This window comes from Pseudomonas sp. Root329 (genome assembly GCF_001424925.1).
Classification (GTDB): Bacteria; Pseudomonadota; Gammaproteobacteria; order Pseudomonadales; family Pseudomonadaceae; genus Aquipseudomonas; species Aquipseudomonas arabinosi.
The window spans coordinates 173015-403023 of sequence record NZ_LMCV01000012.1 but is presented as its reverse complement, the minus strand read 5'-3'; the positions used below and the strand labels follow the sequence as shown (position 1 = coordinate 403023).

The window sequence follows — 230009 nt, the reverse complement described above, 5'->3', positions numbered from 1 at the left end:
GCTTCACGCAGCAGACCGTGGGGCGACAGGCAGAAATCCAGCCCATGCTGCAACACCACCACATCGGCGGCATGCTCGCTCAACGGCCACGCCTGCTCTTCGCAGACGATCTCGACACCCGGCAACGGCGCGCCGAGCCGCACATTGCGCTGGACTTGCGGCGCCGACGGCGGCGTCTGGGCCGACGGGCCGTAATGCACCAGGTAGCCACCGAAGAACCGTCCCAACTCGTCTTCGAGCATGCGACGTTCTTCGTCCAGCAGAAATTGCCCGATGGGGCCGGACAGCCATTCACGGGCTGCGCTGATCAATGTCAGCCATTCAGGATCAGCCTGAGCGAACGCTTTATCGGTCATTGCATTCTCCAACGCGCCAGGAAGTTCTAAGATGCGCCATTGTTTTCCGCTTGGCGAATCCGACGATGATACAGATCAGTGCCCTGCCCGCCTTCACCGACAACTACATCTGGTTGTTACAAGACCACAGCACCCAGCGCTGCGCCGTGGTCGATCCGGGCGATGCCGCGCCAGTGCAGGCCTGGCTCGCCGCGCATCCGGGTTGGGTGTTGAGTGATATTTTGATCACTCACCATCATCATGACCACGTCGGCGGTGTCGAGCAGCTCAAAAAAGCGACAGACGCGACAGTCTACGGTCCGGCCAGCGAAACCATCCCGCTCCGGGACGTGGCCCTCAAGGACAATGACCGCGTCAGCGTGCTGGGCTGGGACTTCGATGTCTTTGCCGTCCCCGGCCACACCTTGGGGCATATCGCCTATTACCATCACGGTCTGCTGTTCTGCGGTGACACCCTGTTTGCTGCCGGTTGCGGGCGCTTGTTCGAAGGCACGCCGGAGCAGATGCATACCTCACTGACCCGCCTCGCCGCGCTGCCTGAAGATACGCTGGTCTACTGCACTCACGAATACACTTTGAGCAACCTGAAGTTTGCCGCAGCGGTCGAACCGGGCAATCCGGACACTGCCGCACGTCTGGAAAAAGTCACCGCACAACGGGAAGCCGGAATCATGACGCTGCCCTCTACTCTGGCGCTTGAAAAGCTTACCAACCCGTTTTTGCGTGTCGACGAAACATCCGTTAAAGAAAAAGTGGACGAACGGAATGGAACCCAAAACCGGGCTCCGAGTACGGTTTTTGCTGCTCTGCGTGCTTGGAAAGATAAGTTCTAAGTAGCCATCACGCTGGTACAAAAATTCTGAATGGTTGACCGCAGGGGGTGCGCTTTCTAGAATCGCCCGACATTTTTGCCCGGAACTTACTTCCAGCCAATGTCGTCATCTATTCGTAAAGCCATCAATTCAGACGCATTGACCCGCTTGGCTCAAGCCATTGCGGTGGCTGTGTCCGCCACTCTGGCGGGCTGCTCAAGCCATGTGCCGCAGACCGACGCGGCACACACTCCGAACATCGCCGCCCGGGCCAAGCAGAAACCTATCTGGCTCAGCGAAAAACCGACTCCACAAATTCCACAAGACGTCTGGGAGCGCATGCGCCAAGGCTTCCAGTTGCAGGACAACCTGGGCGTCAACCCGCGCATCGAGCAACAGCGCCTGTGGTTCGCCAGCAACCCGTCCTTCCTCGAAAACGCCGGCGAACGCGGCAGCCTGTACATTCACTACATCGTCGAACGCCTTGAAGAACGCAACATGCCGCTGGAACTGGCACTGCTGCCAGTGATTGAAAGCGCCTACAACCCGATGGCCTATTCCCGGGCCGACGCGGTTGGCTTGTGGCAATTCATCCCTTCCACCGGGCGTTACTTCAACCTGCGTCAAACCCGTTTCTATGATGGCCGTCGCGATATCACCGCCTCGACCACTGCGGCCATGGATTACCTGACCCGCCTGCACGACATGTTCAACGGCGACTGGCTGCTGGCCCTGGCGGCCTATAACGCCGGCGAAGGCACGGTCAGCCGGGCCATCGAGCGCAACGAAAAGCTCGGTTTGCCGACCGATTACTGGAACCTGCCGCTGCCGGCCGAAACCCAGGCCTACGTGCCAAAGCTGCTGGCCCTGTCACAAGTGGTGCTGGCACCTGAAGCCTACGGCGTGAACCTGAACCCGATCGCCAACGAACCGTACTTCCAGGTCGTCGAAATCAACCAGCGCATGGACCTGTCCAAGGTCGCCGCGGTGGCTAACATCGACGAAGACGAACTGTTCCAGCTCAACCCGGCCTTCAAGCAGCGCACCACCATCGATGGCCCCCAGCATTTGCTGGTGCCAACGTCCAAGGCGCAACTGCTGACCGCCAGCCTGTCGACCATGCGTCCTGAAGAGTTGATCAGCAAGAAGCCGCTCAAGCCGGTATTCGAAGGCTCGGACGACTCCGAACTCGCCAGCCTCAAACGCGTTTACCGCGTTAAACGCGGGGACAACCTGGCCGCCATCGCCAAGGCCAACAAGGTCGACGTCAAGGACCTGCAACGCTGGAACAAGCTGACCGGCAAGAATCTCAAGGCCGGTCAGGCGCTGGTCATGCAGGACACCACGAAGCGCAGCAGCGGTCGGGTCAACACCGTCGTGGCGGCGAACAGCAAAGCAAACAGTAAAGCTGACCAACAGAAGCCGCAGACCCAGTACAAGGTCCAGCAAGGCGACTCGCTGTACATGGTCGCCAAGCGTTTCAACGTTGAAATGCAGCACCTCAAGCGCTGGAATCCGCGTGTTGGCCAGGCGCTGAAGCCTGGCCAGATGCTGACGGTGGCTTCCCCACGCTAAAATGAGCCCCTGATTTCAGGGGCTTTTTTTCGCCCAAGGATTTACCCAAACCCTTGTAGCAGCGGGCGAAGCCTGCGTTCGGCTGCGCAGCAGTCGTGAGTTCAGACGATATGGTGTTTCAGGAAGTATGCGAGCGCAGGTTTTGCGACTGCTGCGCAGCCGAACGCAGGCTTCGCCAGCTGCTACAGGGACTCCATTGGCACAATTAACGGCGCGTTAAACCCCTGTCTTTTTCCTGTCGATACAAGCTGTTACTGTACGGGCCACAAAGCCCAAGCCGCCTGGATCGGATTCCTGACTTGAAGCGTCCCCTCCTTCTGCTCCTGATCAGCCTGGCCTTGAGCGCACCCGCAAGCGCGACGATCAGCGAAAGCCATGGTTATGCGCAGTTCGGCACGCTCAAGTACCCGGCCAGATTTACCCACTTCGACTGGGTCAACCCGCAAGCGCCCAAGGGCGGTACGTTGCGGGTGATGGCGTTTGGCACCTTCGATACGCTCAACCCCTACACCTTCAAGGGTTCAAGCCCGGTTTCCACGCCGAATTTCCTGCAATACGGCATCAACGAGCTCAACGAACCGTTGATGGTCGGCACCGGCCAGTACGCGCCCTCCGGCGATGAACCGGCCTCCAGCTATGGCCTGATCGCCCAATCGGTGGAATACAGCGAAGACCGCAGCTGGGTGGTGTTCAATCTGCGCCCCGAAGCGCGTTTCCACGATGGCACGCCGATTACCGCCTATGACGTGGCGTTTTCCTACCGATTGCTGCTCAAGGAAGGCCATCCGCAATACCGCACCAACCTTCAGGAAGTGTCGCGGGTCGACATCCTCAATCCGCAACGCATTCGTTTTGTCTTCAAACGCGCCGGCAATCCATTGCTGATCCTGCGCCTGGGCGAATTGCCGGTGCTGCCCCAGCATTACTGGAAAGGTCGTGACTTCAAGGCCACCACCTTCGAACCGCCACTGGGCAGCGGACCGTATCGCATGACGTCGGTAGAGCCTGGGCGTCAGATCATTTTCGAACGGGTCAAGGATTACTGGGGCAAGGACCTGCCGGTCAATCGCGGCAAATACAACTTCGACCGCATGGAAGTCGAGTTCTACCGCGACAGCGATGTCGCGTTCGAAGCCTTCAAGGCCGGCGAATTCGACATCTATATCGAGCACCAGGCGAAGAACTGGGAAAACGGCTACAGCTTCCCGGCGGTGCGACGCGGCGACGTCATCAAGGCGCAGATCCCGCATCAGATCCCGACCCAGAGCCAGGGTCTGTTCATGAACGCCCGGCGGCCGGCCTTCTCCGAGACCAAGGTCCGTGAAGCGCTGGGCCTGATGTTCGACTTCGAGTGGACCAACCGCACGCTGTTCAGCGGCGCTTACAAGCGCGCCATGAGCTACTACCCCAACAGCGAGTTCTCCGCGACGGGCCTTCCGGTCGGCCATGAATGGTTGATGCTGACGCCGTATCGCGAGCAGTTGCCCGCCAAGCTCTTCACCGAGCCGTTCAGCCTGCCGCAGACCCAAGGGCGCGGCATCCCCCGTGAAACCATGCGCAAGGCCCTGGGCCTGCTTGCCGAGGCCGGCTGGAAGCTCAGCGGCCAGCACGTTCAGAATGCTGCCGGGCAACCGTTGCGTTTGGAGATCCTGCTGGTCAACCCGAACCTGGAACGCATCCTTCAGCCTTACGTCGAGAACCTCGCCAGCATCGGCATCGACGCCCGGCTGCGCACGGTCGATCGCGCCCAGTACAAACAACGCCTCGATCAGTTCGATTTCGACATGATCCTGATGACCCTCAACCAGACGCTCAGTCCGGGCCTGGAACAATGGCAGTACTTCCATTCAAGCCAGGTCGGGGTCAAGGGCAGCAAAAACTACGCCGGTATTGCCAATCCGGTGGTCGACCATTTACTCGAACAATTGCTTGCCGCCCAGACCCGCGATGAACAGGTCGCCGCCGGCAAGGCCCTGGATCGGGTGTTGCTGTGGCAGCACTACATCATTCCCAACTGGTACCTCAATTATCACCGCCTGGCCTACCGCAACCGGTTCGCCTTCGTCACCACGCCGCCCTACACGTTGGGCCTGAGCGCGTGGTGGCTGAAATCTTCGGAGAAAGATCGATGAAACCCGTACGCACCCTGCTCTTGCAGGCCAGCGGTCTGTTGTTCGCCGGGCTGGCCTGTGCCGCTCCGCAACATGCCCTGACCCTGTACAACGAGCCGCCGAAATACCCGGCCGATTTCAAACACTTCGATTACGTGAACCCCGACGCGCCAAAAGGCGGGATCTTCCGTCAGGCCGGTTTCGGCGGCTTTGACAGCCTCAACCCCTTCATCAACAAAGGTGTCGCGGCCGACGACATCAGCATGATCTACGACACCCTGGCCAAACAGGGCCTGGATGAACCGTTCACCGAGTACGGCCTGGTCGCCGGCAAGATCGAAAAAGCCCCGGACAACAGCTGGGTGCGTTTCTACCTGCGCCCCGAAGCGCGCTTCCACGACGGGCACCCTATGCGCGCCGAGGACGTGGTGTTCAGCTTCCAGACCCTGATCAAGGACGGCGCGCCGCTGTACCGCGGTTACTACAGCGATGTCGAGGAAGTGGTCGCTGAAGATCCGCTGACGGTGTTGTTCAAGTTCAAACACAACAACAACCGTGAGCTGCCGCTGATCCTCGGCCAGTTGCCGGTGTTGCCCAAGCATTGGTGGGCGACGCGCGATTTCACCAAGGGCAACCTGGAAATACCGCTGGGCAGCGGCCCGTACAAGGTCAGCGAAGTCAAGGCCGGGCGTTCGGTGCGTTATGAGCGGGTCAAGGATTACTGGGCCAAGGACCTGCCGGCGAACCGCGGGTTCTACAACTTCGATGTGATGACCACCGACTACTACCGCGACAACACCGTGGCCCTGGAAGCACTCAAGGCCGGGCAGTTCGATTACTGGCTCGAAATGGCAGCCAAGAACTGGGCCAACGCCTATAACATTCCGGCCGTCACCGAGGGCCGGTTGATCAAGGAACAGATCCCCAACGGCAACCCCACCGGCATGCAAGGCTTTGTGTTCAACCTGCGCCGCCCGGTGTTTCAGGACGTGCGCGTGCGCCAGGCCCTGACCCTGTTGCTGGACTTTGAATGGACCAACAAGCAACTGTTCAACGGCGCCTACGCGCGCACTCGCAGTTTTTTCGAAAATTCGGAAATGGCGGCCAGCGGCCTGCCGGACGCCGATCAACTGGCGATCCTCGACCCGTTCCGCAGCAAGATTCCCGAGCAGGTGTTCAGCGAGGCGTTCCAGAACCCGGTGACTGACGCCAGCGGCATGATCCGCACCCAGCAGCGCAAAGCCTATCAATTGCTGCAAGAGGCGGGCTGGCGGATCGTCGATGACAAGATGGTCGACTCCAACGGCAAACCGGTGACCATCGAGTTCCTGTTGGCCCAGACCGAATTCGAGCGGGTGCTGCTGCCGTTCAAGCGCAACATGAGTGACCTGGGCATCGACCTGGTGATCCGCCGGGTCGACGTCTCGCAGTACATCAACCGCGTACGTTCACGGGACTTCGACATGATTGTCGGCAGCTTCCCGCAGTCCAATTCACCGGGCAATGAACAGCGTGAATTCTGGATGTCTGACGCCGCCGACAAACCCGGCAGCCGCAATTCCATGGGCCTGAAAGACCCGGTGGTGGACCAATTGGTCGAGCAACTGATCAACGCCGATTCGCGCAAAAGCCTGGTGGCCCACGCCCGCGCACTGGACCGCGTGCTGCAATGGGGTTATTACGTGATCCCCAACTGGCACATCAAGACCTGGCGCGTGGCTTACTGGAACCACATCGGTCATCCGAAAGTTTCACCCAAGTACGACATCGGCATTAATACCTGGTGGGTCAAGCCAGACGCTACCCCGGCCATAGAAGTCGAAACCAAACTGCAAGCCGACCCTGCGGGCACGGAGTAATCAGATGCTGGCGTATATTTTTCGGCGACTGCTGCTGATCATCCCGACGTTGCTCGGCATTCTGCTGATCAACTTCGTGATCATCCAGGCCGCCCCCGGCGGGCCGGTGGAGCAGATGATCGCCAAGCTCGAAGGCTTCGAAGGCGCCACCAGCCGCATCGCTGGCGGCGGTGCCGAAGTCTCGGTGGCCGGCTCCGCCTATCGCGGCGCGCAAGGCCTGGACCCGGCACTGGTCAAGGAAATCGAGCACATGTACGGCTTCGATAAATCGGCGCCGGAACGCTTGTGGATCATGATCAAGAACTACGCGACGCTGGATTTCGGCGACAGCTTCTTCCGCGACGCCAAGGTCATCGACCTGATCAAGGAAAAGATGCCAGTGTCCATCTCCCTCGGGCTGTGGAGCACGCTGATCATGTACCTGGTGTCGATCCCGCTGGGGATCGCCAAGGCGACGCGACACGGCAGCCACTTCGACGTCTGGACCAGTTCGGCAATCATCGTCGGCTATGCGATCCCGGCGTTCCTGTTCGCCATCCTGTTGATCGTGGTGTTCGCCGGCGGCAGCTATTTCGACTGGTTCCCGCTCAGAGGACTGACCTCCAACAACTTCGACGAGTTGAGCATGGGCGGCAAGGTGCTCGATTACTTCTGGCACTTGGCATTGCCGGTGACGGCGCTGGTGATCGGCAACTTCGCGACCATGACCCTGCTGACCAAAAACAGCTTCCTCGACGAAATCAACAAACAGTACGTGGTCACCGCCAAGGCCAAGGGCCTGACCAACCACCGCGTGCTCTACGGCCATGTGTTCCGCAACGCCATGCTGCTGGTGATCGCCGGGTTCCCGTCGGCGTTTATCGGCATCTTCTTCACTGGCTCGTTGCTGGTGGAGGTGATCTTCTCCCTCGACGGCCTCGGGCTGATGAGTTTTGAGGCGGCGATCAACCGTGATTACCCGGTGGTCTTTGGCACGCTGTTTATCTTCACGCTGCTGGGGCTGGTGGTGAAACTGATCGGCGACCTCACCTACACCTTTGTCGATCCGCGCATCGACTTCGAAAGCCGGGAGCATTGAGATGAACCTGTCCCCTCTCAATCGCCGACGTTTCGAACTGTTCAAGGCCAACAAGCGTGGCTGGTGGTCGCTGTGGCTGTTTCTGCTGCTGTTTGGGCTGAGCCTCGGCGCCGAGCTGATCGCCAACGACAAACCGCTGGTGGTGCACTACGACAACGGCTGGTACTTCCCGGCGCTCAAGCGTTACCCGGAAACCACCTTCGGCGGCGAATTCCCGCTGGAAGCCAACTACAAGAGCCCGTATATCCGTGAACTGCTCAAGGAAAAAGACGCCTGGGTGCTGTGGGCGCCGATTCCCTACAGCTATCAAAGCATCAACTACGACCTGAAAGTCCCGGCCCCGGCGCCACCCTCGACGTACAACCTGTTGGGCACCGACGATCAGGGCCGCGATGTGTTGGCTCGGGTGATTTATGGCTTCCGGATTTCGGTGCTGTTCGCCCTGACCCTGACCATTTTCAGCTCGATCATCGGCGTGATTGCCGGGGCCTTGCAGGGTTTCTACGGCGGCTGGGTCGACCTGGCCGGACAGCGTTTTCTGGAGATCTGGTCCGGGCTGCCGGTGCTGTATCTACTGATCATTCTCGCCAGTTTCGTCCAGCCGAATTTCTGGTGGCTGCTGGGGATCATGCTGCTGTTCTCGTGGATGAGCCTGGTGGACGTGGTCCGCGCCGAATTCCTGCGAGGGCGTAATCTGGAATACGTGCGCGCCGCGCGGGCGTTGGGGATGCAAAACGGAGCGATCATGTTCCGCCACATCCTGCCCAACGCCATGGTCTCGACCATGACCTTCATGCCGTTCATCCTGACCGGCGCCATCGGTACCCTGACCGCCCTGGATTTCCTCGGCTTCGGTTTGCCGGCAGGCAGCCCGTCCCTCGGTGAGCTGGTGGCCCAGGGCAAATCCAACCTGCAAGCGCCGTGGCTCGGCATGAGCGCGTTTGCCGTGCTGGCGTTGATGTTGAGTTTGCTGGTGTTTATCGGCGAGTCTGCTCGCGATGCCTTCGACCCGAGGAAGTGAAATGAATCAGGACAATCTGATCGAAGTGCGCGACCTGGCCGTCGAATTTGTCGTCGGCGAGCGCGTTCAACGGGTGGTCGAAGGCGTGAGCTTCGACATCAAGCGCGGGGAAACCCTGGCGCTGGTGGGCGAAAGTGGCTCCGGTAAATCGGTGACGGCGCACTCGATCCTGCGGCTGCTGCCCTACCCGCTCGCCCGGCATCCGTCCGGGACCATCGAGTACTCCGGGCAGAACCTGCTGAGCCTGAAAGAGAAAACCATCCGCCACATCCGCGGCAACCGGATCGCGATGATCTTCCAGGAGCCGATGACCTCGCTCAATCCGCTGCACTCGATCGAGAAGCAGATCAATGAGGTGTTGAGCATCCACAAGGGCCTGATCGGTAAAGTGGCGACCAGGCGCACCCTGGAGTTGCTGGAAATGGTCGGCATCCCGGAGCCCGAGAAGCGCCTCAAGGCCCTGCCCCACGAATTGTCTGGCGGCCAGCGGCAGCGGGTGATGATTGCGATGGCCCTGGCCAACGAGCCGGAACTGCTGATCGCCGACGAGCCGACCACCGCGCTGGACGTAACCGTCCAGCTGAAAATCCTCGAGTTGCTCAAGGAATTACAGGCCCGGTTGGGCATGGCGCTGCTACTGATCAGTCACGATTTGAACCTTGTGCGAAGAATTGCGCATCGCGTATGTGTCATGCAGCGCGGTTGCATCGTCGAACAGGCATCGTGCGAAGAGTTGTTCCGCGCACCGCAGCATCCGTACACTCGGGAACTGCTGGCAGCGGAGCCCAGCGGCAAGCCGGCGACCAATGTGATTGGCCCGCCATTGCTGCAAGTCGAGGACCTGAAAGTCTGGTTCCCGATCAAGAAAGGCTTTCTGAAAAAGACCGTCGACCACATCAAAGCGGTGGACGGAATCAATTTCAGCCTGCCTCAGGGCCAGACCCTGGGGATTGTGGGAGAAAGCGGTTCGGGCAAGTCGACACTGGGTTTGGCGATTTTGCGGCTGATCGGCAGCAAAGGCACCATCCGTTTTGAAGGCAAGCAGCTAGACTGCCTGACGCAGCAACAGGTTCGACCGCTGCGGCGGGAGATGCAGGTGGTGTTTCAGGACCCGTTCGGCAGCCTGAGCCCACGGATGTGCGTGAGCCAGATCGTCGGCGAAGGCCTGCGGATCCACAAGATGGGCACCGAGGCGGAACAGGAACAAGCGATTATTGCGGCACTCAAGGAGGTAGGTCTGGATCCGGAAACCCGGCACCGCTACCCCCACGAATTTTCCGGTGGGCAACGGCAAAGAATCGCCATTGCCCGGGCATTAGTGCTAAAACCGGCGTTGATTCTGCTGGACGAGCCGACATCGGCCCTCGACCGGACAGTGCAACGCCAAGTGGTTGAGCTTTTGCGTTCACTGCAAACCAAGTACAACCTGACGTATCTGTTTATCAGCCATGACCTGGCTGTCGTCAAAGCGCTGAGCCACCAGCTGATGGTGGTCAAGCAAGGCCAAGTGGTCGAACAGGGAGACGCGCAAAGTATTTTTGCGTCCCCCAAACATCCGTATACACAGCAGTTGCTGGAAGCCGCTTTCCTGGCCCCAGCCACTGCGCAATAACCTGAAAGAGAGGAGCAACACATGGGTTTTCTCGCCGGTAAGCGCGTACTGATCGTCGGTGTCGCCAGCAAGCTGTCCATCGCATCCGGCATCGCTGCCGCCATGCATCGCGAGGGCGCTGAGCTTGCCTTCACTTATCAGAACGACAAACTCAAGGGTCGTGTCGAAGAGTTCGCACAAAGCTGGGGTTCCACCCCTGACCTGTGCTTCCCGTGCGACGTGGCCAGCGATGAAGAAATCGCCAAGGTTTTCGTTGAGCTGGGCAAAAAATGGGACGGCCTGGACTGCATCGTGCACTCCGTCGGCTTCGCCCCGGGCGACCAACTGGATGGCGACTTCACCGAAGCCACCACCCGTGAAGGTTTCCGCATCGCTCACGACATCAGCGCCTACAGCTTCGTGGCCCTGGCCAAAGCCGGCCGCGAAATGATGAAAGGCCGCAACGGCAGCCTGCTGACCCTGTCGTACCTGGGTGCAGAGCGCACCATGCCGAACTACAACGTGATGGGCATGGCCAAAGCTTCTCTGGAAGCTGGCGTTCGTTACCTGGCCGGCTCCCTGGGCCCGGACGGCACCCGCGTCAACTGCGTATCGGCTGGCCCGATCCGCACCCTCGCCGCTTCCGGCATCAAGAACTTCCGCAAGATGCTGGCCGCCAACGAAGCGCAAACCCCGCTGCGTCGTAACGTCACCATCGACGAAGTCGGCAACGCCGGCGCCTTCCTGTGCTCGGACCTGGCGTCCGGCATCAGCGGCGAAATCATGTACGTGGACGGTGGCTTCAACACCACGGCCATGGGTAGCCTGGAAGAGTAATCTTCGGGTAGCCAACTAAAAAACCCGCCTCTTGAGGCGGGTTTTTTGTGCCTGTAATTTCAGGCCTGGCGCAGACCCCCTGTGGGAGCGGGCTTGCTCGCGAATGCGATTGATCATTCAACATTGATGTTGTCTGACGCGACGCCTTCGCGAGCAAGCCCGCTCCCACAGGGGATTTGTGATTAACCATCGACTTGTGTCAGGCAGCTGGAAAATAGCTGCTGGATCGGCTGTGTACGCTGGCTATAGCGCTGCAACAGGACGATCTCGCGGTAGAACGTCAACTCCCCCAACGGAATGATCCGGACCTTCGCCCCATGCTCAAGCCATAACCCCGCCTCGGGCAGCAGCGACACGCCCAACCCGCATTCAACCATCTTCACAATGGCTTCCAGCTCATCCAGCTCCAAAGCCACCTGCACATCAATCTGCTGCTCACGCAAAAACCGCGTTACCAGTCTTCCACCGAACGAGTTGCGGTCGTAACGCACATGCGGATGGTTCGCGAGGATCTGCAACGGCTCATCGCCTTCAAGGTCCGCCGGCACGATCAATACAAACGGTTCCTTGCGGATGACCTGCGCTGACAGTTCCTTGGGTAACTCGAACGGCGGTTTGATCAGGATCGCCAGATCCACTTCACCGGTGTCCACCTGGCTCAACAGGTTCAGCGACACGCCGGGCACCAGTTTCGGCTCGAGCAACGGCGCCTGTTGCCTCAGTCGAAGCAACGCCTGGGGCAGCAGTCCGGTCTGGGCCGTGGCCACCGCACCTATTTTCAACTCGCCGCGATATTCACTGACATCATCGCTGACCGCCATGCGGCTGAAGGTCTCCAGCATGTCCCTGGCCATCGGCAATGCACGCTGGCCTGCCGCATTGAGCAGCGCCTGACGTCCGGTGCGGTCGAACAAACGAATGCCCAGGGCCTGTTCCAGATTGCGAATCTGCGCGCTGACGGCCGACTGGGTCAGGCCAATGTGCATACCGGCCGCGGCAAACGTGCCGTAGCGCGTCACCGCAATGAAGGTTTTCAGTTCCCGCAGCATGGCGTTCTCGATTAATCGAAATAATTTGAGCTCGATGCAAAAATTATCGTCTTTTAATCAAAAAGCACAGGGCTAAACTCAATCTGAATCCACACAGCCGAGGCACCTCCGATGCAACTCTCCCCTTTTCACCTGGCCATCCCGGTCTACGACCTGACTGCTGCGCGCAATTTTTATGGCCAAGTGTTCGGCCTGGAAGAAGGTCGTTCAAGCGATCACTGGGTTGATTTCAACTTTTTCGGCCATCAGCTGGTCATTCACCTCGCGCCGAAAAACGCCTCACAAGAAGCCGCGCACACCAATGCTGTCGACGGTCATGACGTGCCGGTGCCGCATTTCGGTGTGGTGTTGGGAATGGAGCAATGGGAGGCGCTGGCCGAGCGATTGAAAGCCCTCAACACCCGATTCGTGATCGAACCGGGCATTCGCTTTCAGGGCCTGGTAGGTGAGCAAGCGACGATGTTTCTCTTCGATCCATGCGGCAACGCGCTTGAGTTCAAGGCATTCAAGGATGTGGCTCAGCTGTTTGCCAAGTGAACGCATCGGCCTGTGCCAGCAACTCCTCGATCGAGCCGGGAAGCTCAGGATTGCACTCAAGTTGTCCGATGCTGAAGTGAATGTCATAACCGCGATGCACCGTGGCATTGCGCTCTTCGAGTATTTCTTCGAGTCGCGCCCTGATCGCGGGAATCTCCACAACACTTGAGCCGGTCAGCAACGCGACGAATACGTCGCTGCCCAGCCGGCCGATCACATCGCTCTCGCGAAAGGCAATTCGCAGCACATCAGCGAAGGTTTTCAGGGCGTTGTCGCCCTCGGAACGGCCATAGAGATAGTTGATGTGTTTGAAGTCATCAATATTGAAGAGCAGCAGCGTCGCTGGCTTTTTCAGCTGGTGGCAGACATCCAGCCCTTGTTGGGCCAGCGCTGTAAAACCGTGTCGGTTGGAGAGCAGCGTCAACTCGTCCATGCTCGCCATCTGCACGCCCATCAACTCCTCCTCGGCCTTACGGGCCAAGTCACGCAGCAGCTCGCGCTCCTGCAGTGGCGTGCGCAACGGGTCGGCGCACGCGCCTGGTTTTACCGGTTTGCCTGGGATCAGCATTACTCACTCCATTGGCGGGTATATTTCTTAGAGTCGTCCATACCCGGTTTGACTCCCTGTTAACGGACCGCCGGTCAACTACCCACGACCGGACAGGGCCCTCCCGCGTCTGCCCAGCGTTTGAACTGGGTGACGAAAATATCGTTCGGCACCGGTACCGGCGCCCTTCCCTGACCCGGATTCCAGCCCCAAAGCACCAATTTGTCGTCGCTGACATGCTTGATCAGCGCGGCGAAATCGCGGTCACCGTTGCTGGAACGGTCCTTGATCATGGCGCACAACTGGTCGGCCGGCAGACCGATCCAGGCCATTTTGTGCGCGGCGGGCGGCAGGCTCCAGTGCGGCGCCCCCGGCGGTGCGTGAGCGCCGTAACTGGCCGGCGGATTGCTCTCGGCGTGGCAGGTAGCGCAGGGCAAACCCGCCGCGCCTTTGCCGTCCATGCCCCGCACGACGTTCATGGCGTGAGGAATCCCGGCGTCGAATTGCAACGGTGAATCGCCGGGGATATGGCAGTTCTGGCAGCGCGGGCTCTGGAAGACCTTTTGCACGGTATCGAACGCCTTGATCGCGTCCTTATCGTCAGCAAACAGGTCCTCGGCGTAGCCGATCAGGCCGATCAATACCACCGCGCCAAGAATCAGATGTCGTCTCATCTCACACCCCCGACAGTTGCAGCGGCAGTTCCCGCAGGCGTTGGCCGGTCAGGGCGAACACCGCGTTGGCCACTGCCGGCGCCGTGGGCGGCACACCGGCCTCCCCGATGCCGCCGGGTTTGTCGCTGCTGGGCACCATATGCACTTCCACCACCGGCATTTCGTTGAGCCGAAGCACTTGATAGTCGTGGTAATTGGACTGCACCACCTGCCCGTTCTTGAAGGTCAGCTTGCTGTGCAAGGTAAATCCGAGGCCGAAGGTGATGGCCGATTCCATTTGCGCCGCGATGCTCATCGGGTTGACCGCAATGCCGCAATCCACCGCACACACCACCCGATGCACGCGGATCGCCAGGTTGTCCTGGGACACCTCGGCCACTTGGGCAACATAACTGCCGAAAGACTCATGCACCGCGACACCCAACGCATGGCCGTCCGGCAGTGGCGCCTTCCAGTTGGCTTTCTCGACGGCCAGGTTCAGCACGCCAAGATGCCGAGGATGGTCTTTGAGCAAGGTTCGTCGGTACTCGACCGGATCCTTGCCGGCCGCCTCGGCCAGTTCGTCGATCAGCGACTCCATCACGAACGCGGTGTGGGTGTGCCCTACCGAACGCAGCCAGAGCACGCGAATGCCGGTTTGCGGCGAATGCAGATCCACCTGATGATTCGCCAACCCCTCAAGGTACGGACTGTCGACGACCCCTTCGACCGAGGTCTTGTCGATGCCATTCTTGACCATGGTCGCCTCGAATGACGTGCCCGCCATGATCGACTGCCCGACCATCACATGCTTCCAGGCGATCGGCAGGCCGCTGGTATCGAGGCCGATGCGGGCCTGATGGAGGAACGCGGAGCGGTAGTACCCGCCGCGAATGTCGTCCTCCCGGGACCAGACGGTTTTCACCGGTGCGCCCGCTGCCTTGGCGACTTCCACGGCTTCAGCAACAAAGTCCGAGGTCGGATTGGCCCGGCGACCGAACCCCCCGCCGAGAAACTCGGTATGAATCTCCACCTGCTCGGGTTTGAGCCCGGTGATTTTCCCGGCGACCATTTGATCCAGCGTCTGGAACTGGGTACCGGTCCAGATTTCGCATTTGTCCTGGGTGATTTTCACGGTGCAGTTGAGCGGCTCCATCGGGGCATGGGCCAGGTATGGCACGCTGTACTCGACATCGATGGTCTTCGCCGCTTTACCCAGACCCGCCGCGACATCACCGGCCTGACTGGCCGAAGCGCCAGGGGTGGCGGCGAGTTTGCGGAAGCTTTCCAGCAGTTGCTGACTGTCGAGCCCGGTGTTTGGCCCCAGATCCCAATCGATCTTCAACGCATCGCGCCCCAGCTTCGCCGCCCAGTAATGATCGGCAATCACCGCCACCCCGGTGGGCACCTGCACCACTTTGTGCACGCCCGGAATCGCCAGCGCTTCGGCGCCTTCGAAGGATTTGACGCTGCCACCGAATACCGGCGAGCGCGCGACCATGGCGGTCATCAAGCCGTCGAACTGCACGTCCATGCCGAACTTGGCGCGGCCAGTGATTTTCTCCGGCGTGTCCAGGCGCTTGGTCGGTCTGCCGATGATTTTCCAGTCCTTGGACTCCTTGAGCTTGATCGACGCCGGATCCGGCACCGGCAGCTTGCCGGCGTCGTCAGCCAGTTCGCCATAGGTGGCGCGTTGGTCACCGGCAATCACTACACCCGATTCGGTGCGAATCCCGGAGGGCGCGACGTTGAAGCGTTTGGCCGCCGCGTCGATCAACATCAATCGCGCCGCTGCACCGGCCTGCCGGTAACGGTCGAACTCCATCCAGGTCGAGGTCGAACCACCGGTAATTTGCATCCCGCCAAACCCGGCCAGGCCATACTCGGCGGCCGAAGCCGGTGCATGTTCGACGCGGATCTTCGACCAGTCGGCGTCCAGTTCTTCTGCGATCAACATGGTCAGTCCGGTCCAGATGCCCTGGCCCATTTCCGAATGGCCGAGCAGCATGGTGACGCTGTTGTCATTGCCGATCCGTAAAAACGCATTGGGCGCGAAAATATTGCCTTGATTCTCGGCGCCCATGGCAAAGCGATGACCGCCGGGGATGACAAACGCCACCACCAGACCACCGCCCAGCACCGCGCTGCCCTTGAGGAAACCGCGACGTGACAGAGGATTGAGGCTGTTCATTGTTCAGACTCCCGTCAACGTGGCATCAACCGATCTCGGCGGCGCGTTTGACCGCTGCGCGGATCCTTGGGTAGGTGCCGCAGCGGCAGATGTTGCCGGAGAGCGCCTGATCGATGTCGCTGTCGGTGGGCTTGGGAATTTTCGCCAGCAACGCGGCGGCCGACATGATCTGCCCGGACTGGCAGTAACCGCACTGGACCACATCGAGTTCGGCCCAGGCTTGCTGCACCGGGTGCGAACCGTCGGTAGACAGGCCTTCGATGGTGAGGATTTTTTGCCCGTGGGCCACCGCGGTGGCGGGCGTGATGCAGGAACGTAGTGGCGCGCCATCGACGTGCACGGTGCAGGCGCCGCACTGGGCGATGCCGCAACCGAATTTGGTACCGGTCAGGTGCGCGACATCGCGCAGGACCCACAGCAGCGGCATGTCTGCGGGGACATCCAGCGCCTGGTCCTTGCCATTGATGTTCAGGGTCAGCATTGCGAATGTCCTCAGACTCACGGTGTTCTGAAGGGGCTCTCGGGAACCTCGGGTTATCCCTACAGCTAAGCGCAAATTGCCGGACGAGACCGGTTCATCGACCACCGGTCACACAAAGAAGACTGAAATAACTCGCTCTGTGTAGCAGCTGCCGAGCCCGCGAGGCTGCGTTCGGCGACGAAGTCGTCGTGAAGTCAGGCTCTGCGGTGTGCCAGGAAAACTGCGTTCGCAGGGTTTGCGACGACTACGTCGCCGAACGCAGCCTCGCAGGCTCGGCAGCTGCTACACAGAGCGGGTGGGGGCTTAGAAGTCGGTGGACACCGACAGCTCACGCCATGCGTTCAGCTCGCCGGTGACGAAGGCGTTCTTGGCCTCGATGTAAGTCACCGAGTCCGTGCCCAGCGGCAGGCGCAGCGGTGGTTGCTCGGCCTCGACCAGGATGATCATCGCCTGAGCGAGTTTTTCCGGGTCGCCTGGCTGTAGCTGATTGACGGCTTTGGCCACTTTGCGCATTTCACCGGAGGTCGACGCGTAGTCGGCAATTGTTTCAGGGGACTCGACCAGAGAGTTGCTGTCGAGGAAGTCGGTACGGAAGTAACCCGGCTCGACCACGGTGACCTTGACGCCCAGCGGCGCCAGCTCGCCGTGCAAGGCTTCGCTCAATGCTTCGACGGCAAACTTGGTCGAGCAGTACACACCGTAACCCGGTGCCGACTGATAACCGCCCACCGAAGAGATGTTGATCACATGACCACTGCGAGCGGCGCGCATGTGCGGCAGCACGGCGCGAGTGACATTCAGCAAGCCGAAGACGTTGGTTTCGTACACGCGCCTCACTTCATCGGCGCTGGCTTCTTCCACCGCGCCAAGCAAGCCGAAACCGGCGTTGTTGACCAGCACGTCGATGCGCCCGAAGTGCTCGATGGCCGACTTGGCGACCGCAACGCCCTGAGCTTCGTTGGTCACATCAAGGGTGGCGGCCAGCAAACCTGGCTGCTCGCCAAAACGCTGGGTGATGCTGTTGGCGTCACGGGCGGTGGCGACCACGGCGTCACCATTGGCCAGCGCGGCGGCAGCGATCTTGGCACCGATACCGCGAGAAGCACCGGTGATGAGCCAGACACGTTTGAAGTTATGGGAGTTGGTCATGATCGCGAATCCTTATAGGCCGTTGGGGTAAGCACAAGGTACGCAGGAACATTGGTCGGAAAAATGCCCTCGTGTTACAAGCACTATGAAACGCTCTTTCATAATGGCGCCGATATGAATCACGACCCGTTTGATGGTTTGACCGAGTTTCTCGCCGTCGCCGAGCACAAAAGCTTCACCGTGGCCGCGACTCGGCTAGCCGTTACGCCCACCGCCGTCAGCCATGCGATCAAACTGCTGGAACGGCGCACCGGCGTGCTGCTGTTTCAGCGCACCACGCGCCGAGTGGCGCTGACCGAAGCCGGCGCCAGTCTGTTTGCCCGCTTGCGTCCGGCGGCCAGTGAAATCGATGAAGCCCTGGCGGTGCTCAGCGGTTTCCGTGATCAGCCCATGGGCACGTTGCGACTCACCGTACCGCGATTGTCCGGCACCCTGTTGATGGAGCCGCTGATTCCGCTGTTCCGCGAGGCCTACCCGCAAGTGACCCTCGATATATCCCTGGACGACGCCACGGTCGACCTGATGGCCGGCGGCTTCGATGCCGGGATTCGCCTGGGAGAGTCGATTGAAAAAGACATGATCGCAGTGCGCCTGACACCTGACCTGCAATGGTCGGTGGTGGGCTCCCCGGCGTACTTCGCCAAGGCTGGAAAACCGGTCATCCCGGAGGACCTGACCCGACATCAATGCATCGGCTTTCGCTTCTCGACCTCCGGCAGCGCCCATCGCTGGGAGTTTCGCCGCGAGGCTCGGGACTTTACCGTGGGTGTCGAGGGCGGCGTGATCGTCAATGACCGCCGGTTGTTGGTGGCAGCCGCACGCAGCGGTTCGGGCCTGGCCTATGCCTGTGATCTGGAGATTGCCGACGAGTTGGCGGATGGACGCCTGGAGCGGGTGCTGCAACCCTTCGTGCCACTCAGCTCGGCGTTGTACCTGTACTTCCCCAGCCGCACCCAGACACAGCCGAAACTGCGGGCCTTTATTGATTTGGCCACCCGGTGGATTGCTGAAAAAGGAGGCCTGGGCCGTCGCTGAACCGTTGCCTTCACCGTATGACTACATTCAAAAACAGTCATATCGACCCTACAAAACGTCATTACGACTACATCAAGGTTGTTTCACGTAAGCCGCGCTGTACTTCTGATACTCACCAAAACCGGTCACTTCAGCGGCGCCATTGAGCAACTGCAGGCGAAACAGCGGATCGCCCTCGGGGTCCAGTGCAATGACAAGGTTGCCGGCGAGCAGCGGATACTGATGATGGACTTCAACGGGTGGATCCTTGAGCTGAAAAATGCTCAGGTTGATGTCCGCCATCTCGGGACCGTTGTCGATCCCCGGCGATACTTTGAGGGTCAACTCGCCGACACGCTGATCCTGGACATTGCTCACGAGGTAGCGCCCTTCTCGCTGACTGTCTGCTACCCGCTCAAGTTTTTGCGCGGCAACCTTGAACGCAGTCGGCCTCACATTGATGCTTAATTGACGGGAACCGTTGATCCACGTGCCGGTCTGGCTGCCCTGTTCGTTCGGCGTGCCTTCGACGAACCAGTTGCCAATCATCTGACCGTCGTCGTCCAGCTCACGCAAAACGATTCCACCATCTTCGTAGGTATTGCCCACCAGCCGGATCGGTTTACCGCTGCCGGTTTTGCTGTAGCGAACTTCGCCAACATAGACATCACCCTGACGTTGCCACCACAGCTCAACGGGGATCTTGTCATCAAGGGTGCCGCGCAACATGACGGGCGCTTCACCGACGGGCCCCTCGAGGCGACGACGCTCCGTCCACTGGCCGGATTTCAGTTCACGATCGGTCACGTCCACATAGCCAGAAGGCATGAACGGGTTGGCTTCCGACGGTTTCTGCACCACCTCAGTTTTCTCGGCCACCTTCACAGGACGGTTGCCCTGTATTTGCCAGGTCGCGCTCTGGCGCCAGCAGCAACCGCTTTTGGACTGGGTATGCAGACGCTTGGTAACCGGGTCGATGTCGAACATGCCCAGATTCGCGTCACGGGTCAGAGCGGAAAAGGACGTGCTCAACATGAGCGTCGAACGCTCGGGATCGAACAAGTAGATGTCGTAGGAAGGACCGCCATAGCCCGCATCATTGCCATTGCGTACGGCAAGATCTTGTTGCCCGTCGAAATTGAAATCGCCGAACAACAGCAGACTTTGATCGGCATACGCCAGGTTTCGGTCGAACTCCGAAGCTTTGCGGCCTGGTTTGAACAGGGCGAACGCTTCGGCTGACTCTATGCGCTGCAGCACCTGCCCGCCGGCCCTTTCGCGCAACGTAATCAGCGCGGGAGCGCCGTCGAAAGTCTGGGCGGGAGGCTGTGCAAACAGCACGTCGATGACGTACTTCTTCGCGGGGTCCGTGAGGTGATACGTCACCGGCCCGGCGCTTACAGCAGCGGCAACCAGCAGACAGGAAACAGCCAACAAACGAGGGGCGACCATGATGCAGAGCGTCCTTGCGGCAAACCAGGTCGGCAAGTCTAGCGGCTATCGGGTCATGCCGACATCGTTGATTCCATCGAAAGGAAACTCTTTCGACTTGTCGATCTACGGTACGGCCAGACGACCCGAGGCTGACTACGCTGAAAGTCCAGCCTGAGTCATTCGTAGAGGAGCTACACCATGCACCGCGTTCAAAAACTCACGCCCTGCCTGTGGTTCGACAATCAGGCCGAGGAGGCCGCGAAGTTCTACTGTGCGATCTTCGATCATTCGAAAATCAGCGCCACCACTCACTACAGCAAGGCTGGTCAGGAGATCCACGGCAGGCCCGATGGCTCGGTAATGACGGTCAGTTTCGAACTGGACGGGCAGAGTTTTACCGGCCTCAACGGCGGACCCATTTTCAAGTTCAATGAAGCGGTTTCATTTCAGGTCAATTGCCATACTCAGGAAGAAGTCGACCACTTCTGGGGGCGCCTGTCCGCGGGAGGACCCGTTGAGGCCCAGCAATGCGGCTGGCTCAAGGATAAATTCGGCGTGTCCTGGCAGATCGTGCCGGTGGCCCTGATGGACATGATGAAAGACCCTGACACGGCGAAATCCCAACGCGCCATGACGGCGATGTTGCAGATGAAAAAACTCGACATCGCGGCGCTGCAACGAGCCTTTGACGGCGAGAGCTAATACACTTCGACGCTGACCTGTCGAGGACGTTGACAATGAAGCCCGCCGTTGCCAAAAACGCTGACAAAGCCCCGCGCTTCTGGCGCGACGACGCCCTGCCCTTCATCGAAGCCCGCTCCATCGCCGACGGCCGCGAGGTCTGCTACACCCGGCATTCCCACGAGCACTTTTCCATCGGTGCGATCACAGCCGGGCGCAGTACCTACCTCCACGAGCAATCGGAGTTTCAGGTCAGTGCCGGCACCGTGGTGCTGATGAATCCCGGTGATGTCCACGCCTGCAACCCCATCGATGACCAACCGTGGTCGTACCTGATGCTGTACGTCGAGACACCTTGGCTGACCGATTTGCAGCATCAGCTCGGCTTCAGCCAGGACTTGGCGTTTCGCCGGTTTTCCATCACCCACACTCACGACAGCGAGCTGTTTGCCGGCCTGACGGGTTTGCACGAAGTATTGGTCGATGCGCAGCAAGACGTGCTGCGCAAACAAAGCGCGGCCGTGGAATTTTTCACCGACGTACAGCAGCGGCTCAATCCAATCGATCAACCGCTGCGCGAGCCCAATTTCAAACTGGAACGGGCGGCCGATTACATCCGCGACAACTGCACGCACCTGCTCAAGCTCGAAGACATTTGCGAGGCGGCTCAGCTATCGCCGTCCTACCTGATCCGTGCGTTCAAGCAGCATTACGGGATGACGCCCCATGCGTTTTTGCTCAACCGGCGCATCCAGTTTGCCCGGGACCGGTTACGCAGCGGCAAGCTGATCGCCGATGTGGCGCTGGAGGCGGGATTTGCCGATCAGGCCCACTTTCAGCGGGTGTTCAAACAGCATCTGGCGGCGACGCCTGGACAGTATCGGGGTTAAACGGGTTATTACTGGTCAGCTCGGAGCCCTCTTAAACTTCCCCCCTATGTTTACATCTATAAACACATATCAATAAAAATCATTCCGACCCAATAAAAACTGCGCATTAGCAGCCCCTCCCGTTCTATTTATTAAACAACGAAACACACAGACATATAAATACAATTACTTATCACCTCCTCAACCCCCACCATCAAAACCTCTCAACCTTCAACCAACTAGTTTTTTAACACTCCATAAATTTTACAATCTTCAGGAATATTTATATTCAACTATGAAAACTCAAGGAATCCTGTCCGAAAGCACTCCAAACGGCCGTCAAAAACAAGCAATCACTACCGTCGTCAGTCAAGCCCTTGGTAACGAGACACTCCAGGACCTCGGGTGGTCATGGAACAACATTGCGGCCACCTGCATTCCCGGTTCCGATTTCGATCAGGTTCATCGTTCCGCCAGTGTTTACTTGTACAACCTGACCCGACATCCCGACTTTCTGACAATCCGCGCCTCGAAGTCCATACCGCCGCACGCCGTTTTCCTCGTCGATGAAGGCGGCCGGCTGTATTACTCCTGGCCGAACTCCAGCACTCTGAACGATGTCACCACTGCCTGGTTTTCGCCCATGGACATCACTTCCCATGTGCTAGCCATTGCAACTATCAACGAAGAATTAAAACGGTTGGCGAACATGGCAAAGTTGACCGGCGGCTGGGTAGCCACCGGCGATAAAATGGTCGTCAGTCAATGGTTGCGCTTTCATCATTTGCCACTACCCACCGATGAAGAAAGTACCAAAGCGCTGATTGACCTGCTCAACTTCGCCGTTATACCGGACCTGCCGGACACGGGTAATTACTGGGAGCTGCTGGACGCTCCAGAGGATTCGCCCTTCGAGTTAACCAAGAGTAAACGCGCGATTATTCGTGACATCACCGCGCAACTGACCAGCAACGAAATGCCGTTGGCCGAATACTTTGGCGCATCGCTGGTGTTGGAAAACGCAGGATCGGACAAGCAGCCACAGAGCCTCGAGTACCGCTTGCAACGGCTGATCAGCGATGCGCGCCTGCAGGATGAAACAGGGCAAAACTACATTGATGCGCTGGGTTGGTTCACCGACGAGTCAGGCGCCAAGGCGTCGAAACAATTTGTTGATCAGTTGCTGATCGCCGCCATGCTGCTGGACCTCGATCCCGAGATAGACACGGCCAACACGACGCTTGCAGGGTTCAACCTTTACTCCTCGGCCCAGGTTCAGCGCCGGCCTTGCGATGTCCGCAATGACCTGAAAGCGCATCTGATTCAACGTTTCAAGCTCAACGAACTCATCGCCCCTCTGGTGGCCGAACTGGCATTGGCGGGTATGGCACCGGAGTATCTGGTGCGCGAATTACCCCCGTCGTTGGTGGTCGGAACCGCGGGCTGGGTCATCCTCTGCCAAGCCGTGGGCTTGGCCGAAAGCATTGTTCCCGGTTGCTCCCGGCGCATGACCTATGAACACTTGCTGGGCTTTAGCCCGATCTCGGGGCTCACCCCGCCACTCAACGATTTGCACGCCATGGCGGGGATTGACCCGGTCGTTACGTGGGCATTGATGAATGGACTGGTCCAACGCGACGCGGATGGCAACCTGAGCATCGAAACGATCAATAAAGGCATCAAGGCCTATAACGAGCATGTCGAGACGCTGTCTACCGCGCTTAACGCGATCAACAAGCCCATTCCCCGGCGCAAAGCCCTCGCATTGAAAGAGCTGACATCGGCCGTACCGGCCTGCGACCCTCATGAACGGCTGGTCAAACACTGGGGCTCCGGTGGCGGTGGCGGACGCAAAGTGTCGGTGTTGGACTTGTACATGAGCGACCAACTTCACACGCAAGACTGGGGGCGTACCAGGGGCGACGATATTTATCAGGAGTTCCCCAAACTCAAGCAGCTATACCCGGTTGCCGACCTATATGAAACAGCCGTGCACAATCACTACAGCGATCTGATATCCGGCCTGTCAACCACGATTCGCTATGTATTTTCACAGTTGGAGGAATCCAACAGAAGATTTATCGAACATGGGCGATTGGCTATCTATCGCGTAGAAGCCTACAAACAGCATCTTTACGCAGGATCAATACCCGAGGCGACACGGGAGCGAACGGGCCGTTACGGCGTGATTATTTGTGCGGAATATCAAGGCACGCTGGTTCGTTGCTTCGAGTTGTTCCCGTTGCGCTCTGAATGCCGGAGCACGCCTGAACTCAGGGAGAAAGTCGGTCAATACCTGTTTACTTATGAACGGGACGGCACACGGGGCAACTTTGTCAAAGACAACGGCCTTCTGGATGCGCCACTGGATCTGGATGCCTACTTTGAAAACGCTGCGCCGCGCAGTGATACGACGTCTTCGGTATTCGTGCGCAAGATAGGTGAATTCGACAGTGCGTCGCACCCGACCCTCTCCAATAAACCGATGGCTTACTTCAACGCCGAGCGCATAAAAGCCATCAGCGACCTGATCGCTGAGCAGCACCCCTTCCTGACCGAAAGTGAACTGGCGGACATGGGCCGTGACAGCACGGAACAGGAACTGGCGTCGGAAAAGTTCGATGTCATCTTTAATACGCTGTTGAATTTGATCATTCCGTTCAAGGAATGCATCGAGGGTTTGTCTTCCGGTATTCCGGCCAGGCAGCGGGACGCGATCGCCAGTTGCGTAATGGACGCGGCGGCCGTTGCCTTTGTCTTTGCCAGCGTGCCGGCACAAGTGGGCAAGGCCGTTGGAAAGAGCGCGTCATTGGCCACAAAATTGTTGTCCGCGTCCCGGATTGGCACGCGCACCGTCGTTTCCCTGTTGAACCCGCTGGACGGCATACCGACCCTGCTCAACGGCGGTGTAAAACTGATTGGCAGAGGCGCGATAAAACTCGCCGGCCATACTGCCGCTGCGGCGCATATCGTCAGGGCGCAGCTGTATCGCCTGACAGGCGCCCATTCCTACAACCTGCTGCGCGCCCTCGACCACACCGGTGCGGCCGCGCGGATCCGCATCAGCCTCGACACCGTAGCGCATGCGCGGGCGCTGTTTAAAAGCGATGTGCTCGAAACCGCTGAACATGTGCTCAAGCACCTGCAAGCCAATAGTGCAAAGTTGCCCAAGAACGTTCCCCAAACGGAGCTTCAGCATTTGTTTGAAGGCTCGTTGACCGACCTCGCACGCCAGTCTGACACCGCTCAATCGCTGAAGAAGGTCCTGGATTCGGACGTTGTCGATTCGTTGATCCGCCAGCAAGCGCAAAAGTTTTCCCTGGATAACCTGCGACAGTTCAAGGATCACACGACACTGCCGGAGCTGTTCAACAACCTTCTGGAGGTGGAGTACAAAAACCTGACGACCATGAATCGACATCAAAAAACATTGCTCGCTTCGGACCTTGGCAAAACACCTTACAGCGGCTTTCTCGACGATGTGTCCTTTAACCCGAACCGCTTGACCGACAACGCTGATCGAGCCACTGCCTGGATTCTCAAAGCGTCGAGCTCTCGAAACGAGGTTGATAACATCAGGAACTTACTTCGCGAGTTCAGCGGTAATGGCAAGTCCCTGACCGACCCTGCCGTTTACAAAGAACTGCATCGACGCCTGGTGCCCGAAGCGACAGATGCCTTGCGCAGCCCGACAGCTCAAGCACGTTACCCGTCCAACGTTTCGGGCGCAGCGATGCTGGAAAAACACCTGGCAGCCCTGGATTCGGCTCATGAGCACTTCGGCAAACAGATGCTGGGGGCATTCCTGGGCTACCACAGTTTTGTCGACGGAAATGGCCGCACGGCGCGCGCCATCTATGCCATCACGGAACTGCGAGCCAATCGGTTCAACGCCCTGCCGCTACCGGTAGAAAATGCACTGAGCGGTCTGAGTTGATGCGCAGCGCCTAAACCCGGATCAAATATCCCGCGCACACCACCAAGAGCAACGCCATGCTTCGGTTAAACAACCGCATGCCTTTGGCGTTGCTCAAATACCCGCGTAAAAACGTCCCGGCGTAGACCCAACTGCCGACCGACAGGTAGCAAATCACCAGATACACCGCCGCAAACTGCCAGACCAGCCGCGCCTCGCCATCCGCCACAAAAGCGCCCATGCCGGCCACACAGGCCAGCCAGGCTTTCGGGTTGAGCCATTGCATGACGGCACCGTACACCATCGACGGCGCACGGCCTGACTCCTTCGCATCCAGATGCCCATTGTCGGCGGCCAACTTGAAGGCCATGTACAACAGGAACGCCACACCCGCCCATTGCACCACCTGCGTCAGCGCTGGCCATCGCTGCAACACTTCATGCAGGCCTAATCCCATCAACACCAACAACACAACGAAACCCAGCGTCGCCCCGGCCACATGCCGTTGACTGGCGCGAAAACCAAACTGCGCACCGGAACTCAACGCCACGATGTTCACTGGCCCTGGGGTTATCGAGGCCACCAGTGCAAACGCCGCCATCGAGATAATCAGACTCATCACAGACCTTCTTCAATTCAGTTGAACGAGGCCTCAAGGTAAAGAGCGACCTGATGGCTGTATTGAACAAAATACCCCTCAGCTGTACCGCGACCGACGTCCGCCACTGTATGGGTCAAGCGCCCCCACGCCTGTGATAAAAATACCGTTCCTGCTTTTGGAGCCCCGCCATGGACCTCGCCACCCTCACCCTGTTTCTGCCGGCCTGCTTCGCCCTGAACATGGCGCCCGGACCGAACAACCTGCTGTCGGTCAGCAACTCGACCCGCTACGGCTATCGCATCGCCTGTGTCGCCGGGATCGGTCGGCTGCTCGCGTTCGCCGGCATGATCGCCCTCGCGTCGGCGGGGCTGGCGGTGGTGCTGCAAACGTCGGAGTTGTTGTTCTACGGGATCAAGATTCTGGGGGCAGCGTATCTGCTCTACCTCGCCTGGCAATTGTGGCGCGCGGATCCCGGGGCGGAAAACGTGGTGGCGGGCGCGCCGGTGGGGACGCTGGCGTTGGCGCGGCAAGAGTTCCTGGTGGCGGCCGGCAATCCGAAAGCGATCCTGATCTTCACCGCGTTCCTGCCCCAGTTCGTCGACTCGACCCAAGCCGTATCGCCGCAATTCGCCGTGTTGGGCGCGCTGTTCCTGGTGCTGGAGTGGATCGCCATCGGTGCCTACGCCTACATGGGCCTGCACATGCGCCGCTGGTTCGCCGAACCCCGGGGCAAGCGGATATTCAATCGTTGCTGCGCGGGATTGTTATCGGCAGCGGCTTCGGTGTTGCTGATGGCGCGCCGGGCCTGAAGTTATGGATTGACGGGATGCAACGCAGGTTCAAACTGCGTGTCATCCCGTCTCAATTCCCAACGAGCCTTGAATGAACCTGAACGTTGTCTACGCCCTTGGCGCTGCCGCTCTTTTTGGCGCGAGTACGCCATTGGCCAAGTTGCTGGGCCTGAACCTTTCGCCGATCCTTTTGGCCGGGTTGTTGTACCTCGGCAGTGGTCTGGGCCTGACGCTCGTCAGACTGTTGCGCGACCGAGGCTGGCAGCCTAGCGGCCTGAAATCGTCGGAGTGGCCATGGCTGATCGGTGCCATCGCTTTTGGCGGCGTGCTCGGGCCTGTGGCGCTGATGTTCGGTTTGACCCTGACCTCTGGCGCCACGGCCTCGTTGATGCTCAATCTCGAATCGGTATTGACCGCCGTGCTGGCCTGGGTGGTATTCAAGGAGAACGCTGACCGGCGCATCGTCGCCGGAATGCTGGCAATCGTCGCCGGTGGCTTGCTGCTGGCCTGGCCCCAGAACCCGGCGCAATCACAGGGCTGGATCGGACCGTTGGCGGTAGCGCTGGCCTGCGTCTGCTGGGCGATCGATAACAACCTGACGCGCAAGGTGTCGGCCTCGGATGCCTTGTTTATTGCCGGCATCAAGGGGTTGGTCGCCGGGGCGGTGAACTGTTCTCTGGCGCTGTTGCTCGGCGCAACACTGCCACACATGACGGTGTTGGGGCCTACGTTGATCGTCGGTTTCCTGGGGTATGGCATCAGCCTGGTGTTGTTCGTTCTGGCACTCCGAGGCCTGGGTACTGCGCGTACCGGCGCCTACTTTTCCACGGCACCTTTCCTCGGCGCGGCGATTGCCATCTTGCTGCTGAATGAACCCGTCACGCTGACGTTTTGGGCCGCTTCGCTGTTGATGGGCCTTGGGGTATGGATTCACCTCAAGGAACGTCATGCCCATGAGCATCAACATGAGGCGCTCAAGCATGCTCATCGCCACGTGCATGACGAGCATCATCAACATGAACATTCGTTCCAGTGGGACGGAACCGAGCCCCACAGCCACGAGCATGAACACACGCCGCTGCGCCACAGTCATCCACATTTTCCGGACATCCATCACCGACATAGGCACTAGGCAGTTCCCCATGACGAATGACTGGAATTCTCTGTCGATTTTCCGGTGGAGGCGTTGGACGACGCGCCTTATGCTCACTTCATGAACCTACAAAACACTGTGCTTCCGCCCCACGCCGAGATGGTTCGCGCCATGCTCGAACGAGACACCGCCTACGAGGGGGTGTTCTTTACCGCGGTCAAAACCACCGGCATCTTCTGTCGCCCCAGTTGCACGGCGCGTAAGCCGAAGCCGGAGAACGTCGAGTTCTTCGCCCATGCCGATGAGTGCATGTCCGCGGGCTATCGCGCCTGTCTGCGCTGCAAACCGCTGGACGCGGCGGCCATTGCCCCGGACTGGGTGCAGCGGCTGCTCAAATCGGTGGACACCGATCCCGACCAGCGCTGGACCGATGCCCAGTTACTGGCCGAGGGCATCGAGCCGCTGAAACTGCGCCGCTGGTTCAAGCAGCATTTCGGCATGACCTTTCACGCCTGGCTGCGTACCCGACGCCTCGGCATGGCGTTGGGCGGGATCAAACAGGGCGATTCCATCGACAACGCCGCATTCGACTCGGGCTACGAATCCCTGAGCGGATTTCGCGATGCGTTTCAAAAGTCCTTCAACATCACGCCGGGCCGCGCCGCCAACAGCGAGCCGCTGCTGTTCACTCGCCTGACCACACCGCTGGGGCCGATGATCGCCATGGCCGAACGACGCGGCCTGGTGCTGCTGGAGTTTCTTGATCGGCCAGCGCTGACCAGGGAAGTCGAAGAATTGCAGAATCGATACGGCTATGCGGTCGCGCCAGGACATAACGCGCATTTGCAGCAGATTGAAGCCGAGCTGGCGCAGTATTTCGCCGGCAAACTCACTGACTTCAACGTTCCACTACACTTGCCTGGCAGCGATTTCGCCCGACAGGTCTGGGCCGAACTGGCGAAGATCCCGTACGGCCAGACCAGCACCTACGGCGCCATCGCGGCGTTGTTGGGCAAACCCGGCGCCAGTCGCGCCGTGGGCCTGGCCAACGGGCATAACCGTCTTTCGATTGTCGTGCCCTGTCACCGGGTGATCGGCGCAGACGGCTCGCTGACCGGCTATGGTGGAGGACAACCGCGCAAGGCGTTCTTGCTCAGGCTGGAAAAAGCCGCGGTGCAGATCACGCAACAACTCGCATTCTGATTACTTTCCGGCTTTCTCAATCAGTCATAAGGAAGGACATTCGATGGACAACGTATTTCACCAGTTGCACCACGACGGCTTGCTGATCCTCACCAACGTCGCCGATGCCGCCGGGGCGCGCATCGTGGAACAGCTGGGCTGTAAAGCCGTCGCCACCAGCAGCGCGGCGGTGGCCTGGGCTCACGGTTATCCGGATGGCAATGCCCTGCCCCTAGAGCGCCTGATTTCAACGGTCGAGTCCATCGCCCGGGTGATTTCGGTGCCGTTGACCGTGGACATCGAGGCCGGTTACTCCGATGACCTGACGCGGGTGGCCGACCTCATCGATGCGGTGATTGCCGCCGGGGCCGTCGGGATCAACATCGAGGACGGCGCGTCCCCGCCCGAACTGCTGGTGCGCAAGATCGAAATCGCCCGGCAGGTTGCCAGTCGCCGAAATGTGCAGCTGTTCATCAACGCCCGCAGCGATGTGTACCTCAAGAGCCTGGTGCCCGCCGAAGATCGCGTGGCCGAGACGCTCAGGCGCGCCGCGTTGTATCAGGCGGCCGGTGCCGATGGTTTGTTCGCGGCTGGCGTCACGGCTGAGTACGAAATCGCTGCGCTGTGCCAGGGCACTCCGTTGCCGTTGAACGTCCTCGGGCTCCCCGGCTTGCCATCGCCTGAAGAGCTGCAAGCCCTCGGCGTACGCCGTTTGAGCGCGGGTTCACGCATCGCCGAGTTTCTGTATGGCGCCATGAGCGCACTGGCCAAGAGCTTTCTGGAAACAGGAACACTCGACAGCCGTGATCTGAAGGCCTTCACCTATGGCGAAGTGAACGCCCTGTTGGCGCCGTCCGGGAAAGCTTGACCCCATGCCCGACGCCTATCTGCCCGCCACCGAGTTTCTATCGTCCATCGATGAGGACTGGCGCCGCCACATCGTCGCCGTCGGCCCTTGCCTGCATCAGCCCCATGCGGCTCGCGATCCTTATGAGTCGCTGGTGCGGGCGATTGCCTACCAGCAACTGCATGCAAAGGCTGGGGATGCGATTGTCGGTCGGTTGATCGCGTTGTTTGGGACGGGTGAGTTCCCGAGGCCTGAACAGATTCTAGCGACAGGCTTTGATCAACTGCGCGGTTGCGGGTTTTCCGCTGGCAAGATCGCGACCATTCAGGGCATTGCCCAAGCGGCGCTGGACGGTGTGGTGCCGGATTACACCACGGCACTGGCCATGGAGGATGAAGCCCTGATCGAGCGCCTGATCACCCTGCGTGGGGTTGGGCGCTGGACGGTTGAGATGTTGCTGATTTACAGCCTGGAACGGCCGGACATCTTGCCCGCCGATGATTTCGGTGTGCGTGAGGGGTATCGGCGGATGAAGGGGCTGGAGGTGCAGCCCAATCGCAAGCAGATGATTGAGATCGGGCTGGGGTGGCGTCCGTTTCGGACGGTGGCGGCGTGGTATTTGTGGCGGGTGCCCAACCGGTAGACCGCGTTATCGTTCTTCGCGAGCAAGCCCGCTCCCACATTGGATTTGTGAACTCCCGGGATCCCCTGTAGGAGCGGGCTTGCTCGCGAAGGCGTCAGCACATTCAAAACATCATCCAGTGCCAGTCACAACCCCGACTTCAACCGACTGAACGCCCGAATCAACGCCCGGTTAAACGCCTTGCCATTGTCATTTTTGCTATACAGCGAAGCCCTCACCTCGGCCGACGGATACGTCCCCGGGTCATTGCGAATCGCCGGATCAATCAAGCCGTCCGCCGCCGTAATCGCGTTGGCGTAGTGGATGGTGTCCGTGATCGGCGCAATCACCTCCGGCGTCATCAGATAATCCATCAACGCCAGTCCCGCCTGAGGATGAGGCGCATCCTTGGGAATGACCATCGCGTCGAACCAGATCAACGTGCCCTCTTTCGGTATCTGATAATTCAACTTGAACGGCTTGTTCGCAGCCTCGGCCTGTCCAGCGGCGATGGCCACGTTGCCGTTCCATGACATGGCGACGCAGGTGTTGCCATTGGCCAGGTCGCTGATGTTCAGGTCATTGTCGAAGTAGCGGATGTAGGGCCGGATCTTCGCCAATTGCTGCTCGGCCCGTTTCAGGTCATCGAGGTTCTGGCGGTTGATGTCCAGCCCCATGTACTTCATGACCGCGGCGAACACTTCGTTGGGATCGTTGAGCAAGCTGACCCCGCAATCGGCAAATTTCGACACCACCGCCGGGTCGAACAGCATCGCCCAACTGTCCCGTGGTGCGTCGGGCAGGCGCTTCTTGATTGCCTCTTCCTGATAGCCGACTCCGGTGGTGCCCCAGGCGTAGATCCCGGCGTAGCGATTGCCCGGATCGAACACCGCCATGTGCTGGCGGAACTCGTCACCCACACCGGCAAAATGCGGCAGCTGTTGCGGGTTCAGGGTTTGAATCGCCCCGCTCTGGATCGCCCGGGACAAATGCTGGCCAGCGGTCAGCACCAGGTCATAGCCGCTGCGGCCGGTGAGCAGTTTGGTCTCGACGGTCTCCAGGGAGTCGAAGTGGTCGGCCACCACGTGGATGCCGGTTTTCTTCTCGAAGTTGGTCAGGGTGTCCGGAGCCAGGTACTCGCCCCAGATGTACAGATTGACCACCGGCCTGGTGGTGTCGGCGGCCTGCACACACAGGGGTGCAAGCACCAGCAATAACGCTTGAGTCAGTTTGTGCAGGCCCATTTTCAAACTCCCTTTTTGTTGCAGGCACTGCCTGCATACTGCGGCATGGTGATGCACGCGACGTTACCGCCGCCGAGGAGGATTTCCCGGGAGTTTTCGATACCGACGATTTTGTGTTGCGGGAACAGTTCGGCGAGGGTCGCCATTGCTGCCTGATCGTTGCGATCACCAAACAAAGGCACCACGATCGAGGTGTTGCCGGCGTAGTAGTTGATATACGACGCGCAGATTTTGGTCCCGGCCTGACGGGTGTGCGTGCTGTCTTGCTGATCCAGGCCTTCGGCTTCCTCGGCGGTCCATTCCAGTACATCCGGTTGCGGCAGCTTGTGCACTTTCAGCTCGCGGCCACGGCTGTCGCGGGTGCTGCGCAGGATGTCGTAGGCCTCCTGGTAGATTTCCCATTGCGGGTCATCGCGATTGTCGGTCCATTGCAGCACCACTTCACCGGGGCGCACGAAGCAGGCGAGATCATCGACATGGCCGTCGGTTTCGTCGAATTTGCAGCCCCGTGGCAGCCAGATGATTTGCTCGGCGCCGAGGTAATCGGTGAGTCGGCGGGTGACTTCTTCCTTGCCCAAATGCTGGTTGCGATTGCGGTTGAGCAGGCATTGCTCGGTCGTGAGAATGCTGCCCTGGCCGTCGCTCTGGATACCGCCCAATTCGGCAATCAGCGGCGCGCGGTAGCGGTCGAACCGTTCGATTTCGAGGATTTTGCTGGCGATTTGATCGTCCTTGTCCCACGGGTAATAGAGGCCGCCGTCGAGGCCGCCGTAAGCGTTGAACTCGAAGTCCACGCCGCGCACCTCACCGCTGTCGTCGTTGACCACAAAGCACGGGCCACTGTCACGGAACCAGGTGTCGTTGCAGGTCATTTCCACCACCCGCACTTGCGGCGGCAATTGGCGGCGGGCGGTGGCGAACTGCGCGGCGGAGGCGCACACGGTGACCGGTTCGCTGCGGGAGATGGCGGTGACGATCTGCACCCAGACTTTCTGCGCAGGCTTGGCGCCATTGCGCCAGACGTCGGTGCGCTCCGGCCAGCCGAGCCAGCAACCGGACTTGGTTTCGAACTCGCCGGGCAGACGGAAACCATCGAGTTTGGGGGTGGAGTCGAGCAAACGTGCCATGGTCAAACCTCATCAGCGGGGATTGGAATGACCACAGGCTAAGGTCGCCGGCGCCCTCCTCGCCAACGATGATTATTTCGGAATACTTGAATTCAACTCATCAATCGATCAACTGATCGTTGAACCATTCCAGCATCTGCGCCACTGCCGGGCGCTCCAGCCGCACTCGCTCACACACCAGCGCATATTGGCCGAGTGCAGTCATGCTGGAGGTGAACGGTCGGACCAGGCGACCGCTGAGCAAATCCTCCTGCGCGGTCAAGTTATCGCCCATGGCCACGCCCTGGCCTTGAGCCGCCGCTTCCAGCGCCAAACCGGCGTGGGCGAAATACAGCTGCCGTTCCGGACGCTGATCGCCGGCATGGCTGGTGAGCCAGGCGGTCCAGGTCTTGCCGTCCTGATCGTCGTGCAACAGGCAGTGACGCGCCAGATCCTTCGGAGTTTTCAAGGTGCCCTGGTTGAACAGACCGGGACTGCACACCGGGAAGAACTGCAACGCCGGCAAGGGCCTGACGAAGTAGGCGCTGCTGTCCACCGGGCCGGTGCCGTAAGTGATCGCCAGGTCAATGTCTTCCCCTGGCGCTGTGGCGTCGATCGGTTGTTCATAGAGGTGCAAGGTGATGTGCGGATAGCGTGCGTAGAAATCCGTCAGGCGACTCATCAGCCACTTTTGCGCCAGCTCGGCAGTCACCGCCAGGCGCAACACCGCCAGTGATGACGGGTCACGCAGTTCATCGCAGGCATCACCGATCAGTTCGAAGGCTTGCTGCAAGCTTTGCATCAGGCGCCCGGCGGCCATCGTCGGGCGAATCTGCCGGCCTTCGCGGATGAACAATGTCACGCCCAATTGCTCTTCGAGCTGGCGAATCTGATGGCTGACCGCGCTGTCGGTGACGCACAACTCCGCCGCCGCCCGGCCGAAATGGGCGTGACGGGCGGCGCATTCGAAGGTTCTGAGTGCGGCCAGGGAAGGCAGTCGTCGCATGGCAAAGGCTCCAATAGGAAGGCGCCCATGCTGCCCCGGCCATGGGTGGGCGTCCAGCGGGACCGCGTTATCGTTCTTCGCGAGCAAGCCCGCTCCCACAGGGAAATGCATTTCAAATGTGGGAGCGGGCTTGCTCGCGAAGAGGCCAACACATTCACCACAAATCCAACGCCCCATCACCCTCCCTTATCGACCATGACATCCCCCCAAACCTGGCGCATGTTGCCCCCTCAATCGGAGGGATTCGCCATGCTCAACGCACTCAAACAGATCAATTCAACCTCAGCCTTTAACCGCTGGGCCGGTTTCGAAGTTACTCGCGCAGAAAGCGGCGAAGCCGAGCTCACGATGGCGTTTCGCGAGAGCGATATGGCGCAGTACGCAGGCTTCCTGCACGCCGGACTGATCGGTGCGCTACTCGACACAGCCTGCGGATTCGCAGCCGGAACGGTCGCCGGCAACGTGCTGGCATCGCATTTTTCAGTGAACTGCCTGGCGCCCGCCATCGGCGAAGTGTTCATCGCTAGGGGTCAGGTGGTGAAGGCTGGCAAGAAGCAGGTGTTCGCCCGCGCCGAGCTGTTCGCGCAAACCGGAGATCAACTGAAGCTGGTGGCGACCGGCGATGCGATTCTCGTACCGGTCGAGGGGCGCTGAAGGTCTAGGCTGTCTTGGGTAAGTTCCAGACCTGTCGGAGGTTCCCATGCAGCTCGAAGGTTCCTGCCATTGCGGCGCAGTGTCGTTCAGTTTGACCAGCGCCCACCCCTACCCGTATCAGCGTTGCTACTGCTCGATCTGCCGCAAGACCCAGGGCGGTGGCGGTTATGCGATCAACCTGGGTGGCGATGCCGGCAGCCTGAAGGTGCGCGGTCGCAAGCACATCGCGATTTATCACGCACGACTCAAGGACGAAGGCGATAAACGCGCCCACAGCAGCACCGCCGAGCGGCATTTCTGTTCTCTGTGTGGTTCAGGTTTGTGGCTGTTCAGCCCCGAATGGCCGGAGCTGATTCACCCGTTTGCCTCTGCCATCGACACCCCGCTGCCGGAACCGCCGGAACACACGCATTTGATGCTCGGTTCCAAGGCGCCGTGGGTGGAAGTCGAGGTGCATCCTGGGGATCAGCAGTTCGACGTCTATCCCGAAGAATCCATCGCCGAGTGGCATGAGCGTTTGGGTTTGAGCCGCTAAGCCGGTTCACAGTCTTTGACAGTTTCCCGACAAAGCTGTCAAAGATTGCTGGCCGGCAGCCGCCTAGCATGGGCGCATCCAAACTCCCTCGGGTGCTCCCATGTTTCGCTCGCTATGTCTGTCGTTGACTTCGCTGTGCCTGCTCATTCCCACTGACTCTTTGCGTGCTGAAGACTGGCGCTACACCTTGCGGGCAGGCGCAGCCAGCGTGCCCCGTTACAGCGGCAGTGATGAACGCGTGGTGGCGCCGCTATTGGGCGGTGAAATCGTCAGCCCTTACGGACTCTTTCTGGACACTGAAAAGGGGCTGGGCTGGGCGTTTGACGAGGACGACTTCGGCCTCAGCGTGTACATCGGCGCCAGTGATGTGCGCAAGGATCGCAAGACCGGGTTCAAAGGTTCGGATGAGCTGAACGGCATGGGCTCGATCAAGTCGCGCCCGGCGCTGGGGCTCGACGGGACTTACCACATGGGGCCGATTATTCTCGGTGCGAGTTTTGAGCATGCCTTGGAAAAGGACGATGACGATCACGACACCGGCTCGGCGTGGAACCGCTTGAAACTGAGCATCAGCGCGCCGTTTTATGAGGGTGACCATGGCAAGGTCGTGGGCAGCCTCAATAGCCAGTTTGGTGACAGTAATTACGTGCGCACCTGGTACGGTGTCAGCGATGCCCAAGCGGCGCGCAGTCGGTTCAGGGCTTATGGCACGCATGGCAGGCTGGTGAGTCGTGGGGCGGATTTGACCTGGTCGTTGCCCGTCAATGATCAGTGGAGTGTTTCGACGGTGCTGGCGGTGCAATATCTGGCGAATGATGCGGCGGACAGTCCTATTGTCGAACGGCGGATGCAGACATCGTTGGCTTCGCAGGTGGTTTACACCTTTTGATCGGGTGGTGATGCTGAAGGGGCCAGTAAGAACAATACAAACTTAATCCTGATGCGCCCAGGTCATGCGAAATGACGCCCCGCCCCACGGAGAGTCCACCACTTCCACTTGCCCGCCATGGGATTGCGACACCCGCCTGACCAATGCCAGGCCCAGGCCGAAGCCGCCAGTGCGGCGGTCGCGGCTGGCGTCCAGGCGCGAGAACGGTTCGAAGATTTTCTCCCGCCCGTCCACCGGCACGCCGGGTCCGTCGTCGTTGACCCGCACTTCGTAGTGATCACCGGTGCGCACCAACGACACTTCCACCCGCTCATCGGCATAACGGATGGCATTGCGCAGCAGGTTGATCACCGCCCGGGCCATGAAACGCGGCTCGATACGGACCTCCTCGACCTGACACTCGACAATCAGCAATTGCACACCGGCGGCTTCGGCTTCCAGCGCGACGCTGCCGACCACGCTGTCGAGCCAACTGCTGGCCTGAATGTTTTCCCGGGTGATCACCGTGGCGCCGCGCTCGAGGCTGGCATAGGTGAGCAGTTCGGACACCATCTCTTCCAGTTCCCCGAGGTCGGCGTACATGTCGGCAATCAGTTCACGGTTCTGGGCCGGATCGGGTTGCTGCTTGAGCTGGTCGAGCTCGAACGACAGCCGGGCAATCGGCGTGCGCAGCTCATGGGACACGGCGTTGGTCAGCTCGCGCTGATTGGCGATCAGGCCTTCGATGCGCGCCGCCATCAGGTTGAAGTGTTCGGACAGGTCGCGGATGTTCGAGCGCTTGGACAGCTGGATCCGCGACGACAGATCGTTATCGCCAAAACGCTCGGCCGCCAGACGCAGCTTTTCCAGATCGCGCCAATGCGGCCGTACCCAGAAAAGCAACACGAAACCGATCATCACCGCGATCATCAGATAGGCCGCGGCAATGTAGAACGGCATCAGGCTCGGTTCGGCCGGCAGCTTGATGCTGAGCAGTTGCGAACCGTCGTCAATGCGCGAGATGAACTGCGTGTATTTGTCGCGAATCACCAGCAGGCCCTGGGCCAACTCGGCTTTCTCCTGCTCGGTCAGCGACAATTGATCGGTCTCGACCAAGGTCAGGCCCAAGCCATAGTGAGGGCGCACCGCTTCCAGTTGTCGCTCCCGGGCCGAACCGTCCAGACCGCGCAACTGCTCGGCCAGCGACCAGGCCTGGCCACGCACCGCCTCTCGGTTGTAGCTCTGCATCTGACCGTCGAGCAGCGCATCGAACGTGCGCTCGACGGTTTGCAGCCCCAGAACCAGGCCCACCGTCATCACCAGAAACAACCCTAAAAATAACCGCAGCATTTACAACTCCCACGCAAACGGATTGAACAGGTAACCCTTGCCCCAGACGGTCTTGATGCACACCGGTTCGCGCGGATTGTCCTTGAGCTTGCCCCGTAGTTTGCTGATGTAGACGTCAACGCTGCGGTTGAGACCGTCGAACGCAATGCCACGCATGCGGTTGAGGATGTCGTCGCGGGACAGAGTCTTGCCGGCGGCGCTGGCCAGCAACCACAGCAGTTCGAACTCCATGGTGGTGAGTTCGATGCCCTCACCCGCCAGCCGCACTTCCCGGCAACTGCGGTCGATGCTCAGATGGCCGAACTCCAAAGCGCTGCACACGCCGCTGTCCGGCGTCTGGCGGCGTTGCAAGGCGCGCAACCGGGCCAGCAGAACCGGTGGTTTGATTGGTTTGATCACATAGTCATCGGCGCCGGACTCCAGCCCGAGGATGTGATCAAGGTCGTCTTCCTTGGCGGTAAGAATGACGATCGGCGTGTCGGACACGCTGCGGATCTCGCGGCACACGTGCAGACCGCTCTGGCCCGGCAGCATCAGGTCGAGCACGACGACTTTCGGTTTGAATTCGAGGAACGCGGCCAATGCGAGATCGCCGCGGTGCACCTGGCGGACCTCAAAACCGTGTTGGGACAGGAAATGCGCGATCAGCCCGGAGAGCTTTTCGTCGTCTTCCACCAGCAGTACTTTGCCAAAACCCAGGTTATCCATAACGACCGTCTGCCAGCCCTTGCGTGAAGTGGCCGGCATTATGGCGCCATTCGGTGACCGGACGGTTATCGCAGGCAGCAAAAACCGGCCTCGGGGGCCGGTTTTCGGAGATGTTTCATTCTTTTAAGAGTTTTTTACATTTTCGATCGAAAACGTCAGGCTGCGACTGGCACACCGCTGTGGAAACGGAATTCCACGTCCGGCGACTCGATCAGCTCCTGCTCGGCGGCGCGGACCTTGTCGATCACCTGGACGATGTCCTTGGCGTCACCGTACTGGTAGGCCAGTTTCAGGTAACCCTGGAAATGTCGGGCCTCGCTCTTCAGCAGGCCGAAGTAGAACTTGCCCAGTTCTTCGTCCAGATGCGGCACCAGCGCTTCAAAACGCTCGCAGCTGCGGGCTTCGATAAACGCGCCGACCACCAGCGTGTCCACCAGTTTGACCGGCTCGTGGCTGCGCACCACTTTGCGCAGGCCCGAGGCGTAGCGCCCGGCGGACAGCTGACGCAGCGCGATCTTGCGCTTTTTCATCAGGCGCATGACCTGTTCGTGGTGCACCAGCTCTTCCCGGGCCAGACGCGACATCAGGTTGATCAGATCGACGTGGGAGTGATACTTGGCGATCAGGCTCAACGCAGTACTGGCGGCCTTGAATTCGCAGTTCTTGTGATCGATCAGCAGGGTTTCCTGATCGGCCAGCGCGGCTTGAACCCAGCCATCGGGGGTGCGGCAGCCAAGGAACTCGTGAATTTCGGGAAGGATCATGGGGCTCACGGATAAGAGGTTCAAAATCGAAGGGCGCCGATTATACCGGCCTGCCGGCAGACCACCAGCCGCGACCGTTGATATACATCAAGTCCCGAACGGCCAGCCAGCAACTATAGTTGTCCAACGCAGTATTTTTTACTTCATGGAGATCCCGATCATGCAAGCCATTCGCAGCATTCTGGTGGTCCTCGAACCTGAACACTCGGAAAGCCTGGCGCTCAAACGGGCCAAGCTGATTGCCGGCGTGACCCAGGCTCATCTGCATCTGCTGGTTTGCGACCGCAAGCATGACCACAGCGGCATGTTGGGCGTGCTCAAGGCCGCGCTGATCGAGGACGGCTACAGCGTCACCACCGAGCAGGCGTGGAACGAAAGCCTGCACGAAACCATCGTCGATGTGCAGCAGGCTGAAGGCTGCGGCCTGGTGGTCAAACAGCATTACCCCGACAGTCCGCTGAAAAAAGCCCTGCTGACCCCGGCGGACTGGAAACTGCTGCGTTACTGCCCGACGCCGGTGCTGCTGGTCAAAACCTCGAAACCCTGGACCGGCGGGGTCATTCTGGCGGCGATCGATGTCGGTAATACCGATGGTGAGCACCGCACCTTGCACTCTTGTATTGTCGATCACGGTTACGACATTGCCAGCCTGGCCAAGGCCCATTTGCACGTGGTCAGCGCCCATCCGTCGCCGATGCTGTCGGCGGCCGACCCGACGTTGCAGCTCAGCGAAACCATCGAGGCGCGCTATCGCGAACAGTGCAAATCGTTTCAGGCCGAGTTCGACATTGATGACGAGCACCTGCATATCGAGGAAGGTCCGGCGGATGTGTTGATTCCGTTCATGGTCCACAAGCTGCAGGCGGCGGTGACGGTCATCGGTACCGTGGCGCGGTCCGGGTTGTCAGGGGCGTTGATCGGAAATACGGCGGAAGTGGTGCTGGATGCGGTGGAGAGCGATGTGCTGGTGTTGAAGCCGGATACGATCATGGATCATCTGGAGGAGATCGTGACTCAGCATTGAGGGTTGCGGCGCCAGATAGATCGCCTTCGCGAGCAAGCCCGCTCCCACATGGGATCTGTGTCGTTCACAGATTTCATGTCCCATGGAGCCTCCATGTGGGAGCGGGCTTGCTCGCGAAGCTTTTAAGATTTAACCGCCGAAGGCGTCCCGGAGGAAGCCCGGTGCAATGTAGCGCTGGTAATGCGCCTCGGAGAGCAAAAAGAACTCCCGATCAATAGCATCCCGCAGCTCCGGCAGGTTCCAGTCGCGAAACTCCGGCATCAGCACCATTCCATAGGCTTCCAGATTGTTGATCACTCGCGCCCCCCGGGCGATCAACTGATACGCCCAGCAATATTCCGACTGATGCGGCACAAAGCGGATCTTGCGCTGCTCCAGCTGCAGACGCAGGCGCTGGGGATCGAAAACCTCCAGCTTGCTGGCCATCACCTGGGACAGCAGCAGCTCAAGACGCAGCCACACCGCGCGCTTTTCCTCCTCGTTGTAACCATTCCAGTTGATCACTTCATGGTGGAAACGCTTGCAGCCACGGCACACCAAATCACCGTAAACAGTGGAGCAGAGGCCGACGCAGGGGGTCTTGATGGTCTGATTGGGCATAGGTTGGGAGAGCACGGGAAAGCAGAACAGGTCGGCATGTTAGCCCTTTGTCTAACATTCATCACCCCTCAAAGTTCAGGGCCTAACTTACCTTTAATTTTTTTTTGCCGTAGAATCAGCCAGCCTTTTAAGGCGCCAATGTCCGTTAGAAGCTGTTTTCAAAGCGTCACGAGCACAGTCGTTCCTTCAGAGCGGTGTTGGCGAAGGGTTTTTCCAGCGGGGAAAAGCCCAACGCCAACCCTCATCAGCTCCCCGTTCTGCAGGCGTAAAACTTTGAAAGCAGCTTCTGTAAGGAATTGTCGGTAATTCTGGCTAAGTGGCCCACAACGCCACGCAGCGCATGAGTACGGCAATTTCGGGATGAGCGTCCCGGACACCCATTTGGGACCACTGATGAGGGTAATAACTGTGCTTGAAGCCTACCGCAAACATATCGAAGAGCGTGCAGCACTGGGTATCGTTCCCCAGCCGCTAAACGCCGAACAAACTGCAGGCCTGGTCGAGCTGCTGAAGAATCCCCCGGCTGGCGAAGAAGCTTTCCTCGTTGACCTGATCACCAATCGCATTCCGCCAGGTGTGGACGAAGCAGCCTATGTAAAGGCCGGTTTCCTGTCTGCCCTCGCCAAAGGCGAAGCAAAATCCCCTCTGATCGACAAGAAACGCGCTGTTGAACTGCTCGGCACCATGCAGGGCGGCTACAACATCGTGACGCTGGTCAATCTGCTGGAAGACGCCGAGCTGGCGCCAGTCGCTGCCAAAGAACTCAAGCACACCCTGCTGATGTTCGACGCTTTCCACGACGTCGCTGAAAAAGCCAAGAACGGCAACGTTCACGCTAAAGGCGTGCTGCAATCCTGGGCTGACGGCGAGTGGTTCAAGAACCGCCCGGTGCTGGCCGACAAGATCAGCCTGCGCGTGTTCAAGGTCACCGGCGAAACCAACACCGACGACCTGTCCCCTGCTCCTGATGCCTGGTCCCGTCCGGACATCCCGCTGCACGCCCTCGCCATGCTGAAAATGGCCCGTGAAGGCATCGTGCCTGACGCCCAGGGCGTCACCGGTCCGATGAAGCAGATCGAAGAAATGCGCAACGCCGGCTTCCCGATCGCCTACGTTGGCGACGTGGTCGGTACCGGTTCTTCGCGTAAATCCGCGACCAACTCGGTGCTGTGGTTCTTCGGCGACGACGTTCCTTTCGTGCCGAACAAGCGTGCCGGTGGTTTCTGCTTCGGCAGCAAAATCGCTCCGATCTTCTACAACACCATGGAAGATGCTGGCGCACTGCCAATCGAATTCGACGTCACCAACATGAACATGGGCGACGTGATCGACCTGTACCCGCATGCTGGCAAAGTCTGCAAACACGGCACTGACGAAGTCCTGACCACCTTCGAAATGAAGACACCGGTGCTGTTGGACGAAGTTCGTGCTGGCGGCCGTATCCCGCTGATCATCGGCCGTGGCTTGACCGACAAGGCCCGTGCCGAATTGGGCCTGGGCCCTACCGACCTGTTCAAACTGCCTGAAGCACCTGTCGACACCGGCAAGGGCTTCACCCTGGCACAGAAAATGGTCGGCAAGGCTTGCGGTCTGCCAGAAGGCAAAGGCGTTCGCCCAGGTACTTACTGCGAACCGAAAATGACCACCGTCGGTTCTCAGGACACCACCGGTCCTATGACCCGTGACGAACTGAAAGACCTGGCGTGCCTGGGCTTCTCGACCGATCTGGTAATGCAGTCCTTCTGCCACACCGCGGCTTACCCTAAGCCGATCGACGTGACCACCCACCACACCCTGCCAGACTTCATCATGACCCGCGGCGGCGTTTCCCTGCGTCCGGGCGACGGCATCATCCACAGCTGGCTGAACCGTATGCTGCTGCCGGACACCGTCGGTACCGGTGGTGACTCGCACACCCGTTTCCCGATGGGCATTTCGTTCCCGGCCGGTTCCGGTCTGGTAGCGTTTGCCGCAGCCACTGGCGTTATGCCGCTAGACATGCCGGAATCGATCCTGGTGCGCTTCAAAGGCAAAATGCAACCGGGCGTCACCCTGCGTGACCTGGTTCACGCCATTCCTTACTTCGCGATTCAGGCTGGCCTGCTGACCGTCGAGAAGAAAGGCAAGAAGAACGCCTTCTCCGGCCGCATCCTGGAAATCGAAGGCCTGGACAACCTGAGCATCGAGCAAGCTTTCGAGCTGTCCGACGCCTCGGCCGAACGTTCGGCTGCCGGTTGCACCATCAAGCTGTCGAAAGAGTCGATCACCGAGTACCTGAGCTCCAACGTCACCCTGCTGCGCTGGATGATCGGCGAAGGCTACGGCGATGCGCGTACCCTGGAACGTCGTGCTCAAGCGATGGAAGCCTGGATCGCCAACCCTGAGTTGATGGTTGCCGATGCTGACGCCGAATACGCTGAAATCATCGAAATCGACCTGGCCGACATCAAAGAGCCTGTGCTCTGCGCACCAAACGATCCGGACGACGCCCGTCTGCTGTCCAGCGTTGCTGGCGAGAAGATCGACGAAGTATTCATCGGTTCGTGCATGACCAACATCGGTCACTTCCGCGCTGCCGGCAAGTTGCTGGAACAGGTCAAAGGTCAGCTTCCAACCCGTCTGTGGCTGTCGCCGCCGACCAAAATGGACGCTCACCAGCTGACCGAAGAAGGCTACTACGGCATCTACGGCAAGGCCGGCGCTCGCATGGAAATGCCAGGCTGCTCGCTGTGCATGGGTAACCAGGCACGTGTAGAGCCGAACTCGACTGTTGTGTCGACGTCGACCCGTAACTTCCCGAACCGTCTGGGTGACGGCGCGAACGTCTACCTGGCTTCGGCCGAGCTGGCGTCTGTTGCTTCCATCCTGGGTCGCCTGCCGACCGTCGAGGAGTACATGGAATACGCTGGCAAGATCGACAGCATGGCGGCCGATGTTTACCGCTACCTGTCCTTCGACCAGATCGCCGAGTTCCGTGAAGCTGCTGCGAACGCCAACATCCCGGTCGTTCAAGCCTAACGCTGCAACGCAATAAAATACGCCGCCCATCGTGAGATGAGCGGCGTTTTTTTATGCCTGCGAAAGGTGCCCGTTTGCCTGAAGTGCTTGTTGCACAGCGCCGTCGACGCTCAAGTCACTGAAGATTATCTGTGCTCGCTCCTGCGCCGGCAACTTCGAGAGAACGGCCTGAGCCTGATGCTTGAGCCGCGCCAGAATCAGCAATTTGTCTTCGGCACGCACCTGCAAAAAGAACGTTTCCAGCGCTTCGATACTCGTGCCATCCAGGTCGGGCGTCTCCTCCAGGCTGAGAATAATCGTATGAACCGGCGTTAACGCGTGGCGGGCCAGATGCAATGCACCGCCGAGAATGCGCTCCACGTTCGCGAAAAATAACGCTTCGCTCGGTCTTACAATCAGCACACCGGGGATCTCGCGAGCCTGAGGGTGGCGCTGCAGATCGACAAAATCATGACCGCTGCCTATCTGCCCCAGCACTTGAATATCTGCCGAAGACATTTGCTTGAGCATCAGCACCACGCTGATCACCACCGCCACCAACAAACCGTCCAGTACACCCAGCACCAGCACCGCCGCCACCGCGCAAATCACCAGCAGACGGTCGCGACGCCAGACGAAATACCGGCCCAAGGGCTGCAGGCTCAAGCCACGCGCCAATGCGTGAATGACGATGGCCGCCAGTACCGGCTCGGGGGTCAGGGCAATCCAGGGCAACACCGTCAAGACGATGAGCAACACCACCCCCGCCGCTACCGCGCCCGCCAGACGCGAGCCGGCACCCGCCGCCTCATTGGCCGACGTCGCAGAGTAACCGGCGCCCGCCGGCATGCCATGGAACAGGCCCGACAGCAAATTGGCTGCACCGAGTGCCAGCAGATCGCGGTTCGAGGACACACGGTCGCCGTGCTTGAGCGCAAACGAGGTGATCGATCCGTAAGACTCGGCGTACAGAATCATCACCATGGCAAACGCCAATTCGCCCAGGCGCAACCAGTCGGCAAACGGCAACACAGGAAGGCGCGGCACCTCCAGGCTCAGGTCGATCACGCCGATCAGCTTCACCCCGTAGGCCGGCAAGTTCAGCCATTGGCCGGCCGCGATGCCGAGCGCCACCACCAGCAAACCTCCCGGCAAACGCCTGACCCGCGCGCACAGCCACAACACCAGCAAGGACACCGCCGCCACGAGCGCGCCGACCCGGTTCCACTGCGGTAATTGCTCAAGCAGTTGCGGCACGAAACGGATCAGGTTGCCATTGTTCAAGTGCACATCGACGATGCTCGCCACTTGCTTGAGGATGATCGTCACTGCGAGGCCGAAGGCAAAGCCTCGCAGCACCGGTTTGGCAATAAACGACGTCACGCTGCCGAGTTTGAACAATCCTGCCAGCAGGAAAAACCCACCCGTCACCAGCACCAGACCGATCGCCAGAGTCATGCGCAGGCCCGAGTCACCATTGGCCAACGTGGCTGTGGCGGCGGCCAGTACCGCCGCCGAAGACGACGTAGCAGAAACGATGGCAAAGCGACTGGTGCCCAGCAGCCCGTAGCACAGCAGACCGGCAAATAACGCAATGACACCCGCCTGTGGCGGCAACGCGGCAATGCTTGAATAGGCGACCGCCTCAGGCAATAACAAACCGGCAATCGACAATCCGGCCACTACGTCCAGCCAGCGGTTTGGCCTGTCGGCACGAGGTTGCGCCGATGCGCCGTGGGCACGAGCCATGAAGCGTCTCCAGAGAAAGATAGACTGGCCGGGGAAAGTCCTCGGCAAACGCTCTATGACGCGTTTATGCAACCTCAAGCTTAATCGCTAAGCGCAAGGAATGTCGGCTCTGGGTCAGGTATTGAGCATTTTCAACGCAATAAAAAACGCCGCCCATCGTGAGATGAGCGGCGTTTTTTTATGCCTTTAAATCAAAAGATCGCAGCCTGCGGCAGCTCCTACACTGACCGAGTACATCTGCGGGTGCCCCAGATTCCTGTAGGAGCTGCCGCAGGCTGCGATCTTTTGATCTTTGCTATCAGGCAGTCAGCGAATAAATCAAAGCAGTAATCGCCACCAGGCCGACCGCAGTCACGAAGACGTTGGAAGCCTGACCGCGATAACGCGCCATGGCCGGGACCTTGCGGATTGCGTACATCGGCATCAGGAACAGGATCGCGGCGATGATCGGGCCACCGAGGGTTTCGATCATCCCCAGAATGCTCGGGTTCAGCGTGGCAACGATCCAGCAGACCACCAGCATGAAGGCGGCAGTCATGCGATCCATAGTCTTCGGTGCCGGGCGCTTGCCACTCTTCACGATCAGACCTTTAAGACCTTCGCTGGCGCCGATGTAGTGACCCAGGAACGACTTGGAAATGGCCACAAACGCAATCAACGGCGCCGCGAAGGCGATGGTCGGGTTGCTGAAGTGGTTGGCCAGGTACGACAGGATCGACAGGTTCTGCGCCTTGGCTTCCGCCAATTGCGCCGGCGACAGGGTCAGCACGCAACTGAACACGAAGAACAACACCATCACCACCATCAAGGCGTGGGCGCGGGACAGGATCTGCGAGCTACGCTCTTCGGCGTGATCGCCATAACGACGCTTCTGGTCCACCGCGAACGCCGAGATGATCGGCGAATGGTTGAACGAGAACACCATCACCGGAATCGCCAGCCACAGCGTGTGCAGCAGTGCCGACGGTTCTGGCAGCGTCGACGCGGTGGCGAGGATGCCGCCGTTCCAGTGAGGAATCAGGAACACCGCAAGGAACAGCAGCGCAACAATGAACGGATAAACCATCAGGCTCATGGCCTTGACGATCGCCTGCTCGCCGCAACGTACCACCGCCAACAGGCCAAGGATCAGCACGAGCGACAGCACGGCGCGCGGTGGCGGCATGATGTGCAGTTGATGCTCGAGGAAACTGCCCACGGTGTTGGTCAGGGCCACGCTATAAATCAGCAGGATCGGGAAGATCGCGAAGAAGTACAGCAAGGTGATCAGCGCGCCAGCCTTGATCCCGAAGTGCTCTTCCACCACTTCAGTGATGTCCGCGCCTTCGCGTCCGGACAACACAAAGCGTGTCAGGCCACGGTGTGCGTAAAACGTCATGGGGAACGCCAACACCGCCAGGACCAGCAACGGCCAGAAGCCGCCCAGACCCGCGTTGATCGGCAAAAACAGCGTGCCAGCCCCGATGGCCGTGCCAAACAGGCCCAGCATCCAGGTGGTGTCATGGCGATTCCAGCTCTCAAGCGTCGCTGGTGCCGTCGATACATAGCGTTCGTCGACGCTATTGGCCTGATCATTCATCCGGTGGGATCTCCGCATTCCGGTCAGTTGCTACCCGGTCAGGACGAGTCGGAAAAATCCGACAGGCAGCGCCCTGGCCGAAACAGGGGCGCGATTGTCCGGGATTAATGAGCAGAAGCAAAGACTTAGCTGAGGAGTGGTTGTGCGGATCAGATCCATTGGCACCCTTTATTAAATAGATGTTTTAAAAAATCTATTTAATAAAGGATTGCCGTCATGTAATTTCGATGCTCACTGCTGACCGGCAGCCCTTACCAACGGAGCCTCTCATGCCACTCGTTCGCGTCGACATCAAAAAGCATCAAGACCCGACTCACGCCAAACGTGTCGGGCAATTGATCTACGCCGCCATGCACAGCGCCATTGGCGTGCCGGAGAACGATAACTTCCAGATTCTTGCCGAGCACGACGAACAGCATTTCATTTTTGATCCCGGCTACCTGGGCATCAATCGCACCGACAATCTGGTGGTGATTCAGATCACCTTGAGCGAAGGCCGCACCATCGAGCAGAAAAAACTCCTCTACAAAACCATTGCCGAGAGCCTTAACGCGGAACTGTCGGTGCGCCTGGAAGATGTATTCATCAATCTGGTGGAGGTAAAGAAAGAGAACTGGTCGTTTGGCAATGGCATAGCCCAGTACGCCAGCTGATTTCTGCCTTTTATATACCTGTGAGCCGCCAATGCCCCGAGTCTCCCGCAAACAAGCCGAACTCAACCGCGAGATCATCGTCGAGGCCGCCACGCGTCTGTTTCGCGAACGTGGCCTGCACGGAATCAGTGTCGTCGACGTGATGGGCGCGGCCGGCCTCACCCATGGCGGGTTCTATGGTCACTTCGAATCCAAGGAAGCGCTGGCAAAAGAAGCGTGCAGCCGGGCGTTCACCCAGTCGATGGAACGCTGGAAGCAGAAAATAGAGGATAACGACGACAGCCTCTCGGCTCGCGAGAGCATCATCGCGCCCTACCTGTCCGCGGCCAATCGCGATAATCCGGGCGAAAGCTGCCCGGTGACCGCGTTTGCCGGCGACATGTGTCATGAAACCGTCGAAAGCGGATTGCACCAGACCTACACCCAAGGGCTGGAGGCATTGTTGCAGATGCTGGCACCGCTGATGGGCGCGGATCAGTCAGAAGCCAATCGGCAAAAAGCGTTGGTGGACTATTCGCTGATGGTCGGCGCCCTGACCCTGGCTCGCGCAACCCGGGGTGACGCGTTGTCCGATGAAATTCTCGACGCAGCCCGGACGTTTCTCACCTCGGACACGGTCGTTGAAAAGGCCGCGACGCCGTCTGGCTGAGATAAACACAGCGCAGCGAGCCCAAGGCCCCACCAGCAATGGACGGGGCCTTGTTGTTTCTCCCGAACGGTGCATTCGCAAAGGTGTTGAACACAGTGGATATGTAAGCGCTACGGAACGCTCCTACACTGAGGTCGAACGCCACAAGCCTGCTATCTTTGGTAAATACCAAACCGTTGCGGATCAGCAATTTGAAGCAACGTTTTGAAGCCACTTTCGAGCCCCGACTTTCCGATGTCCACAGGAGCCCAGCATGCCCGCAACCGTTCTGGTACTGGTTGAAACCATCAATGATTACCTGCCGATTCTCGAACATCAGGGGTTTCACCTGATTCTGGCTCCGACACCAGCCGAGCGCGCCGATGCCATCACACGCCATGGCGCCCAGATCGATGCGGTGCTGACCCGCGGCCCATTGGGCCTGTATGCCGACGAAATCGCCGCCCTGCCCAATCTCAAGATCATCTGCGTGATCGGCGCCGGCTACGAACACGTCGACCTGCAAGCCGCCGCCAACCGGGGCATTACGGTCACCAATGGCGCCGGCGTCAATGCCTCTTCGGTCGCCGACCATGCCATGGCAATGCTGCTGTCGCTGGTGCGTGACATTCCCCGTTGCGACGCCGCCGTTCGCCGGGGTGAATGGCCGAAAATCATGCGCCCGTCCCTGGCCGGCAAGCACCTGGGCATCCTGGGGCTCGGTGCGGTCGGCATGGCTATTGCCAAACGCGCCGCCCACGGTTTCGACATGACGGTCAGTTACCACAACCGCCAGCATCGCAGCGATGTGCCGTACAGCTTCCGCTCGACGCCCACCGAATTGGCACGGGAATCGGACTTTTTGGTCGTCGCCACCCCCGGCGGGCTGGGCACCAAACACCTGATCAACCGACAAGTACTCGACGCCTTGGGCCCCCAGGGGTTCATCGTCAATATCGCCCGAGCCAGCGTGATCGTCACCGCAGACCTGATCAGCTCGCTTGAGCAGCGCAGGATTGCCGGCGCTGCACTGGATGTCTTCGACACAGAACCCCAAGTACCCAATGCCTTCAAGGCGTTGGCCAATGTGATCCTCACCCCGCATGTCGCCGGTTTGTCCCCGGAAGCCACTCAAGGCACCGTGGAGCTGGTAGGTCGCAATCTGGTGGCATTCTTCACCGGCAATCCGGTATTGACCCCGATTGCCCTGCCATCGTCGACAAGCATGATCTGACCACCATTCAAACAGGTGTATCAAAAACAATGATTGCCCGGCAACACGCTCACCTATAAGGGCGTTTCGTGGTTGTGGGTGTCGGGTGTGCGCATTAGATTAGCCAATAGTCTCAGGCCTCCAGAATAAGCAGAAGGGATAAGCATGGCGCTTACTGACCAGTCCACACGTATCCGCACCGGCGAAGAACTCGATGCCAGCCTGATCGATCCGTACCTCAAGGCCCATATTCCGGGCCTGAGTGGTTTGCCGCAGATCAGCCAGTTTCCAGGCGGTGCGTCGAACCTCACCTACTTGCTGGAATACCCCGAGCAGGAGTTCGTCCTGCGTCGCCCGCCGTTTGGCCACAAGGCCAAGTCCGCTCACGACATGGGCCGCGAATTTCGCATCCTCAATCAGCTCCGTGATGGTTTTCCGTACTGTCCGAAAGCCTACGTGCACTGCACTGACGAATCGTTGATCGGCGCCGAGTTCTATGTGATGGAACGGGTCAAGGGGATCATCCTGCGCTCCGAACTGCCGCCGGAACTGGGTCTGGATTCGACGAAAACCGAAACGCTGTGCAAGAGTTTCATCGACAAATTCGTTGAACTGCACCGGGTCGACTACAACGCCTATGGCTTGGGCGACCTTGGCAAACCCGAAGGTTATGTCGCGCGGCAAATCAAAGGCTGGAGTGATCGCTACGAGAAAGCCCTGACCCCGGACGCACCGAAGTGGGAGGCGATCAAAGCCTGGCTCAACGACAAGATGCCGGCCGATCACCCGACCTCCAGCATCGTCCACAACGACTACCGCTTCGACAACGTGATCCTCGACCCAAACAACCCGATGGACATCATCGGCGTGCTCGACTGGGAACTGACCACCCTCGGCGACCCGCTGATGGACCTGGGCAACACCCTCGCCTACTGGATCGAAGCCGACGACCCGGCACCGGTGCAACTGATGCGCCGTCAACCGAGCCACGCGCCGGGCATGCTTACCCGCCGCGAGTTCGTCGATTACTACGCCGAGCGTTCAGGCATCCAGATCGACAACTTCGACTTCTACTACACCTACGGCCTGTTCCGCCTGGCCGGCATCGTGCAGCAGATCTACTACCGCTTCTTCCATGGTCAGACCCAGGACAAACGCTTCGCGCAGTTCATTCACATGAACAAACTGCTGGAGCAAATGAGCCTGCAAGTCATCCAGAAATCCAGCCTCTGATTGCGCCACTGGCCCCCAATAACAAGACTTTTTATAAGAGAATCCCATGTCCAAGACTCAGTTGTTCGACCTCGACGGCAAAATCGCATTTGTATCCGGCGCCAGCCGCGGCATCGGTGAAGCCATCGCCAAACTGCTGGCCCAGCAAGGCGCCCATGTGATCGTCTCGAGCCGCAAGCTCGACGGCTGCCAGCACGTGGCCGACGCGATCATCGCCGCCGGCGGCAAAGCCACTGCCGTGGCATGCCACATCGGTGAAATGGAACAGATCAGCCAGGTCTTCGCCGGCATCCGCGAACAGTTCGGGCGCCTGGACATCCTGGTCAACAACGCGGCGACCAACCCGCAGTTCTGCAACGTACTGGACACCGACCTCAGCGCTTTCCAGAAAACCGTCGATGTGAACATCCGCGGCTACTTCTTCATGTCGGTGGAAGCCGGCAAGCTGATGCGCGAAAACGGCGGCGGCAGCATCATCAACGTCGCCTCGATCAACGGCATCTCGCCAGGGATCTTCCAGGGTATCTACTCGGTGACCAAAGCGGCGGTCATCAACATGACCAAAGTGTTCGCCAAGGAATGCGCGCAGTTCGGCATCCGCTGCAACGCCCTGCTGCCAGGCCTGACCGACACCAAATTCGCTTCGGCACTGGTGAAGAACGACGCGATTCTGAAGACCGCGCTGCAGCAGATTCCGCTCAAGCGTGTGGCTGATCCGAGCGAAATGGCGGGGGCCGTGTTGTATCTGGCGAGTGATGCGTCGAGTTACACCACTGGGGTTTCGTTGAATGTGGATGGGGGGTTCTTGTCCTGATCCGATTTACCGGACAAACAAAAGGCAGCCTTCGGGCTGCCTTCTTTTTTTGCCCTAATTGATCGTTCCCACGCTCCGCGTGGGAATGCAGCCCGGGACGCTCCGCGTCCCAAAGCGGACGCAGAGCGTCCATTGAGGCATTCCCACGCAGAGCGTGGGAACGATCACGCAGAGGAATTTTAATTCCATTAATTGCAATTAAGGAATTTTTATTCCATAAATAGCCCTCCTGAAAACAAAAATTCAATAGGCCAATCTCCATGCGCGAACTCGGTATCGGACTCATCGGCACAGGTTTCATGGGCCGCGCCCATGCCTTGGCGTTTCGCAACGTCAGTGCGGTTTTCGAACTGCCCCTCAAGCTCAAACTCGCCGCCTTGGCCGACGCCGATCCGCAGCGTGCCCGCCACTGCGCCGATGCCTGGGGTTTCGACACCGCCCATAGCGACTGGCAGCAATTGATCGATGACCCCAAGGTCAATCTGATCGCCATCACCACGCCCAATCACCTGCATTACCCCATGGCCATGGCGGCCCTCGCCGCCGGCAAACCGGTGTATTGCGAAAAGCCGTTGGCGGTGAATCTGCAACAGGCCGACGCCATGCGACTGGCGGCCAAAGCGGCAGGCGTGGTGACGCGGGTGGGTTACAACTATCAGCACAACCCAATGATCGGGCTCGCCCGGCAGTTGATTGAGAACGGCGACTTGGGTCAGATCATCAGTTTCCAGGGCGAATTCAGCGAAGATTTCATGGCCGATCCAGCGTCACCTTGGTCGTGGCGTTGCGATGCCGATCATGCCGGTGGCGCACTGGCCGATCTGGGCAGTCACTTGTTGGCCATGGCCCGCTACCTGGTGGGCGATATCGAGGCAGTGAGCGCCGACACCCAGACCGTGCACCGGCAACGCCCCGCCACGGCTGGCAGCCTGGAACAACGCAGTATCGCGGTCGACGATCAGGTCCACGCCTTGTTGCGGTTTGCGAATGGCGCCCGAGGCACGTTCAGCAGCAGTTGGCTCAAGCACGGCTACAAGAATCACCTGAGTTTTGAAATCAGCGGCACCCGAGGGACTTTGGTGTTCGATCAGGAACGCCTGAATGAACTGCGTCTGTTTCGCGCCGGTCAGGACGGTTTCCAGCGCCTGCTGGCAGGGCCGAATCTGCCGGGTTATGCGGCGTTCAGCCCGGCGGCAGGGCATCAGCTCGGCTACAACGAACTCAAGACATTGGAAGTCCATGATTTGGTGATGGCGCTGGCAGGCTTATCTCAGGGTGGAACAGATTTCGAACAGGCGTGGGAAGTCGAACGTCTGGCGACGGCGATTCGGTTGGCAGCGCGGGAATCACGTTGGGTCAGGATCGAGGAAGTCTGAGCGAAGCCCCGCCAGCAGCACAGCGCCGCTGGCGGTTCAACGTGAGCAGATGGACGCTTACTGAGTGACGCAACGAGTGAGCGTGGTTTCCCGGGTCACCTGCCCCTCAGCCCTCATATCACCTTGCACATCGGTGTTTTCAGTGGTTTGGCAGGTGCGCACAGGGGGTGGAGGCGGTGCAGCGGGAGGTGGCGGTGGAGGACTGGCGCAACCACCCAGAATCGCTATCCAGAGTGCGAACGACAGTGTTGTAAAAGTGCGTTTCCCAAGACTTTTCATAGGTTGACCCGCGGTAAGTGATCGACATATTTCCGCGACCCAACTACTTCACCGCGTACCCGCGGACCGGTCACAGAAAAAATACTCTCGTATTCTTTATACGACCGCCGACAAATCACGACAGTTCCTAGGACGTTTCGCGACGATGCAACGTGTTGCTCTCAAGTTCATAACGCAGCTCGTCGATCAATGCTGCCACCGCCTCCGGCGTTCTGAGGTTTGTTACGCTCAGCCCGGTGACCACCAGATCCACCTGCCCCGACACCGGATGATAGAGCTTCACCGTCAGTGAATGATCACCCGTAACAGTGCAGTCACAGGCCAACGGCGAAAAGCTCCGCTCCAGTTGCAAACGCAATTGCGCCACATAAATCATCCCGCGGTTCCTGTAGCTGTTTCGAAAGGGACGCGATACCCGAAGACCTGTACCGCACCCTTACAGCCTAAGAACTGCCGCACCCGTTCAGAACATGAATTTGCACCCCCTCGAGTAGTGCATTTGCACCTACCGCTGGGCCTTGGGCCGCCACTCGCTGGAGAACAAACCTCGCTCGCGAGCCCAGACAATCGCCTCGCTACGACTGTGAATATCGAGCTTGGAATACACCGTCGACACATGGTTGCGCACCGTGTTGGGTGCGAGTTTGAGCCGCGCGGCGATTTCCTTGTCGGCCAGGCCTTCGCAGATCAGGCCGAGCACATCGCGCTCGCGGGCAGTCAGGTCGGTGAACGACACGCTAGGCAACTGCGGCGAGTTGACGTTTTTCACGTTAGCGAGCTTCTCGATGAGCGTGCGGCTGAACCAGGAGGCGTCTTTCATCACCTCTTCGATCGCCGACACCAACTCCAGCTCCGTGCGTTTACGCTCAGTAATGTCCATAAACACCAGCAAGTAGCAGGGCCTGTCCTGAATATTCACGGTGTCGCCCGAGACCGCGCAATCAATCAGCCCGGCGCCTTTCTTGCGTACCCGAACATCGACACGATCCACGCTTCCGGTTTTTTCCAGCGCCGCAAACAGTCGCGAGCGCGCGCCAGTGTCATCGATAAAATCGATCTGCGTTACCGATTTGCCAAGCACCTCTTCACTGGCATACGCGAGCGTATCGAGGAAGGCTTCATTGACGTCCATCACCACCTGATCGCCGGCGTTGCACACCAGGATCGGCACCGGGGTCAGTCGAAAAGCCTTGGCGAAGCGTTCCTCGCTTTGGCGCAGGGCGACTTCAGCCTTATGCCGAGGCTCGATGTCGACGAAGGAAAAGAGCATGCAGGCTTCGTCATTCAGTTCAAGGGGCTGGCCGGCGACGATCACCTGTTTGCTGCCACCTTCGGATAACTGCAACTGCGCCTGCATTTGCGGAATGGTCGCCCCTTCACGCAACCGCTGCTTGGCCAGGTCTTTGTTTTCGGCCCCCTCCAGCACGTCCAGTTCATAGGTCGAACGGCCGATCACCTGATCACGGGCATAGCCGGTCATCTCCAGGAAGCCCGGGTTGACTTTGATGTAGCGCAAATCGCTGAGGCGACAGATCACCGCCGGAGCCGGGTTGGCATTGAAGGTTTTCTCGAAACGCTGCTCGGCGCTGGCCCACTCCGTGACATCGTTCATGATCAGCACCAGCGACTCCGGCGCGCCAGCGCTGTCGGCCAGCACCATGCTGCGCACGCTGTGGACCCAGGTGCGCTCTTCGTCGTCCGCCGGTGTCACCTCAACCAACACATCGCTGAAGGACTCGCCTCGAGCGACGCGGCTGATCGGATAATTGTCGGCCTGAACCGGGTGATTATTGCGATAACGCAAGGCGAAGCGCTTGGCGTACTCCTTGGCATTCGCCCCCAGCTCGCCGAGCTGCCCGACGCCGTGCATGGCCAACGCGGCGTCATTGGCCCAAAGGAGGGTCTGGTCGAGCTCCAGCAGAATCACCCCATCGGACAGGCCGGCGATAATCTGCTGCAACTGACGGCGATTGGTTTCGGTGGTCAGGACGTCCTGGCTCATTGGATCTCCACGCGTGCGGCGGCGCATACATACGCCGCCCTGTGAAGATTACGACCGCAGGCATCCATGATCGTGCAGATATGCCGGGGAACACGGGTGATCGTTTACATCCGTGGAATTTGCAGGTGTAAGCAAGCCCCTGTAGGAGCTGCCGCAGGCTGCGATCTTTTGACTATTGCACTTGCAACGATCCATCCAACCCCGCCAACTTCTCCGGGTTACGCATGATAAAAATCCGCCTCACCCGCCCCGCTTCATCAAACCCAAAAGTCATCGAAGCAGTGATGACCCCATCTGCCTTGATGATCACGCCTTGGGCGCCATTGATTTCGCTGGGCAGCCATTCGCAAGTCTGCCAATAGACGTGCAACGACTGACCAATGAAATCCAGCACGCGGGTAATGCCGGACAAGGTTTCGCGGATGGCCGAGGCCTTGCCGCCGCTGTCGGCGCAGAGTTCGACGTCTTCGCTCAGCATCGCGGTCAAGGAAGCGGTCGAGCCGCTGGCGATGGCGCTATGGAAAGCGCTAAGCAATTGGTCCTGACGCGCCAGTTCCGGCTGAAAGCGCGTTTGTCCGCTGCCGAGGCTGGCCTTGGCCCGGGACACCAGTTTGCGGCACGCAGCCTCTTGAACCCCGACCGCATCCGCGACTTGCGCGTAATCCATGTCGAATATTTCGTAGAGCAAGTACGCCGCTCGCTCTTTGGGGGTTAGCCGTTCCAGCAACAACAGGAACGCGGTGGACAACGACGAGGCCAGTTCATGCCTGTGTTCGGGTGAATCCTGGTGGGTGGTGTGAATCGGTTCCGGCAACCAGGTGCCGATGTAATCAACCCGCGACTTGTGAGCCGAACGCAGCAGATCGATGCAGTGCCGGGTGCACGCCGTGGTCAGCCAGGCGGCCGGTGTGGCAATGGCGGCGCGGTCGGCCTCCAGCCATTTGATGAACAACTCTTGTACGACATCCTCGGCTTCGGCGCGGGAGCCGAGGATGCGATACGCCAGACCAAGCAAAAAGGGCCGGCGCTGCTCGAACACAGCGGCGGCGTTTTCAGCGGAGTTCATCTATCAGTGCCTCGACACCTGCAAACGGTTCCACAGGTTGATCATGCCGATCTCGGCCGTCAAGGCACCGATTTGCGCGTCGTTGAAGTGCTCGCGCAAGTCACCGCGCAGGCTGGCGTAGTCGGTCTTTTCATCGAGTACGGTGAGGGCTTCGGTCCAGGCCAGGGCGGCGCGTTCGGAGGCGCTGAAATCGCTGACGTGGCGCCAGACGATCAGGCGGTCCAGCCGCTCGTTGGTTTCATTGGCTTCACGGGCCTCGCGGGTGTGCATCTTCACGCAGAAGCCGCACTGGTTGATCTGCGAGGCACGCAGGTGCAGCAGGTGTTTGAGGGTCGGGTCGAGGTCGTGGCTGTCGAGGGTGACGTGGACCTGGGTCAGGCTCTCGAACACCTGAGGAATCGATTGCAGAAGGTTGACCGGTTGGGTGTTGGACGACATCGTGTTGCTCCACTGTTTGGGGGATTCAACAGGATGACGATTGAGGATTCGGGTTTGTGACGTGCGCTGTTTTTTCAGCGCACGTCATGCATTTCAAGCGGCCAATTCACCACTGGCAATCGCCGCCGACGCCGCCAGCATCGCCCGCAACAACACCGCACACCCGGCCGCCAGATCATCCGGCGCGGCGTTTTCGATTTCGTTGTGGCTGATACCGCCTTCGCACGGTACGAAGATCATCCCGGCCGGGCCGAGTTCGGCGAGGAAGATTGCGTCGTGCCCTGCTCCGCTGACGATGTCCATGTGCGACAGGCCCAGCCCTTGAGCAGCGCCGCGTACCGCTTCCACACAGCCTTTGTCGAAGTACAGCGGAGGGAAATCCGCAGTGGGTGTCAGTTCGAAGGTCAGGCCGTGTTCCTCGCAGGTGGTTTCGATGACTTCACGGACTTCGGCGATCATCGAGTCCAGGCGCGCCGGTTCCAGATGACGGAAGTCCAGGGTCATGCGCACTTCGCCGGGGATGACGTTGCGTGAGCCGGGATAGGCTTGCAGGCAGCCGACGGTGCCGCAGGCGTGAGGTTGATGACCGAGGGCAGCGCGGTTGACCGCACCGACGATCACCGAAGCGCCAACCAGAGCATCCTTGCGCAGGTGCATCGGCGTCGGGCCGGCGTGGGCTTCGACGCCGCGCAGTTTCAGGTCGAACCATTTCTGCCCGAGGGCGCCCATCACCACGCCGATGGTTTTGCGTTCGTCTTCAAGGATTGGGCCTTGCTCGATATGGGCCTCGAAATAGGCGCCGACAGCATGGCCGCTGACCTTGCGCTCGCCAGCATAGCCAATGGCGTTCAACGCTTCACCGACCGTGACGCCCTCGGCATCGACCTTGGCCAGGGTTTCTTCAAGGGTGAATTTTTCCGCGAATACGCCGGAGCCCATCATGCACGGGGCGAAGCGTGAGCCTTCCTCGTTGGTCCAGACCACCACTTCCAGCGGCGCTTCGGTTTCCACGCCCAGGTCATTGAGGGTGCGCAGCACTTCGACGCCGGCCAATACGCCGAAGCAACCGTCGAACTTGCCGCCAGTGGGTTGGGTGTCGATGTGGCTGCCGGTCATCACCGGTGGCAGGTTCGGGTTGCGGCCCGGACGACGGGCGAAGATGTTGCCGACGGCGTCGATGCTGACGGTGCACCCGGCCTCCTCGCACCAGTTGACGAAAATGTCCCGGGCCTGGCGGTCGAGGTCGGTCAGGGCCAGCCGACAGACGCCGCCCTTGACCGTGGCGCCGAGCTTGGCCAGGTCCATGAGCGACTGCCACAAGCGGTCGCGGTTGATGTGCTGATGGGTGGACTGCAGAACGTCTACGGCAGCGTTCATGATGATCTCCTCAGGCAGTTGTTATAAGTTTCTTCAGGCTGATCGTTGTCGTTTATGAGGCCGTCTTCGCGAGCAAGCCCGCTCCCACAGGGGAATGCATTTCAAGTGTGGGAGCGGGCTTGCTCGCGAAGGGGCCATCCCTCACACCGTGGATTTCGCGATTGATGGGCTAGGTCGCATCGAGCACAACCCGTAATAAATCAGCCCGCCCAGTGCCGAGCCGGTGAACCAGCCATAGTCGTAGAACCAGCTGAATGCATTGCTGCCGAGCGACAGCAGCGTCAGCGCCACCGGCACACCAAACGCAATAAACCCGAACCAGTTCCACGCCGGGTAAACGTCATCGCGATAGAGGCCGGCCAAGTCCAGTTGCTGTTTCTTGATCAGGAAATAGTCCACCACCATGATCCCGGCGATCGGGCCCAACAGGCTCGAATAGCCCAGCAACCAGTTGGAATACACCGTTTCCAGGCTCAAATCCGAGACGATCAGTCCGAGCTTCTTCAACAGCTCATGGGCCATCAGCGCCAAGCCGACCAGGCCGGTGAGCATTACCGCTTTGGTGCGGTTGATGAACTTGGGCGCGACGTTCTGGAAATCGTTGGTCGGCGACACGATGTTGGCCGCGGTGTTGGTCGACAGCGTGGCGATGATGATCAGCGCCATGGCCAGCGCGACCCAGACCGGGCTCTGGATATGACCGATCAGGGTGACCGGATCGGAGACGGTGACGCCCACCAGTTTGACCGAGGCGGCGGTCATCACCACCCCCAATGATGCGAACAGAAACATGGTCAGTGGCAGGCCGATGATCTGCCCGACAATCTGATCCTTCTGGCTTTTCGCGTAGCGGCTGAAATCCGGAATGTTCAGGGACAAGGTGGCCCAGAACCCGACCATGGCGGTCAGCCCGGCGGCAAAGTAACTGACCACGCTGGCCCCTTGTGGACGTTTGGCCGGGATCGCCAGCAACTCGGTCATCGACACGTTCGGCATCGCCCATACCAACAGCCCCACGCCCACCAGCACCAACAACGGTGCAGAGAGGGTTTCCAGCCATTTGATCGAGTCCGCGCCGCGAATCACCACCCACAAGTTCAAGGCCCAGAACACCATGAACCCGATCACTTCACCGGTACCACCGAGGGATTTCCAACCGTCGAACACCGAGCCGAGAAACAGGTGAATGGCCAGCCCGCCGAACATCGTTTGAATGCCGAACCAGCCACACGCCACCAGCGCCCGGATCAGGCACGGAATGTTGGAGCCGAGGACGCCGAAGGACGAACGCAGCAACACCGGAAACGGAATGCCGTACTTGGTGCCGGGGAAGGCGTTCAGGGTCAACGGGATCAGTACGATGATGTTGGCGAACAGAATCGCCAGCAGCGCTTCGCCGACGCTCAGGCCGAAATACGCGGTGAGCACGCCGCCGAGGGTGTAGGTCGGCACACAGACCGCCATGCCGATCCACAATGCGGTGATGTGCCATTTGTTCCAGGTTCGTTCGTGCACCTTGGTCGGTGCCATGTCGTGGTTGTAACGGGGGCTGTCGAGGACGTCACTGCCGGCTTCGAGCTCAAACAAGCCGTCGCGTTCGGTCACTTGCGATCTGATCTGTTGCATGGCCGCTCCACTGTTCTTTTGATTATTGTTGCTCATCAGGGGCTGGTGGCTTCAATTAACGTGCCGATTACCCCGTTTGCGCATCGGGCAGTTCCATAAAAACTTTGTAACCAACTGATGTTTATCAGTTTTATTTACATAGCCGATGAGTCACCGGTTACTTGCTTGTTCACTCAGGCCAAACGCCAGGCAAGTTGTCCGAACCGTCAGGACTCAATCTGGTGCATATCACTTTTTTTCAACGTCGCGCATCAACCATAGACCATCCTCAACCGGCTGATTTCACATAAGAAATCTCGTCTATTTTTAGAACCTGTCAAGTGCGTCAAAATGGTGAGAGGCCTCACCATTTTGGTGATTTACGTATTTAATCGTTATTTATCAACACGTTAAAACAGATATAAGCTTATAAAAAATATTCTTGCTCAATCCTCAAACTCAGACTAGCGTTTATTCCTGACAGCGCTGACAGGAATACACCTGTTTGCGTCGGCTTCATATAAAACATTTAGAACCGGCACAAGTCGGTCATTGCCTGCGAGGAACTCGGAATGTCTCTGTTGATCCGTGGCGCCACCGTTATTACCCATGATGAAAGTTATCGCGCCGACGTCTATTGCGCCGACGGCGTGATCAAAGCCATCGGTGAAAACCTTGATGTTCCCGCCGATGCCGAAGTGCTCGACGGCAGCGGCCAGTACCTGATGCCCGGCGGCATCGATCCGCACACGCACATGCAACTGCCCTTCATGGGCACGGTGGCCAGTGAAGACTTCTTCAGCGGTACTGCGGCGGGACTTGCCGGTGGCACGACGTCGATCATCGACTTTGTGATTCCCAATCCGCAGCAATCCTTGATGGAAGCCTTTCATCAGTGGCGCGGCTGGGCCGAGAAGTCGGCGTCGGATTACGGTTTCCACGTCGCGATCACCTGGTGGAGCGAACAGGTCCGCGAGGAAATGGCCGAGCTGGTCAGCCAGCACGGGGTCAACAGCTTCAAGCATTTCATGGCCTACAAGAACGCGATCATGGCCGCCGACGACACGCTGGTGGCGAGTTTTGAGCGCTGCCTGGAACTGGGCGCGGTGCCGACCGTGCATGCGGAAAACGGTGAGCTGGTCTATCACCTGCAACGCAAGTTGATGGCCCAAGGCATGACCGGCCCTGAAGCGCATCCGTTGTCGCGCCCTTCGCAGGTGGAAGGTGAAGCGGCCAGTCGGGCGATCCGCATCGCCGAAACCCTGGGCACGCCGCTGTACCTGGTGCACGTCTCGACCAAGGAAGCCCTCGACGAAATCACCTACGCCCGCAGCAAGGGCCAACAAGTCTACGGCGAAGTCCTGGCCGGGCATTTGCTGCTGGACGACAGCGTTTATCAACACCCGGACTGGCAGACCGCCGCCGGTTACGTGATGAGCCCGCCCTTCCGTCCGCGCGGCCATCAAGAGGCGCTTTGGCACGGCCTGCAATCGGGCAACCTGCACACCACCGCCACCGACCATTGCTGCTTCTGCGCCGAGCAAAAAGCCGCCGGCCGTGACGATTTCAGCAAGATCCCCAATGGCACGGCCGGTATCGAAGATCGCATGGCGGTGCTCTGGGATGAAGGGGTGAACACCGGACGTTTGTCGATGCAGCACTTCGTGGCGCTCACCTCCACCAACACCGCAAAAATCTTCAACCTCTACCCGCGCAAAGGCGCGATTCGCGTCGGTGCGGACGCGGATCTGGTGCTGTGGGATCCGGAAGGTACGCGGACGATTTCGGCGAAGACTCACCATCAGCAAGTTGACTTCAACATCTTCGAAGGCAAGACCGTGCACGGCGTACCGAGCCACACCGTCAGCCAGGGCCGGGTGGTGTGGGCCGATGGTGATTTGCGGGCCGAGCGTGGTGCCGGGCGGTATGTCGAACGGCCGGCGTATCCGGCGGTGTTTGATTTGCTGAGTAAGCGGGCTGAGATGAACAGGCCGACCGCAGTGAAACGCTGAAATCGAGGCCTTCGGCCTTCGCGAGCAAGCCCGCTCCCACATGGGAATGCATTTCAAATGTGGGAGCGGGCTTGCTCGCGAAGGCGGCTGCCCTGACGACGAAAAACTCAATGCCCATCAGAGGCATCACCTCAATTAACCGTGAGGCCAACACCGTGATCAAGACTCTGAACCATCTCCCGCATCCGCACGAGAATGCGGCCGCCCTCGCCGGCCATTTCACCGATCTGGCCCCGCCACTCAACGACCGTCAGGCCCATCTGGAAGCCTCGCGTTGCCTGTACTGCTATGACGCGCCCTGCGTGAATGCCTGTCCGAGCGAGATCGACATTCCGTCGTTCATCCGCAATATCCATCAGGAAAACGTTCAGGGCGCCGCGCAGAAAATCCTCTCGGCGAACATCCTCGGTGGCAGTTGCGCCCGGGTGTGTCCGACGGAAGTGCTCTGCCAGCAAGCCTGCGTGCGCAACAACGACCATGAATGCGCACCGGTGCTGATCGGCCTGTTGCAGCGTTACGCCGTCGACAACGCACACTTCAGCGAACACCCCTTCACCCGTGCGGCATCAACCGGCAAGCGCATCGCCGTGGTCGGCGCCGGTCCGGCCGGTTTGTCCTGCGCTCACCGCAGTGCCATGCATGGTCATGACGTGGTGATTTTCGAGGCACGGGAAAAGGCTGGCGGCCTCAACGAATACGGGATCGCCAAGTACAAACTGGTGGACGACTACGCGCAGAAGGAGCTTGAATTCCTATTGGAAATCGGCGGGATCGAAATCCGCCACGGGCAGAAACTTGGAGAGAACCTGACCCTCAGCGATCTGCATCAGCAGTTCGACGCGGTGTTCCTTGGGCTCGGACTGGCCGCCAGCAAACAGCTGGGGCTTGCTCATGAAGATGCGCCCGGTCTGCTGGCCGCCACCGATTACATCCGCGAACTGCGTCAGGCCGATGACCTGACCCAACTCCCCCTCGCTGACCGTTGTATCGTTTTGGGCGCCGGCAACACCGCCATCGACATGGCCGTGCAAATGGCTCGCCTCGGTGCACGCGACGTCAACCTGGTGTACCGCCGCGGCGTTGAGGAAATGGGCGCCACCGACCACGAACAGGACATCGCCAAAGCCAATCAAGTGCGTTTGCTGACCTGGGCGCAACCCGAAGAAGTCCTGCTCGATACTCAAGGCCAAGTACGCGGCATGCGCTTCGCTCGGACCTGGTTAGTCGAAGGTCGCCTGCAAACCACTGGCGAAACCTTCGAACTGGCCGCTGACGCGATCTTCAAAGCCATCGGCCAGGCCTTTGATGGCAGCGCCCTCGCCGATCCGCTGGCCCGTGAACTCAAGCGCCAGGGCGAGCGGATTCAAGTGGACGAAAACCTGCGCACCAGCATCCCCGGCGTGTACGCCGGCGGCGACTGCACCAGTCTCGATCAGGACCTCACCGTGCAGGCCGTGCAGCACGGCAAACGGGCCGCCGAGGCCATCAACGCCCAACTCATGCTCAACGTGGAGGCTGCGTAAATGGCCGATCTCTCGATTGTCTTCGCCGGCATCAAAGCCCCCAATCCGTTCTGGCTGGCCTCCGCGCCACCGACCGACAAGGCCTACAACGTGGTCCGCGCCTTCGAGGCTGGCTGGGGTGGTGTGGTCTGGAAAACCCTGGGTGAAGACCCGGCGGCGGTCAACGTGTCGTCGCGCTACTCGGCGCACTTCGGGGCCAACCGTGAAGTGGTGGGCTTCAACAACATCGAACTGATCACCGATCGTTCGCTGGAGATCAACCTGCGGGAAATCACTCAGGTCAAAAAAGACTGGCCGGACCGCGCGTTAATCGTGTCGCTGATGGTGCCCTGCGTCGAAGAATCCTGGAAATTCATCCTGCCGCTGGTGGAAGCTACCGGCGCCGATGGCATCGAGCTGAACTTCGGCTGCCCGCACGGGATGCCGGAGCGCGGCATGGGCGCGGCGGTCGGCCAGGTGCCGGAGTACGTCGAGCAGGTCACCCGTTGGTGCAAGACGTACTGCTCGCTGCCGGTGATCGTCAAGCTCACACCGAACATCACCGACATTCGCGTCGCCGCCCGCGCGGCCCATCGCGGCGGTGCGGATGCGGTGTCGCTGATCAACACGATCAACTCGATCACCAGCGTCAACCTGGAGCGCATGGTCGCCAATCCCGCCGTGGGTAGCCAAAGCACCCATGGTGGTTATTGCGGTTCGGCAGTGAAGCCGATTGCACTGAACATGGTCGCCGAAATCGCCCGCGATCCTCAGACGCAAGGCCTGCCGATCTCGGGCATTGGCGGCATTAGCAGCTGGCGCGACGCGGCGGAGTTTATTGCGCTGGGCAGCGGCTCGGTGCAGGTGTGTACGGCGGCGATGCTGCATGGTTTCCGGATTGTCGAGGAGATGAAGGACGGTTTATCGCGCTGGATGGACAGTCAGGGCTACGCCAGCGTGTCAGAGTTTTCCGGGCGTGCGGTGAGCAACACCACGGACTGGAAGTACCTGGACATTAACTATCAGGTGATTGCCAAGATTGATCAGGAGGCCTGCATTGGTTGCGGTCGTTGCCACATTGCTTGCGAAGACACTTCGCACCAGGCGATTGCGAGCCTTAAGCAGGCGGACGGGACGCACAAATATGAAGTGATTGATGATGAGTGCGTGGGGTGCAATCTGTGTCAGATCACGTGCCCGGTGCAGGATTGTATCGAGATGGTGCCGATGGAGAACGGGAAGCCGTTTCTGGATTGGAATCATGATCCGAGGAATCCTTACCACGTCGCTGTTTGATCGTTGAAGATCAAGGGATCGCAGCCTCGTTTCACTCGACAGCTCCTACAACGGATTGCGTAAACCTGTAGGAGCTGTCGAGTGAAACGAGGCTGCGATCTTTTGATTCACGGCTCCAACCCAATCCCCCGCAAGATCACACTCGTCACCGTCTGCACCGCCCGCTCGAACTGCATGTCCGACAACGGCTGATGGTCATTCAGAATATTCACCTGATGATCAAAGTCGGCGTAATGCTGGGTCGACGCCCAGATCATGTACAGCAGGCTCGAAGGTTCCACCGGCAGGATGCGTTTGTCGTCCACCCACTGGCGAATTTTCGCTTCTTTCATCTTGGCCCAGTCGTACAGGCTCACGTCCAGCTTCTCACCCAGGGTCGGTGCGCCGTGGATGATTTCGTTGGCCCAGACTTTGGAGCCATAAGGCCGGCTGCGGGAGTGGTTCATCTTGGCGCGGATGTAGCTGCTGAGCACCACACGCGGGTCGTCGAACATCTCGAAGCACAGGGCATCCTGTTTCCACACTTCCAGCAAACCCAACAGCACCGCGCTGTACAGCTCACTCTTGGTGCTGAAGTAGTAATGCAGGTTGGAGCGCGGCAGTTGCACTTCGGCGGCGATGTCGGCCATGGCGGTGCCGCCGAAACCTTTTTCGGCGAACACCTTTTCGGCCCCCAACAGAATTTTCTCGACGTTACTGCGACGAATCTCGATCTTGTGATTGCCCATGAGGGCTCCCTGACAACAGCGTTGCCCAAGACTAGCATCCGCTCTATCTCGCGGCGACAAGGGAAAACGAAACTTCGTACACACAGCTTCTCGCAGGTAAACTGACCGCCTTTTCGAACCCACCTCAGAGGTATTCCAAGATGCAGCTCAAGAAAACCCTGACCACCGTCGCCCTGCTCGGCTCGCTGTTCGCCGCGTCATCGGTGTTTGCCCACGCCCATCTGAAAAGCCAGACCCCGGCCGCCGACAGCACGGTGAGCGCGCCGTCGGAACTGCGCCTGGTGTTTTCCGAAGGTGTAGAAGCGACCTTTTCCAAAGTCACGATCAGCAAGGACGGCGTCCCCGTACCGGTGAAAAGCCTCACCACCGAAGGCAGCGACAAGAAAACCCTGATCGTCACCCCGGCCGCACCGTTGGCAGCGGGCGCTTACAAAGTCGAATGGCACGCGGTGTCGGTCGATACCCACAAAAGCGAAGGTGCCTATAGCTTCAAGGTTGGCCAGTAATTCATGACGAGCGCGATGGTGCTGTGCCGCTTTCTGCATTTCACCGTCGTGCTGATGCTGTTCGGGGCGTGGGTGTTCAGGCCTCTGCTGGTCAATGGCGACGCTGGACATCTGGATCAGCGATTGGCCAGAACAAGCCGCTGGCTGGCTGCGGTAGCCTTGGTCACTGGCGTTAGCTGGTTGCTGCTGATCACCGCCAGCATGGCCGGTTCGTGGGACGCGGCATTCGATCCGTCGACCCTGCGACTGGTGCTGGGCAATACATTTTTCGGCCAGGTCTGGCGCTGGCACTTGCTGCTCAATGCGTTGTTGGTCGCGCTGCTGATGACGCCCTTGCGTTCAAACCTGCCCCTGCGAATCGGCCTCGCCAGCCTACTGCTGGCCACCCTCGCCCCGGTCGGCCACGGTGCCATGCTCGACGGCCTCAACGGCCAATTGCTGATCCTCAATCAAATCATTCACCTGACCTGCGTCGGCGCCTGGCTCGGCGGCTTGATGTTGTTGGTGATGATTCTGCGGCAGCCGGCAGAGCATTCAATCAAAGCGACCTTGCAACGCTTCAGCGGCATTGGTTACGTATTGGTGGCCGGGTTGGTGATGACCGGGCTGATCAATGTTCGGGTCCTCACCGGGCAGTTCTGGCCGACGCCGTTGCTGTCCGGGTTTGCGCTGATTCTGTTGATCAAGGTTCTGCTGGTCGCCGCGATGCTGGGATTGGCGTTGTTCAATCGGCTGCGAATCGATGACTGCGAGCAGCGGCTGGCCATTCTGAAAAGCAGCGTAATTCTCGAATGGCTGCTCGGGATGGGAGCGGTGGCAGCCGTTTCGTTGCTGGGCACTCTGCCCCCGATGATCGTGAGCTAAAACACAAATCCCTGTGGGAGCGAGCCTGCTCGCGATGACGGTAGAACAGACACCACTGTAGTGAATGTCAGACCGCTATCGTCGGAACGCCGCCCGGAGCAGGCTCACTCCCACAGGGGTTCTTCGACATACCATAAAACCGCACCAAGTCATCGTACAACTTCTGATTGACATTCCCCGTAACACTTGCAAATAATCCGCCCCGATGTTGTACGACGACGTATAACAAAAAATAAAAACAACAAGAAACACGGGAGCGTCACTGTGAGCAAGCTCGTCCGCAATTCCTCCGTCAGCACCCCTCGCCCAACCTTCGCACGCCGTCACACCCTGAGCCTGATCGGTTGCAGCAGCCTGGCCCTCGCCCTGCCCATGACCAGTCATGCCGAAGGTTTCGTCGATGACGCCAAAGCCACGCTGAACCTGCGCAACTTCTACATCAACCGCAACTTCACGAACCCTGCCTACCCGCAGGGTAAGGCTGAAGAGTGGACGCAAAGCTTCATCCTCGATGCCAAATCCGGATTCACCCAGGGCCCCGTCGGTTTCGGCATGGATGTGCTGGGCCTGTACTCGGAAAAACTCGACGGCGGCAAAGGCACGGGCGGCACCTCGTTGCTGCCGATTCATGACGACGGCCGCCCGGCCGACAACTTCGGGCGCCTGGGTGTGGCGCTGAAAGGTAAAGTCTCGAAAACCGAATTGAAGGTCGGCGAATGGATGCCGGTGTTGCCGATCCTGCGCTCCGACGACGGTCGCTCCCTGCCGCAAACCTTCCGCGGTGGACAGGTGACGTCCACCGAGATCAGTGGCCTGACGCTCTACGGCGGCCAGTTCCGCGCCAACAGTCCGCGCAACGATGCGAGCATGGAAGACATGTTCATGAACGGCAAATCAGCGGCATTCACCTCGGACCGTTTCAACTTTGGCGGCGGTGAATATGCGTTCAACGAAAAGCGCACCCAGGTCGGCGTCTGGTACGCACAGCTCAGCGACATTTATCAGCAGCAGTATTTCAACCTGAGCCACAGCCAGCCCATCGGAGACTGGACCCTCGGCGCCAACCTTGGCTACTTCATCGGCAAGGAAGACGGCAGCGCCCTGGCCGGCGACCTCGATAACAAAACCGCGTTCGCCATGCTCTCGGCCAAGTACGGCGGCAGCACCTTCTTTGTCGGCCTGCAAAAACTCACCGGCGACGATGTCTGGATGCGGGTCAACGGCACCAGCGGCGGCACCCTGGCCAACGACAGCTACAACTCCAGCTACGACAACGCCAAGGAACGATCCTGGCAGCTGCGCCACGACTACAATTTTGTGGCGCTCGGCATTCCCGGCCTGACGATGATGAACCGCTACATCAGCGGCGATAACGTGCACACAGGCACCATCACCGACGGCAAGGAATGGGGCCGCGAATCAGAACTGGCTTACACCGTGCAGAGCGGCGCGCTGAAGAACCTCAACGTCAAATGGCGTAACGCGTCGATCCGCAAGGACTTCAGCACCAACGAATTCGACGAAAACCGCATTATCATCAACTACCCGATCTCGTTGCTGTAAGCCGAGGGGCCGGGGGGATCAACACGAGCCCTGTGGGAGCGAGCTTGCTCGCGATGGTGGCGTTACATTCAACATCAAGGTATTTGACATAAAGCCATCGCGAGCAAGCTCGCTCCCACAAAGTGCTTCGTGTTGTCAGCGGATGCGGGAATGACCCTCCGTCAATTTCAACCGATGACGCGTTGACAACAACCTGAGACCCTAACGATACTTCGACCTAGTCGTACGACAACCTACAACAAATTCAATAACAATGACTGCTTGTTCAGGGACTTCCATGACCATCACAACTAACGCCCGCGCTCCTTTCAATCGTCTCCTCCTGACCGGTGCCGCCGGTGGCCTCGGCAAAGTCCTGCGCGAACGCTTACGGCCCTACGCCAATGTGATTCGCCTGTCGGACATCGCCGATATTGCCCCGGCCATCGATGACCGTGAAGAAGTGGTGCCCTGCGACCTGGCAGACAAGCGAGCAGTCCATCAGCTGGTTGAAGGCGTAGACGCGATCCTGCACTTTGGTGGCGTATCGACGGAGCACTCGTTCGAAGAGATCCTCGGCGCCAACATCTGCGGCGTGTTCCACATCTATGAAGCCGCTCGCCGCCATGGCGTGAAGCGGGTGATTTTCGCCAGCTCCAACCACGTGATCGGCTTCTATAAGCAGGATGAAGTCATCGACGCCCACTCCCCTCGCCGCCCGGACAGCTACTACGGCTTGTCCAAGTCCTACGGCGAAGACATAGCCAGTTTCTACTTCGATCGCTACGGCATCGAAACCGTCAGCGTGCGCATCGGCTCCTCGTTTGCGGAACCACTGAACCGTCGAATGATGAGCACCTGGTTGAGCTTCGGCGACCTGACTCAATTGCTCGAATGCGCGCTGTACGCCCCCAATGTCGGTCACACAGTGGTCTACGGCATGTCCGACAACAAGAACGTCTGGTGGGACAACCGTTTCGCCACCTGCCTGGGTTATGAACCTCAGGACAGCTCCGAAGTGTTCCGCGAAAAAGTCGAAGCCCAACCGATGCCGGCCGCTGATGACCCGGCACGGGTCTACCAGGGTGGTGCGTTTGTCGCATCCGGCCCCTTCGGCGACTGAACCCGCGTACATCACTTGATCCCAACAACAAAAACCCGAGGGGATGAGTTGTCATGCATGCCGAATTGATTGTCGATGCCCGTAACGCAGTCGGTGAATGCCCGGTCTGGGTCCCCGAGGAAAACGCCCTGTATTGGGTGGATATTCCTGCCGGCGGACTTCAGCGCTGGAGCGCCGAAACCGGCCATGTCCATGCCTGGAAAGCGCCGGAGATGCTCGCCTGCATTGCACGTCACAGCAACGGCGGCTGGGTTGCCGGGATGGAAAGCGGGTTCTATCATCTGCACCCGCATAACGATGGCAGCCTCGACAGCAACCTCCTGGCTCCGGTCGAACACGCCCGCACAGATATGCGCCTGAACGACGGTCGCTGCGATCGTCAGGGGCGCTTCTGGGCCGGCAGCATGGTGCTGAACATGGGCGCCAACGCTGCCGACGGCACGCTTTATCGCTACAGCGCCGGGCAACGCGGGCCACTCGAGGCGCAACTCAGCGGGTTTATCGTGCCCAATGGTCTGGGTTTCAGCCCGGACGGGCGAACGATGTACCTGTCTGACTCTCATCCCCTGGTCCAGCAAATCTGGGCCTTCGATTACGACATCGATAGCGGCACGCCGTCCAACCGCCGGCTGTTTGTCGACATGCATCAATTCCCTGGTCGTCCCGACGGGGCGGCGGTCGATGCCGAAGGCGGCTACTGGATTTGCGCCAATGACGCCGGGCTGATTCACCGTTTCACGCCCGACGGCCGACTGGACCGCTCCCTCGTCGTGCCGGTAAAAAAACCGAGCATGTGCGCCTTCGGCGGCAGTCGCCTGGACACCCTGTTCGTGACCTCGATCCGCCCCGGTGACGACCATGACGAACAGTCACTGGCCGGCGGTGTGTTCGCCCTCAATCCCGGCGTGAAAGGTTTGCCGGAGCCGTTGTTCCAGGGATGAACCAGGTCCCCATGTAGCAGCTGCCGAAGGCTGCGTTCGGCTGCGCAGCAGTCGTCAATCCGGTGAATGCGGTTTCCTGATACACCGCGCAGTAAGGTTTTACGACTGCTTCGCAGCCGAACGCAGGCTTCGCCAGCTGCTACAAGGCTCAGCGGTGTTCTCACATCAGAGCTCAATTGAAATGACGCCAGCGTTGCTTAACCTCGAAGACGAATTCACCCATCTCACCCTCGCCCCGCAACTCGGTGGCAGCATCGTCAACTGGAGCGTGCGCGGCACGGGTCTGCCGCTGTTGCGCCACAGCGATGCTCACGCGCTGAATACCGGCCTGCCCGGCAAGCTCGGCTGTTTTCCCTTGGCACCGTGGTCGAACCGAATTTCCGAAGGCGGCTTTGAATGCCCCGAGGGCTGGCTGGCACTGACACCCAACAGCCTCACCGATCCCATGCCGATTCACGGCAGCGCCTGGCAGCAACCGTGGCAGGTGGTTTCGCAGACGCGCGATGAAATCGTCCTGCAACTCGACAGCACCACGCCCTTCACCTATCGCGCCCGGCAACGATTCCATCTGAGCGACGGCAAGCTGAGCCTTGATCTCAAGGTCACCCATCTGGCCGAAAGCCCTGCCTGGCATGGGCTCGGTTTGCATCCTTACTTCCCGCGTACCACGGGCACCCAGTTGCAGGCGCAATCCCGGCACGTCTGGTTGTGTGACGGGACCAAACTGCCGACGCACCTCAGTGCGTTGCCAGCCGAATGGGATTTCCGGTCACTCAAGGGGTTGCCCGAGACATTGGTCGACAACGGTTTCTGCGAATGGGACGGCCACTGCCTGATCCGCCAGCCAGCGTTGGGCTATGAGCTGGAATGCCGCGCCACGGGCAGCGATTACTACCTGCTCTACTGCCCGGTGGGCCTGGATTTTTTCTGTATCGAACCGGTGAGCCACCCGGTCAACGCGCATCACCTGCCCGGTCGTCCGGGGTTGCGATTGCTGGAGCAAGGCGAGTCAGCCGAGCTCGGCTTCAGCCTGCAATTTCGCTACCCCAGCAACTGACTGAGCACCGCGCGCAACTTCCCGGGTTTCACCGGTTTGTTCAGCAGCGGTGCGTCGAGTCTCTGCAATGAGCGCCGACATTGATCCGTGCGGTCAGCAGTGATGATGACCGCCGGAATCGCCTGGTGGTAATGCTCACGCAAATGCCTGACCACATCACAGCCCACCACCCCGTGATCGAGGTGGTAGTCCGCCAGAATCAGTTCCGGCGGTCGCCCCTGCAAGGCGGCCAGCGCGGAGAATTCATCGGTGGCCGTGACCACTTCGCAACCCCATTGCCCGAGCAGCGCGCTCATGCTTTCGAGGATGCTCACTTCGTTGTCCAGCACCAGCAAACGCCGACCCGGCAACGGATTGCCGGTGCCGGGTAGGGGTGCCGCCAGGCTGATCGGCAGCGGAATTTCATGGGAAATCGGCACGTCGATGCTGAACATCGAACCGCGCCCGGGCAACGAATGAACCCCGACTTTATAGCCGAGGATCTTGGCGATGCGTTCAACGATGGCCAGCCCCAAGCCCACACCCTTGCGGTCGGCGGCGCGGCCGACGTCCAGTTGGTTGAACTCGAGGAAAATCGAATCCAGTCGATCCGCCGCGATCCCGCGCCCGGTGTCCCAGACTTCCAGGCGGAGCATTTCACCGCGGCGTCTGGCACCCAGAAGAATGCTGCCTTCGTCGGTGTAGCGGCAGGCGTTGCTGAGGAAGTTGCGCAGGATCCGCGTCATCAGACGCAAGTCAGTGCTGATGGCGTAATCGCCCATGTGCACCCGCAGGTTCAACCCTTCAGCCTGGGCCACTGACTGGAACTCCGACACCAGCGGCGAGAGCAATTCATCGAGGCGGTACAGCGCAATGTCCGGTTTGACCGCCGCCTGATCGAGCCGGGAAATATCCAGCAAATCGGTGAGCAAATCTTCCGCCCCTTCCAGCGCCTGGTGCGTACGCTCCACCAGCACCTGTTCGACGTCGGGCAACTTGCGCTCGCGCAGGGTCGAGATCAACAAACGCGCGGCGTTGAGCGGTTGCAACAGGTCATGACTGGCGGCGGCGAGGTATTTGTCCTTGCTGCGATTGGCGGCCTCAGCGGCGTCCCGGGCATCGCGCAAGGCTTGGGCGATCTGTTTACGCTGGGTGATCTGCTGTTGCAGGTTGCGGTTGGCTTCCAGCAACTCGTCGGTGCGCGCGGTGACGCGCTGTTCCAGTTCGTCGTTGAGTTGCTGCAGGCGCTGCTGGGCGAGTTTGCGTTCGGTGATGTCAGCGACAAACCCTTCCACCAGCCCTTCCTGATCGGGCTTGAGCAACAGGTTCATTAGCACGTCGAGGCTGCTGCCATCCTTGCGTCGCAATTGGGTTTCGTAGCCATGCAGGCTGCCCTGGTGCCTGAGGATTTCGCCGATATTTTCCAGTTCCTGTGCACCACCGACAAACAGGTTGCTCGCCAGATCGGCCAGGGAAAACAGCACTTCCTGGGGATTGTCGTAACCGAGCATCCGCGCCAGTCCCGGATTGGCGGCACGCATGCCTTCCAGGAGGCTGGCCTGGAAGATCCCGTGGACCGCGTTCTCGAACAGCCATTTATAGCGATTGCGCTCGGTTTCCAGCTCGTCGAGGCGCGCGGCCAGTTCCGGGTAATGACTCTTGCGCGCCGAGTGGCTGCCTAATCCCAGTAACCCTGCCAGCGCCCGTTGCTGTTCGTCAGAGGGCTTCGCCATAGACGACCTCGACATCACGCTGACTGGACTCACGCGGGTTGGTCAGGATGCACGGATCGTGCATGGCGTGTTGCGACAGGAACGGAATGTCCGCGGTGCTGACCCCGTGCAATCCGAGGGTTTCGTGGAAGCCGATCGCGTGTTTCAACGCAATCAGATGTTCCACCAGACGCCCGCAAATCTGCCGGTGATTCAAGCCACGGCAATCGATGCCAAAGGTCTCGGCGATCACCTTGAAGCGCTCGGGTGCGGAGCTGTAGTTGAACGCCACCACGTGTTCCACCAGCACCGCGTTGCACAGCCCATGAGGCAAGTCGAGAAAGCCACCGAGGCTGTGGGACATGGCATGCACCGCGCCGAGGATCGCGTTGGAGAACGCCAGCCCGGCCTGCATGCTGCCGAGCATGATTTTCTCGCGCAGGGCAATGTCGTTGGGGTTAGCGATCATCTGCACCAGGTTGCCGTTGATCAGGCGCATCGCCTCCAACGCATGGGGGTCGGTCAATGGCCCGTGACCGGTGGAAACAAACGCTTCGATGGCATGCACCAACGCATCGATGCCGGTACAGGCCGACAGGAACGGGTCCATGCTCAACGTGGTTTCCGGGTCGATCAACGACACGTCCGGCACCACCGCCTTACTGACGATGGAGAACTTCATGCGTTCTTGCTGGTTGGAGATGATCACGAATTGCGAGACATCGGCCGAGGTCCCGGCGGTGGTCGGAATCAGGATCAGCGGCGGGCTCGGGACACGGATGGTGTCCACGCCTTCGAATTCGAGGATGCTGCGTCCATGGGCAACGACAATGCCGATGCCTTTACCGCAATCCATCGGACTGCCGCCACCGACGGCCACGATCACATCGCAATGATTTTCCCGGTACAGATCAGCGCCGAGCATCACTTCTTCGACCCGCGGGTTGGGCGAGACTGCGCTGTACAAGACGTACTCGATGCCTTGGGCTTGCAGGCTGGCCTCGACATCGGCAACCCAACCAGCGGCAATCACACCGGGATCGCTGACCAGCAGCACCTTGCGGGCACCAAAGGTTTTGGCGCAATTGCCGACGTTGTGCCGGCAGCCGGCACCAAAGATGATTTCAGGCGAAACGAATTTACGCAGTTGACTAAGACTCTGGCTCATTGGAAAGCCTGTTTTTATTGTTTTGGAAGGTAACGTCCACACTAAAGCATCCGGCTGTGAATGCAATCAGACCAATGGGTAGCAGGCTGGGGTGTACTCAAATCTTGAATTCACCAGAATACCCCTGTGGGAGCGGGCTTGCTCGCGAAAGCGGTGGGTCAGTCCACATCAATGTTGAATGTAGAGCCGCCTTCGCGAGCAAGCCCGCTCCCACAGGGGATTTGTGTCGTTTGATTCATCCGCGGTAGATCAGTCGCGAAGCCTTCTCGTTACGCAACGTCAGGTGTTCCATGCCTAGCCCCGGTGCCTCGGCTTCCTCGCGGGCCTTGAGAATCACACCGTGGTGCGGGGACTTGCTGCACACCGGGTCCGCGTTGGCGGCGTCGCCGGTCAGCATGAATGCCTGGCAGCGGCAGCCGCCCAGGTACTTGTGCTTTTCATCGCAGGAGCGGCACGGCTCCTTCATCCAGTCATCGCCACGAAAGCGATTGAAACCGAAAGAATCAGTCCAGATGTGCTCGATACTGTGCTCGCGCACATTGGGAAACTGCACCGGCAACTGTCGGGCGCTGTGGCAAGGTAACGCCGTGCCGTCGGGGGTGATGTCGAGAAACAGATTGGCCCAGCCGTTCATGCAGGTCTTGGGGCGTTCTTCGTAGTAATCCGGGGTGACGAAGATCAGCTTGCACGGGTGGCCCTGCGCCTCAAGACGCTCCCGATACTCATTGGTGATGCGCTCGGCACGCTGCAATTGCTCACGAGTGGGCAACAGGCCAACCCGGTTGAGTTCGGCCCAGCCGTAGAACTGACACGTCGCCAATTCGACGAAATCCGCTTCCAGTTCCAGGCACAAATCGATGATCTGCGCGATCTGGTCGATGTTGTGCCGATGGGTGACGAAGTTCAGCACCATCGGATAGCCCTGGGCCTTTACCGCCCGGGCCATCGCGAGTTTCTGCGCGAAGGCTTTGCGCGAGCCGGCGAGCATGTTGTTCACCGCTTCGTCGGCGGCCTGGAAGCTGATCTGGATGTGGTCCAGCCCCGCGACCTTGAAATCGCGCACTTTCTGCTCGGTCAGGCCGATGCCCGAGGTGATCAGGTTGGTGTAGTAACCCATGTCCCGGGCGGCCTTGATCAATTCGGCCAGGTCTTGGCGAACCAACGGTTCACCGCCGGAAAAACCCAGTTGTGCGGCGCCCATCTCCCGGGCCTCGCGGAACACCCGGATCCATTCCTCAGTGCTCAACTCTTCGCCTGATTGGGCAAAGTCCAGCGGGTTGGAGCAATACGGGCATTGCAGCGGGCAACGGTAGGTCAGCTCCGCCAACAGCCACAGCGGCGGACCCGGACGCGAGTCACTCGATCCAGAATTGAGCATGGGCCACCTCCAGAAATGCCAGCACGTCTTCGTCGATCCCCGGTACGCCGGGGAAACTCTCAGACAGTCGATCAATGATCGCCGCAACGCTGCGCTGGCCGTCCACCAGATCGAGGATCTGCCCGGCACTGGTGTTGAGTTTGATCATGCCTTCGGGGTACAGCAGCACGTGACAGTCCTGACGAGGTTCCCATTGCAGGCGAAAACCCTGGCGCAGCGACGGTGATTGCTCGCGGTTGATCAGGATCACAGGACAATCCCCCGGTGCCAGACTTTCTCCGTGGTGACGGTGTGATACGGCGGGCGCTCCAGTTCGTAGGCCATGCTCATGGCGTCGAGCATGCTCCACAGCACGTCGAGCTTGAATTGCAGGATTTCCAGCATGCGTTGCTGGCCTTCGACCGTGACGTAGTGCGCCAGGGTGATGCGTAAGCCATGCTCGACATCCCGTCGTGCCTGACTCAGGCGATTACGGAAATAGTCGTAACCGCCGACGTTGATCCACGGGTAATGGGCCGGCCAGGCATCGAGCCGGGATTGGTGGATCTGTGGCGCAAACAGCTCGGTCAGCGAACTGCTGGCGGCTTCCTGCCAACAGGCGCGACGGGCGAAATTAACGTAGGCGTCGACGGCGAAACGGACACCGGGCAGCACCAATTCCTGTGAAAGGATTTGCTCGCGATCCAGCCCCACCGCTTCCCCCAGCCGCAGCCAGGCTTCGATCCCGCCTTCGCTGCCGGGTGCACCGTCGTGGTCGAGAATTCGTTGCAGCCACTCCCGGCGCACGTCGCGGTCCGGGCAATTGGCGAGAATCGCCGCGTCCTTCAGGGGGATGTTCACCTGGTAGTAGAAGCGATTGGCGACCCAGCCTTGAATCTGCTCGCGGGTTGATCGGCCGGCGTACATGGCTTGGTGGAATGGATGGTGGATGTGGTAGTAGGCGCCTTTGGCGCGCAGGGCCGCTTCGAATTCGGCGGGGGACATTGCTTTGTCAGTCATTGCGGTTCTCCTGGTAGCTCTGCGGTGTTTGCTCTGGCGCCTTCGTCGGAACGCCGCCCGGACCAAGCCCGCTCCCACAGTGGAACGCGGCACCCTTGTGGGAGCGAGCCTGCTCGCGATGAGGCCATCCGCTACAGCTCAATACTCATGCCGTCGAACGCCACTTCGATCCCGCGCCGATCCAGCAACGCCCGCTCGGCCGAGTCTTCATCAAGGATCGGGTTGGTGTTGTTAATGTGGATCAGCACCTTGCGCTGGCGGGGGAAGCCTTCAAGGATGTCGATCATGCCGCCAGGGCCGCTTTGGGACAGGTGACCCATTTCACTGCCCAGGTTCTGGCCGACTTCGCAGACTCGCATCTCGTCGTCGCGCCACAAGGTGCCGTCCAGCAACAGGCAATCGGCGCGTTGCATCCAGCTCAGCACCTCGTCGTCGACCTGTCCCAGGCCCGGCGCATAGAACAGCGAAGCACCGCTGCGTCGGTCTTCGATAAACAAGCCGATGGTGTCGCCCGGCTGCGGATTGCCGCGATTGGGCGAGTATGGCGGTGCGTTGCTGACCAAGGGGATCGCGCGAAATCGCAGGTGCGCGCACGCCGGGATGCTGAACGGTTCGCGGTCGAGCCCGACCGGTTGCCACTGCAACCCGCCGTTCCAGTGCTTGAGCATGGTGAACAACGGAAAGCCGCTGCTGAGGTCTTCATGGACCCGTTCGGTGCACCAGACCTGATGCGGGCAACCTTCGCGAAGGCTCAACAGGCCGGTGCAATGGTCGATCTGGCTGTCCAGCAGGACGACGCCGGCAATCGCCGTGTCACGCACCCGGCGTGCCGGTTGCAGCGGCGCGAAACTCTCGAGTTGCGCGCGAATGTCCGGTGAAGCATTGCACAGCACCCAATCCACACCGTTGTCGCTCAGGGCAATCGAGGACTGGGTGCGCCGTTGGGCCCGCAGGCTGCCATTGCGCATCGCGGCGCACTGGCGGCAGTTGCAATTCCATTGCGGAAAACCACCGCCAGCGGCGGATCCGAGAACGCGAATGTGCATGGGCAATGCTCCAGAAGGCAGGCCCGGCCAACGCAACAGCTGGCCGGGTGAACAATCAGCGGTTGGCGAAATACATCGTCACTTCGAAGCCAATGCGCAGATCGGTAAACGCGGGTTTAGTCCACATGGGTCAATCCTCTTCTTATGCCGGACGATTCCGGTAAAGCCATTAATGCACGGGGCGCCAGGCACCCGAATGCTACTTTCGAACGAGGTGGCGGCGTGCATTGGTAGGGGGTGTGCGGCGATCTTCAGAAACACACAAAACCAATGTGGGAGCGGCGGTGCGACGATTCGACTTGCTCGCGAAGGCGGCGTCACATCCAACACATTGGTTGACTGACAGACCGCTTTCGCGAGCAAGCCCGCTCCCACAGGGTTTGCGGTGTGCTTACGGAGTTAGAAGAACCCCATCGGATTGATGTCGTAGCTCACCAGCAGGTTTTTGGTCTGCTGATAATGGTCGAGCATCATCTTGTGGTTTTCACGGCCGACACCGGACTTCTTGTAGCCACCAAACGCGGCGTGGGCCGGGTACAGGTGGTAGCAGTTGGTCCAGACACGCCCGGCCTTGATCGCCCGGCCCATGCGGTAGGCACGGTTGATGTCGCGGGTCCACAGACCGGCGCCGAGGCCAAACTCGCTGTCGTTGGCAATCGCCAGGGCTTCGGCTTCGTCCTTGAAGGTGGTGATACCCACCACCGGGCCGAAGATTTCTTCCTGGAACACGCGCATTTTGTTGTGGCCCTTGAGCAGGGTCGGCTGGATGTAATAACCCGTCGACAAGTCGCCCTCAAGACGCTCGGCCGCGCCGCCAGTGAGCAGCTCGGCGCCCTCTTCCTGGGCAATTTTCAGGTACGAGAGGATCTTGTCGTATTGCTGCTCGGACGCCTGGGCGCCGACCATGGTTTCGGTGTCCAGCGGGTTGCCGCGCTTGATCTTGACGATCTTCTGCATCACCACTTTCATGAAGTCGTCGTAGATCGACTCCTGCACCAGCGCTCGCGATGGACAGGTGCAGACTTCGCCCTGGTTGAAGAACGCCAGCACCAAACCTTCGGCGGCTTTCTCGATGAACTGTGGCTCGGCTTGCATGATGTCTTCGAAGAAGATGTTCGGCGACTTGCCGCCCAGTTCAACGGTACTTGGAATGATGTTCTCGGCCGCGCATTTCATGATGTGCGCGCCAATCGGGGTGGAACCGGTGAAGGCGATCTTGGCGATGCGCTTGCTGGTGGCCAACGCCTCACCCGCTTCGCGACCGAAACCCTGAACGATGTTCAGCACGCCGGGTGGCAGCAAGTCGGCGATCAGTTCAGCGAAGACCATGATCGACAGCGGCGTCTGTTCGGCGGGTTTGAGCACCACGCAGTTACCGGCTGCGAGGGCCGGGGCGAGTTTCCACGCGGCCATCAGCAGCGGGAAGTTCCACGGAATGATCTGCCCGACCACGCCCAATGGCTCGTGGAAGTGATAGGCGGTGGTCAGCTCGTTGATCTCGGCGGCACCGCCCTCTTGAGCGCGGATGCAACCGGCGAAGTAACGGAAATGGTCGGCAGCCAGTGGCACGTCGGCATTCAGGGTTTCGCGCACGGCTTTGCCGTTGTCCCAGGTTTCGGTGACGGCGAGGATTTCCAGATTCTGTTCGATGCGATCGGCGATTTTCAGCAGCACCAGGGAGCGGTCCTGCGCCGAGGTTTTGCCCCAGGCATCGGCGGCGGCATGCGCTGCGTCGAGGGCTTTTTCGATGTCGGCGGCGCTGGAGCGAGGGAATTCGGCGATCACTTCACCGTTGACCGGCGAAGAGTTGGTGAAGTACTCACCATTGACCGGGGCGACAAACTCGCCGCCGATGAAATTGCCGTAGCGCGGTTTAAACGTAACGACGGCGCCAGGTGTACCAGGTTGTGCGTAGATCATAGTGGGCCTCTGTCTGGGTCGATGCCTGTCGGGCAAACAGGCGATGAACCGATAGTAGAGAGCCCTGCGCGTCAGACGAATGCGCCGTTGGCAGGAGGACTCTCGTTATTTGGTAGTAGATATTGCACAAACCCAATGTGGGAGCGGGCTTGCTCGCGAAAGCGGACTGTCAGTCAACCGATGTGTTGAATGTGACGCCGCCTTCGCGAGCAAGCCCGCTCCCACAGGGGTTATGTGGTGGACTTGGGTCAGTGCTTGGCCACTACAAGGTCTTTCGGCAGCTTGAAGGTCCAGAGCATGCCGCCCTGGTTGAAGTCCTTGATGCGCTTGGCCACTTCGCCGCCCCACAGCGGTACGGCGCCGCCCCAACCGGAGAGAACCGAGACGTACTGTTCGCCGTCCATTTCCCAGGTCACAGGCGAGCCGAGTACGCCGGAGCCGGTCTGGAATTCCCAGACTTTCTCGCCGGTCTTGGCATTGAACGCTTGGAGGAAACCTTCCGGCGTACCGGTAAACACCAGATTGCCCTTGGTGGTCAGCACGCCGCCCCACAGCGGCGCGTAGTTCTTGTGGCGCCAGACTTCCTTGCCGGTTTTCGGGTCGATGGCGCGCAGCACGCCGATGTAGTCTTCATTCAATGGCTTGATGGTGAAACCGGCACCGAGGAACGCCGCGCCTTTTTTGTAGGCGATGCCTTCGTTCCAGATGTCCATGCCCCATTCGTTGGACGGCACATAGAACAATCCGGTGTCCTTGTTGTAGGCCATCGGCATCCAGTTTTTCGCGCCGAGGAATGCCGGGGCTACGAATACCGAACTGCCTTTGGCTTCGGTGCCGGGCGCGCCTGGGCGGCTGGCTTCGTTGTAGATCGGCCGACCGTCTTTATCCAGGCCGGTGGCCCAGGTGATTTTGTCCACGAACGGGAAGCCGCGGATGAATTTGCCGTTGGTGCGGTCCAGCACGTAGAAGAAACCGTTACGGTCAGCGGTCGCGGCGGCTTTGATCTCTTTGCCGCCTTCGGTGTAGTTGAACGAGACCAGCTCGTTTACGCCGTCATAGTCCCAGCCGTCGTGAGGCGTGCTCTGGAAGTGCCACTTGATGGTGCCGTCATCCGGATTGAGCGCCAGACGCGACGACGAGTAGAGGTTGTCGCCAGGACGCAGGTGCGAGTTCCACGGCGCCGGGTTGCCGGTGCCGAACAGCAGCAGATTGGTTTCCGGGTCGTAGTAACCGCCGAGCCAAGGGGCGGCGCCGCCGGTTTTCCAGAGATCGCCAGGCCAGGTCTTGCCGGCTTCACCGCCGGAGATGCCGTTCTCTATCGCTTTGCCATCCTTGTAGGTGTAGCCCATGTGGCCTTCGACGGTGGGACGGGTCCACAGCAGGTCGCCGTTTTTCGGGTCGTAGGCTTCGATTTTGCCAACCACCCCGAACTCGCCACCGGCGACACCGGTAATCAGTTTGCCGTTGATCACCAACGGCGCGGCGCTGATGGAATAGCCTTCCTTGTGGTCGGCGACTTTCTTGCTCCAGACGACTTTGCCGGTGTCTTTGTTCAGGGCCACGAGCTTGGCGTCGAGGGTGCCGAAGATCACCAGGTCGCCGTACAGCGCGACACCACGGTTGATCACGTCGCAGCAAGGGCGGATGTCATCGGGCAGGCGCGCATCGTATTGCCAGAGTTTCTTGCCGGTGCGCGCATCCACCGCAAACACCCGCGAGTAGGAACCGGTCATGTACATCACGCCGTCCTTGATCATCGGCTGTGCTTGCTGACCGCGTTGTTTTTCACCGCCGAAGGAGAACGCCCAGACCGGCCGCAAGTCCTTCACGTTGTTGACGTTGAGCGTATCCAGCGGACTGTAGCGTTGACCCTGGACGCCCAAACCGTTGGTGACGATCTGCCCCGGGTTCTTGGGGTCCTGGAGGATGTCTTGATCAGTGACGCCGGCCAATGCCGAGCCAGACAACAGCATGGCACTGAGCAGCACACTCAAGACGAAGGGTTGGCGACGTGCGGGTTGGGTCATGACGGCTACCTCTGCAGTTTTTGTTATACCCGGGAAATTTTCCCGGTCTGGTGCAGATTCTTGGGCGCCGCCGCCCTTGGAACAATTGCCCGCAGTGCTGAGATTGCTAGTTCCTTAGTACCGGGTCGGAGGAGATGAGCGCCGGATATGTAGATCGACACAAGGCCCAATGTAGGAGCGGGCTTGCTCGCGAAGGCGGTGTGTCAGGCAACATCAATGGTGAATGTAAGGGCCTCTTCGCGAGCAAGCCCGCTCCCACATTGGATTTGTGTTGCTCACTTTTGCGCGGCGGAATCGACACGGGGCATTTGTGCGCGCTCATAGCGGGGGTACAGATGGCTGACGCTGCGGATCAACTCGTAACGGCTCAGAGTAATCCCCGCAAACCGTTCGGGAATGGGGCTGCGGATCATCTCGGCCATATCACTGCCATTGGCGGCGCCATCGCGCATCAACTGGTCGAGCCAGCTGAGGTAGTCGCGCATTTGCTCGAACGGCTGTTGATCGCTGGCCACAGGTCCATGGCCGGGGACGATCAGCGTCCACGGCAAGCCTTGTAAGGTGGCGATGTCCGCCAACCACACCGCCAGCCCCGGACTGTTGGGCGTGGTCAGCGCCCGTTGGTAAAACACCAGGTCCCCGGCAAACAGCACGCCGGTTTTCTGGTCGAGAATAGCCAGATCCGCGCCCGTGTGCCCACCCAGGCCCAGCAGACGTAGATCGTGATTCCCAAAACTTTGCACGCCGGGCGTCAGCGTGCGGGTCGGCAACACCACTTCGGTGCCGCGCATCCAGTCGCCCACCAGTCGATACATGTTCTCGGCCATGGCATCGCCCTGCTGATGCAGCAGCTCAGTAGTGCCGGCCAGCGCACCGATCGGCACGTCACTGAAAGCCTGGTTACCGAGCACATGATCAGGATGATGATGGGTCAGCAGCACCTCGATCACCGGTTTGTCGGTGATCGAGGCAATCGCCTTGCGCATCGCTTCGCCGTAGCGTTTCGACGGTCCGGTGTCGATCACCACCACACCCTGTTCGGTGACGATGAACGCGGTGTTGACGATGTTGCCTCCGTTGGCCTTGGCGAAATTATCGGTGCTGCCTTCCAGCAGCCAGGTGTCTTCTGCGATCTGCCGGGGCTTGAGTGTGTATTCAAGATCCGCCAAGGCCGGCAGGCTCAAACCGAGGAACAACAGCAGCATCCAGCGCATCACGCGCTCCTTTGGGTCAGGGTATGGCCGCATCGAATTGATTGCCGCTGTTGTCGCGCAGCATCAGGCGCGTCTGCCCTGCTCCTTCGATGTCGAAGGCCAGGTTGGGGTTTTCGCTGACGGCGGGAAACAACTCAAGACGGGCCAACAGCTGATCGTTCTGATCCCGCAGTTCGGCATGGTTGATGAAGAATTCCGGGATGCCGCTGACCATGCCGTTGTCCATCGGGTGCGCCACCTGCAAGCGCACGCGACTGAATTCGCCACGGGGATAACGACCGCCCAGCACTTCGCCGATATGCTCTTCCCAGCCCGGCTGAGTGCGCACCACACTCGGCGCCGTGCAACCGCCGCCCGCCGCATCGATCAGGGTCGAGCCGACATGCCACAACCCATCACGGGTCAGCACTGCCGCGCGCAACGGCGTGGCCTGTTCGATACGGATGCGAATCGACAGCCACGGCAGCACCCGGTCCAGCGGCTGAAAATCGACAATTTTCGGCAGCGGGTTGAGCTCAGCCCAGGCGAGAATTTTCACCACCTCGCCCTTGAACGCTCGCGCATCGATTTCCAGCGGCACCTGCCGGGCGTCTTCGGCGAAGGGCGGCGCCAACAGCTTGACCCGATCGTCGAACACGAACGGCGCATCGCCGAGCATTTGCTTGTGATAGAAGGCCCACATCACCGACGGCACCGGGTCTTTTCCCGGGTCGATGTCCACGGCGTGCGCGGCGATGGGTAACCAACAGGCCAACAGACAACCCGCTCGCCAGTTCACTATTGATACATCTCGGGCACGTCATAGCGCAGGCCGTAATGCCCATAAATGGTTTTGACCGAGCCATCACGGATCAAGGCTTCCAGCGCCTCTTCCACGGCATAGGCCAGTTGACGGTTGCTTTCGTGCACCGCCATGCCGATCTCCCACAGCTGCTTGCCCATGTTCGGGTAGGCGTTTTCCGCCAGCGCCACTTGCGGGTCCGCCGCTTCATGCACTTGCCAGTCGATCTCGCCGCGCATGGCCATGACCGCGTCGACTTCACCGGCCTTCATGGCAGCGAACGCTTGAGGCACACCGGGATAGTGATGCGTTTTGGCGGCGAGCATCCCGCTGAACACCGAGGTCAGGTAGAACGAGGGCACGCTGTCGACTTCGACGCCGATCGGGTGATGCTCGAACACGGCGACGCTACCGACTTTGTCCAGCCGGCGGCGGTCATAGGCAACCTGCCATTGTTCGTTCTGGTACGGCCCGAACATCACCACATGGCCGTTTTCCAGCTCACCCAGTTCATTGCGCTTCTGCGCGTAATCGCGGTCGTACGGCACGCGCATCATCAGGTCAGCCAGTTGCAGATCGTGCAACTGACTGGCACGCCAGATGTAATCGCGCAGGTCATCGTCGAGTTTCTCGCCGGCCGGCGCCCAAATCAAAGTGAGCCGCACGCCGAGGGCCTTGGCCAACGCTTCGGCGAGTTCGACATCAACGCCACGGGCCTGGCCGGCGTCTTCGAAACTGTAGGGGGCGAAGTCCTTGTAGACCGCCACTTTCAGTTCCCTGGCGGCGATCATTTCATCATAGGTACGGACCTGCGCCTGCGCTGCCTGGCAGCACAGCAACACAGCACTGATCAACACAGTGAGCAGGCGCATGGGTTACTCCTCGACGTGAACACTGTCCAGATAGGTGCGTACCGCCCACAAAGCTTCCTGGCTCAGGTAGTCGGCCATCTTCGGCATGTAGACCCGGCCGTCACGCACGGCGCCATGGCGCACGCGTTCGACGAACCACTCATCACCGGCATCAGCGACATCGAGCAGGCGCAAATCGGGGGCGATGCCGCCGGATTTGGCTTCCAGGCCATGGCAGGCTGCACAATTCTGGTTGTACGCCGAGGAGCCGATTTCCAGGGCCTTATCATGTTCCGGCGAAGTGCGGTAAGGGTTCACCGATGCCCAACCATCGGCATCGACCTTGACGCCTGCGTCCTTGATCGGGGTCAGGCCCGGGGTGGCGACAGCCTGGGGGACCACATTGCCGTGGGCCCAGACGGAACCTGCGCTGATAAAACCGGCCAGCAGTCCGGCAACGAGTAAGGCGTTGCGTTTTGTTTTCATTGTTATGCCCTCTTGATTGCACGCAAAACCTCTGTGAAGAGGCTATGGCACCCATCTTAGGAAGGGCTTCGCACAAGCCCCATGCTGCTTTGGTGGCCGCCGTCTAGTTCCTTGGTAGTAGGGCTTGTGGCGCACACCTGAATCAGGTGCCTGCGGGAATTCTTCCCGGCCAAAAGAAGCAGACAGATCAAAAGATCGCAGCCTTCGGCAGCTCCTACAGTTGATCGGTGTACACCCACTACTCAACAGGCCGAGCGTTAGCTCGCCTGCAGCTTTTGATGTTGACGCACCGCCCCCTCGAGAGGCCGAGCGCAGGTTCTGCGCAGTGGGCAACCCGGCATGGATGCCGGGTTAGCCGCCCCCGGCCATGGATGGCCGATGGCGGCGAGCCCACGGAGCAGGACCGGAGCGAGGGCATGCCGAGCCACAGCGAGGCACCGAACGAAAGGGGCAAGAGCCCTTGGTTACTTGGGGCTCTTCCAAGTGACTCGCTGTAAGAGCGAAACCAATAGCGGCCGCAACCAAAAAAACGGATATACACACAAAACCCAGCAACACATCCCACCAAGTCAGCTGATTGACGACAGTCGTGCCACTGCAACAACCCAGAGCTTGATCCGCCACAGCGCCGACACGCCTAGCGCCCCGGTGTCATGGGCAAGACCAGCAACGGTGCTGGACGCGGGCCGTGGAGCTTGTCGACGCCGATCAAGGTCAGGATCAGCAGCAACGGCAGAAGCAGCGCTTTGAGAATACGCATGATCGATCGCCTCCAATGTAATGGCCGTTATTGCCCATGCTAAAACCGCGCCGCCCCGGGCGAGTTACTACCTTGGTATTGGCTCATTGGTACTTTCTGCATATTTCCTTCTGCCTCACAGCGTTCCTATGCTGGCGCTACCTGTAATGGAGTGCCTTATGCGCCAGCTTGCCCCTTATGCCCTGATCTACCTGTTGGCGATTGCCTGCGCCGCCGGGCTGGCGACCCAGAGCCAGGCCGCCGACGCGCCGTTGCAGGTGCAGATCGGCTACCTGGGCTATCGCCCCGACCCGGGCCCGTTGCTGTCGAACGTCATTCCCGAGCCGGTCGATGCAGGGCTGCGTGGCGCCGAACTGGCAATCACCGACAGCAACAGCACCGGGCGCTTCCTCAACCAGAGTTACAGCCTGGTCAGCGCCAACGTCGACAATCCCGATGCCCTGGTCGAAGCGGCCAAGGCTCAACATGAACAAGGTCTGCGCCTGTTTGTCGTCAACGCACCGGCCGCCAGCCTGCGCCGGCTCAGCGCCGTGCTACCCGACAGCTTGTTGTTCAACGCCGGCAGCCCCGACGACAGCCTGCGCACCACCGACTGCCTGCCGAACGTGCTGCACAGCCTGCCGAGTCGGGCGATGCTCGCCGATGCGCTGGCGCAATTTCTGGTGGTGCGCAAATGGCAACGGGCGCTGCTGATCGTCGGCCCTACCCCGGACGATCAAGCCTATGCCGCCGCCCTGCGCCGCGCGGCCAAACGCTTCGGCCTGAAACTGGTCGCGGAAAAAGCCTGGAGTTTCGACAACGATCAGCGTCGCAGCGCCCAGGCTGACATGCCGCTGTTCACCCAGACCGCCGAGTACGACGTGGTGCTGGTGGCGGATGAACGCGGCGATTTCGGCGAATACGTGCCCTACCAGACCTGGTACCCACGGCCGGTTGCCGGCACTCAGGGGCTGACCCCGGTGGGTTGGCACAAAACCGTGGAAACCTACGGCGCCGCCCAGTTGCAGAAACGCTTCGAAGCCCTGACCGGACGCTGGATGAATGACCGCGATTTCGCCGCCTGGATCGCCGTGCGCAGCATCGCCAGTGCCGTGAGCAAACTGCGTCAGGTCGATGCGATGGCGATCCGTACGCTTGAAATCAGCGATCAATTGCCGCTGGACGGCTTCAAGGGTCGCAAGCTCAGTTATCGGCCGTGGAACGGCCAGTTGCGCCAACCCATTCCCATCGTGCAGCCCCGGGCGCTGGTCAGCACGTCACCGCAAGACGGCTTCCTGCACCCCTTCAACGAAATGGACAGCCTCGGTTACGACAAGCCTGAGGTCAGCTGCAGCTTTCCCTGATCCAACTTTCCATAAAAACCACAACAAAAAAAAAAGGAATCCGCCATGCGCCGCACCCTGCTCTGCCGCTCCCTGCTTTTCTGGGCCCTGCTGCTCGCCGCCGGGCAGGCCGCGGCCAGCACCGCCTGGGTCTCCAACGAAAAGGACAACAGCCTGAGCCTGATCGACCTGCAGACCCTGCAAGTCACCGACACCCTGCCCGTCGGCCAGCGCCCGCGCGGTCTGCTGCTGTCCCACGACAATAAGCTGCTGTACATCTGCGCCAGCGACTCGGACCGGGTCCAGGTGATGGACGTCGCCACGCGCAAGATCATCAAGGAGCTGCCCTCGGGCAAGGATCCTGAACAATTTGCCCTGCACCCGAATAATCGTTGGCTGTACGTTTCCAACGAAGACGATGCGCTGGTGACGGTGATCGACACCGAAACCTCCAAGGTGCTGAGCCAGATCAACGTCGGCGTCGAACCCGAGGGCATGGCCGTCAGCCCCGACGGCAAGTGGGCGGTGAACACCAGCGAAACCACCAACATGCTGCACTGGATCGACACCAGCACCCAGACCCTGGCCGACAGCACGCTGGTGGATCAACGACCGCGTTTCGTCGAGTTCACGCCGGATGGCTCGAAGCTCTGGGCCTCGGCGGAAATTGGCGGCACGGTGACCATTCTCGACGTCGCCACCCGCAAGATCCTCAAGACCCTGACCTTCCAGATCAAGGGCGTACACCCGGACAAAGTCCAACCGGTAGGGATCAAGCTCAGCGCTGACGGCAAGTACGGTTTCGTTGCGCTAGGCCCGGCCAATCATGTGGCGGTGATCGACGCCAAGACCTTCGAGATTCTTGATTATCTGCTGGTCGGGCGGCGTGTCTGGCAGATGTCGTTTACCCCGGATCAAAAACAATTGCTGGCCACCAACGGCGTCAGCGGCGACGTGTCGGTGATCGATATCGACAGCCTCAAGGTGACCAAGTCGATCAAGGTCGGGCGCTATCCGTGGGGCGTGGTGGTGACACCATGAACGCACTCGAAGTCAGCGAACTGAGTTTCGCTTATGGTGCGAAAGAGGCGTTACGCCAGGTGAGTTTCAGCCTGGCACCCGGCCGTTTCGCTGCGCTGCTGGGGCCAAACGGCGCGGGCAAATCGACGCTGATTGCCCTGCTCACTCGACTCTACGATGTGCAGCGCGGTGACATCCGCGTCGGTGGCTGTTCATTACGCAACGCGGCGCGTCCGGCGCTCAAGCAATTGGGTGTGGTGTTTCAGCAAAGCACGCTGGACCTGGACCTCAGCGTCGAGCAAAACCTGCGCTATCACGCTGCGCTGCATGGGATGTCCCGGCGTCAGACCGGTCTGCGGGTCGACGCCGAACTGGCCCGCCAAGCCTTGACCGAACGCCGTCGCGAGCGGGTCCGCGAACTCAATGGCGGCCACCGTCGCCGGGTGGAAATCGCCCGCGCGTTGCTGCACGAGCCGCGCCTGCTGCTGCTCGATGAGGCCAGTGTCGGCCTCGATCCGGCCAGTCGGCTGGCGCTCAATCAACACATTCGCAGTTTGTGCCTCGAGCAGAACATCAGTGTGCTCTGGACCACCCATTTGCTGGATGAAGTGCAACCGAGCGACGACTTGCTGATCCTTCATCAGGGCCGGTTGGTCGCCAGCGGACAAGCCGACGCCCTGAGCCTGGAACACGGTGGTGACCTGGGTTCGGCCTTCACTCGACTGACGACTTCAGGAGCCGCCCAATGAATGCCTACTGGCAATGTTTCAGCGGCATCGTGCTGCGCGAATGGCTGCGCTTTGTGTTGCAACGCACGCGGTTTCTCAGTGCGCTGGTGCGTCCGTTGTTGTGGCTGCTGGTGTTCGCTGCCGGTTTTCGTGCGGCACTCGGGATCGCGATCATCGAGCCCTATGACACCTACATTCCGTATGAGGTGTACATCATCCCCGGGCTGGCCTGCATGATCCTGCTGTTCAACGGCATGCAAGGTTCGCTGTCGATGGTCTACGACCGGGAAATGGGCAGTATGCGCGTGCTGCTGACCAGCCCCCTGCCCCGGACTTTCCTGCTGTGCAGCAAGCTGTTGGCCACCTCGCTGATCTCGCTGTTGCAGGTCTATGCCTTTCTGGCGATTGCCTGGGTGTATGGCGTGCAACCACCGGCGATGGGGCTGTTGATCGCCTTGCCGGCGTTGCTGCTGGTGGCGTTGATGCTCAGCGCGTTGGGCTTGTTGCTGTCGAACGCGATCCGTCAGCTGGAGAACTTTGCCGGGGTGATGAATTTCGTGATCTTCCCGCTGTTTTTCCTGTCATCGGCGCTGTATCCGCTGTGGAAGATGCGCGAGTCCAGCGAGTGGTTGTACTGGTTGTGCGCATTGAACCCGTTCACCCATGCGGTGGAACTGGTGCGGTTTGCCTTGTATGAACGCTTCAATCCGTTGGCACTGGCGGTGTGCGTCGGGCTGACGCTGTTATTCGCGCTGCTCGCCGTGTTCACCTTCAACCCGCAACACGCGGCCCTGCGCAAAACCAACTAACAACACAGTCAAGGCGGTGTATCAGCCAACGTAAATGTTGAATGCGAAGCCGCCTTCGCGAGCAAGCCCGCTCCCACAGTTGATCTCCATTGAACAGGGTGAAATTACTACTTTAGTACTGGTTTTCCTGTCTATCGTCGCATTCCAATCGCACCGAGACTGGCATGTAATAGGTTCATAACTATAAGGATTGAACCCCCATGCCGCGTGCCCGACGTCGTCTGCTACGCCCTTCTCTCGCCGCGCTATCGCTGAGCCTGTTGCTGGGCGTCGCGCAGGCCGAAACACCGCTGTTCTCCGCTGACGGCTATCGCATCGGTCTGTACCGCAGCCCGACCCCGAATCAAGTCCAGGGCGCCGGCATCATCGATACCGCCGCCCTGCAAACCCTGCTGACCCAGACGCCGCGTCCAGTGCTGATCGACGTCTACCGCCGCCAGTGGTTGCAAGGACGTTTCATCGAGGACCAGCCCCACGAAAACCTCCCCGGCAGCCATTGGCTGGCCAATACCGGCGACGGTGACCTGACGCCCGACTGGCAGGACTATTTTGCGCGTAAGCTGAACACATTGACCGCAGGCGATCTCACGCAACCGCTGGTCTTCTACTGCCGCTCCGATTGCTGGCTGAGCTGGAACGCCGTGAAGCGCGCCGCCGCCATAGGCTATAAGACTCTGTATTGGTATCGCGACGGCCTGGACGCCTGGCAGGCCGCCAACCTGCCCGTATCGCCGGCCCAGCCCGAGCCCTTCCCCTGACCGTTACGCGTGCGAGTTGTTGCCACACCCTAATCAAAATAATGAGGTGAAAGGCTATGTACAAAATTCTGATTGCCGACGATCACCCGCTGTTTCGCGAAGCCATTCATAACGTCATCAGCGATGGTTTTCCGGGCAGCGAGGTGATGGAAACCGCCGACCTGGACAGCGCCCTGGTGCTGACGCAGGAACACGACGACCTGGACCTGATCCTGCTCGACCTGAACATGCCCGGCATGCACGGCCTCAATGGCCTGATCAACCTGCGCAACGAGGCGCCGACCATTCCGGTGGTGATCGTCTCGGCCGAACAGGACAAACAGGTCGTGTTGCAAGCCATCACTTACGGCGCGGTGGGTTTCATCACCAAATCCTCGCCACGGGTGCAAATGACCGAGGCCATCCAGCAGATCCTCAACGGCAATGTCTACTTGCCGCCGGACATCATCCGCACGCAAAAATGCGGTACAAGGCGCATGAACGATGCCCCGAGCTTCCCGCCGGAACTCCTCCAGGCCTTGACCCGCAAACAGTTGCTGGTGCTCGAACGCATGACCAAGGGCGAGTCGAATAAACAGATCGCCTACACCCTGGAAATCGCTGAAACCACGGTTAAGGCTCACGTCTCGGCGATCCTGCGCAAACTCAATGTGCACAACCGGGTGCAGGCGATTTTGAGTGCCGGCGACATAGATTTCGGATCGTATTTACGGCGTTGAGACCGAGTCGCCCCATTCGCGAGCAAGCCCGCTCCCACAATTGACCGAGTTCACTCAGATCCAATGTGGGAGCGGGCTTGCTCGCGAAGGGGCCAGCACAGACACCAGAAGATTCAAGGCCTGCCGAGCAAATGACTCATCGCGGTCTTGAGTTTCATCGGCCGCACCGGTTTGTGCATCAGGGTGTGGCCCAGTTCGCGGATCTGCTGTTTGAGTTCATTGCTGTAGTTGGCGGTAATCATCATCGCCGGAATCGCCGAGCCGCGTCGGGCGTTGATTCGGGCCACGGCATCGACACCGTTCTGATCGTCGTCCAAGTGATAGTCGGCAATCAGCAAATCGGCTTCTTCGTGATAGTTGTCCACTTGCCGCGCCAGGTCCTGCTCCGACAGTGCCGTGACCACCAGACACCCCCACCCTTCGAGCAACGTGCGCATGCCGGCGCAAATGGCCGCGTCGTTATCCAGCACCCACACCCGCGCTCCACGCAGACGTTCAAGCATTGGTTCACTCATCAGCAGACTCGGCAGCGCCTTGGGTGCGGTGGCGCTGAGCGGCACTTCGACCGAGAACATCGAGCCCTTGCCCGGCCACGAACGCACGTGAATGCGGTGGCCGAGAATTCCGGCGATTTTTTCCACGATCGCCAAGCCCAGACCTAACCCGCGATCCTGATCTGGACGCTGCACGTCACCGCGTTTGAACTCCTGAAAAATCTCCTCGAGGCGGTTTTCGGCAATGCCCATGCCGCTGTCCCAGACCTCGATCGACAGGCGCTGGTGATGACGCCGGCAACCGAGCACCACCCGACCGCTGTAGGTGTAGCGAATGGCATTGCTCAACAGATTTCGCAGGATCCGCGCCAGCAACTGAATGTCGCTTCGCACCAATGCGGAACACGGGATGAAATGCAGTTCCAGGCCTTCGCTGCGAGCCACCTGGGTGTACTCGGCCGCAAGGTTCTCCAGCAATTCGCTCAGGGCGAACGGCGCAATGTCGGCCTTGATCACCCCGGCATCCAGTTTGGAGATATCGACCAACGTACCTAGCAGGTTCTCCACGTCTTCCAGGGAGTTGCTGACATTACGCACCAAAATCGCATTGGCCACCGGCTCCCGCCGTTCGAGCAACGCGCTGGTAAACAGCCGCGCGGCGTTGAGCGGTTGCAGCAGGTCGTGACTGACGGCGGCGAGAAACTTGGTCTTCGACAGGTTGGCCTGTTCGGCTTCGAGTTTGGCTTCACGCAGGCGAGATTCCGCCCGCCGACGTTCATCGATCTCGCGCAACAACTGGTCATTGAGCGTGGTCAGTTCCGCCGTGCGTTCGCGCACCCGCAACTCAAGATTCTGATAGGCCTGGTGCAGCGCTTCAGCGGTGCGACGGCGTTCGGTGATGTCGCGGATCAACACAAAAATCCCCACCACTTCCCCGGTGGCCAGGCGATTGGGTACGTAGGAGCGCAGCATGTAGCGCTCCTGGTTGTTGATATTGGTTTCGGCGAACTCGAACGTCACGCTCTCACCGGCCAGGGCCCGGGCCACGTAGGCTTCCAGGCGTTGGTAATGCTGCTCGCTGTGGACTTCGCGCAGGCTCTGCCCGAGCATCACGCCCCGAGGCCAGCAGTACCATTCTTCATACACCTTGTTGGTGAACTCGTAGACCAGATCAGCATTCAGGTAGGCAATCAGCGCCGGCACATGGTCGGTGATCAGGCGAATCCAGCGCTCGCTTTCGCTCAGCGCTTCGGCGTGCTGGTAGCGTTCGGTGATATCGGTGAAGGTGTTGACGAAACCGCCGGTGGGCAACGGATGGGTGCGGATTTCCAGCACTCGGCCATCGTAGAGACGCTGCTCGCATTCCTGCACGTGCCGCCCGTTTAAATCCCGACTGGCCGGGGTCAGCAGGTTCAACTCGCTGTCGCCGATCACTTCGGCAAACGGACGATGAGCCGCCACCGGGGCCAGGCCGCTGAGTTCGAGGAAACGCCGGTTCCACAACTCCAGAATGCCCTCGGCGTTGACCATGGCCACGCCTTGGGAGAGGTTGTCGACCGCTCGTTGCAACAAATGGGATTTTTGCGCCACCGCCTGCTCGCGGCGCACGGTTTCGCTGAGTTTGACGTCGGTAATGTCGGTGAACAGGATCACCCGCCCGCCTTCTTGGGTAGGTCGTTCGCTGACTTGCAACCAGCGACCGTCCTGCAGACGATAGAGCAGATTTTCGTCGGCATGCCCACGCGGTTCTTCAGTGAACAGCCCGGTGGCGGACATCAACCGCTTGACCTCGGCCAGGCGCATGCCGGCGTTGATCCGCACCCGGCTGTTGCCCCAGAACGCCTTGAAACGGCTGTTGAACAGCACGATTCGCTGGTCCGCATCGAACAGCACGAACGCATCGGAAATGCTCTCGATCGCATCGATCAAATGCTGATGCGCGGTTTCCGCCCGCAGGCGTGCCTCGCTGAGCAAATGATTGCCCGACTTGAGTTCGGCCATGGCCTGATTCAACGCGTCGGTGCGCTCACGCACCTGCTCGGCCAGCACCACCGAATGCTGGAACGCCGCGTAGGGGTCATTGCCGCGGGTGATGCCAGACTCGATCCGCTCGATCAGCGCGCCATTGATGCGGTGCAGTTTGTGGTTGTCGCGCTGCAGGCTGGCGATCTGCGCCTGAAGCTCAACGGTGTCCAGGGGACCGGCCTCGGGCAATGGCAACCCCGGTGAAGGTCTGGTTGATGTGCATGCCATTGAACTGTTCTCCGTAGGTGTTAAAACCCATCACCCGCTGGTCACGCAAAAACGTTCCGATCTGCTCCAGACTGCCGCCGTCTTCGAGTTCCAGACGCCTGAGAAAGCAGTCGCAGCCGATGGTCAGCAACAGATCGCCGAGGCGCTCCTGCAAGCCTTCGAACAGGGTTTGCAGGTTCGGCAGCATCGGGCCTGGCGTCATGACCGTGAGAACGATGCCGTTTTCCACCGCGCAGTAGAAACTCAGGCTCAGGTCCGGGTGAACCTGCTGGATCGCCCGCACGTAATACTGATCGTTGATCCGCACCGCCAAGGGGTGCGCGGCGAAGATCCGATGATCGAGCTCCGCCACCGATACGCCGATGTGTCGGGCGTACTCCTCGGCGGCCGGCTCGGCATTCAGTTCAAAGACCCGGCGCGAGGCGCTGTCGGCCCCGGTGACCACCAGTTTTTCCGCCCTCGGCAAGATGTGGTGAGTGGTGAACACCTCGAAATCCAACCAGGTATTGACCAGCACCACCACCGCCGCGCCGCTGTGAAACTCGCCATTAAAATAGACGTGGGTGTGGGTCAGGTAATTGTCATCGCCGGCCGAACCGCCGAAATGTGGAATGTCGCCCAACGCCGCACTCAGGGCGGCGAGGACCATTTCTTCACGACTGGACAAGCCATCGAGCAAGGTCAACGCAAAGCTGTTGCCCTTGATCGGCGCGAGGGTGTTGCTGCGACAGCCACCGACCAGTCGCTCGACCATTTGCTGGGCGTCGATCAGGCTGAAGCGCTCCATCTCGGAGATCAGTTCGGCGTCGATGGAAAAATGGCGATGGTCGAAGCCCACTGCGGTCACGCAGTTGCGACCGTAGCCCAAGGGCGTGATTTCCCCGGCGCTGGTGCAACCCACCAGGCGAATGCCGCCGAAGCTTTGTTGCAAGGCCTGGCCCAGCGCCTGCAAGTCGTACTCGGCGGAACAGAAGAACAGCACGAAGCCCAAGTGCGGGTGCAACAGTTGTCGTGCCAGCTCCTGGGCCACCTGTTGGGCATCGGTGGCCTGGGACATTGCACTGACCACACCTTCACTCTGGACCTGCTGCATCGTCGCCTCCCGCAGGTGCGCATGTATGAGGCTCGAGTGTACGAAGCCTGTGAGCTGCTACGTATGCTACTTGGGTAGCGGGTAGCCGCTTCGATGGGATGAGAACGGTGTCGACCCTCGCCGCGATGCGCGCAGCGAAGGTCGCCACCAAAGGCTTACCAGGTCAGCACCGCCCCCACCGCAAAGGTGTCGGTGTCTTCGTCCTGGGCATTGGTGTCGTGGCCGTTGATTGCGAACTGGTTGTACTCGGCCACCAGCTTGAGGTTGTCGTTGACGTCATGGAACAGCGCGATGCCGCGCGTTTCGTAGTCCGCGCCGCTGCCGACCACGCCATTGCCGTCGTCGTTGGTCTTGCCGTAAGACAAGGCCAACCGGTTCTTGCCCAGTTTGTAGGAGCCCTGCAACAGGTAACCGTCGCTGTCGACGTTACGCAGGGTCGGTTCGCCGGCGTTGTTGGTGAAGAACGGGTTGATGCCCTTGGCCTGGAAGCCGGAACCGGTGAGGGACAAGCCGCCCATTTTTGCCTGCACGCCATAGCCGACGCCTTTGGAGGTGACGGACTGGACGGTGGAATCGGTGTTGTCCGACGTCTGGTAGCTGCCGTTGACCCAGCTGTAGATCTTCGCCCCGGCGAGGTCGAACTGATAGGTGATCTCGCTTTCGGTACGCGGGTTTTCTTGGTAAGCCTTGCCTGTCGGGCTGCTGTCGTTGGTGTCCACCGGGTCCATGATCCCCACGGCCACCCGCAAACCCTCCATCACCGGCGTGCGGTAGGTAATCTGCGACGTCGGGAACGGGTACGGATAACCCGTGCCGATGTTGCCGAACGACACCCCGCCACCGTCCACCAGGCCCAGGGAATCGCTGACCTGACCGTAACCGGCGAGCATTTCATCCAGCAGGATGTTGGAACGGGCGAACAGGCCGAAGTCCTTGCCGATCAGCACTTCGCCCCACTCCGGGTTGGCCACCGTGCCGTAGAACTGCCGCACATCGATAGCGGTGTCGGTGCCGTTGGTTTCGCTGTCGTTGATGGTCACCCAGAAGGAAGACCGTGCGCCAAGCTTGAGGTCGTCGATCTGCTTGCTCATGTTGAAGCCCAGATAGTTGGGCAGAAAACCCATCTTCACACGCGCCTGCCGCCGGTCGAACTGGTCGCCGGCACGGTCCACTTTGCTGTTCACATAGAAGGCGTTGATGTAGCCGTCGGTGGAAAACGTGGTCTGGTCCTTGTCGTACAGCACGATCTCGGCTTGGGCCATCGAGCTCAATCCGAGGGTCGACAGGCTGGCGATGAAGGCAGGCAAGAAACGATGCTTGATGTTCTTATTGTTGTGCATGACGCGCTCCGCAGCGGGGGACTGGATGTCGGAGGCGATTATCGAAAGCTGACCGGCGGCGTCATACGCTGCCTTGGAGGCGGTTATGAAGTGCTTTGGAGTGGCAGGTGATGCGCGGCAAGTTCGGTGTAAGACCGTCCGTCGACGAGGCCCGGAACTTAGGGTGTACGCCTGTGGAGCGGACTGGCATCCACAGGAACCGGTACTTGCTAGACGCCCGCTCTAAACAGCATGTAAGCGGCGACCACGACACAGATGCTGGCGAAGCCGATCTGCAATCCCCGGGCCGGTACTCGCGCGCAAAGTCTTCGACCAATGATCATGCCGACGATGCTCGCGACGATAAACGCCACGCCCAAACCGTCGATTCGCACCCCGGCCTGAAACGCGCCGATCACGCCGATGGCGGAAATCAGGCTGATCACCATCAAGGACGTGGCGACGATTCCGCGCATCTGCACATCGGTCAGCTGCTTGAACGCCGGAACAATCAGGAAGCCGCCACCCACCCCGAGCAGCCCAGAGACCACCCCGGTCACCGCGCCCAGTGCCGCGAGGGTCGCGGTGCACTTGGCGGTCCAGGAGAAACGCCCGGTCTGCTGATCGAGCATGCAGTTCTTCTGGCCCCAGTTGGCGTGGCCGTGGTCGCTTGGACCTTCGTCCTGGCGCTCACGACGCAGCATCCGCCAGGCCACCATGACCATCAGCAGGCTGAACAGGATCATCAGCATTTTTTCCGGCAACTGATGGGCGAAGTAGATGCCGACCGGCGAAAAAATCGCCCCCAACAGGGCGATCAGCAACGCTGCGCGGTAGCGCACCAGGCCATGGCGCAACCCGTCAATGGCGCCGACAGCCGCCGCACTGCCCACCGCAAAAAGTGCGACCGGTGCAGCCTGGGTCATGGTCAAACCCAGCCCCAGCACCAAGGCCGGCACCGCAAGAATGCCGCCACCGGCGCCGGTCAAACCCAGTACCAACCCCATCACCACGCCAAAGAAACTTGCCAGCAACATAAAACACTCGTGATCTGCAAAAAAAGCCGGGAGCGCCCGGTATCGATGACTGACAGGATAGAGCCCGCACAGTTTTTTTCATTAATTGAATTGATGCGGGCTGGTCAGCGCAGGGAAAATGAAACTACCCTCAAGGCTTAACCAGAAAGAAACGGCCACCATGTCCGCCTTGATTGAAGCTTTTTTAGACCCTGCCTCATCGACCTACAGCTACGTGATCTACGAGCACGATGGCGGGCACTGCGCCATCGTCGACCCGGTGCTCGACTACGACCCCGCCGCCGGGCGAACCGGCACCACCCAGGCCGACAAAATCGTCGCTTTCGTTCGCCAACATCAATTGCAAGTGCAATGGCTGCTGGAAACCCACGCCCATGCCGATCACCTGTCCGCCGCGCCTTATCTGCGTCGTGAACTGGGTGGGAAGATTGCTATCGGCGAATCCATCAGCAAGGTTCAGGGCGTGTTCAAGACCCTGTTCAATCTTGAACCGGAATTCTGTATCGATGGTTCGCAGTTCGATCATCTGTTCGCGCCGGATGAATCGTTCAGGATCGGCAATCTGAAAGCCACGGCGCTGCATGTGCCCGGCCACACGCCAGCGGACATGGCTTATCTGATCGACAGCGATGTGATTCTGGTGGGCGATACGCTGTTCATGCCGGATGTGGGCACCGCGCGCTGCGACTTTCCCGGCGGCAACGCCAACCAGATGTTTGCTTCGATTCGCAAACTGCTGGCCTTCCCTGCCGGCGTTCGACTTTATGTCTGTCACGATTACCCGCCTGCGGGCCGTGAACCTCAGTGCATGAGCACGGTGGGCGAGCAGCGCAAAAGCAATATTCATATCCATGACGGAATCGACGAAGCCGCGTTCGTCGCCATGCGCACCGGGCGCGATGCGGGGTTGGGCATGCCGACGCTATTGCTGCCGGCGATTCAGGTGAATGTACGGGCGGGGAATTTGCCGCCGGCCGAGGGCAACGGCATGACCTACCTCAAAATCCCGATCAACAGACTCTGAGTTTCCCCTCGTAGCAGCTGTCGAGCACCGCGAGGCTGCGTTCGGTTTGGGCCGCATTCGGACGAAGCAGTCGTAGAACCTGTAATCGCGTTCTTTCTGACAGACCGCAGACGCAGCCTCGCGGTGCTCGACAGCTGCTACAGGGGATTTGCGTTTAGTTGTTGAGGGTCAAGCCATTGGCCGGCAATGGCAGCGCGGTTTTATAGCGCACCTGCTTGAGTGCAAAGCTCGAACGGATGTTGGCAACGCCGGGGACTTTGGTGAGGAAGTCCATCATGAAACGCTCCAGCGACTGAATAGTCGGCACCAGTACGCGAATCAAATAGTCCGGGTCGCCGGCCATCAAATAGCACTCCATCACTTCCGGGCGATCCGAGATCGCCTCCTCGAAATGCTGCAACGCCTCCTCCACCTGTTTTTCCAGGCTGACGTGAATGAACACGTTGACGTGCAGCCCGAGCAGTTCGGCATCCAGCAGGGTCACTTGCTCGCGAATCAGGCCCAATTCTTCCATCGCCTTGACCCGGTTGAAGCACGGGGTTGGCGACAGGTTGACCGAGCGTGCGAGGTCGGCGTTGGTGATGCGCGCGTTCTCCTGAAGGCTGTTCAAAATGCCGATATCGGTACGGTCCAGTTTGCGCATGAGACAAAACCACCTGTTTTTTATGTTTATGCAGATTTTTTATCCTCAAATGATCGCCAACGCAACGAAACAGAGAGAAATATTCTTCTTGGCCCGGCCTATGATTGTTGTAGGACAAGATTTCTTTCATCGAAGAATGACGGTCAGCTCACTACAAGAAATTCACAAGATCGAGCGTAGAAGCCATGAACCAAGCGTACGAACCGCTGCAACTGCACGTACCCGAACCATCGGGCCGTCCTGGCTGCAAAACCGACTTCTCCTACCTGCGTCTGACCGACGCCGGCACGGTGCGCAAACCCCCAATCGACGTTGAACCGGCCGACACCGCTGATCTGGCCAAGGGCCTGATTCGCGTGCTCGATGACGAGGGCAATGCCCTCGGTCCATGGGCTGAAGGCGTACCGGCCGAGATCCTGCGTAAAGGCATGCGTGCCATGCTCAAGACGCGGATCTATGACAACCGCATGGTCGTCGCTCAGCGCCAGAAAAAAATGTCGTTCTACATGCAGAGCCTTGGCGAAGAAGCCATCGGCAGCGGCCAGGCCTTGGCGCTGAACGTCGATGACATGTGCTTCCCGACGTACCGCCAGCAAAGCATCCTGATGGCGCGAGACGTACCGCTGGTGGACCTGATCTGCCAACTGCTGTCCAACGAGCGTGATCCGCTCAAGGGACGTCAGCTGCCGATCATGTATTCGGTCAAAGACTTCGGTTTCTTCACCATTTCCGGCAACCTCGCCACCCAATTTGTACAAGGCGTGGGCTGGGGCATGGCCTCGGCGATCAAGGGCGATACCAAAATCGCCTCGGCCTGGATCGGCGACGGCGCTACCGCTGAATCCGACTTCCACACCGCCCTCACCTTCGCTCACGTTTACCGTGCGCCAGTGATCCTCAACGTGGTCAACAACCAGTGGGCGATCTCCACCTTCCAGGCGATTGCCGGTGGTGAAGCCACCACGTTCGCCGGTCGTGGCGTCGGTTGCGGCATTGCCTCCCTGCGGGTCGATGGCAACGATTTTGTCGCGGTCTACGCCGCCTCTGCCTGGGCCGCCGAACGTGCGCGCCGCAACCTCGGCCCGACCATGATCGAATGGGTCACCTACCGCGCCGGCCCGCACTCGACTTCCGATGATCCGTCCAAATACCGTCCTGCCGACGACTGGAGCTACTTCCCGTTGGGCGACCCGATTGCGCGCCTGAAGCAGCACCTGGTGAAAATCGGTCAGTGGTCCGAAGAGGAACACGTCGCCGTCAGCGCCGAACTCGAAGCCGAAGTGATCGCCGCGCAAAAAGAAGCCGAACAGTACGGCACCCTCGCCGGCGGCCAGATTCCAAGCGCCGCGACCATGTTCGAAGACGTTTATAAAGAGATGCCGGAGCACTTGAAGCGCCAGCGTCAAGAGTTGGGGATCTGACATGAACGATCACAACAACAAAATCGAGTTGGAAACCGCCATGACCACGACCACCATGACCATGATCCAGGCCCTGCGCTCGGCCATGGATGTGATGCTTGAGCGTGACGACAACGTCGTGGTGTTCGGCCAGGACGTAGGCTACTTCGGCGGCGTGTTCCGTTGCACCGAAGGCCTGCAGAACAAGTACGGCACCTCCCGGGTGTTCGACGCGCCGATCTCCGAAAGCGGCATCGTCGGCGTCGCCGTCGGTATGGGTGCTTATGGTCTGCGGCCGGTGGCCGAGATCCAGTTCGCCGATTACGTTTACCCGGCGTCGGACCAGATCATTTCCGAAGCCGCCCGCCTGCGTTATCGCTCGGCCGGCGAGTTCACCGCACCGATGACCCTGCGCATGCCTTGCGGCGGCGGCATCTACGGCGGCCAGACACACAGCCAGAGCATCGAAGCGATGTTCACCCAGGTCTGCGGTTTGCGCACGGTCATGCCGTCCAACCCATATGACGCCAAAGGCTTGTTGATCGCCTCCATCGAAAACGATGACCCGGTGATCTTCCTCGAGCCAAAACGCCTGTACAACGGCCCGTTCGACGGTCACCACGAACGCCCGGTTACCCCGTGGTCGAAACACCCGGCTGCACAAGTGCCGGACGGTTACTACACCGTGCCGCTGGACGTCGCCGCCATCACCCGTCCGGGCAAGGACGTGACCATCCTGACGTACGGCACCACGGTTTACGTGTCGCAAGTGGCGGCTGAAGAAACCGGTATCGACGCTGAAGTCATCGACCTTCGCAGCCTGTGGCCGCTGGATCTGGACACCATCGTCAAGTCGGTGAAGAAAACCGGCCGCTGCGTGATCGTTCACGAAGCGACCCGCACCTGCGGTTTCGGCGCCGAACTGGTCGCCCTGGTGCAAGAGCACTGCTTCCACTACCTGGAAGCGCCTATCGAGCGCGTCACCGGTTGGGACACTCCCTACCCGCACGCACAAGAGTGGGCGTATTTCCCTGGTCCGTCCCGAGTGGGCGCGGCTTTGCATCGGGTTATGGAGGTCTGAATGGGCACGCACGTTATTAAAATGCCGGACATTGGTGAAGGCATTGCAGAAGTTGAATTGTCGGTATGGCACGTCAAGGTTGGCGACATGGTCGTCGAAGATCAGGTACTGGCCGATGTCATGACCGACAAGGCGATGGTCGACATCCCGTCGCCGGTGAACGGCAAGGTGATTGCGCTGGGCGGTGTGCCGGGCGAAGTCATGGCGGTTGGCAGCATCCTGATCAGCATTGAAGTCGAAGGCGCGGGCAACGTTAAAGAGTCGGCTCAGCCTGCACCTGTTAAAGAAGCGCCGGTTGCGGCACCAAAAGTTGCCGCCGCTGTTGAAAGCAAACCGGTCGCTGCTGCAGCGCCGCGAGCTGCCGTATGCCAAGGTCCGATGGTCGCTCGCGAAGCTGATGAGCGTCCGCTGGCCTCCCCGGCGGTACGCAAACATGCGCTGGACCTCGGTATCCAGTTGCGTCTGGTGCGTGGCACCGGCCCTGCCGGTCGGGTGCTGCACGAAGATCTCGACGCCTATCTGGCCCAGGATCAGCAGCCGCAATCGACCGTTGCCGCCGCTTACGCACAGCGTAACGACGAAGAACAAATCCCGGTCATCGGCATGCGCCGCAAGATTGCCCAGCGTATGCAGGACGCCACTCAGCGCGCCGCTCACTTCAGTTACGTCGAAGAAATCGACGTCACCGCCGTGGAAGAACTGCGCGCGCACCTGAACGAAAAACACGGCGCGACCCGCGGCAAGCTGACCTTGTTGCCGTTCCTGGTCCGCGCTCTGGTTGTTGCCCTGCGCGACTTCCCGCAGATCAACGCCCGTTACGACGACGAAGCCCAAGTCATCACCCGTCTCGGCGCGGTGCATGTCGGCGTCGCCACGCAAGCCGATATCGGTTTGATGGTGCCGGTGGTCCGTCACGCCGAAACCCGCAGCTTGTGGGACAGCGCTCAGGAAATTTCTCGCCTCGCTACCGCTGCCCGTAATGGCAAGGCCAGCCGCGATGAACTGTCCGGCTCGACCATCACCCTGACCAGCCTCGGCGCCTTGGGCGGTATCGTCAGCACCCCGGTGCTGAACCTGCCGGAAGTGGCGATTGTCGGGGTCAACAAAATCGTCGAACGCCCGATGGTTGTCAAAGGCCAGATCGTGATCCGCAAGATGATGAACCTCTCCAGCTCCTTCGATCACCGCGTGGTCGATGGCATGGACGCGGCGCAATTCATCCAGGCCATCCGTGGCTTGCTCGAACAACCCGCCACCCTGTTTGTGGACTGATTATGAGTGGAGCAGGCATGCAAACTTTAAACACCACGCTGCTGATCATCGGCGGCGGCCCTGGCGGTTATGTGACGGCGATTCGTGCCGGTCAGCTGGGCATCTCGACCATTCTGGTCGAAGGCGAATCCCTGGGCGGTACCTGCCTGAACATCGGCTGCATTCCGTCCAAGGCGTTGATCCACGTTGCCGAACAGTTTCACCAGACTCAGCACCACAGCCAGCATTCGGCGCTGGGCATCAGCGTGTCGGCGCCGACGCTCGATATCAGCAAGAGTGTCGAGTGGAAGGACGGCATCGTTGATCGCCTGACCACTGGCGTTTCGGCGCTGCTGAAAAAGAACAAAATCCAGGTTATTCAAGGTTTTGCGAAAGTTATCGATGGTAAAACCGTAGAAGTCGGCGACACGCGCATTCAGTGCGAGCACCTGGTGCTGGCCACCGGTTCGAAAAGCGTGAACCTGCCGATGCTGCCGATTGGCGGGCCGATCATTTCCTCCACCGAAGCCCTGGCGCCGACGTCCGTGCCGAAACGGCTGATCGTGGTCGGTGGCGGTTACATCGGTCTGGAGCTGGGGATTGCCTATCGCAAGCTCGGCGCCGAAGTCAGCGTGGTCGAGGCTCAGGATCGTATCCTGCCGGCCTACGACGCCGAACTGACGCAGCCTGTGCATGACGAACTGAAAAAACTCGGCATAAAGCTTTACTTGAAGCATAGCGTCCAAGGCTTTGATTCTGTTAGCAATACACTGCAAGTTCTTGACCCGGATGGCGATACCCTGAACCTGGAAACCGATCAGGTGCTGGTGGCCGTTGGCCGCAAACCGAACACTCAAGGCTGGAACCTCGAAGGTTTGAACCTGGACATGAACGGCTCGGCGATCAAGATCGACAACCGCTGCCAGACCAGCATGCGCAACGTGTATGCCATTGGCGACGTGAGCGGCGAACCGATGCTGGCGCACCGGGCCATGGCTCAGGGCGAGATGGTTGCCGAACTGATCAGCGGTAAATCCCGCGAGTTCAACCCGACTGCCATCGCCGCCGTGTGCTTTACCGACCCGGAACTGGTGGTGGTCGGCAAGACCCCGGACGACGTTAAGGCCGCGGGTCTGGACTGCATCGTTTCCAGCTTCCCGTTTGCGGCCAATGGCCGGGCGATGACGTTGGAATCGAAAAGCGGCTTCGTGCGGGTCGTGGCGCGGCGTGACAATCATGTGATTGTCGGCTGGCAGGCGGTCGGTGTGGGCGTGTCTGAATTGTCGACGGCGTTCGGTCAGAGCCTGGAAATGGGCGCCCGACTGGAAGACATCGCCGGCACCATCCACGCGCATCCGACGTTGGGCGAGGCTGTGCAGGAAGCGGCGTTGCGTGCCCTTGGCCACGCGTTGCACCTGTAAAGACGCACACAAAACCCTGTAGCAGCTGTCGAGCACCGCGAGGCAGCGTTCGGCGACGAAGTCGTCGTAATTCGCCCCACGCGGTCTACATGAAAGAACGCGATGGCCGGTTTTGCGACGACTTCGTCGCCGAACGCTGCCTCGCGTTGCTCGACAGCTGCTACATCGGGTGCATCGATGGTCGCAGAGATCGAATTGCGGGCTGCGAAACAGGCCCGGAATGAAGTATTGTTGTCCCCATCCAGAAAAACGTCAGAAGCCTTGAACCGTTTCGGCGGTTGTTAAGTGATAGAGGGTGTCATGGGTAACGAAAGCATCAATTGGGACAAGTTGGGTTTTGACTACATCAAGACAGACAAGCGCTATCTGTCGCACTGGCGTAATGGCGAGTGGGACAAAGGCACCCTGACCGAAGACAATGTGCTGCACATCAGCGAAGGCTCTACTGCCCTTCACTATGGCCAGCAATGCTTCGAGGGCCTGAAGGCCTATCGTTGCAAGGACGGTTCGATCAATCTGTTCCGCCCGGATCAGAACGCCGCACGCATGCAACGCAGCTGCGCGCGCCTGCTGATGCCTCATGTGTCCACCGAGCAGTTCGTCGAAGCGTGCAAGGAAGTGGTCCGCGCCAACGAGCGTTTCATCCCGCCTTACGGCACCGGCGGCGCGCTGTACCTGCGTCCGTTCGTGATCGGCGTGGGTGACAACATCGGTGTGCGTACCGCCCCCGAGTTCATCTTCTCGATCTTCGCCATCCCGGTCGGTGCCTACTTCAAGGGCGGCCTGACCCCGCACAACTTCCTGATCTCCAGCTATGACCGCGCCGCCCCACAAGGCACCGGTGCAGCCAAGGTCGGTGGTAACTACGCGGCCAGCCTGATGCCAGGTTCCCAGGCCAAGAAAGCCCACTTCGCCGACTGCATCTACCTGGACCCGATGACCCACACGAAAATCGAAGAAGTCGGTTCGGCCAACTTCTTCGGGATCACCCACGACAACAAGTTCGTGACCCCGAACTCGCCGTCGGTCCTGCCGGGCATCACCCGTCTGTCGTTGATCGAGCTGGCAAAATCGCGTCTGGGTCTGGAAGTGGTCGAAGGCGACGTGTTCATCGACAAGCTGTCCGACTTCAAGGAAGCCGGCGCTTGCGGTACTGCTGCGGTGATCACCCCAATCGGCGGCATCAGCTACAACGACAAACTGCACGTGTTCCACAGCGAAACCGACGTCGGCCCGGTCACCCAGAAGCTCTACAAAGAGCTGACGGGCGTACAGACCGGCGACATCGAAGCGCCAGCGGGCTGGATCGTCAAGGTTTGATTTGACGGGACCTGATCCCAAGCGGCACATAGCCCACCCATCGCTTTGGCGATGGGTGGGTTTTTTATTGCGTTAATTGCACCCGCTGGAACCTTACAGTTCTCGTATGCGTTCAAGCATGGTTTCTGGGCAATGTTTTTTTAGGGCTTCCACGTCAATCGGCTTTGAGGGTGAAGCTAAAAACCGAGAAATAGCCTCCTTGTCGAATTTTTCAAAAATATGGAAGCGACTAGGATCATAAAAGTACAATTCCTTGACGGCTTTGTTAGTAGTAATTAGTTTTTTGTCAAAAAATGCAGCCTCTAAGGCTCGAAGCGTGAGGCCAGATTGCCCTGGTTGGTTGATCTCTATTAGCACGTCAGCATCAATTACTTTCTGAAGGTTTTCCTCATACGGCAATACTGAATCAGTATGATATTTCGATAGTGAGATGGATGACTCATCCTTCACGATTTGAAATTTAATGCTACAACCCAAGCTCTCAAGATCATTAGCAATACTTTCTATCAGGTGAGCGCGACCTTTATCCCTGCCAAGAAAAAAACAAGTGATACGGTGGCTAGGCTCCAGCCTTTTTGTATTTAGCTTTCTTGCTGCTTCTGCATTGAAAGGAAAGAACTGTTCCAGGTAGTCGATACCAAATGAACGGCACTGATCCGGGTCGAAGCTGTAGATTCTGTCGAAAAGCTTCCTCATTTCATCTACAAAGGCCGCATCCACCAGATCTCTGATCAGAAGGACCTTTACGCCTTTGAAAGTGCTGATAACACTAGGGTTCAATCCGCGCTTAGCTTGCCCCTCATTACAAATCAGTATGTCTTTAGCACTTATGGATTTACTCGCATTGACCCACTTCCCGAGCCAGGACGTTGACATATTCAGCGGGATTTTTTTTTGAAGTGATCTTAAAGTACGGTTGATTCTTTTGGCGTAAGCCGGGATGTGGAATTTATGAACATCATGCTTTTCAGCAAGACCATCGATCATAATCTGCTCATATCGAGCTTTCCATCCTAAAAAAAACACTCTCATATCATATTTCTCAGGTGCATAGCACATGGCCATTCAGCAAGTAGTTTGACACAACACCCTCCAAGTGGTGAAGCCAGCTTCACCACGCAAGTGTTCGATAACATCAAGTACCTGCTGGTGTGTGCTCATCCTCAGCAATGCGGGCAAACAACCACTCCACAAACACCCGTGTCTGCACCGTCACGTCCGGCGCGACACCGTAGTAATAACGCGGCAATGGCATCCGCAACTCGGGCAACGGGCAAATCAGCCGACCGCTCGAGAGATGGGTGCCCAGCAAAGAGGTCGGGCACAAGGCAATGCCCTGTCCATCCACGGCGGCCTCAAGCACCAGGTGCATGTGATCAAACTGCCGGGTGACCTGAGTGGCTGACTTGCCTTGACCAAAATGCAGTGCCCAGTTGTGCCAATCTTCGCGACGCGCCTTGGCGGTCAGCAACGTGTGCTGGCTCAGGGACGCGAGGTCTTCAAGGGCCAGGCCCTCGATCAGCGATGGCGCCGCGACCAGCAACAGTTCGTCTTCGAAAAGTGCTCGCGCCTCAATCGCCGGGGCCCAATCGTCACGACCACGGCGAATGACGATGTCGAACCCGTCGCGCGCATGATCGGGGGCCTGGGTTTGGGTGATCACCTGCGGCTTGATGTCCGGGTGCTGCGCAATGAAATCCACCAGCCTGGGCGTTAGCCAAAGCATGGCAAAGGACGGACGGACATTGATCTTCACGGTCGGTAGCGAGGCGTGCTGCTTGAGTTCAGCCGCGGCGTTGGCGATCTGCGCCAGCCCGGCACTGACCTGCTCATAAAAGCGCTGACCGGCCGGCGTCAGCACCGATTGACGGATACGCCGCTCGAACAGCAGCACACCCAGGTGCTCCTCAAGCAATTTGATGTGCCGACTGACGGCACTGTGACTGACATGCAGCTCTTCGGCCGCCAGGCTGAAACTCTGATGGCGAGCAGCAACGGCGAAGGCGCGAACAGCATTAAGCGGCGGTAGTGGATTTGTCATGCGTCTAATTTAGTCACATATGCACCGCAATTAAAGCGTTTGTCACGCCCACGTCGCCACGCCAATCTGCCCGCACGCAGCCAGCGCCACCTGACGGAGCAAGACATGAACAGCTACGGACTTTTTCTACTGTTTGCCACCCTGACCATTTTGAGCCCCGGTCCTGGCGTGCTCCTGACCCTGTCCAACGCAGCTCGCCACGGCTGGACGGGGGCCGTGCCGGGCATTCTGGGGATCGCGTCGGGAGCGTTTATCGTCGCCGCCATCAGCGCCACCAGTGTCGGCCTGATCCTCAGCACCTCCGCGAACGCCTTTACCGCGTTGAAATACGCAGGGGCCGCCTATTTGTTGTACCTGGGTTACAAAAGCTGGCGTTCGGCTGGTTTCAACACGCTGCTTGAAACGCGCCCCTCAAGCCCGGGCTACCGCTTCCTTGAAGCGGCTTCGATCCAGTTTTTGAATCCCAAGGCAGTGTTTTTCTTTCTGGCGGTGTTCCCGCAATTCATCGACACCTCGGCGCACTTCTCCAGCCAGTTTTTCAAGCTGGTCGCCTCCTACGGCGTACTGGTGATCCTGGTGCATGGCAGCTATGCCTTGCTCGCCAATGCTGCCAAAGGCTGGTTATCCAGCCCGAAGGGGTCCTGGCTGGCGGCGAAAGTCTCTGGCGTGACCTTCGCCAGTTTCGGCGTGCTGATGGCCTCGGCCAGTCGCTAAGGCGCAGAACTGGCGATCGCTCGGCGTCTGGTCTCGGTGGAAGCGGGTTGTGTTGTCGATACCTGAACCGGCAGTTCAACGGCAAACCGGCTGCTGAGTTCCTTTCGCCCCGTCGCGGTCAACGCCAGCGCGCGACTGTCCAGGTCCTGAGTTACCCATTTGCGCTTGATCGCCGTTTGCAACAACGCCGCCCCCAACGAACCGCCCAGATGCGGCCGGCGCATGCTCCAGTCCAGGCATGGGCAGGCGAAGCGGCGACGCAGCGTGCTCAGGTCCTTGACCTCGATACCCAATCCTTCAAACAACGCCTCACCGCTGTCGCTGAGCTGATAAACCTGTTCATCGGTTTCCAGCAGCCACCCCGCGTCGATCATCCGGTCATGCAGCAGCACCGCCAACGTGCCGGCCATGTGGTCGTAGCAAGTGCGGGCAAATTGCAGGCGATCCGGAGTGCGCGAATTGAAGGTCGGCGCGGCGTTCTGGCCGATCACCATCAGCGCTTCCAGTGCTTGGGCGACGCGCTTGTCCGTCAGGCTGTAATAGCGATGTCGGCCCTGCACGTGCAGCCGCACCAGCGCCAAATCCTTGAGTTTGGCCAGGTGCGCGCTGGCGGTGGAGGCGCTGACCTCGGCAATCGCCGCCAGCTCGGTGCTGGTGCGGGCGTGGCCGTCCATCAGCGAACAGAGGATTTTCGTCCGGGCCGGTTCCGCGATCGCGGCGGCCACCTGAGAGACGCCGATGTCGTGCTGTTCTACGTTCATATTTCGCTCCCGGACGAATCAAGGCCCTTTCGGACTGGAGATAGTAGCAACACTTTTCCAACCACGAACAAGGCTGCGACCCATGGACCCGATCATCGCTGCGACTCATGCCGATCCTTATCCCTATTACGCACAACTGCGCGCGGAGGGCGGGCTGGTTTTTCACCAAGGACTGAACGTGTGGGTGGCGAGTAGCGCCCGAGCCGTTGCGGCCGTGCTGGCGCACCCTGACTGCCATGTCCGACCGTCAAACGAGCCGGTGCCCAAGGCGATTGTTGGCGGGATGGCCGGCAAAGTTTTTGGTCAGTTGATGCGGATGAATGAGGGCGAACGGCAGCGTTGCCCAAGGTCGGCAATTCAGCCAGGGTTGGCGTTGATCGATGTCGATGAAGTCAATGCGCTGGTCGGTGCTCGGCTGATCACTCCGGGCGCCGATGGGTTGTACAAGGCGATGTTCCGCGGGCCGGTATGCGTGGTGGCTGCATTGCTGGGGTTCTCTCCGGCTCAGGGCCGGGCTATCAGCGAGCTGACCGGGGACTTCGTCGCGTGCCTGTCGCCCCTTGGCGATCAGGCGCAACGGGATGCAGCGCACGTTGCCGCGGAACACTTGAGCGGCTATTTCGTTGAGTTGCTGGATGACCCGAACAATCAGAGCGCCCTGCTCGCTGGGATCCGCCAGCGCTTCGCGGCAACCTCTGGCGACTCGGAAACGTTGATCGCCAACCTGATCGGGTTGTTCTCCCAGACCTATGAAGCCACCGCCGGGCTGATCGGCAATACGCTGTTGGCGTTGATTCGAACCCCGTCGCTACACAGCGAATCGACACCCGTGGACGACTTGATCGCTGAAGTTCAGCGCTTCGATCCATCGGTACAGAACACCCGCCGGTTTGTCGTTGCGCCTTGTGAAATCGACGGGGTAAGCCTGAACCCCGGCGACGTGATTCTGGTGCTACTGGCCTCGGCCAATCGCGATCCACTGCTCAATGACCGTCCCGACGTCTTTCTTCTGGATCGTCCAGACCGGCGCAGCTTCACCTTTGGTGCGGGGCGGCATCAATGTCCGGGGCAGAGATTGGCGCTGGGGATAGCCAGTGCAACGCTGCATCAGATTTTGGCAATGAAACCCTCACTGGACCGATTGGCCTGGCACTACCGCCCTTCCCTCAACGGCCGCATCCCGCTATTCAGCGACTGCCCCTGAGGAGGCATCAAGCGTTGCGATACTCGACGGTCAGGTGAGACAACTCATGAACCGGCGCCAGACGTTCGCGAACGTTGTCGGCACTCACTCCCGCTGCCGCCACTACGCTGACAATCGCTGCCCGCGCCTCAGGCCCGACCTGCCAGACGTGAAGGTCGCTGATGTGCACGTCACCTGATGACTCCAGCAGTTCACGAATTTCAGCGGCCACGTGCTCATCGGTGGTGTCGAGCAGCACCGCAGCACTGGTGCGCATCAGACCATAGGCCCACTTGGCGATGACTATGGCGCCGACGATGCCCATCACCGGGTCCAGCCAGACCCAACCAAGGTAACGGCCGGCCAGCAAGGCGGCGATGGCCAGCACCGAAGTCAAGGCGTCGGCGAGCACATGGACATAAGCTGAGCGCAGGTTGTTGTCGTGATGGTGATGATGACCGTGGCCGTGATCATGGCCGTGATGCCCATGATTACCCGCCAGCAAAAACGCACTGACGATGTTTACCGCAAGCCCCACCACCGCAATTATCGTCGCCTCCGTAAAAGCCACGGTGGTCGGCTGAAACAGTCGCAAGATGGATTCACCGGCGATACCGAGCGACACCAGCCCCAGCACCATGGCCGAGGCAAAACCGGCCAGATCACCGACCTTGCCGGTACCGAAACTGTAACGGGCGTTGTTGACATTGCGTCGGGCAAAACCGTACGCCGCCGCGGCAATGCCCAAGGCACCGGCATGGGTCGCCATGTGAAAACCATCGGCCAGCAGTGCCATGGAGCCGGTGATGTAACCGGCAGTAATCTCGCCAATCATCATGGCGAAGGTCAGCGCCACCACCCACAACGTGCGGCGAGCGTTTTCATCATGGGAGGCGGCGAGAAACATGTGATCGTGAGAAAAACTCGAAGCTTGCGGCGTTTGTGTCATGTGTCCGGATCTCTATTTCGAGTAACGACGGATGGCTTGCAGCAACTCTTCCAGGCCTTCGGCGCGCTCTTCGTCGCTGAGGCCAGGACGGGCGACGTGTTCACGAGCGTGGGCGTCGATGAACTGATCCATCAAACCGTTAACCGCACCGCGGACAGCCGCGACCAAATGCAAGGTCTTGGCGCAATCGGTGTCGGACTCAAGCGCCCGCTCTATGGCCTGGACCTGACCTGAAATGCGCCGAACCCGGTTGAGCAAGTCATCTTTGTGTTCGTGGATGTGCGCCATACCTATACCCCCTACCCCTATATGGCGCGCATAGTCACCGATCCCGATAGAACTGGCAAGACGACAATCAGCGAGGGCCTATCGAAACCCTGCTTAAAAATCCGAATCCGCAACGGTCACGCCAGACGCGCCGCAACAAAATCGATAAAGGCTTTCAGCTTGGGCAGTGATTTGCGCGAGCGTGGATAAACCATCTGCACCGGCTTGGGCGGCGGAGCATAGGCGTCGAGGATCCGCACGAGTTCGCCTTTGGCCAGCGCGGCCGACACCAGGAAATCGGGCTGCATCAAAATCCCTTCTCCGGCCACCGCCGCCTGCAACAGCACTTGACCGTCATTGCTTTTCAGCACCGCCCCTTCAGGCCAGGGAACCTCGCTGGCGCCGTTTTTCAAAGGCCATGCAAACCGATTGTTCCAGGACGTGTGGGTGAGAATTCTGTGTCGGTGCAGGTCTTCGGGGGATTGGGGCTCCTGCCATTTTTCCAGGTACCGGGGCGATGCGCAGATCACCATTCGATACGGTGGCAATGGCTTGGCCAGCAGGTTCACGCCGATCAGTTCGGAGATCCTGAACGCCAGATCGAATGACGTCTCGTACAGGTCCACCACTTCGTTGCTCAGAATCAGCTCGACCTGGATCTGCGGATAACACTGCATGAACTCGGACACCAGAGGACCGACCAATGCCACGCCGAGGGTCATCGGCGCGGTGATTCGCAACAGTCCGCTGGGCTCCGGGCTCGACGCCTCCACCCGGCTGAACGCGTACTTCACCTGCTCCAGTGCCCGCTTGGCTTCTTCATAAAACAACCGCCCTTCCCCGGTGATGGATTGCCGTCGGGTGGTGCGTTGAATGAGCTGGGTGTTGAGAGTTTTCTCCAGGCTCTGGATATGCCGTCCAACCATGACCGCCGACATCCCGATGTCACTGGCCGCATCGGCAAAGCTGCCCGCCTCGACCACGGCGACGAAAACTTCCATTTGCCTGAGTTTGCTCATGACCATGCCTTGTGAAGGGAGGAAACGGAACGCTTGATTAAGTACATCAGGTTAAAGGAGTAATAACCGGCGATGCGTTTATCACGAAGGGCTTTCTCCCTAGAGTCACTTAATTAAAGTGAACAACGAGGCTCCATTGATGCAAACCCTACTGGACACGTCACTGAGTTCTTTTGCGCGGGCAGACCTTCTGCAAGGCCCCACGCCCATTCAGCGCGCCGAACGCCTCGAACAGCTGCTGGGCTTGAAGTCGCAGGGAATCGGCCTGTTTCTCAAGCGCGACGATCATATGCTGATTGGCGGTGGCGGTAACAAACTGCGCAAACTCGAATTCCATATCGGCGCAGCGCTGGCGGCCGGAGTCGACACGGTGATCACCGTGGGCGGCATTCAGTCCAACCACGCGCGCCTGACCGCCGCGGTGTGTGCGCGACTGGGCCTTGCCTGCGAACTGATCCTGACCCGCGCGGTACCCAAAACCGATGTGGATTACGAACTCAACGGCAACGTTCTGCTCGACCAATTGTTTGGCGCAAACCTACAGGTGCTTGCCGGGGGCAGCGACTCACTCGCCGTGGCCGAAACACGGGCCACACAACTTCGGGATTCGGGACACAACGTGCTGGTGATTCCCACCGGTGGCTCAACGCCCCTTGGCAGTCTCGGTTATGCACGCTGCGCGGCAGAGATCGCGCAGCAGGAGACGGAACTCGGCCTCGCCTTCAATCAAGTCGTGGTGCCCAACGGCAGCGCAGGCACCCACGCTGGGCTCGCGGCGGGCTTCCAGTTGCTGGGCCGAGGTACCTCGATCGTCAAGTCGTACTCGGTTTTGTCCGATCGAGACACGTCAGCGGCCAGAACCCGGCAATTGACCCAGGACGCACTGTCGCTGTTGGGCAGTAGCGCCATTGTGCAGGCTGAAGAGATCGCTATTGATGGCAGTCAGTTGGGCGACGGTTACGGTCTGCCGACGTCCGCCATGCAGGAAGCCGTGCGCCTGATGGCTCGGGCCGAAGGCTTGTTGATCGACCCGGTGTACTCCGGCAAAGCGTTCGCTGGCCTGTTGGCCGATCTCAGGCAAGGACGCTACCGTTCTGGGGACAATGTGCTGTTCGTGATGACCGGTGGAACACCGGGTCTCTATGCCTACCGGGAAACGTTTCAGTCCTAGCGGTTAATCATCGCGCGTCAGCACTTCCAGCAATTCATAGAGTTTCAGACCCGTCCTACATCTATCAAATGTCCTTTGATATAGCGTCCGCATCGTTTTCAAAAGATGAAACAAGGACGCTCATGGCTCGCAAAACAGGCATACCCAGGATTCAAAACCCACCGTCAGGCGACGGGCACCACGTCACCAGCCGCTACATGAACGCCACCGAACTGGCTGAGCGGGACGCCAGACAAAAAACATATGACGACATGTTGGCCCGACAACAGGCATATGAAGACCGTTTCGTCAGACAACCTCAACAAAATGACCCTCCGGGCTCCAGCGGGTGCGTGTTCGCCAAAAGCTGCAACCTCCCGGACGGCGTAATCAATCACGACAACCCAGCCGGGTTTGTCCCGGTCGAGAAATTGGCCGACTACGGAAAGTTCTCGCTTTTAGGTGGCCGTGAAAGGGATGAAGCAGGAAACATACCTCTCAAAAAAATCAGTGGTAGCGCATTACCTCGCTCATTCGGAACACTAATTTTGGGTGGCGTAGGAGCTGCTGGCTCTGGGGCGGCTGCAAGCGGTGCGGGGGTAGTGACGGCTGGTGTTGTTGCTGGCGCTTTGGCGGGAGTCGTTGCGTTGCTCTGGCCATCGACGCTCGGGGACAGTTCCCTGTATTCGGAAGAACAGCTCAAATCAATCAAAGAAGGTCGGACCCGAGTTCGCCTGCATATTGAACACCAGGCCAATGGCACCTTGAAGGCATACGGATACAACACTCAAAAGCGCAGCGACTGGGAAATGATTCCTGTCGTGCAGTTTGTAGCTCAAGGCTCTCAGCAAGTAGCTGACTTTGGTAACGGGCGCTGATATGGACACCAGCCGTAGATCCGTCGAGCACTTCGGGAGTCCCGCCGCTAGAAGGAGCTCCACAAGCTCCGCAAATCTGGATTTATCCGCCTACACCAGCGGCTGACAGCATCATTGTTAACCCAATCTACCCGCCTGAGTACAAGGACTTCATCCTTGTTTTTCCGGCTGATTCCGGCATCAAGCCTCTTTACATTGTCTTTTCCCTGCGATTTCATGCTGCCAGATACCATGGAAAGACGGATACACCAGTTAAAAGTAAGGGTCCCGAGAATGGCCAGGAAGCTTTGGATAATTCGGTACAGGTAAAACCTACATCGGAACGCAGGGTTGGTATTGATCCCAAAACCAACGAGTTTGTCGTCTTTGATCATACGGGAGTGGACGACTACCACGGACATGTCAGAGCATGGAATAAACTCCATCAAGATATGAAAAATGTATTGATCAAGGCAAAAAAAGCCGACACCAAGGGAAACATCCTGGGAGCTAAACAGTGAGTCTTATCTACCACGATCCGTCGATTAGCCATGACGAAGCAGTCAGTCTCTTTGATAGCGGCTTAGAAAAAAACATTGTCACCGCGCTGATTTCCATCGGATTAAATGAGCAAGACAGTGCCTGGGCTCAAACCATTTGCCTGAAACATCTCGAGAGTGGCACTCAGTCGGTGGCTGCGGCAGCAATCACCGCACTCGGCCATGTAGCCCGCAGATTCGGTGAGCTTGAAATGCAAGTCGTGATGCCCGCCCTTGATTCCGTAAAAGGAAAATTTCCTGCACTTGAAGCCACAGTTGCTGACACGCTCGACGATATTGAAATGTTCACCTGACTCGCTAAATCAAAACCAGAAATCACCCTCCCAACACATACAAACCCCACCATTTCTTCTAACAGAGATGGCGGGGTTCGCCATTTCAGCCCATACCCAACAAATCAATCATCACGCGTCAGCACTTCCAGCAATTCAATCTCGAAAATCAGGTTCGAGTTCGGCGTGATCTTGCCCATGGTCCGTTCACCGTAGGCCAGATGCGCCGGCACCAGCAACTTGCGCTTGCCACCAACCTGCATCCCCATAATCCCCTGATCCCAACCCTTGATCACCCGACCTGTGCCAATCACGCACTGGAAAGGTTTACCACGGCTGTAGGAAGAGTCGAACTCGGTGCCGTCTTCCAGCCAGCCACGGTACTGAGTGGTGATCAGCGCGCCTTTAATAGCGGCTTTGCCGTCGCCCACCTGGATGTCGATTACCTGAAGCTCGTCATTCATTGCATGCACTCGTGTGTTCGTTTGCCCGAAAGGCTTAATGGGCGCCGTTTTCCCAGATTTGCGGTCGATTGGCAACCATTCCGATCGCCTGGCAAGGGGTTTAAACCTGTTTCCCGCAGTGGCCGTGAACTAACATATGCAACACCTACCCGTACGGATCAACACGCCATGATGGCAACACCTGAATGAATCTGGTCTGGACCAGCGCAATCATCGGCTCAGTGATGCTTGCCCTGATCATCACGTTGATCTGTCGCGAGCGCTCGCTGCAAAAGCAGCTGGCCGAGTATCGCGCGCTGATCACCAGCCTGACTGACGGACAAAACATCCGCCAGGACGGCGACGTCGAACGCTTCAAGCGCAGCCAGTACTTCGCCCGCATCGGTACGTGGGACTGGGATGTCGACACCGACAAGCTCTACTGGTCGGACGCGATCTACGGCATGTTTGGCTTCAAGATCGACGAAGTAACGCCCTCCTACGCCCTGTTTTGCTCATGTGTTCACCCCGACGATCGGGCCAAGGTCCGGGCCGGGGAATTGCGCTGCCTGGAAACCGGCGACAACCATGACGAGGAATACCGGGTGGTCTGGCCCGACGGCACGATCCGCTGGCTTCGGGAAACCGGCAATGTGGTCAAGAACGTCCACGATGCAACGATCAAGATGATGGGCGTGGTACGCGATATCACCGAGGAAAAAGCCTCGGCCAGCTACCTGCAACACCTGGCTCACTTCGACCCGCTGACTGGTCTGCCCAATCGTCTGGTGCTCGAGGAGCGTCTGTCCGAAGCGCTGGAACAGGCGCGCATCAGCGCCACGAGGGTTGCGCTGGTGTTTGTCGACCTCAACGGTTTCAAGGCAATCAATGACCATTACGGCCATGCCGCCGGCGACCGGGTACTGATCACCACCGCCACCCGCCTGAAGAAAATCCTGCGTTCAACCGATACCGTCGCCCGGATCGGTGGCGACGAATTTGTGGTCATCCTTCAAGGCCTGCCCCAAGGCAACAGCCTGCAAGACGAAGCGCGCAGCATCTGCCAGAAAATATTCGTCGAACTGTCGCCACCGGTGACCATCGGCAATGATCAACGCCACATCGGCACCAGCCTGGGGGTCGCGGTGTTCCCGGACCATGCGCCGAGCATGGACCGGTTGATTCACATTGCGGATCTGGCGATGTATGAGGCGAAGCGCAGTGGGAATAATCAGTATCGGTTGGGTGAACAAATTTTGAGCCCTAGCCGGGTCGAATGACCCGTTCAGTGCTTGCGCTGACCAAAAGGAACACCATTGAAGGTGTGGGTACAGCAATAACAGTTAGGCGTCATGCGCTCGGCCGTCAGCTCGGGATTGACGATCCGCAGACACCCTTGATCATCGACATACAAGCCACTGAAGTAGCTCGACTCCCCCAAACGCACCTGCTCCTGCCTTTCGTTTTCATGCAGAGCCACCATCCAGAACACCGGTTCAGGCCGATCGAGGCGAGCCACCGCTTCGCTGAACACTTCATCCCACCGCCCACCGACGCGGGACAGCAAAAACCGGAACAACGGCGTGTAATCGAACCCGTGCCGACGAGTTCCATGCATCGAACCCCGAAGCTCAACGTTTTGGATTTCAGTCTTGGTATTACGCTGATGCCGGTAATGCCCCGTGATTTCGTTACGCCGGACACCCCAAGTACGGGTATTGACCTTGCGGTAAAGGGGTTTCTTTTCCAACGAGCCACTCCTGACATCCAGTCAATGAAATCGCCGGCGAGCTTTACCGGAACCGCAGGCGATTTCAATCAGCCTTCAATGGCTAAATGTTGCTTGCGGCCTAACGCTCCACTGGCGTGATATCAATAATCGTCCCGTTGGTGATCATCACCATCATGTACTTGTCGTTGATCTGCACCCACTGCGCCTGAGCCTTCGGCGCTTTCAGGCCTTTTTGCTTCCAGTTGACCAAGGCTTTTTCGCTGCGCTGGTAAACGTCGGGGGCACGATCACCCATCACCAGTCGGCGGGAGTTGTTAACCCCCGGCTGGACGGTTTTTTGCGGTGAGTCATCCGCTTGAACAATGGGACTGATACCGGCAACGCCGGCAGCAATGGCCAAGGCGGCGATGAGGGATTTGCTGTTCATGGGGAGATCCTCCTGTGATGTCGCGCTACCAGAACTCCGACTGCATATACAGCGAATCATTCCTTACGGGCCACATTGATCCGCTTCACGCATTAATGCATGCCAACAATGCAATTAACATATCGATCACCCTGCTCCACTATCCGCCCCAATAAGAACCGTGCGCCGCGTCCAGGCGGTGCACGTCATAAAAGCGGTGGAGTACACGTCTATGACAGCATCAACCCAACGGCCCGCGACTTCCGGTCGCTCCCGGGCCAGTGCGATTTTCCGGGTCACCTCGGGCAACTTCCTCGAACAATTCGACTTCTTCCTTTTCGGCTTTTACGCCACGCAGATTGCTGCCGTGTTCTTCCCGGCCAGCAGCGAGTTCGCCTCGCTGATGATGACCTTCGCGGTGTTCGGCGCCGGCTTTCTGATGCGACCGTTGGGCGCCGTGGTGCTGGGTGCCTACATCGATGATGTGGGCCGGCGCAAAGGGTTGATCGTCACCCTGTCGATCATGGCCAGCGGCACGATTTTGATTGTGCTGGTGCCCGGCTATGAAACCATCGGGCTGTTCGCCCCGGCCATCGTGTTGATCGGCCGTTTGCTGCAAGGCTTCTCGGCCGGCGCAGAAATGGGTGGCGTCTCGGTGTACCTCTCGGAGATCGCCACGCCCGGCAACAAAGGCTTCTTCACCAGTTGGCAGTCGGCCAGCCAGCAAGTGGCGATCATTGTCGCTGCGGCGTTGGGCTATGGCCTGAACCAATGGATGGCGCCGGCGATGATTGCCGACTGGGGCTGGCGGATTCCGTTTTTCGTCGGTTGCATGATCGTGCCGTTCATTTTTTTCCTGCGCCGCAACCTTGAGGAAACCGAAGCGTTCGCCGCCCGTAAACACCGCCCGAGCATGGGCGATGTGTTCCGCACGTTGGCGCAAAACTGGGTGATCGTGTTCGCCGGAATGATGATGGTCGCCCTGACCACCACCGCGTTTTACCTGATCACCGTGTACGCACCGACCTTCGGCAAAACCGTGCTGCACCTGAGTACTTCTGATGCGCTGCTGGTGACCTTGCTGGTGGGCGTTTCGAACTTCTTCTGGCTGCCGATTGGCGGTGCACTGTCGGACCGCATCGGCCGTCGCCCGGTGCTGATCGCCATGGCCCTGCTGACATTGGCCACGGCATATCCGGCGCTGACGTATCTGGTGCAGGCGCCGAGTTTCATCAACATGCTGTTGGTGCTGCTGTGGTTGTCGTTCATTTACGGGTTGTACAACGGCGCGATGATTGCCGCGCTGACGGAAATCATGCCGGTGGAAGTTCGGGTTGCCGGTTTCTCCCTGGCTTATAGCCTGGCCACGGCGGTGTTCGGTGGTTTCACACCGGCGATATCGACCTTCCTGATCCAGTACACCGGCGACAAGGCTGCGCCCGGCTACTGGATGAGTTTTGCCGCGCTCTGTGCCCTGTGCGCGACGCTGTATCTCTATCGCCGTTCGACCGGTCGCTTGCAGCCGTCGATGTCCTGAACCCTTTGAGCGCACATGACCATGAAGAAACTATTCAATTTTGCTGCCCTGACTTTGCTGGCCAGTCTGGCTCTGAGCACCGTCGCCCAGGCCGAAGAGATTCGCGTGATGACCTCCGGCGGTTTCACCGCCGCCTACAAAGTCCTCGGCCCGAAATTCGCCGCCTCCACGGGTAACACACTGGACACCGCCCTCGGCCCTTCGATGGGCAAGGCGCCGGAAGCGATCCCCAATCGCCTGGCTCGCGGTGAAAAGGCCGATGTGGTGATCATGGTCGGCTACGCCCTCGATGACCTGATCAAGCAAGGCAAAGTCGATCCCGCCTCACGGGTCGAGCTGGCTGACTCGCGGATCGGTCTGGTGGTGCGCGAAGGCGCGCCGAAGCCGGACATCAGCTCTGTCGACGGCCTGAAAAAGACCTTGCTCGACGCGAAGTCCGTGGCCTATTCCGACAGCGCCAGTGGCGTGTACATCGAGGAACAATTGTTCAAACGGCTGGGCATCGAAGACCAGCTCAAACCCAAGTCGACGATGGTTGCGAAAATCCCGGTGGGCTCAGTGGTTGCCACCGGTGACTATCAACTGGGCTTCCAACAGGTCAGCGAGTTGCTGCCGGTGCCGGGCGTGAGTTTTGTGGCGAAGATTCCAGAGTCGGTGCAGTCGGTCACGCGTTTCGCCGCCGGCATTCCGGTCGGTGCGCAACACCCGGCCGAGGCCAAGGCATTGCTGGACTACCTGGCCTCCTCCGCCGTTCAGCCGGATGTGAAAGCCACCGGGCTGGACTCAGTCAGTCACTGACCTGGACTTTCATTTCCACCACCAGCCGTTCCAGTTCCAGTGCTGCCGGGGTCAAGGTACGACCCCGGCGCTTGATCAAACCGACACTGCGCATCACCTGCGGATCGGTCAGCGGCACCCGCGTCAGGATCGGGTGATCCGCCGCCGGCATCGCCATCAACGGCACCGCTGCCACGCCCAACCCCGCTTCGACCAAACCAATCATCGTCGTCACATGCCGGGTTTCGCAGATGCTCGATCGCTGCGGCACGATGCCCGTGAGCGCCTGATCCAGCAGAAAGCGATTGCCGGACGTCTTGTCCAGCGAGATATAGTCCTGCTGATAAAACTCATCCCACGTCACGCTGCTGCGCCCGGCCAACGGATGATCGCGCCGGCACGCCACCACATAACCTTCCTGTACCAGCGGCTCGAACTCCACTTCCGCCTCCAGGGTGCCCATGAAACTCAGGCCGAAATCCGCCTCGCCGTTGACCACCGCGCTCAGCACCTCATGGGCGCTGGAATCGAGGACCTTGACCTTGATCCGTGGAAACTGCCGGTGGTAGTGCGCAATCACTCGCGGCATGAAGTAGTACGCCGCTGAAGGCACGCAGGCGACGGTGACATGACCGAGGCGGGTCGAGGCGACTTCGCTGATGCCCAATAACGCCACGTCCAGGTCGTCCAACAGACGCTCGACGCTCGGCATAAAACCGCGTCCGGCCTGGGTCAGGCTGACCTTGCGTGTGGTGCGCTCGAACAACCTCACACCGAGGGCGTCTTCGAGCTTTTCGATGCGCCGGCTCAGGGCTGGCTGGGAGATCCGCACCGCGTCGGCCGCCTTGCGAAAGCTGCCCTGCTCCACCACGGCGCGGAAGGCTTGCAAGTCGTTAAGGTCGAAGTTGATGGCCATGGTGCGTACTCGGGAACGGGACAGATTGATCAGCCTATCCTATAAATGTAACCAATTGATGCAACATGTAACGAAATCTATTTCTCCTGATCCACCGCTTTCGCGAGCAAGCCCGCTCCCACATTTGATCAGCGTCGCCCACGAATTCCATGCTCGCTGGAGATCCACTGTGGGAGCGGGCTTGCTCGCGAAGGCGGTGCATCAGGCAACATCGTTGTATGTTCATGGCTGACGCATCAAGCGCCAGCCTTTATCCTTGTCACCCCCGCCGTACCGAGTTAATGGAGTTTTTGTCATGCCCCATGAAGGCAACCTGTTGCAAGCCGCTGTCGTGTTTCTGTTCGCGGCGGTGCTCACCGTTCCCTTGGCCAAGCGCCTGCAACTGGGGGCGGTGCTGGGTTATCTGTTTGCCGGCGTGATCATCGGGCCATCGGTGCTGGGCTTGATTGGCAATCCGCAAAGCGTCAGCCACATTTCCGAACTCGGGGTGGTGTTGCTGCTGTTCATCATTGGTCTTGAACTGTCGCCGCGACGTTTGTGGGTGATGCGCAGATCGGTGTTCGGCGTTGGCCTGGCGCAAGTGCTGCTGACGGGCTCGGTGATTGGTGTGCTGGCGTTGTTCGTGTTCGGCCAACCGTTGAACAGCGCGATCGTGCTGGGCTTGGGCCTGGCGCTGTCGTCCACGGCGTTCGGTTTGCAAAGCCTGGCCGAGCGCAAGGAACTGACCAGCCCCCACGGGCGCTTGGCATTCGCGATTCTGCTGTTCCAGGACATCGCCGCCATCCCGTTGATCGCCATGGTGCCGTTGCTGGCGGGCGGTGATCACACCAGCAGCGCTGGCGAAGGCCTCAATCACGGCTTGCGCGTGCTGGGCAGCATCGCGGTGGTGGTGATCGGTGGGCGGTACCTGCTGCGCCCAGTGTTCCGGGTGGTGGCCAAGACCGGTTTGCCGGAAGTCTCGACCGCCACTGCGTTGCTGGTGGTGATCGGCACGGCGTGGTTGATGGACCTGGTCGGCGTGTCCATGGCACTGGGAGCGTTCCTCGCCGGATTGCTGCTGGCGGACTCCGAATACCGCCACGAACTGGAAGCGCAAATCGAGCCGTTCAAGGGATTGCTGCTGGGGCTGTTTTTCATCAGCGTCGGCATGGGCGCCAACCTGAGTCTTCTCCTGAGCGCGCCGATCACGGTGCTGGGCCTGACCCTGTTGCTGATCGCAATCAAATTGCCGCTGCTGTTTGTCGTCGGTCGGTTGGCCGGTGGCTTGGGCAAGGTCAGTGCGATTCGCCTCGGCATCGTGCTGGCGGCCGGTGGTGAATTTGCGTTTGTGGTGTTCAAGATCGGCCGCGACCAGGGACTGTTCGAGCCGCGCCTGTACGACTTGCTGGTGCTGACCATCACGTTGTCCATGGCGGTGACGCCGCTGCTGTTGCTGTTGTGCGCGCGACTGGTCAGCCCCAGGGTTCAACCGGTGGTGGTGCCGGAGAAATTCCGCGAGATCGATACCGACACGCCACGCGTGGTGATCGCTGGCATGGGCCGTATGGGGCAGATTGTTGCGCGGATTTTGCGCGCGCAGAACATCAAGTTCGTCGCCCTCGACACCTCGGTGGAAACCATCGAACTGTCGCGCAGCTTCGGCGGTGTGCCGGTGTTCTACGGCGACCCGATGCGCCCGGAGATCCTCAGTGCGGCCAAGGTCGAGCAGGCGGAATACTTTGTCATCGCCACCGACGACCCGGACACCAACATCAAGACCGCCGAGTTGGTGCACAAACTCTACCCGCACATCAAAATCATCGCCCGGGCGCGTAACCGTCAGCATGTGCACCGGTTGGTGGACCTTGGCGCCGAGGCCATTCGGGAAACCTATTATTCGAGTCTGGAAATGAGCCGGCGCACGCTGGTTGGCCTGGGTTTGACCCAAGCCCAGGCCGATGCGCGAATCAAGCGCTTCAAGCATCACGACGAGCAGGTGCTGGAAGCCCAGCATGCGATTTATGACGATGCGGCGAAGGTATTGCAGACGGCGCAGGAAGCCCGGGTGGAACTGGCGAGGTTGTTTGAGTCGGATCAGTTGGCAGAGCAATCGGACAAGGTTTGAGCCTCTAACGATCGATTTAGGAATAGGAACCTACTATGGCTGACCAACCCGCTCCCGCCCTGAAAGAAATCTTCAACGCCGACCGCCTCAAACACATCGCCACCGAGATGACCGCCGTCTACCCAGCGTTCAACGCCAAGGCCTTCCTGAAACTGGCCAACGACGGGCTTGCCGAGTTATCGATCATGCAGCGCATGGCCCGGGTCAGCGAATGCCTGCACGCGGTGCTGCCGTTGAGTTACGAAGAGACGCTCGAGGTGCTGCGCGCCCTCGCTCCGCGGCTGAACAGCGGTTTCGTCAGCATCTCACTGCCGCATTACGTCGCGACCTACGGCGGACATGCCTTCGAGCAGTCCATGGACGCGCTGAAATACTTCACCACCTTCGGCTCCTCGGAATTCGCGATCCGCCATTTCCTGCGCAGCGACATCGAACGCTCACTGGCGGTCTTGCACGAGTGGTCCCTGGACGAAAACGAGCATGTCCGCCGCCTGGCCAGCGAAGGCAGCCGACCGCGCCTGCCATGGTCGTTCCGACTGGAACAGATCCAGGCTGACCCAACATTGGCGGCGGCGATCCTCGACAACCTCAAGGCCGACAACAGTCTTTACGTGCGCAAGTCCGTGGCCAACCACCTCAACGACATCACCAAGGATCATCCCGAATGGGTGCTGGACCTGATTGAAGGCTGGTCGCGGGACAACAAACACACCGCATGGATCGCCAAACACGCCCTGCGCAGCCTGATCAAACAGGGCAACCAACGCGCGCTGGCGATCATTGGCGCGGGCGGCAAGCCTGAGGTCGAGATCATCGATGTGAAGGTGCAACCGGCGGTGATTCGTCTGGGTGAAAAAATCACCCTGTCCTTCGCCGTGAAATCCACGGTCCAGGACAGTCAGCGACTGGTGATCGACTACGCGATCGATTACGTCAAAGCCAACGGCAGCACCTCGGCGAAGGTGTTCAAGCTCAAGGCGCTGACGCTTTCCGGTAAAGCTACCGAGACCATTGCCCGTAGCCAGCAGATCAAGGAACTCACCACCCGCAAACACTACGTGGGCAAACACGCCGTGCACGTGCTGGTGAATGGAGAGCGCCTGGCCAGCACCTCATTCGAAATCCTCGCCTGAAACACGCCCCCCTGTAGGAGCACTTACAGGTGCCTCACGTTTTAGCGCTCGCTAAATAATGCGCAACCAACGCATTCGCATGCCCATGCCCCATACCGTGTTCAGTCTTCAGCCACGCCACCATTTCCATATGCTTCTTTGCGCTCACTGTTCCCAGCAGATCCAGCCAGTGACTGATTGGCTGCCCGTACTTTTTCTCGATTGACGGGAAGTACGACGCCGGGCCTTTCACTTTTGTATCTTCGGTCATGCTGCAAGCTCCCTTTATCGCGACGGAGTGTCGGATAACGCTCCTTGTCGTCATTCAATAGACTGGACGACAAACCTTATCCCAGCAACAACGCCTGCTCGGCCTCACACAACCCCACCACGTAATCCCACAACACCCGCAACCGCACGGATTTGTGCAGCTCACGCCGCGTGCTGATCCAGTAGCTGCGCTGAATACTCTCATCCGGCAGCAACGGCACCAGGCCGGGATCGGCGCTGGCCATGTAGCACGGCAGCACGGCGATCCCCAGTCCTGAGCGCGCAGCCTGTTGCTGGGCGATGACGCTGGTGCTGTGAAAGACCACCTGCGGATTGCGGCAGAAGCTGTTGAGGAACATCAGTTCCTGGCTAAACAGCAAGTCATCGACATAGCCAATCCACGCATGACGAGCGAGGTCTTCGCGGCTGCGCAGCGGTGGCGAACGGTCGAGATACTCCTGGCTGGCGTACAGCGCCAATCGATAGTCAGTCAGTTTGCGCGTGACCAGCATGTCGGCCGCCGGGCGTTCGAGGTGGATGCTGATCTCGGCCTCGCGATTGAGAATGCTGACAAAGCGCGGCACCGCCACCAGTTCCACTTCCAATCCCGGATAGCGTTCAAACAGGCCGTTCATGCGGCTGGCGAGGAACATGATGCCCAACCCTTCGGTTACGCCAACGCGGATCTTGCCTAACGGTGCACTCGACTGAGTGATTTCTTCCTGAGCCAGCAACGCGACGTTTTCCATCGCTTCGGCGTGCTTGAGCAACGCTTCACCGGCCGGGGTCAGCTCATAACCCTGGGCGTGCTGAACAAACAGCGCAGTACCGAGGCTCTTTTCGATGGCCTCGATGTGCCGGGCCACGGTGGCGTGGGTGGTGTTCAAACGGCGGGCAGCGGTGAGCAAACGCCCGCTGCGCTGCAACTCGAGAAAAAACCGCAGGTCATTCCAGTCGAACATGAACCGTCCTTGAGGTGGGGCTGTTTAAAAACGCACAGCGGCTGCGCAAAAACTAACATTCTTTTGACGAAAGCTAACAACTAGGATGACCGACAACAAGAACAACAACATGAGGTCACGGATGCAGACTTCCCTGGATGAATACGACTACATCGTGGTCGGTGCCGGCCCGGCCGGTTGTTTGCTGGCCAATCGGTTGTCGGCCGACCCGCAGAATCGGGTGTTGCTGCTCGAAGCCGGCGGCCGCGACAACTATGCGTGGATTCACATCCCCGTGGGTTACCTGTTCTGCATCGGCAACCCGCGCACCGACTGGTGCTTCAAGACCGAAGCGCAACCCGGCCTGCAAGGTCGCGCCCTGAGTTATCCGCGTGGCAAGGTGCTCGGCGGCTGCTCCTCGATCAATGGCATGATCTACATGCGCGGCCAGGCCGGCGACTATGACGGCTGGGAGGCCCAGGGCAATCCCGGCTGGAGCTGGCAAGACGTCCTGCCATTGTTCAAAAAAAGCGAAAACCACTTTGCCGGCGACTCGGAATTCCACGGTGCTGCCGGTGAATGGCGGATCGAACGTCAGCGGCTGTCGTGGCCGATTCTCGATGCCTTCCGCAGCGCCGCCGAGCAAAGCGGCATCGCCAGCATCGATGACTTCAACCAGGGTGACAACGAAGGCTGCGGCTACTTCCAGGTCAACCAGAAGGCCGGGATTCGCTGGAACGCGGCCAAGGCGTTTCTCAAACCGATCCGCAACCGCCCCAATCTCACCGTTCTGACCGATGTCGAAGTCGACCGCGTGCTGCTGGAAAACGGCCGTGCGTCAGCGGTCAGTGCGCGTTGGCAGGGTCAGGCGAAAACCTTCAAGGCGCGCAAGGAAATCGTGCTGTGCGCCGGTTCCGTCGGCTCACCGAGCATCCTGCAACGTTCCGGGATCGGCCCTCGCCCGCTGCTGCAACGCTTGGGGATCGGCGTTGCCCATGAGCTGCCCGGCGTGGGTGGCAATCTGCAGGATCACCTGCAACTGCGCCTGATCTACAAACTGGAAAACGCCCGCACCCTTAACCAAATCGCCGGCAGCCTGTGGGGCAAAATGGGCATGGGCCTGCGTTACCTGTATGACCGCAGCGGTCCGCTGTCCATGGCGCCGAGCCAACTCGGGGCCTTCGCCCGTTCGGGGCCGGAGCAGACATCGGCGAATCTCGAGTACCACGTTCAGCCGCTGTCGCTGGAGCGCTTCGGTGAGCCACTGCATGCCTTCCCTGCCTTCACGGCGTCAGTGTGCGATCTACGCCCGCAAAGCCGTGGCCGCGTCGAGATCCGCTCCACCGATCCGCAGGAAGCGCCGCTGATTCAGCCCAATTACTTGAGCCATCCGGAAGACTTGCGGGTGGCAGCGGATGCCATTCGCCTGACCCGCCGCATCGTCGCGGCACCGGCCCTGCAAGCATTCAATCCGGTCGAGTACTTGCCCGGCGACAGCTTGCAGAGTGAAGAGCAATTGCACGAAGCCGCCGCCCGCATCGGCACCACCATCTTCCATCCGGTCGGCACTTGCCGCATGGGCAATGACGCGGACGCCGTGGTCGATGCGCAACTCAAAGTCCACGGCATCCCGGGCCTGCGCATCGCCGACGCCTCGATCATGCCGCGCATCACCTCGGGCAACACCTGTTCGCCTACGCTGATGATTGCCGAAAAAGCGGCACAACTGATCCTTACCACCCCTGCAATCACTCCCCTTGTGGGGGCGAGCCTGCTCGCGAAAGCGGTAGACCACCAACATTGATGTGCACTGATACGACGCCTTCGCGAGCAGGCTCGCTCCCACAAGGAGTCGTACTAGATTTACGGACGTTGAAATACCGCTACAAGGACTACGCAACACCAGTGGAACAAAAAAAACAATCACTGTGAGGGATACCGATATGTCAGAACATGTTCAGCCTCTGGAAGCCGTGCGCAGCGCGGGCACCAGCAAGGAAACCCAGAAAGTCATCTTCGCCTCGTCGCTCGGGACGGTCTTCGAGTGGTATGACTTTTTCCTCTATGGCGCCCTCGCGGCGGTGATCAGCAAACAGTTTTTCGCCGGGGTCAATGACACCACGGCGTTCATCTTTGCGCTGATGGCCTTCGCTGCCGGCTTCATCGTGCGGCCGTTCGGCGCCTTGGTGTTTGGCCGGTTGGGGGACATGATCGGGCGTAAATACACGTTCCTTGCGACCATCATCCTCATGGGCCTGGCGACCTTCTGCGTCGGGCTGCTACCGACCTACTCGAGTATCGGCATTGCTGCGCCGATCATCCTTGTGGTGCTGCGCATGCTTCAGGGCCTGGCCCTGGGCGGTGAATACGGCGGCGCTGCGACCTATGTCGCGGAACACGCACCGATGGGAAAACGCGGCTTCCACACCAGCTGGATTCAGTCCACCGCGACCCTCGGCTTGCTGCTGTCGCTGCTGGTGGTGCTCGGTTGCCGCTACTTCACCGGTGACCAGTTCGAAGTCTGGGGCTGGCGGATTCCGTTCCTGTTCTCGATCATTCTGCTGGGCATCTCGACCTGGATTCGCATGAGCCTGCACGAGTCGCCGGCGTTCGTGAAAATGAAGGAAGAAGGCAAGCTCTGCAAATCGCCGCTGCGCGATTCCTTCGGCAAATGGGAAAACCTGAAAGTCGTCCTGATCGCCCTGTTCAGCATCAACGCCGGGCAAGCCGTGACCTTCTACGCGGCGCAGTTCTACGTGCTGTTCTTCCTCACCCAGTTCCTGAAAATGGACCCGGCGCTGGCCAATAGTCTGTTGATCGTCAGCGTGATCATCGGCGCACCGTTCTTTATTTTCTTCGGCTGGCTGTCGGATAAAGTCGGGCGCAAACCGGTGCTGATGATCGGCCTGTTGCTGGCGACTGCACTGTACTTCCCGATCTTCAAGTCCATCGCCCACTACGCCAACCCGGCCATCGACCAGGCCAGCCGTCAGGCACCGATCACCGTGCTGGCGGACCCGGCCACCTGCACCTTCCAGTTCGACCCGGTGGGCAAGGCGAAATTTGACAGCCCGTGCGACAAGGTCAAAACCTTCCTGGTGAAACAGGGCCTTCCTTACAACAGCGAAGCCGCACCGGCCGGCAGCGCCGTGCAGGTCAGCGTCGGTGAAGTGAAACTCGATGGTTACGATGAAGCGGCCCTGCGTGGCGCCGTGACCCTGGCCGGGTATCCGTCAAAAGCCGACACCCAGCTGGTCAACAAACCGATGATCGTGGCGCTGATCGTCGCTCTGATCATCATCTCCGCCATGTGCTACGGCCCGCTGGCAGCGCTGATGGTCGAACTGTTCCCGACCCGCATTCGCTACACCTCGATGTCCCTGCCGTACCACATCGGTAATGGCTGGTTCGGCGGTTTCCTGCCAACGGTGTCGTTTGCCTTGGTGGTGTACACCGGGGACATCTTCTACGGGCTGTGGTACCCGGTGCTGATTACCGGGGTGAGTCTGGTGGTGGGCATGATCTGTTTGCGTGAGACCAAGAACGTAGACCTGGATACCAACTGACAGCACAGGCAAAAAAACGCCCCGCAATGCGGGGCGTTTTCGTTAATCTGATCCTACGCTCGACGCAACCATCGCCCCGCCACTCACCAGACCGAGGCACCATGATCATTTCATCGGCATCCGACTATCGCGAGGCAGCACGTCGCAAACTCCCACGTTTTTTGTTTGATTACATTGATGGTGGGGCTTATGCAGAGCACACGCTGAGGGCCAACAGTGCTGATCTGACCGGCATCAGCCTGCGTCAGCGCATTCTGAAAAACGTCGAAACCCTGAGCCTTGAAACCACCCTCTTCGATCAACCACTTTCAATGCCGATCATATTGGCGCCGGTAGGGCTGACGGGTATGTTCGCCCGCCGTGGTGAAGTGCAGGCGGTAAAAGCGGCGGAAAATAAAGGCATCCCGCTTTGTCTATCAACGGTTTCGGTGTGTTCGATCGAGGAAGTCTCGGCACAAAGCCAACAGTCCATCTGGTTTCAGCTGTATGTGTTGAAGGACAGAGGCTTCATGAAAAATGCACTGGAGCGGGCGAAGGCCGCCGGTGTGAAAAACCTGGTGTTTACCGTGGACATGCCCACGCCCGGCGCCCGATACCGGGACGCACATTCGGGCATGTCAGGCCCTTTTGCATCATCGCGGCGAATGCTTCAGGCCATGACCAAACCCGACTGGGCATTCAACGTCGGCGTCATGGGACGTCCACACGACCTGGGCAATATCTCGAAGTACCTTGGCAAAGCCGTCACGCTCGAAGACTACATGGGCTGGTTGGCCAACAACTTCGACCCTTCGATCAGCTGGAGTGATCTGGAGTGGATTCGCGAGTTCTGGAAAGGCCCGATGATCATCAAAGGCATTCTCGATCCTCAGGATGCCAGAGACGCGGTCAGCTTTGGCGCGGACGGCATTGTCGTGTCGAACCACGGTGGGCGACAGCTGGACGGCGTGCTCTCCACCACCAAGGCCTTGCCGCCGATCATGCAAGCCATCGGCAATGATCTGACGGTGCTGGTCGACTCGGGCATCCGCTCGGGACTTGATGTCGTGCGGATGTTGGCGCTGGGCGCAAAAGGCGTATTGCTGGGGCGTTCAATGGCCTATGCACTGGCGGCCGATGGTCAACGCGGGGTGGAGAATATGCTGGATATCTTCGCCAAGGAAATGCGCGTCGCCATGACCCTGACCGGGGTGACCTCGATTAGTCAGATTGATGAATCCACGCTGGTGGATGCTGTTCGATGAGCTGAACACCTGACCATAAAACGCCGCGCCCATGCGCGGCGTTTTCGTTGATGCCTGGAAAGCGACCCTCACTCGACGTCTTTGAGTACCTCAAACGTGACTTGATCGGGATAGAACGCCATGTAGCCGCGAATCTGATCGACCGACACTTTGGGGTCTTCATAGCTCCACACCGCGTTAGCGCCCTCATGCCCCGGGACTTGCAGACTGAAATAGCTGGCATCGCCCTTGTAGGGGCAATAACTCGTGTGATCGGTGCGGGCAAAGTATTTTTCATCGATGTCCTCCCGCGGTACGTAATACACCGGAGGATAGTTGGCCTCGAGCAACACCAGCGCCCGTGCGGACGCGGCCACCTGAATACCGTGAAACTTTACAAGCAGGCAGCCTGGCTGCTCTGCAATGGTGATGACAGGACTAGGACCGGTGCTTTTCATGAAATACGTTCCTCATGACGGTGATGAACCTGTGAGAGCGATGCTTGCCCGCGGTGGGCGGCGCAGCAGCCCCAAAACCTGAGACCACGACTTTCAGGTATAACCCAGATTCTGCACTCACGACGGCTTCGCAGCCGAACGGGACGATGCGGCGCTCCGACGAGCCCCCTCGACGGCATAGGTAACGCCAAGTCCCTGCACGGCAAGGTCCATGCGTCCTTCCACCGAATTGAATAGTCGAAGTCGGCGAAACATCGTCTACGATCAATAGCACCGTTGTCACCCCTACTGCGCAGTCAGGCAGTCGTGGCGTGGGGGTTCGAGTCTCAGATACTTGAGGGTCCCCACATGCCCGCCACGAAGTTTTCCCTCGATCAGAAAATCATCACCCTGGATGCCCGTCCCGATCGCCTCGACCTGCGTGATCGGATCTTCACCCCACGGGTCCAGTCACTGCCGCCCTCCTGGCCCGCCGACAAAGACATTGCCACCGAACTCTCCGCATACCTGGGTAAAGGCCTGGTGCTCTACCAAGGCAACGAAGGTGCGTGCACAGGGTTCGGGCTGGCGGCGGTGGTCAACTATCTGTTGTGGCTGCGGGACCGGGCGTCCATCAAGACGAGCCCGCGTCAGCTTTATCATCTGGCCAAACTTTATGACGAATGGCCGGGAGAAGACTACACCGGTTCCAGTTGTCGCGGCGCGTTGAAGGGATGGCATAAGCACGGCGTCTGCGCGGAGGAACTGTGGCCCTATACCGTCAAGCCCGACGGATCGGTCCGGCGTTTGAAGCGCCCGCCGAAAATTGGGCAACAGACGCCGTGACCCGGCCGCTGGGGGTTTACTACCGCGTCGAGAAAGACGACATCACCGCCATGATGGCGGCGCTGTACGAAGCGGGTGCGCTTTACGTTTCCGCCAATGTGCATCAGGGCTGGGCACTGATGCAGCCCAAAGGCAAAAAACGTCCGCCGGCGGTGTTCCAGAGCATGTCTCAGCTGCCCGTCATCAAATGGCCGACAACCAGCCAGGGCGGTCACGCCTTTGCCTTGATCGGCTACACCCATCAGGGCTTCATCGTGCAGAATTCCTGGTCAACCGACTGGGGATTCTCGGGCTTCGCCATCCTGACGTTCGAGGACTGGCTGGCCAATGGCACCGATGCCTGGACCGTGGCCCTCGGTGTGCCGATTGAACACGGCGCGTTATCGCACAACGCGCGGCCTTCACGCTCCCGGACCGATGTTCAATCAGCGTTTCGCAGCGCGCTGTCGAGCTCCAGCGCCAAGCGCGAAGGTTTCTCGCTGTTCACCGCCGGTGCCCGCGATACCGCTCGCAAAGGACCTCCCCTGTTGACCATGGATCAGGCGTATGGCCTGACCATCGTGCTGGAAAACAACGGCAGTATCGGCCCCCGCCTCACCGACGTCGAAAACGTCCGCGCGGGCGTCAAGCGAATCGTCTACGAGTCACCGCGCGCCTGGTACGACAAGCTCCCGGCGGCCAACAAACCCGCCGTGCTGCGCATCGCCGTCATCGCCCACGGCGGGCTCAATTCCGAGCAGGACTCCATCAATCGAATCTGCGCGATGGCGCCCTACTTTCTTGAAAACGGCATCTATCCATTGTTTGTCACTTGGCGCACCGGGGCGCTGGAGACGTTTGCCGACATCGTCAAGGATGCCCTCCCAGGGCTGTTTCCCGAGGCTGGCGGCATCAGCGATATGTTGAAGACCCTCAAGGACAAAGCCCTGGAAGGCTTTGATCGAACGGTGGAACTGGCCACCAAAAAACTCGGCGGCGATCAGTGGAGTCAGATGAAGCAGAACGCCGAAGCCGCCTCAGTCGCAGGCTTTACCCCGCGCGGGCTGGTAGAAATGGCCGAGAACCTGAAAAACCTGGTTGCCGACATGGGCAAGAAGAACGTCGAACTGCATTTGATCGGCCATTCCGCGGGGTCCCTGATCAATGGCCACTTGATTCAACTGCTCTCAGCCAGAGGTTTGGCCATCGACACGTCGACGCTGATGGCCCCGGCCTGCACCCTCGATTTCGCCAACCAGACCTACCGCAAAGTCATCGAAGGTGGAGGACTCAAGCGCAAGGACTTCCACATTTACATGATGTCCGACAGCCGCGAACAGGATGACAACGTCATCGGCGTGTACCACAAGTCACTGCTGTACCTCGTTTCCCGTGCCTACGAAGAACTGCAACGCATGCCGCTGCTGGGCATGGCCAAGAGCCTGGACAAGAACTTCCAGGACTTCAGCAATCCCGATGTGGCGGAGTGGAACATTGCCGCCAAGAGCATGACCGAACAGTGGAACCAGTTTTACTGGGGAAAAACCATTCCGGCCGGGTTTGCCGCAACGGGTCGTGGGCTTCCCGAAGCGTTCACGCAAACCCTGCATATCTTCAACGATTCACAAATGAACTATGGCGCGGGCACCAAAAAGGACACCTCCCACGGCGGGTTCGACAATGATGTGAACGTCATTACCGCTGCCTTGCTGACCATTCTCAGGCGAGAGCCCGGCGCGAAGCTGGACCAACCGGTGGTTAACCTGAACTACTGAGGCGCCTGTGCAATGAATCGCAACGCACCGACTGTACATCCATACAGATAAAGATTGCCCCATCGCTCATCAGCCGCCATTCTGTCCGCCTCTCGACAGTTGATGAGCGATGGTGGTTATGCGGCTGTACCTCTGTGAAAAACCTTCCCAGGCCAAAGACATTGCGGCCGTCCTCGGCGCCAGGCGCCGTGGCGACGGCTGCTGGCTGGGAACGGACGTCACGGTGACCTGGTGCATCGGCCATCTGCTGGAAACCGCGCCGCCGGACGCCTATGACGCGCGTTACAAGCGCTGGGTGCTGGCGGATCTGCCGATCATTCCAGAGAAGTGGAAGATGACCGTCAAACCGCGTACGGCCAGCCAATACAAAGCGGTCAAGCGGCTGCTCGGCGAGGCCAGCGAACTGGTGATCGCCACCGACGCCGACCGTGAGGGCGAGATGATCGCCCGGGAACTGGTGGAGCATTGCCGTTATCGCGGGCCGATCCAGCGGCTATGGCTGTCGGCGCTGGACGATGCGTCGATCCGCAAAGCGCTGGCAGCCCTGAAGCCGGGGGCCGAGACCTTTAGCCTTTACCATTCGGCACTCGGGCGCTCCCGGGCCGACTGGCTGATCGGGATGAACATGAGTCGGCTGTTCACACTGCTGGGGCGTCAGTCCGGTTATCAGGGCGTTTTGCCGGTCGGTCGGGTGCAAACGCCGACCCTGCGCCTGGTGGTGGATCGCGACCGCAGCATCGCCGATTTCGTGCCGGTCGCCTATTGGGCCATCGATGTGCAACTGCTGCACGACGGCACCGCGTTCACCGCCCAATGGCGTGCGGCCTCCGAGGTTTGCGACGATCAGGATCGCTGCCTGAATCAGGCGTTGGCGCAAAATGCAGCGGCGGCAATTGGCAGTGCGGCGAGTGCCCGGGTGATCAAACTGCGTACCGAGCGGATGCGCGAAGTGGCCCCCCTGCCCTTCGATCTGGGCACCTTGCAGGAAGTCTGCTCGAGGAAGCTCGGGCTCGGCGCCCAGGAAACCCTTGACATCGCCCAGGCCCTGTACGAAACCCACAAGGTCATCACCTATCCACGCAGCGACTGCGGTTATCTGCCCGTGAGTCAGCACAGCGAAGCACCGGGCATTCTGGCCGCGCTGAGGCAGGCTGATCCGGCACTGAACGCCTTGAACGATTTCCTGGAGCCTCAGCGCCGCTCACGGGCCTGGAACGACGCCAAGGTCAGCGCTCACCACGGCATCATCCCCACCGCTGCGGCGAAAAACCTCGAGCGGCTGGCGGGCAAGCAGCGGGCGGTCTACACCCTGATCCGCGCGCGTTATCTGGCGCAGTTTCTGCCCAACCATGAATACGACCGGACCCAGGCCGACTTCGACTGCGCCGGTGAAGCCTTGCGTGCCGTCGGCAAGCAGATCGTCGAACCCGGTTGGAAGCGCGCCCTACCCGAAGCCCTTGCCCCGGCCAAGGGCCGCGAAGCACCGGCGCCGCAAACGCTGCCGGCATTGGCCGAAGGACGTGACTGCGCGGTGGCCGACGTCAAGCTCAAGGACCTCTGGACGCAACCGCCCAAACCGTTCACCGAAGGCGATCTGATCAAGGCGATGAAGAACGTCGCCAAACTGGTGGAAGATCCACTGCTCAAGCAGAAACTCAAGGACACCACCGGCATTGGCACTGAAGCGACCCGCGCCTCGATCATCCAGGGCCTGCTCGACCGTGGTTATCTGATCAAGAACGGCAAGGCCCTGGCCGCCACCCCGGCCGCGTTCAGCCTGATCGATGCGGTGCCGCGTGCCATCGCCGACCCCGGGACCACAGCGATCTGGGAGCAGGCGCTGGACATGGTGCAAAGTGGCGAGATGACCCTGGAAGAATTCGTCACCAAGCAAGCCGCGTGGATGAGCAAACAGGTCGCCCGTTGCGCCGGCCTGAGCCTGACCATCAGCGGACCGGCAAGCCCCGCCGGGCGCGGTGCCACACCGTGGAAAAACAAACGCAAGCCCGCCAAACGCAAGCCCTCGACCGGCACCAAGCGCGCGGCAAAACCGGCGAGCAAGGCTTGAGGGCACTTCGGGCGAGCCAAAAGGGTCTAGTGTTCTTCAAGTCCAGCGACAACCCCATTTTCTGATAAGGCTTCGACCATGATTATCGTGCATCACCTGAACAACTCCCGTTCCCAGCGGATTCTCTGGTTGCTGGAAGAACTGGCCATCCCTTACGAGCTGAAATGCTATCAGCGCGACCCGAAGACCAACCTGGCACCGCCCGAATTGAAAGCGATCAATGCCTTGGGTAAATCACCGGTCATCGAAGACGGCGCGCAAAAGCTGATTGAGTCCTCGGCGATCATCGACTACCTGATTCGCCGTCATGGCGACGGTCGCCTGCAACCCGATCCGTCCACCCCCGCCTATGACGAATACGTGCAGTGGCTGCATTTCGCCGAAGGCTCGGCGATGTTGCCGCTGATGTTGAACCTGTACGTGGGGCGTCTCGGTGAAGCCGGCGCGCCGTTGCATCCACGGATCAATTCGGAGGTGGCCAACTACCTGGGCTACCTCGACACGGCTCTGAGCCAGTCCGATTACCTGCTGGGCGATGAGTTCAGCGCCGCCGACATCCAGATGAGTTTTATCGGCGAGATCGCCAGAGCCCAGGGCAAGCTCGGCAACTATCCTCATATAGCGGCCTGGATTGAACGCTTTCAGGCTCGCCCGGCCTATCAAGCTGCACTGAAAAAAGGTGGGAAATACGATTTCGCCCCCACTGAGTGATCACGCCTGGGCCACGGATGGCCTGCACCTCAGGAGCAATCAACATGCCCTTGATCGAACTGCACGCCGCCCAGCGCGACGAACTGGAAACGATTGAAAACCTGATGCAGTTCTACATGTATGACTTCAGCGAGTGGCTGCCGCTGAAGCTCGGTGAACATGGCTTCTTCAACGCCCAGCCCAAACCGGGTTACTGGCGAAAACCCGCAACCAAGCCGTTTCTGATCAAGGTCGACGGTGAATTGGCCGGCTTCGTGACGGTGGATGATGAAACCCATACTCACGGCGCCGAGTACAACATCGGCTACTTCTTTGTCAGTCGACGCTTTCGTGGCCAAGGCGTCGCGAAGTTTGTCGTTTCCACCCTCTTGAGCCGGTTCCCCGGTCAATGGCAAATTTTCCACCTCGACGTGAATCAGCCTGCGCGGCGGTTCTGGGCCCGGGTCTTGACCGATCTCACCCATGGCGAGTTCACCCTGCTTCAGCTGCCGGTAGACGGTTATCCCTGCACCGTTTACCGATTCCAGACATCGCTGCCAGCGTCCTGACTGGCGCTTTCCCCTTCCGCTTTTTAATTCCAAACGACTTTGTCCGACAATATGTAGTGACCAAAAATAATCACTACAAAACCGTTGACGCCTCCGATTTGCCCTTGCATGATGCAGACGTCTCCCCGATCGGGAGAACAGGCAACACGTTTGAGCAAGCTCGTCTGACCGCCGAGCTGTTTTTCCCGGATACACGCTGCCCACAAGGCAGATTGAAGAAGCTGACCTGGCCTGAACGTCCAGTACAAGGACGAGAAGCGCTGGCGATCAATCCTCATGAAGCTTGTGGTCGACCCTGAAAGCGTCGGCAGTGGCCAGAAGGTTTTCGCCGCTTCTCCTCGTTGTGACGCTATTGCGTAGCAGTTATTCAACACGACTACATGCAACAGACGCGGGACCCCGTCATTTTGGCGGCCGACCGCTGACGTCCTGGTTTCGGTGCCAGGGATCAACTAACCGATGGGCTACCTGTATTAGCGAATCAACTTTGAAAGATCACCAAATGGTCAAGGGGTTTACTATGAATCTGAACAATCAACCCACTATCGATGAACTGGCTCATCTGTTCGCTGTACAAAAAGACAGCCATGACAGCCATATTCTGTGGATCAGCAAGTCGGGCCAGGTGCATATCGACTGCCTGTCGACGCACGCTGATGAAGCGGAGTTCGACAAGAACAACCAGAACCTGCTCGCCCGACTGAAGATGTACCGTCGCGGCCAAGGCTATGTCGGCAAGAAAGCCGCGGCTGACAAGGACTTCATCGGTAATGTTCTGCAAACGCTGAAACAGGCCTGGGCCTCGATGCAGAACCAGAACGAAGTTCGGGTGATTGATCGGTTCTACTGATACCTCCACACCCCATCCATAAAAAGGCCCCGCTCGTCATATCGAGCGGGGCCTTTTTGTTTGTCTCGTGCGCACCAAACAACGCTATGGTTAACCGTGTGCACTGGATCATTGGAGGATTGTGATGAACATACAACTGACAGGCTTGCTGTTGCTCGTAATGGCCAGTGCTGCCCATGCAAACAGCATCACCGGCGTTCCGTTGTTCGATGCGGACTGCCCCGGAAAAATCATCGTCCACGCGGATCAGGACGGACCGGTGTTGATCAACAGCAAGGAAGCCGAGACCAAAGCCATTGACGATCGCCGTTTCGAAGCCAAGGGTTCGGGCGTCGTCATCTCGATCCTCCTCTCCGATGACGACTCGGTCACGGTGTCCTCCACGGGCAAGGCGCCCAATGGTGTGTGCCAATTAATAGAAGACTGATGTCGTCGACTCACCTGCAGCCGCACCCAACACCAGCTCCATAAAAGCCACCGACGCTGCGCTGTGATAGTTGTTTTTGCGTCGAAGCAGCGCGGCCCCTCGTTTGGGAGCCTCCCCCAACAACGGGATTTTGCGCAATGCCCGGTCCTCGGTGGCAATGGGCTCCGGAAGGACGGTGGCGATGGCCGTGTGCCGAATGACTTCCAGCAAGGTGCTCACCGAGTTGACCTCGATCACCACCTTCGGCGTGATCTGCTCCTGGGCAAAGTACTCATCAATGCGGGTGCGGGTAACGAAGTCGGGGGCCAGCAGCGCAAATTCCAGTTGCGCGACCTCTTGCGCGGACAACGTGACCTGGCTTTCGTATAACGGGTGATCTCGCCCCACCATGACGCCCAAGGTCTCGGTAAACGCCGGGATCGACTCGATGTCGGCATTTCTGACCTGGGTAAACGCGATGGCGATGTCCAGTGAGTCATCCACCAGACCGGCCTCGATGTCATCCATCGACAGCTCGAAAATCTGCAAATGGATGTTCGGATACCGCGCCACGTAATCACGCACCAGCGGCCCCACCAGGTACGCCATGAACGTTGGGGTCATGGCCAGCCGCAAGGTGCCGCGGGACAAGTCCTTTACGTCATGCAGCGCACGTTTACCCGCCTCCAGTTCCACCAGCACCCGACGAGCACATTCGATGTAAGCCTCGCCCACATCGGTGGGTTTCACCGTGCGCGAGGTTCGGTCGAACAGGCTGACGCCCAGGGTTTCTTCCAGTTGCCGGATCTGTTGGGACAGGGTCGGTTGCGAAACGTGAAGCGCCTCGGCGGCGCGGGTGAAACCGCCGTGGTCGGCGACCGCCAGCAAATAGCGCAAATGTCGGAGCAGCATGGGGAATCACCATCTATAGGCTGTGCTTATGCGCAGCATTGTATATCGATCTTGGACGCTATGGATCGATCGGCAGAAGATGGCTCCACACCCAAGCAACATCACTCCCGACAGGAGAAATACCATGCAACAGTCCCACGCTTACAACGACCCAAGCCTGGCCCTGACCACGTTGCTCCTCGATGCAAAAGCGCGCAAAAACCTGTCCTGGCAGGACCTGACCGACGGCACCGGCCTCGGTCTGGCCTACGTCACTGCCGCCCTGCTCGGTCAGCACCCGCTGCCGGAAAGCGCCACCAAAGTGATTGGCGAAAAACTCGACCTGGACGCCGACACCGTTGCCCGCCTGCAGATCATCCCGTTGCGCGGCAGCCTCTCGGGTGTCCCGACCGACCCGACCATCTACCGCTTCTACGAAATGATCCAGATATACGGCACGACCCTGAAAGCCCTGGTTCATGAGCAATTCGGCGACGGCATCATCAGTGCGATCAACTTCAAGCTCGACATGAAGAAAGTCGAAGACCCGGAAGGCGGCTCCCGCGCAGTAATCACCCTCGACGGCAAGTTCCTGCCACTGCGTCCTTTCTAAGTGGATGACAGGCGAGTCGAATTTCCACCTGTGACACGCGATCCCCTGTAGCAGCTGTCGAGCTCGCGAGGCTGCGTTCGAGGACGTAGTCCTCGCAGCCCAGGCGACTGCTGCGCAGCCGAACGCAGCCTCGCGGGCTCGGCAGCTGCTACAAAATAATCATTCGATTCACGTATGAGGACATCGCAATGAAAGCGCTCATCGAAGGTTTTTTAAAGTTCCAGAAAGAAGTCTTTCCGCAACGGACCGACCTGTTCAAACATCTGGCCACCACCCAGCATCCGGGCACGTTGTTCATCACCTGTTCCGACAGCCGTGTGGTGCCGGAACTGCTGACCCAACAAGAACCCGGTGAACTGTTTGTGATCCGCAATGCCGGCAACATCGTGCCTTCCTACAGCCCTCACCCCGGCGGTGTGTCGGCCACGGTCGAATACGCGGTCGCAGTGCTCGGCGTCACCGACATTGTGATCTGCGGGCACTCGGACTGCGGCGCCATGACCGCCGTCGCCAAGTGCAAATGCATGGACCACCTGCCCGCCGTCAGCGGCTGGTTGCAGCACGCCGAGTCAGCGAAAGTCATCAACGAATCCCGCTCTCACGCCAATGAAGCGGCGAAGGTGAGTTCAATGGTTCGGGAGAATGTCATCGCGCAACTGGCCAATATCCAGACGCATCCGAGCGTGCGCCTGGCTCAGGAGAAAGGCCTGCTGAATTTGCATGGTTGGGTTTACGACATCGAGACCGGTTCGATTGACGCCCTGGATGCCGACAGCCGCCGTTTTGTGGCGCTCGCCGAGTATCCGGACACCTGCGCCCTTCAGGCCCGATCCATAGAAGCAGCCGCCTGAAGTGGGTATCCACTGGCAGAGACGATCGACGCAGCGCTCCCGACTCACGGGCGCGCTGCACTGACACGATCGACCGGGTTATTTATCGTCCATCTTTGCTGAAGATTGTGGCCGAATTTCAGCGCTCTCTTCGGCGTTGGGGGGTTCTGGAATACTGCCTGGTGTGAACACGTGAGTCAGCAAGTCTCTGGCATCGACCTCGACGACGCCCTGAACCGAACGGGCCAGAGCTACAGCCTGCTCACACTGTTTATGGGTGTTGACGCGGCCGCTCAATGCCACCGTGCCTCCGTGGGTTTTGACATGGATTTGCAGGCCAAGGCTGGGTTCATCCATTGCCAAGGCTGACTTCACCCTGGCGGTAATCCACGTGTCGTGAACGCCCCTTTCCAGATCATGAGAGTATTGTTGAAAGGAATGAAGTTTCATGGTGTAACCCTCTCTCCGTCATCAGATGCACTGCCCGTCCATTGGCTGTGCAGCCTTGACGCTCAGGCGAGCGTTATGGACATCTGATTCGTTTTGGAGTGCTCGCCACGCCCATACGGACGCACATTAAGTATAGTGCGGCCGTTGACTGGGGTCGTGGCGCTGGATCAGCGTTTGACCGACAGATCCGTCTGGGTCATGCGACTGCGGATCGTGAACACCCCATCTCCCGAGAGAATCGCGCTGCGAGCAAACAGGCGACCGCTCTCCCAGTTCGAAAGCCCCAGTTCCGGCTTGTTCAGCGCGTACTGTCCGTCGACCCAGCGGGTAATCCCGTTACCGACAAACGGTGCGTTGACCGCGCTGTAGAAGCGTTCCTGAGCCGCGGCATCTTCACTGATCAACGACACGGTGAACTGCGGGCTATAGCGATTGAATAACGCAATGGCGCGGTCCAGGTCATCGACGATCTTCAGGCTGACTTCCGGGGTTTCTTCCCATTCCCACTCGCGGCCCAACTGGTCCTCGGGCAGCGGTTCGGCCAACGCTTCGGTCTGGTAGCCTTCGGCGCGGTACACCTCAACGCTGGCGGTCTGCCAATCGGCTGGCAAGTACGGCTCACTGCCTTCGACAATGTGCAATTTGCAGCCCTGTCCGCGTGCGGTGCCGGCCTGTTGCAGTGCGTCGAGGAACAGCGGCAGCAACTCGGCGACGCGGTCACGGTGAATGAGGCAGACGTTCATCGTGTTGCAGACTTTGCGATCCAGCGAGTTGCGCACTACCGCGGCAAAGCGCTGGGCATCGGCGTCCTTGTCGGCGATCAGCCAGGCGCCACCAGTGCCGTGCAGGCTGACGGCGGTGCCGGCCTGTTGGGCGATGCTGCCCAATTGACTGACGGCGCGACCCGAACCACGGGCCACCGCCAGCGACAGTCGCCGGTCGGCGAACATCGCCCAGCCGGCGGCGTGATTGACGCTTTCCACCAGCGACACCGCGCCGGTCGGCAAACCGGCGTCGCTCAGTGCCGGATTCAGCGCGTGGGTGACGATGGCTTGCGCTGTGCCCAACGCATCGCTGCCAATGCGCAGCACCGCCGTGTTACCCGTGCGCAACACACCGGCGGCGTCGGCGAAGACGTTCGGCCGGCCTTCGAAGACGAACGCGACGATGCCCAGCGGCGAGACCACTTGCTCGACTTTCCAGCCGTCATGCTCGATGCAACTGACCACTTTGCCGCGCGTGGCCGACGCATCACGCCAGGCCCTGAGGCCGGCGATCATGTCGCGGCGCATGCGCTCATCCGCCAGAAGCCGCGTGGTGGAACGCCCACGGGCCTTGGCCCGCTCGATGTCGGCCAGGTTGGCGGCTTCGATCAAGGCCCAGCAGTCAGGGTTTTCCAGGCGTTGGGCGAAGCGATCAAAGAACTCGCTGATGGCTTGATCGGAGACCGCGGACATTGCGCTGAAAGCCGCTTCGGCCCGCTCGATTGCAATGGCCGCCGCTTGCTGGTCGGCCACTGGGATCAGCAACAATTCGCCGCTGACCTGCTCCACCAGCAAATGGTCCCCGGGCTGAAAGCGCGCGGCCAATTCGGGGCTGACCACAGAGACACGATTCCCGGCGAAAGGGATAGGCGTGCCAGCGACTAGACGTTCGAGCGCAAGAGACATGAAGCGGTTTCACCATGCAGTGGGCGGCCGGAAAATGTATAGCAAAATCCCTGGAGCGTCATTAACCGCACGCCTGACCGGTGATCGAAAACCCGACGGCCCTGCACCCGGCCCTCCTACGCTAAAAGAGGTACATCAGCGTTTCCTGTTTTCCAAGGAGGCCGTCATGAGCGATGAATTCACAAGCCATGGAGCGGCCCTTGACGATGAAGGTCTGGCGGCTGCGCTGGACCTTGCCAAAGTCAGTGCCGCGCAACTCTGGGCTGTTTTGGCAGTAGAAACCTCCGGCAACGGGTTCTATCCCGATCGCCGTCCGAAAATCCTTTACGAGCGCCACGTATTCAGTCGTTTGACCCAGCAGAAGTTTGATGCGCAACACTCGGATCTCAGCAGCACCCCCCCCCGGCAACTATGGTGCAACGGGGCCGCATCAATATGACCGTCTGAACCTGGCTGTCGGCCTGAACAGGAACGCAGCCTTGCAAAGTACATCGTGGGGCCTGGGGCAGATCATGGGATTCAATTTTGCGCAGACAAATTCGGCGGATGTCGAGACGATGATCAAGCGGATGGTCGTGTCCGAAAACCAACAACTGCTGTGCACCGTTGGCACGCTGATCGAAGGCGGGTCAGTCGCGGCATTACGGGCCAAGGACTGGGCCAACTTTGCACGCCGCTACAACGGCCCCAACTACGCGATCAACAACTACGACGCGCGGCTCAGCGCGGCGTATCAGAAGTTCTCCTATGGCGGGACGCCGGACCTGAGAATCCGTATGGCGCAAACCTACTTGACATACCTGGGCTGGCATCCCGGCCCCGTCGACGGCATCGTCGGCAAACAGACCCGGGATGCGATGAACCTCTTTCAGGCAAAAGAGCACCTGGGCATCACCACGGTGCTGGACGATGAAACGCTGGCGCGTTTGCGCAGCCGGATCGAAGCGTTGCCGCCCTGACCCGGCGCCACCGTGTCTAGAACACCGACCAGCCAATCCGCTGACTCAGCAACTCCAGCGCGGCCATGCCCGCGAGGGAGTTGCCGGCGGCGTTCAACTCCGGTGACCAGACGCACACCGTGAATTGCCCCGGCACCACCGCGACAATCCCCCCGCCCACACCGCTCTTGCCGGGCAAACCGACGCGATAGGCAAAGTTGCCGGCTTCATCGTAGAGGCCGCTGGTGGCCATGATCGAGTTGACTTGCTGGGTCTGGCGGGCGGTGAGGATCTGTTCGCCGCTGTGCTTGCAGAAACCGTCATTGGCCAGAAAACAGAACGCCCGCGCCAGATCCACGCAGCTCATACGTAGCGCGCAATGGCTGAAATAACTGCGCAGTACTGCTTCGACGTCGTTGTGGAAATTGCCGAAAGACTGCATCAGATAAGCCATCGCCGCGTTGCGCGCGCGATGCTGGTATTCGGACTCGGCGACCTTGCCGTCCACCATGACTTGCGGGTTGCCGGACAGCCGACGGACAAAATCGCGCATCGACAGTGCCGGCGCGGCAAAGCGTGACTGGTTGATGTCGCAGATCACCAGCGCACCGGCATTGATGAAGGGGTTGCGCGGGCGCCCGCGCTCGAATTCCAGTTGCACCAGCGAATTGAACGGTTGGCCGGAAGGCTCGTGACCCAGGCGTTCCCAAATGGCTTCGCCGGAGTGTCCGATGGCCTGCACCAGGCTGAACACCTTGGAAATACTCTGCACCGAGAACAGCGTGTGGGCATCGCCGGCGCAATACAGTTCGCCGTCATTGCCATACACCGCAATGCCCAGCTGATCGGCCGGCACCGTGCCGAGGGCGGGAATGTAGTCAGCCACCTTGCCCTGGCCGATCAGGGGACGTACTGCGTCAAGGATCTCGTTCAACAGCGCTTGCATGCCGGGTTCCGAAGTCACGCCCCATGGGATTGCGGGGACACAGACGCTAGACGCCAGCGGTCGCGACCGGATCACAGTTATCTCCGGAGACACCACTGCCCCCCCTGTGGGAGCGGGCTTGCTCGCGAAGGCGGTGTGTCAGTCGACATCATTGTTAAATGACACACCGCCTTCGCGAGCAAGCCCGCTCCCACATTGGTTTTGTGTTGGCTGTGTATCGGAGTGTGTACAGCGCCCCCTCCGACACACCCCGCCCCTAAAACCCCACGCCAAAGACACATCGCAGATACACCTGCTTGATGAACTGTGCCTGTCGATTGGCCACGCCGATCAAAGCGCTCAACTCACTCAATGCTACGGAGTATCACCATGTTCAAGCTCTCGACTTCTTCTTTGACCCTCGGCCTGATCATCGCTGGCGGCCTGGCCCTGTCCAACGTGGCTTCGGCCTCCGAGTCCGAGGCGTTCAGCATGAAACAACTGGCCCACGGCTACAGCCAGGTCCAGGCCGACACGGCAGAAAAACCGGCGGAAGGTAAATGCGGCGAAGGCAAGTGCGGCGCCAGCGAGTAACCCTTTGCATGGGGCACCGCGTTGCCCCACTTCCCCGACTGAACGGAGATCAAGCCCATGACCACCTCACTCTCATCGGCCGTGAAAGGCCTGCACCTGAACCTCGACCGTGCCGGTAGCTGGATTGCGCCGCTGACCCTGCGGGTGTTCCTCGCCTGGGAGTTCTTCGAATCAGGCCTGGAAAAATTCAATGGCGAAAACTGGTTCGCCGATATTCAGGACAGCTTCCCGTTCCCCTTCAACCACGTGCCGGCCACGCTGAACTGGGAACTGTCGATGTGGGCCGAACTGATCTGCGCCCTGACCATACTGGTCGGCCTGGGAACGCGTATCTCGGCGATCATTTTGATCGTGGTCACGGTTGTCGCGACCGCTGCCGTTCACTGGCCGGCCGATTGGTCTACATTGAGTGAGCTTGCTCAGGGTTACGCCATCAGCAACAAGGGTCACGGCAACTTCAAACTGCCGCTGATCTACCTCGCGGCCTTTATGCCGCTGTTGCTCTCGGGTGCCGGCAAGCTTAGCCTTGATGCGCTGCTGGCTCGAGTCTTCTGGCGTCGCGATAACCGCTAAAGCGCCAGGGACTCGATAACGTCAAGAACCCAGCATCGACGACTGACAGCCCCAACCAGCTTCACCCCACTCACATGCGAAGACAGGAGCCACCATGAGCGTGACCACCCAATGGATCGAAATCGACAGCGCCGACGGTAAATTCGGCGCTTACCTGGCCATTCCGCACACCCGCAAAGGCCCGGGGATCGTGTTGATCCAGGAAATCTTTGGCGTGAACGAACACATTCGCTCGGTCGCCGAACAATACGCCGCCGACGGCTACCTGGTCATCGCACCGGACCTGTTCTGGCGCAGCGGCGCGCGCATCGAACTGGGTTACGACGAGACCGGCTGGAAACGCGCGGTCGAGTTGATGAACGCCACCGACGTCGGCAAGGCGCAGAAAGATATCGAACTGGCCATCGACGCTTTGAAAGCCCAGCCGGGTCTGGACGGCGGGATCGCCTCGATTGGTTACTGCTTCGGTGGTTTGCTCTCGTACCACACCGCCGCCAATGGGCTGGTGGACGTGGCCATCGCCTATTACGGCGGCGGAATCCAGAATCAGCTGGACCGGGCCGATGAAATCGAAGTGCCGCTGCTGATGCACTTCGGTGAACAGGACAGCCACATCCCACTGGAAGCCGTGGAGAAAATCGCCGAGCGTTTCGATACCAACGATAACGTGGAAATTGTCGTGTATCCGGAAGCCGAACATGGCTTCAACTGCTCGCACCGCGACAGCTACAACCAGCGCGCAGCGGTTGAGGCACATGGCAACACGCTGATCTTTTTGGGTATGGAACTGTAAGACCAGGCGAGCAAAAGGGGACTTCCAGAGTCCCCTTTTTTGTATCTGCCGTTTAACGACTGAGTTCTTCCACGGTATCGGTCACCGCCAATTTCGGATGTGCACTGCGTTCATGCACATGGCTCGTTGGTGTACGGTCGATCAGCAGGCTCAGCAGTTCCGGGCGGCTGTAGTGACCGCGCGAATCCATCATGCGTTTGCGCTTGTCGATCAGGCTCATGTCGAGGTCGACGATCACCTCGCCTTCGCCTTCAGTCAGCGAGCCCAGCACCACGCCGTCCGGGCTGATGATTGCGGTGAAGCAACCACCGGAAATCGGGCCGATGGGGCAGCCCGTGTCGGCCATGATTTGTGCCTGTTGCTCAGGGTTCAGCCAGGCCGTGGAGTTGACCACGAAGCAGGCCGCCTCCAATGCATGCTGACGAATGCTGACTTCCATTTGTGAAGCAAACAACGGACCTGCAAACGACCCCGGGTACATCGCCGCATGGATCTGTTCGCCGTCGGCCATCAAGGCATAACGAGCCAGCGGGTTGTAATGCTCCCAGCAGGCCAGTTGGCCGATGCGCCCTACTGCGCTGTCGGTGGCGCGCAGGCCTGAGCCATCGCCCATGCCCCAGATCATGCGTTCGTGATAGGTCGGGGAAATCTTGCGGCGATGCTGAATCAGGGTGCCGTCGGCATCGAACAACAACTGCGTGTTGTACAGCGTGCCGCCGTCACGTTCATTGACGCCGATGGAAACCACCATGCCGGCCTGTCTGGCGGCGGCACCGATGGCCTCGGTGGCAGCCGAAGGGACAGTGACGGCCTGATCCAGCAGTTTGAGGTGTTCAGCCGCCATTTCGAAAGGCGACTGAACGAACGAGAAATACGGGTAGTAAGGCACGATGGTTTCCGGGAACACGGCGAACTGCACGCACTGCTCGCCGAGTTCGAGAATCTTCTGCACCACTTTGTCGACGGTGCCTTCACGGCTATAGAGCACTGGGCTGATTTGTACGGCGGCGGCTTTGACGAGGGTCATGACGGTGATCTCATTGAGGGAGTGGACTTCAACGAGATCAAAATTACGCCAATAATATTTAGGCCGAAATGTCGAATACACCACCTTTTAGGACATCCTGAGCATCACCCGCGATTGGCTCGCTGAATGACCTGCGGTGGCTGGCCGAATGCTCGGATAAACGCCCGACGCATCCGCTCCCGATCGCCAAAACCGGTATCGGTCGCCACCACGTCGATGGGGTGCCGACCGGTTTCCATCATCAGACGCGCCGCTTCCACCCGCAGGTTTTCGATGGCCTTGGCCGGTGATTGCCCGGTTTCGGCGTGGAACACGCGACTGAACTGTCGAGGGCTGAGGTTGGCGGCGCTGGCCAGTTCCTCGACCGACAGCGCGGACTTCAGGTTCTGCTTGGCATAGGCCAACGCGGCCTGGATGCGATCGGTCTTGGGCTCCAGTTCGAGCATCACCGAAAACTGCGACTGCCCTCCCGCGCGCCGGTGGTACACCACCAATTGCCGGGCCACGCGCCGCGCCACCTCCGCGCCCAGGTCGCTTTCAACCAGGGCCAGTGCCAAATCAACGCAAGCGCTCATGCCCGCAGCCGTCCAGATATTGCCGTCGTTGATGAAGATCCGGTCTTCTTCGACCTTCACTTTCGGGTACGCCTTCTGTAGCGCCGGTGCATGGCACCAGTGCGTGGTGGCCCGCCGACCGTCCAGCAAACCGGCCTCGGCCAGCGCAATGGCGCCGGTGCAGATCGAGCCCAGACGCCGGGTGGTCCGACTGGCGTTGCGCAAAAACGCCACCATGCCCGGTGATACCGGACGGATCAGGTTGTCGCCCAGCACCAGTAGCGTGTCGAACGAGCGCTGGTCGAACGCCGAGGTTTCCACGCCAAACCCGGCGGAGGTCTGCACTGTACCGCCGTACTCGGACAGCAGGGCAATGTTGTACGCCGGTTCGTCGGTGGCCATGTTGGCCAATTCGAACGTGGCGCACATGGCCAGGCCCAACACCTGAAACCCGGGGTAAACGATGAGTCCGATGGTGTGCATGGTGGCGGCTTCTTTTGACCGTAAAGGTGGTCGATGCGTTGAACTATACGAAGTTCTAGCAGCAACGGGTATTGCATTTCCCACGGCCGAAACGGGCCTCCTGACGCTCACGGAAAAACGCCGAATAGCTCATGACCGGCTCGCCGGGATGATTGAGCGCCATTTGCGCAATGTAGTTGTCGTAATCGGGCACGCCGACCATTAAACGCGCGCTCTGACTGAGGAACTTCGCGACATGCTGCAGTTTGCTGTACATGGCAAATCTCTCTATGAGTGTGGGACTGGCCCATGAAAGCGCACCGATGTATCTGCACTGTGTCAGCGCCGGGGCGCTTTGTATGTTCAAGTATCAAACGCATCGATGCTCAACGCCCGGCTCGTTCTCACGCTAGGCTGAAGAATAACGACATCGTGAAAGGAGGCGTTCGAGATGCAACTCATCACGTTGAAAATCGACAAACCGGAAGCGACGAACTTCATTTTCGGTCAGACCCACTTCATCAAATCCGTCGAGGACATCCACGAAGCGTTGGTCAATGCCGTACCAGGTATCCGCTTTGGCGTGGCCTTTTGCGAAGCCTCCGGTAAATGCCTGGTGCGCTGGTCTGGCACCGATACCGCCATGATCGAACTGGCCCGGAGCAATGCCCAAGCCATCGGCGCAGGCCATAGCTTCATCATTTTCCTCGACGATGGCTTCTATCCCGTAAACGTTTTGAACGTCGTCAAAATGGTCCCGGAGGTGTGCCGCATTTTTTGTGCAACGGCCAATCCGACCGAGGTGATTCTTGCCGAGACGGACCAAGGACGAGCGATTCTGGGCGTGGTGGATGGCTACTGTGCCCGTGGCATTGAAGGCGAGGAAGACATCCTGTGGCGCAAGAACCTGTTGCGGCAGATCGGCTACAAACTTTGAACACGCTCAGTTAACCAGGCGCTGAATGAGCAGAAATAACCTCTGCCTGAGCCGTCGCGGGTTTATCCCTTTCGACCTCACCATTCAACGCCTTGTGCATTTTCACGGTGTCCAGCGCCCCGACCCATTTGGCAATGGCCATTGTCCCGACGCCATTGCCGATGGTGTTGGTGATCGCACGCGCTTCCGACATGAACCGGTCGACGCCCAACAGCAGCACCATGCCCGCCACCGGAATGGTGCCAAGGGACGATAGCGTCGCTGCCAGAATGATGAATCCCGAGCCGGTGACACCGGCAGAGCCCTTGGAGGTAAACATCAGCACGGCCAGTACGATCAACTGATCCGTCAGGGTCAGCGGTGTGTTCGTGGCCTGCGCGATGAAGATCGCGGCGATGGTGTAGTAGATCGCCTGTCCGTCCGGGTTGAAGGTCAAGCCTGAGGGAATGATCAGGCCGGCGACGGGTTTGGAAACACCGGCCTTTTCCATCTTGGAAATCATCTGCGGCAGCACCGATTCCGAAGAGCTGGTGCCGAGGACAGTAAACAGTTCTTCCTTGATAAATTTCAGAAACTTCCACAGGCTGAATCCGCTGTAGCGGCAGATCGGGCCCAGTACAAAAATCACGAACACAGCACAGGTCAGGTAGACACAGGCCATCAGCTTGCCGAGTGAGAACAGCGAGCCAAAGCCGTATTTGCCGATGGTGAAGGCTATCGCCCCGAAGGCGCCGATGGGTGCCAGACGCATGACCATGTTGACGATGCGAAACATGCCCTGCATCAGGCTGTCCAGCGTGTCGACGAACACCTTGGCACGAGGCCCGACATGCGCGAGGGCAATGCCCAGCAGGATGGAGAACAGCAATATTTGCAGCACGTTGCCCTTGGCGAAGGCATCCACGATGGTGTCGGGGATGATGTTCATCACAAAGTCCATGAACGACGCATGCTTCACGGCGCTGGTGTAGGTAGCCAGGCTGGACGTATCCAGCGTGGCGACATCGATGTTCATGCCGGCGCCGGGTTTGAACACGTCGACCACCACCAGGCCGACGACCAGCGCCAGGGTGGACACCACTTCGAAATAGATCAGCGCACGAAAGCCGACACGCCCCAACTCCTTCATGTTCTCCATGCGTGCAATGCCCGTGACCACCGTCAGGAAGATCACCGGGGCGAGGAGCATTTTGATCAGTTTGATGAACGCGTCGCCCAAGGGTTTGAGCGCTGTTCCGGTTTCGGGCACGAACACCCCGACGATGGCGCCGAGGATCACAGCGATGAGCACTTGTACGTAAAGTTTGCCGAATATTCTTTTCATGACAGGGCCCTGATTTTTTATTGTTGTCAGGAAATACCAAGGGGTCTGACCGGTGATCAGCCCCTTGGCGTTGTGCCGCAGCTTGAATCAGCGTTTGATCAACTTGATGACCGCATCCGTGATCTGGCGGGTGGTGGCCGTGCCGCCCAGATCCGGGGTATGCAGACCGCTCTCGGTCACCGCCTCGATGGCCGACATCAGGTGCTTCGCCGCGGCCGCTTCGCCCAGGTGTTCGAGCATCATTGCCGCTGTCCAGAATGTGGCGATCGGGTTGGCCACGCCTTTGCCGGTGATGTCGAAGGCCGAGCCGTGGATCGGTTCGAACATCGAGGGGAATTTGCGTGACGGGTTGAGGTTGGCGGTCGGCGCGATGCCCAGGCTGCCGGACAACGCGGCGGCCAGATCAGACAGGATGTCGGCGTGCAGGTTAGTGGCGACGATCACGTCCAGCGTCGACGGTTTGAGCACCATGCGCGTGGTCACGGCGTCGACCAGTTCCTTGTCGATCCTGACGTCCGGAAAGTCCTTGGCGACTTCGTAGAAGATCTCGTCCCACAGCACCATGCCATGACGCTGGGCGTTGGATTTGGTGACCATGGTCAGGTGCTTGCGCGGACGACTTTGCGCCAGTTCGAAAGCGAAACGGTGAATGCGCTCGACCCCGGCACGGGTGAACACCGACACTTCGGTGGCGACTTCTTCGGGCAGCCCCCGGTGGACACGACCGCCGTTGCCGGAGTACTCGCCCTCGGAGTTTTCACGCACCACGACCCAATCGATCTGATCACCATTGAGCAGCGGGCTTTTGACCCCTGGCAGTACGCGAGCCGGGCGCACGTTGGCGTATTGGTCGAAGCCCTGGCAAATCGGCAGACGCAGGCCCCACAGCGAAATGTGATCCGGTACATTGAGCGCACCGACAGCGCCGAAGAAAATGGCGTCGAAGGTTTTCAGCTCTTCCAGGCCACCTTCCGGGATGTAGTAGCCGTTTTTAAGGTAGTTGTCCGAGTTCCAGTCGAAGTGTTTGAAATCCAGTTCGAAGCCGGACTTTGTCGACAAGGCTTGCAGCACCTCGACGCCCGCGGCGATCACTTCTACACCGATACCATCACCTGGAACCGCAGCAATTTTGTATGCGCTCATCAATTAACTCCACTCTCGTCACGTTCTTGTTGTGCCTGTCGAACGGGGGTGTTCAATCAGGGTGTGAGCGGAGTATATGTAGTGAACAGATGAGCGTGAGTTACTCCAAATCACTACATAGATGAATTTGAGTTACCAATGAGCCAAACCCTGGATTTGTCTTTTTTCTACCTGCTGGCCAACAAAGGCAGCCTGGCGGCGACGGCTCGCGAGCTCGGCGTCACACCGCCTGCGGTGAGCAAACGCCTGACCGCGCTGGAAGCACGGCTAGGCATCCGCCTGGTCAACCGCACCACGCGCTCGATGAGCCTGACCTCGGAAGGTGAACTGTATTTTTCCCATGCCGCGCGCATCCTGACGCAGATCGATGAGGTCGAGCAGCTGATCAGCAGCAGTCGGGCGACGCCTAAAGGCCTGATTCGCGTCAACGCTTCGCTGGGATTCGGTCGGCGCTACATCGGCCCGGCCCTGGGCGCGTTCTTCGCGCAGTACCCGGAGGTGGAAATACAGCTGGAAATCAGCGACCACCCGCTGGACCTGACGACTCACGGGTTTGACCTGGGAATTCGTTTCGGCACGCTGCCGGACGCCGCCTTCCATGCCCGAAAGATCGCGTCCAACCGCCGTCTGTTATGCGCCTCGCCGCTGTACCTGGAAAAGCACGGCGTGCCCCAACGCTTGGCGGATTTACAGCAACACAACTGCATCTTCCTGCGGCAAAACGAAACGCCCTACGGCGTGTGGAGTTTCACCAACGGTGGGCGCACGCAAAACATCAAAGTGCGCGGAGCCTTGGGCTGCAACGACGGTGAAGTGGCCCTGAACTGGGCGCTGGAAGGTTACGGCATTCTGCTGCGGGCCGAATGGGACATTGCCCGTTACGTGCGCAGTGGCCGCTTGCGCCTGGTGCTGGAGGATCAGACCCCCACCCGCGCCGATGTCTACGCCGTGTACCCGCAACAGTTGCACCTGTCGGCGCGGGTACGCAGCCTGATCGATTTTTTGGTTGAGCGCTTCAAGCACATCGATCACCTGGAGGAACCGGAATCTACGCGGGACTGAACAGGACTCAGACATCACCTGACGGGCAGCTTGCTACGAACGTTTCATACCGCAGCGTGAGCGCCGTCGACCGTCGCCAACGGTGGTGCTTTCGCCGTCGGCTCTTTGAGCAGTACGAAATACGCCAGGGCCGAGCACGCCGCCACTACCGCGCTGATCACGAACGCCGCGCTGAACGAACCGCTCTGCTGCACGCTGAACCCGGTGAGAATCGGCGCAATGGAGCCCGCCAGGTACCCGCCAAAATTCTGGATCGAGCCGAAAGACGCCACCCGCTCCGACGGCACGATGGTGTTGACGATCATCCACGCCGTGGCGCTGGAAATATTGATGAAAAACATCGTCAGGCACAGCAGTACCACGCAGGCCACCACGTTGGTGGTGAATGCCACGATCAGGGTAAACAGCGCCCCGCCAAGCAAACCCATTATCACCATCAGCTTGCGGCTGGCGAGTACCTTCAACCCGCGCGCTACCAGCCGGTCGCAGGCCTTGCCGGCGACGATGGTGCCCACCGCGCCGAACAAATAGGCCAGCGACACCACCCAGGCGGTACGGTACAGGTCCAGGCCGTGCTCACGTTCAAAATAGCCGGGCAACCAGGTGAGGTTGAGCCAGATCATGTAGATCACGCCCATGAAACCGAGAAAGGCGCCCCACGTATTGCGCTCCTTGAACAGCGCCGTCCAGCGCACCCGCGGCGCCGCGCTTCGCTGGGCCGGCGTTGGCAGCGGTTCGGCGCGGCCCGTCTCGGCCATGTACTGCGCCTTGCTCTTGTAGAAGGTGAACCAGCACGCGGCCAGCACCAGGCCAATGATACCGGTGAGTACGAACATGCCACGCCAGCCCAGGTTCACCATGAACACCGTCAGCAATGGCGGTGCCAGGCATGGGCCGATGCAGGTCGACGACCAGACCCAGCCGGTTGCCGTGCCGCGCTCCTGAGTGTCGAACCACTCCGACAGCGCCTTGGCTGCCGAGGGAAAGACCGGTGCCTCACCAATGCCCAGCAGCACCCGCAAGCCAACCAGCTGGCCGTAGCTGCTGAACAGGCCGAAGGCCGCTTGTGCCACCGACCAGACAATAAGCGAGCCGCCTAGCGCCAGCTTGCTGCCCAGTCGGTCAATCAAGGCGCCAAGCGGTAACTGCGAGAAGGCGTAGGCGATGGAAAAGGCCGAAAGCATGATGCCCATTTGCATCGGGCTGATGGCCAGGTCTTTCTGGATGGAGGTGTTGGCGATGGACAGCGCACTGCGGTCCAGGTAGTTGACCACGCCGATCAGGAACAGAAAAAGGATGGTCAGCGTCTTGTAGCTTTTTATTGTTCTCATGCGCGCCTCTGCTGAGCGGTTGCCGCCCTTACGGTAGGGCGTCGTGCACTCTAGTAGGCCGATCGCCAGCTGCCCAATGACATGATTCGATCAACCGATAACCACGGGTTATCACAGCGACTCCGGCGGCTGGAAGTTTAACTAAAGGCGACGCCGGCCATTTGATAACTTCCGGTTATTGGTGGTTGAGAATATCTCATTGGCGCTTATCGGCGAGCAGCACTAGGGTTTTGGCCATTGCGCCAAACAATAACAATGGAAAACCACCATGAACCTCGCCAACAAACGCGTTCTGATCACCGCCGCGGCTCAAGGCATAGGTCGCGCATCGGTGCTGGCCTTCCAGGAAGCCGGCGCCCAGGTCATCGCCACCGACCTGAACATCGAAGCGCTGAAGGACATCCCCGGCATCCGGGCCTTGCAACTGGACGTGACCCAGCCTTCGGCCATCGATGCGATCTGCCAACAGGTGGGCACACTGGACGTGCTGTTCAACTGTGCCGGCTACGTGCACAGCGGAGCATTGCTCGACTGCGACGAACAGGCCTGGCAGCGCTCCTTCGCCCTCAATGTCAGCGCCATGTACCACATGATCCGCGCGTTCCTGCCGGGCATGCTGGCGGCGGGCGGTGGCAGTATTGTCAACATGGCCTCGGTGGCCTCCAGTGTGAAAGGCGTGCCCAACCGCTTTGCCTACACGGCCAGCAAGGCCGCCGTCATCGGCCTGACCAAATCGGTGGCCACCGACTACGTCCGCCAAGGCATTCGGTGTAACGCCATTTGCCCCGGCACTGTCGATTCGCCTTCCCTGCGCCAACGCATTGCCGAACAGGCGCGTGAACAGGGCCGTTCGGAGTCGGAGGTGTATCAGGCCTTTGTCGACCGCCAGCCCATGGGCCGCATCGGCACGCCCGAAGAAATCGCCCGCCTGGCGTTGTACCTGGCCAGCGACGCCAGTGCCTATACCACCGGTGGCGTACACATCATCGATGGCGGGATGAGCGTCTGACCCTTTTTTCTCCCATTCAGGATTCCTCGTATGAAACTACTGCGCTATGGCGACAAGGGCCAGGAAAAACCCGGCCTGCTGGACACTCAAGGAAATATTCGCGATTTGTCTGCCCATATTTCCGATGTGGCCGGCAAGGCCCTGGACCTCTCTAGCCTGACTGCCCTGGGCAAACTCGACCCCAACAGCCTGCCACTGGTCAGCGGCTCGCCGCGCATCGGCGCCTGCGTCGGCCAAGTGGGCAAGTTCATCTGCATCGGCCTCAATTACGCCGACCATGCGGCAGAATCGAACATGCCGGTACCCACTGAACCCGTGGTGTTTAACAAATGGACCAGCGCCATCTGCGGTCCCTTTGATGACGTCGAGATCCCGCGCGGTTCGACCAAGACCGACTGGGAAGTCGAGCTGGGTGTGGTGATTGGCAAGGGCGGTCGCTACATAGACGAAAGCAACGCCATGGAGCACGTTGCCGGCTACTGCGTGATCAACGACGTATCCGAGCGCGAATGGCAGCTGGAGCGTGGCGGCACCTGGGACAAGGGCAAAGGCTTCGACACCTTCGGCCCCATCGGCCCTTGGCTGGTGACCCGCGACGAAATCGCCGATCCCCATCAGCTCGATCTCTGGCTGGAAGTCGACGGGCATCGCTACCAGAACGGCAACACGCGCACGCTGGTGTTCCAGATCCCCGCGTTGATCGCCTACCTGAGCCGCTGCATGTCGCTGCAGCCGGGCGACATCATCTCCACGGGCACGCCACCAGGCGTAGGTCTGGGTGTCAAACCGTCCCCGGTATTTCTGCGCGCCGGCCAGGAAATGCGCTTGGGCATCGCGGGCCTTGGCGAGCAACTCCAGCGCACGGTTCAAGCGGACTGACTCCAGGCAAGCCTTGCGAACAATCATAAGAAACAGGAGCAAGACATGCGGATTCTCATCACCGGCGGCACCGGCTTTATCGGTAAGCAACTGGCCCGGCGCCTGCTGGATCTGAACAGCCTGACCCTCGAAGGCCAGGCGCCCCGCCCCATTGAGCGCATTGTGCTGTTCGACGCCTTTGCCGGCGAAGACCTGCCCAGCGACCCACGCATCGAACTCGTCACCGGCAATGTTGCCGACCCCGAGGTAATGGCGCGGGTCACCGATGGCGTTGACCTTGTGTGGCACCTGGCGGCGGTGGTCAGTTCGGCCGCCGAGGCGGATTTCGACCTGGGCATGCAGGTCAATCTGCACGGTCTGATGACGCTGCTGGAAACCCTGCGCAAGCAAGGCAATACGCCGCGCTTCGTCTACGCCAGTGGCTTCGCGGTGTTTGGCGGCAAGTTGCCCGAGGTTGTCGACGACGACACCGTGCTCACCCCGCAATCGTCCTATGGCATGCAAAAAGCGGTCGGCGAACTGCTGGTGGCCGACTATGCACGCAAGGGCTTTGTCGACGGGCGTGTATTGCGCCTGCCCACGGTGGCCGTACGTCCCGGCAAGCCAAACAAGGCAGCCTCGACCTTCTTCAGTTCGATCATCCGCGAACCGCTGGTGGGTCAGCCTGCGGTCTGCCCGGTGCGCCCGGACACGCAGGTGTACCTCACCTCGCCACGCCGCGTTGTCGAATCGATGTTGCTCGGCATGACCCTGTCACCACAGACCTTGGGCAATCAGCGGATCATTCCCCTGCCCGGCGTGACCACCACCGTCGCCGACATGGTCAGCGCCCTGCAACGGGTGGCAGGCGCTGAGGTGGTCAAGCTGATTCGCTGGGAGCCGGACACCACCATACAGCGCATCGTCGAAAGCTGGCCGAGCCAGGTCGAGGCGCCACGTGCACGCGCCCTGGGCTTTACTGCCGACGCCGACTTCGACGCCATCGTGCGCGCCCATGTTGAGGACTCCACCGCAGGCTAGCGGCAGGCAAGGCCCGATTCACGCTTGCAACCATGAAAACAACAACAAAAATAATGCGAGGCGGTGCGACATGATGACTCCACACCCCGATGTCTCGGAGATTGAAAAACAGACTATCAAGCGCGTGACCCAGCGCCTGATTCCCTTTCTCATCACGCTGTTCGTGGTGGCCTTCCTGGACCGCAACAATGTCGGCTTCGCGGCGTTGCGGATGAACGACGATATCGGCATCAGCCAGACCATCTATGGCCTGGGAGCGGGGATTTTCTTTCTCGGCTACTTCATGTTCGAAGTGCCGAGCAATATCCTGCTGCACCGCTTCGGCGCCAGGGTCTGGCTGGCGCGGATCATGGTGACCTGGGGCATCATCGCTGGCGCCATGGGGTTTCTGCAGACGGCCGGGCACTTCATCACCCTGCGCGTGCTGCTGGGCATTGCCGAAGCCGGGTTCTTCCCCGGCGTAATTTATCTGCTGTCGCTGTGGTTCCCCAGCCGTTACCGCGCCCGCATGATCGCCACCTTCTACCTCGGCGTGCCCATCGCCCAGGTGCTGGGCGCGCCGCTGTCGGTGGGGCTGATGCAACTGGGCGACGCCTGGGGCTTCGTCGGCTGGCGCTTGATGTACATCGTCGAAGCCGTCCCTGCAATCATCCTGGGAGTGGTCTGCTACTTCTATCTCACCGACCGCCCGGCCGATGCCCATTGGCTGACCCCCGAACAGCGGCAATGGTTGATCAACACCCTCGAGCAGGAAGAGCGCAGCAAACCGCTGGTGGTGGGCGTGCAACCGACCAAGGGCCAGATGATCCGCAAGGCCCTGTGCAGCCGTCAGGTGTGGATGCTGGCGCTGGTGTACTTCGGCATCACCTCGGGTTCCAACGCCATGAACTTCTTCATGCCCACCGTGCTGGCGTCGTTCCGTGTCTCGTTTGGGCTGGAGATCGGCCTGATGCAAAACGGGCTGATCACTGCCATCCCCTACGCCGTCGCCGCAGTCGCGATGATCTGGTGGAGCCGCCGCTCAGACCGTCTGCAGGAGCGTCACTGGCATGCGGGCGGCGCGGCGATGCTGGCTGCCGTCTCCATCGCTGTGGCGCTGCTGCTCAACCAGCCGTGGATCATCGTCATCGGTTTCGTGTTGCTGGCCATGGGCGTGTACAGCGCAATCAACGTGTTCTGGGCCGTGCCGGGACAGGTGCTGACCGGAGTCGGGGCCGCGGCAGGGATTGGCCTGATAAATTCCATCGGCAACCTCAGCGGCTTCGTCGGTCCTTACCTGACAGGGCTCCTGTTCAACATGACCGGCAGCTACACGCCGGGCTTCCTGGTCATTGCCGCACTGGTCGGCGCCGGCGGGCTGGGCATGGTGTTGATGCCACGCAATAAGGTGTCGCAGGTCGGCGCGTCTATCACTCCGGCTCAAGCACTGGGAGGCAAGGCATGACCCTTCAAACCGTAGCGTTTATCGGTACAGGCATCATGGGCAAGCCCATGGTCCGCAACCTGCTGCAGGCCGGTTACCCGGTGCGGGCCTGGAACCGGTCGGCGGCCAAGGCGACGGAACTGTCCGCACACGGCGCCGAGATTGTCGAGACGGCGGCCCAAGCAGCAGACGGCGCACAGGTGCTGATCTGCATGCTCAGCGATGGCCCGACCTGTGATCAGCTGTTGTTCGGCGAAGGCGGCGCCGCGCTGGCATTGGCGGCGGGGGCACTGGTGATCGTGATGAGTTCGATTCCCGTCGAAACCGCGCTCGAGCAGGCGCACCGGTGTGCAGCGCGAGGGCTGCGCTACCTCGACGCACCGGTTTCCGGCGGCGAACGGGGCGCTCGCGAAGGCAGCCTGGCGATCATGGTCGGCGGCGAAGCGGCGGCCTTCGAACAGGGCCGCGACGTGCTGGCCGCTATGGGCCGCCCCGTGCACGTCGGCCCGGCCGGCACCGGCGAGCTGTCCAAGCTGGTCAACCAGTTGATCGTCGCCAGCACCATCGCCACCGTCGCCGAGGGCCTGCTGCTGGCCGAGCGCGGCGGCGCTGACCCAGCCAAGGTCCACGAGGCGCTGCTGGGCGGTTTCGTCGACTCGCCGATCTGGCGTCAGCATGGTCAGCGCATGCTCGACAACGATTTCACCCCCGGCGGCCCCGCCAAATGGCAACTCAAGGACACCCGCACTGCCCTCGCGCAAGCGCGGACACTGGGCCTGACGTTGCCCGTGGCCAGCCTGGTCGACGGCCTGTTCCAGGCCATGGTCGACGCCGGCGACGGCGAACTCGACCACGCCGGACTGATCCGCCAGTTGCGCCGCCAAAACCATATGCCTGTATAACCTGATGGAGCCTGTCATGACCGATTCAACCCCACGCCGTCTGCGCAGTCAGCTGTGGTTCGACGACCCCAGCCACGCCGACCTCACCGCGCTGTACGTGGAACGCTACATGAACCAGGGCCTGACCCGCGCTGAACTGCAATCGGGTCGGCCGATCATTGGTATCGCCCAGACAGGCAGTGACCTGACCCCCTGCAACCGCCATCACATCGAACTGGCCAAGCGGGTCAAGGACGGCATCCGCGACGCGGGCGGCATCCCGATGGAATTCCCCGTGCACCCGATCGCCGAGCAATCGCGCCGGCCAACGGCGGCGCTGGACCGCAACCTCGCCTACCTGGGCCTGGTGGAAGTGCTGCACGGCTACCCGCTCGATGGCGTTGTACTCACCACCGGCTGCGACAAAACCACCCCGGCCTGCCTGATGGCGGCGGCCACCACCGATTTGCCGTCAATCGTCCTGTCCGGCGGGCCCATGCTCGACGGCTGGCACAAGGGCCAGCGGATCGGCTCTGGCACCGTGCTGTGGCATGCACGCAATCTGCTCAGCGCCGGCGAGATCGATTACGAGGGGTTCATGACTCTGACCACCGCCTCATCACCGTCGGTGGGCCACTGCAACACCATGGGCACTGCCCTGTCGATGAACGCCTTGGCCGAAGCACTGGGCATGTCGCTGCCCGGCTGCGCGAGCATCCCGGCGCCTTACCGCGAGCGCGGGCAGATGGCCTATGCCACCGGCCTGCGGATTGTCGACCTGGTGCGCGAAGACGTGCGTCCTTCACACATCATGACCCTCGCCGCGTTTGAAAACGCCATCGCCGTCGCCTCCGCGCTGGGCGCCTCCACCAACTGCCCGCCGCACCTGATTGCGATTGCCCGCCATAGCGGTATCGACCTGTCGCTGGAGGACTGGCAGCGCGTCGGCGAAGACGTGCCGCTGCTGGTCAATTGCATGCCGGCAGGTGAATACCTGGGAGAAAGCTTTCACCGTGCCGGCGGCGTGCCGGCAGTGATGCATGAGCTGGACAAGGTTGGCCGTCTGCACCGCGACTGCCGTTCGGTCAGTGGGCGCAGCATGGGCGAGATCGTCGAAAGCGCAGTGACCGGCGACCGCGACGTGATCCGCTCGTGCGAAGACCCGCTCAAGCATCGCGCCGGGTTCATCGTGCTCAGCGGCAATTTCTTCGACAGTGCAATCATGAAGATGTCGGTGGTGGGCGAAGCCTTTCGCAGCACCTACCTCAGCGACCCGCTACAACCCAACTGTTTCGAGGCGCGCGCCATCGTTTTCGAGGGCCCCGAAGACTATCAGGCACGGATCAACGATCCGGCCCTGGACATTGATGAGCGCTGTATCCTGGTGATTCGCGGCTGTGGCACCGTCGGCTACCCCGGCAGCGCCGAGGTCGTGAATATGGCGCCGCCATCAGCGCTGATCAAAGCCGGCATCGACGCGCTGCCGTGCCTGGGTGACGGCCGCCAAAGCGGCACCTCAGCCAGCCCGTCGATTCTCAACATGTCGCCGGAATCCGCCGTGGGCGGCGGCCTCTCGTTGCTGCGTACCGGCGACCGCCTGCGTGTCGACCTCAATGCGCGCAGCGTCAACCTGCTGGTGGACGAAGCCGAACTGGACGCACGTCGCCAGGAACCGCTACCCGCCCTCGCCCCCTCGCAAACGCCTTGGCAGGAACTCTACCGGCAACTGGTCGGCCAGCTGTCCACGGGCGGTTGCCTGGAACCGGCGACCCTGTACTGGCGCGTCATCCCGGAAAACGGGCCTCCTCGCCATTCCCATTGAGCCCAAGGATTGCTCGGCTAGCCAAGACCCGTAGCAGCCTTCGGCAGTCATGGGTGAGGGACTCAATGGCTGCAATGGGTCCAGGCTGTGTAAAAACGTTTTAGAGCGGGTTTGAAGGTCCGAATCAGAACGAAAACCGAGCGCCTACCCAAATTTCAGCACCTCTGATCTGCCAATCACTGTGAGATTGCACGTAGAGACGCGGACTTCAAAACAGGACCTGCGTTTTTACACAGCCTGGGTCAGAAGCGGTCGTTGCAACTGATCATCGCAGGATTGACATACTTGCCTAAGTCAACCATATAATTGCCAAAAGCAACTATATGGGGATTTTCCATGTCCGCAACCATTACTGAGCGCGCCGAAACGGTACGCCGCTTTAACCGGTTCTACACCCATCAGATCGGCGCGCTGCAAGAGCACCTGCTTAAGGCCGAATTTTCGTTGACCGAGGCTCGCATTCTTTATGAATTAGGCGCCAGTGCTGGCCTGAAGAGTTCGGACCTCTGTCAGATGCTCGGCCTGGACGCCGGCTACGTTAGCCGAGTCATCGGTGGATTCGAGAAAAAAGGCTTGATTGGCAGGACTCGCTCGGCAAGCGATGCCCGAGCATCTCAAATCCAGCTCACCGATCCTGGTCGCACCGTGCTGGCCTCGCTGGAGCAAGCCGCTCGCGAGGAAGTCGTGTTGATGCTGCAAGGCTTGCCTGAGCCACAGCAAGAGCAATTGACCCAAGCCATGAAACGGATACAGGCGCTATTAGGCGACAGAGATCCCTCCTACCTCCTGCGCGATCCTGAAGCGGGTGATATGGGGATTGTCGTTCAGCAGCAAGCTCAACTATATGCCCGCGAATACGGATGGAATTCAGAATTCGAAGCGCTGGTGGCAGAAATAGTCGCCAAATACCTTCGTGAATTCGATCAGTCCTGCGAGCGATGCTGGATCGCGGAAAAAGATGGCAAGGTCATCGGTTCGGTCTTTGTCGTCAGACATGACGAGACGACCGCCAGACTGCGAATGCTCTACGTGGATGCAAGTGCCCGAGGCATTGGAATCGGCAATCGGTTGCTTGAAGAAAGTCTGCGATTTGCTCGGGGCGCTGGTTACAGGAGCATGATGCTCTGGACAACCAGCGTGCTTTCCGATGCCCGAAAGCTCTATCAAAAGGCAGGTTTTCAATTGGTCGAAGAGGAACAGGTACGCAGTTTCGGAAAAGACCTCGTCAGCCAGACCTGGGCTCGGGATCTGTAGTGGCGTTGACGGCACTAAGTGCGGGGTCGCCCACCCTCTGCATGGGTCAATATCTGACCTATCGACTTTGCTATGCAGCTATAGGCCAGGAGCTGCCGGTGGTCGTTGCATTTCGCTTGTCACCGGCGTTTGACTAAGCTGAACACATCAGCGGCCATCAGCGGATCTGGATGGGTATCAAGACGGTAAATCACAAAGGAGACGACTATGTATGCGGTCATAAGAACCTACTCAGGTCCTGGTGCAAAGCAGCTTTTCGATGTTTTAGAAAAGCAAAAGGACGACGTCGAAGCTGCCCTCCGAAAAGTGGCTGGCCTGGCAAGCTACACACTGCTACCGCTCGGTGATGGTGGTATGTCGGTGACTGTTTGCACGGACAAGGCCGGCACCGATGAGAGCATGAAAGTCGCTCGCGACTGGATTCAGAAAAACGCCTCGCACATCCACACGAACCCGCCGGTCGTCACGGAAGGCCCGGTCATTGTGCAGATCAATTAGCGCGCCCCTTGCGTTCGCGTGAACATTTTTACCTGCTTGTGCAGCAGAAATCGGCAAGGAGTCTAATATTGAAATGCCATAGGTCGGTCCATCCCCTATCTGCGTAATGATGTGTGGGACCGGTGGCATGCAGGCGGCTTTGGAGTCAACACCGGACCGGTGATGGCTAAATAGATTTCAACTTGGAGGGAACCATGAGCAATCTCATCGCCACCGGCGAGCCACCTGAAGCCGTCCGCCTCATGGTCAAGGTTTATGCCTACTTTCTGCTCGCAGGATTCGCGTTTGTTCCGGCCTATCTGATTGGCTACTTATACGTCTTTCAAGACCCCACCCTTATTTTCGAAAACCACCTGTTCCATATCATTGCGATCACGGCAGCCACCTTGGCGGGCCTGTTTGTGACTTACGTCACGTGGCGCTGCTATCAGTCATCGGGAGATCCGCTGCTGCGATGGATGACGCTTGGTTTTCTCGGTTTTGTACTGATCTACGCGCTGCATGGCGCGTTCACCGGGCTTGCACACCACAATATCTGGCTCTTCCTGCTGTATGGACCGGCCTCTCGACTGGTCATGTCGATTCTGCTGTTAGTCGGAATGCTGTCGTACCACCGCCCACCTGATGCCGCGGACCAACGAATGAAGGCCCGCCCGTGGTTGACCTGGATAGGACTGTTCCTGCTGGTTGACGTGGCAGTGGCGTACGTCGCGAATTCACCGATCGCCGGCAATCTCGCGGTGCGCCTTTCGATGGAAGGTGGTGCCCTCGTTCTTTCCACATTGACCGTGGCAATACTCCTGCTGCGCCGTATCCGTTCGCCGCTGATGATGATTTTTGTCGTCTCGGTCACCGCGTTCGCGCTGTCATCGCTTGCCTTCATCCTTGCACGTCCGTGGAACCACATGTGGTGGCTCGCTCATGCGATCTTCGCCGGTGGATTCTTCATGTTGAGCTATGGGGTCGTGCAAGCGTTCCTCACCACGCGGTCGTTCTCGAAGATCTACAGCCAAGAAGAGCTGATGGTGCGTCTTGCCGAAGCGATGGCGTATACCGAGAGCGCCCTGCAGGAACTCCAGCGCACCAATCAAGAACTCGGGCACCTTGCGGCCACCGATCCACTGACGGGTGCTGATAATCGGCGTCGGTTCATGGAGCGGCTCGAAGTCGAAATGGGCCGGACCAAGCGTGGCGGTGAGCCATTCTCCGTGTTGGCACTCGATCTGGATAATTTCAAGTCCATCAACGATCGTTTCGGGCATCAGGTTGGCGACGACATCCTGAAAGATTTCGTGGAGAAATGCCTCGATTCGATCCGGCCGTATGACGGCGTAGCCCGAGTGGGCGGGGAAGAATTCATGATTCTGCTACCTCAGACTTCACTTGAAGGCGCGCACGTCATCGCTGAGCGTCTGCGAAACACCGTTGCAAATAATTCTTTTCATGGCCTGCAGCGGTTAACCGTGGTCACCGTGAGCATCGGCGTATCGCAATCCGGCCGCGACGGCGACACCATCGAGGCCATTCTGCGTACAGCCGATCAACGCCTGTATCACGCTAAACACGAAGGCCGTAACCGTGTGGTCACGACCATCAAAACCAGCCTCCAATCTATGTGAAAGCGTCGGCACCGATACTTAGCTTTGCGCATCGCAACAGGCAGCAATCGGCCGAAAAAGCGGACGTCCAGCTTTGCGCTACGATCTCGTCCCACGCGGTAGGGCTGGGAAATAGCTCGTTCAGGAAACTCACAAACGCCTTCACATTCGTTCAGCCCGATACGCGGCGGCACGGTCACTTTCAAGGTGCCGGAGGGCTCAGCGCGCGAGGCCACTGCTGCCTGCTCGATGTCCTCTACCTCGCGCAGAATTCGTAGCGCCCGTTCGTAAAGATCGCGCCGCTGATGTCACCAACGGCGATGCCGTCTACGCCGCCTTGGCGGACATCCCTCACGTGGATCATCTGGTTCTGCTCGCCGGCACATTTGTGGCGGGCAAGGTGCTGGACGCTGAAATCAACTACCTGCGTCGGGCGTTCGAAGAGCGTATATGGGCATCGCATCGGTACCGCCGCTGAAGCAGGCGCCGCTACCGTTTTCCTGATGACCAACACCTTTATGAACGGCGCCACGCTAAACATCGACGGTGGCGCTCGGCTGGTCTGAGTGACCTGCCTCGCACTGAGTGCGTTTCAGGAACCCGGATTAGTTCCATCAACTCCCAAAATAGCCGACTAACGGTGACCCCGTAGGCACAAAGCCTGCAATAGCCACATCGACGAACATTTGACGTCAATCTACCGCCATACGGATTTCCTAATCAGCAGACCCCATTGACACAGCTCAATAGCGTCGGTTCGAGCGCAACTGTGGCCGCAACATTACCCGCGTACAGGATTATTGACATGATCGACCTCGCCACCTGGAATTTAAGCATCCCTGAAGGCAGCCCACCGGCTACCATAGAAACGCCTCGACTGGCGCAAGGCTTCAAGGACCAGTATTTCAGTTCTGAAGCCGCTACCCTTTCCTTCTGGGCACCTGTGACCGGTTCCAGGACGGCCAACGCTATTTACCCGCGCAGCGAGTTGCGGGAAACCTATAGCGATGGAACGCTGCGCAACTGGCAGTATTCAGCGGCGGATAACATTCTGCGGGCGAGTCTGACCGTCAATCAGGTGCCCAGCACCGGCAAGATCGTGATTGGTCAGATTCACAACAAAGACAGCAGCAGCCCCATGGTGAAGCTGGAATACCAATACAAAACGTCGACTTCGACGGGAAACATTGTCGTCAAGGTGCGCATGCGCCCCGACGATGAAGAGGGCCAGGTCATTACCATTGCGACGGGTGTGCCGCTCGACTGCAACTTTTCCTACCAGATCCACCTCAGCCCGAAGGGCGCGCTGGGCATCAGCGCAGCAGGAAACAACTGGAGAACCACCATCGACCCGAGCTGGAAGACCAAACCACTGTATTTCAAAGCGGGTGCGTATGTGCAGGACAACACCGGCTATCCCACCGAGGGCGGAAAAGTGACGTTCAGGATGCTGGAGATCCAACACAACATTTAGTCGCTTCTTTAGGTCACTACCATTGGCACGCCGATCCGAAGGGTGAAGTCTTTAGTGGATTTCCTCGTCGATCGGCTACCAAGTGGCTAGCTGTCAGTGAACTCAACCGCGCGAGGGCAGATGCCCTCGAAGCCTTTCAAAACCATTGCGTGCGCATACAGTGGGATTCGCTGCTATCGCAGGCGGGTGTCGAAGGTGGCGGCACGATTTCGCGATGGGCAGCTATCGGCCGAGGCTGTGTGAAAACGTATGCGCCGTTTTGAACTCTGCGTTGCTACGTAAAATCTGCCAGCGTTTGGTTTATCAGTAGACCGGAAATTTGCGTAGGAACGCGATTTTCGTTCCAGACCTGACTGTAAAACCTGCTCCAAAACGTTTTCACACAGCCTGGGCCAGAAGCAGCCGCTCACAAGTAGACGAGGAGTGACGCATGGGTATGATGCGTTATCAGACCCAAACGGCAAAAAGCGCTACGTCACTTATATCTCTAGTTAGGCTTCTCAAACATATGCGAAACGATTAGACGTTCGATCAAGCGAAGAATGTTGCAGCCGTAACGACACGACAGGCACTGCGGGAAGGACTCCCTATCCTGCGCGTAGTCCATTACGGTGATGATCATTCTTGGTCATTCACCTGTGGCACAACTAATGTCCCATCTGATGCCCTTGTAGTCAGCATGGAATGCATCGTCGATGCACGATCCAACATTGATCGACATTGCAAACCTTCCGCCTGGTTGGGGTGCCTACCGTGAAGCCTTGGGTAGCAAATGGGAGTGCTACGAGATGGAGCAGGCCGAATGAATATTCGGCTTATCTTCATTTGCCTAACGCTCACCGCCAACATCCAGCACACGCTGGGGTTCTTACTAAACCATGGGCATCCACACAAATGGTTTAATCGTTAGTCAATGTGCGCAATGGGTTGTGGATTCAACAGGTCGCGACGGGCAGAAACCAGCCAAAAGCAGACACTCTTGGTAGTACTTGGCGATGGTGTTTTTGGCGAATGGCTTTATGAAGCAAAGCAGTATGACGCTCTGATACATTCGCCCTTTTCAGGAGGGAAAATTATGCGAAGGATTATCGCAACGGGGGCGCTCTTGCTGGCCTTGGGCGGTTGCGCAACATCACCTATGCGGGTTTCTGAAGCGCGGCCAGTGCCGGCCTATGAGATGTACGCGTTCAAAAGCCAGGGTTCGAAAGATCCGGGACGCCTGACCATTCTCCGTGATGACGGGCTTGTCGGTGCGGGATGTGACGTCGTGTTCTACATTGACGGTCAGCGCGCAGCCAAGATAGGTCCCGGCCAGAAGGCATCTTTCGTTTTGCCTGGCGGTGAAGTGAACCTCGGCACCGGGCTAGCCGAGTCTGGATTATGTGCTGGTGTCGCGATCAAAACTTTCGCGGCCAACATCAAGCCTGGGAAAGAAGTGATTTATCGAATCAACTGGGATACGCAAGGTTTCTACTTGGATCCCTACGTTGAATATGGACATTGAGCCCAGGCTGTTTTGGCCTGTTTCGCACGCCACGCTCAATGAAGTGGCAAGGCAGCTAAATAGCCGCCCTCGAAAAACACTAAACCACGAAACGCCCGCAGAACGATTTAGCCAATCTGTTGCATCGACCGGTTGAATCTACAGCCAGAAGCGAGCCATCAACGCCCCGGTCTCGCTTGGGACTCTTCAAAATGATGCCGTAACAATGGCATCCATCGCTAATAGCCAGCGTAGACACCTACTCGCCCATAAAATCCCCCTTGAAAAACGCGATAAATAGCTAGCTATTTGTTGACGAAAGTCTGAAGTATTCATTTGAATTTTCAGATTCTTCCACCCCGCCGCCTATGCCTAACATCGGCTCCACAGCGAACTCGCCACGGCAGCGCTGAGTGGGACCCATCAGGCAGAGACCCGGCTCAAAAACCCTCTGCCGTTGCTGGGCCCTTGATCGCCGACTGGCTTTGTCGAAGTGCTTTTGCAGCAGGCCTGAAGATTTTTGAGGATCACCGATGAAGCTGGAAATTTTCCGCACGCTGTGGGGTTACACCGCCAGCAAGGCCCAGGCGCTTGAAGAGCTGCTGCAGGCGGACTTTGATGGAATGGAAGCACGTCTGCCACTCGACGCCCGTGAACGGGCTGAGTTCGCCGCCTTTCTCCAGGCCAATCGCCTGGGTTATATCAGCACAGTCTTCACGGCGTACGATGTGCTGCCAGACCAGTCGGCGACCCCTGCCGTTCACCTCAATGACCTCGATCAGAAACTCGCCTGGGCCGCCGAGCTCGGCCCACGTTTCGTCAACGTGCTGGCGGGCAACGATCGCTGGTTCTTGCCACAACAAGTGGAGTTCTTCGGTCAGGCACTGGAACTGGCGCGCAAGCACGGTCAGGTCTGCAGTTTCGAAACCCACCGCTCGCGGTCGCTGTTCAACCCTTGGGTGACCCTGGAGTTGATCCGGCAACTGCCCGATCTGTTGTTCACCAGTGACATCAGCCATTGGGTCGTGACCTGCGAGCGTCTGTTGAATGACCCGGCCGATGATCTGAGCGCGTTCATCGAGCGGGTTCACCATATCCAGGCCCGGGTCGGTTACGACCAGGGCCCGCAGGTTCCGCACCCGGCGGCTCCCGAATATGCAAAGGAACTGGCTTTCCATCAGCAGCACTGGGAAAGCATCTGGCGCTCGCAGCAAGCCCGCGGTTACCAGGTCAGCACCCTGACCCCGGAATTCGGCGCCGACGGCTACCTGCATCATTTGCCCTTCACCAATGTCCCGGTCGCCGACCTGTGGTCATTGAACGTGTGGATGGGCCAGACCGAGCGCGAACACTTCGAGCGTTTCCACCACTCAAGCAATCCTTAGGGAGCCGATGCGTCATGCCTGACAATAAAAACAACAGCGCCAGCACTGACACACACAAAGCCAACTTCAATAGCATCCCGGTGGTCAACATCGCCGGTCTGTTCAGCGTCGAACTGGAACACCGCCTGGCCGTGGCCGAACATTTGGGGCGCGCCGCCAGCGAAGTCGGGTTCCTCTACATCACCAATCACGGTATCGACCCGCAACTGATCGCCAACCTGCGCAAGGCTGCCAAGGACTTTTTCGACCAGCCCGTCGACACCAAGATGCGGCACTACATCGGCACCTCGCAAACCCACAAGGGCTTTGTACCCGAAGGCGAAGAGGTCTATTCCAAAGGCAAGCCGGACCACAAGGAAGCCTTCGACGTTGGCTTCGAAGTCCCGGCCGATGACCCGGTGGTGTTGGCCAACACCCCGCTGCTGGGGCCCAACGACTGGCCGCAGCTGCAGGGTTTCAAGGCGTCGGTGCAGGCCTACTATGAAGCGATCTTCGCCTTGGGCCGGCGTCTGTTCGGCGGCTTTGCCCTGACCCTGGGCCTGGAAGAAAACTATTTCGACAGCCTGGTCACCCGCCCGCCGTCCAAGCTGCGCCTGATCCACTACCCCTTCGACGGTGCCGCCCATGACGCACCGGGCCTTGGCGCCCATACTGATTATGAGTGCTTCACCATCCTCCTGGCCGACAAACCAGGCCTTGAGGTGATGAACAACCTTGGACAATGGATCGATGCACCACCGATTGCCGATGCCTTTGTGGTGAACATCGGCGACATGCTGGAAGTGATGACGGCAGGCGCCTTCGTTGCCACTGCGCACCGGGTGCGGAGCGTGAAGGAGGAGCGTTATTCCTTTCCACTGTTTTATGCCTGCGACTATCACACCCAGATCAAACCACTGCCCGGGTTCGCCCAGGGAGGCAACGACTACGAAGAAATCACGATCGGCGAACACATGTATGGCCAGGCGTTGCAGACCTATCAGTATCTGCGCCAAAGGGTGGCCAATGGGGACGTTCAACTGCCAGGCAAGGCACGCAAGCCCGCCAGTTTCGGACATTTGAAAAATCAGGCTCAACCGTCCTGATTGAAGTTTTCAACTACACCCCTTACCTACGCCGGAGTCTGTAAATAATGAAAAACAATAAAAAAAACCTGTTGAGCCTGGCTGTATTGGCAGCCGGCATGCTCGGTGCCTCGGTGAGCATGGCCGCGACAGACACGTTCAAGGTCGGCATGGAAATCACCTACCCTCCTTTCGAGTCCTATGACAAGGACAAAAACGTGGTGGGTTCGGACCCCGAGATAGCAGCGGCACTGGCCAAGCACATGAACGCCAAGGTGGAGTTCGTCGACACCAAGTTCCCGAGCCTGATCCTGGGCCTGAACTCCGCCAAATACGACGCGGTCATTTCCGGCATGTACATCACACCGGAGCGCCAGACTCAGGCCCAGACCATCGCCTATGCCAACACCGGTGCCGCGGTCATGGTGCCCAAGGGCAGCGAGATCAATGCGAAAAAACCTGAAGACCTGTGCGGCTTGAAACTGGGCCTGGAACAGGGCACCACCTGGGTCAAGGAATTCAGGAAGCTCTCCGATGAGTACTGCGTGCCGAACAACAAAGGCGCCATCACCGTCAGCGAGTACCCCTCGGCACCCGAAGTGACCCAGGCCCTGTTGTCCAAAAACATTCAGGCCCAGGTTGAAATCGCCGGCGCCGCAAAATTGATCGCGGAAAAAACCAACGGCCGGGTAGTGATCACCACCGAACACCCGATCTATCAGCAAACCCTGGGTATTTTCGTCAAGAAAGGTAATGACGAAACATTCCAGGCTGTGCAAAAAGCCTTCGAGGAGACCAAAAAGAGCGGTGAATACGCCGCTATTCTTAAGAAATATGGCTTGGAAGAACCGACTGCCCACTAAGAACGTGTCCTTGTAGTCTGGTCATCTGCCGCCCCTGCACCGGGGCGGCAGATCGAGGTGCCCTATGCAATTCGATTGGTCGTATTTCATCTCCCTGTTCTCCCTGCCGGACTTCTGGAAGGCCTGCGTCACGGTGGTCCAGCTCAGTGCCCTGGCCTGGTTCCTGGGCATGCTGTTGGGCTTTGGCCTGGCCACGGCCAAGTTGTCCCAGTCGCCGTTACTGCGCATTCCCGCAGCAGTCTACATCTGGTTCTTCCGCAGCATCCCGTTGCTGGTGCTGGTGGTCTTCGTCTACAACTTGCCGCAATTGTTTCCCGGTAGCGGACCGATTCTGTCAAACCCCTTCTACGCAGGCTTGCTGGCCCTGGTGGTCACGGAAGCGGCCTACATGGCGGAGATCCACCGTGGTGGTCTGATCTCCGTGGCCAAGGGCCAGAAGGAAGCAGGCCGCGCGCTGGGTGTCGGCCTGTTCGGCATGCAGCGCTTGATCGTGATCCCCCAGGCTTTCCGTATCTCGCTGCCTACGCTGATCAATGAATACATCACAGTGGTCAAGCTGACGTCGCTGGTCTCGGTCATCTCCCTGACCGAAATCCTCACGGTCGGCCAACGCCTCTATGCCACCAACTTCCTGGTCATGGAAACCCTGGCCGCGGTGGGCGTGTACTACGTGCTGATCGTCACCGTGTTCGGCTATTTCCTGCAGCGTCTGGAGCGCTACCTGGACCTGAACTTCCGCAAGCCGCATACACTCGATGCCGCCGCCGAGGCCAAGCTCAAGGCCTGCGCCGAAGCCTTGCCCGACAATGCGCGCAAAGCCGCGGGGAGCAACGCGACGCCAATCCTCCAACTGAAGAACATCCAGAAGAGCTATGGCACGCACCAAGTGCTGATGGGTATCGATCTGAATGTCGAATACGGCCAGGTGATCTCGATCATTGGCCCATCCGGTTCCGGCAAAACGTCGCTGATCCGCACGGTCAACGGTCTGGAAAGTATCGATACAGGCGACATTCTGTTGTTCGGTGAAAAATTCATCGAAGCGTCGGACAAACCCAACAGCGCCCGTCTGCGCAGAGGCGTGCGTCACATTGGCATGGTGTTCCAGAACTTCAATCTGTTCCCGCACCGCACCATTCTCGACAACGTCACGCTGGCGCCGCGTTACCACGGCATCCCGGGCGAGCTGAGCGAACACCGTGCTTATGCGCTGCTGGACAAGGTCGGCCTGCTCGCCCACGCCCACAAGTACCCGCACCAGCTCTCTGGCGGACAGCAACAGCGCGTGGCGATCGCTCGTGCTTTGGCCATGGAGCCGGACATCATGCTGTTCGACGAGCCTACGTCAGCACTCGATCCAGAGTTGGTGGGCGATGTGCTGAACGTCATACGCGACCTTGCCAGTGAAGGCATGACCATGATTATCGTCACCCACGAAATGGACTTTGCCATGTCGATATCCGACAGGGTCGTCTTCATGGAGAACGGAAATATCCAACTGGATGCCGCACCTGAAACCATACGCTGCGATGCCGAAGGAGAGCGAGTGCGGCGCTTTATGGGAATCAGTGTTCGATCGCCAAACCTGCCTATCACTGCGAATCATGCGTGAGCAGGGTTCGGCAGTAGGCAACCACTTTCTATGAGCTTCCTTCTTTCAGGAAAACACGCATGAATCTTGGAATAGCAGGACGTTGGGCGCTGGTGTGCGCGGCCAGCAAAGGCCTGGGTAAAGCCTGCGCACAGGCACTCGTCAGCGAAGGCGTGAACGTGGTGATCACCGCCCGAGGCGAACAGGCGCTGAATGAAACAGCCCGTCAGCTCAGAGCGATAAATCCTGAAGTGACTGTCATCGCCGTAGCCGGAGACATTTCAACGCCTGAGGGTCGCGCGGCAGCCCTCATGGCCCATGAGCATTTCGATATTTTGATCAACAACGCTGGAGGCCCTCCTCCCGGGGATTTCCGCGAATGGAACCGCGACGCCTGGCTCAAGGCGCTGGATACCAACATGCTCACCCCTATCGAGTTGATCAAGGCAACGGTAGACGGTATGGCGACACGCGGATTTGGCCGAATCATCAACATCACCTCGAGTGCCGTGAAGTCCCCTATCGAAAGCCTGGGTCTTTCCAATGGCGCGCGCAGTGGTCTGACGGGATTTATTGCAGGGCTTGCCCGACAAGAAAACATTGCCAGTCGGAATGTGACGATCAACAACCTGCAACCGGGCTCATTCGACACCGATCGACTGCGTGACAACCTGGTTGCTGCTGCCGAAGAGTTGGGGCAAGACAGTGAAGCTTTCCTCGGCGAATGCCGTCGCGAAATTCCTGCTAAACGCTTCGGCTCACCCGAGGAGTTCGGTGCTCTGTGCGCTTTCGTTTGCAGCAGTCATGCAGGCTACCTGACCGGGCAGAACTTGTTGATTGATGGAGGGGCCATTCGCTCCAGCCAATAAAGACGGCAGGCGTTGAACCCGGGAGAAGGCACTGACCGCACTCACACCGGCAGGATTTATGGACAAAAAAAAGCCGAAGCCCTTAAAAGGCTTCGGCTATTTTTTTCGGTCTATTGTGGTTTCAAGGATTCGAAGGTGCCCGGGCGTTATTTGCCACCCCGTCCAGCGGACCTTGATTGACCTGCAGTTGCCCCTTCGGCACACGCAACGTCCATAGCAGGTAAACCCCTACCAACCCCGCGGCCGACAGCGACAACATCCCTGCCCGTGGATCGGTGAACCAGACCTCCATATTGGCCTTGAGCATTGGCGCAACGAAGCCGCCGATGTTGCCCATGGAACCGATCAGGGCAATACCGCCTGCCGCGGCGACCCCACCGAGGTAGCCGGTCGGCAGCGTCCAGAACAGCGGTTGAACAGTCACGAAGCCAGCCGCTGCAAAACAGAAAGCCAGCAGTACCGGGGCAAAGCTGTTGAGCAAGGCCGAAGCGGCAATGCCAAGGGCTGCCATACTGAGCATGCACATCGCCATCTTCAGGTGCGCCCCATGCCGGTCGGCATAACGCGTCACAAAGTACATGGCGATGGCGGCGCACAGCCATGGCAGTGAAATGAACATGCCCACCTCTAAGCCGACCTTGGTTCCCAGCAGCTCCGCAATTCGGGTTGGCAGATAAAAGATCACCCCGTACACACTGACCTGAACGCTGAAGTAGATCAGGATGAACTTCAGCACTCGCTTGTTGCGCATCAGGCCCATCAGGTTGTTCGGGCCATGGGCCAGTTTGAGCTTGTCTTCGGCTTCGAGCTCCTGGCTCAGAGCGGCCTTCTCCTCGCGGGTCAGCCAAGGGGCATCCTGTGGCTTACTCTTGAGGTAGAACAGCGCAATGATCCCCACGACGACAGCCGCCAGGCCTTCCACCAGGAACATCCACTGCCAGTTGGTCAGGTTGAACATGCCATGCATTTCCAGCAACCAGCCCGACAGCGGACTGCCCAGCATCAGGGCCATTGGCAAGCCGAAATAGTAGATCCCGATGGCCTGGCCGCGACGCTGGGCCGGAAACCAGTAGGTCAGGTACAGGATGACACCCGGGGAAAAGCCCGCTTCGGCCACACCGAGCAGAAATCGCAGGACGTAAAACGTTGTTTCATCCCGGGTGAACATCATGGCGGCGGACACCAGCCCCCAGGTGATCATGATCCGGCTGAGCCAGAGCCGTGCGCCGACCCGGTGCAACATCAGGTTGCTGGGGACTTCGAAGATCGCATAACCGATAAAGAAAATACCCGCGCCCAGAGCGAAGGCGGCATTGCTCAAGCCGATATCGGTTTGCAGTGCCGCCTTGGCGAACCCGACGTTGGAGCGATCGATCATTGCCAGGGCAAACATCAATGCCAGGAACGGCAACAGCTTCCACCGGCATTTGGCGATGGCGCTCTCGATGGCTGCCGCGTGATCCGCTCTCGTTGTGTTTTTGGTCATCATTTGTGTGCCTTATTATTATTGTCCAGCGACCACTGTTTTCATCTGCCAGGAACCTCTGGCAGGCAAATCAGTGGAGTGATTTACCTGCCACCAGACCGCGAGCAGCCAGGTTGCCCATCAATGCACGCAGACCAAACGTCCAGGGTGTGGCTTGATTGCTGTAGGTGACGCGATTGTGCAGCGTGCCCAGCAACGGGCTGCCGATGCTGACGCTATCGCCCTGCTTGTGGGTGAAACCGCTGCCCTGCTCTTCACGATCCTGCGTCGGAGCAAACAGGGTACCCAGGAACAGCATGAAACCATCCGGGTACTGGTGATTGCTGCCCACGGTCTGGGCTACCAGCTCCAGCGGATCGCGACTGATCTGCTCCATCGAACTGCTGCCGCGCAGGATGAAACCGTCATCACCTTCGACGACCAAGTCGACCACGCAGCGGCGCACATCATCCAGAGAAAAGCCTTCGTCGAACAGGCGAATAAACGGGCCGATCGCACAAGACGCATTGTTGTCCTTGGCCTTGCTCAACAGCAATGCGCTGCGGCCTTCGAAGTCGCGCAAGTTGACGTCGTTGCCCAGGGTTGCACCGAGTATCCGGCCATGGCTGTTCACCGCCAGGACGATTTCCGGCTCTGGGTTGTTCCATCTGGACTCGGGATGAATACCGACCTCGTTGCCGCTGCCAACGGAAGCGAGAACCGGCGCCTTGGTGAATATCTCGGCATCCGGGCCGATCCCCACTTCCAGGTATTGCGACCACAACCCCTGCCCGATCAACACCGCCTTTAGCCGCGCTGCTTCGCTCGAACCCGGTTTGATCGAACGCAGGTTATCGCCGATAGCTGCCTTGACCACGTTGCGCACGCTCTCGGCCTTGACCGCATCACCACCAGCCTGCTCTTCAATCACGCGCTCGATCATACTGGAAGCGAATGTCACACCGGCGGCCTTGATCACTTGCAGGTCAGCCGGGGGCAAAAAGAAAGCTTTGGCGGGGTCGGAGCCGACTCCCGTATTGGCCAGCAATTCGTCAACACTGCCAATGTATCGACCCCGGGCGCCGCGAACAGCTTCGAGCGGTGACGGGCTCTCAAGCAGATCGCTCAATGTCGCAAACTCCTGCGACAGATCAAACACGCCATCGACGCGCAGTACCACCGGCGACGGGCCTGCGGCCTCCCCCGGCACCCAGGCGCGACCGATCAGCGTGCCTTCCAGGCCATCGATAGGGAGGGTGTTTTTACCAGTCAAATTCAGCTTGGGCATATGCAGATCCAGGTCAATTCGATAACGACCGAGCAAAACTAGTGGACTGGATCGATAAATCCCAATGACATATTTTCAGCATTTGATATCGTTTCGTTATCAATCAGATGTGAGCGACTTATGGAAAACGACGAGATTTCATACGCCAGCGTCAGCAAATGGCTCAAGATCAAGCACCTGATGCTGGTCGATACCCTGGCTCGGACCCGCAACATGCATACCACCGCCGAGCTGATGAACCTGACCCAACCCGCCATCAGCAAAATGTTGCGCGACATCGAACTGTTGCTCGGCTTTGCCTTGTTCGAACGGCAGACCCGCAGCATGGTCCTGACCGAGCTCGGCGAGTTCGTGGTCCGCTATGCGCGGATGACCCTGGACGACACGCAATCTTTCGTCGATCAGCTCAATAAGCTGCGCAAAGGTGGACATGGTCATTTGAAAGTCGGCGCGATTTTCGCTGCGACCTCGGTCGTGCTGCCCGAGGCCATCACCCGGATCAAGCTGGACCGCCCGATGTTGTCCATCGAAGTGATCGAGCAAACCAGCAATCAACTGCTGGAAATGCTCGAGCACAAAAAACTCGACTTGATCATTGCCCGCTTCACCGATGAACGTTATCAGCAACCCTTCGAGTTTCGTGCGCTCGGGCCCGAGCCCTTTTGCCTGGTGGTCAACAGTCGCCATCCCCTGGCGCAGTTCGATGAAGTAGCGACCGATCAGCTCGGCGATTGGCCCTGGGTCATGTACCCCTTCAATGCCCCCATACGGCGACGAATGGAAAGTGCCTTCGCCGAGTTCAATGTGCGCACGCCCACCAACACGGTCGAGACCATCTCGATGCCGACCTTCCTGCAACTGCTGCAATCGGGACCGATGCTCGCAATGCTGCCCGAATCCATGGTCCAGTCGCAGGTTCAGAGCGGCTTGCTCAAGGTGCTTAACACGCCGTTCAAGGTCGAGCCCCAGGACTACGGCATCATCACGCGCAAGGACGAACCGCTGAGCGAAGCCGCCCGGGAATTCGCCGATACGTTGCTGGAGTTCGCCAGGCTGCGACGGGAAGCTGGCGACCGTTGAGCGATGTTTCACTCAAAAAACCCTGAACCAATGAGAAAAGGTTATCGATCAATCCAAAGGTCTCATTAGGCAGCCACGGGCGGCGGCTCTTATAGTTCAGCGACAAAGGTAAGGCGCGGCTCGTTCGCCAGCGACCTCCCACGCTTCATAGCCAGAGAGTTTGCGATGGAATTGATCATGAAAACCGGTGCAGCTGCCGTCCTGCGCCTCAATCCTCTGGACGATGTATTGATCGCCCGTCGGCCGTTGGTGGCGGGTGAAGTACTCGAGCAGGAAGGCGTGACCGTACGCCAGCCGATACCCGCCGGCCACAAAATCGCCGCACGCCGTGTCGAAGCCGGCCAGCCCTTGCGTCGTTACGGACAGATCATCGGTTTTTCCACCGGGGTTATCGAAGCCGGCGATCACGTGCATGTACACAACCTGACCATGGGCGATTTCGCCCGTGACTATGCCTTCAGCGTCGATGTGAAACCTGACAAGCCCTTGAACGACGAGCCGGTGTTCATGGGGATCGTGCGCCAGGATGGTCGGGTGGCGACGCGCAACTACATCGGCATCCTGACCTCGGTCAATTGCTCGGCCACCGTGGCCCGCGCCGTTGCCGACCACTTCCGCCGGGACATCAATCCTGCCGCGTTACTGGCGTACCCCAACGTCGATGGCGTGGTCGCCCTGACCCATTCCGCCGGTTGCGCAGTGGACCCGGCCGGCGAAGGCCTGGCCTTGCTGCGCCGAACATTGGCCGGCTACGCCACCCATGCCAACTTCGCCGCGGTGCTGGTCATCGGACTGGGCTGCGAAACCAACCAGATCGAAGGGCTGCTCAGCACCCAAGGCCTGAGCCGCAGCGATACGCTGCGTACATTCAGCATCCAGGACAGCGGCGGCACCTCCAAAGCGGTCGCCAGCGGCATCGCCCAGGTCAAGGCGTTGCTTGAGGAGGCCAACCAGGTCAAGCGCGAACCCGTGAGTGCCAGGCATCTGGTGATTGGCTTGCAATGTGGCGGCTCGGACGGTTATTCCGGTATCACCGCCAACCCTGCGCTAGGCAATGCAGTGGACCGCCTGGTCGCCTGTGGCGGTACGGCCATCCTTTCCGAAACCCCGGAAATCTACGGTGCCGAACACCTGCTGACCCGTAGGGCCGTCAACCGCGCCGTGGGCGAAAAGCTCATCGCCCGGATCCATTGGTGGGAGGCGTATTGCGCACGCATGGGCGCAGAACTGAACAACAACCCTTCGGCCGGAAACAAGGTCGGAGGCTTGACCACCATCCTGGAGAAATCCCTGGGTGCCGTGGCCAAGGCAGGCTCCAGCAATCTGGTCGATGTCTATGAGTACGCCCAAGTGGTCAGCGCCAAAGGTCTGGTGTTCATGGACACCCCAGGCTACGACCCGGTATCGGCCACAGGCCAGGTCGCCGGCGGCGCCAACCTGATCGCCTTCACCACCGGACGTGGCTCGGCCTACGGTTGCGCCCCCACGCCATCGATCAAACTGGCGACCAATACTGCCTTGTGGAACCGCCAGCGCGAAGACATGGACATCAACTGCGGCGAGATCGCCGAAGACACCATGACCATCGAAGAATGCGGTGAAGCCATCTTCCAACTCATGCTGCGCATCGCTTCGGGCGAACGCAGCATGAGCGAGCAGCACGGTTACGGGCAGAACGAATTCGTGCCCTGGCAGATCGGCGCAGTCACCTGAACCCCTCTCTCCTCCCCTATTGCCCTGAAATCCCCGCAAGGGGGTTTCGAACATTCTTTTCTGGAGCCAGAAATGCCCACGATCATCGGCCACAATTACATCGCCGGTCAGCGCAGCGCTGCCGGCACTATCATCGTCAACAGCGTTGATGCCAGCACCGGCGAAGCGTTGCCTCACGATTTTTACCAGGCCACCCTCGAAGAAGTCGATGCCGCCGCCAAGGCTGCCGCGGCGGCCTACCCGGCCTATCGCAGCCTGAGTGCCGAACGCCGGGCGCAATTTCTCGACGCCATTGCCGATGAGCTGGATCTGTTGGGCGATGACTTTGTAGCGCTGGTCTGCCGCGAAACCGCGCTGCCAGCGGCACGGATTCAAGGCGAGCGCGGTCGCACCAGCGGCCAGATGCGCCTGTTCGCCAAAGTACTGCGTCGCGGTGATTTCTACGGTGCGCGGATCGATCAGGCATTGCCGGAGCGCCAACCGTTGCCGCGTCCGGACCTACGCCAATACCGCATCGGCCTCGGGCCGGTCGCCGTGTTTGGCGCCAGTAACTTTCCGTTGGCGTTTTCCACGGCGGGCGGCGACACCGCGTCGGCGTTGGCCGCCGGTTGCCCGGTGGTGTTCAAGGCGCACAGCGGTCACATGGCCACAGCCGAACGGGTGGCCGACGCGATCATCCGCGCCGCAGAAAAAACCGGCATGCCGGCCGGCGTGTTCAACATGATCTACGGCGGTGGGGTTGGCGAAGCACTGGTCAAGCATCCGGCGATTCAGGCGGTTGGCTTTACCGGTTCGCTGAAAGGCGGCCGTGCGTTGTGTGACATGGCCGCAGCACGTGCGCAGCCGATTCCGGTGTTTGCCGAGATGTCGAGCATCAACCCGGTGATCGTGTTGCCGCAGGCACTGCAAGCCCGCGCCGAATCGGTCGCCCGTGATTTGACCGCTTCGGTGGTTCAGGGCTGCGGTCAGTTCTGCACCAATCCCGGTTTGGTGATCGGTATTCGTTCGCCGCAGTTCAGCGCGTTCGTTCAGCAGGTCGCAGGACTGATGGGCGATCAGCCGGCACAAACGATGCTCAATGCCGGGACCTTGGGCAGCTATGGCCAAGGTCTGCAAAAACTCCTCGCTCATCCCGGTATCGAGCATCTGGCCGGCAGTCCGCAACAAGGCAATCAGGCGCAACCGCAGTTGTTCAAGGCGGATGTCAGCCTGTTGATCAAGGGCGATGAAGTGCTGCAGGAAGAAGTGTTCGGCCCGACCACGGTGTTTGTCGAAGTCGCCGATCAGACGCAGCTCAGTGCCGCGTTGAACGGTCTGCACGGGCAACTGACGGCGACGATCATTGGCGAGCCGGCAGACTTCGAACAGTTCGCTGAGCTGACGCCGTTGCTGGAACAAAAGGTCGGACGGATCTTGCTGAATGGTTATCCGACCGGGGTGGAAGTCTGCGATTCAATGGTCCATGGCGGGCCGTATCCGGCAACTTCCGATGCGCGCGGTACGTCGGTGGGGACCCTGGCGATCGACCGCTTCCTGCGCCCGGTGTGCTTCCAGAACTACCCCGACAGCCTGCTGCCGGATGCGTTGAAGAATGCCAATCCGTTGCGCATTCAACGCCTGGTGGACGGCCAACCGTCCCGCGACGCCCTTTAACAGCCCAGCACCCTCCCCTTGTGGGAGCGGGCTTGCTCGCGAAGACGGCGGCACATCCAACATGGATGCAAGCTGACCTACCGCCTTCGCGAGCAAGCCCGCTCCCACATGAGCCGTGTGGCGCTCTCGGGTTTTGTGCCCGGCGCACAGCAAACTGATTTTCATGGTGTGCGCGAGCTCTTACCTGACTGCATGGATAAAAATGCATCCAGCCTTTGAGGTGCAATTCATCAAGCCATCAAGAGCGCCCTACGGAACCTGTGACCGGTAGATTCCCCAGCAAGTGGAGCCCGGTACTCTTCACGAAAGCGTCATAGTCCATCGGTCTCTCGATACGGGTTTCAGCGTTGGGTAATACGTAGGCCCAGGCACGCTTGGACGATGCGTCGTAAACCAGCTTGAACAAACGGGTCGGCACCCAGACCTTGTTGTCGCCGATGGTGGTGTGGCCTGAGTCAAAGAGCGGGCCGGTAAAGACAAACACATTGCCATCGGCTCGCTTGGCAAATTTTCTGACATCCGCCTCGACCTTGCTCCAGATCTTCCGGTTGTTGGTTGGGTCTTGCGGCACCATGTTCGATAGCGCAAAGGATTGGGCCATTGCATTGGGGTTCGGTGCATCGGCTGCCGGGGATTGATGGCCACGGTCCACGGCCGGATGTTGGCTACGGTAGTCGCTCAACTCTGCCCGTCCACTCTTGGGGATGCGTGGGTCCGGGTAGAACTGGTTGGTGCGTTCCTCCCCTTTGGCATCCTGCAGCTGGGCGGCATTAAGGCGTTCGACCACTACCAGCGGCGTCCTGCTGGTTTGCGAGTACAGCACCGCGAAGTTGTCAGAGCACAGGGCCAAGGGTTTCATGGTTGCAGGCACAGTGGCCATGTTGATCGGTTTCGCAGCCGGGAACAGATCTGCGCAGCCGTCAAACGATGCCTGTTTCTGTTTGTTTGAATAGAGGTCCAGGGCCGCGTTCTGGCTGATCGAACCCGAGTGGGACGCTTGTTCCTGATGCTGGGTGGGCGGCTTGAGGAGATCCAGCAGACTGCGGGCTTCTGCCCCGGTCGAGAGCAAAACAAGGGCTGACAGCCCAACTGCAATTTTGCGTAGGTGCATGCTTTTAATCTTCGAATTGGATTGAGGGGTAAACGTACGGCGAGTCCCGATTCACGGAACCGGGTGGAGGCGGTTGCTGATTATCTTGCGGCGAGCATGCTTTCACTGTCCTTGATCAAAATGCCGATGCGGATCCGGTCGGCTCCGAGCAGTACGACCGCTGACGGTCGTGCGGGATTTATTGACCATGACAAGTCACATAAGTGCTGAGCAGCGTTTACATTCTACTGACTCAAATGAATCAGCCGCCCGCTCGAGCAAGCTCATGAACATCGGGCATCCCTATGCGGGCTCGTTAACTGGCGCGAAACGTTGTGCGTACTCCTTTGGACTCACCCCCATGCGTCGCACGAAGGCTTTTCTGAGCACGTCGACGCTGTGGTAGCCGCATCGGCGCGCAACCTCTTCCATCGAGCGCCTTCCCAGCTCTATTTGCCGACAGGCCGCTTCGACCCGGACGTCCTCGACGTACTTCGCAGGCGTTGTCTTGAACTCCCTCTGAAACATGCGAATCAAGGTCCTCACACTAGTGGCGAGCCTGTCTGCAAGTATCTCGACCGTAAGCTCCGAATGTAGATGCTCACTGATCCATACGCATAACTCATCCAGGTTCGAACCTGTCGCATGCTGCGACTGGAGTGAGACGCTGAACTGTGCCTGGCCGCCTGGACGTCGCAGAAACAGAACCAGATTTTTCGCGATCTCCAAAGCGATGTCGTCACCCAGGTCTTCGCTGACCAATGCGAGCGCAAGATCGATTCCCGCCGAGATGCCTGCCGAGGTGTACAGGTTGCCGTCCTTGACCCAGATCGGATTGGGGTCGACCTGCACGTTGGGATAGCGATCAGCCAGGCTGCGTGCCATCCGCCAGTGGGTAGTTGCCTTTCGACCGTCCAAAAGCCCTGTTTCGGCCAAGGCGAACGCGCCGACACAGATCGAGCACACACGCCTGACGCTCTTGGCTCGCGTGCGGATCCACTCGATGGCCGTCTGATCCAGCTGATCCATGGCTTTCCAGCCCGACGTCACGATCAAGGTGTCGATGGCCTTGTTTTCAAGACGCTCCTGTTCAAGCGTCTTGTGCGCCATGAGTGCGATGCCGGTGCTGCTCTCCAGGTGTTCATTGGCGCCCGCGCAAACCAGCTCGAGTACGTAGGGAGCAGAGTCGCCGCGGTGCAGGTTGTTTGCATAGGCAAACACCTCTGCCGGGCCGATCACATCAAGCGAATCCACGGGCGGCAAACCCAAAATCACCACTCGTTTTTGCGTCACGCCGAGAAAGGAATGTTTTGATTTCGTCGTTGTTCTCACAGCGATCTCCCGCTTTGACCTGGCACGGATATTGGCACAAATCATCTAAATATAGTCAATTTTGCCAATTGCAACTATTTAGAATGAACTGCGAACCCACTTCATCCCCCGGGAGCAAACATGAGTACACCTGTGATCATCGGCGGCTTCAGCGCTCCAGACTCTGAACTCGCCCGCAAGGCCTCCTTCCTCGTCGAACGCGTTCACTCGACAGCGCTCTTGCACCATGTGCATCGCACGTGGTGGTTTGCCGAATTCCTCGGCCAGCAGCGAGGCCTGAAATACGACCGCGAGGCCGTCTATCTCGCCGCATTGCTGCACGACCTGGGTCTGACGTACGAATTTGCAGCCGACCAACGTTTTGAGGTCGACGGCGCGGACGCTGCCAGCCGCTTCCTGTTGGAAAACGGTTACCCGGAATCGAAAGCCGAGCTGATTTGGGATGCGATCGCACTTCACTCCAGCGCCGGCATCGCCGACCGCAAACAGCCAGAGATCGCCCTCATCTACATGGGCGCGCATGTCGACGTGATGGGATTACGGCTGGAAGAAATCACGCCATCGCTGGTCGAGGATACCCTCGCCCTCTACCCCCGCATTGGAATGAAAGCCGCGTTTACCCAAGCGGTCGCCGAAGTGGCCAGGAAGAAACCTCACACGGCGATTGGCACCGGGCTCGCGGATGTCGGACGTCGTCACGTGCACGGGTTCGATTGCCCGAATGTGTGCGACCTGATTGATCACGCTCCTTTCGACAGCTGACGGCGATACGTGATATCGGCACGAGCAATGTGTGTTCCTTTACTTTGGAGTATTCACCATGCAGCAACGTAAATACCTCGTCACCGGCGCGACGGGAAAAACCGGCGTCTACACCATTCGCCACCTTCTCGACGGCGGTCATGCGGTTCGGGCTTTTGTGCATCAGGAGGACGAGCGCAGCGCAGCGCTCCAAAGCGAGGGCGCCGAAATATTTGTGGGCGATCTCCTTGAACATGACGACATCATTCGTGCGATGGAGGGGGTCACAGGCGCCTACCTGTGCTATCCCGTGCGTCCTGGCTACATTCAGGCGACTGCCTATTTTGCCGATGCCGCCCGGCGAGCCGGCGTCGAGGTCGTTGTGGAAATGTCGCAGATTTCTGCTCGGGAAGACTCTCTGAGTCACGCCGCGCGCGACCACTGGATTGCAGAGCGCGTACTCGACTGGTCGGGCGTACCCACCGTGCACATCCGCCCGACGTTCTTTTCCGAGTGGCTGATCTTTCCGTGGGTGCTGGATCAAATCGTGAAGGAGAACAAGATCACGCTGCCATACGGCACCGGCCGACATGCACCCATCGCCGCTGAAGACCAGGCGCGGCTAATCGCCGCCGTTCTCACACAGCCGTCTGGCCATATCGGGAAAACCTATCCGCTGTACGGCCCTGTCGAGCTGAACCATCAACAGATTGCCGATGAAATCAGCGGAATCACAGGTCGCACCATCACCTACAGCCCTTCGACCCTGGAAGAGTATCGCCAGCATCTGCAGACCTACGATCTGCCGGAGTTTGTGATCCAGCATTTCCTTGCAGTCGCGGTCGACTACCAGAATGGAATCTTTAGCGGTGAGGACGGAGTTATCGGCGAAATCACCGGACAAGCGCCTCAAACGGTGGCTGACTTCGTACGCGCAAACCGGCAAGCGTTCGAGGTGTGATCGCTATGGGCGTATGCGTTTGGTCTTGAAGACATACGCTTACGCCGCTTTTCACTTAGCATCCAATGATTGTCCATTCATTTCCAATGGAGTGCCTGATGAACCCAAAAATCGAGCTGTATGGCGCTCAAACCGGCAACAGTCTGAGGGCTGCGATAGCCTTGGAAGAAGCAGGTATCCCCTACACGGCACGGAGACTGAATCTGCAAGCGAATGAGCAGCGCGACTTGGCGTACCTGGCGCTTAATCCGGCAGGAAAAGTCCCCACCCTGGTCGACCATACGTCGACACCGGCACTGGTCATCAACCAATCAAACGCAATCATTCAGTTCGCTGATGCCAAAGCTCCCGGTCGACTCGCACCCGCGCATCCTGGACCAGCGCGCGACAGGGTGTTTGATCGTTACTTCTTTTTCGTAACGGACGTAATCGGGCCCAGCCATGCGGCATTTTTCCTGCGCCAAGCGGGATTAATCGATGCGGCCACAGTCATCGATCTGCGCGTCATTGAACAACTTGTCTATGCAGAACGGTTTCTTACCGACGACTTTATGGCCGGAGATCAGTTCTCCATGGCAGACATCTCTGCTTTCACCATTGCGGCATCAATGCGTGACCGGCTGGATTGGGCAGTGCTTTCACGCTTATCACGCTGGTTCGACGCGATCGAAGCCAGGCCCGCAGTACAGCGAGGATTGAAAGCGTTTCAAAATCACTAAGCGCTGCCGACATTTTTGGGGCGAAATCGGTAAGCGCCTGACCACTTGATTTTACTACCAGTGAAGGGCCGTGCAGCCGCCCCTCAATCAACGCGGCGCAACAGCGAGGAACTCGCCCGCACCTGCAACTGCGGCGCAAGGATGATCGACTCTGCGGCCTCGCCCTTGATGCGTTTGAGCAGCAACTCAACCGCATGCCGCCCCATCTGTGCCATCTGCAGGCGCACGCTGGTCAGTGGAACGATGAGTTCATTGGCTAGCGGGATGTCGTTGAAGCCGACGACGGCAATGTCCCTGCCCGGCTGCAACCCTTTGTCACGGGCGGCGCCCATCAGGCCAATGGCAAGGAAGTCGTTGACCGCGAAAAACGCCTGAGGGCGTGGGTTGAGCCCCAGCAGATACTCGCCTTGTTGGTGTCCGGTGTGGCTGTCAAAAGGACCATTGAGGATCCACTCCGGGCGCAGGGCGACGCCGTGCTCACGGTAATAGCGGATGAATCCGCGGGTACGATCAGCCCCGGTGGACGCATGCCGTTCACCCGCCAGGATCGCCACATCGCGACAACCCAGCTGATACAAATGTTCGGCCGCCAACCAGCCGCCCAATTCGTCGTCGCTGGCCGCCGAGAGGTGTCCTGCAATCTGCCGGCTGACCAGCACGTAGGGAATGTGCTTGCGTGCGAGCAGATCGAGTAAGGGCTGGCTTTCACCCACGTGCGAGTCACCCACGATCAGCCCGGCCACTGAGCGGCGCAAGGCGTGCTCGGCACGTGCCAGTTGGCGCGGCTGCAGGTCGTCGGTATTGGAGACGAACGTGAGGTAGCCGGCCTCCTCCGCCGCGCTGTCGATGCTGTCATAAATGGTCGCCATCACCAGGTCGGTGAGGCGTGGCATAAGTACGCAGATCTCCTGACTTTTGCGCAATTTCAGGTTGGATGCCTGCGTGTTCGGCCGATAATCCAGCTCCTTGGCCAGCGCACGGATACGCTCCACCACCTCAGCCGACGCCGCTCGCTCGACTCCGGTCGGGTCGCCATTGAGCACCCGCGACACCGTGGAGACGTGCAACCCGAGTGCAGTCGCCATGGACTTCAGGGTGGCGGGGCGAGATTGATTCGGCATGTTTGAGAGTCTTCCACCGTGCATTATTCAGCGCGCGATTCTACCTCAACCGGGACCTCTTCCCGGAAAAAAAACCTTTACCCAAACGATTGACTAAAGCTTTTCCTGTATCTACATTTCGGCAACCCAAACGTTTGGGTAACACAATAAAAATACGCCGGACGCGGCCGACTTTTTGACTTCTGCCATCATTTTGAAGAGTCAGATCCCTATGAAGAGCGCAGCTATTCCGTCTTTCCGCTACCAGATTTTCTTCCTGATCATGCTGATGGCACTGCTCAACTACATTGACCGCGGCGCGATTGCCTATGCCTCGGCGAGCATTCTCCCGGAGTACGGTTTCGACAAGGCCGACTGGGGCAAAGTCCTGGGTTACTTCGGTTACGGCTACATCCTCGGGGCGTTGATCGGCGGCATCCTGGCCGACCACTTTGGTGCCAAGCGCATCTGGCTGATTGCGGGGGCCACCTGGTCGATTTTCGAGATCGCCACCGCGTTTGCCGGTGACCTCGGGCTGGCATTCATGGGAGGCTCGGCCATGGCCGGTTTCGCCACTATCCGCGTGCTGTTCGGCTTTGCCGAAGGCCCGGCCTACTCGGTGATCAACAAAAGCGTGGCCAACTGGGCCACGCCCAAAGAGCGCGGCTTCGTGGTCTCGGTTGGACTGCTCAGCACACCACTGGGCGCGCTGCTCACCGCCCCGGTAGCGGTAGGTCTGCAAACCCTGACTGGCGGCTGGCGCAGCATGTTCGTGGTGCTGGGCGTGGTCAGCCTGGCGCTGCTGATTTTCTTCATGACGCGCTTCACCAATACCCCCGATGAGAACCCGCGGGTGTCCAAGGCCGAGCTCGATTTCCTGCGACGGGAACGCGCCGCGGCAGCCAATGCTTCAACCCCGACCACCAGCGTTGCGCCGGTATGGCATTTCTTCAAGAACAAAGACCTGATACTCAATGCGGTCGGTTACTTCTCGTTCGTGTACGTAACGTTTCTGCTACTGACCTGGACCCCCAAATACCTGCAGGACGAGTTCCACTACAACCTATCGTCGCTGTGGTACATGGGCATGATTCCGTGGACCGGCGCCTGCTTCACCGTGCTACTGGGCGGCAAAATCTCCGACCTGCTGTTGCGCCGCACCGGCAACCTGAAGGTGGCACGCAGCTGGCTGGCCGCAACCTGCCTGCTGTTGACCACGCTCTGTTTCATCCTGGTATCGCAGGCCCAGACCGTGTGGGGCGTGATTGCCCTGATGACCCTGGCCAACGCCCTCAACGCGCTACCCAACTCGGTTTACTGGGCCGTGGTGATCGACACCGCGCCGTCCAACCGGGTCGGTGCCTACAGCGGCATGACCCATTTCATCGCCAACACCGCTTCGTTCATCGCGCCAATGCTGACCGGCTACCTGACCGTGCGCTATGGCTACTCGTCGATGTTCGTGGCAGCGGCAGTGGCCACTGCACTGGGCATGAGCGCGATGCTGATGGTACGTCCCGGCAGTCGGCAAACCAGCCCTTCCCCTTTACCCGCAGCAGTTTGATGGAGTTGTTTGTATGAGCCTGGCGAAGCCCCCTCACGTTGGATCTTTTTTTGGTCAATCGGTCATCGCGCTGGCCGAGCGCCTGCGCGCGGGCAGCCTGACGAGCGTCGAGCTGACCCAAGCAGCCCTGGACAGCATCGAGCGCCTGAATCCGACCTTGAACGCCTTCGTTCATGTCGATGCACCCGTGGCGCTGGCCCAGGCGCGCAAGGCTGACGAGCTGTTTGCCCAGGGCCTGGACCTGGGCCCGCTGCACGGCATACCGGTGGCGGTCAAAGACAATATCGACACGTTCGACCACGTCACCACCTACGGTTCGGCGCATTTCGCAGGCTTCAAGCCGAGCCGCGACGCGCTGTGCGTGCAGCGCCTGCGCGAGGCGGGTGCGGTCATTGTCGGCAAGACCTTGACCCACGAATTCGCCTACGGTCCGACTGGCGACCGCTCGCTGCAGGGCGCGGCACGTAATCCCTGGGATTCCAGCTGCATCACTGGCGGCTCCAGCGCCGGCAGCGCCGCTGCGGTCGCCAGCGGCATGGTGCCGTTGGCGCTGGGCACCGACACCGGCGGATCGATCCGTATTCCGGCGGCGTTGTGCGGAGTGGTCGGCTTCAAGCCATCGTTTGCCAGCGTGCCGCTGGAGGGGGTGTTCCCGCTGTCGTCGAGCCTCGACCACGTAGGCCCGATCGCCAACCACGTCGAGGATGCGCGACTACTGTTCGAAGTGGTGGCTGGGCGAGTGTGTGCACCGGCGGTCAACCCTCGACCGTTGCGGGTTGGCTGGATCACCACCGGTAGCTTCGGCCCGGTCGACGCCGAGCTGGATCGGCAGGTCTACCAGGCGGCGCAGCAGCTGTTTGGCGAGGCGCTGCAAGATACTGCTGAGCTGGTGTCGCTGGCGGCCGAAATGAAAGACACCTTACTGGTGCTGCAACGCGCCGAGGCCTTCGATGTGCATGCCGAGCGCATGCAGGATGCACCGCACACGTTCGAGCAGGAGGTGCGCGAGCGCCTCGAATTGTCGCGTGAAGTCAGGGGCTGGCAATACATCCGCGCACAAACCAGCCAAGCACGGCTCAAGGGGGCGATGGCGCGCTTGTTCGAGCACTATGACTTCTTGGTCTCGCCCAGCGTGCCGATTACCGCGACAGCGGTCGATGCGCGCGAGGCCCGGGTGGGTGAGCAGGACATCGATGTGCGCGCCGCGTTGCTCAGCCATACCAGTGCCTGGAATCTCACCGGGCTGCCTGCGATCAGCCTGCCGGTGGGACTGTTGAGGGGATTGCCGGTGGGACTGCAGGTGATTGGCGCTGCGGGAGAGGATGATCGTTTGTTGCAGGTGATGGCGCAGCGATTCGTGCGGGACTAGGTAACCGCCTCGGACTTCATCGCCTCAACCACATAATTGAGCCAACCGCTGGCGGTGCTGGGGCGATAAACCAGCACCACCTGTTGGGTGCAAGAGAACGGGTTGTCAGTCAGATCGAGCCGTAACAGCTGAAGTTCGGCCAGCGCATAGTCCGGTAGGTAGGCCAGAGCCAACCCCGCGCGTACAAGGCCATCAACCAAAAGAAGGTCATCGCTGCGGTAACGGATGATGCGCGGTTGCTGATCGTCACGCCAGCCGTCGGTGGCCGGCCCACCTTGTAGCCCGCGAAACGGCGGCTGTGTAGGTACCACGAAGGGGTATTTCAGAACCTCGGTCACCGTGGCGCGTGGTCCGTTGCCTGCGAGGGTGAGCGGGTGGTTTGCGCCGACGGCCACTTCAAAGCGGGTCAGTCCGATGTTCAGCGCGATATGGCGCGGGTCGAGAGCCCCAAGCGCTGCCGTGGTCACCAGTGCCAGATCCGCCTCACCGCGGGCCAAGGCACTGAGCGCTTCGTCTTCCTTCTCGTTGCCAAAAGCCACTTGAGCGCCGGGAAAACGTTCGCCGATCAAACTGGCTATGCGCCGTCCCCAATTCAACTGCAACAGCGCCGGCCCGGAGATCCGGCAGTGGAAACTACCGCGAGTCCCCAGAAACTCACTGCGCATCTGATCGGCATTGGCCATCAGCGCTGCAGCCCGATCAAGCAATCGCACGCCGTCGGCATTCAAGCGCAGATTACGCCCTTGGCGGTCGAACAGCGTGGTCTGCAAGGCTAGTTCCAGTCTCTTCAGCCCCTTGGACAGAGCACTCGGGCTCAGGTGCAGTTCCGAAGCGGCATCGGACAGGTTTTGGTGGCGCGCAAGGGCCAGGAATTGGCGCAGGGTCGCTAGATCGAATGTTTCCATTTGTTCAATAGTTGTTGAATATTCGTGGATTGAAAAGCAAGTTTGATGGCGGAGAATAGCGAACGTTTTTTGCCTCGGCAAGGAGAGGCGATGCTGGGTCTGATACGCACAATCCACTTTGTCCCGACCTGCGGTAAGGAGTTTGCTATGCACGCTTTGGAGTTCGTATTGGCTATTTTTGGGGACGCCACATGAAGAAGATCGCTTGCATTCAGCATCTGGCAGAAGAAGGCCCTGGCGCCCTGGCCGATTGGGCTTTGGGTCGTGATGTCGCCATCGAACTGTTTCGCGGTGATCTAGGGCAGTTGCCGACGCACGAAGACTACGATGCCTACGTGTTGTTGGGAGGACCATTCAATGTGGTAGGGGCGGATTGCCCACCTTGGCTGGAGCAGGAGAAGGTCTGGCTTGGCAACTTGCTGCGCAAGGCTAAGCCGGTGCTCGGCATCTGCCTGGGCGGGCAACTGCTCGCAGATCGGCTCGGGGCGCAGGTTGCCCCCATCGACCACCCTGAGGGTGGATGGTGCGAGGTGGAGTTCATTGAGGATGGTGAGGATGACAGGCATAACATGCAGGTGCTGCAGTGGCACGAACGCGGTTTTGCTCTGCCGGCTGGGGCCAGGCATCTGGCCAGGGGATCCGACTGGGAGAACCAGGCTTACTCTGTCGGCGATGGGATGATTGGGCTGCAGTTTCACCCGGAATGGACGCCGCAGATTGTGAATGCACTCAACCGCCGTTTTGCTGCCGAGTCGCCACTACCTATGCCCTCACCTTCGGATGAAGCCTGTTACGCCCGTATGCATCAGTGGTTCTTCGGATTACTCGATCGTTGGTCGGCGTCATGGTCGAAGTGAGGGGGACACCACTGAGTCGATGAAGACAGGTGGAGAACCAAACGCGACGCGTAAAACAGGGAATATCAATGCATCAGGTTGCGCAATGTTATCTAGGCGTATGGAAGCGGCGTTTGATCCAGCACCGCTCAGGGCGTTCGGACAGCGAAACGGCCGTGTATTGGCTACAGACACCGCGACTGTTTGCCGACCTGCGAATCCCCTCCAATCCGCTCCCAAGTCTGGCGCTCGAAGAATTCAGCCACACTCAACATCTGGCGTTGTGTGAGCAGAAAGGTTTCGCCGGGGTGACCCAGATAGACGCCGACATTTGCCAATGGCATCGCAAAATGGACTATCAGCCGGTCAGTGGGGCTGAAGACATTGGTCGCATGCACTTTGAAACCAGTGAGTGCCTGATCGAAACCGCTCTGGACGAAAGCTACTACGAAATATGGGATCGCTTGCCCGACTCCCTCGGCGTTTGTCGTGGCCAATGGTTGCAAGCGATGGATGAGCCATCGCGTCAGGGCTGTCTGCTATTGGTCGGGGACTATTTTCTGTTCGCCGCCAGCCGCCCCACACCGCTGACACCGGGCCCTCATTTGCGCGAAACGTTCAGCCAACTCGAAAGCTCAATAAACCCTGTTTCCCTGTTCGCCTGCGAACTGTCTTTTGGCCGGCATCACGCCGGAGAAACCCCATGGAAAATCGAGTGCTCAACGCTCCCCGCCAAAACTGGCCGATGCCTGCTGCCTTCATCGGTGGACCCGTTTGCCCCGGATATTTTCGCCAATGAAGCCGTCATGTCTTCACTCGGCACATTTATTCCAGTTGGCGGTTGGCGCTGTGCGCCTGATCCGTGACACCCCCATCGTCGTAAATCAGCATAGCGAAATCCCCTTGAAATCGTTGATCCTGGCGCCCCGCGAGAGGCCGCCAGGAGGGGGTGTCAGTGCTCTAGCGGGCTGGTTGTGCGCAGGTCGATCACTTCGCAGTCGATGGTTGTGTCTGTTGGCGAGCACGTCCATTGCTGCGCAGACCGCGACATTCGCGGTGCTGCAGCACCCTGCGTTGCCAACGGCCAAGGCCGAGCGCTGGAACCACCTGCGCTGTGAGCAAGGTGCCAGGGATTGCGCATGGCGCCAAAACGAGTTGATTCCGTGGAGTAAGACGTGCCGAAATCCGGGGAGGTGCTGGTCCCGACAATCAAGCAACCTGCACGTCGCAAACGGGTCACGAGCGATATACCGTTACGGGTTCACCGACGACGTACCGCTTGATCGTGAGGCCCAATCCTGGGGGCTGCCGGGACATACGACCATCCACCACGGGAATGTCGACGTGCGCCGTGATCGGTGGATACCTATCGCTTTCAGACCAATCCCGGATTGTTCAGGATTTCAATATTTTGATGCTTGCGAATGTTGACTCATCACGTGCCTGATCCAGCAAGCTCATCGGCCTTGCCAATGGCAATGCCTGTGTAATCGGTCTTGCTGTCACTTGCGGTTGCGTTTGCGCCGCCAAGCGCTCGTCGCTGGGTGGAATGCCGAAACACTCGCGATAGCACTTTGAGAAATGCGGTGTGGACACAAAGCCACACACCACCGACAACTCTACGATGGAGATCGGCGTTTGCTTGAGCAACTGGCGTGCGCGGATCAGGCGCAGTTTGAGGTAATACCGCGAAGGCGAGGAATGTAGATATTTCTGAAACAACCGCTCAAGTTGTCGACGGGACAAGCCGACATAATTCGCTAGGTCGTCGAGGTCGATCGGCTCTTCCAGATTGGCCTCCATCAAGGCGACGATTTCCTGCAACTTCGGTTGATGGGTACCGAGCATGTGCTTGAGGGGCACTCGTTGGTGATCCTGCTCGTTGCGGATTCGTTCGTAGACGAACATTTCGGAGATGGCCGCGGACAGTTCATGACCATGATCGCGACTGATCAGGTGCAGCATCATGTCCATTGGCGCGGTTCCGCCGGAGCTGGTGAAGCGGTCTCGGTCGAGGGTGAATAAACTGGTGCTGAGGTTCACTCGCGGAAAAGCTTCCTGCATGGCCGCCAGAAATTCCCAGTGCACGCTGCAATCGAAGCCATCGAGCAAGCCTGCCTGGGCCAAGGCCCAACTGCCTGTGCACACACCCCCGATCCGCTTCGAGCGTCGGGCCTGGGCTCGCAACCAGGCAACGTGCTCCTGGGTCACAGCACTTTGAATGCCAATGCCTCCGCAGACAATCACGGTATCAAGCATCGGTGCATTATTGATCGACGCATCAGGAGTGATCGGCATGCCGTCGCTTGCCCACACCTGCTCGCCCCCCAAACTGAAAGTGTGCCAACGATACAGCTCTTGACCGGTCAACTGATTGGCCATTCGTAGCGGCTCTACAGCAGACGCCAGAGAGATCAAAGTGAATTGGTCCAGCAGTAAAAAACCAATTGTTTGGGGAGGAACGGCCTTGGAGGTGTTGTATGCCATCGAAGATTATTCTCGCAGTGAGCGGTAATGGCCCGTGGCGCAGGCGGTTTTACCGCCTCGCCACTGCTCGCGCACTGATAAAATCGCAAGCAGGTTTACGCTGATGGCTGCTATGCACTTTCCGCGGACACCACCCTCTGCGGCTGCCCATGATGACGCGTGGTCACAAGGCCGATAAAGGAAATCACCAACGCCAGGACGATGGTCGAAGAAACCTCCATACGGTGCTCGGGCGTCACCATCATCACCGCCAACGCCGCGCAGATGAAGGCAATGACCAACCAGGTGAGCCACGGAAACAACCACATCTTGAAGGTCAGCGTGACGTTCTGCCGACGCAGAATCTTGCGCATGCGCAATTGCGACACGGCGATAACCAGGTACACCAGCAACGCAATGGCGCCGGAACTGGCGAGCAGAAACTGGAATAAACCGGCGGGCATGAAGTAGCTGAACAAGGTCACACCGGCACCCAGCACGGTGCTGGCGATCACCGCCGCCCTCGGCACGCCCGCCGACGACGTTACCTTCAGCGGCTTCGGTGCATCACCGCGCTTGCCCAGCGAAAACAACATGCGCGAGGAAATATAGATCGACGAGTTCATGCAGCTGGCCACGGCAATCAACACCACCACATCCACCAGCAACTTGGCATGGGGAATGCTCATCAGCTCCAGTGCTCGCTGGTAAGAGCCCACAGACGCCAGCAACGGATCATTCCAGGGCACCACGGAAATGACCACGAAAATGGACAGCAAGTAGAACACCCCGATGCGCCAGATCACCGAGCGTGTGGCTTTGGCGATGTTCTGCGCAGGGTTGCTGGATTCTGCGGCTGCAATGGTCACCGCTTCTGTACCGATGAAGCTGAACATGATGGTGATGAATGCCCCTACGACCGCTGACAAGCCGTTGGGCGCAAACCCGCCATGTTCCTCCATGAGTCGACTCAACCCGCTGGCCTCCCGCTCGGGAATCCAACCCATCAACACCGCAAAACCAAGGCCGATAAATCCGATGATCGCCACGACCTTGGCCATCGCAAACCAGAATTCGAACTCGCCGTATTTGGACACGCTGAACAGGTTGGTCACGACCAACAGGACAATGGACAACAAGGCAAACAGCCAGGTGTCGATCTGGGGAAACCATTGATTCATGACATGCCCAGCCGCGAGCGCCTCGATCGGAATCACCAGCACCCAGAACCACCAATAGAGCCAGCCGATGGTGAAGCCGGCCCAACGCCCGATTGCCTGGTCGGCGTAGGTGGAGAAAGATCCGGTGTCCGGGTTGGCAACCGCCATTTCACCCAGCATGCGCATGACCAATACGACCAACAGGCCGGAGCACAGATAAGCCAGCAATACCGCTGGACCAGCAGCAGCGATGGCATGTCCCGACCCAACAAACAAGCCTGCGCCGATAATCCCCGCGATAGAAAGCATAGTGACGTGTCGCGGCTTGAAACCCTGTGCCAATTGACCGTTCGAATCCTTGGAGTTCAGGCTATTCATTGTTTTTTTTGTTCTCTGGTGATCGACGTTAGAGCGAGCTGACTGAGGGTCAGGCGATCATCATCTCTTCCTGTTGCCCGGAATCGAAAGCGGCGAACTTCAACGCTTCTGAGCATCTCCCATCAGTCATCGCGACTGCACACTGCCATGAAATGACGCATAACCTTACGCGTCTTATCTTCAACGCAAGCAGCCTGAGCACGCCACATGCGAGTCTGATATCGACATGCACCAGTGCGTACCGTCTCTCATGGAAGCAGGCTGGATAAACCGTGCGAAGGTCTTTGCGTAAGCTCCGTCAAGCCCTCTTGCATCAATGAGCAACGCCGTACTGACATCTCAGACCAGGATTTCGACGTACGTTTTAACGTACAAAAAAACGTGGCTGGTGGTGGTTTTCAACAGAACTCGCTGGAATCTAATAACCTTTAGACCGATCAACCACATTCAACAGAGGCATTCCCTCACACTCTCTTCGAAGATTCTCAACTATCACCGCCACACCACCTTCAATCGGCACATCGCTTGCAATATGAGGGGTCAAGAGCACTCGAGGGTGTTTCCAGAGTGGATTGTCTTGAGTGGGAGGCTCTTGTACCTGAACATCCAGTACGGCACCTCCCAGACGGCCTTCATTCAGCGCAGAAAGCAGAGCCGTTTCTACAACGTGGGCGCCACGTCCCACGTTAATCAGTCCAGCGCCATGAGGCAGACAATCAAGCCTCGCCGCATTGAGTATCCCGTCTGTTTCGGGAGTCAGCGGCAACATGTTCACAAGGATGTCGCACTGCCCTAAAAATTCCTCTAATTCGTCTGTGCCTACATAACAGCGACCACCTGGCACCTCCTTCAAAGAACGATTCCAGCCACTGAGCTGAAATCCCAATGGCTGAAGGCGATCAAGTGCAGTTCGTCCGAGATTGCCAACCCCCATGACACCAACACGCCGCTGTGTTGCGTGCACGATTGGCCGAGGTTGCCAGCGACCACTGCGCTGATCCGCTTGGTAAGCGAGGATGTCTCGGTGCAAAGCAAGAACGCCAAACAGAACATACTCGGCCATGATGTCAGCCATCGAGCTATCCACCAGCCGAATTAGCGACACGTCGGCAGGCAAAAGGGCCAAGTCGAACTGATCAACTCCAGCCCCGGCAGCGTAGATGAGCCGAAGATTACCAAACTGCTCCGCTAGGTTGGCGAGAGGCTCCCAAGCCAAAATGTAGTGCACCTCTGCCGGGTTACCGATATCAGGCCATTGCCGGAACTCTAGTTCAGGGGCAAGCCTTGACAGGCAAACTCGCCATTTCTCCGCATCGGCGGGGTCGGCCATGTAAAGGATGCACATTGAAAACTCCTTATTCGCCTTTCAGGTGCGCATAGCTATCAACGAATCGCTTAAATTTGTGTTTACCACATGTATAGGCTTCATACTTCGCGGGTAACACCTCACTCACGCAGGTTGGCACAGGCTCAACAACCGCATCGAAATCCAAATCAATAAAGAAAGGTATTGAATAACGCTCTAGACCACTAGTATTTATGACGCGATGCATTGTCGAGGTGTAGCGATCGTTGGTGAGGGTTTGAACCAGATCACCAATGTTGACGATAAAAGTGCCTTCAACTGGTGGGGCAGTAACCCACTCCCCTGCACGGTTCCTGACTTGCAAACCGCCAACTGCATCTTGGGATAGGACCGTCAAGAAACCATAGTCCGTGTGTGCCCCAATACCGATCTCCTCTTGGGAAACCCTTCCGATCTGGGGCGGGTAACGCAAAATCCGCTGAATCGTGATGGGCTTACGCTGAAGATGTTCAAAGTAATCTTGTGGTAAACCCAAGCTCAGCGCGATCCCGCCAATAAGCATTCGCGCGAGTGCCAATACAGAGGAATGGTAATCTTCGGCAACCTTCTCAAATTGCGGCAGTACAGACGGCATTTGATTAGGACCAAAAAATGGAGAGACTTCATCATAATGAGCTCCGCAATCAAAACACTCTTTGAAATCGCGGGTATTAACAGGATCGACGTTTTCCGCGTACATCGGTATATAACCACGCAGCGTGAGCCCGGAGTTCACGATATTAAGCTTGTTCTTTTCCTCATAAGAAAGCTTGAAAAAACTTTTTGTAAGCGCATACATCTCATCTATTAACTGTGGGTCAATGCCATGGTTTTTTATATAAAAAAAACCCACCTTTTCGCATGCATCACCTATTTGGTTTGCCACCTTCAGCGGATTTTCGCCGTTTATGAGCGACGATATATCTATGACTGGAATTTCAGTGAAAGCTGTCTGTTTGCTAGCCAAGCGAATATCAAATAACTCTGTCACCTATGCTCTCCTTTCCGAAACATCAATAAGGCAGAAAATTAAGAAAGCAGGACTGTGCCCTCTTCAATCCCACTGAATCACACCTGAACCGTCACCTATCACACCCACTTTCACGTCCGCCTCAACGAGCGCTGTTTGCCACTGCGCGCACGTTCTTCACGCCGCGGGCACTGACCGCTCAATGCGATGGATGACAGCCGTGGACGAGTCAAATCAGTCCTTGTTTTGACGGATGTTAATCCTGGATTTTTTGGCACGCAAGCAAAATGTACACCTGTGTCATCAACAATTGACACAGATGTACATTTATCCTAATTTTAAGTCGCCGAGCCTAATGAAGCCCACTTTGGAGCGCACCACGATGTCCAGCGATCCCTTGCTGCAACCCTATAAAATCAAGAATCTGACCCTCAGAAACCGGATCATGACCACCTCCCATGAACCGGCCTACCCTGTGGACGGCATGCCCAAGGATCTCTACCGCGCCTACCACGTGGAGCGTGCAAAAGCCGGTGTCGCCCTGACCATGACTGCCGGTTCCGCTGCCGTTTCCCGAGACAGCCCGCCGGTGTTCAACAACGTGCTCGCATACAAGGACGAAGTGGTCGGATGGTTGAAGGACCTGACCGATGAGTGCCACGAACACGGCGCGGCAGTGATGATCCAGTTGACTCACCTGGGCCGTCGCACCCGCTGGGACAAGGCCGACTGGCTACCGGTGGTGTCGCCGTCACACCGTCGCGAGGCTTCGCACCGCTCCTTCCCGAAGAAAATGGAGGAATGGGACATTGAGCGAATCATCAAGGACTATGTCGACGCCGCGGAGCGCATGAAGGCGGCAGGTCTCGATGGCTTGGAGCTTCAGGCTTATGGGCACTTGATGGATCAGTTCTGGTCACCGTTGACCAATGACCTCGACGGCCCTTACGGCGGCTCGTTGGAAAACCGCATGCGCTTTACCTTCGACATCCTGCGTGGCATCCGCCAGCGGGTCGGCGAAGATTTTCTGCTGGGAGTTCGTTACACCGGTGATGAAGAATTGCCCGGTGGCTTCACTGCCAGCGAGGGCATGCAGGTTTCACACATGCTCAAGGACAGCGGACTGGTCGACTTCCTGAACGTTGTGCGCGGTCACATTGATACGGATGCCGGCCTGACTGATGTCATCCCGATTCAGGGTATGCGCAACTCACCCCACCTCGACTTCGCTGGCGAGATCCGCTCGTCAACAGGTTTCCCGACCTTCCATGCTGCGAAGATTCCCGACGTGGCCACGGCGCGCTACGCGATCGCCTCGGGCAAAGTGGACATGGTGGGCATGACCCGCGCGCACATGACCGATCCGCACATCGTGCGCAAAATCATCGAGAAGCGCGAAGAAGACATTCGCCCATGCGTGGGCGCCAACTATTGCCTGGATCGCATCTACCAGGGCGGCGCGGCCTACTGCATCCACAACGCAGCGACGGGGCGGGAAACCACCATGCCTCATGACATTCCCAAAGCCGCCGTCAAGCGCAAGGTGTTGGTCGTCGGTACCGGCCCTGCTGGGCTGGAAGCGGCGCGGGTCGCCGGTGAGCGCGGCCATGACGTGACGGTGCTTGAGGCGGCTGACCAACCAGGCGGGCAGATTCGTCTGACTGCGCTGAGCGAGCGTCGTCGCGAGATGATCAGCATCATTGATTGGCGCATGGCGCAATGCGAACGGCTGGGGGTGAAGTTTCACTTCAACACCTGGGCCGAAGCCGACACCGTGCAAGCCTTCGAGCCGGACGTGGTCATCGTTGCGACCGGCGGCCTCCCTGATACCGAGGTGCTCCGCGAAGGCAATGAACTCGTGGTTTCAACCTGGGACATCATTTCCGGCGACATCAAGCCCGGTCGCAACGTACTGATCTTCGACGATGCGGGGGATCATGCTGCCCTGCAGGCTGCCGAGGTCATCGCGCAAAGCGGTGCGACCGTGGAGATCGTCACCCCTGACCGCTCGTTTGCACCTGAAGTCATGGCCATGAACCTGGTGCCCTACATGCGCAGCCTGCAGGACCTGGACGTCACCTTCACCGTCACCTATCGGGTCGATACAGTGGAAAAACGTGATGGCGGGCTCGTTGCAACCTTTGGCAGCGATTACGGCAAGGTTCACAAGCAGCGCATGGTCGATCAGGTGGTCGTCAACCACGGCACTCTTCCCCTGGACGACTTGTACTTCGACCTGCGTCCTCTCTCCACCAATGGCGGCGCGGTAGAGCAGCATGACCTGATCGCCGGTACGGCACAGAACATCGTCACCAACCCCGAAGGACGCTTCCAGCTGTTCCGGATCGGCGACGCCGTGTCTGCCCGCAACACCCACGCGGCCATCTACGACGCTTTGCGCCTGGTGAAAGAAATCTGAATCCGAACCTCCATCCTTGTTGGAACGGAGGCTTGCCACGTGATTGTCGAGTGCTTGAAACCTTTCACTCATAACCTTGGCCTTTCGGACATCAACAAGGCTTTCGAATTGATGCAGGCCGGGCAAAGCATTCGCACTGTCATTCATTTCTGACCAAGGCACTGCCGTGATATCGGCCAGCGCTCACACTCGCATCACAACCCAAAGGAAATCAAAATGTCTGTTTTTACCCATGTCACTGTCGGTACCAATGACCTTGCCAAAGCACGGACCTTCTATGATGGTGTTCTGAAAGAAATTGGTCTCAACCGTATTGCCGACCTTGATGAATCCGGCTCCATTTGGGGCGTGGATAAACCGTCGTTCTTCGTGCTCAAACCCGCCAATGGCAATCCTGCCAACGTTGGCAATGGCGTGACTGTCAGCTTCGAAGCGCCTAATCGCGCTGCGGTACATGCCTTCCACGAAACCGCACTCGCCGCCGGTGGCATCTGTGAAGGCGAACCGGGTTCGCGTAACTGGGCTGAAAATGCCTATGCCGCTTACGCCCGGGACCTTGATGGCAACAAACTGGCTGTCTATTGCTTCAAGGCCGAATGATCGCAACCGTCTGACGCCTTCTGCAGTGAAGGCCCTTCAGCGGGCCTTCACTGTTATCCCCTGCCCTGGCTACATTCCGCGCCGCGCAACCTCAGCGCCTGCATTCACTGCCCGCCCCACAATGGATTCGATGTTCTGATCGGCCATCGACTGCAGCGCTGCTGCCGTCACGCCTCGGTAAGCCATCAACGACTCAATCATTTGCTGCGGATCGCGGCTAGCAAGCATCTGGCCGCCCCCCACCACCACGCCTTGTGCAGCGCGCTGCGCGATGGCAAGGGGAATTCCCGCAGCCACCGCCTGATTAGTCAGTGCCATTTGCAACATTGCCGGGAAGGCCGGCCCCGTCCCGGACAACGCGCTGAGGTAATCAATACAGTCTTCATCAGACACTTCGTCCGCTGAACCTACGCACTCGAACAGTCGCTGCACCCACTTGCGGTCGCGCTCTGGAAGGTTTCCGACACTGTACCAAGGCGTGAACGACTGCCCGATTTCCACGGCAGCATTCGGCATGGCCCGCACCACGACATCCGCACCGGTGGCCGCGCTGATGGCTGCCGCAGGAACTCCAGCCATCAGGGAAATCACCAGTTTGCCGCGGGCGTTGATCTGCAGTTCACGAAACTGCTCCGGCCGGATGGACAGCACTACAATGTCGCTGATATCCACCAACTGCTGGTTGTCAGCCAGCAGCCTCACGCCTGGCTCGAAGGTACTGACCCCGGAGCGGTTCGAGATCAATAAACGGTCAGGCCCGATGAACCCGCTATCGAGCAGCGCCTCGGCGATTGCGCGCCCGAGCCAGCCGGTGCCCCCGATGATGCCCAGCGTTCTATTCTCCATCGGCAGTGGACTCCTCGAATGTTTCGACCAAGGGAACGAAAATGCCGGGCTCTTTTTCTGCGTAGCCGAACTTTCCATAAAAGCGGTCCAGTTCGCGTCGCTTCGGTACTTTGCCGGTAAACACGCTCACGTATTGAGGAATCCGTCGAAATCGAACGACGATATCTTCATTGGTTTTCATGGAGATGTAGCCGATTTGTGTGAGGTAGATCGTCCTGGCCCGAACGTCAGCCCCCTCGCCGTCGTAGCCAAACCGTCGGAACATCGCGGCCAAGGCATTCATCCGTGCCTCATCGGCCAAGGCGATTTCAGCAGTGACCTCGTCCGATTGCAGCGCCCAACTGCGCACGGCAAATTCGAATTGCGAGTCGAACATCTCAGGGTTCACCCAGCACTCGAAGACGTTCAGAATTGCTTCGGAAATACTTTCTGCATAACTCTCGCACTGGCTGACCATACCGCCAGTGTTCTTGTCCCGCCATCGAGCGAGGAGCGCCGCTAGCAGCTGTTCCCGATCTTCATAGAACCAGTAGAAGCTGGTACGAGACAAATTCAAGCGTTTGGCCAGCGGCATCACCCGCACAGCATCCACACCCGACTCTTTAAGAGCATCGTAGGCGGCGTCTAGCCAACCATTGACGGAGCCTCGCCAGCCTGCGTCCTGCGCTTTGGTTTTCGCCCTTCCTGTCTGTGACATTCGGGTTGACCTTTCTTTGAAAATTCCTCGTCACTGTACACCCCAGGATCTGTGCCGTACACGGCATGTACATAGGCGTACATTTTCGAGACGTTCGTTCGTCAAATCAACGAACCTGAATCAATTCACTGGTCAAAAAAACGTGGATCCCACACAAAAAAAAAGCGGCGCACGAAGTACTTCATGCGCCGCGCTGCTGGAGATCAACTCAGCGATAGATCGCTACGGGTTCACCGACGACGTCCCGATTGATCGTGATGCCCAATCCTGGGGTCTGGGGGGCACGGATACGGCCATCCACCACGGGAATGTCGACGTGCGCCGTGATCGGTGGATACATATCGCGCGTATCTAGCACGCAGCGCAGATATCGGTGCGGGATAGATTGCCCGAGGTGAGTCAGCGCAGCGAACGCTACCTGTGAGCCAGCGGTCTCCTGGACGCTCATCGTCAAGCCGGAGGTCATGCACATGTCGCGCAGACGTCGGGCTCTGGTCAGGCCGCCATGCTTGGAAACTTTCAGACCAATACCGTCCGCAGCCTTCTCGCTGATCAGTTGCATCACCGAAGCTTCATCCGTCGCCAGCTCGTCCATGATCAGCGGCACATTGGTTCGCTGGCGCAGGGACAGGTGCTCAGCCCAGGTGGCGCATGGCGCCTCAAGCACGAAGTCCAGCCCGGATGGCAGCAGCTTCAGCATGCGCAATGCATGTTCTACCGTCAGGCCACCGTTGCAATCAACGATGAAGTATTCCTCGGGACGGGCATCTGCAAGGGATGCCTCAATGCGCGCGGCATCCAGCGCGGGCCCACCCTCCTCCGGTGTCGCGCCGACCTTCACCGAATGCCCCAGGTATCCTTGCTTTCGAGTCTGAGCAACTCGACGTCGCATGTCTTCAGGATCGCCGGCATAGGTCGAGTCGATAATCGGCATGGACAGTCCTGTACTGCCCCCCAGCAGTTCACACACCGGCATCCCGACCGCTTTGCCCAGAATGTCCCAGCAGGCCACATCAATCGCAGCTTTCGCATGAAGGTGGCCCATCAAGGTGCTGTCCATGAGATCGTTGATACGGTCAACCTGACGGGGATCCCGGCCAATGAGCAGGTCCGCCATTTCGGCGATACCCGCCCTCACACCCAGCGCGTGCGCTGCAATATAGTTCGGGCCAAAAGGCGTCGACTCGCCCCAGCCTTCAAGGCCAGTGTCTGTGCGAATACACACTATCGTGGAGTCAAAACTTGTGTAAGTACGGCCGCCTGACAGCTTATAAACGCCGCCAGCATAGGGCAGATCGACTTGATGAACTTCAATTTCAATGATCTTCACAAACACTCTCCTTATTCTTATTCATTGGGCGCTCACTCTGTGAATTAAACGACCCAAGTGTTATCAGCAAAAATATTGAGGCGGGCAAACTGCAACTTGTAGCTTTCTACTTATAGAAAACCTTAGCAGCTGATACCCCCTGCCCATAATGATATTTTAGCTCGATAAATGATGACTTCAGGTCATGACGGCAGGCGTCCCGTTGGATCACGCACTATGACAATGATCGATGCTCTTACAGAGAATGGGCTGACAGCCAACCTGGATTCACCCCACGCCGACCGGCCTGAGCGCGACTTCAAAAGCTCGATTCAGAATTTTTTGATAACGCCACGTTATCTTTGGTCCAGTAAAAAAGTTGCTAGACGCTGTGGTCCATTGAAATTAAATAATGGCAGCGCCAAAGAACTATCAGGTAGGTTGCCCTATGAGATTCAATAATAAAGTGGTGGTCATTACCGGCGCTGCCGGCGGTGTCGGACAGGCGTTAGCGTTATTGTTCGCCCGAGAAGGCGCAAAGCTTGTTTTGTCTGATCTTGACGAAGCCGGTTGCAAATCAATTTCCGCAAAAGTTCGTGACCTGGGCGCCGACGTGCACTACGTGGCAGGCGATTTACGCCGAAAAGAATATTGCGAAGCAATTGTCCAAACTGCCGTCGATGTTTTTTCAGGAATCGATATCGTATTGAACAATGCGGGCATCATTCCTCGCGGCACGATAGAGGAAACCACTGACGACATGTGGTTCGATGCCATGGGCGTAAACCTGAATGCAGTGTTCTTCATCTGCCGTGCCGCGATACCGCACATGAAAAATCGCCCGGGTGCCGCAATCGTCAACACATCATCTGTCTGGGGCATTTATCCAGGCCCCGCCCACGTGGCGTATTGCACAAGCAAAGGGGCCGTCGCGGCTTTAACCAAGAATCTGGGCCGCGATTGCGCCCCTTTGGGCATCCGCGTCAATGCCGTCTGCCCGCACGAAATCAACACCCCGATGTTACGCAGCGGCTTTGAGCGTCGCGGCCTTGATCCGGATAAGGCCGTGCAAGAACTGAACAAGAGCGTGCCATTAGGCCGTATTGCCGAGCCTGAAGACATTGCGGATGTTATCGCATTTCTGGCGTCCGACGAGGCCAGGTACATCGCCGGTGAAACGGTAGAAGTCACAGGCGCCAAGCCGGTATCCGGCTAAGGAGAGGTAGCGATGCTCAACGGAAAAAATGTAGTGGTGACCGGGGGCGGCAGAGGGATTGGTCGAGGCATCACCGAACAATTGCTTGAGGCGGGAGCTTCTGTGTTGATCGCTCAGCGCCAGGCACTGGACGACGACTTGCGAGATCACCCCCGAGTCTATTTCGTCGAGGCTGATCTCGCCTCGATGGAGTCACCCGGTTTGATTGCACAGTTCGCCCAGGAGCAGCTTGGCGGAATCGATGTATTGGTTAACAACGCCGGGTTCATGTTCGAGAAATCCATTGATGATATGACCGAACAGGACTGGGATCGCATGATGGCAGTCAATCTGCGGGCGCCAGCATTCTTGTGCAAGGCGTTGGTGCCCCAGATGCGTCTGCGAGGCGGTGGCAGCATCATCAACATCGGGTCGATCGAAGGGATAGGCGCCAACCCTGAACATGCCGCGTACTGTGCCTCCAAGGCTGGCATCCATGGGCTGACCCGAGCCTTGGCAGTCGATCTCGGCCGGGACCGCATCCGCTGCAATGCCATTGCTCCGGGTTGGATCAATTCCGAGTTGAGTGATGCATACCTCGCGGCTCAAGATGATCCGCGTGCGGCGCGCCAGGCACTCCTGCGCCTTCACCCGGTCGGACGTACCGGATTGCCGGCGGATGTTGGCGGGACAGTCGTTTTCCTGGCCTCCGAATCATCGGCCTTCATCACCGGGCAAGTGCTGGTGGTGGATGGGGGTCGCACGGCGAAACTGCCACTGCCGTTTTGATCGAATCAACCTGACTTGCGGCGGAGGGGTCACCCACCCACCTCCGTTGCAGGTTGCGCGGAGCCAGACTGTTGTGGCCCGCGGCAACATTTTGCACATTGACGATCAGCCGTAATGTCTACAACGCAGACCCGGCACAACTCCACAAGGCAATAGAAAGGCGTACTGCATGTCACGCCTTCGCTTTAATCGCATACAGCCCACCAATAATTACCAACGCTGCTCCAACAACCACCCACAAATCAGGGTGCTCGGCAAAAACGATCACACCGATCAACGTGGCGAACACCAGAAGCGCATAGTTGAAAGGCTGCAGCGTAGAAGCGGTAGCGTATTTCAGTGCTTGAATGAGGAGAATCTGAGCGATTACTCCCGTCAATGACAGGATCCCCATCAAGAGGCCTTGGACGGGAGTCGGAGTAACCCATGCGGGTAGCCCCGCAAATGTGACCGTCAGCGCACCCACAGTTGCCATAAAAAGCATGTTCGTAGCAAAGGAGTCGTGCTGGCTAATCCGGCGCGTCAGTACGTTGAACACCGCGAACGCCAAAGCAGCCAGCAACGGGATCAGTGCCGCGAGCTCAAAGACGCTCGCGCCTGGTCGGAGAATGATCAATGTGCCGGTGAACCCTATGGCCGCTGCAACCCAGCGCCGCAGACCTATGAACTCCCCAAGCACTGTCCCCGCCAGGGCCAGTGTCATCAGTGGAAATACGGCATAGAGCGCGTGCATTTCGGCCAGGCCCAAATATCGTAGCCCCACCGCAAACAGTAGGGTTTCACCTACGGCTAACAGTGCTCGAATGATTTGCAGCCAAGGGTGCTTACTCCGAAACGATTCCTTGACCCGCCCCAGGTAGGCGGCATATCCGAGGGCAAAAACGACAAACACCCAATAACGCACCATGACCAGTTGGGCGACCGGGAAGTCTTTGACAAGCACCTTGGTTATGCCGTCCTGGCTCGCAAAGATAAGCATTGAAAGCAGGCATAAGAAGATACCGAGTTGGGGCCTTGCGACCCCAGGACTAGCAGCAACGGTGGGCGCAGCATTTTTTGTTCGGTCACACTTCAATCGCAACTCGGTCATGCCCTCCTCCTTAAAATTTCTGCGACAGCCCGTTTTTTACTTCACCAGCCGCATTTCTCTCGATGGCCGGTAACCAAAATACGAGCTGTAGCATTTACTGAAATGGCTCGGCGAAACAAAGCCGCATGCGACCAGCACATCAACCTGAGACAGCTCAGTGTGCTGAAGCAATCGCCGTGCTTCGGTAATGCGTAATTCCAGGTAATACCGTTGCGGTGTGGTACCCAGTTGTTCTTTGAACAAGCGCTCTATTTGTCGACGGGAACGTCCGGCATAGACCGCCAGTTGGTCCATTTGCAACGGCTCTTCAAGGTTGGCGTCCATCAGCTTGACCACCTCTTTAAGGGGGGCGCTCAACGAGATGTTCTGTGTCGGTTTGATACGCCGATACCGCGATTCTTCGAAAGACAGAATGTCTTCGATGCCCTCGACAAGCGCCTTGCCGTGCAGCCCTTTGATCCACTCGAGAGCCATATGAAAAGCACCCGCCGGACTCGAGGCCGTGAGCCGGTCGCGATCCATGACAAATGCTTCACTGGTGACATGCGTGACTTTTGAGATTTCTGCGAGCGCGGGTCGGTGCTCGGGGTGAATCGCACAACGATACCCTTCAAGCAAACCTGACACGCCCAAAAACCACGCCCCATTCCACAGCCCGGCCAGTGTGATACCCAGTTCTGATGCCATTTTGAGGAGGCTGATCAGCTCGTGATTGACTTTGAGTTCGGTGCGGTAGCCGCCGCATATGACCAGCAAATTAAGGTCTTTGAGTGCTGCGAAGTCCAAACGCGCATCCGGTCGAATGACCAGGCCAAGGTCGCTGGTGACCTCTCCGTCCTGCACCCCGAAGGTTCGTGAAGAGAACAACGTGGGACGCAAGAGGTTGGCAGTGACAATCGTATCCAGAGCTTGCGTAAATGCAGGCAGCGAAAAGTTTTCGAGCAGTAAAAATCCTGCCCGGGCATGAGCCTTCGGCTCACCCCGAGTCTCTTCCACATAGCGCAGGTTTTTACCTTTCATACACCCACTGAAATCTCGTCGCTCGATCACGTTACGCCTCGCTTCTTTACTCTAACGAACGCACTGTCTATGCGAGCTGGAAACCGTGGGCCAGAGGGTCTTTGTCATCAACGAAAATGGTGTTGTGACCTATCACTTCAGCCCAGCCGCTGACACTTGGATTCATGCCGTCAAAGGTTCCGACTTTTACTGATGCCTCAACCTTTCCTTCGTAGATCGTACCGATCAGACTTTCGAGTCGATAAACGTCGCCGACGTTCAGCCGCCCCTTTGCGAAGAGCTGAGCCATCCGGGCCGAGGTACCGGTGCCGCCGGGAGAACGATCAATAGCTTTATCACCGTAGAACACGGCACAGCGTCCATGCACGGTTCTGCTCTGTGGTTTGTCACACCAGATGATGTGATGAACACCACTGATTCTGCTGTTCTCTGGATGCACCGGGTCACAAATGGCCGAGAGCGCTGCGCGCAGCTTCTGGCTCAACCCCACGATGTCAGCCGTCGTCTGCCCTTCGAATCCAGCCCAGCACTCCTGTGGTTCGACCACCGCGTAGAAATTCCCGCCGTAGGCGATGTCCACCGTAAACGCACCAATACCAGGTACTTCCACCACCACATCGGCGCTGTGCAGGTAGCTGGATACGTTGAACAAGCGAATCGACTCAACAAATTCACCGCCCATGGTGTATTCGACATCGACCCGTCCCGCTGGTGTTTCAATGGCCAGTTTTCCCGGCTCACGAGGTGTCACCAAGCCTTCTTCAATGACCACGGTCGATAATCCGATGGTGCCCGCGCCACACATCGGCAGGCAGCCGCTGACTTCGATAAACAACGCACCGAAGTCACAGTCATCACGTACCGATGGATAGATGATGACGCCAGACATGATGTCGTGCCCCCGGGGCTCGAACATCAATGCGGTGCGCACCCAGTCGTGGTCGCGCACGAAAATATCGCGCCGCTCCGCCATCGATACGGAGGGCATCAGCGGTGCTCCGCCCGCTACGACCCGAACCGGGTTGCCGCAAGCGTGCGAATCAATGCAAAAAAAGCTGCGTCTCATACTGATGCCCTTTCAAAGGAGTTTGCTGGGAGAGTGACGCTGCAACGCGCCCCGTGACAGTCGATCCAGCAGCAGCGCAATAGCGACAATGGCCAAACCTGCTCGCAGCCCCAGGCCCATCTCCATTCTGGAGAGGCCACGGGTCACTTCAGCCCCCAGACCGCCTGCCCCCACCAGACCGGCCAACACCACCATCGCCAGCGACATGAGGATGCATTGGTTCAGGCCTACCAACAGCGTGGGTGCAGCAGTTGGCAGTTCGATTTTGAACAGAATGTCTTTAGGTGAAGCACCGGATGCCTGGCCCAACTCAAGGAGATCCTTGGGTAACTGCTTGAAGGCAAGGGTCGTCAATCTGAGCATCGGCGGGATGCCGTAAACAATCGTTGCAATGATCGCGGGCACCCGCCCCAAGCTGAACAGCATCACTGCGGGGATCAGGTAAACCCAGGGCGGTACCGTTTGCATGATGTTCAGAATCGGCAGCAACGCTTCATCTACACGCTTCACCCGGGCAGCTAGAACCCCCAGCGGGAAAGCGATGGCCACCGAGATCAGGACCGCCACACTGACGAGCGCGATCGTCTGGATGGACGCGATCCACAGGCCTGCGAACAAACAGAAAGCCAACATCACCGCAGCGAAAACAGCGACCCGCTTATTGGCAAAAAAGAACGCTGCGACGACGACAATACCGATGAATAAATACGGATGGGGAGCAAGCAGCGCTCCCTCCACTGCACCGAGTACCGCCTCAACGACCTGACTGATCCCTTTGAACAAGCCATGTAAATTCGTGTTCAGCCAATCAACGGCAGGCGCCAGGTAATCGCCTGGAGAAAATTGAATGTGCGTTGTCATTGAGATGCCCCCACCCGCGACTGTGCGGCGCTCTGCGCCAGACGATCCAGAATCATGGTCAGAATGACGATAGCGATGGCTGCGTTGATCGACTTGGCGATATCCAAAGTACGAACGGACCCGTAAATCGCCTCGCCCAAACCGCCCGAACCTACAATGCCGGCAATAACAACCATGCCGAATGCCATCATCAGGCTTTGGTTAACGCCGGCCATGATGCTGGGCATGGCGAACGGTAAGCGGATCTTGAAAAACATCTGCATTCCAGTTACGCCGCTGGCATCTCCCAATTCGATGAACTCCTTGGGCGTCATGCGAATACCCAGGGAGGTCAGTCGTAGAGCAGGGGGAAGCGCGACGATAAAAGTCGCCAACAGCGCCGTGGCGGGGCCGTAGCCGAGCAGCGCAATGGCCGGTAGCAAGTAGATGTAGGGCGGCATCGTCTGGATCAAATCCAGACAAGGATCAACCACACGATCAAAGGCCGGCGCCAGACCCGCGACGACTCCCAGCGGAATGGCGACCGTCAGTGCCAACACAGTAGCGGTGAGCACCAGTGCAAGCGTACTGACTGTCTCTGGCCACAAACCGATGAGGTCGCACAGCAACAATGCCAGACCTGAGAGAATCGCGAAGCGGACGCCGACCACACGCCAGCCAATCAACGCCAGGACAATCGCCACGACGTAATGCGCGGGATAAGCGATACACCACAGCACGCCTTGGTAAATGCCATTCAGCACCGCATTGACGGCATCGAACACGAACTCGCCATTATCTGAAAGCCATTCCAGCCCCGTATCAATGGATGCATCGAACTGACTGGAAAAATCCGGCGTGCTCATGCGGACGCCTCCATCGCATTGGCAGTTACTACGAGCGCCAATTCATTGGGAATACCTTGCACGCCCCGCAGCAGATCACGCGGGGTAATGATCCCCACCACTGTTCCGTTATCGACGACGGCGAGCGCGTCGCGCTCGGACTTCATCGTCAATCCGATAAGTTCGTTGATATCGGCGTCAAGCGAGGTTTTGGTGAGCCTGGAGATGTCACATGTCGGGTGAGCTGCCTTGTAGGCCTGGACCGACGTCATGACCGAGTGAGCCTTCACCAGATGCAGTCGGGAAATGCCGGCGACAAATTCCGCCACGTAGTCGTCAGCCGGATTGAGCACGATCTCCTCGGCGGTGCCGACCTGAATGATGGCGCCATCCTTCATGATCGCAATGCGATCACCAATGCGGATGGCCTCGTCCAGGTCGTGTGTAATAAACACCGCGGACTTGCCCAGTTCCTTGGTCAACTGGCGGAACTCATCCTGCAACTGTCGGCGAATCAGCGGATCAAGCGCGCTGAACGGCTCATCCATCAAAATCACTTCTGGATCGGCAGTCAGTGCGCGCGCCAGCCCGACTCGTTGCTGCATGCCCCCGGACAGCTCGCTGGGATAGCGCGAAGTCCACTCGCTCAATCCAACCTTCGCCAGCGCCTGCTCGGCCACTTTGTAACGCTCGGCCTTGCCCACACCCTGCACTTCCAGGCCAAACGCGGTGTTCTCAAGAACCGTACGGTTAGGTAGCAAGGCAACGCTTTGAAAGACCATACCGATGTGACGCGCCCTCACCTCTCGCAGCTGTGCCGGCGACAAGGATGAAACGTCTTTGCCTTTGACCAGCACCTTCCCCGAGCTAGGGGTGATCAGCTTGTTCAGCAGCCTAATAAGGGTGGATTTGCCACTGCCGGACAAACCCATGATGCAAAAGATTTCCCCCCGGCGAACCTGGAGACTGACATCGGAAACCCCGACCACGCAGCCGTAGTTTTGCAGGATCTGGGTCTTTGAAAGACCCTGCTGCACCACCGCATCCATGGCTGCCGGTGCATTTTTACCGAAGATTTTCCAAACCGACTGGCAATCTACCAGCACTTCGTCAGTATTAATTGTGGCCATTGTCATTTCGCAATCCATCGAACCAGTTGTTTGCTGGTTTCTTTAATTAATCAAAGGGCGGCAGTGGCAAACAAACAAAACTTAATAGTTCTTGATATTTCCCCAACGATTTACAAGATCGGTATGACTGTCAATCCAGCCCTTGATAGCCTCGTCCATGGTCTTGCCATCCTTGACTTCAGCATTCATCGCGGTGATGTCCGTGATAGGTACATATACGCTAGCCATTAGTTCACGCGCACGCGGATTGGCTTCAGCGAAGCCTTTGTGTCCGATCCAGTAATAACCCTGCAATGGTGGGAAGACCCCTTTTGGATCTTTCAAGAACTTGAGATCAAATTTCTTGGTCATCCACGATGGATCCCAGACGGTGACTGCCACCCATTCTTTGCGGTCGACTGCCGACTTCAAAGCCGCGGTCATGGCGGAAGTACTGCCTTCGACCAGCTTGAGCTTGATGTCGTACGCTTTGACCACGTTGTTCGCGTCACTCATCAGACCCGAACCAGGCTCGATGCCTATGATTCTGTTCCCCAGTTTGTCCGCGTTTGCATTCAGCTGTTCGATGGAGTCAATGTCTACGTAACTGGGTACTGCCATGCCCTGATAAAGACCAAAGGAGACCGGTGACAGCTTCTCGATTTTGTTCTTGTTCTTTTTCCAATAATCGGCGGCGGCGTAATCAATCTGGGAGGCCAACACCTGAATATCCCCTTTGCTGAGTGCAGCGTAGGCGATACCCCACTCGGAAAACTCCACGACTTTTACGGTATATCCAGCGTTCTCGAGTACCTTCTTGGTAATGCCGCTGATAGGCACCAAGTCCTCCCAAGACATGGTGCCCATTACTATGTTTTTTTCTTCAGCGTGTGCCTGCAAACTCATCACGCCCACAAACGCGAGCGCGCAGAATGCCTTCCAGATATTTCTCATGGATTATTCCGTTCTTATTAATGACTTTAAACCGCCTTTATTGGAAAAGCCGACGACTTAACTTGTTAGCCTTCTCGCCCGGCCCAAAACTCATGCCAGCGAATAACCGAACTGACGCCCAGTTTCGTTATTATCTTGGGGGGCAGCTTGCTGGGGCCTGGTGCGTGACTGAAGCTATCGAGAAACTCCGAACGCGTACCCGATGCCAACTCCGCAGCCATCACACCTGCCAGGGTGCTTTTCACAGTACCCAGTCCATTTTCGCAGCAAGCCGAGTACAGGTTTTCTTCAATTTCGCCAAATGCAGCTGCGCTGTTCCGACTCAGACACAGACGGCCGGCCCAACTGAATTCCAACGCAGTGGATTTCAATTCGGGAAAGCGGGCATCCAAGGAGTGTCGCTGTTCTTTGGCCACCGCAGCTACCCGCTCTGGAGTGACCTGGATACTCGGGTCATAGGTGAACTTTGTCCGGATGACGATACGCGAGAGACCGTCTGAAGAGATCTTGCGAACGGTCGCGCCCATTGGATCCGCCGGCAACAACGCCCACCTGGCTTTGCCCGGCACCTCTTTCCTGAATGCATCATCACTGTAAGCCGCCGTCATGGAAGCGTAAGTGAAGACGTGCAACAGGCGTCCTTGATAATGGCCAAAGTCTTCAATGTGCCCGTTAACCCCCAGGATGACCTTGGGTGCGTGCACCGTCCCGTTATGAGATCGAGCGCTCCAGCCACTTCCCTGCTTGGTCAATTCAATAATCGGAGAGCGTTCGAACAGCGTGATTTTCCCTTCGAGCCCTGCTGCCAGGTCTCGAATGTATTGCGCGGGTTGAATCATCACTGCGCCGGGCGTGTAGATCCCACCGTGGTAATAGGTGGACCCGGTGATTTCACGCATCTGCGTGGCATCAAACATCTCGAACTTTTCGCCAATGCGCTCAAGGGATTTGGCGTAATTGACGTTCAGCTTCAGTCCACGCTCAGTGGCAGCCGCGTTGATCTTCCCTGAAGGGTCGAAGGTGCCTGGGGACATGCCGTACTCGCGTGCGGCTTCCGCGGCAAAAGCAATTGCAAAACGATTTTGCGTGATTTCCAGCGCCGTTGCAGACTCACTCGCCACGGAGTATTCCCCGGACGACAGACTGTGCGGCACATCGATCATGAAACCAGAGTTTCTGCCCGACGGCCCCTTGGCGACTTCATGCGCATCGACCACAACAATGCTGTCACCCGGGTGTAGCTGTGAAAGTCTGCGAGCGGCAGACAGGCCGGCAAAACCGGCCCCGATAATCAGCCAGTCCGCCGTCACGTTTCCATCAAGCATGCGGACAGGCGCAGTGCGTGTGGAAATCGCCTCCCAACCTGAAACCCCGGTGTCTACCGGCAGGCGCTTGATGGTATGGGTGCTCATTTTTCGGTCTCTTCATCCGACCGATCAGACACATCGATCCAGATGGTTTTGATTTCGGTGTATTGATCGTGGGCAAAAATCGATTTGTCCCGACCGCCGAAGCCTGACTCTTTGTAGCCACCGAAAGGCGTGGATGCATCGCCCTCGCCAAAGCAGTTCACGGTGACGATGCCGGCGCGGATTTCCCGCGACAACTTGATTGCCCGCCGCAGACTGCCGGTGTAAACAGAGGCCGCCAGGCCATATACCGTGTCATTGGCCAGCGCAATGGCTTCGGAGATCGTGTTGAAGGAGGTGACCGAGAGAATCGGGCCGAAGATCTCTTCCTGGAACAGCCGGTTGTCTCGACCAACACCGTCAATCACCGTTGGCTCTACAAAGGCACCGTCTTTGGTCGCGCCACCGTAAACCACTTCAAGCTTTCCGGCGGCGGCGTGCTCAAGGTACGACTTCACTTTGGCAAAATGCTCTGGGCTGACAAGCGACCCTACGCGGTTCTGCGGATCGAGTGGATCGCCCATCTTCCATTCGCGGATGTAGGCGCCCATGCGCTCCAGCAGTTCGTCTTTAACAGACGCGTGGACGATCAGACGAGAAGTCGCGGAGCAGTTTTCGCCCATGTTCCAGAACGCGCCGTTGACGACATGCTGAGCAACGAGATCCAGATCCTGGGCATCGTCCATCACCACGGCCGGGTTTTTTCCGCCGCACTCAAGGACGATGCGCTTCAGGTTCGAATCGGCGGCGTAATGCAGGAAGCGTCGGCCGGTCGCGGTGGAACCGGTGAAGCTCACCATGTCGACGTCGTTATGCAAACCGATCGGCTCACCGACCTCTTTGCCCGTGCCGGTCACAATGTTGAGTACACCAGCGGGTATACCGGCTTCAAACGCCAGCTGAGCGACACGCAAGGTGGTCAGCGAGGTTTGTTCGGCAGGTTTGACGATGACCGAACAGCCAGCAGCAAGGGCTGGGCCGATTTTCCAGGCCAGCATCAGCAGTGGGAAGTTCCAGGGCAATACGCAGCCCACTACGCCGATTGGCTCCCGAACTACCATGGTCAGCGCGTCGCTGCCCACCGGGGCGGTGTTGTCATAAATCTTGTCGATCAGTTCTGCGTGCCAGCGGATCGTGTGGATGGTGTCCGGGATGTCGACCAACTGACATTCACTGACCGGTTTGCCGCTGTCGAGACTTTCGAGGACGGCCAGTTCGTGTTGATGGCTTTCAAGCAGGTTTGCAAACTTCAACAGAACCGCTTTGCGCTCCCGAGGAGAAATCGATCTCCAGCGTCCATCCTCAAAGGCCTCCTTGGCATTGCTCACCGCGAAGTCGACATCATCGGACGAACACGCTGCGACGTCGGTCAAAAAGTCACCGGTCGCCGGATTGTTCGTGGCGAAGGTTTTGCCCGAGATCGCGGGCTTGAACGCGCCATTGATGAACGCCTTGGATGGCAACGAAATGTCTTTGGCCAGAGCGGCATATTCGGCCTTGCTCAGAAGATCACCCATGGCTGGCTCCCGAAGAAATGTTGGCTACGTTACGTTTGAGTTCAGTAATGACCGACGCGAAGCGCTGCTTTTCGTCCGCCTCAAGTGGCTGCAATGGCAGGCGCACGTTACCGACTTTCAATCCGGCAACTTCGCAGCCGTACTTGATCGACTGCACGAACTTGCCACCGTCCAGGGCATTCATCAGCGGCATCATTGCCGACATGATTTGACGGCCTTTGTCGAAGTTCTTTTCGATCACGCAGGCTTCATAAAGCGCAACGTGTTCCCTGGGCAGGAAGTTGGAACCTGCGCACACCCAACTGCGGGCGCCCCAGGCAAAAAACTCGAGGGCCTGGTCGTCCCATCCGCAAGACAAGGCGATGTTGGGGAACTGCCGGGCCAGCATATGCACCTGGCCCATGTCGCCGGAACTTTCCTTGATGGCGACGACGTTTTTCGATTGGCTGACACGCGTGAAATACTCTTCATCCATCGACACACACATGCGCCCCGGATAGTTGTAAAGCATGATCGGCAAGTCCGCTGCGCGATCGATAGTGAGCGCGTGAATCGCGTTTTCCTGTGAGGTTGGCAGCGCATAAGGCGGAGTCGTGACGAGAATGGCGTCCGCTTTGATCGCTTTGGCATCCTTGGCGTACTGAACCGCATCTTCGGTGCGAATCGCCCCGGTACTGACGATCAGTTGCACCCGAGTGCCGATCACGTCTTTGGCGTAGGCCGCCAACTCGGTGCGCTCTTCGGCGGTCTGCGCATAATACTCGCCGGTCGACCCGCCAATAATAATGCCGTGCACTTTCGCCTCAATCAGCGACTCCAAAACTTCCGAGTATACATTCCAGTCAATCTCCCCATCAGAGTTATAAGGAGTTACTGCTGGCGTATAAATACCTTCAAATTTCAAGATAAATGCTCCGAATGCGAGTTAGGTGGAAGATCAACGAGCGCGTTAGCTTTGATGCCTGAGGCGCGATAAACATCTCCATGTTTTCACGGGACAGTTCCCAATGCTCAAACACGGGATCAACTACGGCACTTTGGTTAACTGTTGAATCCAGACTGGCATGGGCAAAGAAGGCGGTCAATAGAGTGGATTGCTGGCGTATACATCTCTAGAGGGGTGCTTCATACATACTGAAAAATAATTTCTCCTTTGTTTTCAATGATTTGAAATTTTCGCATCAGCGCCCCGACGTCAATCGATAACATTTGTTTATGCATTGATAAGAGTAAATGTTTCTTGTTGATGCATGATTGTCGTCGTAGCCTTACAACAGCGATATTCTACCGACGAATTGGATAAGAGATTTCTCGTACATTCGTTCCATTAATTAGAATCTGTCTGCCCGGGCTTGAATAAGGCGCAGTAGAAAAATTGCTATTGATGCAACATCGGCATTACAGAAATGTCTGCATTAGTAAGGATTCGCGGATAGAAGCAGCACGGTTTGATGGGCTTGCATCCACAGACGGTACTGCGAACTCAAGACCGTTTGGCCTCACCTCGCTGAGCAGGCTGAATGTGTCGCCCCTTTGGTATTTTGGAGTGTGTTGACCGTGAGCACTAAATCGGCAGTTTCAAATCTTATCGCGCAGCGTAAGCCTGACCACGCGCTGCCAGGTGCCCTTTATAGCGATCCAGACGTTTACAGGCAGGATCTGGAACAGATCTGGCACAAAAGCTGGATTTTCGCAGGGCACACATTTGAGCTGGAGAAGTCGGGTCAGTACCTGTCGCTGCAAATCGGCGATTACCCTGTCGCTATCGTGCGCGGCGCAGACAAGCAGATTCGGGCCTTCCACAACGCCTGCCGACATCGCGGTTCCAAGGTGTGCCCGGAAGCCAGCGGCAAGGTCGCCAAGCTGGTGTGCCCTTACCACAAATGGACATTCGAGCTGGATGGCCGCCTGCTGTTCGCCGGGAACATGGCGGAGGATTTCGACAAGTCTCAGCATGGGTTGAAACCCGTGCATTGTGAGGTCGTTGAAACCTACATCTATGTGTGCGTCGCTGATGTCGCCCCAGACTTTTCGTCGTTCAGAAAATCTCTGACGCCTTTCGTTGCGCCTCATAACCTGGACGACTGCAAAGTCGCGTTTGAGTCGAACATCATCGAGAAAGGCAACTGGAAACTGGTTTTCGAGAACAACCGCGAGTGTTACCACTGCGATTTTACTCACCCGGAATTGATGAACTCATTCGTGGACAACCCATCAGTGGGCGGCGCCGGCGGCGATGAAGATCTCGAACTCAAAGAGCACTGGGATCGCTGCGAAGCTGCAGGTTTGCCTAGCCGATTGGTCATGGATGATGAAGGTCGTTTCCGAATGACGCGCATCCCGCTGTTTTCCGGGGCGGTCAGCTACACCATGGATGGCAAGCCTGCGGTCGCTGGCCGGTTGGACACAACCGGTGAAGCCAACATCGGTGCCCTGCTTTATTTCAACTACCCATCAACCTGGAACCACTTTCTGGGCGATCACGCGCTGAGCTTCCGCGTCCTGCCCCTTGGTCCGGGCGAGACAATGGTCACTACAAAATGGCTCGTCAAGAAGGACGCGCAGAAAGGTGTCGACTACGACATCGATCGCTTGACCAAGGTTTGGCTTGCAACCAATGACCAGGATCGCACCTTGGTTGAAGGCGCACAGGTCGGCGTCAGCTCTCCTGCTTATGAGCCAGGCCCATTGTCGGTGGCCAGCGAAATTGGTGTGTGCCAGTTTGATGATTGGTACTGCAAAACGATGCTTGAGCAGCTCAACGACACGATCCCGTTAAGATCTGTCGGCTAAGGACAACACTGCCGGTGGTGAGAACCACGAATGATCACCACCGGTACATCCACGCCATCCGAGTCACTGCTCCGCCAGTGCTCCTGTCTTCTAAACAGCTCCGGAAAACTGGGTGAGAATCCAGTCGCGTAGCCGACAACACGCGTCATCATTGATCCGGTCTTCTCGAAATGTCAGATAGTGCTGACTTTCATGGAGAACCACTTCTTCTTCGATCGGACGAATCAGCGTGCCGTTTTCGATCAGGTTTTCGACCAGGTGATTCCATCCCAGCGCTACGCCTTGATGGGTTAACACCATGCTAATCACCAGGTTGTAGTCATTCGCGTTGAAAACGTGAGGGCTGTCGTGGGGGCGTTTCTCGATATCAACATCGTGATAAGCCAGCCAAACGCCCCAGTCAACGTGCTCCGCTACCTGGGATCTGCCATAGGGACTGAGGTTTAGCAAAACCCCGTCGCGTATGCCTTCCAGGCTGGACAGTTCAGGGTGCTCCTCTTTGTAACGAGGCGTGCACACCGGGTAGATGACGTCATGAAACAACGGATAACTGCGGTAACCATCCTGAACCCTGGCCATTTTGGTGATGAAGATGTCCGGCGTTACCCCAGGTTCCATCGACAAGAAATTTTGAGTGGTTACCAGATTGAGGTCGATGTCTGCGTTCTTGGTAAAAAACCCCGGTAGCTTCGCTGCGAGCCAGAGGGCTGAAAACGCGGGAGAACAGCAAAGTGTCAACGTGCGCTTGCCTGCATTGTTGGTGCGAATGCGCTCCGCCGCTTGGGAAATGTTGACGAAAGAAATCTGTGCAGCATCAAAAAAAATGGTTCCGGCTTCCGTCAACTCGACTGCGCGCCCCACCCTCTTGAAGAGATCCACCCCAAGGTACGCCTCAAGTTCCCGAATCTGACGGCTGATTGCCGCTTGAGTAACGCACAGCGCTTCAGCCGCACGCGTAAAGCTCTGATATTTGGCGGCGGCTACGAATGACTTTACTGCTTTCAGAGACGGCATTTTCAGCAGCGTCATATCTGGATCGATGTGCTTAACCATAACCTAGAGTATTGAATATCCGGTTCGGGGCCATTTGGAGGGCCGTTGGGGACGAGATCGGCGAGAGGGTTCCACCTAGAGCCTACGCTGGAGCGTAGCTGAAATAGAGGGTCTAAGACAGGGCCAGCGGCAGTCGCCTTCGCAACCAGCACTGTCGCAGTCGCAAATTGATACGATTAATGGATTGATAACATGACGTTATTGATTGGCTGGAAGAAATGTTGTTAGACGCTGACTCTATAAGGTAATAACTTGGGTCTCAAGGAACTGCTTAATTCAGCGCCGATAAAACAACAATAATAAACATCACATAATAAAGAGGATGGTCACAATGACTAACTCCCAACCTTTCTCCCAGCTTGACTGCCCCCATAAGCACCGTCTTAACTGATTAAGATACGTATATCTAAATTCTTGATCTTACGTCGTATTTGCAGCAGGAGGGGTTATGAGTCTTGGTGACGAGATACTCTCAGTAAAAAACATTTACAAAGTCTTTGGCGCTCAGCCAAAGCTCGCGATGGAGATGCTGGCTCGCGGTGCTGATAAAAATGAAATTTTCAGCAAAACCGGTCAAGTCGTTGGCGTTTTCGACGCCAGTTTCTCCGTAAAACGTGGAGAGATTTTCGTCATCATGGGGCTTTCCGGTTCTGGAAAGTCGACCATGGTACGGTTGTTCAATCGACTGATCGAGCCAACCTCCGGAACGATCCATCTTAACGGCCAGGAAATCACCGGTCTGTCGGATGCTGATCTCCTCAGCGTTCGCCGCAAAGACATGAGCATGGTGTTTCAGTCGTTTGCCCTGATGCCCCACATGAGTGTGATCGACAATGTTGCTTTTGGCCTGGAAATCTCGGGTGTAGAGGAAAGTGAACGGCATAAACGCGCACTTGAGGCACTCAAACAGGTGGGGCTCGAGGGCCACGCCTATAGCTATCCGCACCAACTGTCCGGAGGCATGCAACAGCGGGTAGGCCTGGCCCGAGCGCTGGCCAACGACCCCGCCATCCTGCTGATGGACGAAGCCTTCTCGGCACTTGACCCGTTGATTCGCCACGAAATGCAGGGCGAACTGATCCGCCTGCAGGCAGAACAACATCGGACCATCATCTTCATCTCCCATGACATTGACGAAGCGATTCGCATCGGCCATCGAATTGCGATCATGGAGGGTGGCCGGGTAGTACAGATCGGTACCCCACAAGAGCTGCTGTGCAACCCCGCGAACGATTACGTCAGGGCTTTCTTCAAAGGCTTTGATGCCTCGAAGATCCTCAAGGCTGGTGATGTTGCCAAAATTTGCGCAGAGCATCCGTACGCCATGGATCAATCCACTCCTACGCTGCGCGACGATGTACTCCTGCAGGACGTCTTTCACATCGTTGCGGATGCAGTTAATCCGGTTGCCGTGCTGGATCGCCAGGGTGTGTTCAAAGGCACGATATCCAAGAGCCTACTGCTCCAGACAATGAGCCGTCACTAATAGGCTCTACTCGCTGGCTTGCCAGGCTCGGACATTCAGGTGATTAGCATGAACGAATTCAGTTTTCTAGACCCGTTTCAATCCATCAACGTCCCTTTGGGCCAATGGGTAGAAGTTGCCCTGAATTATATGGTCCATAATTTCCGCGAGATATTTCGCTCGATAAGATGGCCTATCGACCAGGTACTTAATGGTATTCAGTACGGATTGCTGGCTATTCCTCCGTCAATATTCATTATCATCGCGACGCTCTTTGGCTGGCAGGTAGGAGGGAGAAAAATAGGGATCCTGTGCTTCGTTACTCTCACTCTATTAGGCGTGATCGGCGTGTGGAATGACGCCATGATTACCCTCGCCCTGGTACTCACTTCACTGTTTTTCTGCGCAGTTATTGGCATACCGCTGGGTGTCCTGTGTGCCCGTAGTGACCGACTGGAGATGCTTCTGCGTCCGGTACTCGACGCCATGCAAACACTGCCAGCATTTGTTTATCTGGTACCCGTCGTGATGCTGTTCGGTATCGGGAACGTACCAGGTGTACTGGTCACGATTATTTTTTCGGTAGCACCACTGGTCAGGCTTACCAATCTGGGAATTCGCCAAGTGCCGGAAGATAAGGTTGAGGCCGCCCGGGCTTTCGGATGTACCCCACGCCAGATGCTGAGGCGAGTTCAACTTCCTTTAGCTGCACCGACGATCATGGCGGGTCTGAATCAGGCATTAATGTTGTCACTTTCCATGGTGGTGATCGCATCAATGATTTCGGTTGGCGGGTTGGGAATGATGGTACTTCGCGGGATTGGCCGCCTTGATATGGGCTTGGCAACCGTCGGTGGATTGGGGCTGGTATTGCTGGCGATTTTCCTTGACCGCCTGACCCAGGCAATGGGCGAACGCAGTAACAGGGCAACCAAAGGTGAGCACTGGTACCAGACAGGTCCGGCGGGTGTCATTTATCGCCTAAAGAGAAAAAACACTGTTACGAAAATAGAAGTCAGTCCCAAAGAAAGCTAACTCCGCTAGTCGGCGCGTCGTGAACCAAAAGAAATGCCAACTTCGTAATCCAGCCAAGGTAAACAATAATGAACTTCACAACAGTCGGAATAAAACAGAAATTCATTCATTCTGTGGCGCTTTTAGTACTAGCGGTTTCACCTGTTTTCGCATCGGCCGCCACGGCACAGCTGCCCGGAAAAGGGGTATCAATCACTCCCATTTTCCCGTCAATCGCCGAAGAGCGATTCCGCGGAGAGATTGCAATGGCGGGTCTCAAGGAATTGGGCTACGACGTTGAGACACCCAAGGAAACCGAGTACTCCACCATGATGGTAGCAATTTCCAATGGTGACGCTGATTTCTCGGTACATCTGTGGGAAGAGCTGCACAAATCTTTCTACCAGAAGGCCGGCGGCGATGAGACGATGGTGAAAACCGGCGACATTATGCCGGGCGTGTTGCAGGGCTACATGATCGATAAGAAAACGGCCGATGAGTATCACATCACCAATATCGAAGATTTGAAAAAGCCAGAAATTGCCAAATTGTTCGATAGTAATGGCGACGGTAAAGCCGACCTGACAGGTTGTAACCCCGGTTGGGGCTGTGAGCTGATCATTGCCCACCATATGAAAGCCTATGGCCTGGAAAAAACAGTCACAAATAACCAGGGCTCCTACTTTGCATTGATGGCTGACACCATCGCTCGCTATAAACAAGGCAAGCCGATTCTCTATTACACCTGGGTGCCTCAGTGGATCTCCGGTGTTCTGGTCGAAGGCAAAGATGTTGTGTGGCTAACCGTGCCGCGTACTGATCTTCCAGGTGGCAAAAACGATGTCAACACTACCTTCAATGGTAAAAACCTTGGTTTCGCGGTAGACAGTGTCAAAGCGGTAATCAACAAAGAGTTCGCCGAGAAAAATCCGGCTGCCGTGAAGTTCCTGTCTGAAATGCAGATCACTACCGACGATGAAAGCGCGCAAAATCTCAAAATGCACAATGGTGAGAAAAGTGCAGCTGACATTACCCGACACGCCAAAGAATGGATCGCGGCCCATCGCGCGAAATACGACAGCTGGCTGGCAGACGCACGCGCCGCGGCAAATACCGCCACCGCAAAGAATTAGTCCCTTCTTATAAAGCTGCGTAAAAGGTTGCCCTTCACCGGGCAACTTTTTTATCCGTTTCGGCGTTCATCACTCGGGAATATTGAAATGCAGTTGTATTCATTCGTCCAGAATTTCAGTTACAAGGACGCGCCCCTGCATACACGCGAGTTGGTTAAAACTTGCCTGCTCGACATCATTGGTGTGGCCGCCGGTGCTCGCGACAATCAAACCAGCGTGATGCTCAAAACCTACGCTGACACCCACTACTCTGCCAACAAGCAGTCCAGCCGCCTTTGGTTCGACGGCAGAGCCGTACATCCATTGGGCGCCGCGTATGCAGGTGGCTTCTGTGTTGATAGCCTGGATGCACATGAAGGTCACTTCACCTCCAAGGGGCATGCGGGTGCAACCGTAGTCCCGGCCATTGTTGCATTGGTAGATGCGTATCGCAGTCAGGGCAAAGACATCAGCGGCGAGGAATTCCTCAGCGCCCTGTGCATCGGTTACGAGACCGCCTTGCGGGCGGGCCAGGCATTGATGGCCACTGCCCCTGAGTATCATGCGTCAGGTGCCTTTTCCGGGATCGGGGTCGTTTGCGCTGGCGCCCGCTTGCTGAAGCTTGATGAAACGACGTTCCGTCATGCACTGGGTATCGCGGAATATTTTGGCCCCAGGTGTCCGATGATGCGCCTGGTGAGTTTTCCGACGATGTTGCGTGACGCCCACGGTGCCGGTGCGTATGCCGGATTGAACGCACTACTGATGGCACAGCTCGGTGTCACCGGCGCTCCAGCCGCCACCGTTGAACCTTTGGAGATTTCCACTTTCTGGCAGGACATCGGAGCCCGCTGGGAGATCGACGAGCAATATTTCAAACCGTGGCCCGTCTGTCGCTGGGCGCAACCGGCACTCACGGCCATGACCGATTTGATGCGAGCACATCCAGTCATCACTGCTGAATTGATCGAGGCCATAGATGTCGAAACATTCCACGAGTCTGTGTGTTTGCAGGGGCATTTTCCGAAGAATGCGGACGAGGCCCAATATGCGCTGGCGTTCCCGCTGGCTGCCTTGATCGTTCGCGGGAAGCTGGGCCCTAAAGAGGTCACCGGAGATTCCATTCATGCGCCCGACATCTTGAGTATCAGCGAGAAAATAACTCTTCATGAGGCGCCTGACTTGTCCGCCAGGTTCCCAGAGGAAATTCTGTCCCGCGTCACGGTTACCCTGAAAGACGGCACGCGTCTTACGAGCCCGACCGCGACAGCCAAGGGCGACCCCGGCAACCCTATGTCGAGCGACGAACTCACTGCTAAGTACCATTTACTGGCTGATGACAGCTTGGGAACCACACTCAGCAATGCCATCAAGAACAGTGTTGAAGCCTTGCCCGGTAGTGATGACTGCCAATCATTCTTTGATTTGTTGCTGTCCGCTCCAAAAGCCGCTGCCTAGTTTGCGCAACGGTTTCTTGGCTATTTGTAAAGGTGTCAAAGAGGATTTATGCCATTCGTATTCGAGAGCGTGCTCAAAGACAAAAACATGGGGTACTCCTATACGGCGGAGAAACCAGTAAAGCCGCAGGCGGTGACTCGTGTAGCTTTCGTACTTTTGAATAATTTCTCAATGATGTCGTTCACCGGCGCTATCGATGCACTGGTGACCGCCAACCTGATTAGCGAAACACCAGCGTTTGAAGTGTTGACTGTCGGCATCAGGAGCCGTCTGGTGATGAGCGATCTGGGAATTGCGATTTCAGCAGACCTGGAGCTATCACAACTACCGGATCGTATCGATGTTCTCATCGTCGCCGGTGGGTTGCGAGTGAAGCTGATCAGCGACCCGCTATTACGGCGCAAGCTGCGTAACGTCGCCTCTCTTGGTGCGACCATGGGCGGTTTGTGGAACGGTGCATTTTTCCTGGCGGAAGCTCAGCTAATGGACGGTGTCGAGTGTGCCTTCCATCCCGATGGACGAGCGATGATGGAGGATGTCTTCCCCAAGGTGCTGGTCTCTTGTCGAACGCACGTAATCGATCGAAACCGCATCACGTGCGCCGGCGCCAGCAGCTCGTTACGCATGATGCTGGAGCTCATCACCGCTAAACAAGGCGTGTCGTTGACCCATGCTGTCGAGGAAATACTCAGTTGCGATCAAACCACTGAAGTGTCTGGGATATCGACTGTAATCGTTGACTCTGACCCCACCTTGCCACAAACCCTGAAGCTCGCTTTAGAACTGATGCAAAAGAATATCGAAGAGCCCCTTTCGATCGACGAGCTGGCTGAATGTGTGAACATTTCCCGACGACAATTGGAGCGTCGCTTCTGCCGTTTCGTGGGTGCTACGCCCACACGCTACTACCTTGAGCTGCGCTTGACTCGAGCGCGGCAGCTTATTCTTCAGAGCAATCGGCCGATCACCGATATCGCGATTGCGACCGGCTTCTGTAGTTTCGCCAACTTCCATATGCGCTTCCGTGACTTCTTTGGCGTCGCGCCAAGCAGTTATCGAGCAACGTATGAGCGCAGGCGCTAAGTTTTCCGAAACCCGGGCACGCGACAAACATACGAAACCCGCACCGTCTAAGCCGAGTAAACGATGGCTAGCATCATCGACAAGGATTACCGAAAATTATGAATGCTCCATCGCCGGTGTTGGTACCCGCGGCTAACCACAGTGAGCGGATGTCTACACGCATCGCCTTCCTTATCGCAGGCTTACTCATGTCCGCATGGGCGCCTCTGGTTCCATTGGTTAAAGCCCGCGCTGGCCTGGACGATGGTGGCCTGGGGTTGCTGCTGCTTGGCCTGGGCGGTGGATCTATTGTGGCCATGCCCTTCGCTGGATATCTCACTGCACACTATGGATGCAGACCGGTCGTAATCTGGGCGACGATTGTCTTGTGTGCCGTTTTTCCGCTGTTGAGCACCGTGGCGTGGCTGCCTGGCCTGGTCATCGCTGTCGTTATCTTCGGGGCCAGCATGGGCATGCTTGATTGCGCCATGAACATACAGTCCGTCATCGTCGAGAAAAACAGCGGGCAGGCACTTCAGTCCGGCTTCCATGGCCTGTATAGCGTCGGAGGCATATTGGGCGCCGGGGCGATGACTGCTCTGCTGACCTTCGGTCTGGATCCGTTGATTGCCGCGCTCTGCATCGTTGCCACAGTTTTGGGAGCGCTTTACAAGGCAGCGCCTGCTTTGCTGACTTATGGCACTGAACGGGGTGGACCCATGTTCGCGGTGCCCAAGGGTATCGTGCTGTTTTTAGGGGCACTCTGCTTCATCGTCTTCCTCACTGAAGGCGCAATCCTCGACTGGAGCGCGGTTTTCCTTGTCTCGAGCCGAGGGTTAGAGCCGAGCATCGCCGGCTTGGGCTACGCCTCCTTCGCCGCTGCGATGACGGTGGGCCGCCTGACAGGAGATGCCATCGTCAGCAAACTGGGGGGCGTGCGTGTCGTTGCGCTTGGCGGACTCTGCGCAGCCGCAGGCATCATCGTGTCGCTTGGAATCGAGGGCTGGGCCGCGTCCTTGATTGGCTACGCTCTGGTCGGTGCTGGATGCTCAAACATTGTCCCTGTGCTCTTTACTGCTGTAGGCCGTCAGCAACGTATGCCACAGGCGGTAGCCATCCCCGCTGTCATCTCGATGGGCTACGCGGGGATTCTGATAGGTCCCGTATTTATCGGAGCCGTCGCCCATCTGAGCACCTTGTCATTCGCTCTTGGCTGCGTAAGTGTTCTGCTGGTTTTTGTCAGTGCGACAGCACGATCACTTCGCAATTAACCGAATCTTTTCAGGCGCGCTTTCAACCCAAAAAGCGAGGATGTTTCAAGATCGGTACGCGACGGATTACTCTCGTCGCCGTAATTGACCAGCCAGAAAGTCGAGAAAGGAACACCGGATGCTTTATTTTCAGGAAATGTTAGGCATAGCCGTGTTTTCCATAACTGGTGTGCTGGCTATCAAAAAAGCCGATGTCGATTTATTCGGTGCTGTGGTGCTTGGCATTATCACTGCCATTGGCGGTGGCACTCTTAGAGATCTGCTACTGGACCTGCCGATCTTTTGGATTGCAGACTTCAATTACATTTGGGCGGCCTTGTTTGCTGCCCTGCTGGCGTTTTTTCTGACTCAAAGATTACAACAACGCTATCGGCTGTTGCTCTATCTCGATGGTTTGGCGGCAGCTCTGTTCGGATTGGCTGCAACGGAGAAAGTGATTGCATTGAACCTTCCCGCGCCGTTGGCCGTGATGATGGGCGTGCTGACCAGCATTGGAGGCGGAATAGCGCGCGATGTCCTGGCCGGTAGAGTCTCGTTGTTGATGTCGCGTGATATCTACGCTACGCCGATCTTGCTGGGATGCACCCTGTATGTGGTGTTGCGCAACATGTTCCCATCGATCTGGATCGCCGGGTGCTTTGCCCTGGTTTTTACCGTCGGCCTGAGATTTTTTGCCATTTACAAACATCTTCAAATGCCAGCGTTTTTTTCTACCAAACAGGGATGAGACATTCCAAGCACCGAGCCAGAGAAGCCTTTATCGATAATCTTGCGCACAGCGCATTCAGTTCCCGCTCAAAGATCGCTCTTGGCTCTCCTCGACGATAGGTGCGATCGCTCACTTGATGTTCAAGGGTTTACTCACGCCCTGCACGCCACTCGCGTAGCCTTAAGTCAGCCTTCGCACCAATGCTCAGAAACGGCTGAGGCGGCAGATTTTTCGGTGAGTCATAACTGGAAAAAATTTCAACCAACTGCGACTTCATCCCCAGGGCCGCTTCTGCGGCAGCTATACCGGCGGCTGTCGACTTCGAAGCCCCCAGGCCATTGCAAGCGCAAGCGGCAAACAGACCTTGCTCTATCTCCCCGAAAATCGGCACGCTGTTCCAGGTTAATGCCATAGGGCCACCCCAGCGATACTGCATTTTCACTCCGACAAGGTCAGGGAAGCGATCTGCGAACTTACTGTCATGCACCCGACCTGCGCTTCGTACATGACCCTCGTTGATTTCCAATCCCGCGTGATATGAATAACGTGAGCGAATCAAGATGCGGTCACCGTCAGAGCCACTTACACGACGTACTGTAGTTCCCATAGGTAATGCCGGTGTCGCCGCCCAGTCGCGTCTTCCGCTGAGGCGATTTGAATCGAAAGGCTCGGTCATGGACGCATAGGTGAAGACATGCAACATCTGTCCGCGAAACAAGCCAAAGCTCTGAGCGTGGCCATTGTTGGCCAAGATGACTCGCTTGGCCGTGACCGAACCTTTGGCGGTTTTCAACAACCAATGACCAGACTGCTTCTCGAAGGATTGTACTGGGGAGTTCTCGTACAACGTCGCTGAGCTTCGAAGACCATCCGCAACAGCTCTAATGTACGCTGCAGGTTGCACCATCACTGTTCCAGGCATGTAAAGCCCGGAGGTGTAAATACGGCTGCCAGTGACTTCATAAATACCCTTGGCATCAAGGATCTGATGCGACTCACCCAAACCCATAAGCTGGCGAGCATAGCTAACGATGTGGGCATCGCCTTTCTGGCTGATTGCCACGCTGTAGCGACCGCAGGGATCGATGATTTCACGCCCCCACCCATACTCTTCCGCCATGTCTGTGGCCAAACTAATCGCCGTGCGGTAGAGCGTGATATCCCGCCGAGCACGTTCTGTTGACGTGCCACCGAAATCCTGCGAGCTGACTTCATGAGGTAAATCGATGATGAATCCTGAATTACGTCCGGTGGCACCTTCTCCGATAACACCTGCTTCCAGAACAGCGACTCGCAGTGTTGGATCGAGCTGCGATAACCGTCGTGCAGCAGACAATCCAGCGAAGCCGGCACCAATGATTGCAACGTCAGCGGTCACGGCCCCATCAAGCGACGAGGTAGGAGTTCGCGGAGGAAGCATCTCAACCCAAGCGGAACGACTGCTGTTTTTTGGAAACTTAGTGGCTACGTACATGATTACTACTCCCAAATCGTCAGGCGAGGTCGGACTCGAGAGTGATCAGTGGTTCAAGCAGAGCCTTGAGTGCGTCGATTTTGTCAGCGGACAAACGCGCCAATGGACGACGAGGATTTCCAGCTCCGTAACCAGTGATCTCGGAACCTGCATAGACTGATTGGACGTAGTCGCCCTGCCAGATCAGCGACATGACTGGCTCAAGCGAACGCCAGATCTCCCGAGCACGAACCCAATCCTGCTCCAGGGCGGCATTTACCACCGCAACGCAAGAGCGAGGCGCCATGTTTGCGCCCCCCCAAATCAGGCCAGCAGCGCCGGCAAAGAGAGCGTATGGCACCAGCGGGTCGGCGCCATTCATCGTCGGCAGGCCTGTACGGATCAGCGACGCCTGCGCAGCAAGATCGCCGCTGCTGTCTTTGACCGATACAAAATTCGGGATTTCGCTCAATTGACGGAACAGGGACGGCGTGACTTCTACGCCGACAGCCTGAGGCACGTTGTAGCCGATGATTGGCAGACCGGCTTCAGACACAGTGGAATAGAAGTCAATGATGCCCTGGTCATCGGTTGGGCCTTCGAAAAACGGCGGCAGTACCATGACTCCATCTGCCCCGCATTCGGCCGCATGACGGGTGCGTTCCACTACTTCGTCCGCAAGCAGGGCAGAGGTTTGCACGATCACTCGTGCACGACCATTGATGATTTTTGAACCGAAAGCCACAAGTTGCCTGGACTCTTCCTTGCTGAGGTAAACGTGCATGCCCGTGCCGGAACTCAGGACAAACCCATGCACACCAGCGGAGAGGTAGCGTTCAATCAAACTTTCAAAACGCGGATAATCAATTTTGCCCTGTGCATCAAATGGCGTTGTAATAGCCAGATTGATGCCGGAAAAAGCGAATACGGACATTGATTCAAACCTCCTCTTGTTCTTTGCTGGAAAAAAATCAGCCGGATAGTTCTCAGCCGGATGTAACTCGTGAGCATGAAGCGGTTTTCCGCAGTCAACAAACCAAATCGCCTGTTATAAATTCCGCCCATTACTTACCAAAAAGATGAGTGTTTACTGTCATTGCTTAATTGAATGCGAGCGTCTGCTTGGCGCTCGTGAGCGCTATATGAAGAATAGATTTATCCTCTCAACTCCAAGACTACTAACGACACCAACAGATAAAGAATAATGACAAGCGGGATGGAGACACAGCGATTTTTACGCTGTGTATTTGATGACCTGACATCATGGATCTGAGTCGTCAGGATCCTGCAGCAATCCGCTACCGAACTGCTCTTCCAGCCAGTCGCGCAGCTTGCAGCAGCTGGGATCACGGGTTTTGTCCTCATTGAAATTCAAATAATGAAGGGTTTCTCTATGCACCAGTTTTTCTTTGACTGGTCGCACCAGGAGCCCTTTTTCGACCAAGGGAGCGACAAGGTAATGCCATCCTAAGGCAACCCCTTGGTGGGCCAATGCGAGCTGGATGAGAACGTTGTAGTCGTTAGCATTGAAGAAATGTGGAGCTTGACTGGGTCGAGCATTGAGATCGATATCGTGATGAGCAAACCAAACGCTCCAATCCACATGCTCAGCCACCTGTGAGCGGCCAAAGGGGCTGAGGTTCAGCAGTGCGCCGTCTCGAAGATCTTGAATGGATTGCAGCTCTGGATGCTGCTCCAGATACTGAGGCGTGCAGACCGGATAGATGACGTCACATACCAGTGGCTGGCTGTGATAACCGTCGTGGCTTTTCATCATTTT

At 58.8% G+C, this 230009-nt stretch carries 212 protein-coding genes and 2 pseudogenes (2 of these 214 running past the window's edge); 119 read left to right on the top strand and 95 right to left on the bottom strand.

Annotated elements, in window-relative coordinates; translation table 11 throughout:
• A protein-coding gene (locus tag ASC74_RS13350) for a methyltransferase domain-containing protein (RefSeq protein ID WP_008152097.1) crosses the window boundary here: on the bottom strand, positions 1–356 show its 5' end (the start). Its footprint begins 403 nt before the window's first position; 356 of the gene's 759 nt are visible here — the first part of the coding sequence; the start codon lies at positions 354–356; its stop codon lies off the left edge, out of view.
• Between the two features lie 65 nt (positions 357–421).
• Between ASC74_RS13350 and gloB the strand changes: the two genes are divergently transcribed.
• The 8 genes from gloB (at position 422) to fabI (ending at position 11240) form a co-directional block, all read left to right on the top strand.
• Positions 422–1189 carry a hydroxyacylglutathione hydrolase gene (gloB, locus tag ASC74_RS13345; RefSeq protein WP_056741789.1) on the top strand — a complete coding sequence of 256 codons (768 nt, stop codon included), beginning with the start codon at positions 422–424 and terminating at the stop codon, positions 1187–1189.
• A gap of 99 nt (positions 1190–1288) precedes the next feature.
• Positions 1289–2743, top strand: a complete 1455-nt coding sequence (locus ASC74_RS13340; protein WP_056741788.1) for a transglycosylase SLT domain-containing protein — start codon at positions 1289–1291, stop codon at positions 2741–2743.
• Between the two features lie 299 nt (positions 2744–3042).
• The gene (locus ASC74_RS13335) at positions 3043–4875 is read left to right on the top strand and encodes an extracellular solute-binding protein (protein WP_056741787.1); all 1833 of its coding nucleotides are present in this window, start codon (positions 3043–3045) and stop codon (positions 4873–4875) included.
• The gene (locus ASC74_RS13330; protein ID WP_056741786.1) at positions 4872–6713 is read left to right on the top strand and encodes an extracellular solute-binding protein; all 1842 of its coding nucleotides are present in this window, start codon (positions 4872–4874) and stop codon (positions 6711–6713) included. Before ASC74_RS13335 ends, ASC74_RS13330 begins: the two co-directional genes overlap by 4 nt.
• A 4-nt stretch (positions 6714–6717) precedes the next feature.
• The gene (locus ASC74_RS13325; RefSeq protein WP_056741785.1) at positions 6718–7791 is read left to right on the top strand and encodes a microcin C ABC transporter permease YejB; all 1074 of its coding nucleotides are present in this window, start codon (positions 6718–6720) and stop codon (positions 7789–7791) included.
• Position 7792: 1 nt separating this feature from the next.
• Positions 7793–8812 (top strand): ABC transporter permease, encoded by a 1020-nt coding sequence (locus tag ASC74_RS13320; protein WP_056741784.1) that lies wholly within the window; start codon positions 7793–7795, stop codon positions 8810–8812.
• A gap of 1 nt (position 8813) precedes the next feature.
• A complete protein-coding gene (locus ASC74_RS13315; protein WP_056741783.1) occupies positions 8814–10424 on the top strand; it encodes an ABC transporter ATP-binding protein in 1611 nt (536 codons plus the stop codon).
• A gap of 21 nt (positions 10425–10445) precedes the next feature.
• Positions 10446–11240 carry an enoyl-ACP reductase FabI gene (gene fabI, locus ASC74_RS13310; protein ID WP_056741782.1) on the top strand — a complete coding sequence of 265 codons (795 nt, stop codon included), beginning with the start codon at positions 10446–10448 and terminating at the stop codon, positions 11238–11240.
• Between the two features lie 182 nt (positions 11241–11422).
• On the opposite strand, the gene ASC74_RS13305 is transcribed toward fabI, so the two are convergent.
• Complete coding sequence (locus tag ASC74_RS13305) at positions 11423–12289, bottom strand: LysR family transcriptional regulator (protein ID WP_056741781.1); 867 nt, start codon at positions 12287–12289, stop codon at positions 11423–11425.
• A 111-nt stretch (positions 12290–12400) separates the two neighbouring features.
• Here ASC74_RS13305 and ASC74_RS13300 point away from each other — a divergent pair, with 111 nt between their 5' ends.
• Positions 12401–12826, top strand: a complete 426-nt coding sequence (locus ASC74_RS13300) for a VOC family protein (protein ID WP_056741780.1) — start codon at positions 12401–12403, stop codon at positions 12824–12826.
• Here ASC74_RS13300 and ASC74_RS13295 read toward each other — a convergent pair.
• The 5 genes from ASC74_RS13295 to ASC74_RS13275 all read right to left on the bottom strand — a co-directional run bounded on the left by ASC74_RS13295 (position 12795) and on the right by ASC74_RS13275 (position 17847).
• Positions 12795–13394 carry a GGDEF domain-containing protein gene (locus ASC74_RS13295; RefSeq protein WP_056741779.1) on the bottom strand — a complete coding sequence of 200 codons (600 nt, stop codon included), beginning with the start codon at positions 13392–13394 and terminating at the stop codon, positions 12795–12797. The two genes, ASC74_RS13300 and ASC74_RS13295, sit on opposite strands and share 32 nt — an antisense overlap.
• Positions 13395–13468: 74 nt before the next feature.
• Entirely contained in the window at positions 13469–14047 is a 579-nt protein-coding gene (locus tag ASC74_RS13290) for a hypothetical protein (RefSeq protein WP_056741778.1), read from the bottom strand.
• 1 nt (position 14048) lies between these two features.
• Entirely contained in the window at positions 14049–16217 is a 2169-nt protein-coding gene (locus ASC74_RS13285; RefSeq protein ID WP_056741777.1) for a xanthine dehydrogenase family protein molybdopterin-binding subunit, read from the bottom strand.
• A 25-nt stretch (positions 16218–16242) separates the two neighbouring features.
• Entirely contained in the window at positions 16243–16698 is a 456-nt protein-coding gene (locus ASC74_RS13280) for a (2Fe-2S)-binding protein (RefSeq protein WP_046048854.1), read from the bottom strand.
• A gap of 303 nt (positions 16699–17001) precedes the next feature.
• Positions 17002–17847 (bottom strand): oxidoreductase, encoded by an 846-nt coding sequence (locus ASC74_RS13275; protein ID WP_056741776.1) that lies wholly within the window; start codon positions 17845–17847, stop codon positions 17002–17004.
• Between the two features lie 114 nt (positions 17848–17961).
• Between ASC74_RS13275 and ASC74_RS13270 the strand changes: the two genes are divergently transcribed.
• Positions 17962–18882, top strand: a complete 921-nt coding sequence (locus ASC74_RS13270) for a LysR family transcriptional regulator (protein WP_056741812.1) — start codon at positions 17962–17964, stop codon at positions 18880–18882.
• Between the two features lie 72 nt (positions 18883–18954).
• On the opposite strand, the gene ASC74_RS13265 is transcribed toward ASC74_RS13270, so the two are convergent.
• Complete coding sequence (locus ASC74_RS13265) at positions 18955–20313, bottom strand: XAC2610-related protein (protein ID WP_056741775.1); 1359 nt, start codon at positions 20311–20313, stop codon at positions 18955–18957.
• 180 nt (positions 20314–20493) lie between these two features.
• Between ASC74_RS13265 and ASC74_RS13260 the strand changes: the two genes are divergently transcribed.
• The 3 genes from ASC74_RS13260 to ASC74_RS13250 all read left to right on the top strand — a co-directional run bounded on the left by ASC74_RS13260 (position 20494) and on the right by ASC74_RS13250 (position 25782).
• The gene (locus ASC74_RS13260; protein ID WP_056741774.1) at positions 20494–20997 is read left to right on the top strand and encodes a VOC family protein; all 504 of its coding nucleotides are present in this window, start codon (positions 20494–20496) and stop codon (positions 20995–20997) included.
• 35 nt (positions 20998–21032) lie between these two features.
• A complete protein-coding gene (locus ASC74_RS13255; RefSeq protein WP_056741773.1) occupies positions 21033–21866 on the top strand; it encodes an AraC family transcriptional regulator in 834 nt (277 codons plus the stop codon).
• Between the two features lie 274 nt (positions 21867–22140).
• Positions 22141–25782: a hypothetical protein gene (locus ASC74_RS13250; RefSeq protein WP_056741772.1), complete on the top strand. Its 3642-nt coding sequence runs from the start codon at positions 22141–22143 to the stop codon at positions 25780–25782.
• A gap of 10 nt (positions 25783–25792) precedes the next feature.
• Here the strand turns inward: ASC74_RS13250 and ASC74_RS13245 are convergent, their stop codons facing one another.
• On the bottom strand, positions 25793–26380 hold the full coding sequence (locus tag ASC74_RS13245) for a LysE family translocator (RefSeq protein WP_056741771.1): 588 nt from the start codon (positions 26378–26380) through the stop codon (positions 25793–25795).
• A 170-nt stretch (positions 26381–26550) separates the two neighbouring features.
• Between ASC74_RS13245 and ASC74_RS13240 the strand changes: the two genes are divergently transcribed.
• The 5 genes from ASC74_RS13240 to ASC74_RS13220 all read left to right on the top strand — a co-directional run bounded on the left by ASC74_RS13240 (position 26551) and on the right by ASC74_RS13220 (position 30918).
• Positions 26551–27171, top strand: a complete 621-nt coding sequence (locus ASC74_RS13240; protein WP_056741770.1) for a LysE family translocator — start codon at positions 26551–26553, stop codon at positions 27169–27171.
• Positions 27172–27244: 73 nt separating this feature from the next.
• Positions 27245–28285: a DMT family transporter gene (locus tag ASC74_RS13235; protein WP_056741769.1), complete on the top strand. Its 1041-nt coding sequence runs from the start codon at positions 27245–27247 to the stop codon at positions 28283–28285.
• 81 nt (positions 28286–28366) lie between these two features.
• Positions 28367–29449 (top strand): bifunctional transcriptional activator/DNA repair enzyme AdaA, encoded by a 1083-nt coding sequence (locus tag ASC74_RS13230; protein WP_056741768.1) that lies wholly within the window; start codon positions 28367–28369, stop codon positions 29447–29449.
• Positions 29450–29492: 43 nt separating this feature from the next.
• Complete coding sequence (locus ASC74_RS13225) at positions 29493–30296, top strand: isocitrate lyase/PEP mutase family protein (protein ID WP_056741767.1); 804 nt, start codon at positions 29493–29495, stop codon at positions 30294–30296.
• Between the two features lie 4 nt (positions 30297–30300).
• Positions 30301–30918, top strand: a complete 618-nt coding sequence (locus tag ASC74_RS13220) for a DNA-3-methyladenine glycosylase family protein (protein WP_056741766.1) — start codon at positions 30301–30303, stop codon at positions 30916–30918.
• Positions 30919–31043: 125 nt separating this feature from the next.
• Here the strand turns inward: ASC74_RS13220 and ASC74_RS13215 are convergent, their stop codons facing one another.
• The 3 genes from ASC74_RS13215 to ASC74_RS13205 all read right to left on the bottom strand — a co-directional run bounded on the left by ASC74_RS13215 (position 31044) and on the right by ASC74_RS13205 (position 34253).
• A complete protein-coding gene (locus ASC74_RS13215; protein WP_056741765.1) occupies positions 31044–32141 on the bottom strand; it encodes an extracellular solute-binding protein in 1098 nt (365 codons plus the stop codon).
• Positions 32142–32143: 2 nt separating this feature from the next.
• Complete coding sequence (gene aguA, locus ASC74_RS13210; protein ID WP_056741764.1) at positions 32144–33268, bottom strand: agmatine deiminase; 1125 nt, start codon at positions 33266–33268, stop codon at positions 32144–32146.
• 100 nt (positions 33269–33368) lie between these two features.
• On the bottom strand, positions 33369–34253 hold the full coding sequence (locus ASC74_RS13205) for a LysR substrate-binding domain-containing protein (protein WP_033054579.1): 885 nt from the start codon (positions 34251–34253) through the stop codon (positions 33369–33371).
• Positions 34254–34502: 249 nt separating this feature from the next.
• Here ASC74_RS13205 and ASC74_RS13200 point away from each other — a divergent pair, with 249 nt between their 5' ends.
• From ASC74_RS13200 to ASC74_RS13190, 3 genes are all read left to right on the top strand, one after another.
• The gene (locus ASC74_RS13200; RefSeq protein WP_033054578.1) at positions 34503–34907 is read left to right on the top strand and encodes a PaaI family thioesterase; all 405 of its coding nucleotides are present in this window, start codon (positions 34503–34505) and stop codon (positions 34905–34907) included.
• 46 nt (positions 34908–34953) lie between these two features.
• Positions 34954–35442: a GFA family protein gene (locus ASC74_RS13195; RefSeq protein WP_056741763.1), complete on the top strand. Its 489-nt coding sequence runs from the start codon at positions 34954–34956 to the stop codon at positions 35440–35442.
• A 100-nt stretch (positions 35443–35542) separates the two neighbouring features.
• Positions 35543–36331 carry a MipA/OmpV family protein gene (locus ASC74_RS13190; protein ID WP_056741762.1) on the top strand — a complete coding sequence of 263 codons (789 nt, stop codon included), beginning with the start codon at positions 35543–35545 and terminating at the stop codon, positions 36329–36331.
• Positions 36332–36373: 42 nt separating this feature from the next.
• Here ASC74_RS13190 and ASC74_RS13185 read toward each other — a convergent pair whose 3' ends face one another.
• From ASC74_RS13185 to ASC74_RS13175, 3 genes are all read right to left on the bottom strand, one after another.
• Positions 36374–37660, bottom strand: a complete 1287-nt coding sequence (locus ASC74_RS13185) for an ATP-binding protein (RefSeq protein WP_056741761.1) — start codon at positions 37658–37660, stop codon at positions 36374–36376.
• Complete coding sequence (locus tag ASC74_RS13180; protein ID WP_046048982.1) at positions 37661–38368, bottom strand: winged helix-turn-helix domain-containing protein; 708 nt, start codon at positions 38366–38368, stop codon at positions 37661–37663.
• A 155-nt stretch (positions 38369–38523) separates the two neighbouring features.
• Positions 38524–39132 (bottom strand): tRNA-(ms[2]io[6]A)-hydroxylase, encoded by a 609-nt coding sequence (locus tag ASC74_RS13175; protein ID WP_056741760.1) that lies wholly within the window; start codon positions 39130–39132, stop codon positions 38524–38526.
• A 160-nt stretch (positions 39133–39292) separates the two neighbouring features.
• Here ASC74_RS13175 and ASC74_RS13170 point away from each other — a divergent pair, with 160 nt between their 5' ends.
• Positions 39293–40156, top strand: coding sequence for a universal stress protein (locus tag ASC74_RS13170; protein WP_056741759.1), 864 nt, complete (start codon positions 39293–39295; stop codon positions 40154–40156).
• Positions 40157–40285: 129 nt separating this feature from the next.
• On the opposite strand, the gene ASC74_RS13165 is transcribed toward ASC74_RS13170, so the two are convergent.
• Positions 40286–40756, bottom strand: coding sequence for a DUF1289 domain-containing protein (locus ASC74_RS13165; RefSeq protein WP_033054572.1), 471 nt, complete (start codon positions 40754–40756; stop codon positions 40286–40288).
• 408 nt (positions 40757–41164) lie between these two features.
• On the opposite strand from ASC74_RS13165, the gene acnB reads away from it, so the two are divergent.
• A complete protein-coding gene (gene acnB, locus ASC74_RS13160; protein ID WP_056741758.1) occupies positions 41165–43774 on the top strand; it encodes a bifunctional aconitate hydratase 2/2-methylisocitrate dehydratase in 2610 nt (869 codons plus the stop codon).
• Between the two features lie 51 nt (positions 43775–43825).
• On the opposite strand, the gene ASC74_RS13155 is transcribed toward acnB, so the two are convergent.
• Both ASC74_RS13155 and ASC74_RS13150 read right to left on the bottom strand, forming a co-directional pair.
• Entirely contained in the window at positions 43826–45502 is a 1677-nt protein-coding gene (locus ASC74_RS13155; RefSeq protein ID WP_056741757.1) for a SulP family inorganic anion transporter, read from the bottom strand.
• 298 nt (positions 45503–45800) lie between these two features.
• Entirely contained in the window at positions 45801–47081 is a 1281-nt protein-coding gene (locus ASC74_RS13150; RefSeq protein WP_056741756.1) for a serine/threonine transporter, read from the bottom strand.
• A gap of 269 nt (positions 47082–47350) precedes the next feature.
• Here ASC74_RS13150 and ASC74_RS13145 point away from each other — a divergent pair, with 269 nt between their 5' ends.
• The 6 genes from ASC74_RS13145 (at position 47351) to ASC74_RS13120 (ending at position 52998) form a co-directional block, all read left to right on the top strand.
• Positions 47351–47734 (top strand): tautomerase family protein, encoded by a 384-nt coding sequence (locus ASC74_RS13145; RefSeq protein WP_056741755.1) that lies wholly within the window; start codon positions 47351–47353, stop codon positions 47732–47734.
• A gap of 31 nt (positions 47735–47765) precedes the next feature.
• On the top strand, positions 47766–48383 hold the full coding sequence (locus tag ASC74_RS13140; RefSeq protein ID WP_056741754.1) for a TetR/AcrR family transcriptional regulator: 618 nt from the start codon (positions 47766–47768) through the stop codon (positions 48381–48383).
• A gap of 253 nt (positions 48384–48636) precedes the next feature.
• Positions 48637–49596 (top strand): 2-hydroxyacid dehydrogenase, encoded by a 960-nt coding sequence (locus ASC74_RS13135; RefSeq protein ID WP_056741753.1) that lies wholly within the window; start codon positions 48637–48639, stop codon positions 49594–49596.
• A 144-nt stretch (positions 49597–49740) separates the two neighbouring features.
• Positions 49741–50808, top strand: coding sequence for a phosphotransferase family protein (locus ASC74_RS13130; protein ID WP_056741752.1), 1068 nt, complete (start codon positions 49741–49743; stop codon positions 50806–50808).
• A gap of 46 nt (positions 50809–50854) precedes the next feature.
• The gene (locus tag ASC74_RS13125; RefSeq protein ID WP_056741751.1) at positions 50855–51622 is read left to right on the top strand and encodes an SDR family oxidoreductase; all 768 of its coding nucleotides are present in this window, start codon (positions 50855–50857) and stop codon (positions 51620–51622) included.
• A 260-nt stretch (positions 51623–51882) separates the two neighbouring features.
• Positions 51883–52998, top strand: coding sequence for a Gfo/Idh/MocA family protein (locus tag ASC74_RS13120; RefSeq protein WP_056741750.1), 1116 nt, complete (start codon positions 51883–51885; stop codon positions 52996–52998).
• 406 nt (positions 52999–53404) lie between these two features.
• Here ASC74_RS13120 and ASC74_RS13115 read toward each other — a convergent pair whose 3' ends face one another.
• From ASC74_RS13115 to ASC74_RS13090, 6 genes are all read right to left on the bottom strand, one after another.
• Positions 53405–53653: a DUF1652 domain-containing protein gene (locus ASC74_RS13115; RefSeq protein WP_056741749.1), complete on the bottom strand. Its 249-nt coding sequence runs from the start codon at positions 53651–53653 to the stop codon at positions 53405–53407.
• Positions 53654–53782: 129 nt separating this feature from the next.
• Entirely contained in the window at positions 53783–55279 is a 1497-nt protein-coding gene (locus tag ASC74_RS13110) for a helix-turn-helix transcriptional regulator (RefSeq protein ID WP_056741748.1), read from the bottom strand.
• Between the two features lie 172 nt (positions 55280–55451).
• Positions 55452–56345 (bottom strand): RNA polymerase sigma factor SigJ, encoded by an 894-nt coding sequence (gene sigJ, locus ASC74_RS13105; protein ID WP_056741747.1) that lies wholly within the window; start codon positions 56343–56345, stop codon positions 55452–55454.
• A gap of 3 nt (positions 56346–56348) precedes the next feature.
• Positions 56349–56783, bottom strand: a complete 435-nt coding sequence (locus ASC74_RS13100) for a carboxymuconolactone decarboxylase family protein (protein WP_056741746.1) — start codon at positions 56781–56783, stop codon at positions 56349–56351.
• Between the two features lie 93 nt (positions 56784–56876).
• Positions 56877–58160 (bottom strand): Zn-dependent hydrolase, encoded by a 1284-nt coding sequence (locus ASC74_RS13095; protein WP_056741745.1) that lies wholly within the window; start codon positions 58158–58160, stop codon positions 56877–56879.
• Positions 58161–58301: 141 nt separating this feature from the next.
• On the bottom strand, positions 58302–59786 hold the full coding sequence (locus ASC74_RS13090; protein WP_056741744.1) for an NCS1 family nucleobase:cation symporter-1: 1485 nt from the start codon (positions 59784–59786) through the stop codon (positions 58302–58304).
• A gap of 551 nt (positions 59787–60337) precedes the next feature.
• Between ASC74_RS13090 and hydA the strand changes: the two genes are divergently transcribed.
• From hydA to preA, 3 genes are all read left to right on the top strand, one after another.
• Positions 60338–61777, top strand: coding sequence for a dihydropyrimidinase (gene hydA, locus ASC74_RS13085; protein ID WP_056741743.1), 1440 nt, complete (start codon positions 60338–60340; stop codon positions 61775–61777).
• Positions 61778–61932: 155 nt separating this feature from the next.
• The gene (locus ASC74_RS13080; protein WP_056741811.1) at positions 61933–63300 is read left to right on the top strand and encodes an NAD(P)-dependent oxidoreductase; all 1368 of its coding nucleotides are present in this window, start codon (positions 61933–61935) and stop codon (positions 63298–63300) included.
• Positions 63301–64575, top strand: a complete 1275-nt coding sequence (preA, locus tag ASC74_RS13075; protein WP_056741742.1) for an NAD-dependent dihydropyrimidine dehydrogenase subunit PreA — start codon at positions 63301–63303, stop codon at positions 64573–64575.
• Positions 64576–64682: 107 nt separating this feature from the next.
• Here the strand turns inward: preA and ASC74_RS13070 are convergent, their stop codons facing one another.
• Positions 64683–65303, bottom strand: coding sequence for a TetR/AcrR family transcriptional regulator (locus ASC74_RS13070; RefSeq protein WP_008149783.1), 621 nt, complete (start codon positions 65301–65303; stop codon positions 64683–64685).
• A gap of 140 nt (positions 65304–65443) precedes the next feature.
• Between ASC74_RS13070 and copC the strand changes: the two genes are divergently transcribed.
• The 6 genes from copC (at position 65444) to ASC74_RS13040 (ending at position 71336) form a co-directional block, all read left to right on the top strand.
• Positions 65444–65809: a copper homeostasis periplasmic binding protein CopC gene (copC, locus tag ASC74_RS13065; protein WP_056741741.1), complete on the top strand. Its 366-nt coding sequence runs from the start codon at positions 65444–65446 to the stop codon at positions 65807–65809.
• A gap of 3 nt (positions 65810–65812) precedes the next feature.
• On the top strand, positions 65813–66673 hold the full coding sequence (gene copD / locus ASC74_RS13060) for a copper homeostasis membrane protein CopD (RefSeq protein WP_056741740.1): 861 nt from the start codon (positions 65813–65815) through the stop codon (positions 66671–66673).
• Between the two features lie 264 nt (positions 66674–66937).
• Complete coding sequence (locus tag ASC74_RS13055; RefSeq protein WP_056741739.1) at positions 66938–68236, top strand: OprD family porin; 1299 nt, start codon at positions 66938–66940, stop codon at positions 68234–68236.
• Positions 68237–68513: 277 nt separating this feature from the next.
• Positions 68514–69338, top strand: a complete 825-nt coding sequence (locus ASC74_RS13050; protein WP_056741738.1) for an NAD-dependent epimerase/dehydratase family protein — start codon at positions 68514–68516, stop codon at positions 69336–69338.
• Positions 69339–69391: 53 nt separating this feature from the next.
• The gene (locus ASC74_RS13045; RefSeq protein ID WP_056741737.1) at positions 69392–70279 is read left to right on the top strand and encodes an SMP-30/gluconolactonase/LRE family protein; all 888 of its coding nucleotides are present in this window, start codon (positions 69392–69394) and stop codon (positions 70277–70279) included.
• 181 nt (positions 70280–70460) lie between these two features.
• Positions 70461–71336, top strand: coding sequence for an aldose 1-epimerase (locus ASC74_RS13040; RefSeq protein WP_056741736.1), 876 nt, complete (start codon positions 70461–70463; stop codon positions 71334–71336).
• Here the strand turns inward: ASC74_RS13040 and ASC74_RS13035 are convergent.
• The 14 genes from ASC74_RS13035 to ASC74_RS32375 all read right to left on the bottom strand — a co-directional run bounded on the left by ASC74_RS13035 (position 71321) and on the right by ASC74_RS32375 (position 85657).
• Positions 71321–73048, bottom strand: coding sequence for a hybrid sensor histidine kinase/response regulator (locus tag ASC74_RS13035; protein WP_056741735.1), 1728 nt, complete (start codon positions 73046–73048; stop codon positions 71321–71323). The genes ASC74_RS13040 and ASC74_RS13035 overlap by 16 nt on opposite strands.
• Positions 73032–74195, bottom strand: coding sequence for an alcohol dehydrogenase-like regulatory protein ErcA (gene ercA / locus ASC74_RS13030; RefSeq protein ID WP_008149766.1), 1164 nt, complete (start codon positions 74193–74195; stop codon positions 73032–73034). The genes ASC74_RS13035 and ercA overlap by 17 nt, the downstream gene beginning before the upstream one ends.
• Before the next feature lie 235 nt (positions 74196–74430).
• Entirely contained in the window at positions 74431–75573 is a 1143-nt protein-coding gene (pqqE, locus tag ASC74_RS13025; RefSeq protein WP_056741734.1) for a pyrroloquinoline quinone biosynthesis protein PqqE, read from the bottom strand.
• Positions 75551–75823: a pyrroloquinoline quinone biosynthesis peptide chaperone PqqD gene (gene pqqD, locus ASC74_RS13020; protein WP_056741733.1), complete on the bottom strand. Its 273-nt coding sequence runs from the start codon at positions 75821–75823 to the stop codon at positions 75551–75553. Before pqqD ends, pqqE begins: the two co-directional genes overlap by 23 nt.
• The gene (pqqC, locus tag ASC74_RS13015) at positions 75820–76572 is read right to left on the bottom strand and encodes a pyrroloquinoline-quinone synthase PqqC (protein WP_056741732.1); all 753 of its coding nucleotides are present in this window, start codon (positions 76570–76572) and stop codon (positions 75820–75822) included. The genes pqqD and pqqC overlap by 4 nt, the downstream gene beginning before the upstream one ends.
• Before the next feature lie 131 nt (positions 76573–76703).
• The gene (gene pqqB / locus ASC74_RS13010) at positions 76704–77618 is read right to left on the bottom strand and encodes a pyrroloquinoline quinone biosynthesis protein PqqB (protein WP_056741731.1); all 915 of its coding nucleotides are present in this window, start codon (positions 77616–77618) and stop codon (positions 76704–76706) included.
• Positions 77619–77673: 55 nt separating this feature from the next.
• Positions 77674–77745, bottom strand: a complete 72-nt coding sequence (pqqA, locus tag ASC74_RS31075) for a pyrroloquinoline quinone precursor peptide PqqA (protein ID WP_003253598.1) — start codon at positions 77743–77745, stop codon at positions 77674–77676.
• 272 nt (positions 77746–78017) lie between these two features.
• Positions 78018–79538 carry an acetaldehyde dehydrogenase ExaC gene (exaC, locus tag ASC74_RS13005; protein WP_056741730.1) on the bottom strand — a complete coding sequence of 507 codons (1521 nt, stop codon included), beginning with the start codon at positions 79536–79538 and terminating at the stop codon, positions 78018–78020.
• A 248-nt stretch (positions 79539–79786) separates the two neighbouring features.
• Positions 79787–81565 carry a PQQ-dependent methanol/ethanol family dehydrogenase gene (locus ASC74_RS13000; RefSeq protein ID WP_056741729.1) on the bottom strand — a complete coding sequence of 593 codons (1779 nt, stop codon included), beginning with the start codon at positions 81563–81565 and terminating at the stop codon, positions 79787–79789.
• A 275-nt stretch (positions 81566–81840) separates the two neighbouring features.
• The gene (locus tag ASC74_RS12995; protein WP_056741728.1) at positions 81841–82779 is read right to left on the bottom strand and encodes a quinoprotein relay system zinc metallohydrolase 1; all 939 of its coding nucleotides are present in this window, start codon (positions 82777–82779) and stop codon (positions 81841–81843) included.
• A gap of 16 nt (positions 82780–82795) precedes the next feature.
• Positions 82796–83557 carry a quinoprotein dehydrogenase-associated SoxYZ-like carrier gene (locus ASC74_RS12990; RefSeq protein WP_056741727.1) on the bottom strand — a complete coding sequence of 254 codons (762 nt, stop codon included), beginning with the start codon at positions 83555–83557 and terminating at the stop codon, positions 82796–82798.
• On the bottom strand, positions 83557–84432 hold the full coding sequence (locus tag ASC74_RS12985; RefSeq protein ID WP_056741726.1) for a substrate-binding periplasmic protein: 876 nt from the start codon (positions 84430–84432) through the stop codon (positions 83557–83559). The genes ASC74_RS12990 and ASC74_RS12985 overlap by 1 nt, the downstream gene beginning before the upstream one ends.
• 3 nt (positions 84433–84435) lie before the next feature.
• A complete protein-coding gene (pedF, locus tag ASC74_RS12980) occupies positions 84436–84897 on the bottom strand; it encodes a cytochrome c-550 PedF (RefSeq protein WP_046048908.1) in 462 nt (153 codons plus the stop codon).
• A 637-nt stretch (positions 84898–85534) separates the two neighbouring features.
• Complete coding sequence (locus tag ASC74_RS32375) at positions 85535–85657, bottom strand: hypothetical protein (protein ID WP_008149743.1); 123 nt, start codon at positions 85655–85657, stop codon at positions 85535–85537.
• Between the two features lie 158 nt (positions 85658–85815).
• On the opposite strand from ASC74_RS32375, the gene ASC74_RS12975 reads away from it, so the two are divergent.
• The 6 genes from ASC74_RS12975 to ASC74_RS12950 all read left to right on the top strand — a co-directional run bounded on the left by ASC74_RS12975 (position 85816) and on the right by ASC74_RS12950 (position 91013).
• Complete coding sequence (locus ASC74_RS12975; protein ID WP_056741725.1) at positions 85816–87000, top strand: ABC transporter substrate-binding protein; 1185 nt, start codon at positions 85816–85818, stop codon at positions 86998–87000.
• Between the two features lie 45 nt (positions 87001–87045).
• Entirely contained in the window at positions 87046–88020 is a 975-nt protein-coding gene (locus ASC74_RS12970; protein ID WP_056741724.1) for a YVTN family beta-propeller repeat protein, read from the top strand.
• On the top strand, positions 88017–88748 hold the full coding sequence (locus ASC74_RS12965) for an ABC transporter ATP-binding protein (RefSeq protein WP_056741723.1): 732 nt from the start codon (positions 88017–88019) through the stop codon (positions 88746–88748). Before ASC74_RS12970 ends, ASC74_RS12965 begins: the two co-directional genes overlap by 4 nt.
• Entirely contained in the window at positions 88745–89536 is a 792-nt protein-coding gene (locus tag ASC74_RS12960; RefSeq protein WP_056741722.1) for an ABC transporter permease, read from the top strand. Before ASC74_RS12965 ends, ASC74_RS12960 begins: the two co-directional genes overlap by 4 nt.
• A gap of 200 nt (positions 89537–89736) precedes the next feature.
• Positions 89737–90294, top strand: coding sequence for a PQQ-dependent catabolism-associated CXXCW motif protein (locus ASC74_RS12955; protein ID WP_056741721.1), 558 nt, complete (start codon positions 89737–89739; stop codon positions 90292–90294).
• Between the two features lie 56 nt (positions 90295–90350).
• A complete protein-coding gene (locus ASC74_RS12950) occupies positions 90351–91013 on the top strand; it encodes a response regulator transcription factor (protein ID WP_008149733.1) in 663 nt (220 codons plus the stop codon).
• A gap of 113 nt (positions 91014–91126) precedes the next feature.
• Here the strand turns inward: ASC74_RS12950 and nahK are convergent, their stop codons facing one another.
• From nahK to ASC74_RS12930, 4 genes are all read right to left on the bottom strand, one after another.
• Entirely contained in the window at positions 91127–93721 is a 2595-nt protein-coding gene (gene nahK, locus ASC74_RS12945) for a hybrid sensor histidine kinase/response regulator NahK/ErcS' (protein ID WP_056741720.1), read from the bottom strand.
• Positions 93690–94853 (bottom strand): nitric oxide-sensing protein NosP, encoded by a 1164-nt coding sequence (nosP, locus tag ASC74_RS12940; RefSeq protein ID WP_056741719.1) that lies wholly within the window; start codon positions 94851–94853, stop codon positions 93690–93692. Before nosP ends, nahK begins: the two co-directional genes overlap by 32 nt.
• Positions 94854–95008: 155 nt before the next feature.
• Positions 95009–96193, bottom strand: coding sequence for a porin (locus ASC74_RS12935; protein ID WP_056741718.1), 1185 nt, complete (start codon positions 96191–96193; stop codon positions 95009–95011).
• A gap of 209 nt (positions 96194–96402) precedes the next feature.
• Entirely contained in the window at positions 96403–97209 is an 807-nt protein-coding gene (locus tag ASC74_RS12930) for a sulfite exporter TauE/SafE family protein (protein WP_056741717.1), read from the bottom strand.
• Between the two features lie 160 nt (positions 97210–97369).
• On the opposite strand from ASC74_RS12930, the gene ASC74_RS12925 reads away from it, so the two are divergent.
• Positions 97370–98233 (top strand): MBL fold metallo-hydrolase, encoded by an 864-nt coding sequence (locus ASC74_RS12925; RefSeq protein ID WP_056741716.1) that lies wholly within the window; start codon positions 97370–97372, stop codon positions 98231–98233.
• Between the two features lie 154 nt (positions 98234–98387).
• On the opposite strand, the gene bkdR is transcribed toward ASC74_RS12925, so the two are convergent.
• Positions 98388–98876: a Bkd operon transcriptional regulator BkdR gene (bkdR, locus tag ASC74_RS12920; RefSeq protein WP_033054503.1), complete on the bottom strand. Its 489-nt coding sequence runs from the start codon at positions 98874–98876 to the stop codon at positions 98388–98390.
• A 185-nt stretch (positions 98877–99061) separates the two neighbouring features.
• Here bkdR and ASC74_RS12915 point away from each other — a divergent pair, with 185 nt between their 5' ends.
• From ASC74_RS12915 to ASC74_RS12895, 5 genes are all read left to right on the top strand, one after another.
• Positions 99062–100297, top strand: a complete 1236-nt coding sequence (locus tag ASC74_RS12915) for a 3-methyl-2-oxobutanoate dehydrogenase (2-methylpropanoyl-transferring) subunit alpha (RefSeq protein WP_046048921.1) — start codon at positions 99062–99064, stop codon at positions 100295–100297.
• Between the two features lies 1 nt (position 100298).
• Positions 100299–101357 carry an alpha-ketoacid dehydrogenase subunit beta gene (locus ASC74_RS12910; RefSeq protein WP_033054499.1) on the top strand — a complete coding sequence of 353 codons (1059 nt, stop codon included), beginning with the start codon at positions 100299–100301 and terminating at the stop codon, positions 101355–101357.
• Positions 101358–102629, top strand: a complete 1272-nt coding sequence (locus tag ASC74_RS12905; RefSeq protein WP_056741715.1) for a dihydrolipoamide acetyltransferase family protein — start codon at positions 101358–101360, stop codon at positions 102627–102629.
• 17 nt (positions 102630–102646) lie between these two features.
• Positions 102647–104029 carry a dihydrolipoyl dehydrogenase gene (gene lpdA / locus ASC74_RS12900; RefSeq protein ID WP_056741714.1) on the top strand — a complete coding sequence of 461 codons (1383 nt, stop codon included), beginning with the start codon at positions 102647–102649 and terminating at the stop codon, positions 104027–104029.
• Between the two features lie 300 nt (positions 104030–104329).
• Positions 104330–105349, top strand: a complete 1020-nt coding sequence (locus ASC74_RS12895; RefSeq protein ID WP_046048924.1) for a branched-chain amino acid aminotransferase — start codon at positions 104330–104332, stop codon at positions 105347–105349.
• Positions 105350–105442: 93 nt separating this feature from the next.
• Here the strand turns inward: ASC74_RS12895 and ASC74_RS12890 are convergent, their stop codons facing one another.
• Together ASC74_RS12890 and ASC74_RS12885 are read right to left on the bottom strand one after the other, a co-directional pair.
• A complete protein-coding gene (locus ASC74_RS12890; RefSeq protein ID WP_156400819.1) occupies positions 105443–106336 on the bottom strand; it encodes a hypothetical protein in 894 nt (297 codons plus the stop codon).
• Between the two features lie 148 nt (positions 106337–106484).
• Entirely contained in the window at positions 106485–107390 is a 906-nt protein-coding gene (locus ASC74_RS12885) for a LysR substrate-binding domain-containing protein (protein ID WP_056741712.1), read from the bottom strand.
• 105 nt (positions 107391–107495) lie between these two features.
• On the opposite strand from ASC74_RS12885, the gene ASC74_RS12880 reads away from it, so the two are divergent.
• Positions 107496–108104, top strand: coding sequence for a LysE family translocator (locus tag ASC74_RS12880; protein WP_056741711.1), 609 nt, complete (start codon positions 107496–107498; stop codon positions 108102–108104).
• Here the strand turns inward: ASC74_RS12880 and ASC74_RS12875 are convergent.
• Positions 108101–108865 carry an ArsR/SmtB family transcription factor gene (locus tag ASC74_RS12875; protein ID WP_056741710.1) on the bottom strand — a complete coding sequence of 255 codons (765 nt, stop codon included), beginning with the start codon at positions 108863–108865 and terminating at the stop codon, positions 108101–108103. The two genes, ASC74_RS12880 and ASC74_RS12875, sit on opposite strands and share 4 nt — an antisense overlap.
• Before the next feature lie 82 nt (positions 108866–108947).
• Here ASC74_RS12875 and ASC74_RS12870 point away from each other — a divergent pair, with 82 nt between their 5' ends.
• Entirely contained in the window at positions 108948–110069 is a 1122-nt protein-coding gene (locus tag ASC74_RS12870) for a cytochrome P450 (protein WP_056741709.1), read from the top strand.
• A 7-nt stretch (positions 110070–110076) separates the two neighbouring features.
• Here the strand turns inward: ASC74_RS12870 and dmeF are convergent, their stop codons facing one another.
• The 3 genes from dmeF to ASC74_RS12855 all read right to left on the bottom strand — a co-directional run bounded on the left by dmeF (position 110077) and on the right by ASC74_RS12855 (position 112283).
• Positions 110077–110997 carry a CDF family Co(II)/Ni(II) efflux transporter DmeF gene (gene dmeF, locus ASC74_RS12865; RefSeq protein ID WP_056741708.1) on the bottom strand — a complete coding sequence of 307 codons (921 nt, stop codon included), beginning with the start codon at positions 110995–110997 and terminating at the stop codon, positions 110077–110079.
• A 12-nt stretch (positions 110998–111009) separates the two neighbouring features.
• On the bottom strand, positions 111010–111285 hold the full coding sequence (locus ASC74_RS12860) for a metal/formaldehyde-sensitive transcriptional repressor (RefSeq protein ID WP_056741707.1): 276 nt from the start codon (positions 111283–111285) through the stop codon (positions 111010–111012).
• Positions 111286–111401: 116 nt separating this feature from the next.
• Positions 111402–112283, bottom strand: a complete 882-nt coding sequence (locus ASC74_RS12855) for a LysR substrate-binding domain-containing protein (RefSeq protein ID WP_056741706.1) — start codon at positions 112281–112283, stop codon at positions 111402–111404.
• A gap of 139 nt (positions 112284–112422) precedes the next feature.
• Here ASC74_RS12855 and ASC74_RS12850 point away from each other — a divergent pair, with 139 nt between their 5' ends.
• From ASC74_RS12850 to ASC74_RS12840, 4 genes and pseudogenes are all read left to right on the top strand, one after another.
• On the top strand, positions 112423–113454 hold the full coding sequence (locus tag ASC74_RS12850; RefSeq protein ID WP_056741705.1) for a D-cysteine desulfhydrase family protein: 1032 nt from the start codon (positions 112423–112425) through the stop codon (positions 113452–113454).
• 122 nt (positions 113455–113576) lie between these two features.
• A pseudogene (locus tag ASC74_RS12845) lies at positions 113577–114562 on the top strand (S-type pyocin domain-containing protein); the annotation flags it as partial.
• Between the two features lie 36 nt (positions 114563–114598).
• Entirely contained in the window at positions 114599–114811 is a 213-nt protein-coding gene (locus tag ASC74_RS32110; RefSeq protein ID WP_236713287.1) for a hypothetical protein, read from the top strand.
• Positions 114808–115143, top strand: coding sequence for a hypothetical protein (locus ASC74_RS12840; RefSeq protein ID WP_046048934.1), 336 nt, complete (start codon positions 114808–114810; stop codon positions 115141–115143). Before ASC74_RS32110 ends, ASC74_RS12840 begins: the two co-directional genes overlap by 4 nt.
• 104 nt (positions 115144–115247) lie before the next feature.
• Here the strand turns inward: ASC74_RS12840 and ASC74_RS12835 are convergent, their stop codons facing one another.
• Entirely contained in the window at positions 115248–115586 is a 339-nt protein-coding gene (locus ASC74_RS12835; protein ID WP_056741704.1) for an FKBP-type peptidyl-prolyl cis-trans isomerase, read from the bottom strand.
• Positions 115587–115771: 185 nt separating this feature from the next.
• Between ASC74_RS12835 and ASC74_RS12830 the strand changes: the two genes are divergently transcribed.
• Positions 115772–116845 (top strand): sensor domain-containing diguanylate cyclase, encoded by a 1074-nt coding sequence (locus ASC74_RS12830; RefSeq protein WP_056741703.1) that lies wholly within the window; start codon positions 115772–115774, stop codon positions 116843–116845.
• A gap of 5 nt (positions 116846–116850) precedes the next feature.
• Here ASC74_RS12830 and ASC74_RS12825 read toward each other — a convergent pair whose 3' ends face one another.
• Positions 116851–117315: a hypothetical protein gene (locus ASC74_RS12825; RefSeq protein ID WP_056741702.1), complete on the bottom strand. Its 465-nt coding sequence runs from the start codon at positions 117313–117315 to the stop codon at positions 116851–116853.
• Between the two features lie 100 nt (positions 117316–117415).
• The gene (locus ASC74_RS12820) at positions 117416–117724 is read right to left on the bottom strand and encodes an RcnB family protein (RefSeq protein ID WP_056741701.1); all 309 of its coding nucleotides are present in this window, start codon (positions 117722–117724) and stop codon (positions 117416–117418) included.
• A 211-nt stretch (positions 117725–117935) separates the two neighbouring features.
• On the opposite strand from ASC74_RS12820, the gene ASC74_RS12815 reads away from it, so the two are divergent.
• Positions 117936–119240, top strand: coding sequence for an MFS transporter (locus tag ASC74_RS12815; RefSeq protein WP_056741700.1), 1305 nt, complete (start codon positions 117936–117938; stop codon positions 119238–119240).
• A 21-nt stretch (positions 119241–119261) separates the two neighbouring features.
• Positions 119262–120038 carry a substrate-binding domain-containing protein gene (locus tag ASC74_RS12810; protein WP_056741810.1) on the top strand — a complete coding sequence of 259 codons (777 nt, stop codon included), beginning with the start codon at positions 119262–119264 and terminating at the stop codon, positions 120036–120038.
• On the opposite strand, the gene ASC74_RS12805 is transcribed toward ASC74_RS12810, so the two are convergent.
• Positions 120028–120933, bottom strand: a complete 906-nt coding sequence (locus tag ASC74_RS12805; protein ID WP_056741699.1) for a LysR family transcriptional regulator — start codon at positions 120931–120933, stop codon at positions 120028–120030. The genes ASC74_RS12810 and ASC74_RS12805 overlap by 11 nt on opposite strands.
• 295 nt (positions 120934–121228) lie before the next feature.
• Between ASC74_RS12805 and ASC74_RS12800 the strand changes: the two genes are divergently transcribed.
• Positions 121229–123037, top strand: coding sequence for a monovalent cation:proton antiporter-2 (CPA2) family protein (locus ASC74_RS12800; RefSeq protein WP_056741698.1), 1809 nt, complete (start codon positions 121229–121231; stop codon positions 123035–123037).
• A gap of 35 nt (positions 123038–123072) precedes the next feature.
• The gene (locus tag ASC74_RS12795; RefSeq protein ID WP_056741697.1) at positions 123073–124170 is read left to right on the top strand and encodes a DNA alkylation repair protein; all 1098 of its coding nucleotides are present in this window, start codon (positions 123073–123075) and stop codon (positions 124168–124170) included.
• 34 nt (positions 124171–124204) lie between these two features.
• Here ASC74_RS12795 and ASC74_RS12790 read toward each other — a convergent pair whose 3' ends face one another.
• On the bottom strand, positions 124205–124420 hold the full coding sequence (locus ASC74_RS12790) for a DUF4287 domain-containing protein (RefSeq protein ID WP_056741696.1): 216 nt from the start codon (positions 124418–124420) through the stop codon (positions 124205–124207).
• Between the two features lie 76 nt (positions 124421–124496).
• Positions 124497–125381 carry a LysR family transcriptional regulator gene (locus tag ASC74_RS12785; protein WP_056741695.1) on the bottom strand — a complete coding sequence of 295 codons (885 nt, stop codon included), beginning with the start codon at positions 125379–125381 and terminating at the stop codon, positions 124497–124499.
• Positions 125382–125502: 121 nt separating this feature from the next.
• Here ASC74_RS12785 and ASC74_RS12780 point away from each other — a divergent pair, with 121 nt between their 5' ends.
• The 3 genes from ASC74_RS12780 (at position 125503) to lldD (ending at position 130170) form a co-directional block, all read left to right on the top strand.
• On the top strand, positions 125503–127164 hold the full coding sequence (locus ASC74_RS12780) for a GMC family oxidoreductase (protein ID WP_056741694.1): 1662 nt from the start codon (positions 125503–125505) through the stop codon (positions 127162–127164).
• Positions 127165–127303: 139 nt separating this feature from the next.
• The gene (locus ASC74_RS12775) at positions 127304–128926 is read left to right on the top strand and encodes an MFS transporter (protein WP_056741693.1); all 1623 of its coding nucleotides are present in this window, start codon (positions 127304–127306) and stop codon (positions 128924–128926) included.
• Positions 128927–129027: 101 nt separating this feature from the next.
• Positions 129028–130170, top strand: coding sequence for an FMN-dependent L-lactate dehydrogenase LldD (gene lldD, locus ASC74_RS12770; protein WP_056741692.1), 1143 nt, complete (start codon positions 129028–129030; stop codon positions 130168–130170).
• 68 nt (positions 130171–130238) lie between these two features.
• Here the strand turns inward: lldD and ASC74_RS12765 are convergent, their stop codons facing one another.
• Complete coding sequence (locus ASC74_RS12765) at positions 130239–130607, bottom strand: DUF427 domain-containing protein (protein WP_046048949.1); 369 nt, start codon at positions 130605–130607, stop codon at positions 130239–130241.
• A 348-nt stretch (positions 130608–130955) separates the two neighbouring features.
• Here ASC74_RS12765 and ASC74_RS32105 point away from each other — a divergent pair, with 348 nt between their 5' ends.
• The 7 genes from ASC74_RS32105 (at position 130956) to ASC74_RS12735 (ending at position 137790) form a co-directional block, all read left to right on the top strand.
• The gene (locus tag ASC74_RS32105) at positions 130956–131432 is read left to right on the top strand and encodes a hypothetical protein (protein WP_236713283.1); all 477 of its coding nucleotides are present in this window, start codon (positions 130956–130958) and stop codon (positions 131430–131432) included.
• Complete coding sequence (locus ASC74_RS12760) at positions 131354–133186, top strand: C1 family peptidase (RefSeq protein ID WP_236713281.1); 1833 nt, start codon at positions 131354–131356, stop codon at positions 133184–133186. The genes ASC74_RS32105 and ASC74_RS12760 overlap by 79 nt, the downstream gene beginning before the upstream one ends.
• A gap of 118 nt (positions 133187–133304) precedes the next feature.
• Positions 133305–135254, top strand: a complete 1950-nt coding sequence (locus ASC74_RS12755; protein WP_056741691.1) for a DNA topoisomerase III — start codon at positions 133305–133307, stop codon at positions 135252–135254.
• 78 nt (positions 135255–135332) lie between these two features.
• Positions 135333–135965: a glutathione S-transferase family protein gene (locus tag ASC74_RS12750; RefSeq protein ID WP_056741690.1), complete on the top strand. Its 633-nt coding sequence runs from the start codon at positions 135333–135335 to the stop codon at positions 135963–135965.
• 44 nt (positions 135966–136009) lie between these two features.
• A complete protein-coding gene (locus tag ASC74_RS12745) occupies positions 136010–136513 on the top strand; it encodes a GNAT family N-acetyltransferase (protein ID WP_056741689.1) in 504 nt (167 codons plus the stop codon).
• A gap of 520 nt (positions 136514–137033) precedes the next feature.
• Positions 137034–137363 carry a hypothetical protein gene (locus ASC74_RS12740; RefSeq protein WP_056741809.1) on the top strand — a complete coding sequence of 110 codons (330 nt, stop codon included), beginning with the start codon at positions 137034–137036 and terminating at the stop codon, positions 137361–137363.
• Between the two features lie 124 nt (positions 137364–137487).
• Positions 137488–137790, top strand: a complete 303-nt coding sequence (locus tag ASC74_RS12735; protein WP_056741688.1) for a hypothetical protein — start codon at positions 137488–137490, stop codon at positions 137788–137790.
• Here ASC74_RS12735 and cynR read toward each other — a convergent pair.
• Complete coding sequence (cynR, locus tag ASC74_RS12730) at positions 137776–138681, bottom strand: transcriptional regulator CynR (protein ID WP_056741687.1); 906 nt, start codon at positions 138679–138681, stop codon at positions 137776–137778. The genes ASC74_RS12735 and cynR overlap by 15 nt on opposite strands.
• Before the next feature lie 124 nt (positions 138682–138805).
• Here cynR and cynS point away from each other — a divergent pair, with 124 nt between their 5' ends.
• Together cynS and ASC74_RS12720 are read left to right on the top strand one after the other, a co-directional pair.
• Entirely contained in the window at positions 138806–139273 is a 468-nt protein-coding gene (gene cynS / locus ASC74_RS12725) for a cyanase (protein ID WP_056741686.1), read from the top strand.
• A 188-nt stretch (positions 139274–139461) separates the two neighbouring features.
• A complete protein-coding gene (locus tag ASC74_RS12720; RefSeq protein ID WP_056741685.1) occupies positions 139462–140124 on the top strand; it encodes a carbonic anhydrase in 663 nt (220 codons plus the stop codon).
• Between the two features lie 78 nt (positions 140125–140202).
• Here ASC74_RS12720 and ASC74_RS12715 read toward each other — a convergent pair whose 3' ends face one another.
• Together ASC74_RS12715 and ASC74_RS12710 are read right to left on the bottom strand one after the other, a co-directional pair.
• A complete protein-coding gene (locus tag ASC74_RS12715; protein ID WP_056741684.1) occupies positions 140203–140553 on the bottom strand; it encodes a BON domain-containing protein in 351 nt (116 codons plus the stop codon).
• A 167-nt stretch (positions 140554–140720) separates the two neighbouring features.
• A complete protein-coding gene (locus ASC74_RS12710) occupies positions 140721–142223 on the bottom strand; it encodes an aldehyde dehydrogenase family protein (protein ID WP_056741683.1) in 1503 nt (500 codons plus the stop codon).
• Positions 142224–142389: 166 nt separating this feature from the next.
• Here ASC74_RS12710 and ASC74_RS32370 point away from each other — a divergent pair, with 166 nt between their 5' ends.
• Positions 142390–142662, top strand: coding sequence for an N-acetylmuramidase domain-containing protein (locus ASC74_RS32370; protein ID WP_269084618.1), 273 nt, complete (start codon positions 142390–142392; stop codon positions 142660–142662).
• Positions 142592–143182 carry an N-acetylmuramidase domain-containing protein gene (locus ASC74_RS32365; protein WP_269084617.1) on the top strand — a complete coding sequence of 197 codons (591 nt, stop codon included), beginning with the start codon at positions 142592–142594 and terminating at the stop codon, positions 143180–143182. The genes ASC74_RS32370 and ASC74_RS32365 overlap by 71 nt, the downstream gene beginning before the upstream one ends.
• 16 nt (positions 143183–143198) lie before the next feature.
• Here the strand turns inward: ASC74_RS32365 and glsB are convergent, their stop codons facing one another.
• A complete protein-coding gene (gene glsB / locus ASC74_RS12700; RefSeq protein WP_046048962.1) occupies positions 143199–144107 on the bottom strand; it encodes a glutaminase B in 909 nt (302 codons plus the stop codon).
• Between the two features lie 369 nt (positions 144108–144476).
• Here glsB and ASC74_RS12695 point away from each other — a divergent pair, with 369 nt between their 5' ends.
• The 3 genes from ASC74_RS12695 (at position 144477) to ASC74_RS12685 (ending at position 146046) form a co-directional block, all read left to right on the top strand.
• Positions 144477–144680 (top strand): HvfA family oxazolone/thioamide-modified RiPP metallophore, encoded by a 204-nt coding sequence (locus tag ASC74_RS12695; protein WP_046048963.1) that lies wholly within the window; start codon positions 144477–144479, stop codon positions 144678–144680.
• Positions 144681–144737: 57 nt separating this feature from the next.
• Positions 144738–145253, top strand: coding sequence for an HvfX family Cu-binding RiPP maturation protein (locus ASC74_RS12690; RefSeq protein ID WP_056741682.1), 516 nt, complete (start codon positions 144738–144740; stop codon positions 145251–145253).
• A 94-nt stretch (positions 145254–145347) separates the two neighbouring features.
• Positions 145348–146046 (top strand): dienelactone hydrolase family protein, encoded by a 699-nt coding sequence (locus tag ASC74_RS12685; protein ID WP_046048965.1) that lies wholly within the window; start codon positions 145348–145350, stop codon positions 146044–146046.
• A 52-nt stretch (positions 146047–146098) separates the two neighbouring features.
• Here the strand turns inward: ASC74_RS12685 and ASC74_RS12680 are convergent, their stop codons facing one another.
• The 3 genes from ASC74_RS12680 to ASC74_RS12670 form a co-directional block, all read right to left on the bottom strand.
• Entirely contained in the window at positions 146099–147073 is a 975-nt protein-coding gene (locus ASC74_RS12680) for a nitrilase-related carbon-nitrogen hydrolase (protein ID WP_056741681.1), read from the bottom strand.
• A 104-nt stretch (positions 147074–147177) separates the two neighbouring features.
• Positions 147178–148110 (bottom strand): GlxA family transcriptional regulator, encoded by a 933-nt coding sequence (locus tag ASC74_RS12675; protein WP_056741680.1) that lies wholly within the window; start codon positions 148108–148110, stop codon positions 147178–147180.
• A gap of 55 nt (positions 148111–148165) precedes the next feature.
• The gene (locus ASC74_RS12670; RefSeq protein WP_056741679.1) at positions 148166–148366 is read right to left on the bottom strand and encodes a YbdD/YjiX family protein; all 201 of its coding nucleotides are present in this window, start codon (positions 148364–148366) and stop codon (positions 148166–148168) included.
• Positions 148367–148540: 174 nt separating this feature from the next.
• On the opposite strand from ASC74_RS12670, the gene ASC74_RS12665 reads away from it, so the two are divergent.
• On the top strand, positions 148541–149026 hold the full coding sequence (locus tag ASC74_RS12665) for an adenosine-specific kinase (RefSeq protein WP_056741678.1): 486 nt from the start codon (positions 148541–148543) through the stop codon (positions 149024–149026).
• A gap of 10 nt (positions 149027–149036) precedes the next feature.
• Here ASC74_RS12665 and ASC74_RS12660 read toward each other — a convergent pair whose 3' ends face one another.
• Both ASC74_RS12660 and ASC74_RS12655 read right to left on the bottom strand, forming a co-directional pair.
• Entirely contained in the window at positions 149037–150350 is a 1314-nt protein-coding gene (locus ASC74_RS12660; protein ID WP_056741677.1) for a dicarboxylate/amino acid:cation symporter, read from the bottom strand.
• Positions 150351–150437: 87 nt separating this feature from the next.
• The gene (locus ASC74_RS12655; protein ID WP_056741676.1) at positions 150438–151493 is read right to left on the bottom strand and encodes a tartrate dehydrogenase; all 1056 of its coding nucleotides are present in this window, start codon (positions 151491–151493) and stop codon (positions 150438–150440) included.
• 138 nt (positions 151494–151631) lie between these two features.
• On the opposite strand from ASC74_RS12655, the gene ASC74_RS12650 reads away from it, so the two are divergent.
• Positions 151632–152555, top strand: a complete 924-nt coding sequence (locus tag ASC74_RS12650; protein WP_056741675.1) for a LysR family transcriptional regulator — start codon at positions 151632–151634, stop codon at positions 152553–152555.
• A 44-nt stretch (positions 152556–152599) separates the two neighbouring features.
• Here the strand turns inward: ASC74_RS12650 and ASC74_RS12645 are convergent, their stop codons facing one another.
• Positions 152600–153886 carry an MFS transporter gene (locus ASC74_RS12645; RefSeq protein ID WP_056741674.1) on the bottom strand — a complete coding sequence of 429 codons (1287 nt, stop codon included), beginning with the start codon at positions 153884–153886 and terminating at the stop codon, positions 152600–152602.
• 268 nt (positions 153887–154154) lie between these two features.
• Here ASC74_RS12645 and ASC74_RS12640 point away from each other — a divergent pair, with 268 nt between their 5' ends.
• The 17 genes from ASC74_RS12640 (at position 154155) to ASC74_RS12560 (ending at position 172999) form a co-directional block, all read left to right on the top strand.
• Positions 154155–154895, top strand: a complete 741-nt coding sequence (locus tag ASC74_RS12640) for an SDR family oxidoreductase (protein WP_056741673.1) — start codon at positions 154155–154157, stop codon at positions 154893–154895.
• A gap of 30 nt (positions 154896–154925) precedes the next feature.
• Positions 154926–155774 (top strand): ureidoglycolate lyase, encoded by an 849-nt coding sequence (locus ASC74_RS12635; protein WP_056741672.1) that lies wholly within the window; start codon positions 154926–154928, stop codon positions 155772–155774.
• 45 nt (positions 155775–155819) lie between these two features.
• On the top strand, positions 155820–156794 hold the full coding sequence (denD, locus tag ASC74_RS12630) for a D-erythronate dehydrogenase (protein ID WP_056741671.1): 975 nt from the start codon (positions 155820–155822) through the stop codon (positions 156792–156794).
• A 70-nt stretch (positions 156795–156864) separates the two neighbouring features.
• Positions 156865–158238, top strand: a complete 1374-nt coding sequence (locus tag ASC74_RS12625) for an MFS transporter (protein WP_056741670.1) — start codon at positions 156865–156867, stop codon at positions 158236–158238.
• Positions 158235–159119, top strand: a complete 885-nt coding sequence (locus tag ASC74_RS12620; RefSeq protein WP_056741669.1) for an NAD(P)-dependent oxidoreductase — start codon at positions 158235–158237, stop codon at positions 159117–159119. Before ASC74_RS12625 ends, ASC74_RS12620 begins: the two co-directional genes overlap by 4 nt.
• A 16-nt stretch (positions 159120–159135) precedes the next feature.
• Positions 159136–160920, top strand: coding sequence for an IlvD/Edd family dehydratase (locus ASC74_RS12615; protein ID WP_056741668.1), 1785 nt, complete (start codon positions 159136–159138; stop codon positions 160918–160920).
• A 336-nt stretch (positions 160921–161256) separates the two neighbouring features.
• On the top strand, positions 161257–162174 hold the full coding sequence (locus tag ASC74_RS12610; protein ID WP_056741667.1) for a bifunctional helix-turn-helix transcriptional regulator/GNAT family N-acetyltransferase: 918 nt from the start codon (positions 161257–161259) through the stop codon (positions 162172–162174).
• Between the two features lie 207 nt (positions 162175–162381).
• Entirely contained in the window at positions 162382–162672 is a 291-nt protein-coding gene (locus ASC74_RS12605) for a hypothetical protein (protein WP_056741666.1), read from the top strand.
• 194 nt (positions 162673–162866) lie between these two features.
• Positions 162867–164291, top strand: coding sequence for a GGDEF domain-containing protein (locus ASC74_RS12600; protein ID WP_056741665.1), 1425 nt, complete (start codon positions 162867–162869; stop codon positions 164289–164291).
• A gap of 334 nt (positions 164292–164625) precedes the next feature.
• Positions 164626–164748 (top strand): hypothetical protein, encoded by a 123-nt coding sequence (locus ASC74_RS32360; protein WP_269084616.1) that lies wholly within the window; start codon positions 164626–164628, stop codon positions 164746–164748.
• Positions 164749–165075: 327 nt separating this feature from the next.
• Positions 165076–165744 carry a polysaccharide lyase family 7 protein gene (locus ASC74_RS12590; RefSeq protein WP_046048980.1) on the top strand — a complete coding sequence of 223 codons (669 nt, stop codon included), beginning with the start codon at positions 165076–165078 and terminating at the stop codon, positions 165742–165744.
• 979 nt (positions 165745–166723) lie between these two features.
• Entirely contained in the window at positions 166724–167248 is a 525-nt protein-coding gene (locus tag ASC74_RS12585; RefSeq protein WP_330219783.1) for a hypothetical protein, read from the top strand.
• 512 nt (positions 167249–167760) lie between these two features.
• Positions 167761–168612 carry a sugar phosphate isomerase/epimerase family protein gene (locus tag ASC74_RS12580; protein ID WP_056741662.1) on the top strand — a complete coding sequence of 284 codons (852 nt, stop codon included), beginning with the start codon at positions 167761–167763 and terminating at the stop codon, positions 168610–168612.
• 14 nt (positions 168613–168626) lie between these two features.
• Positions 168627–169697 (top strand): isopenicillin N synthase family dioxygenase, encoded by a 1071-nt coding sequence (locus ASC74_RS12575; protein WP_056741661.1) that lies wholly within the window; start codon positions 168627–168629, stop codon positions 169695–169697.
• Positions 169698–169744: 47 nt separating this feature from the next.
• Positions 169745–170539 (top strand): ABC transporter substrate-binding protein, encoded by a 795-nt coding sequence (locus tag ASC74_RS12570; RefSeq protein ID WP_056741660.1) that lies wholly within the window; start codon positions 169745–169747, stop codon positions 170537–170539.
• Positions 170540–170603: 64 nt separating this feature from the next.
• The gene (locus ASC74_RS12565) at positions 170604–172151 is read left to right on the top strand and encodes an amino acid ABC transporter permease/ATP-binding protein (protein WP_056741659.1); all 1548 of its coding nucleotides are present in this window, start codon (positions 170604–170606) and stop codon (positions 172149–172151) included.
• A gap of 59 nt (positions 172152–172210) precedes the next feature.
• Positions 172211–172999 (top strand): SDR family oxidoreductase, encoded by a 789-nt coding sequence (locus ASC74_RS12560; RefSeq protein ID WP_056741658.1) that lies wholly within the window; start codon positions 172211–172213, stop codon positions 172997–172999.
• 121 nt (positions 173000–173120) lie between these two features.
• Here the strand turns inward: ASC74_RS12560 and ASC74_RS12555 are convergent, their stop codons facing one another.
• Positions 173121–174488: an MFS transporter gene (locus ASC74_RS12555; protein WP_236713280.1), complete on the bottom strand. Its 1368-nt coding sequence runs from the start codon at positions 174486–174488 to the stop codon at positions 173121–173123.
• 67 nt (positions 174489–174555) lie between these two features.
• The gene (locus ASC74_RS12550) at positions 174556–175752 is read right to left on the bottom strand and encodes a fumarylacetoacetate hydrolase family protein (RefSeq protein ID WP_056741657.1); all 1197 of its coding nucleotides are present in this window, start codon (positions 175750–175752) and stop codon (positions 174556–174558) included.
• A 120-nt stretch (positions 175753–175872) separates the two neighbouring features.
• Here ASC74_RS12550 and ASC74_RS12545 point away from each other — a divergent pair, with 120 nt between their 5' ends.
• The 3 genes from ASC74_RS12545 to ASC74_RS12535 all read left to right on the top strand — a co-directional run bounded on the left by ASC74_RS12545 (position 175873) and on the right by ASC74_RS12535 (position 180198).
• Positions 175873–176832: a LysR family transcriptional regulator gene (locus tag ASC74_RS12545; protein WP_056741656.1), complete on the top strand. Its 960-nt coding sequence runs from the start codon at positions 175873–175875 to the stop codon at positions 176830–176832.
• Between the two features lie 165 nt (positions 176833–176997).
• On the top strand, positions 176998–178545 hold the full coding sequence (locus ASC74_RS12540) for a UxaA family hydrolase (RefSeq protein WP_056741655.1): 1548 nt from the start codon (positions 176998–177000) through the stop codon (positions 178543–178545).
• A 72-nt stretch (positions 178546–178617) separates the two neighbouring features.
• Positions 178618–180198 carry an aldehyde dehydrogenase (NADP(+)) gene (locus ASC74_RS12535; RefSeq protein WP_056741654.1) on the top strand — a complete coding sequence of 527 codons (1581 nt, stop codon included), beginning with the start codon at positions 178618–178620 and terminating at the stop codon, positions 180196–180198.
• Positions 180199–180436: 238 nt separating this feature from the next.
• Here ASC74_RS12535 and ASC74_RS12530 read toward each other — a convergent pair whose 3' ends face one another.
• Together ASC74_RS12530 and ASC74_RS12525 are read right to left on the bottom strand one after the other, a co-directional pair.
• Positions 180437–181309 (bottom strand): DNA/RNA non-specific endonuclease, encoded by an 873-nt coding sequence (locus ASC74_RS12530; protein WP_056741653.1) that lies wholly within the window; start codon positions 181307–181309, stop codon positions 180437–180439.
• A 282-nt stretch (positions 181310–181591) separates the two neighbouring features.
• Positions 181592–182665: a GlxA family transcriptional regulator gene (locus ASC74_RS12525; protein WP_236713279.1), complete on the bottom strand. Its 1074-nt coding sequence runs from the start codon at positions 182663–182665 to the stop codon at positions 181592–181594.
• Between the two features lie 75 nt (positions 182666–182740).
• Here ASC74_RS12525 and ASC74_RS12520 point away from each other — a divergent pair, with 75 nt between their 5' ends.
• From ASC74_RS12520 to ASC74_RS12510, 3 genes are all read left to right on the top strand, one after another.
• Entirely contained in the window at positions 182741–183382 is a 642-nt protein-coding gene (locus ASC74_RS12520; protein ID WP_046046856.1) for an HD domain-containing protein, read from the top strand.
• 58 nt (positions 183383–183440) lie between these two features.
• The gene (locus ASC74_RS12515; RefSeq protein WP_056741652.1) at positions 183441–184322 is read left to right on the top strand and encodes an NmrA family NAD(P)-binding protein; all 882 of its coding nucleotides are present in this window, start codon (positions 183441–183443) and stop codon (positions 184320–184322) included.
• 98 nt (positions 184323–184420) lie between these two features.
• Positions 184421–185041, top strand: a complete 621-nt coding sequence (locus tag ASC74_RS12510; protein ID WP_056741651.1) for a glutathione S-transferase family protein — start codon at positions 184421–184423, stop codon at positions 185039–185041.
• 83 nt (positions 185042–185124) lie between these two features.
• On the opposite strand, the gene ASC74_RS12505 is transcribed toward ASC74_RS12510, so the two are convergent.
• Positions 185125–186162: a LacI family DNA-binding transcriptional regulator gene (locus tag ASC74_RS12505; protein WP_056741650.1), complete on the bottom strand. Its 1038-nt coding sequence runs from the start codon at positions 186160–186162 to the stop codon at positions 185125–185127.
• Between the two features lie 211 nt (positions 186163–186373).
• Here ASC74_RS12505 and ASC74_RS12500 point away from each other — a divergent pair, with 211 nt between their 5' ends.
• Both ASC74_RS12500 and ASC74_RS12495 read left to right on the top strand, forming a co-directional pair.
• Entirely contained in the window at positions 186374–187705 is a 1332-nt protein-coding gene (locus tag ASC74_RS12500; RefSeq protein ID WP_056741649.1) for an MFS transporter, read from the top strand.
• Positions 187706–187718: 13 nt separating this feature from the next.
• Positions 187719–189074, top strand: coding sequence for an amidase (locus ASC74_RS12495; protein WP_056741648.1), 1356 nt, complete (start codon positions 187719–187721; stop codon positions 189072–189074).
• On the opposite strand, the gene ASC74_RS31615 is transcribed toward ASC74_RS12495, so the two are convergent.
• Complete coding sequence (locus ASC74_RS31615) at positions 189071–189979, bottom strand: LysR family transcriptional regulator (RefSeq protein ID WP_056741647.1); 909 nt, start codon at positions 189977–189979, stop codon at positions 189071–189073. The two genes, ASC74_RS12495 and ASC74_RS31615, sit on opposite strands and share 4 nt — an antisense overlap.
• A 191-nt stretch (positions 189980–190170) precedes the next feature.
• Between ASC74_RS31615 and ASC74_RS12485 the strand changes: the two genes are divergently transcribed.
• Together ASC74_RS12485 and ASC74_RS12480 are read left to right on the top strand one after the other, a co-directional pair.
• Positions 190171–190836, top strand: coding sequence for a type 1 glutamine amidotransferase (locus ASC74_RS12485; RefSeq protein WP_056741646.1), 666 nt, complete (start codon positions 190171–190173; stop codon positions 190834–190836).
• A gap of 68 nt (positions 190837–190904) precedes the next feature.
• On the top strand, positions 190905–191681 hold the full coding sequence (locus ASC74_RS12480) for a hypothetical protein (protein WP_056741645.1): 777 nt from the start codon (positions 190905–190907) through the stop codon (positions 191679–191681).
• A gap of 230 nt (positions 191682–191911) precedes the next feature.
• Here ASC74_RS12480 and ASC74_RS31055 read toward each other — a convergent pair.
• The 5 genes and pseudogenes from ASC74_RS31055 to ASC74_RS12460 all read right to left on the bottom strand — a co-directional run.
• A pseudogene (locus ASC74_RS31055) lies at positions 191912–192058 on the bottom strand (amidase family protein); the annotation flags it as partial.
• Between the two features lie 152 nt (positions 192059–192210).
• Complete coding sequence (locus tag ASC74_RS12475; protein ID WP_056741644.1) at positions 192211–193302, bottom strand: GlxA family transcriptional regulator; 1092 nt, start codon at positions 193300–193302, stop codon at positions 192211–192213.
• Positions 193303–193412: 110 nt separating this feature from the next.
• On the bottom strand, positions 193413–194819 hold the full coding sequence (gabP, locus tag ASC74_RS12470; protein ID WP_056741643.1) for a GABA permease: 1407 nt from the start codon (positions 194817–194819) through the stop codon (positions 193413–193415).
• A 418-nt stretch (positions 194820–195237) separates the two neighbouring features.
• Complete coding sequence (locus ASC74_RS12465; protein ID WP_056741642.1) at positions 195238–196164, bottom strand: 2-hydroxyacid dehydrogenase; 927 nt, start codon at positions 196162–196164, stop codon at positions 195238–195240.
• A 10-nt stretch (positions 196165–196174) separates the two neighbouring features.
• On the bottom strand, positions 196175–197155 hold the full coding sequence (locus ASC74_RS12460) for an isopenicillin N synthase family dioxygenase (RefSeq protein WP_056741641.1): 981 nt from the start codon (positions 197153–197155) through the stop codon (positions 196175–196177).
• 361 nt (positions 197156–197516) lie between these two features.
• Here ASC74_RS12460 and ASC74_RS12455 point away from each other — a divergent pair, with 361 nt between their 5' ends.
• Positions 197517–199553 (top strand): NADH:flavin oxidoreductase, encoded by a 2037-nt coding sequence (locus ASC74_RS12455; RefSeq protein WP_056741640.1) that lies wholly within the window; start codon positions 197517–197519, stop codon positions 199551–199553.
• Positions 199554–199769: 216 nt separating this feature from the next.
• Entirely contained in the window at positions 199770–200153 is a 384-nt protein-coding gene (locus ASC74_RS12450; RefSeq protein ID WP_056741639.1) for a VOC family protein, read from the top strand.
• A 69-nt stretch (positions 200154–200222) separates the two neighbouring features.
• Here the strand turns inward: ASC74_RS12450 and ASC74_RS12445 are convergent, their stop codons facing one another.
• The 3 genes from ASC74_RS12445 to ASC74_RS12435 all read right to left on the bottom strand — a co-directional run bounded on the left by ASC74_RS12445 (position 200223) and on the right by ASC74_RS12435 (position 203026).
• Positions 200223–200999, bottom strand: a complete 777-nt coding sequence (locus ASC74_RS12445; RefSeq protein ID WP_056741638.1) for a pyrroline-5-carboxylate reductase family protein — start codon at positions 200997–200999, stop codon at positions 200223–200225.
• The gene (locus ASC74_RS12440) at positions 200989–201696 is read right to left on the bottom strand and encodes a TetR/AcrR family transcriptional regulator (protein ID WP_056741637.1); all 708 of its coding nucleotides are present in this window, start codon (positions 201694–201696) and stop codon (positions 200989–200991) included. The genes ASC74_RS12445 and ASC74_RS12440 overlap by 11 nt, the downstream gene beginning before the upstream one ends.
• Before the next feature lie 208 nt (positions 201697–201904).
• Positions 201905–203026: a mandelate racemase/muconate lactonizing enzyme family protein gene (locus tag ASC74_RS12435; RefSeq protein WP_056741636.1), complete on the bottom strand. Its 1122-nt coding sequence runs from the start codon at positions 203024–203026 to the stop codon at positions 201905–201907.
• 427 nt (positions 203027–203453) lie between these two features.
• Between ASC74_RS12435 and ASC74_RS12430 the strand changes: the two genes are divergently transcribed.
• Together ASC74_RS12430 and ASC74_RS12425 are read left to right on the top strand one after the other, a co-directional pair.
• Positions 203454–204221: an SDR family NAD(P)-dependent oxidoreductase gene (locus ASC74_RS12430; RefSeq protein ID WP_056741635.1), complete on the top strand. Its 768-nt coding sequence runs from the start codon at positions 203454–203456 to the stop codon at positions 204219–204221.
• Between the two features lie 12 nt (positions 204222–204233).
• Entirely contained in the window at positions 204234–204989 is a 756-nt protein-coding gene (locus ASC74_RS12425; protein WP_056741634.1) for an SDR family NAD(P)-dependent oxidoreductase, read from the top strand.
• A gap of 172 nt (positions 204990–205161) precedes the next feature.
• On the opposite strand, the gene ASC74_RS12420 is transcribed toward ASC74_RS12425, so the two are convergent.
• From ASC74_RS12420 to ASC74_RS12375, 10 genes are all read right to left on the bottom strand, one after another.
• Positions 205162–206079 carry a DMT family transporter gene (locus ASC74_RS12420; protein ID WP_082555811.1) on the bottom strand — a complete coding sequence of 306 codons (918 nt, stop codon included), beginning with the start codon at positions 206077–206079 and terminating at the stop codon, positions 205162–205164.
• Between the two features lie 36 nt (positions 206080–206115).
• Positions 206116–207129 (bottom strand): GlxA family transcriptional regulator, encoded by a 1014-nt coding sequence (locus ASC74_RS12415; RefSeq protein ID WP_177338854.1) that lies wholly within the window; start codon positions 207127–207129, stop codon positions 206116–206118.
• Positions 207130–207166: 37 nt separating this feature from the next.
• Entirely contained in the window at positions 207167–208165 is a 999-nt protein-coding gene (locus ASC74_RS12410; protein WP_056741632.1) for a 4-hydroxyproline epimerase, read from the bottom strand.
• A 12-nt stretch (positions 208166–208177) separates the two neighbouring features.
• Positions 208178–209026, bottom strand: a complete 849-nt coding sequence (locus ASC74_RS12405) for an ABC transporter permease (protein ID WP_056741631.1) — start codon at positions 209024–209026, stop codon at positions 208178–208180.
• On the bottom strand, positions 209023–209871 hold the full coding sequence (locus tag ASC74_RS12400) for an ABC transporter permease (protein WP_056741630.1): 849 nt from the start codon (positions 209869–209871) through the stop codon (positions 209023–209025). The genes ASC74_RS12405 and ASC74_RS12400 overlap by 4 nt, the downstream gene beginning before the upstream one ends.
• The gene (locus ASC74_RS12395; RefSeq protein WP_056741629.1) at positions 209868–210986 is read right to left on the bottom strand and encodes a quaternary amine ABC transporter ATP-binding protein; all 1119 of its coding nucleotides are present in this window, start codon (positions 210984–210986) and stop codon (positions 209868–209870) included. Before ASC74_RS12395 ends, ASC74_RS12400 begins: the two co-directional genes overlap by 4 nt.
• A 75-nt stretch (positions 210987–211061) precedes the next feature.
• Positions 211062–211913: a glycine betaine ABC transporter substrate-binding protein gene (locus ASC74_RS12390; RefSeq protein WP_056741628.1), complete on the bottom strand. Its 852-nt coding sequence runs from the start codon at positions 211911–211913 to the stop codon at positions 211062–211064.
• Positions 211914–211978: 65 nt separating this feature from the next.
• On the bottom strand, positions 211979–213325 hold the full coding sequence (locus ASC74_RS12385; RefSeq protein WP_056741627.1) for an NAD(P)/FAD-dependent oxidoreductase: 1347 nt from the start codon (positions 213323–213325) through the stop codon (positions 211979–211981).
• Positions 213322–214839 carry an aldehyde dehydrogenase gene (locus ASC74_RS12380; RefSeq protein ID WP_056741626.1) on the bottom strand — a complete coding sequence of 506 codons (1518 nt, stop codon included), beginning with the start codon at positions 214837–214839 and terminating at the stop codon, positions 213322–213324. Before ASC74_RS12380 ends, ASC74_RS12385 begins: the two co-directional genes overlap by 4 nt.
• Complete coding sequence (locus ASC74_RS12375; protein WP_056741625.1) at positions 214832–215743, bottom strand: dihydrodipicolinate synthase family protein; 912 nt, start codon at positions 215741–215743, stop codon at positions 214832–214834. Before ASC74_RS12375 ends, ASC74_RS12380 begins: the two co-directional genes overlap by 8 nt.
• 653 nt (positions 215744–216396) lie before the next feature.
• Between ASC74_RS12375 and ASC74_RS12370 the strand changes: the two genes are divergently transcribed.
• The gene (locus ASC74_RS12370) at positions 216397–217632 is read left to right on the top strand and encodes an aromatic ring-hydroxylating oxygenase subunit alpha (protein WP_056741624.1); all 1236 of its coding nucleotides are present in this window, start codon (positions 216397–216399) and stop codon (positions 217630–217632) included.
• A gap of 90 nt (positions 217633–217722) precedes the next feature.
• Here ASC74_RS12370 and ASC74_RS12365 read toward each other — a convergent pair whose 3' ends face one another.
• The gene (locus tag ASC74_RS12365; protein WP_056741623.1) at positions 217723–218685 is read right to left on the bottom strand and encodes a LysR family transcriptional regulator; all 963 of its coding nucleotides are present in this window, start codon (positions 218683–218685) and stop codon (positions 217723–217725) included.
• 448 nt (positions 218686–219133) lie between these two features.
• On the opposite strand from ASC74_RS12365, the gene ASC74_RS12360 reads away from it, so the two are divergent.
• The 7 genes from ASC74_RS12360 to ASC74_RS12330 all read left to right on the top strand — a co-directional run bounded on the left by ASC74_RS12360 (position 219134) and on the right by ASC74_RS12330 (position 226794).
• Entirely contained in the window at positions 219134–220171 is a 1038-nt protein-coding gene (locus ASC74_RS12360; RefSeq protein ID WP_056741622.1) for a quaternary amine ABC transporter ATP-binding protein, read from the top strand.
• 48 nt (positions 220172–220219) lie between these two features.
• Positions 220220–221185, top strand: coding sequence for a glycine betaine/L-proline ABC transporter permease ProW (gene proW / locus ASC74_RS12355; protein WP_056741621.1), 966 nt, complete (start codon positions 220220–220222; stop codon positions 221183–221185).
• Positions 221186–221253: 68 nt separating this feature from the next.
• Positions 221254–222297, top strand: coding sequence for a glycine betaine/L-proline ABC transporter substrate-binding protein ProX (gene proX, locus ASC74_RS12350; protein ID WP_162247442.1), 1044 nt, complete (start codon positions 221254–221256; stop codon positions 222295–222297).
• A gap of 87 nt (positions 222298–222384) precedes the next feature.
• Entirely contained in the window at positions 222385–223734 is a 1350-nt protein-coding gene (locus ASC74_RS12345) for an MmgE/PrpD family protein (protein WP_056741619.1), read from the top strand.
• A 48-nt stretch (positions 223735–223782) separates the two neighbouring features.
• A complete protein-coding gene (locus tag ASC74_RS12340; RefSeq protein WP_056741618.1) occupies positions 223783–224817 on the top strand; it encodes a GlxA family transcriptional regulator in 1035 nt (344 codons plus the stop codon).
• Positions 224818–224915: 98 nt separating this feature from the next.
• Positions 224916–226067, top strand: a complete 1152-nt coding sequence (locus ASC74_RS12335; protein WP_056741617.1) for an MFS transporter — start codon at positions 224916–224918, stop codon at positions 226065–226067.
• A gap of 118 nt (positions 226068–226185) precedes the next feature.
• Positions 226186–226794 (top strand): trimeric intracellular cation channel family protein, encoded by a 609-nt coding sequence (locus ASC74_RS12330; RefSeq protein ID WP_056741616.1) that lies wholly within the window; start codon positions 226186–226188, stop codon positions 226792–226794.
• Positions 226795–226924: 130 nt separating this feature from the next.
• Here ASC74_RS12330 and ASC74_RS12325 read toward each other — a convergent pair whose 3' ends face one another.
• From ASC74_RS12325 to ASC74_RS12315, 3 genes are all read right to left on the bottom strand, one after another.
• Positions 226925–228250 (bottom strand): NAD(P)/FAD-dependent oxidoreductase, encoded by a 1326-nt coding sequence (locus ASC74_RS12325; RefSeq protein ID WP_056741615.1) that lies wholly within the window; start codon positions 228248–228250, stop codon positions 226925–226927.
• 19 nt (positions 228251–228269) lie between these two features.
• Positions 228270–229163, bottom strand: a complete 894-nt coding sequence (locus tag ASC74_RS12320) for a dihydrodipicolinate synthase family protein (RefSeq protein WP_056741614.1) — start codon at positions 229161–229163, stop codon at positions 228270–228272.
• 327 nt (positions 229164–229490) lie between these two features.
• Positions 229491–230009, bottom strand: the 3' portion of a protein-coding gene (locus ASC74_RS12315) for a LysR family transcriptional regulator (protein WP_056741613.1). The gene runs 471 nt beyond the window's last position; 519 of the gene's 990 nt are visible here — the last part of the coding sequence; the start codon falls outside the window, past its right edge; its stop codon occupies positions 229491–229493.

Coding starts and splice junctions, on each gene's coding strand:
- gloB (WP_056741789.1), top strand. CDS start 422: ATGATACAGATCAGTGCCCTGCCCGCCTTCACCGACAACTACATCTGG.
- ASC74_RS13340 (WP_056741788.1), top strand. CDS start 1,289: ATGTCGTCATCTATTCGTAAAGCCATCAATTCAGACGCATTGACCCGC.
- ASC74_RS13330 (WP_056741786.1), top strand. CDS start 4,872: ATGAAACCCGTACGCACCCTGCTCTTGCAGGCCAGCGGTCTGTTGTTC.
- ASC74_RS13325 (WP_056741785.1), top strand. CDS start 6,718: ATGCTGGCGTATATTTTTCGGCGACTGCTGCTGATCATCCCGACGTTG.
- ASC74_RS13320 (WP_056741784.1), top strand. CDS start 7,793: ATGAACCTGTCCCCTCTCAATCGCCGACGTTTCGAACTGTTCAAGGCC.
- ASC74_RS13315 (WP_056741783.1), top strand. CDS start 8,814: ATGAATCAGGACAATCTGATCGAAGTGCGCGACCTGGCCGTCGAATTT.
- fabI (WP_056741782.1), top strand. CDS start 10,446: ATGGGTTTTCTCGCCGGTAAGCGCGTACTGATCGTCGGTGTCGCCAGC.
- ASC74_RS13305 (WP_056741781.1), bottom strand. CDS start 12,289: ATGCTGCGGGAACTGAAAACCTTCATTGCGGTGACGCGCTACGGCACG.
- ASC74_RS13300 (WP_056741780.1), top strand. CDS start 12,401: ATGCAACTCTCCCCTTTTCACCTGGCCATCCCGGTCTACGACCTGACT.
- ASC74_RS13295 (WP_056741779.1), bottom strand. CDS start 13,394: ATGCTGATCCCAGGCAAACCGGTAAAACCAGGCGCGTGCGCCGACCCG.
- ASC74_RS13290 (WP_056741778.1), bottom strand. CDS start 14,047: ATGAGACGACATCTGATTCTTGGCGCGGTGGTATTGATCGGCCTGATC.
- ASC74_RS13285 (WP_056741777.1), bottom strand. CDS start 16,217: ATGAACAGCCTCAATCCTCTGTCACGTCGCGGTTTCCTCAAGGGCAGC.
- ASC74_RS13280 (WP_046048854.1), bottom strand. CDS start 16,698: ATGCTGACCCTGAACATCAATGGCAAGGACCAGGCGCTGGATGTCCCC.
- ASC74_RS13275 (WP_056741776.1), bottom strand. CDS start 17,847: ATGACCAACTCCCATAACTTCAAACGTGTCTGGCTCATCACCGGTGCT.
- ASC74_RS13270 (WP_056741812.1), top strand. CDS start 17,962: ATGAATCACGACCCGTTTGATGGTTTGACCGAGTTTCTCGCCGTCGCC.
- ASC74_RS13265 (WP_056741775.1), bottom strand. CDS start 20,313: ATGGTCGCCCCTCGTTTGTTGGCTGTTTCCTGTCTGCTGGTTGCCGCT.
- ASC74_RS13260 (WP_056741774.1), top strand. CDS start 20,494: ATGCACCGCGTTCAAAAACTCACGCCCTGCCTGTGGTTCGACAATCAG.
- ASC74_RS13255 (WP_056741773.1), top strand. CDS start 21,033: ATGAAGCCCGCCGTTGCCAAAAACGCTGACAAAGCCCCGCGCTTCTGG.
- ASC74_RS13250 (WP_056741772.1), top strand. CDS start 22,141: ATGAAAACTCAAGGAATCCTGTCCGAAAGCACTCCAAACGGCCGTCAA.
- ASC74_RS13245 (WP_056741771.1), bottom strand. CDS start 26,380: ATGAGTCTGATTATCTCGATGGCGGCGTTTGCACTGGTGGCCTCGATA.
- ASC74_RS13240 (WP_056741770.1), top strand. CDS start 26,551: ATGGACCTCGCCACCCTCACCCTGTTTCTGCCGGCCTGCTTCGCCCTG.
- ASC74_RS13235 (WP_056741769.1), top strand. CDS start 27,245: ATGAACCTGAACGTTGTCTACGCCCTTGGCGCTGCCGCTCTTTTTGGC.
- ASC74_RS13230 (WP_056741768.1), top strand. CDS start 28,367: ATGAACCTACAAAACACTGTGCTTCCGCCCCACGCCGAGATGGTTCGC.
- ASC74_RS13225 (WP_056741767.1), top strand. CDS start 29,493: ATGGACAACGTATTTCACCAGTTGCACCACGACGGCTTGCTGATCCTC.
- ASC74_RS13220 (WP_056741766.1), top strand. CDS start 30,301: ATGCCCGACGCCTATCTGCCCGCCACCGAGTTTCTATCGTCCATCGAT.
- ASC74_RS13215 (WP_056741765.1), bottom strand. CDS start 32,141: ATGGGCCTGCACAAACTGACTCAAGCGTTATTGCTGGTGCTTGCACCC.
- aguA (WP_056741764.1), bottom strand. CDS start 33,268: ATGGCACGTTTGCTCGACTCCACCCCCAAACTCGATGGTTTCCGTCTG.
- ASC74_RS13205 (WP_033054579.1), bottom strand. CDS start 34,253: ATGCGACGACTGCCTTCCCTGGCCGCACTCAGAACCTTCGAATGCGCC.
- ASC74_RS13200 (WP_033054578.1), top strand. CDS start 34,503: ATGCTCAACGCACTCAAACAGATCAATTCAACCTCAGCCTTTAACCGC.
- ASC74_RS13195 (WP_056741763.1), top strand. CDS start 34,954: ATGCAGCTCGAAGGTTCCTGCCATTGCGGCGCAGTGTCGTTCAGTTTG.
- ASC74_RS13190 (WP_056741762.1), top strand. CDS start 35,543: ATGTTTCGCTCGCTATGTCTGTCGTTGACTTCGCTGTGCCTGCTCATT.
- ASC74_RS13185 (WP_056741761.1), bottom strand. CDS start 37,660: ATGCTGCGGTTATTTTTAGGGTTGTTTCTGGTGATGACGGTGGGCCTG.
- ASC74_RS13180 (WP_046048982.1), bottom strand. CDS start 38,368: ATGGATAACCTGGGTTTTGGCAAAGTACTGCTGGTGGAAGACGACGAA.
- ASC74_RS13175 (WP_056741760.1), bottom strand. CDS start 39,132: ATGATCCTTCCCGAAATTCACGAGTTCCTTGGCTGCCGCACCCCCGAT.
- ASC74_RS13170 (WP_056741759.1), top strand. CDS start 39,293: ATGCAAGCCATTCGCAGCATTCTGGTGGTCCTCGAACCTGAACACTCG.
- ASC74_RS13165 (WP_033054572.1), bottom strand. CDS start 40,756: ATGCCCAATCAGACCATCAAGACCCCCTGCGTCGGCCTCTGCTCCACT.
- ASC74_RS13155 (WP_056741757.1), bottom strand. CDS start 45,502: ATGGCTCGTGCCCACGGCGCATCGGCGCAACCTCGTGCCGACAGGCCA.
- ASC74_RS13150 (WP_056741756.1), bottom strand. CDS start 47,081: ATGAATGATCAGGCCAATAGCGTCGACGAACGCTATGTATCGACGGCA.
- ASC74_RS13145 (WP_056741755.1), top strand. CDS start 47,351: ATGCCACTCGTTCGCGTCGACATCAAAAAGCATCAAGACCCGACTCAC.
- ASC74_RS13140 (WP_056741754.1), top strand. CDS start 47,766: ATGCCCCGAGTCTCCCGCAAACAAGCCGAACTCAACCGCGAGATCATC.
- ASC74_RS13135 (WP_056741753.1), top strand. CDS start 48,637: ATGCCCGCAACCGTTCTGGTACTGGTTGAAACCATCAATGATTACCTG.
- ASC74_RS13130 (WP_056741752.1), top strand. CDS start 49,741: ATGGCGCTTACTGACCAGTCCACACGTATCCGCACCGGCGAAGAACTC.
- ASC74_RS13125 (WP_056741751.1), top strand. CDS start 50,855: ATGTCCAAGACTCAGTTGTTCGACCTCGACGGCAAAATCGCATTTGTA.
- ASC74_RS13120 (WP_056741750.1), top strand. CDS start 51,883: ATGCGCGAACTCGGTATCGGACTCATCGGCACAGGTTTCATGGGCCGC.
- ASC74_RS13115 (WP_056741749.1), bottom strand. CDS start 53,653: ATGATTTATGTGGCGCAATTGCGTTTGCAACTGGAGCGGAGCTTTTCG.
- ASC74_RS13110 (WP_056741748.1), bottom strand. CDS start 55,279: ATGAGCCAGGACGTCCTGACCACCGAAACCAATCGCCGTCAGTTGCAG.
- sigJ (WP_056741747.1), bottom strand. CDS start 56,345: ATGAACTCCGCTGAAAACGCCGCCGCTGTGTTCGAGCAGCGCCGGCCC.
- ASC74_RS13100 (WP_056741746.1), bottom strand. CDS start 56,783: ATGTCGTCCAACACCCAACCGGTCAACCTTCTGCAATCGATTCCTCAG.
- ASC74_RS13095 (WP_056741745.1), bottom strand. CDS start 58,160: ATGAACGCTGCCGTAGACGTTCTGCAGTCCACCCATCAGCACATCAAC.
- ASC74_RS13090 (WP_056741744.1), bottom strand. CDS start 59,786: ATGCAACAGATCAGATCGCAAGTGACCGAACGCGACGGCTTGTTTGAG.
- hydA (WP_056741743.1), top strand. CDS start 60,338: ATGTCTCTGTTGATCCGTGGCGCCACCGTTATTACCCATGATGAAAGT.
- preA (WP_056741742.1), top strand. CDS start 63,301: ATGGCCGATCTCTCGATTGTCTTCGCCGGCATCAAAGCCCCCAATCCG.
- ASC74_RS13070 (WP_008149783.1), bottom strand. CDS start 65,303: ATGGGCAATCACAAGATCGAGATTCGTCGCAGTAACGTCGAGAAAATT.
- copC (WP_056741741.1), top strand. CDS start 65,444: ATGCAGCTCAAGAAAACCCTGACCACCGTCGCCCTGCTCGGCTCGCTG.
- copD (WP_056741740.1), top strand. CDS start 65,813: ATGACGAGCGCGATGGTGCTGTGCCGCTTTCTGCATTTCACCGTCGTG.
- ASC74_RS13050 (WP_056741738.1), top strand. CDS start 68,514: ATGACCATCACAACTAACGCCCGCGCTCCTTTCAATCGTCTCCTCCTG.
- ASC74_RS13045 (WP_056741737.1), top strand. CDS start 69,392: ATGCATGCCGAATTGATTGTCGATGCCCGTAACGCAGTCGGTGAATGC.
- ASC74_RS13040 (WP_056741736.1), top strand. CDS start 70,461: ATGACGCCAGCGTTGCTTAACCTCGAAGACGAATTCACCCATCTCACC.
- ASC74_RS13035 (WP_056741735.1), bottom strand. CDS start 73,048: ATGGCGAAGCCCTCTGACGAACAGCAACGGGCGCTGGCAGGGTTACTG.
- ercA (WP_008149766.1), bottom strand. CDS start 74,195: ATGAGCCAGAGTCTTAGTCAACTGCGTAAATTCGTTTCGCCTGAAATC.
- pqqE (WP_056741734.1), bottom strand. CDS start 75,573: ATGCTCAATTCTGGATCGAGTGACTCGCGTCCGGGTCCGCCGCTGTGG.
- pqqC (WP_056741732.1), bottom strand. CDS start 76,572: ATGACTGACAAAGCAATGTCCCCCGCCGAATTCGAAGCGGCCCTGCGC.
- pqqB (WP_056741731.1), bottom strand. CDS start 77,618: ATGCACATTCGCGTTCTCGGATCCGCCGCTGGCGGTGGTTTTCCGCAA.
- exaC (WP_056741730.1), bottom strand. CDS start 79,538: ATGATCTACGCACAACCTGGTACACCTGGCGCCGTCGTTACGTTTAAA.
- ASC74_RS13000 (WP_056741729.1), bottom strand. CDS start 81,565: ATGACCCAACCCGCACGTCGCCAACCCTTCGTCTTGAGTGTGCTGCTC.
- ASC74_RS12995 (WP_056741728.1), bottom strand. CDS start 82,779: ATGCGCTGGATGCTGCTGTTGTTCCTCGGTTTGAGCCTGCCGGCCTTG.
- ASC74_RS12985 (WP_056741726.1), bottom strand. CDS start 84,432: ATGCGCCTGCTCACTGTGTTGATCAGTGCTGTGTTGCTGTGCTGCCAG.
- pedF (WP_046048908.1), bottom strand. CDS start 84,897: ATGAAAACAAAACGCAACGCCTTACTCGTTGCCGGACTGCTGGCCGGT.
- ASC74_RS32375 (WP_008149743.1), bottom strand. CDS start 85,657: ATGCGTATTCTCAAAGCGCTGCTTCTGCCGTTGCTGCTGATCCTGACC.
- ASC74_RS12975 (WP_056741725.1), top strand. CDS start 85,816: ATGCGCCAGCTTGCCCCTTATGCCCTGATCTACCTGTTGGCGATTGCC.
- ASC74_RS12970 (WP_056741724.1), top strand. CDS start 87,046: ATGCGCCGCACCCTGCTCTGCCGCTCCCTGCTTTTCTGGGCCCTGCTG.
- ASC74_RS12965 (WP_056741723.1), top strand. CDS start 88,017: ATGAACGCACTCGAAGTCAGCGAACTGAGTTTCGCTTATGGTGCGAAA.
- ASC74_RS12960 (WP_056741722.1), top strand. CDS start 88,745: ATGAATGCCTACTGGCAATGTTTCAGCGGCATCGTGCTGCGCGAATGG.
- ASC74_RS12955 (WP_056741721.1), top strand. CDS start 89,737: ATGCCGCGTGCCCGACGTCGTCTGCTACGCCCTTCTCTCGCCGCGCTA.
- ASC74_RS12950 (WP_008149733.1), top strand. CDS start 90,351: ATGTACAAAATTCTGATTGCCGACGATCACCCGCTGTTTCGCGAAGCC.
- nosP (WP_056741719.1), bottom strand. CDS start 94,853: ATGCAGCAGGTCCAGAGTGAAGGTGTGGTCAGTGCAATGTCCCAGGCC.
- ASC74_RS12935 (WP_056741718.1), bottom strand. CDS start 96,193: ATGCACAACAATAAGAACATCAAGCATCGTTTCTTGCCTGCCTTCATC.
- ASC74_RS12930 (WP_056741717.1), bottom strand. CDS start 97,209: ATGTTGCTGGCAAGTTTCTTTGGCGTGGTGATGGGGTTGGTACTGGGT.
- ASC74_RS12925 (WP_056741716.1), top strand. CDS start 97,370: ATGTCCGCCTTGATTGAAGCTTTTTTAGACCCTGCCTCATCGACCTAC.
- bkdR (WP_033054503.1), bottom strand. CDS start 98,876: ATGCGCAAACTGGACCGTACCGATATCGGCATTTTGAACAGCCTTCAG.
- ASC74_RS12915 (WP_046048921.1), top strand. CDS start 99,062: ATGAACCAAGCGTACGAACCGCTGCAACTGCACGTACCCGAACCATCG.
- ASC74_RS12910 (WP_033054499.1), top strand. CDS start 100,299: ATGAACGATCACAACAACAAAATCGAGTTGGAAACCGCCATGACCACG.
- ASC74_RS12905 (WP_056741715.1), top strand. CDS start 101,358: ATGGGCACGCACGTTATTAAAATGCCGGACATTGGTGAAGGCATTGCA.
- lpdA (WP_056741714.1), top strand. CDS start 102,647: ATGCAAACTTTAAACACCACGCTGCTGATCATCGGCGGCGGCCCTGGC.
- ASC74_RS12895 (WP_046048924.1), top strand. CDS start 104,330: ATGGGTAACGAAAGCATCAATTGGGACAAGTTGGGTTTTGACTACATC.
- ASC74_RS12890 (WP_156400819.1), bottom strand. CDS start 106,336: ATGATCGATGGTCTTGCTGAAAAGCATGATGTTCATAAATTCCACATC.
- ASC74_RS12885 (WP_056741712.1), bottom strand. CDS start 107,390: ATGACAAATCCACTACCGCCGCTTAATGCTGTTCGCGCCTTCGCCGTT.
- ASC74_RS12880 (WP_056741711.1), top strand. CDS start 107,496: ATGAACAGCTACGGACTTTTTCTACTGTTTGCCACCCTGACCATTTTG.
- ASC74_RS12875 (WP_056741710.1), bottom strand. CDS start 108,865: ATGAACGTAGAACAGCACGACATCGGCGTCTCTCAGGTGGCCGCCGCG.
- ASC74_RS12870 (WP_056741709.1), top strand. CDS start 108,948: ATGGACCCGATCATCGCTGCGACTCATGCCGATCCTTATCCCTATTAC.
- dmeF (WP_056741708.1), bottom strand. CDS start 110,997: ATGACACAAACGCCGCAAGCTTCGAGTTTTTCTCACGATCACATGTTT.
- ASC74_RS12860 (WP_056741707.1), bottom strand. CDS start 111,285: ATGGCGCACATCCACGAACACAAAGATGACTTGCTCAACCGGGTTCGG.
- ASC74_RS12855 (WP_056741706.1), bottom strand. CDS start 112,283: ATGAGCAAACTCAGGCAAATGGAAGTTTTCGTCGCCGTGGTCGAGGCG.
- ASC74_RS12850 (WP_056741705.1), top strand. CDS start 112,423: ATGCAAACCCTACTGGACACGTCACTGAGTTCTTTTGCGCGGGCAGAC.
- ASC74_RS12835 (WP_056741704.1), bottom strand. CDS start 115,586: ATGAATGACGAGCTTCAGGTAATCGACATCCAGGTGGGCGACGGCAAA.
- ASC74_RS12830 (WP_056741703.1), top strand. CDS start 115,772: ATGAATCTGGTCTGGACCAGCGCAATCATCGGCTCAGTGATGCTTGCC.
- ASC74_RS12820 (WP_056741701.1), bottom strand. CDS start 117,724: ATGAACAGCAAATCCCTCATCGCCGCCTTGGCCATTGCTGCCGGCGTT.
- ASC74_RS12815 (WP_056741700.1), top strand. CDS start 117,936: ATGACAGCATCAACCCAACGGCCCGCGACTTCCGGTCGCTCCCGGGCC.
- ASC74_RS12810 (WP_056741810.1), top strand. CDS start 119,262: ATGAAGAAACTATTCAATTTTGCTGCCCTGACTTTGCTGGCCAGTCTG.
- ASC74_RS12805 (WP_056741699.1), bottom strand. CDS start 120,933: ATGGCCATCAACTTCGACCTTAACGACTTGCAAGCCTTCCGCGCCGTG.
- ASC74_RS12800 (WP_056741698.1), top strand. CDS start 121,229: ATGCCCCATGAAGGCAACCTGTTGCAAGCCGCTGTCGTGTTTCTGTTC.
- ASC74_RS12795 (WP_056741697.1), top strand. CDS start 123,073: ATGGCTGACCAACCCGCTCCCGCCCTGAAAGAAATCTTCAACGCCGAC.
- ASC74_RS12790 (WP_056741696.1), bottom strand. CDS start 124,420: ATGACCGAAGATACAAAAGTGAAAGGCCCGGCGTCGTACTTCCCGTCA.
- ASC74_RS12785 (WP_056741695.1), bottom strand. CDS start 125,381: ATGTTCGACTGGAATGACCTGCGGTTTTTTCTCGAGTTGCAGCGCAGC.
- ASC74_RS12780 (WP_056741694.1), top strand. CDS start 125,503: ATGCAGACTTCCCTGGATGAATACGACTACATCGTGGTCGGTGCCGGC.
- ASC74_RS12775 (WP_056741693.1), top strand. CDS start 127,304: ATGTCAGAACATGTTCAGCCTCTGGAAGCCGTGCGCAGCGCGGGCACC.
- lldD (WP_056741692.1), top strand. CDS start 129,028: ATGATCATTTCATCGGCATCCGACTATCGCGAGGCAGCACGTCGCAAA.
- ASC74_RS12765 (WP_046048949.1), bottom strand. CDS start 130,607: ATGAAAAGCACCGGTCCTAGTCCTGTCATCACCATTGCAGAGCAGCCA.
- ASC74_RS32105 (WP_236713283.1), top strand. CDS start 130,956: ATGCCCGCCACGAAGTTTTCCCTCGATCAGAAAATCATCACCCTGGAT.
- ASC74_RS12755 (WP_056741691.1), top strand. CDS start 133,305: ATGCGGCTGTACCTCTGTGAAAAACCTTCCCAGGCCAAAGACATTGCG.
- ASC74_RS12750 (WP_056741690.1), top strand. CDS start 135,333: ATGATTATCGTGCATCACCTGAACAACTCCCGTTCCCAGCGGATTCTC.
- ASC74_RS12745 (WP_056741689.1), top strand. CDS start 136,010: ATGCCCTTGATCGAACTGCACGCCGCCCAGCGCGACGAACTGGAAACG.
- ASC74_RS12740 (WP_056741809.1), top strand. CDS start 137,034: ATGAATCTGAACAATCAACCCACTATCGATGAACTGGCTCATCTGTTC.
- ASC74_RS12735 (WP_056741688.1), top strand. CDS start 137,488: ATGAACATACAACTGACAGGCTTGCTGTTGCTCGTAATGGCCAGTGCT.
- cynR (WP_056741687.1), bottom strand. CDS start 138,681: ATGCTGCTCCGACATTTGCGCTATTTGCTGGCGGTCGCCGACCACGGC.
- cynS (WP_056741686.1), top strand. CDS start 138,806: ATGCAACAGTCCCACGCTTACAACGACCCAAGCCTGGCCCTGACCACG.
- ASC74_RS12720 (WP_056741685.1), top strand. CDS start 139,462: ATGAAAGCGCTCATCGAAGGTTTTTTAAAGTTCCAGAAAGAAGTCTTT.
- ASC74_RS12715 (WP_056741684.1), bottom strand. CDS start 140,553: ATGAAACTTCATTCCTTTCAACAATACTCTCATGATCTGGAAAGGGGC.
- ASC74_RS12710 (WP_056741683.1), bottom strand. CDS start 142,223: ATGTCTCTTGCGCTCGAACGTCTAGTCGCTGGCACGCCTATCCCTTTC.
- ASC74_RS32370 (WP_269084618.1), top strand. CDS start 142,390: ATGAGCGATGAATTCACAAGCCATGGAGCGGCCCTTGACGATGAAGGT.
- ASC74_RS32365 (WP_269084617.1), top strand. CDS start 142,592: ATGCGCAACACTCGGATCTCAGCAGCACCCCCCCCCGGCAACTATGGT.
- glsB (WP_046048962.1), bottom strand. CDS start 144,107: ATGCAAGCGCTGTTGAACGAGATCCTTGACGCAGTACGTCCCCTGATC.
- ASC74_RS12695 (WP_046048963.1), top strand. CDS start 144,477: ATGTTCAAGCTCTCGACTTCTTCTTTGACCCTCGGCCTGATCATCGCT.
- ASC74_RS12690 (WP_056741682.1), top strand. CDS start 144,738: ATGACCACCTCACTCTCATCGGCCGTGAAAGGCCTGCACCTGAACCTC.
- ASC74_RS12685 (WP_046048965.1), top strand. CDS start 145,348: ATGAGCGTGACCACCCAATGGATCGAAATCGACAGCGCCGACGGTAAA.
- ASC74_RS12680 (WP_056741681.1), bottom strand. CDS start 147,073: ATGACCCTCGTCAAAGCCGCCGCCGTACAAATCAGCCCAGTGCTCTAT.
- ASC74_RS12675 (WP_056741680.1), bottom strand. CDS start 148,110: ATGCACACCATCGGACTCATCGTTTACCCCGGGTTTCAGGTGTTGGGC.
- ASC74_RS12670 (WP_056741679.1), bottom strand. CDS start 148,366: ATGTACAGCAAACTGCAGCATGTCGCGAAGTTCCTCAGTCAGAGCGCG.
- ASC74_RS12665 (WP_056741678.1), top strand. CDS start 148,541: ATGCAACTCATCACGTTGAAAATCGACAAACCGGAAGCGACGAACTTC.
- ASC74_RS12660 (WP_056741677.1), bottom strand. CDS start 150,350: ATGAAAAGAATATTCGGCAAACTTTACGTACAAGTGCTCATCGCTGTG.
- ASC74_RS12655 (WP_056741676.1), bottom strand. CDS start 151,493: ATGAGCGCATACAAAATTGCTGCGGTTCCAGGTGATGGTATCGGTGTA.
- ASC74_RS12650 (WP_056741675.1), top strand. CDS start 151,632: ATGAGCCAAACCCTGGATTTGTCTTTTTTCTACCTGCTGGCCAACAAA.
- ASC74_RS12645 (WP_056741674.1), bottom strand. CDS start 153,886: ATGAGAACAATAAAAAGCTACAAGACGCTGACCATCCTTTTTCTGTTC.
- ASC74_RS12640 (WP_056741673.1), top strand. CDS start 154,155: ATGAACCTCGCCAACAAACGCGTTCTGATCACCGCCGCGGCTCAAGGC.
- ASC74_RS12635 (WP_056741672.1), top strand. CDS start 154,926: ATGAAACTACTGCGCTATGGCGACAAGGGCCAGGAAAAACCCGGCCTG.
- denD (WP_056741671.1), top strand. CDS start 155,820: ATGCGGATTCTCATCACCGGCGGCACCGGCTTTATCGGTAAGCAACTG.
- ASC74_RS12625 (WP_056741670.1), top strand. CDS start 156,865: ATGATGACTCCACACCCCGATGTCTCGGAGATTGAAAAACAGACTATC.
- ASC74_RS12620 (WP_056741669.1), top strand. CDS start 158,235: ATGACCCTTCAAACCGTAGCGTTTATCGGTACAGGCATCATGGGCAAG.
- ASC74_RS12615 (WP_056741668.1), top strand. CDS start 159,136: ATGACCGATTCAACCCCACGCCGTCTGCGCAGTCAGCTGTGGTTCGAC.
- ASC74_RS12610 (WP_056741667.1), top strand. CDS start 161,257: ATGTCCGCAACCATTACTGAGCGCGCCGAAACGGTACGCCGCTTTAAC.
- ASC74_RS12605 (WP_056741666.1), top strand. CDS start 162,382: ATGTATGCGGTCATAAGAACCTACTCAGGTCCTGGTGCAAAGCAGCTT.
- ASC74_RS12600 (WP_056741665.1), top strand. CDS start 162,867: ATGAGCAATCTCATCGCCACCGGCGAGCCACCTGAAGCCGTCCGCCTC.
- ASC74_RS12590 (WP_046048980.1), top strand. CDS start 165,076: ATGATCGACCTCGCCACCTGGAATTTAAGCATCCCTGAAGGCAGCCCA.
- ASC74_RS12580 (WP_056741662.1), top strand. CDS start 167,761: ATGAAGCTGGAAATTTTCCGCACGCTGTGGGGTTACACCGCCAGCAAG.
- ASC74_RS12575 (WP_056741661.1), top strand. CDS start 168,627: ATGCCTGACAATAAAAACAACAGCGCCAGCACTGACACACACAAAGCC.
- ASC74_RS12570 (WP_056741660.1), top strand. CDS start 169,745: ATGAAAAACAATAAAAAAAACCTGTTGAGCCTGGCTGTATTGGCAGCC.
- ASC74_RS12565 (WP_056741659.1), top strand. CDS start 170,604: ATGCAATTCGATTGGTCGTATTTCATCTCCCTGTTCTCCCTGCCGGAC.
- ASC74_RS12560 (WP_056741658.1), top strand. CDS start 172,211: ATGAATCTTGGAATAGCAGGACGTTGGGCGCTGGTGTGCGCGGCCAGC.
- ASC74_RS12555 (WP_236713280.1), bottom strand. CDS start 174,488: ATGATGACCAAAAACACAACGAGAGCGGATCACGCGGCAGCCATCGAG.
- ASC74_RS12550 (WP_056741657.1), bottom strand. CDS start 175,752: ATGCCCAAGCTGAATTTGACTGGTAAAAACACCCTCCCTATCGATGGC.
- ASC74_RS12545 (WP_056741656.1), top strand. CDS start 175,873: ATGGAAAACGACGAGATTTCATACGCCAGCGTCAGCAAATGGCTCAAG.
- ASC74_RS12540 (WP_056741655.1), top strand. CDS start 176,998: ATGGAATTGATCATGAAAACCGGTGCAGCTGCCGTCCTGCGCCTCAAT.
- ASC74_RS12535 (WP_056741654.1), top strand. CDS start 178,618: ATGCCCACGATCATCGGCCACAATTACATCGCCGGTCAGCGCAGCGCT.
- ASC74_RS12530 (WP_056741653.1), bottom strand. CDS start 181,309: ATGCACCTACGCAAAATTGCAGTTGGGCTGTCAGCCCTTGTTTTGCTC.
- ASC74_RS12525 (WP_236713279.1), bottom strand. CDS start 182,665: ATGATTTGTGCCAATATCCGTGCCAGGTCAAAGCGGGAGATCGCTGTG.
- ASC74_RS12520 (WP_046046856.1), top strand. CDS start 182,741: ATGAGTACACCTGTGATCATCGGCGGCTTCAGCGCTCCAGACTCTGAA.
- ASC74_RS12515 (WP_056741652.1), top strand. CDS start 183,441: ATGCAGCAACGTAAATACCTCGTCACCGGCGCGACGGGAAAAACCGGC.
- ASC74_RS12510 (WP_056741651.1), top strand. CDS start 184,421: ATGAACCCAAAAATCGAGCTGTATGGCGCTCAAACCGGCAACAGTCTG.
- ASC74_RS12505 (WP_056741650.1), bottom strand. CDS start 186,162: ATGCCGAATCAATCTCGCCCCGCCACCCTGAAGTCCATGGCGACTGCA.
- ASC74_RS12500 (WP_056741649.1), top strand. CDS start 186,374: ATGAAGAGCGCAGCTATTCCGTCTTTCCGCTACCAGATTTTCTTCCTG.
- ASC74_RS12495 (WP_056741648.1), top strand. CDS start 187,719: ATGAGCCTGGCGAAGCCCCCTCACGTTGGATCTTTTTTTGGTCAATCG.
- ASC74_RS31615 (WP_056741647.1), bottom strand. CDS start 189,979: ATGGAAACATTCGATCTAGCGACCCTGCGCCAATTCCTGGCCCTTGCG.
- ASC74_RS12485 (WP_056741646.1), top strand. CDS start 190,171: ATGAAGAAGATCGCTTGCATTCAGCATCTGGCAGAAGAAGGCCCTGGC.
- ASC74_RS12480 (WP_056741645.1), top strand. CDS start 190,905: ATGCATCAGGTTGCGCAATGTTATCTAGGCGTATGGAAGCGGCGTTTG.
- ASC74_RS12475 (WP_056741644.1), bottom strand. CDS start 193,302: ATGGCATACAACACCTCCAAGGCCGTTCCTCCCCAAACAATTGGTTTT.
- gabP (WP_056741643.1), bottom strand. CDS start 194,819: ATGAATAGCCTGAACTCCAAGGATTCGAACGGTCAATTGGCACAGGGT.
- ASC74_RS12465 (WP_056741642.1), bottom strand. CDS start 196,164: ATGTGCATCCTTTACATGGCCGACCCCGCCGATGCGGAGAAATGGCGA.
- ASC74_RS12455 (WP_056741640.1), top strand. CDS start 197,517: ATGTCCAGCGATCCCTTGCTGCAACCCTATAAAATCAAGAATCTGACC.
- ASC74_RS12450 (WP_056741639.1), top strand. CDS start 199,770: ATGTCTGTTTTTACCCATGTCACTGTCGGTACCAATGACCTTGCCAAA.
- ASC74_RS12445 (WP_056741638.1), bottom strand. CDS start 200,999: ATGGAGAATAGAACGCTGGGCATCATCGGGGGCACCGGCTGGCTCGGG.
- ASC74_RS12440 (WP_056741637.1), bottom strand. CDS start 201,696: ATGTCACAGACAGGAAGGGCGAAAACCAAAGCGCAGGACGCAGGCTGG.
- ASC74_RS12430 (WP_056741635.1), top strand. CDS start 203,454: ATGAGATTCAATAATAAAGTGGTGGTCATTACCGGCGCTGCCGGCGGT.
- ASC74_RS12425 (WP_056741634.1), top strand. CDS start 204,234: ATGCTCAACGGAAAAAATGTAGTGGTGACCGGGGGCGGCAGAGGGATT.
- ASC74_RS12420 (WP_082555811.1), bottom strand. CDS start 206,079: ATGACCGAGTTGCGATTGAAGTGTGACCGAACAAAAAATGCTGCGCCC.
- ASC74_RS12410 (WP_056741632.1), bottom strand. CDS start 208,165: ATGAGACGCAGCTTTTTTTGCATTGATTCGCACGCTTGCGGCAACCCG.
- ASC74_RS12405 (WP_056741631.1), bottom strand. CDS start 209,026: ATGACAACGCACATTCAATTTTCTCCAGGCGATTACCTGGCGCCTGCC.
- ASC74_RS12400 (WP_056741630.1), bottom strand. CDS start 209,871: ATGAGCACGCCGGATTTTTCCAGTCAGTTCGATGCATCCATTGATACG.
- ASC74_RS12395 (WP_056741629.1), bottom strand. CDS start 210,986: ATGACAATGGCCACAATTAATACTGACGAAGTGCTGGTAGATTGCCAG.
- ASC74_RS12390 (WP_056741628.1), bottom strand. CDS start 211,913: ATGAGAAATATCTGGAAGGCATTCTGCGCGCTCGCGTTTGTGGGCGTG.
- ASC74_RS12385 (WP_056741627.1), bottom strand. CDS start 213,325: ATGAGCACCCATACCATCAAGCGCCTGCCGGTAGACACCGGGGTTTCA.
- ASC74_RS12380 (WP_056741626.1), bottom strand. CDS start 214,839: ATGGGTGATCTTCTGAGCAAGGCCGAATATGCCGCTCTGGCCAAAGAC.
- ASC74_RS12365 (WP_056741623.1), bottom strand. CDS start 218,685: ATGGTTAAGCACATCGATCCAGATATGACGCTGCTGAAAATGCCGTCT.
- ASC74_RS12360 (WP_056741622.1), top strand. CDS start 219,134: ATGAGTCTTGGTGACGAGATACTCTCAGTAAAAAACATTTACAAAGTC.
- proW (WP_056741621.1), top strand. CDS start 220,220: ATGAACGAATTCAGTTTTCTAGACCCGTTTCAATCCATCAACGTCCCT.
- proX (WP_162247442.1), top strand. CDS start 221,254: ATGAACTTCACAACAGTCGGAATAAAACAGAAATTCATTCATTCTGTG.
- ASC74_RS12345 (WP_056741619.1), top strand. CDS start 222,385: ATGCAGTTGTATTCATTCGTCCAGAATTTCAGTTACAAGGACGCGCCC.
- ASC74_RS12340 (WP_056741618.1), top strand. CDS start 223,783: ATGCCATTCGTATTCGAGAGCGTGCTCAAAGACAAAAACATGGGGTAC.
- ASC74_RS12335 (WP_056741617.1), top strand. CDS start 224,916: ATGAATGCTCCATCGCCGGTGTTGGTACCCGCGGCTAACCACAGTGAG.
- ASC74_RS12330 (WP_056741616.1), top strand. CDS start 226,186: ATGCTTTATTTTCAGGAAATGTTAGGCATAGCCGTGTTTTCCATAACT.
- ASC74_RS12325 (WP_056741615.1), bottom strand. CDS start 228,250: ATGTACGTAGCCACTAAGTTTCCAAAAAACAGCAGTCGTTCCGCTTGG.
- ASC74_RS12320 (WP_056741614.1), bottom strand. CDS start 229,163: ATGTCCGTATTCGCTTTTTCCGGCATCAATCTGGCTATTACAACGCCA.